The sequence below is a fragment of the Rossellomorea oryzaecorticis genome, assembly GCF_045897515.1.
In the GTDB taxonomy this organism is placed as follows: Bacteria; Bacillota; Bacilli; order Bacillales; family Bacillaceae_B; genus Rossellomorea; species Rossellomorea enclensis.
Genome location: NZ_JBJOSA010000002.1, coordinates 57672 through 288357, shown reverse-complemented (window position 1 = coordinate 288357; position 230686 = coordinate 57672). Strand labels below are relative to the sequence as shown.

Annotated in this window: 232 protein-coding genes and 1 other annotated feature (1 of these 233 running past the window's edge); of the genes, 28 read left to right on the top strand and 204 right to left on the bottom strand. The window is 43.0% G+C overall.

Annotated features, from left to right (window positions below; genetic code table 11):
- Positions 1 to 166: 166 nt before the first annotated feature.
- From rseP to ACKA06_RS03150, 92 genes are all read right to left on the bottom strand, one after another.
- Entirely contained in the window at positions 167 to 1426 is a 1260-nt protein-coding gene (gene rseP, locus ACKA06_RS03605) for an RIP metalloprotease RseP (protein ID WP_032088801.1), read from the bottom strand.
- Between the two features lie 120 nt (positions 1427 to 1546).
- Positions 1547 to 2692 (bottom strand): 1-deoxy-D-xylulose-5-phosphate reductoisomerase, encoded by a 1146-nt coding sequence (dxr, locus tag ACKA06_RS03600; RefSeq protein WP_032088802.1) that lies wholly within the window; start codon positions 2690 to 2692, stop codon positions 1547 to 1549.
- Positions 2693 to 2729: 37 nt separating this feature from the next.
- Positions 2730 to 3515 (bottom strand): phosphatidate cytidylyltransferase, encoded by a 786-nt coding sequence (locus tag ACKA06_RS03595; protein ID WP_032088803.1) that lies wholly within the window; start codon positions 3513 to 3515, stop codon positions 2730 to 2732.
- Positions 3515 to 4306, bottom strand: a complete 792-nt coding sequence (locus ACKA06_RS03590) for an isoprenyl transferase (protein WP_032088804.1) — start codon at positions 4304 to 4306, stop codon at positions 3515 to 3517. Before ACKA06_RS03590 ends, ACKA06_RS03595 begins: the two co-directional genes overlap by 1 nt.
- Positions 4307 to 4803: 497 nt before the next feature.
- The gene (frr, locus tag ACKA06_RS03585; RefSeq protein WP_032088805.1) at positions 4804 to 5361 is read right to left on the bottom strand and encodes a ribosome recycling factor; all 558 of its coding nucleotides are present in this window, start codon (positions 5359 to 5361) and stop codon (positions 4804 to 4806) included.
- Positions 5361 to 6086, bottom strand: coding sequence for a UMP kinase (pyrH, locus tag ACKA06_RS03580; RefSeq protein WP_032088806.1), 726 nt, complete (start codon positions 6084 to 6086; stop codon positions 5361 to 5363). The genes frr and pyrH overlap by 1 nt, the downstream gene beginning before the upstream one ends.
- 91 nt (positions 6087 to 6177) lie before the next feature.
- Entirely contained in the window at positions 6178 to 7059 is an 882-nt protein-coding gene (gene tsf, locus ACKA06_RS03575) for a translation elongation factor Ts (RefSeq protein ID WP_032088807.1), read from the bottom strand.
- 204 nt (positions 7060 to 7263) lie between these two features.
- Entirely contained in the window at positions 7264 to 7971 is a 708-nt protein-coding gene (gene rpsB / locus ACKA06_RS03570) for a 30S ribosomal protein S2 (protein ID WP_411159006.1), read from the bottom strand.
- Between the two features lie 157 nt (positions 7972 to 8128).
- Positions 8129 to 8686, bottom strand: coding sequence for a hypothetical protein (locus ACKA06_RS03565; RefSeq protein ID WP_058298428.1), 558 nt, complete (start codon positions 8684 to 8686; stop codon positions 8129 to 8131).
- Between the two features lie 84 nt (positions 8687 to 8770).
- Positions 8771 to 9529: a FliA/WhiG family RNA polymerase sigma factor gene (locus tag ACKA06_RS03560; RefSeq protein WP_032088809.1), complete on the bottom strand. Its 759-nt coding sequence runs from the start codon at positions 9527 to 9529 to the stop codon at positions 8771 to 8773.
- A gap of 27 nt (positions 9530 to 9556) precedes the next feature.
- Positions 9557 to 10054: a chemotaxis protein CheD gene (locus ACKA06_RS03555; protein WP_032088810.1), complete on the bottom strand. Its 498-nt coding sequence runs from the start codon at positions 10052 to 10054 to the stop codon at positions 9557 to 9559.
- Complete coding sequence (locus tag ACKA06_RS03550; RefSeq protein WP_032088811.1) at positions 10051 to 10683, bottom strand: chemotaxis protein CheC; 633 nt, start codon at positions 10681 to 10683, stop codon at positions 10051 to 10053. Before ACKA06_RS03550 ends, ACKA06_RS03555 begins: the two co-directional genes overlap by 4 nt.
- 9 nt (positions 10684 to 10692) lie before the next feature.
- Positions 10693 to 11139 (bottom strand): chemotaxis protein CheW, encoded by a 447-nt coding sequence (locus ACKA06_RS03545; protein ID WP_032088812.1) that lies wholly within the window; start codon positions 11137 to 11139, stop codon positions 10693 to 10695.
- A gap of 20 nt (positions 11140 to 11159) precedes the next feature.
- Positions 11160 to 13208, bottom strand: coding sequence for a chemotaxis protein CheA (locus ACKA06_RS03540; RefSeq protein WP_032088813.1), 2049 nt, complete (start codon positions 13206 to 13208; stop codon positions 11160 to 11162).
- A 15-nt stretch (positions 13209 to 13223) separates the two neighbouring features.
- The gene (locus ACKA06_RS03535) at positions 13224 to 14321 is read right to left on the bottom strand and encodes a protein-glutamate methylesterase/protein-glutamine glutaminase (protein ID WP_198257757.1); all 1098 of its coding nucleotides are present in this window, start codon (positions 14319 to 14321) and stop codon (positions 13224 to 13226) included.
- Between the two features lie 4 nt (positions 14322 to 14325).
- Positions 14326 to 15192, bottom strand: a complete 867-nt coding sequence (locus ACKA06_RS03530) for a MinD/ParA family protein (RefSeq protein WP_198257758.1) — start codon at positions 15190 to 15192, stop codon at positions 14326 to 14328.
- Positions 15167 to 16327 carry a flagellar biosynthesis protein FlhF gene (flhF, locus tag ACKA06_RS03525; protein WP_318293706.1) on the bottom strand — a complete coding sequence of 387 codons (1161 nt, stop codon included), beginning with the start codon at positions 16325 to 16327 and terminating at the stop codon, positions 15167 to 15169. Before flhF ends, ACKA06_RS03530 begins: the two co-directional genes overlap by 26 nt.
- Before the next feature lie 5 nt (positions 16328 to 16332).
- Complete coding sequence (flhA, locus tag ACKA06_RS03520) at positions 16333 to 18369, bottom strand: flagellar biosynthesis protein FlhA (RefSeq protein WP_058298423.1); 2037 nt, start codon at positions 18367 to 18369, stop codon at positions 16333 to 16335.
- Between the two features lie 21 nt (positions 18370 to 18390).
- Positions 18391 to 19473 carry a flagellar biosynthesis protein FlhB gene (gene flhB, locus ACKA06_RS03515; RefSeq protein ID WP_058298422.1) on the bottom strand — a complete coding sequence of 361 codons (1083 nt, stop codon included), beginning with the start codon at positions 19471 to 19473 and terminating at the stop codon, positions 18391 to 18393.
- A gap of 1 nt (position 19474) precedes the next feature.
- Positions 19475 to 20251 (bottom strand): flagellar biosynthetic protein FliR, encoded by a 777-nt coding sequence (fliR, locus tag ACKA06_RS03510; RefSeq protein ID WP_032088819.1) that lies wholly within the window; start codon positions 20249 to 20251, stop codon positions 19475 to 19477.
- A 4-nt stretch (positions 20252 to 20255) separates the two neighbouring features.
- Entirely contained in the window at positions 20256 to 20525 is a 270-nt protein-coding gene (gene fliQ, locus ACKA06_RS03505) for a flagellar biosynthesis protein FliQ (protein WP_032088820.1), read from the bottom strand.
- 12 nt (positions 20526 to 20537) lie between these two features.
- Positions 20538 to 21203 (bottom strand): flagellar type III secretion system pore protein FliP, encoded by a 666-nt coding sequence (gene fliP, locus ACKA06_RS03500; RefSeq protein WP_032088821.1) that lies wholly within the window; start codon positions 21201 to 21203, stop codon positions 20538 to 20540.
- The gene (locus ACKA06_RS03495; RefSeq protein ID WP_052011637.1) at positions 21196 to 21852 is read right to left on the bottom strand and encodes a flagellar biosynthetic protein FliO; all 657 of its coding nucleotides are present in this window, start codon (positions 21850 to 21852) and stop codon (positions 21196 to 21198) included. The genes fliP and ACKA06_RS03495 overlap by 8 nt, the downstream gene beginning before the upstream one ends.
- Before the next feature lie 23 nt (positions 21853 to 21875).
- Positions 21876 to 22238, bottom strand: a complete 363-nt coding sequence (locus ACKA06_RS03490) for a response regulator (protein WP_032088822.1) — start codon at positions 22236 to 22238, stop codon at positions 21876 to 21878.
- 74 nt (positions 22239 to 22312) lie between these two features.
- Positions 22313 to 23509 (bottom strand): flagellar motor switch phosphatase FliY, encoded by a 1197-nt coding sequence (fliY, locus tag ACKA06_RS03485; RefSeq protein WP_198257761.1) that lies wholly within the window; start codon positions 23507 to 23509, stop codon positions 22313 to 22315.
- The gene (gene fliM, locus ACKA06_RS03480; RefSeq protein ID WP_032088829.1) at positions 23499 to 24494 is read right to left on the bottom strand and encodes a flagellar motor switch protein FliM; all 996 of its coding nucleotides are present in this window, start codon (positions 24492 to 24494) and stop codon (positions 23499 to 23501) included. Before fliM ends, fliY begins: the two co-directional genes overlap by 11 nt.
- Positions 24495 to 24527: 33 nt before the next feature.
- Entirely contained in the window at positions 24528 to 24953 is a 426-nt protein-coding gene (gene fliL / locus ACKA06_RS03475; protein WP_032088830.1) for a flagellar basal body-associated protein FliL, read from the bottom strand.
- The gene (locus tag ACKA06_RS03470) at positions 24943 to 25164 is read right to left on the bottom strand and encodes a flagellar FlbD family protein (RefSeq protein ID WP_032088831.1); all 222 of its coding nucleotides are present in this window, start codon (positions 25162 to 25164) and stop codon (positions 24943 to 24945) included. The genes fliL and ACKA06_RS03470 overlap by 11 nt, the downstream gene beginning before the upstream one ends.
- Positions 25165 to 25242: 78 nt before the next feature.
- Complete coding sequence (locus ACKA06_RS03465) at positions 25243 to 26466, bottom strand: flagellar hook protein FlgE (RefSeq protein ID WP_032088832.1); 1224 nt, start codon at positions 26464 to 26466, stop codon at positions 25243 to 25245.
- Positions 26467 to 26538: 72 nt separating this feature from the next.
- On the bottom strand, positions 26539 to 26931 hold the full coding sequence (locus ACKA06_RS03460) for a TIGR02530 family flagellar biosynthesis protein (RefSeq protein WP_032088833.1): 393 nt from the start codon (positions 26929 to 26931) through the stop codon (positions 26539 to 26541).
- 14 nt (positions 26932 to 26945) lie between these two features.
- On the bottom strand, positions 26946 to 27578 hold the full coding sequence (gene flgD / locus ACKA06_RS03455) for a flagellar hook assembly protein FlgD (protein WP_032088834.1): 633 nt from the start codon (positions 27576 to 27578) through the stop codon (positions 26946 to 26948).
- Positions 27579 to 27587: 9 nt separating this feature from the next.
- Positions 27588 to 28808 carry a flagellar hook-length control protein FliK gene (locus ACKA06_RS03450; RefSeq protein ID WP_052011638.1) on the bottom strand — a complete coding sequence of 407 codons (1221 nt, stop codon included), beginning with the start codon at positions 28806 to 28808 and terminating at the stop codon, positions 27588 to 27590.
- Positions 28809 to 28839: 31 nt separating this feature from the next.
- Positions 28840 to 29424, bottom strand: a complete 585-nt coding sequence (locus tag ACKA06_RS03445; protein WP_032088835.1) for a MotE family protein — start codon at positions 29422 to 29424, stop codon at positions 28840 to 28842.
- A gap of 4 nt (positions 29425 to 29428) precedes the next feature.
- A complete protein-coding gene (gene fliJ / locus ACKA06_RS03440; protein ID WP_058298413.1) occupies positions 29429 to 29875 on the bottom strand; it encodes a flagellar export protein FliJ in 447 nt (148 codons plus the stop codon).
- Positions 29872 to 31200, bottom strand: a complete 1329-nt coding sequence (fliI, locus tag ACKA06_RS03435; protein ID WP_032088837.1) for a flagellar protein export ATPase FliI — start codon at positions 31198 to 31200, stop codon at positions 29872 to 29874. The genes fliJ and fliI overlap by 4 nt, the downstream gene beginning before the upstream one ends.
- Entirely contained in the window at positions 31197 to 31976 is a 780-nt protein-coding gene (fliH, locus tag ACKA06_RS03430) for a flagellar assembly protein FliH (protein WP_032088838.1), read from the bottom strand. The genes fliI and fliH overlap by 4 nt, the downstream gene beginning before the upstream one ends.
- Positions 31969 to 32982 carry a flagellar motor switch protein FliG gene (gene fliG / locus ACKA06_RS03425; protein WP_032088839.1) on the bottom strand — a complete coding sequence of 338 codons (1014 nt, stop codon included), beginning with the start codon at positions 32980 to 32982 and terminating at the stop codon, positions 31969 to 31971. Before fliG ends, fliH begins: the two co-directional genes overlap by 8 nt.
- A gap of 12 nt (positions 32983 to 32994) precedes the next feature.
- Positions 32995 to 34578, bottom strand: coding sequence for a flagellar basal-body MS-ring/collar protein FliF (gene fliF / locus ACKA06_RS03420; RefSeq protein WP_058298410.1), 1584 nt, complete (start codon positions 34576 to 34578; stop codon positions 32995 to 32997).
- A gap of 33 nt (positions 34579 to 34611) precedes the next feature.
- Positions 34612 to 34917, bottom strand: coding sequence for a flagellar hook-basal body complex protein FliE (fliE, locus tag ACKA06_RS03415; protein ID WP_052011639.1), 306 nt, complete (start codon positions 34915 to 34917; stop codon positions 34612 to 34614).
- A gap of 13 nt (positions 34918 to 34930) precedes the next feature.
- Positions 34931 to 35392: a flagellar basal body rod protein FlgC gene (gene flgC / locus ACKA06_RS03410; protein WP_032088841.1), complete on the bottom strand. Its 462-nt coding sequence runs from the start codon at positions 35390 to 35392 to the stop codon at positions 34931 to 34933.
- A gap of 2 nt (positions 35393 to 35394) precedes the next feature.
- Complete coding sequence (gene flgB, locus ACKA06_RS03405) at positions 35395 to 35781, bottom strand: flagellar basal body rod protein FlgB (RefSeq protein WP_032088842.1); 387 nt, start codon at positions 35779 to 35781, stop codon at positions 35395 to 35397.
- A gap of 744 nt (positions 35782 to 36525) precedes the next feature.
- A complete protein-coding gene (codY, locus tag ACKA06_RS03400) occupies positions 36526 to 37305 on the bottom strand; it encodes a GTP-sensing pleiotropic transcriptional regulator CodY (RefSeq protein ID WP_058298409.1) in 780 nt (259 codons plus the stop codon).
- Positions 37306 to 37411: 106 nt separating this feature from the next.
- The gene (hslU, locus tag ACKA06_RS03395) at positions 37412 to 38827 is read right to left on the bottom strand and encodes an HslU--HslV peptidase ATPase subunit (RefSeq protein ID WP_032088844.1); all 1416 of its coding nucleotides are present in this window, start codon (positions 38825 to 38827) and stop codon (positions 37412 to 37414) included.
- 46 nt (positions 38828 to 38873) lie between these two features.
- On the bottom strand, positions 38874 to 39419 hold the full coding sequence (hslV, locus tag ACKA06_RS03390) for an ATP-dependent protease subunit HslV (RefSeq protein WP_058298408.1): 546 nt from the start codon (positions 39417 to 39419) through the stop codon (positions 38874 to 38876).
- 16 nt (positions 39420 to 39435) lie between these two features.
- The gene (xerC, locus tag ACKA06_RS03385; protein WP_214874016.1) at positions 39436 to 40335 is read right to left on the bottom strand and encodes a tyrosine recombinase XerC; all 900 of its coding nucleotides are present in this window, start codon (positions 40333 to 40335) and stop codon (positions 39436 to 39438) included.
- Positions 40336 to 40754: 419 nt separating this feature from the next.
- Positions 40755 to 42830 carry a type I DNA topoisomerase gene (topA, locus tag ACKA06_RS03380; protein ID WP_032088847.1) on the bottom strand — a complete coding sequence of 692 codons (2076 nt, stop codon included), beginning with the start codon at positions 42828 to 42830 and terminating at the stop codon, positions 40755 to 40757.
- Between the two features lie 287 nt (positions 42831 to 43117).
- Positions 43118 to 43993 (bottom strand): DNA-processing protein DprA, encoded by an 876-nt coding sequence (dprA, locus tag ACKA06_RS03375; protein ID WP_214874015.1) that lies wholly within the window; start codon positions 43991 to 43993, stop codon positions 43118 to 43120.
- 79 nt (positions 43994 to 44072) lie between these two features.
- Complete coding sequence (sucD, locus tag ACKA06_RS03370) at positions 44073 to 44975, bottom strand: succinate--CoA ligase subunit alpha (protein ID WP_032088849.1); 903 nt, start codon at positions 44973 to 44975, stop codon at positions 44073 to 44075.
- A gap of 16 nt (positions 44976 to 44991) precedes the next feature.
- Entirely contained in the window at positions 44992 to 46152 is a 1161-nt protein-coding gene (gene sucC, locus ACKA06_RS03365) for an ADP-forming succinate--CoA ligase subunit beta (protein ID WP_032088850.1), read from the bottom strand.
- A 224-nt stretch (positions 46153 to 46376) separates the two neighbouring features.
- Complete coding sequence (locus ACKA06_RS03360) at positions 46377 to 46658, bottom strand: EscU/YscU/HrcU family type III secretion system export apparatus switch protein (RefSeq protein WP_032088851.1); 282 nt, start codon at positions 46656 to 46658, stop codon at positions 46377 to 46379.
- The gene (locus ACKA06_RS03355) at positions 46655 to 48466 is read right to left on the bottom strand and encodes a hypothetical protein (protein WP_214874013.1); all 1812 of its coding nucleotides are present in this window, start codon (positions 48464 to 48466) and stop codon (positions 46655 to 46657) included. The genes ACKA06_RS03360 and ACKA06_RS03355 overlap by 4 nt, the downstream gene beginning before the upstream one ends.
- A 13-nt stretch (positions 48467 to 48479) precedes the next feature.
- A complete protein-coding gene (locus tag ACKA06_RS03350; RefSeq protein ID WP_411159038.1) occupies positions 48480 to 49253 on the bottom strand; it encodes a ribonuclease HII in 774 nt (257 codons plus the stop codon).
- Between the two features lie 101 nt (positions 49254 to 49354).
- Positions 49355 to 50221 (bottom strand): ribosome biogenesis GTPase YlqF, encoded by an 867-nt coding sequence (gene ylqF, locus ACKA06_RS03345; RefSeq protein WP_214874012.1) that lies wholly within the window; start codon positions 50219 to 50221, stop codon positions 49355 to 49357.
- Positions 50222 to 50251: 30 nt separating this feature from the next.
- Positions 50252 to 50791 carry a signal peptidase I gene (lepB, locus tag ACKA06_RS03340; RefSeq protein WP_058298734.1) on the bottom strand — a complete coding sequence of 180 codons (540 nt, stop codon included), beginning with the start codon at positions 50789 to 50791 and terminating at the stop codon, positions 50252 to 50254.
- Between the two features lie 238 nt (positions 50792 to 51029).
- Complete coding sequence (rplS, locus tag ACKA06_RS03335) at positions 51030 to 51374, bottom strand: 50S ribosomal protein L19 (RefSeq protein ID WP_032088854.1); 345 nt, start codon at positions 51372 to 51374, stop codon at positions 51030 to 51032.
- Positions 51375 to 51508: 134 nt separating this feature from the next.
- Positions 51509 to 52243 carry a tRNA (guanosine(37)-N1)-methyltransferase TrmD gene (gene trmD, locus ACKA06_RS03330; protein WP_214874195.1) on the bottom strand — a complete coding sequence of 245 codons (735 nt, stop codon included), beginning with the start codon at positions 52241 to 52243 and terminating at the stop codon, positions 51509 to 51511.
- Positions 52243 to 52761 (bottom strand): ribosome maturation factor RimM, encoded by a 519-nt coding sequence (gene rimM / locus ACKA06_RS03325; protein WP_032088856.1) that lies wholly within the window; start codon positions 52759 to 52761, stop codon positions 52243 to 52245. Before rimM ends, trmD begins: the two co-directional genes overlap by 1 nt.
- Before the next feature lie 17 nt (positions 52762 to 52778).
- A complete protein-coding gene (locus ACKA06_RS03320) occupies positions 52779 to 53165 on the bottom strand; it encodes a YlqD family protein (RefSeq protein WP_214874011.1) in 387 nt (128 codons plus the stop codon).
- Positions 53166 to 53333: 168 nt separating this feature from the next.
- Positions 53334 to 53567 (bottom strand): KH domain-containing protein, encoded by a 234-nt coding sequence (locus ACKA06_RS03315; protein ID WP_032088858.1) that lies wholly within the window; start codon positions 53565 to 53567, stop codon positions 53334 to 53336.
- A gap of 12 nt (positions 53568 to 53579) precedes the next feature.
- Entirely contained in the window at positions 53580 to 53852 is a 273-nt protein-coding gene (gene rpsP, locus ACKA06_RS03310; RefSeq protein WP_032088859.1) for a 30S ribosomal protein S16, read from the bottom strand.
- Positions 53853 to 53970: 118 nt separating this feature from the next.
- A complete protein-coding gene (gene ffh, locus ACKA06_RS03305; RefSeq protein ID WP_032088860.1) occupies positions 53971 to 55314 on the bottom strand; it encodes a signal recognition particle protein in 1344 nt (447 codons plus the stop codon).
- Positions 55315 to 55326: 12 nt separating this feature from the next.
- Positions 55327 to 55659 carry a putative DNA-binding protein gene (locus tag ACKA06_RS03300; protein WP_032088861.1) on the bottom strand — a complete coding sequence of 111 codons (333 nt, stop codon included), beginning with the start codon at positions 55657 to 55659 and terminating at the stop codon, positions 55327 to 55329.
- 702 nt (positions 55660 to 56361) lie between these two features.
- The gene (gene ftsY / locus ACKA06_RS03295) at positions 56362 to 57351 is read right to left on the bottom strand and encodes a signal recognition particle-docking protein FtsY (protein WP_411159005.1); all 990 of its coding nucleotides are present in this window, start codon (positions 57349 to 57351) and stop codon (positions 56362 to 56364) included.
- 17 nt (positions 57352 to 57368) lie between these two features.
- Positions 57369 to 60935, bottom strand: a complete 3567-nt coding sequence (gene smc, locus ACKA06_RS03290) for a chromosome segregation protein SMC (RefSeq protein WP_214874009.1) — start codon at positions 60933 to 60935, stop codon at positions 57369 to 57371.
- Positions 60936 to 60946: 11 nt separating this feature from the next.
- Positions 60947 to 61693 (bottom strand): ribonuclease III, encoded by a 747-nt coding sequence (rnc, locus tag ACKA06_RS03285; RefSeq protein WP_032088864.1) that lies wholly within the window; start codon positions 61691 to 61693, stop codon positions 60947 to 60949.
- 468 nt (positions 61694 to 62161) lie between these two features.
- Entirely contained in the window at positions 62162 to 62395 is a 234-nt protein-coding gene (acpP, locus tag ACKA06_RS03280) for an acyl carrier protein (protein WP_032088865.1), read from the bottom strand.
- A gap of 105 nt (positions 62396 to 62500) precedes the next feature.
- Positions 62501 to 63244: a 3-oxoacyl-[acyl-carrier-protein] reductase gene (gene fabG / locus ACKA06_RS03275; RefSeq protein WP_032088866.1), complete on the bottom strand. Its 744-nt coding sequence runs from the start codon at positions 63242 to 63244 to the stop codon at positions 62501 to 62503.
- Positions 63245 to 64189, bottom strand: coding sequence for an ACP S-malonyltransferase (gene fabD, locus ACKA06_RS03270; protein WP_198257768.1), 945 nt, complete (start codon positions 64187 to 64189; stop codon positions 63245 to 63247). It abuts the gene before it with no gap.
- Positions 64182 to 65177, bottom strand: a complete 996-nt coding sequence (plsX, locus tag ACKA06_RS03265; protein WP_411159004.1) for a phosphate acyltransferase PlsX — start codon at positions 65175 to 65177, stop codon at positions 64182 to 64184. The genes fabD and plsX overlap by 8 nt, the downstream gene beginning before the upstream one ends.
- Positions 65178 to 65759, bottom strand: a complete 582-nt coding sequence (gene fapR / locus ACKA06_RS03260) for a transcription factor FapR (RefSeq protein WP_198257770.1) — start codon at positions 65757 to 65759, stop codon at positions 65178 to 65180.
- A 93-nt stretch (positions 65760 to 65852) separates the two neighbouring features.
- Complete coding sequence (gene recG, locus ACKA06_RS03255) at positions 65853 to 67904, bottom strand: ATP-dependent DNA helicase RecG (protein ID WP_411159003.1); 2052 nt, start codon at positions 67902 to 67904, stop codon at positions 65853 to 65855.
- Positions 67891 to 68784 carry an L-serine ammonia-lyase, iron-sulfur-dependent, subunit alpha gene (sdaAA, locus tag ACKA06_RS03250; protein WP_032088871.1) on the bottom strand — a complete coding sequence of 298 codons (894 nt, stop codon included), beginning with the start codon at positions 68782 to 68784 and terminating at the stop codon, positions 67891 to 67893. The genes recG and sdaAA overlap by 14 nt, the downstream gene beginning before the upstream one ends.
- Before the next feature lie 51 nt (positions 68785 to 68835).
- The gene (gene sdaAB, locus ACKA06_RS03245) at positions 68836 to 69498 is read right to left on the bottom strand and encodes an L-serine ammonia-lyase, iron-sulfur-dependent subunit beta (protein ID WP_032088872.1); all 663 of its coding nucleotides are present in this window, start codon (positions 69496 to 69498) and stop codon (positions 68836 to 68838) included.
- A 94-nt stretch (positions 69499 to 69592) separates the two neighbouring features.
- Positions 69593 to 71257 carry a DAK2 domain-containing protein gene (locus tag ACKA06_RS03240; RefSeq protein ID WP_411159002.1) on the bottom strand — a complete coding sequence of 555 codons (1665 nt, stop codon included), beginning with the start codon at positions 71255 to 71257 and terminating at the stop codon, positions 69593 to 69595.
- 15 nt (positions 71258 to 71272) lie between these two features.
- Positions 71273 to 71635, bottom strand: coding sequence for an Asp23/Gls24 family envelope stress response protein (locus ACKA06_RS03235; protein WP_032088874.1), 363 nt, complete (start codon positions 71633 to 71635; stop codon positions 71273 to 71275).
- A gap of 197 nt (positions 71636 to 71832) precedes the next feature.
- Positions 71833 to 72021, bottom strand: a complete 189-nt coding sequence (gene rpmB / locus ACKA06_RS03230) for a 50S ribosomal protein L28 (protein WP_032088875.1) — start codon at positions 72019 to 72021, stop codon at positions 71833 to 71835.
- 1330 nt (positions 72022 to 73351) lie between these two features.
- A complete protein-coding gene (gene spoVM / locus ACKA06_RS03225; RefSeq protein WP_032088878.1) occupies positions 73352 to 73432 on the bottom strand; it encodes a stage V sporulation protein SpoVM in 81 nt (26 codons plus the stop codon).
- Between the two features lie 101 nt (positions 73433 to 73533).
- Positions 73534 to 74190 (bottom strand): thiamine diphosphokinase, encoded by a 657-nt coding sequence (locus ACKA06_RS03220; RefSeq protein WP_032088879.1) that lies wholly within the window; start codon positions 74188 to 74190, stop codon positions 73534 to 73536.
- Positions 74191 to 74250: 60 nt separating this feature from the next.
- On the bottom strand, positions 74251 to 74904 hold the full coding sequence (rpe, locus tag ACKA06_RS03215; RefSeq protein ID WP_411159001.1) for a ribulose-phosphate 3-epimerase: 654 nt from the start codon (positions 74902 to 74904) through the stop codon (positions 74251 to 74253).
- Between the two features lie 3 nt (positions 74905 to 74907).
- Complete coding sequence (rsgA, locus tag ACKA06_RS03210) at positions 74908 to 75789, bottom strand: ribosome small subunit-dependent GTPase A (RefSeq protein WP_058298389.1); 882 nt, start codon at positions 75787 to 75789, stop codon at positions 74908 to 74910.
- Positions 75790 to 75923: 134 nt separating this feature from the next.
- Positions 75924 to 77927, bottom strand: coding sequence for a Stk1 family PASTA domain-containing Ser/Thr kinase (gene pknB, locus ACKA06_RS03205; RefSeq protein ID WP_411159000.1), 2004 nt, complete (start codon positions 77925 to 77927; stop codon positions 75924 to 75926).
- Positions 77928 to 77933: 6 nt separating this feature from the next.
- Positions 77934 to 78683 carry a Stp1/IreP family PP2C-type Ser/Thr phosphatase gene (locus ACKA06_RS03200; RefSeq protein WP_032088883.1) on the bottom strand — a complete coding sequence of 250 codons (750 nt, stop codon included), beginning with the start codon at positions 78681 to 78683 and terminating at the stop codon, positions 77934 to 77936.
- A gap of 239 nt (positions 78684 to 78922) precedes the next feature.
- Positions 78923 to 80263, bottom strand: a complete 1341-nt coding sequence (gene rsmB / locus ACKA06_RS03195; protein ID WP_411158999.1) for a 16S rRNA (cytosine(967)-C(5))-methyltransferase RsmB — start codon at positions 80261 to 80263, stop codon at positions 78923 to 78925.
- 1 nt (position 80264) lies between these two features.
- Positions 80265 to 81206 (bottom strand): methionyl-tRNA formyltransferase, encoded by a 942-nt coding sequence (fmt, locus tag ACKA06_RS03190; RefSeq protein ID WP_032088885.1) that lies wholly within the window; start codon positions 81204 to 81206, stop codon positions 80265 to 80267.
- A complete protein-coding gene (gene def, locus ACKA06_RS03185) occupies positions 81203 to 81688 on the bottom strand; it encodes a peptide deformylase (RefSeq protein ID WP_058298384.1) in 486 nt (161 codons plus the stop codon). Before def (ACKA06_RS03185) ends, fmt begins: the two co-directional genes overlap by 4 nt.
- A 26-nt stretch (positions 81689 to 81714) precedes the next feature.
- The gene (gene priA / locus ACKA06_RS03180) at positions 81715 to 84141 is read right to left on the bottom strand and encodes a primosomal protein N' (RefSeq protein ID WP_032088887.1); all 2427 of its coding nucleotides are present in this window, start codon (positions 84139 to 84141) and stop codon (positions 81715 to 81717) included.
- Positions 84125 to 85348 carry a bifunctional phosphopantothenoylcysteine decarboxylase/phosphopantothenate--cysteine ligase CoaBC gene (gene coaBC, locus ACKA06_RS03175; RefSeq protein ID WP_197670753.1) on the bottom strand — a complete coding sequence of 408 codons (1224 nt, stop codon included), beginning with the start codon at positions 85346 to 85348 and terminating at the stop codon, positions 84125 to 84127. The genes priA and coaBC overlap by 17 nt, the downstream gene beginning before the upstream one ends.
- Before the next feature lie 138 nt (positions 85349 to 85486).
- A complete protein-coding gene (gene rpoZ, locus ACKA06_RS03170) occupies positions 85487 to 85708 on the bottom strand; it encodes a DNA-directed RNA polymerase subunit omega (protein ID WP_032088888.1) in 222 nt (73 codons plus the stop codon).
- A complete protein-coding gene (gene gmk, locus ACKA06_RS03165) occupies positions 85709 to 86323 on the bottom strand; it encodes a guanylate kinase (protein WP_032088889.1) in 615 nt (204 codons plus the stop codon).
- The gene (gene remA / locus ACKA06_RS03160; RefSeq protein WP_032088890.1) at positions 86324 to 86596 is read right to left on the bottom strand and encodes an extracellular matrix/biofilm regulator RemA; all 273 of its coding nucleotides are present in this window, start codon (positions 86594 to 86596) and stop codon (positions 86324 to 86326) included.
- A 56-nt stretch (positions 86597 to 86652) separates the two neighbouring features.
- On the bottom strand, positions 86653 to 87528 hold the full coding sequence (locus ACKA06_RS03155) for a YicC/YloC family endoribonuclease (protein ID WP_032088891.1): 876 nt from the start codon (positions 87526 to 87528) through the stop codon (positions 86653 to 86655).
- A 168-nt stretch (positions 87529 to 87696) separates the two neighbouring features.
- Positions 87697 to 90375: a cation-translocating P-type ATPase gene (locus ACKA06_RS03150; RefSeq protein ID WP_032088892.1), complete on the bottom strand. Its 2679-nt coding sequence runs from the start codon at positions 90373 to 90375 to the stop codon at positions 87697 to 87699.
- A 764-nt stretch (positions 90376 to 91139) separates the two neighbouring features.
- Between ACKA06_RS03150 and ACKA06_RS03145 the strand changes: the two genes are divergently transcribed.
- Positions 91140 to 92843, top strand: a complete 1704-nt coding sequence (locus ACKA06_RS03145) for an Rqc2 family fibronectin-binding protein (protein ID WP_411158998.1) — start codon at positions 91140 to 91142, stop codon at positions 92841 to 92843.
- A 47-nt stretch (positions 92844 to 92890) separates the two neighbouring features.
- On the opposite strand, the gene pyrE is transcribed toward ACKA06_RS03145, so the two are convergent.
- From pyrE to ACKA06_RS02915, 46 genes are all read right to left on the bottom strand, one after another.
- Positions 92891 to 93514, bottom strand: coding sequence for an orotate phosphoribosyltransferase (pyrE, locus tag ACKA06_RS03140; RefSeq protein ID WP_032088894.1), 624 nt, complete (start codon positions 93512 to 93514; stop codon positions 92891 to 92893).
- Positions 93511 to 94221, bottom strand: a complete 711-nt coding sequence (gene pyrF / locus ACKA06_RS03135) for an orotidine-5'-phosphate decarboxylase (RefSeq protein WP_214873996.1) — start codon at positions 94219 to 94221, stop codon at positions 93511 to 93513. The genes pyrE and pyrF overlap by 4 nt, the downstream gene beginning before the upstream one ends.
- The gene (locus ACKA06_RS03130; protein ID WP_214873994.1) at positions 94193 to 95134 is read right to left on the bottom strand and encodes a dihydroorotate dehydrogenase; all 942 of its coding nucleotides are present in this window, start codon (positions 95132 to 95134) and stop codon (positions 94193 to 94195) included. Before ACKA06_RS03130 ends, pyrF begins: the two co-directional genes overlap by 29 nt.
- A complete protein-coding gene (locus ACKA06_RS03125) occupies positions 95131 to 95907 on the bottom strand; it encodes a dihydroorotate dehydrogenase electron transfer subunit (RefSeq protein WP_032088906.1) in 777 nt (258 codons plus the stop codon). Before ACKA06_RS03125 ends, ACKA06_RS03130 begins: the two co-directional genes overlap by 4 nt.
- Positions 95904 to 99116, bottom strand: coding sequence for a carbamoyl-phosphate synthase large subunit (gene carB / locus ACKA06_RS03120; protein ID WP_214873992.1), 3213 nt, complete (start codon positions 99114 to 99116; stop codon positions 95904 to 95906). The genes ACKA06_RS03125 and carB overlap by 4 nt, the downstream gene beginning before the upstream one ends.
- Positions 99109 to 100200: a carbamoyl phosphate synthase small subunit gene (locus tag ACKA06_RS03115; RefSeq protein WP_098151216.1), complete on the bottom strand. Its 1092-nt coding sequence runs from the start codon at positions 100198 to 100200 to the stop codon at positions 99109 to 99111. The genes carB and ACKA06_RS03115 overlap by 8 nt, the downstream gene beginning before the upstream one ends.
- The gene (locus ACKA06_RS03110; RefSeq protein ID WP_214873990.1) at positions 100197 to 101483 is read right to left on the bottom strand and encodes a dihydroorotase; all 1287 of its coding nucleotides are present in this window, start codon (positions 101481 to 101483) and stop codon (positions 100197 to 100199) included. Before ACKA06_RS03110 ends, ACKA06_RS03115 begins: the two co-directional genes overlap by 4 nt.
- A 15-nt stretch (positions 101484 to 101498) precedes the next feature.
- Positions 101499 to 102374, bottom strand: coding sequence for an aspartate carbamoyltransferase catalytic subunit (locus tag ACKA06_RS03105; RefSeq protein WP_058298373.1), 876 nt, complete (start codon positions 102372 to 102374; stop codon positions 101499 to 101501).
- 144 nt (positions 102375 to 102518) lie between these two features.
- The gene (locus ACKA06_RS03100; RefSeq protein WP_032088910.1) at positions 102519 to 103850 is read right to left on the bottom strand and encodes a uracil-xanthine permease family protein; all 1332 of its coding nucleotides are present in this window, start codon (positions 103848 to 103850) and stop codon (positions 102519 to 102521) included.
- A 151-nt stretch (positions 103851 to 104001) separates the two neighbouring features.
- The gene (gene pyrR / locus ACKA06_RS03095; RefSeq protein ID WP_032088911.1) at positions 104002 to 104547 is read right to left on the bottom strand and encodes a bifunctional pyr operon transcriptional regulator/uracil phosphoribosyltransferase PyrR; all 546 of its coding nucleotides are present in this window, start codon (positions 104545 to 104547) and stop codon (positions 104002 to 104004) included.
- 187 nt (positions 104548 to 104734) lie between these two features.
- Complete coding sequence (locus ACKA06_RS03090; protein WP_411158997.1) at positions 104735 to 105646, bottom strand: RluA family pseudouridine synthase; 912 nt, start codon at positions 105644 to 105646, stop codon at positions 104735 to 104737.
- Positions 105612 to 106112 carry a signal peptidase II gene (gene lspA, locus ACKA06_RS03085; protein WP_058298372.1) on the bottom strand — a complete coding sequence of 167 codons (501 nt, stop codon included), beginning with the start codon at positions 106110 to 106112 and terminating at the stop codon, positions 105612 to 105614. The genes ACKA06_RS03090 and lspA overlap by 35 nt, the downstream gene beginning before the upstream one ends.
- 92 nt (positions 106113 to 106204) lie before the next feature.
- Positions 106205 to 106492 carry a hypothetical protein gene (locus tag ACKA06_RS03080; protein WP_032088914.1) on the bottom strand — a complete coding sequence of 96 codons (288 nt, stop codon included), beginning with the start codon at positions 106490 to 106492 and terminating at the stop codon, positions 106205 to 106207.
- 550 nt (positions 106493 to 107042) lie between these two features.
- Entirely contained in the window at positions 107043 to 109814 is a 2772-nt protein-coding gene (gene ileS / locus ACKA06_RS03075) for an isoleucine--tRNA ligase (protein WP_032088915.1), read from the bottom strand.
- Between the two features lie 97 nt (positions 109815 to 109911).
- Positions 109912 to 110155: a binding site (T-box leader), on the bottom strand.
- A gap of 50 nt (positions 110156 to 110205) precedes the next feature.
- Positions 110206 to 110721, bottom strand: coding sequence for a DivIVA domain-containing protein (locus tag ACKA06_RS03070; protein ID WP_032088916.1), 516 nt, complete (start codon positions 110719 to 110721; stop codon positions 110206 to 110208).
- 90 nt (positions 110722 to 110811) lie between these two features.
- The gene (locus ACKA06_RS03065) at positions 110812 to 111579 is read right to left on the bottom strand and encodes a YlmH family RNA-binding protein (protein ID WP_032088978.1); all 768 of its coding nucleotides are present in this window, start codon (positions 111577 to 111579) and stop codon (positions 110812 to 110814) included.
- Positions 111580 to 111676: 97 nt separating this feature from the next.
- On the bottom strand, positions 111677 to 111940 hold the full coding sequence (locus tag ACKA06_RS03060; protein WP_032088917.1) for a YggT family protein: 264 nt from the start codon (positions 111938 to 111940) through the stop codon (positions 111677 to 111679).
- An 8-nt stretch (positions 111941 to 111948) separates the two neighbouring features.
- Positions 111949 to 112398, bottom strand: a complete 450-nt coding sequence (locus tag ACKA06_RS03055; protein WP_032088918.1) for a cell division protein SepF — start codon at positions 112396 to 112398, stop codon at positions 111949 to 111951.
- A gap of 16 nt (positions 112399 to 112414) precedes the next feature.
- The gene (locus ACKA06_RS03050; RefSeq protein WP_032088919.1) at positions 112415 to 113089 is read right to left on the bottom strand and encodes a YggS family pyridoxal phosphate-dependent enzyme; all 675 of its coding nucleotides are present in this window, start codon (positions 113087 to 113089) and stop codon (positions 112415 to 112417) included.
- Position 113090: 1 nt separating this feature from the next.
- Complete coding sequence (pgeF, locus tag ACKA06_RS03045; RefSeq protein WP_231938032.1) at positions 113091 to 113912, bottom strand: peptidoglycan editing factor PgeF; 822 nt, start codon at positions 113910 to 113912, stop codon at positions 113091 to 113093.
- Positions 113913 to 113971: 59 nt separating this feature from the next.
- Positions 113972 to 114253 (bottom strand): YlmC/YmxH family sporulation protein, encoded by a 282-nt coding sequence (locus tag ACKA06_RS03040; RefSeq protein WP_032088920.1) that lies wholly within the window; start codon positions 114251 to 114253, stop codon positions 113972 to 113974.
- Positions 114254 to 114492: 239 nt separating this feature from the next.
- Entirely contained in the window at positions 114493 to 115269 is a 777-nt protein-coding gene (gene sigG / locus ACKA06_RS03035; protein WP_032088921.1) for an RNA polymerase sporulation sigma factor SigG, read from the bottom strand.
- Between the two features lie 191 nt (positions 115270 to 115460).
- Positions 115461 to 116180, bottom strand: coding sequence for an RNA polymerase sporulation sigma factor SigE (gene sigE, locus ACKA06_RS03030; protein ID WP_032088922.1), 720 nt, complete (start codon positions 116178 to 116180; stop codon positions 115461 to 115463).
- Positions 116181 to 116233: 53 nt separating this feature from the next.
- On the bottom strand, positions 116234 to 117157 hold the full coding sequence (gene spoIIGA, locus ACKA06_RS03025; RefSeq protein ID WP_032088923.1) for a sigma-E processing peptidase SpoIIGA: 924 nt from the start codon (positions 117155 to 117157) through the stop codon (positions 116234 to 116236).
- A 267-nt stretch (positions 117158 to 117424) separates the two neighbouring features.
- Entirely contained in the window at positions 117425 to 118585 is a 1161-nt protein-coding gene (ftsZ, locus tag ACKA06_RS03020; protein ID WP_032088924.1) for a cell division protein FtsZ, read from the bottom strand.
- A 39-nt stretch (positions 118586 to 118624) separates the two neighbouring features.
- On the bottom strand, positions 118625 to 119926 hold the full coding sequence (gene ftsA / locus ACKA06_RS03015) for a cell division protein FtsA (protein WP_032088925.1): 1302 nt from the start codon (positions 119924 to 119926) through the stop codon (positions 118625 to 118627).
- 108 nt (positions 119927 to 120034) lie between these two features.
- On the bottom strand, positions 120035 to 120406 hold the full coding sequence (locus ACKA06_RS03010; RefSeq protein ID WP_032088926.1) for a small basic family protein: 372 nt from the start codon (positions 120404 to 120406) through the stop codon (positions 120035 to 120037).
- 1 nt (position 120407) lies between these two features.
- Positions 120408 to 121136 carry a DUF881 domain-containing protein gene (locus ACKA06_RS03005; protein WP_032088927.1) on the bottom strand — a complete coding sequence of 243 codons (729 nt, stop codon included), beginning with the start codon at positions 121134 to 121136 and terminating at the stop codon, positions 120408 to 120410.
- Between the two features lie 49 nt (positions 121137 to 121185).
- On the bottom strand, positions 121186 to 121899 hold the full coding sequence (locus ACKA06_RS03000; protein WP_411158996.1) for a DUF881 domain-containing protein: 714 nt from the start codon (positions 121897 to 121899) through the stop codon (positions 121186 to 121188).
- Positions 121874 to 122707, bottom strand: coding sequence for a cell division protein FtsQ/DivIB (locus ACKA06_RS02995; protein WP_411158995.1), 834 nt, complete (start codon positions 122705 to 122707; stop codon positions 121874 to 121876). The genes ACKA06_RS03000 and ACKA06_RS02995 overlap by 26 nt, the downstream gene beginning before the upstream one ends.
- A gap of 730 nt (positions 122708 to 123437) precedes the next feature.
- Positions 123438 to 124538 (bottom strand): stage V sporulation protein E, encoded by a 1101-nt coding sequence (gene spoVE, locus ACKA06_RS02990; RefSeq protein ID WP_411158994.1) that lies wholly within the window; start codon positions 124536 to 124538, stop codon positions 123438 to 123440.
- Positions 124539 to 124652: 114 nt separating this feature from the next.
- Positions 124653 to 126002, bottom strand: coding sequence for a UDP-N-acetylmuramoyl-L-alanine--D-glutamate ligase (gene murD, locus ACKA06_RS02985; RefSeq protein WP_411158993.1), 1350 nt, complete (start codon positions 126000 to 126002; stop codon positions 124653 to 124655).
- Entirely contained in the window at positions 126003 to 126977 is a 975-nt protein-coding gene (gene mraY, locus ACKA06_RS02980; protein ID WP_032088931.1) for a phospho-N-acetylmuramoyl-pentapeptide-transferase, read from the bottom strand. It abuts the gene before it with no gap.
- A 1-nt stretch (position 126978) separates the two neighbouring features.
- On the bottom strand, positions 126979 to 127395 hold the full coding sequence (locus ACKA06_RS02975; protein ID WP_052011641.1) for a hypothetical protein: 417 nt from the start codon (positions 127393 to 127395) through the stop codon (positions 126979 to 126981).
- Between the two features lie 2 nt (positions 127396 to 127397).
- Positions 127398 to 128858: a UDP-N-acetylmuramoyl-L-alanyl-D-glutamate--2,6-diaminopimelate ligase gene (locus ACKA06_RS02970; RefSeq protein ID WP_032088932.1), complete on the bottom strand. Its 1461-nt coding sequence runs from the start codon at positions 128856 to 128858 to the stop codon at positions 127398 to 127400.
- 108 nt (positions 128859 to 128966) lie between these two features.
- The gene (locus tag ACKA06_RS02965; protein WP_032088933.1) at positions 128967 to 130883 is read right to left on the bottom strand and encodes a stage V sporulation protein D; all 1917 of its coding nucleotides are present in this window, start codon (positions 130881 to 130883) and stop codon (positions 128967 to 128969) included.
- A gap of 236 nt (positions 130884 to 131119) precedes the next feature.
- Positions 131120 to 133321, bottom strand: coding sequence for a penicillin-binding protein (locus ACKA06_RS02960; RefSeq protein ID WP_411158992.1), 2202 nt, complete (start codon positions 133319 to 133321; stop codon positions 131120 to 131122).
- A complete protein-coding gene (gene ftsL / locus ACKA06_RS02955; RefSeq protein WP_032088935.1) occupies positions 133321 to 133683 on the bottom strand; it encodes a cell division protein FtsL in 363 nt (120 codons plus the stop codon). Before ftsL ends, ACKA06_RS02960 begins: the two co-directional genes overlap by 1 nt.
- A 26-nt stretch (positions 133684 to 133709) precedes the next feature.
- Complete coding sequence (gene rsmH / locus ACKA06_RS02950) at positions 133710 to 134645, bottom strand: 16S rRNA (cytosine(1402)-N(4))-methyltransferase RsmH (protein ID WP_032088936.1); 936 nt, start codon at positions 134643 to 134645, stop codon at positions 133710 to 133712.
- Between the two features lie 37 nt (positions 134646 to 134682).
- Positions 134683 to 135114: a division/cell wall cluster transcriptional repressor MraZ gene (mraZ, locus tag ACKA06_RS02945; protein WP_032088937.1), complete on the bottom strand. Its 432-nt coding sequence runs from the start codon at positions 135112 to 135114 to the stop codon at positions 134683 to 134685.
- Positions 135115 to 135338: 224 nt separating this feature from the next.
- Positions 135339 to 136958: a bacillithiol biosynthesis cysteine-adding enzyme BshC gene (gene bshC / locus ACKA06_RS02940; RefSeq protein ID WP_411158991.1), complete on the bottom strand. Its 1620-nt coding sequence runs from the start codon at positions 136956 to 136958 to the stop codon at positions 135339 to 135341.
- 93 nt (positions 136959 to 137051) lie between these two features.
- The gene (locus ACKA06_RS02935; protein ID WP_032088939.1) at positions 137052 to 137438 is read right to left on the bottom strand and encodes a DUF3397 domain-containing protein; all 387 of its coding nucleotides are present in this window, start codon (positions 137436 to 137438) and stop codon (positions 137052 to 137054) included.
- 1 nt (position 137439) lies between these two features.
- Positions 137440 to 138336 carry a ketopantoate reductase family protein gene (locus tag ACKA06_RS02930; RefSeq protein WP_032088940.1) on the bottom strand — a complete coding sequence of 299 codons (897 nt, stop codon included), beginning with the start codon at positions 138334 to 138336 and terminating at the stop codon, positions 137440 to 137442.
- 132 nt (positions 138337 to 138468) lie between these two features.
- Positions 138469 to 140010 (bottom strand): acyl-CoA carboxylase subunit beta, encoded by a 1542-nt coding sequence (locus ACKA06_RS02925; protein WP_058298358.1) that lies wholly within the window; start codon positions 140008 to 140010, stop codon positions 138469 to 138471.
- Positions 140011 to 140387: 377 nt separating this feature from the next.
- Positions 140388 to 140603 carry a biotin/lipoyl-binding carrier protein gene (locus ACKA06_RS02920; protein ID WP_032088942.1) on the bottom strand — a complete coding sequence of 72 codons (216 nt, stop codon included), beginning with the start codon at positions 140601 to 140603 and terminating at the stop codon, positions 140388 to 140390.
- Between the two features lie 32 nt (positions 140604 to 140635).
- Complete coding sequence (locus ACKA06_RS02915) at positions 140636 to 141985, bottom strand: acetyl-CoA carboxylase biotin carboxylase subunit (RefSeq protein WP_214873977.1); 1350 nt, start codon at positions 141983 to 141985, stop codon at positions 140636 to 140638.
- Positions 141986 to 142214: 229 nt separating this feature from the next.
- Between ACKA06_RS02915 and ACKA06_RS02910 the strand changes: the two genes are divergently transcribed.
- On the top strand, positions 142215 to 142691 hold the full coding sequence (locus ACKA06_RS02910) for an N-acetyltransferase (protein ID WP_032088944.1): 477 nt from the start codon (positions 142215 to 142217) through the stop codon (positions 142689 to 142691).
- A gap of 47 nt (positions 142692 to 142738) precedes the next feature.
- On the opposite strand, the gene ACKA06_RS02905 is transcribed toward ACKA06_RS02910, so the two are convergent.
- From ACKA06_RS02905 to ACKA06_RS02890, 4 genes are all read right to left on the bottom strand, one after another.
- On the bottom strand, positions 142739 to 143347 hold the full coding sequence (locus ACKA06_RS02905) for an RsfA family transcriptional regulator (protein ID WP_032088945.1): 609 nt from the start codon (positions 143345 to 143347) through the stop codon (positions 142739 to 142741).
- Positions 143348 to 143448: 101 nt separating this feature from the next.
- Positions 143449 to 144207, bottom strand: a complete 759-nt coding sequence (locus ACKA06_RS02900) for an enoyl-CoA hydratase/isomerase family protein (protein WP_032088946.1) — start codon at positions 144205 to 144207, stop codon at positions 143449 to 143451.
- A 144-nt stretch (positions 144208 to 144351) separates the two neighbouring features.
- On the bottom strand, positions 144352 to 144525 hold the full coding sequence (rpmF, locus tag ACKA06_RS02895; protein ID WP_032088947.1) for a 50S ribosomal protein L32: 174 nt from the start codon (positions 144523 to 144525) through the stop codon (positions 144352 to 144354).
- 62 nt (positions 144526 to 144587) lie between these two features.
- A complete protein-coding gene (locus ACKA06_RS02890; protein WP_032088948.1) occupies positions 144588 to 145130 on the bottom strand; it encodes a YceD family protein in 543 nt (180 codons plus the stop codon).
- Between the two features lie 205 nt (positions 145131 to 145335).
- On the opposite strand from ACKA06_RS02890, the gene ACKA06_RS02885 reads away from it, so the two are divergent.
- A complete protein-coding gene (locus ACKA06_RS02885; RefSeq protein ID WP_214873975.1) occupies positions 145336 to 146553 on the top strand; it encodes a nucleotidyltransferase in 1218 nt (405 codons plus the stop codon).
- A gap of 44 nt (positions 146554 to 146597) precedes the next feature.
- Here ACKA06_RS02885 and ACKA06_RS02880 read toward each other — a convergent pair whose 3' ends face one another.
- Together ACKA06_RS02880 and ACKA06_RS02875 are read right to left on the bottom strand one after the other, a co-directional pair.
- Positions 146598 to 147644, bottom strand: coding sequence for a SepM family pheromone-processing serine protease (locus tag ACKA06_RS02880; protein ID WP_411158990.1), 1047 nt, complete (start codon positions 147642 to 147644; stop codon positions 146598 to 146600).
- A gap of 5 nt (positions 147645 to 147649) precedes the next feature.
- Complete coding sequence (locus ACKA06_RS02875; protein ID WP_032088951.1) at positions 147650 to 148429, bottom strand: patatin-like phospholipase family protein; 780 nt, start codon at positions 148427 to 148429, stop codon at positions 147650 to 147652.
- 169 nt (positions 148430 to 148598) lie between these two features.
- On the opposite strand from ACKA06_RS02875, the gene ylbJ reads away from it, so the two are divergent.
- Complete coding sequence (gene ylbJ, locus ACKA06_RS02870; protein WP_064565213.1) at positions 148599 to 149825, top strand: sporulation integral membrane protein YlbJ; 1227 nt, start codon at positions 148599 to 148601, stop codon at positions 149823 to 149825.
- A gap of 44 nt (positions 149826 to 149869) precedes the next feature.
- Here ylbJ and coaD read toward each other — a convergent pair whose 3' ends face one another.
- Entirely contained in the window at positions 149870 to 150358 is a 489-nt protein-coding gene (coaD, locus tag ACKA06_RS02865; RefSeq protein WP_032088953.1) for a pantetheine-phosphate adenylyltransferase, read from the bottom strand.
- Positions 150359 to 150394: 36 nt separating this feature from the next.
- Positions 150395 to 150943, bottom strand: a complete 549-nt coding sequence (rsmD, locus tag ACKA06_RS02860) for a 16S rRNA (guanine(966)-N(2))-methyltransferase RsmD (protein ID WP_411158989.1) — start codon at positions 150941 to 150943, stop codon at positions 150395 to 150397.
- Positions 150944 to 151349: 406 nt separating this feature from the next.
- Here rsmD and ACKA06_RS02855 point away from each other — a divergent pair, with 406 nt between their 5' ends.
- Positions 151350 to 151739, top strand: a complete 390-nt coding sequence (locus ACKA06_RS02855) for a DUF7147 family protein (RefSeq protein WP_032088955.1) — start codon at positions 151350 to 151352, stop codon at positions 151737 to 151739.
- Positions 151740 to 151779: 40 nt separating this feature from the next.
- Here ACKA06_RS02855 and ACKA06_RS02850 read toward each other — a convergent pair whose 3' ends face one another.
- On the bottom strand, positions 151780 to 152055 hold the full coding sequence (locus tag ACKA06_RS02850) for a YlbG family protein (protein WP_032088956.1): 276 nt from the start codon (positions 152053 to 152055) through the stop codon (positions 151780 to 151782).
- A 164-nt stretch (positions 152056 to 152219) separates the two neighbouring features.
- Between ACKA06_RS02850 and ACKA06_RS02845 the strand changes: the two genes are divergently transcribed.
- Entirely contained in the window at positions 152220 to 152534 is a 315-nt protein-coding gene (locus ACKA06_RS02845) for a hypothetical protein (protein ID WP_032088957.1), read from the top strand.
- Between the two features lie 37 nt (positions 152535 to 152571).
- On the opposite strand, the gene ACKA06_RS02840 is transcribed toward ACKA06_RS02845, so the two are convergent.
- The 4 genes from ACKA06_RS02840 to ACKA06_RS02825 all read right to left on the bottom strand — a co-directional run bounded on the left by ACKA06_RS02840 (position 152572) and on the right by ACKA06_RS02825 (position 154289).
- Positions 152572 to 153015: a YlbF family regulator gene (locus tag ACKA06_RS02840; protein ID WP_032088958.1), complete on the bottom strand. Its 444-nt coding sequence runs from the start codon at positions 153013 to 153015 to the stop codon at positions 152572 to 152574.
- A gap of 88 nt (positions 153016 to 153103) precedes the next feature.
- Entirely contained in the window at positions 153104 to 153490 is a 387-nt protein-coding gene (locus tag ACKA06_RS02835; RefSeq protein ID WP_032088959.1) for a hypothetical protein, read from the bottom strand.
- A gap of 132 nt (positions 153491 to 153622) precedes the next feature.
- The gene (locus ACKA06_RS02830) at positions 153623 to 153865 is read right to left on the bottom strand and encodes a YlbE-like family protein (protein WP_032088960.1); all 243 of its coding nucleotides are present in this window, start codon (positions 153863 to 153865) and stop codon (positions 153623 to 153625) included.
- A 10-nt stretch (positions 153866 to 153875) separates the two neighbouring features.
- Complete coding sequence (locus ACKA06_RS02825) at positions 153876 to 154289, bottom strand: YlbD family protein (RefSeq protein ID WP_411158988.1); 414 nt, start codon at positions 154287 to 154289, stop codon at positions 153876 to 153878.
- A gap of 179 nt (positions 154290 to 154468) precedes the next feature.
- Here ACKA06_RS02825 and ACKA06_RS02820 point away from each other — a divergent pair, with 179 nt between their 5' ends.
- Positions 154469 to 154954, top strand: a complete 486-nt coding sequence (locus ACKA06_RS02820; protein WP_032088962.1) for a PaaI family thioesterase — start codon at positions 154469 to 154471, stop codon at positions 154952 to 154954.
- Between the two features lie 57 nt (positions 154955 to 155011).
- On the opposite strand, the gene ACKA06_RS02815 is transcribed toward ACKA06_RS02820, so the two are convergent.
- Complete coding sequence (locus ACKA06_RS02815) at positions 155012 to 155941, bottom strand: CAP domain-containing protein (RefSeq protein WP_052011642.1); 930 nt, start codon at positions 155939 to 155941, stop codon at positions 155012 to 155014.
- A gap of 333 nt (positions 155942 to 156274) precedes the next feature.
- Positions 156275 to 156709, bottom strand: a complete 435-nt coding sequence (locus ACKA06_RS02810; protein ID WP_198259281.1) for a CBS domain-containing protein — start codon at positions 156707 to 156709, stop codon at positions 156275 to 156277.
- 262 nt (positions 156710 to 156971) lie between these two features.
- Here ACKA06_RS02810 and ACKA06_RS02805 point away from each other — a divergent pair, with 262 nt between their 5' ends.
- Together ACKA06_RS02805 and ytvI are read left to right on the top strand one after the other, a co-directional pair.
- Positions 156972 to 157331 (top strand): YugN family protein, encoded by a 360-nt coding sequence (locus tag ACKA06_RS02805; protein WP_032088965.1) that lies wholly within the window; start codon positions 156972 to 156974, stop codon positions 157329 to 157331.
- A gap of 518 nt (positions 157332 to 157849) precedes the next feature.
- A complete protein-coding gene (gene ytvI, locus ACKA06_RS02800; protein WP_032088966.1) occupies positions 157850 to 158908 on the top strand; it encodes a sporulation integral membrane protein YtvI in 1059 nt (352 codons plus the stop codon).
- Positions 158909 to 159130: 222 nt separating this feature from the next.
- Here the strand turns inward: ytvI and ACKA06_RS02795 are convergent, their stop codons facing one another.
- The 8 genes from ACKA06_RS02795 to cyoE all read right to left on the bottom strand — a co-directional run bounded on the left by ACKA06_RS02795 (position 159131) and on the right by cyoE (position 167704).
- Entirely contained in the window at positions 159131 to 160285 is a 1155-nt protein-coding gene (locus tag ACKA06_RS02795) for a GNAT family N-acetyltransferase (protein WP_411158987.1), read from the bottom strand.
- A 106-nt stretch (positions 160286 to 160391) separates the two neighbouring features.
- On the bottom strand, positions 160392 to 160853 hold the full coding sequence (locus tag ACKA06_RS02790; protein ID WP_032088968.1) for a DUF420 domain-containing protein: 462 nt from the start codon (positions 160851 to 160853) through the stop codon (positions 160392 to 160394).
- A 78-nt stretch (positions 160854 to 160931) separates the two neighbouring features.
- On the bottom strand, positions 160932 to 161837 hold the full coding sequence (ctaG, locus tag ACKA06_RS02785; protein WP_032088969.1) for a cytochrome c oxidase assembly factor CtaG: 906 nt from the start codon (positions 161835 to 161837) through the stop codon (positions 160932 to 160934).
- A 907-nt stretch (positions 161838 to 162744) separates the two neighbouring features.
- Positions 162745 to 163077 carry a cytochrome c oxidase subunit IVB gene (ctaF, locus tag ACKA06_RS02780; RefSeq protein ID WP_032088970.1) on the bottom strand — a complete coding sequence of 111 codons (333 nt, stop codon included), beginning with the start codon at positions 163075 to 163077 and terminating at the stop codon, positions 162745 to 162747.
- Between the two features lie 4 nt (positions 163078 to 163081).
- Positions 163082 to 163711: a cytochrome (ubi)quinol oxidase subunit III gene (locus ACKA06_RS02775; RefSeq protein WP_032088971.1), complete on the bottom strand. Its 630-nt coding sequence runs from the start codon at positions 163709 to 163711 to the stop codon at positions 163082 to 163084.
- Positions 163711 to 165579 (bottom strand): cytochrome c oxidase subunit I, encoded by a 1869-nt coding sequence (ctaD, locus tag ACKA06_RS02770; RefSeq protein WP_032088972.1) that lies wholly within the window; start codon positions 165577 to 165579, stop codon positions 163711 to 163713. Before ctaD ends, ACKA06_RS02775 begins: the two co-directional genes overlap by 1 nt.
- Positions 165580 to 165609: 30 nt before the next feature.
- Positions 165610 to 166686: a cytochrome c oxidase subunit II gene (gene coxB / locus ACKA06_RS02765; RefSeq protein WP_032088973.1), complete on the bottom strand. Its 1077-nt coding sequence runs from the start codon at positions 166684 to 166686 to the stop codon at positions 165610 to 165612.
- Positions 166687 to 166789: 103 nt separating this feature from the next.
- The gene (cyoE, locus tag ACKA06_RS02760; RefSeq protein ID WP_032088974.1) at positions 166790 to 167704 is read right to left on the bottom strand and encodes a heme o synthase; all 915 of its coding nucleotides are present in this window, start codon (positions 167702 to 167704) and stop codon (positions 166790 to 166792) included.
- Positions 167705 to 168188: 484 nt separating this feature from the next.
- On the opposite strand from cyoE, the gene ACKA06_RS02755 reads away from it, so the two are divergent.
- Positions 168189 to 169097, top strand: a complete 909-nt coding sequence (locus ACKA06_RS02755; RefSeq protein WP_032088975.1) for a COX15/CtaA family protein — start codon at positions 168189 to 168191, stop codon at positions 169095 to 169097.
- A 41-nt stretch (positions 169098 to 169138) separates the two neighbouring features.
- Here ACKA06_RS02755 and pyc read toward each other — a convergent pair whose 3' ends face one another.
- The 4 genes from pyc to glsA all read right to left on the bottom strand — a co-directional run bounded on the left by pyc (position 169139) and on the right by glsA (position 175383).
- Entirely contained in the window at positions 169139 to 172576 is a 3438-nt protein-coding gene (gene pyc, locus ACKA06_RS02750) for a pyruvate carboxylase (RefSeq protein ID WP_058298348.1), read from the bottom strand.
- Between the two features lie 143 nt (positions 172577 to 172719).
- Positions 172720 to 173937 (bottom strand): putative lipid II flippase FtsW, encoded by a 1218-nt coding sequence (gene ftsW / locus ACKA06_RS02745; RefSeq protein WP_198259279.1) that lies wholly within the window; start codon positions 173935 to 173937, stop codon positions 172720 to 172722.
- A 108-nt stretch (positions 173938 to 174045) separates the two neighbouring features.
- The gene (locus ACKA06_RS02740; protein ID WP_032088983.1) at positions 174046 to 174327 is read right to left on the bottom strand and encodes a YlaN family protein; all 282 of its coding nucleotides are present in this window, start codon (positions 174325 to 174327) and stop codon (positions 174046 to 174048) included.
- A gap of 135 nt (positions 174328 to 174462) precedes the next feature.
- Positions 174463 to 175383 (bottom strand): glutaminase A, encoded by a 921-nt coding sequence (glsA, locus tag ACKA06_RS02735; RefSeq protein WP_032088984.1) that lies wholly within the window; start codon positions 175381 to 175383, stop codon positions 174463 to 174465.
- 138 nt (positions 175384 to 175521) lie between these two features.
- On the opposite strand from glsA, the gene ACKA06_RS02730 reads away from it, so the two are divergent.
- Positions 175522 to 176019 (top strand): hypothetical protein, encoded by a 498-nt coding sequence (locus tag ACKA06_RS02730; RefSeq protein WP_032088985.1) that lies wholly within the window; start codon positions 175522 to 175524, stop codon positions 176017 to 176019.
- A 102-nt stretch (positions 176020 to 176121) separates the two neighbouring features.
- On the opposite strand, the gene ACKA06_RS02725 is transcribed toward ACKA06_RS02730, so the two are convergent.
- Positions 176122 to 177450 (bottom strand): PhoH family protein, encoded by a 1329-nt coding sequence (locus ACKA06_RS02725; protein WP_198259278.1) that lies wholly within the window; start codon positions 177448 to 177450, stop codon positions 176122 to 176124.
- A 178-nt stretch (positions 177451 to 177628) separates the two neighbouring features.
- On the opposite strand from ACKA06_RS02725, the gene ACKA06_RS02720 reads away from it, so the two are divergent.
- Entirely contained in the window at positions 177629 to 178231 is a 603-nt protein-coding gene (locus ACKA06_RS02720; RefSeq protein ID WP_032088987.1) for a YhcN/YlaJ family sporulation lipoprotein, read from the top strand.
- A 34-nt stretch (positions 178232 to 178265) separates the two neighbouring features.
- Here the strand turns inward: ACKA06_RS02720 and ACKA06_RS02715 are convergent, their stop codons facing one another.
- Entirely contained in the window at positions 178266 to 178721 is a 456-nt protein-coding gene (locus ACKA06_RS02715; protein WP_032088988.1) for a pyridoxamine 5'-phosphate oxidase family protein, read from the bottom strand.
- Positions 178722 to 178918: 197 nt separating this feature from the next.
- On the opposite strand from ACKA06_RS02715, the gene ACKA06_RS02710 reads away from it, so the two are divergent.
- Together ACKA06_RS02710 and ACKA06_RS02705 are read left to right on the top strand one after the other, a co-directional pair.
- Complete coding sequence (locus ACKA06_RS02710) at positions 178919 to 179119, top strand: YlaI family protein (RefSeq protein WP_032088989.1); 201 nt, start codon at positions 178919 to 178921, stop codon at positions 179117 to 179119.
- A complete protein-coding gene (locus ACKA06_RS02705; RefSeq protein ID WP_032088990.1) occupies positions 179109 to 179564 on the top strand; it encodes a hypothetical protein in 456 nt (151 codons plus the stop codon). Before ACKA06_RS02710 ends, ACKA06_RS02705 begins: the two co-directional genes overlap by 11 nt.
- Before the next feature lie 38 nt (positions 179565 to 179602).
- On the opposite strand, the gene ACKA06_RS02700 is transcribed toward ACKA06_RS02705, so the two are convergent.
- A complete protein-coding gene (locus tag ACKA06_RS02700; RefSeq protein ID WP_032088993.1) occupies positions 179603 to 179911 on the bottom strand; it encodes a YlaH-like family protein in 309 nt (102 codons plus the stop codon).
- A 23-nt stretch (positions 179912 to 179934) separates the two neighbouring features.
- Positions 179935 to 181773: a translational GTPase TypA gene (gene typA / locus ACKA06_RS02695; RefSeq protein WP_032088994.1), complete on the bottom strand. Its 1839-nt coding sequence runs from the start codon at positions 181771 to 181773 to the stop codon at positions 179935 to 179937.
- Positions 181774 to 182050: 277 nt separating this feature from the next.
- On the opposite strand from typA, the gene ACKA06_RS02690 reads away from it, so the two are divergent.
- Positions 182051 to 182236: a YlaF family protein gene (locus ACKA06_RS02690; RefSeq protein ID WP_032088995.1), complete on the top strand. Its 186-nt coding sequence runs from the start codon at positions 182051 to 182053 to the stop codon at positions 182234 to 182236.
- Positions 182237 to 182683: 447 nt separating this feature from the next.
- Here the strand turns inward: ACKA06_RS02690 and ACKA06_RS02685 are convergent, their stop codons facing one another.
- Both ACKA06_RS02685 and ACKA06_RS02680 read right to left on the bottom strand, forming a co-directional pair.
- On the bottom strand, positions 182684 to 183475 hold the full coding sequence (locus tag ACKA06_RS02685; protein ID WP_032088997.1) for an inositol monophosphatase family protein: 792 nt from the start codon (positions 183473 to 183475) through the stop codon (positions 182684 to 182686).
- 212 nt (positions 183476 to 183687) lie between these two features.
- Positions 183688 to 183873 (bottom strand): hypothetical protein, encoded by a 186-nt coding sequence (locus tag ACKA06_RS02680; RefSeq protein ID WP_318293704.1) that lies wholly within the window; start codon positions 183871 to 183873, stop codon positions 183688 to 183690.
- A gap of 191 nt (positions 183874 to 184064) precedes the next feature.
- On the opposite strand from ACKA06_RS02680, the gene ACKA06_RS02675 reads away from it, so the two are divergent.
- Positions 184065 to 184685: a YktB family protein gene (locus tag ACKA06_RS02675; protein WP_032088999.1), complete on the top strand. Its 621-nt coding sequence runs from the start codon at positions 184065 to 184067 to the stop codon at positions 184683 to 184685.
- 43 nt (positions 184686 to 184728) lie between these two features.
- Here the strand turns inward: ACKA06_RS02675 and ACKA06_RS02670 are convergent, their stop codons facing one another.
- Together ACKA06_RS02670 and ACKA06_RS02665 are read right to left on the bottom strand one after the other, a co-directional pair.
- The gene (locus ACKA06_RS02670; protein WP_032089000.1) at positions 184729 to 185001 is read right to left on the bottom strand and encodes a UPF0223 family protein; all 273 of its coding nucleotides are present in this window, start codon (positions 184999 to 185001) and stop codon (positions 184729 to 184731) included.
- Positions 185002 to 185020: 19 nt separating this feature from the next.
- Entirely contained in the window at positions 185021 to 185977 is a 957-nt protein-coding gene (locus tag ACKA06_RS02665; RefSeq protein ID WP_032089001.1) for an NAD(P)H-dependent flavin oxidoreductase, read from the bottom strand.
- A 199-nt stretch (positions 185978 to 186176) separates the two neighbouring features.
- Here ACKA06_RS02665 and ACKA06_RS02660 point away from each other — a divergent pair, with 199 nt between their 5' ends.
- Entirely contained in the window at positions 186177 to 187646 is a 1470-nt protein-coding gene (locus tag ACKA06_RS02660; protein ID WP_032089004.1) for an aminotransferase class I/II-fold pyridoxal phosphate-dependent enzyme, read from the top strand.
- A 137-nt stretch (positions 187647 to 187783) separates the two neighbouring features.
- Here the strand turns inward: ACKA06_RS02660 and ACKA06_RS02655 are convergent, their stop codons facing one another.
- Both ACKA06_RS02655 and ACKA06_RS02650 read right to left on the bottom strand, forming a co-directional pair.
- On the bottom strand, positions 187784 to 187903 hold the full coding sequence (locus ACKA06_RS02655) for a GapA-binding peptide SR1P (protein ID WP_074439988.1): 120 nt from the start codon (positions 187901 to 187903) through the stop codon (positions 187784 to 187786).
- A 1018-nt stretch (positions 187904 to 188921) separates the two neighbouring features.
- Positions 188922 to 189752, bottom strand: a complete 831-nt coding sequence (locus tag ACKA06_RS02650; RefSeq protein ID WP_411158986.1) for a polysaccharide deacetylase family protein — start codon at positions 189750 to 189752, stop codon at positions 188922 to 188924.
- Between the two features lie 535 nt (positions 189753 to 190287).
- Between ACKA06_RS02650 and ACKA06_RS02645 the strand changes: the two genes are divergently transcribed.
- Positions 190288 to 190671: a hypothetical protein gene (locus ACKA06_RS02645; protein ID WP_052011645.1), complete on the top strand. Its 384-nt coding sequence runs from the start codon at positions 190288 to 190290 to the stop codon at positions 190669 to 190671.
- A gap of 90 nt (positions 190672 to 190761) precedes the next feature.
- Here ACKA06_RS02645 and lpdA read toward each other — a convergent pair whose 3' ends face one another.
- The 5 genes from lpdA to ACKA06_RS02620 all read right to left on the bottom strand — a co-directional run bounded on the left by lpdA (position 190762) and on the right by ACKA06_RS02620 (position 196860).
- Entirely contained in the window at positions 190762 to 192171 is a 1410-nt protein-coding gene (gene lpdA / locus ACKA06_RS02640) for a dihydrolipoyl dehydrogenase (RefSeq protein ID WP_032089009.1), read from the bottom strand.
- A gap of 4 nt (positions 192172 to 192175) precedes the next feature.
- Positions 192176 to 193528: a dihydrolipoamide acetyltransferase family protein gene (locus tag ACKA06_RS02635; RefSeq protein ID WP_058298340.1), complete on the bottom strand. Its 1353-nt coding sequence runs from the start codon at positions 193526 to 193528 to the stop codon at positions 192176 to 192178.
- A 119-nt stretch (positions 193529 to 193647) separates the two neighbouring features.
- A complete protein-coding gene (locus ACKA06_RS02630) occupies positions 193648 to 194625 on the bottom strand; it encodes an alpha-ketoacid dehydrogenase subunit beta (RefSeq protein ID WP_032089011.1) in 978 nt (325 codons plus the stop codon).
- Positions 194626 to 194628: 3 nt separating this feature from the next.
- A complete protein-coding gene (pdhA, locus tag ACKA06_RS02625) occupies positions 194629 to 195744 on the bottom strand; it encodes a pyruvate dehydrogenase (acetyl-transferring) E1 component subunit alpha (protein ID WP_032089012.1) in 1116 nt (371 codons plus the stop codon).
- A gap of 465 nt (positions 195745 to 196209) precedes the next feature.
- Complete coding sequence (locus ACKA06_RS02620) at positions 196210 to 196860, bottom strand: YkyA family protein (protein ID WP_032089013.1); 651 nt, start codon at positions 196858 to 196860, stop codon at positions 196210 to 196212.
- A gap of 308 nt (positions 196861 to 197168) precedes the next feature.
- On the opposite strand from ACKA06_RS02620, the gene def (ACKA06_RS02615) reads away from it, so the two are divergent.
- Complete coding sequence (gene def / locus ACKA06_RS02615; protein ID WP_032089014.1) at positions 197169 to 197723, top strand: peptide deformylase; 555 nt, start codon at positions 197169 to 197171, stop codon at positions 197721 to 197723.
- 57 nt (positions 197724 to 197780) lie between these two features.
- Here def (ACKA06_RS02615) and ACKA06_RS02610 read toward each other — a convergent pair whose 3' ends face one another.
- Positions 197781 to 198551 (bottom strand): Cof-type HAD-IIB family hydrolase, encoded by a 771-nt coding sequence (locus tag ACKA06_RS02610; protein WP_032089015.1) that lies wholly within the window; start codon positions 198549 to 198551, stop codon positions 197781 to 197783.
- A 662-nt stretch (positions 198552 to 199213) separates the two neighbouring features.
- On the opposite strand from ACKA06_RS02610, the gene ACKA06_RS02605 reads away from it, so the two are divergent.
- A complete protein-coding gene (locus ACKA06_RS02605) occupies positions 199214 to 199420 on the top strand; it encodes a DNA-dependent RNA polymerase subunit epsilon (protein WP_032089016.1) in 207 nt (68 codons plus the stop codon).
- A gap of 4 nt (positions 199421 to 199424) precedes the next feature.
- Entirely contained in the window at positions 199425 to 201092 is a 1668-nt protein-coding gene (gene rnjA, locus ACKA06_RS02600; protein ID WP_032089017.1) for a ribonuclease J1, read from the top strand.
- Between the two features lie 63 nt (positions 201093 to 201155).
- Here rnjA and ACKA06_RS02595 read toward each other — a convergent pair whose 3' ends face one another.
- The 7 genes from ACKA06_RS02595 to ltrA form a co-directional block, all read right to left on the bottom strand.
- Positions 201156 to 201818, bottom strand: coding sequence for a potassium channel family protein (locus ACKA06_RS02595; protein ID WP_032089018.1), 663 nt, complete (start codon positions 201816 to 201818; stop codon positions 201156 to 201158).
- A gap of 146 nt (positions 201819 to 201964) precedes the next feature.
- Positions 201965 to 202978: a cytochrome d ubiquinol oxidase subunit II gene (locus tag ACKA06_RS02590; protein ID WP_411158985.1), complete on the bottom strand. Its 1014-nt coding sequence runs from the start codon at positions 202976 to 202978 to the stop codon at positions 201965 to 201967.
- A 69-nt stretch (positions 202979 to 203047) separates the two neighbouring features.
- On the bottom strand, positions 203048 to 204385 hold the full coding sequence (locus tag ACKA06_RS02585) for a cytochrome ubiquinol oxidase subunit I (RefSeq protein ID WP_411158984.1): 1338 nt from the start codon (positions 204383 to 204385) through the stop codon (positions 203048 to 203050).
- 220 nt (positions 204386 to 204605) lie between these two features.
- Positions 204606 to 205550 carry a nuclease-related domain-containing protein gene (locus ACKA06_RS02580; RefSeq protein ID WP_411158983.1) on the bottom strand — a complete coding sequence of 315 codons (945 nt, stop codon included), beginning with the start codon at positions 205548 to 205550 and terminating at the stop codon, positions 204606 to 204608.
- A gap of 403 nt (positions 205551 to 205953) precedes the next feature.
- Complete coding sequence (locus ACKA06_RS02575) at positions 205954 to 207777, bottom strand: ABC transporter ATP-binding protein (protein WP_064565194.1); 1824 nt, start codon at positions 207775 to 207777, stop codon at positions 205954 to 205956.
- Positions 207778 to 207786: 9 nt separating this feature from the next.
- Positions 207787 to 209541: an ABC transporter ATP-binding protein gene (locus tag ACKA06_RS02570; protein ID WP_058298335.1), complete on the bottom strand. Its 1755-nt coding sequence runs from the start codon at positions 209539 to 209541 to the stop codon at positions 207787 to 207789.
- A 249-nt stretch (positions 209542 to 209790) separates the two neighbouring features.
- On the bottom strand, positions 209791 to 211224 hold the full coding sequence (ltrA, locus tag ACKA06_RS02565; RefSeq protein WP_411158982.1) for a group II intron reverse transcriptase/maturase: 1434 nt from the start codon (positions 211222 to 211224) through the stop codon (positions 209791 to 209793).
- An 835-nt stretch (positions 211225 to 212059) separates the two neighbouring features.
- On the opposite strand from ltrA, the gene ACKA06_RS02560 reads away from it, so the two are divergent.
- The gene (locus ACKA06_RS02560) at positions 212060 to 212926 is read left to right on the top strand and encodes a mechanosensitive ion channel family protein (RefSeq protein ID WP_318293675.1); all 867 of its coding nucleotides are present in this window, start codon (positions 212060 to 212062) and stop codon (positions 212924 to 212926) included.
- A gap of 44 nt (positions 212927 to 212970) precedes the next feature.
- Here the strand turns inward: ACKA06_RS02560 and ACKA06_RS02555 are convergent, their stop codons facing one another.
- The 3 genes from ACKA06_RS02555 to ACKA06_RS02545 form a co-directional block, all read right to left on the bottom strand.
- Complete coding sequence (locus tag ACKA06_RS02555) at positions 212971 to 214101, bottom strand: N-acetyldiaminopimelate deacetylase (protein WP_214873964.1); 1131 nt, start codon at positions 214099 to 214101, stop codon at positions 212971 to 212973.
- 124 nt (positions 214102 to 214225) lie between these two features.
- Entirely contained in the window at positions 214226 to 214936 is a 711-nt protein-coding gene (gene dapD, locus ACKA06_RS02550) for a 2,3,4,5-tetrahydropyridine-2,6-dicarboxylate N-acetyltransferase (RefSeq protein ID WP_032089025.1), read from the bottom strand.
- A 91-nt stretch (positions 214937 to 215027) separates the two neighbouring features.
- Positions 215028 to 215912: a LysR family transcriptional regulator gene (locus ACKA06_RS02545; protein ID WP_032089026.1), complete on the bottom strand. Its 885-nt coding sequence runs from the start codon at positions 215910 to 215912 to the stop codon at positions 215028 to 215030.
- Positions 215913 to 216021: 109 nt separating this feature from the next.
- Here ACKA06_RS02545 and ACKA06_RS02540 point away from each other — a divergent pair, with 109 nt between their 5' ends.
- A complete protein-coding gene (locus tag ACKA06_RS02540) occupies positions 216022 to 216747 on the top strand; it encodes a sulfite exporter TauE/SafE family protein (protein ID WP_032089027.1) in 726 nt (241 codons plus the stop codon).
- Here ACKA06_RS02540 and ACKA06_RS02535 read toward each other — a convergent pair.
- The 3 genes from ACKA06_RS02535 to ACKA06_RS02525 form a co-directional block, all read right to left on the bottom strand.
- Positions 216736 to 218235, bottom strand: coding sequence for an MDR family MFS transporter (locus tag ACKA06_RS02535; RefSeq protein ID WP_411158981.1), 1500 nt, complete (start codon positions 218233 to 218235; stop codon positions 216736 to 216738). The two genes, ACKA06_RS02540 and ACKA06_RS02535, sit on opposite strands and share 12 nt — an antisense overlap.
- 110 nt (positions 218236 to 218345) lie before the next feature.
- The gene (gene cbpB, locus ACKA06_RS02530; protein WP_032089029.1) at positions 218346 to 218783 is read right to left on the bottom strand and encodes a cyclic-di-AMP-binding protein CbpB; all 438 of its coding nucleotides are present in this window, start codon (positions 218781 to 218783) and stop codon (positions 218346 to 218348) included.
- Positions 218784 to 218992: 209 nt separating this feature from the next.
- Complete coding sequence (locus ACKA06_RS02525; RefSeq protein WP_032089035.1) at positions 218993 to 219238, bottom strand: YkuJ family protein; 246 nt, start codon at positions 219236 to 219238, stop codon at positions 218993 to 218995.
- Positions 219239 to 219389: 151 nt separating this feature from the next.
- On the opposite strand from ACKA06_RS02525, the gene ACKA06_RS02520 reads away from it, so the two are divergent.
- Together ACKA06_RS02520 and ACKA06_RS02515 are read left to right on the top strand one after the other, a co-directional pair.
- Positions 219390 to 220340, top strand: a complete 951-nt coding sequence (locus tag ACKA06_RS02520) for an MBL fold metallo-hydrolase (protein WP_064565189.1) — start codon at positions 219390 to 219392, stop codon at positions 220338 to 220340.
- Positions 220337 to 220570: a glutaredoxin family protein gene (locus ACKA06_RS02515; protein WP_032089037.1), complete on the top strand. Its 234-nt coding sequence runs from the start codon at positions 220337 to 220339 to the stop codon at positions 220568 to 220570. Before ACKA06_RS02520 ends, ACKA06_RS02515 begins: the two co-directional genes overlap by 4 nt.
- A gap of 50 nt (positions 220571 to 220620) precedes the next feature.
- Here ACKA06_RS02515 and ACKA06_RS02510 read toward each other — a convergent pair whose 3' ends face one another.
- The 6 genes from ACKA06_RS02510 to ACKA06_RS02485 all read right to left on the bottom strand — a co-directional run bounded on the left by ACKA06_RS02510 (position 220621) and on the right by ACKA06_RS02485 (position 226865).
- Entirely contained in the window at positions 220621 to 221115 is a 495-nt protein-coding gene (locus ACKA06_RS02510; RefSeq protein ID WP_064565188.1) for a DUF3993 domain-containing protein, read from the bottom strand.
- Positions 221116 to 221873: 758 nt separating this feature from the next.
- A complete protein-coding gene (locus ACKA06_RS02505; RefSeq protein WP_032089039.1) occupies positions 221874 to 222113 on the bottom strand; it encodes a flagellar basal body-associated FliL family protein in 240 nt (79 codons plus the stop codon).
- Between the two features lie 109 nt (positions 222114 to 222222).
- Positions 222223 to 223446, bottom strand: coding sequence for an EAL domain-containing protein (locus ACKA06_RS02500; protein WP_197670720.1), 1224 nt, complete (start codon positions 223444 to 223446; stop codon positions 222223 to 222225).
- Positions 223447 to 223578: 132 nt separating this feature from the next.
- Entirely contained in the window at positions 223579 to 224346 is a 768-nt protein-coding gene (gene fadH, locus ACKA06_RS02495) for a 2,4-dienoyl-CoA reductase (RefSeq protein ID WP_032089043.1), read from the bottom strand.
- A 121-nt stretch (positions 224347 to 224467) separates the two neighbouring features.
- Positions 224468 to 224683, bottom strand: coding sequence for a hypothetical protein (locus ACKA06_RS02490; protein WP_032089044.1), 216 nt, complete (start codon positions 224681 to 224683; stop codon positions 224468 to 224470).
- A 106-nt stretch (positions 224684 to 224789) separates the two neighbouring features.
- Positions 224790 to 226865 (bottom strand): sensor domain-containing protein, encoded by a 2076-nt coding sequence (locus ACKA06_RS02485; RefSeq protein ID WP_197495131.1) that lies wholly within the window; start codon positions 226863 to 226865, stop codon positions 224790 to 224792.
- A 219-nt stretch (positions 226866 to 227084) separates the two neighbouring features.
- On the opposite strand from ACKA06_RS02485, the gene ACKA06_RS02480 reads away from it, so the two are divergent.
- Together ACKA06_RS02480 and ACKA06_RS02475 are read left to right on the top strand one after the other, a co-directional pair.
- Positions 227085 to 227402 carry a hypothetical protein gene (locus ACKA06_RS02480; protein WP_411158980.1) on the top strand — a complete coding sequence of 106 codons (318 nt, stop codon included), beginning with the start codon at positions 227085 to 227087 and terminating at the stop codon, positions 227400 to 227402.
- Between the two features lie 188 nt (positions 227403 to 227590).
- A complete protein-coding gene (locus ACKA06_RS02475; protein ID WP_058298323.1) occupies positions 227591 to 228058 on the top strand; it encodes a YkyB family protein in 468 nt (155 codons plus the stop codon).
- An 86-nt stretch (positions 228059 to 228144) separates the two neighbouring features.
- Here the strand turns inward: ACKA06_RS02475 and ACKA06_RS02470 are convergent, their stop codons facing one another.
- A complete protein-coding gene (locus tag ACKA06_RS02470; RefSeq protein ID WP_411158979.1) occupies positions 228145 to 229047 on the bottom strand; it encodes a chemotaxis protein in 903 nt (300 codons plus the stop codon).
- A 162-nt stretch (positions 229048 to 229209) separates the two neighbouring features.
- On the opposite strand from ACKA06_RS02470, the gene ACKA06_RS02465 reads away from it, so the two are divergent.
- Complete coding sequence (locus ACKA06_RS02465) at positions 229210 to 229410, top strand: hypothetical protein (protein ID WP_032089048.1); 201 nt, start codon at positions 229210 to 229212, stop codon at positions 229408 to 229410.
- A 56-nt stretch (positions 229411 to 229466) separates the two neighbouring features.
- Here ACKA06_RS02465 and queE read toward each other — a convergent pair whose 3' ends face one another.
- The 3 genes in view from queE to queC are tightly spaced (each overlapping or abutting the next) and all read right to left on the bottom strand, a layout consistent with a single transcriptional unit that may run on beyond the window.
- The gene (gene queE / locus ACKA06_RS02460; protein WP_321203335.1) at positions 229467 to 230192 is read right to left on the bottom strand and encodes a 7-carboxy-7-deazaguanine synthase QueE; all 726 of its coding nucleotides are present in this window, start codon (positions 230190 to 230192) and stop codon (positions 229467 to 229469) included.
- Positions 230186 to 230623, bottom strand: a complete 438-nt coding sequence (locus ACKA06_RS02455) for a 6-carboxytetrahydropterin synthase (RefSeq protein WP_197671431.1) — start codon at positions 230621 to 230623, stop codon at positions 230186 to 230188. Before ACKA06_RS02455 ends, queE begins: the two co-directional genes overlap by 7 nt.
- Positions 230623 to 230686: the final stretch of a 7-cyano-7-deazaguanine synthase QueC gene (queC, locus tag ACKA06_RS02450; RefSeq protein WP_411158978.1), read on the bottom strand. 599 nt of this gene lie beyond the right edge of the window; 64 of the gene's 663 nt are visible here — the last part of the coding sequence; its start codon lies beyond the right edge, outside the window; it ends in the stop codon at positions 230623 to 230625. The genes ACKA06_RS02455 and queC overlap by 1 nt, the downstream gene beginning before the upstream one ends.

The window sequence follows — 230686 nt, the reverse complement described above, 5'->3', positions numbered from 1 at the left end:
ATATTTGAAAATGAAAATATGTAATTCATAAGAAAAGAACGGAGAAACACTCTCCATTCCCTTCTCCATTTTATCTTAAATGAACAGGCAGTACTACCCTCATTTTTAGTAGAAAGAGGTAGAAACTGCCTGTGAGTCTTCCGATATCCTTAAAGAATGGTATTTCTTACAAAAAGAATCGTTGTATATCATTCCACGTGACAACCAGCATGAGCACCATCAAGAGAGCGAACCCTACAAAATGGACCATCCCTTCCATTTGACGGTCGACCGGTTTTCCACGTACCGCTTCAATTGCAAAGAAAAGAAGTCGTCCGCCGTCAAGAGCAGGTATCGGGAGTAAGTTCATGATACCTAAATTGATGCTCAAAATAGCTGCCCATCTCATCAAATAGAAAATTCCGGATTTGGCTACAACATCTGTAGACTGATAAATTCCAACCGGTCCTGACAGCGCATCGATCGAGAATTCACCCGACACAAGCTTTCCAAGCAGGACGAATATCATCTTTGTCCATTCATACGTCTGCTCTGCACTATTGGTTACCACTTTCAAAGGAGATTTCTCAACTGGACTGTGCACCCCTATAATACCAATTTCTTTACCTTCTACTTCCTGGGGTTTAGGTGTGACGGAAAGCTCTTCTGTAGTTCCGCCTCGCTCAACGATGAAGTTTAGTTCATCGCCGGGGTGCTTTTGGATCACAGTCACGATGTCTTCCCAGGTAGAAATTTCTTTACCATCGATGCTTTGGACAACATCATTCTTCTGAAGTCCCGCTTCCCTGGCTGCTCCGTCGTCAGTCAGATTCCCCAGTACCGGATCATTTGTAGGCACGCCCTGCAGGAGTCCGACAAGCAGAAAGATAAAGAATGCCAGAATAAAGTTGAATAGTGGACCTGCAAAAATGGCCATTGCCCGTTTCGGCAGGGATTTAGAAGCAAACTGCCGGTCCCATGGTGCAATTTGTGTTTCAACACCGTCTTCAACGAAGACAGCCTCCCGGGAAATGTCAAATTTCTTCAGGATTTCATCTTCATCTTCCTCATATCCCCGGATAAACAATCCATGCTCCAAATCAGCGTCTTCCACTTCGATTACCCGTATATTCGGGTATCGGTCTTTATTATTCAGGACGATTTTTTTTATCTTTTCATCTCCGTCCATCACAAGACCGATTCGATGTCCAGCCTTCAATTCAACCATTTCCGGGTCTTCACCGGCCATACGGACGAAACCTCCGAGTGGCAGGAGTCTGATTGTGTATGTCGTTTCATCTTTTTTGAAAGAAAACACTTTAGGGCCAAAACCTATCGCAAATTCACGGCATAATATGCCTGCACGCTTAGCGAAAATCAAGTGGCCAAGTTCATGAAAGAAAACTAAAGCGCCAAAAATAACGATAAAGGCAATTACTGTTTGCAAATAAAAAACCACCTTTTAATAACCTGGTCTCTTCAGGCCTGATAAGTACAAATGTTCAACGAAAAAATGTCTCTTATAATACTACGTCAATGTACAAGCAATCATGCACAAGCCTGTTATTTAAATCCACCGTGAAACGGCTGATCTTGTTTGTCCATCAATTTCGCGAATGGTCTCGAGATCTGGATTCTGAATCACTTCATGCTCATCTAAAGCTCTTTCAATCAAATCTTCAATACCGAGGAACGATATTTTCTCTTCCAGGAATAAGGAAACCGCCGCTTCGTTGGCTGCATTCAAAACCGTTGTCATGCTCCCGCCGGTACGTCCTGCTTCATAAGCAAATTTAAGGCATCGAAAACGTTCGAAATCCATTTTCTCAAAATGCAGTTTCCCGATCTCAGCCAAATCCAGCCTCTTTGCTTCGTTGCGTTCCAAGCGGTCAGGGTATGTCAAAGCGTATTGGATCGGGACGCGCATATCCGGTGTGCCCAGCTGGGCCATGACGGAAGTATCGTGGAATTGTATCATTGAGTGAATGATACTTTCCCTATGCTGCAATACGTCTATTTTATCGTAAGGCATGTCGAACAGCCAATGTGCCTCTATCACTTCAAGCCCCTTATTCATCATCGATGCCGAATCAATGGTGATTTTAGCACCCATCGACCAGTTCGGATGATTGAGTGCCTCTTTAACCGTGACCCCCACAAGGTCTTCCCGTGAACGGTCCCTGAAGCTTCCCCCTGAAGCGGTGATGATCAATTTATCGATATTCTTTTCTTTTTCCCCTTGAAGTGCTTGGAAGATCGCAGAGTGTTCGCTGTCGACAGGTAATAATGCCACACCCTTTTCTTTTGCTGCTTCCATCACAATATGGCCGGCTGTTACCAGCGTCTCTTTATTGGCGATTGCAATTGTTTTGCCTGCTTCAATTGCCTGAAGCGTCGGATAGAGCCCGACACTGCCAAGCACCGCGTTAACAAGGATATCTGAATCCTGATGGCATGCCACCTGAACCAGTCCTTCTTCCCCCGATAAAATTTTAACGCCTGCAGAAACCTCATTCCTAAGTTTGTCAGCATCTTCTTTAAGCTGAACAGATACCAGAAGGGGGTTGAATTCTGCAATCATCTTTCTTGCTTCATCGATATTCTTCCCTGCTGAAAAAGCAGTCAGCTTGAATTCTTCAGGGTGTTCTCTTATTACCTCAAGGGTCTGAGTCCCGATTGAACCCGTTGCGCCCATCAAACTAATTTTTTTCAATACTTACTCTCCTCCCGCTCGTGCCCTTCATATCTTTTTATAAAAGGAAATAAAGAAGGGGTAAAACAAATAATAGACTGTCAAACCGGTCCAGCATTCCTCCGTGTCCCGGTAATAAGTGACCCGAATCCTTCACTTTATAATGACGTTTCAACGCTGACTCTACCAAATCCCCCATCTGACCAAAAATTGATAGTATGGCCGTGACCACGATCAATTTTGGTATCGACATATCCAAGTCACTGAAGAAAGTCATGATGACCCCGACGATGATGGCACATACCACTCCGCCGAGGAATCCCTCGATCGTTTTATTGGGACTGATATGGGGCCAAAGCTTTTTCTTTCCGATCGCCTTACCGATGAAGTAAGCCCCTGAGTCAGTAGCCCAGATAATGAACAGGGCATAAAACACAAACTGAACGCCCTCTTCAAGTCGGATCTCCATGAAATAATAGTATCCGATCCCGACATACAAAACACTCAGTAACGCAAAAGCCACATCATCAAAAGTAAATCGATTCTTTGTAATGACTGTAAAAGTCAGAAATATCAAGACTGCGAAAAAAGAAAGCTCAATCTTCGAATAGCCGATATTGCTGATGACCCCTATGTATAGATCGGGTATTAAGAATACCCATAATATTCCCAGAGATATCAATCCCGGTATGGAATAGATTTTAAACCCTCTCATCTTCAGTGCTTCATAGAGACTTATTGACGCAATCAGGTACATCAATATGATAAATGGAGATTTACCATAAAGGATGATGGGTAAAAATACCGCTGCTGCAATGATTGCAGTGATGATTCTTTGTTTCATTATGATTCCTCACTTTTTATACCGCCGAACCTTCTTGAACGACCTTGATACGCTTCAATTGCTTCAGTAAACTGTTCTTTACCAAAATCCGGCCATAAACACTCAGTAAACCAAAATTCCGTGTATGCCAGCTGCCAAAGCATAAAATTACTCAATCGAATCTCACCGCTTGTACGGATCAGCAGATCAGGATCTTTCAACTCTTTGGTCATCAAATAAGTTGAAAAAATTTCCTCATTCAATTGTTTTTCATCTAGTATGCCATTTTGAATGTCATTTAAGACATGTCTAATCGAATCAAGTATTTCTGCACGGCTTCCATAATTCAAGGCGAAGTTCAAAATAAGGCCATCATTGTCCTTCGTCGCTTCAATTGCCTTGCTTACTGCTTTTAATGTATGCGGAGGGATATCTTCTTTATTTCCCATCATCTTCACCTGCACATTTTCTTCAACCAGTTCAGGCAGGAACGTGCCCAGGAATTCTTCCGGAAGTTTCATAAGAAACTCTACTTCCATCTTGGGACGTTTCCAGTTTTCGGTCGAAAATGCATATAAAGTCAAAGCTTCTATCCCTAACTCATTTGCCAGTTTCGTAATTCTGCGTACGCATTTCATCCCTTCGTGGTGACCCGCAACTCTTGGTAGAGCTCTTTTCTGAGCCCAGCGGCCGTTGCCGTCCATGATGATGGCAACATGTCCCGGGATGGGATGCTTCACCAGTTCCTGGAAGCGTTCATCAACATCTTCACTATTTTGTTGTCGTTTCCATTGTTTAAGCTTGTTTAGCATAAGATTTCCTCCACCAACAATCCAAAAAATATTTACCTATACTATCATATCAAAAAACAAAGAAGATATCTTCAAGAAAATCCTTTATGCATCATTATCTACTTGTTGAGTATATTTAGAATTTCCCTTGAACACCGCTGTTGATTTCCGTGCAGGACATCGCTTTCCTCCGGTGACCCGTGAGCCTCCCGGCATTCTCGCAACAGTTTCCTGTCCAGCTCCGGCGGCTAGCCCCTCGAGGTCATAAGTCAAACCGCCAAGAAGGTAAAGAACGCCTTCTAAGCCAATTCGTCTTATGCCAAACCCCTCTCTTCAAAGCCCTTCCTCTTTTCTTATAGGAGTCTTCGTCTTGCACTCCAATCAAAAGCCGGAATGTACAGGAATCAGAGATAATTAGTTTGGAAATTTATTCATTTAAATATTATGTATTAAAAAGGGCTGTCCGATAAGGAATTTGAGTTCACTTATTGGACAGCCCCTTCATTTTATAAATTGGATCAGACTTCTAAGATTTCTTTTTCTTTCTCTTTTGCAATGTTATCGATTTTTGCAATGCTTTCGTCTGTAGCTTTTTGCACATCGTCAGAGTATCCGCGAAGATCGTCTTCCGTGATATCCCCATTTTTCTCTTTCTTTTTCAAATCGTCATTTGCATCGCGACGGATGTTACGGATTGCTACTTTTGCATCTTCTGCTTCTTTTTTAACCAGTTTGACAAGTTCTTTACGGCGCTCTTCCGTCAATGCAGGAACCACGATGCGAAGGATATTACCATCACTAGTCGGTGTGATTCCCAAGTCTGACTTCAGTATTGCCTTCTCGATATCGCCCAACGCTGATTTATCATACGGTTGAATAACAAGCATTCTTGCTTCTGGAATAGAGATACCAGCCAATTGATTTACGGGCGTCGGAGCACCGTAATAATCAACTGTGATTTTATCAAGCAACGAAGCATTGGCTCTTCCCGCACGGATGCTCGCCAATTCCCGGGAAAATGTTTGAATGGCTTTTGTCATTCTTTCCTTTGCATTTGCAATGATTGTATTCGGCATTATGCTTTCCCCCTAACGATTGTTCCAATATTTTCACCTGTAATGGCTCTTTTGATATTTCCGTCTTCCATAATAGAAAATACAATAAGTGGTATGTCATTGTCCATACATAAGGATGATGCAGTGGAATCCATAACAGCAAGTCCTTCTTTCAGTACATCCAAGTAAGAAAGTTCCTCATACTTGACTGCTGATTCATCCTTTTTAGGATCTGCGGAATAGACACCGTCAACATTATTTTTCGCCATAAGGATTACTTCGGCTTCGATTTCAGCTGCACGCAGAGCTGCTGTTGTATCAGTTGAGAAGTAAGGGTTCCCCGTACCTGCAGCAAAGATGACAACCCGTTTTTTCTCTAAATGACGTATGGCTCTCCTTCTGATATAAGGTTCTGCAACTTGACGCATATCAATTGAAGTCTGGACTCTGGTTTCGATTCCGATCTGCTCCAGGCTGTCCTGAAGGGCAAGGGAATTCATGACGGTCGCAAGCATCCCCATATAGTCTGCCGATGCACGATCCATTCCCATTTCACTACCTATTTTACCACGCCAGATGTTTCCCCCGCCAACCACAACGGCAACTTCCACACCCAGCTCGGCAATTTCTTTCACTTCTTCTGCTACGTTTTTAATCACTGATGGATTGATGCCAAAGCCGTCATTACCGGCAAGAGCCTCTCCACTCAGTTTAAGAACGACACGTTTGTATTTAGGAACGCTCATGGGAACCTCCATATGTAATAGAATTTTTCTTGAAAAATAGGGAACACGCCAGGTGTTCCCTACTTAGAGATGTATAACTTCCTTAATCCGATTACTTCTTAACTTGGCTCATTACTTCTTCAGCAAAGTTGTCTTGACGCTTTTCAAGACCTTCACCAACTTCGTAACGGATGAAGTCTGTTAAAGTAGCTTTGTTGGACTCAAGATATTGGCGTACTTTTTGGTCAGGATTCTTAACGAAAGCCTGGTCAAGGATACAAATATCTTCAAAATACTTCCCAAGGCGGCCTTCCACCATTTTCTCAACGATATTTTCAGGCTTGCCTTCGTTAAGTGCCTGCTGCTTAAGAACTTCACGCTCACGCTCTACTTCTTCAGCAGATACTTGATCACGAGAAACATATTTAGGATTTAAAGCAGCTGCGTGCATAGCTACGTCTTTCGCTACATCTGCATCAGTTGTACCTTCAACTACAGAAAGAACGCCGATGCGGCCTCCCATGTGCAGGTACTCACCAAAAGCTGCATTATCGCCTTTTGTGCGGATTTCAAAACGGCGCAAAGTGATTTTTTCACCGATTTTTGCAATTGCTGTGTTGATGAATTCAGTAACTGTAGAACCATTTTTCATCTTTTGATCCATAGCTTCTTCTACAGATGCAGGTTTTTCAGATAGTAAATGCTCCGCAAGTTCACTTACTAATTTTTGGAAGTTTTCGTTCTTTGCAACGAAGTCGGTTTCAGCATTCACTTCAAGGATGATTGCAGTGTTGCCTTCACTTGTAATGAAAGTAGTACCTTCTGCAGCGATGCGGTCAGCTTTTTTAGCTGCTTTCGCGATTCCTTTTTCACGAAGGAAATCAATTGCTTTGTCCATATCTCCGTCAGTTTCAGTTAACGCTTTTTTACAATCCATCATACCAGCGCCGGTTTTTTCACGAAGTTCTTTAACCATTTGTGCAGTAATTGCCATAGTGGGTTTCCTCCTTAGTTTAACTATGTAGACAGTAAAAATCTTGTTCGTCAGTAGTCAGTATTAGCGATAGGACGCATGTTCATTCCACTGCCTTCAAGACTTCTGTCGTGAACCGATATCCCGTTGATTAACGAATATCGAAGGGGCATACTCTTTAAAAAAAGGTGATAAGGGTAAGTCCCTCTTATCACCTTCTAATGATTACTCAGCTGCTACAGCTGCTTCTTCACCTTGCTTAGCTTCTAAAATAGCATCTGCCATTTTACCCGTAAGAAGCTTAACTGCACGGATCGCATCGTCATTCGCAGGGATGACAACATCGATTTCATCCGGGTCACAGTTTGTATCAACAATACCCACGATTGGGATGTTCAATTTACGAGCTTCTGCTACAGCAATACGCTCTTTACGAGGGTCGATGATGAATAGTGCATCAGGCAGTGTATTCATATCTTTGATTCCGCCTAGGAATTTAACCAAGCGTTCGTGTTCTTTCTTAAGTTGAACTACTTCTTTCTTTGGAAGCACATCAAATGTTCCGTCTTCTTCCATCTTTTCGATTTCTTTAAGACGTGCAATACGCTTTTGAATTGTTTCAAAGTTAGTAAGTGTTCCACCCAACCAGCGTTGGTTGATGTAGTACATGCCTGCACGTTCTGCTTCGTCTTTAACAGATTCCTGTGCTTGCTTCTTAGTTCCAACGAAAAGAACTTTACCGCCGTTACCAGCTAATTCTTTTACGAAGTTATAAGCTTCTTCTACCTTCTTAACTGTCTTTTGAAGGTCGATGATGTAGATGCCGTTACGCTCTGTGAAGATGTATCTCTTCATTTTCGGGTTCCAACGGCGAGTCTGATGTCCGAAATGTACACCAGCTTCTAGTAATTGTTTCATAGAAATTACTGACATGTGTGTTTCCTCCTAATGGTTTTAATTTTTCTCCTCCGTTTCCGTCATCTTGGAGCAGAAACTATCCTGCTGAATAGCACCATCCACTCAATCGAGAAACGTGTGTAGTCACACCATGAATACTATAGCATACCTCTTTTGCCCAATCAAGGATTTATTACGACTTTTGATTAAATTTAATAAGAAGTTCAATCTCGGTTTTTCCTTTTCCGAGTTTTTTTGCTATATCTTCAACCGACTGTCCCTTTTCGTAAAACTTTAATACCTGCGCTGTAAGGGTTCCTTCTTCGTCTGTTCCAAATGAGTCAGGAAGCGGCGGGGACCAGCCTTCCCCGGGATCCGACACTTCGCCTGAAGAATTATTCTTATACGCTTTTGCAGCATTAAGGCGTTTATTGGCGGGTGAAAAGGGTTTTTCATCAGCAGAATGAGCTCCGGTATGTCCCTCAGGGTCTGTACCTCTTGCAGCACTGCTGCCTTCCCGTTTATGGAAACTTTCAATAAAAGCATCATTCTCTTCTTTCATTTCTATGAGGTATGCTGATATCGTTTCTTCCATCTCTTCAATCATTTTCCCCTGGCGCCTTTCCAAATCAACATACCTGTTCTGCCTTGTATAGAGAATGACGATGGCAAGGAGACAAATGATATTGAGGAGAAACGATACAAACAACAAAAAAGTGGACATGATATCACCTTTTCTTAATTTTGGCATAAAAAAGACTGTCCTTTTTCATAAGAAGACAGGAACAGCCTTTCAGTCTCACAAATCTACTCTGTTATTACTCCTTTCAGACAGTCAGGAGTCAAGAAGGTTTCGCAATTTAAAAATGGCTTTTGAATGTATTTGTGAAATCCTGGACGTCGAAAGTTTCATGATTTCACCGATCTCTGTCAGCGTCAATTCCTCTTTATAAAATAAACTTAACACAAGTTGTTCTTTTTCTGATAGTTTTCCAATGGTCAGTTCCAGCTCTGTCAAACTCTCCCCTTTTAAGATTTCCTCTTCGGGGGAGAGTGTTTTATGATCCTTCAATGAATAACTCTGGGTCTCATGCTCTTCATCTTTCAGCTGGTCATCCATGGATAATACATTGGCAAAAAAATGTTCATTGGTTGTCTGATAGACATCCTCTGCTGACATTTCCAATTCCCTTGCTACTTCTTCTGCACTTACATGTCTGAGATGCCTTTGTTCAAGTTCAAGGATTTTCGATTCGATTCTTTTGGCTTTATCCCGTGTCGATCGGGGGAGCCAATCTTCTTTCCGTAAACCATCGAGGATTGCTCCCCTTACCCGGAATGAAGCATATGTATCAAATTTCAAATCCCTGGAAGGGTCGAATTTTTGAAGGGCGTCGAGTAATCCCATCAACCCGAGACTTTTAATATCTTCTCTCGAGACGTTTTTAGGCAGACCGACTGAAATCCGCGCGACATGGTAGGACACAAGTGGCATATATTTCTTCACCAACAAATCACCCGCCTCTGTATCGCGGTTTGATATCCATTTATCCCAATAGTGTTGTTCCTCGGTTCGAGCGGGCTGCTGAGACATAAGACTCCTCCTCCATAAATTTTTGACCTACAATAGTTTAATTCCCTCATTCACGGTCCTTACCTGCAGGGTGAAATCCGAAACAAAGAATTCAATTGTCCTCCCTTTGCTTCCTCCTACATCCTCCCCGATGACGGGTATGTTGTTTTTCTCAAGTATTTCTCTCACAGCTTCTACATTCCGGGGACCAATTCTCATCAAGTCGCTCTTTGATGAGAGCTGAAACATCTGGGCTCCTCCGGCCATTTTACACTTCAGCCGGTGGATGGCAGCCCCCATCCCCTTCAGTCTGCGAATCAATTCCTCCACGCCTGAATCTGCATATTTAGCTGAGTTCAGCGGCTTCTCTTTGGCAATCGTGGAACTTGGGAGCATGACATGCACCATGCCGGCAATCCGTACGGTATCGTCATATAAAACGACCCCTACACAAGAACCCAATCCCGTAGTTCGTATCGAACCGATGCGCCTTACAGTATTCAAATCAGCGATGCCTACTTTTACGACAGTTTCTATCAGTGTCATCCTTTTACTCCAAGCGATTGAAATATGACATGAAGTGAATCGGGATCGGGGAGCAGGAAGAAATGACCGTTCACACTTTCAGATCCCGCTCCCACCTCTTTTATGGCAGTATCGATTACAATTGCATAATCACTCACCTGAGAGATTTCGATCAAGCCGAAACTAATGACTGCCCCAGCCATATCCATTGTCAAAGATGGTACAGAAGGCTGCAGGTTCAGCTGTGTAAAGTCCGCCAGTGAAGAAAGATAAGATCCGGAAAGTATATTTCCCAATTCCTGCATGGCCGACAGGCCCAGTTCGGAAGGGTTTCTGTCTTCAAAAGAAAATTGATCATCGCGGAGCATGGATTGTATAAAAGCTTCTGCCTGATCGAGGGAGAGAATAAAAAACATGCTGCCCGGAGCGTCGCCTTCTATCCTCAGAAAGATGCTTACCACCACATTGTCAGCACCGCCGGCCATTTCCATCATTTCATCAAAAGAAACGATTTTAACACTGGGGACTTTCATATCAATCTGTTTATCCAGTAATACCGATAATGCTGTGGCTGCATGGCCGGCTCCGATATTGCCTATCTCTTTTAGTAAATCGAGATGAAATGAGTTTACAGTACGTTCATATCCCATGGACTCCTCCTACAATGCTTCAAGGATTTTATCGAGGTGAAGTAAAATAAGCAGCCTTCTGTCTTTTTTTACTACTCCGCCGATGTATTCTGCTTCCACCACCCCTACTACTTCAGGGGGCGGTTCTACCGCTTCCTTTGAAACATCCAGTACATCATTGGCTGCATCTACAATCAAACCTACTTCTTTGTCCTCAGACCCAGCGATGATGACCCTGGTGCTCTCGGTCGTTATCGATGCGCTCAGCCCGAACTTGGATCGCAAGTCGATGATAGGGGTGACGACTCCGCGTAAATTTATGACTCCCTTTACATATGCGGGAGTCTTGGGAACCCTCGTTATATGTTCAAGCTTTTCGATTGACCGCACTTGATTGACAGGAATGGCATATTCCTTATCGACCAATTGAAATACGATAAGTTTAAGATCTTCTGTTATTGTAGTCGTCTCATTCATTTTTGACTGCCCCCTGTTCCCTATTTAATTAATGCATTGCAATCAACAATCAATGCCACTTGTCCGTCTCCGAGAATGGTCGCGCCGGAAATGGCAAATACATCGGTTAAATAATTGCCCAGTGATTTCAGCACAATCTCCTGCTGTCCGACAAAGGAATCTACTACAAGTCCCGCCATCTTTTCCCCTTTGCGAACGATCACAGTCGAATAATAGTCTTCCTCTTCCATTTTTTCTTTTGGCACTTCAAAAATATCCTCAAGGAAGATAAGCGGTACTACTTTACCGCGGAAGTCGATCACTTTTTGATTATGGGCATTCATGATTTCCTCTTTTTTCACGATGGCTGTTTCAATAATGGATGATAAAGGAATCGCGTATTTCTCCTTCTCGATTTCAACCAGCATAACCGAAATGATAGAGAGGGTAAGCGGCAGTTGTATGGAAAACAATGACCCATATCCTTCAGTTGAATCTATGGTGATTGATCCGCCCAGGGATTCTATCGTCGCTTTGACTACATCCAGGCCGACTCCCCTTCCGGATATATCGGAAATTTGTTCTGCAGTGGAAAACCCGGAAGCTAAAATCAATTCATAAATTTGACGATCAGTGAGTGTATCTGCGGTTTCTTCACTGACGATTCCCTTTTGAACCGCTTTCTCAAGGACCCGATGTTTATTGATGCCGGCACCGTCATCTTCCAATTCAATGAATACATGATTTCCGCTGTGATAAGCTTTGAGCTTTACTGTACCTTCTTCCGGTTTTCCATTCTTCAAGCGGATATCCGGCTTCTCGATTCCATGATCAATTGCATTACGGATCAGGTGGACCAGCGGATCTCCTATTTCATCAATAACAGTACGGTCAAGTTCGGTTTCAGCTCCGATAATTTCAATATTGATTTTTTTATTTAAATCCCTTGCCAGCTGGCGTACCATTCTAGGGAACCGATTGAATACTGTTTCAACAGGAACCATCCTCATATTCAAGATGATATTTTGTAAATCCCCGGAAATACGAGTCATTCTTTCAACCGTTTCATTCAATTCAGGATTTCCGAGGTCTTGGGAAATCTGTTCCAGTCTTCCCCGGTCAATGACGAGTTCTTCAAATAAATTCATCAAGATATCCAAACGCTCGATATTCACTCTTATTGTTTTATTTGCCGGACCGGATTTTGGGGAAGCAGCGGAAGGCTGCAATTCTTTTGGGGACTTCTCTTTCTCGAGTGCATCCCCTTCTTCTTTTCTCGTAGTCTTTGCTTCATCTGTATGTACTGAATTACTTCCCTTAAGAGCAGCAGGCGTTACTTCCGAAAGGGCAACTTTTTCCACTTCTGAAACTTTCATTACCTTTTTCTCCAGGCTTACCGCATCTTCATTCGTAATAAGCGTAACGGTAAAAGATTGATCAAATTGCTCTTCTTCAAGCTTATCCACTGACGGTTCTGATTTAATGATTTCCCCGCTTTTCTCCAACACTTCAAAGACCATATAAACTCTTGCTGCTTTAAGGAGGCAGTCTTCCCTCAATGATACGGAAAGTTCAAAACATTGCATTCCCTGTTCATATGACTGTTCGATTACGGTCTGTTCGTAGGCTTCATATTCAATAGGAGCTTTTTCTTGCGCAACGGCTGAAGCTGTCTCTGATTGAGCAGCCGCTTGGATGGCAGGAATTCCTTCGCCTTTTTCAATGGCATTCAGTAAAGCAACCACTTCCGTTACATCTCGTTTCCCATCTCCTCCGTTTGAGATGGAAAGGACCATCGCTTCAAGATCATCCACCGATTTAAAGACCACATCCAGCACCTCAGGAGAAACATATATTTTCTCGTTTCTGATCCCGTCGAGGACATTCTCCATTTTATGAGTGAGGTTTGCGAGATCTTCATATCCCATCGTTGCAGACATACCTTTCAAGGTGTGGGCTGCACGAAAAATTTCATTCACGATTGATAGATTTTCAGGATTCTTTTCCAATTCAAGCAATTGTTCATTGCATGACTGCAGATTTTCTTTACTTTCTTCAATAAAGACTTCTAAATATTGGCTCATTTCCATATGTTCTACACCTCTCTACCTCATGTACTTCATTATCGAGTGACCAATTCCTTCTACATTGACGACTTCGTCTGCAAGCTTTGCAGCTATTACAGATTTAGGCATTCCGTAAACGATGCAAGTTTCATGTGATTCTGCAATCGCTGTAACGTTTCCGTTCTCTTTCAACTTCCTCAGGCCTTCTGTACCGTCAGTTCCCATTCCCGTCATCACTACCGCAACTGTATTACAGCCGCCGAGATTTCCTGCTGATTCAAATAAGACATCAACCGATGGACGGTGCCCGTTTCTCAAAGGTTCTTCCTTGGTTAAATGGACCATCAGGTTTGATTCATCGTTCATTATCCTCATATGAAATCCACCCGGGGCAATATAGGCCGTACCCTTCTCGAGATACTCCCCATGTTCTGCTTCTTTTACCGTTATACGGGCCAGCGAGTTCAAGCGGTCAGCCAGGGATTTCGTAAATCCGGGAGGCATGTGCTGTACGATCGCGACAGGTGCATCCAGGGTGGATGGCAGGTTTGTCAGCACATGCTGCAGAGCCCTTGGTCCGCCCGTTGAGGTGCCGATCAGGATAAGCGCAGGGTTTTGTTTGTCATTCATTTTTGGAGCAGCTTCACATTTTAAAGCGGGATTTGCCATTTCTTTATGACGATTCCTTTTTTCCGGATAATTGCTGCTTGAAAAAGGATTCCCAAGCAGCTTGGAAATCGGCACAAGACTTGCTGAATACACCTTGCGTACGATTTCCTCCTGAATCTTATGCAGGTCCAGTGAGATCGTACCTGAAGGTTTTGCAATAAAATCCACCGCACCATACTGGACCGCTTTAATGGTTTCCTCTGCCCCTTCTTTGGTAGTGGAAGAAAGCATGACAACCGGAACGGGACATTCGGACATTATTTTCTTTAATGCCTCTATGCCGTTCAGTTTCGGCATTTCAACGTCCAGGGTGATGACATCGGGTGAAAGTTTTTTTATCTTCACCAGCGCGTCCTCTCCGTTGCGGGCAATCCCCACTACTTCCATTTCTTCTGAAGCAGATATGAAATCACTGATCAACTTTCTCATAAATGCAGAATCATCGACCACCAGCACTTTTTTCTTCATCTCTTTACCTCCTGAAAAATAAACTCTTTATATTTTTCAAGAACGAAGGTTTTTCGTTTTGAAATTCAAATTTGTCAGATTCATTGAGAAAACGATTTGCAAGAGAATCCAAGCCCATTGAAATTTGCGAACGCGGAAAGCTTTGAATCAAGGGAACCTGAACGCTGACCGCTTTTCTTACTGCGGGATCTTCAGGCAAAACCCCCAATGGGATTATTTCCTTTTTCAAAAACTTCCTGGCTGTTTCCTGGAGCCTTGAAAGGGTGAGTAATCCTTCCTGCTTACTCTCTGCCCTGTTACACACAAGGTAGAATTCTTTTCTTTCATCCCTCATGTGGATATATTTCATCATGGAATATGCATCGGTTATCGAAGTCGGCTCAGGGGTGGTGACGACCATAATCTGCTCCATCGTCATTAGGAAATCCAGTGTTCCTTTGGTTGCTCCCGCTCCCATATCAAAAACGATATAATCATACTTTAGCACCAATTGATCCATCGCCTCAAAAAAGCGTTCTTGCTGCTCTTCCTTCCACTCTACTACACTATCAAGGCCATTCCCTCCGCTAATATAGGAAATTCCATGAACATTTTCACATATGACATCATTGATATCCAGGTCTTTATTCCTGATAAAATCCATGATTGATGAAGGGTTATGACTGCCCAGGAGGATATGGATGTTCCCCATCCCGATATCCATATCGAACAATAAGGTCTTCTTATGTGCCTTCCCTAGTAATATCGACAGGTTGGTTGATATGTTTGATTTCCCTACTCCCCCTTTACCGCTGACAATGCCAATCGTCTTCGCATGGGGATGTGAATTCAGAAGCATCTTTTGCCTAAGATGATATGCTTGATCTTTCATAACTGAATCCTTTCAGAAGCAGTCTTCCGATTTCCTCGGCATTTACTTCACTGATATCTTCAGGCACATCCTGGCCTGTTGTTATATAAGCAATTCCCCTCTGGGTCTCCTTTATGACATTCATCATCGAACCATAACTTGATGTTTCGTCCAATTTCGTAAAAATATAACGGCATATATCTATGGAAGAAAATTGGGCGATGATTTCTTTCATGTCCGTTTCCTTGCTTGTGAGGGATAACACCAGGAATGTTTCCATGTCCCGCTCGAAGTCTATGATTTTTCGCATATCTTCTACATATTTCTTTTCCCTGAAATTTCTTCCTGCTGTATCTATGAATACATGGTCGAAATCAGTGAATTTATCGATGGCTTTTTTATAGTCTTCAATTTTATAAACTACTTCCACCGGCACATTCAGGAGTCCCGCATATGTCTTTAATTGCTCAATGGCCGCGATCCTGTATGTATCCGTCGTAATGAATCCTATCTTCATTCTTTTGTCAATCACTGCCTCTGCAGCCATTTTCGCGAGAGTGGTCGTCTTCCCCACACCGGTAGGCCCGATAACATTGATATATTTTTTCTTATAGCTTATTCCCGACATTTGAATATCAATGATTTCGTTTTTTATAAACTGTTTTGCCCATACAAGCAAATCATTTTCGACATTGTTTGTTGTGTCTTTAGCAAGCTTTAATTTGTCATCAAGATAGCTTCCTGCTTTAACGAGCAGTGCCTCTTTAAGGCCCTGCTCTTGTAAATGAGTCAATATTCTCCGGATTCTTTCATCATACTGCTCGAATTGTTTTGCAGTCGTAAAAGCAGCAATCATATTTTTTAATTCCTTCAACTCTTGCTGAACATAGTCTTCGGGAATTGACGTTTTTTCTTTAACTGATTTGTCGGGAGCTGATTTCGATAATTTGTGCTGATGACGAAGTTTTTTCATTTCTGCTTTTTCAGCTTCGACCATAGGATCGACTGCAGCAACGACCTCGACCATCTTTTTCTTGAAAAGCCCCAGTATGCCTCCTGTATGTGTCACCTTTGAGTTTAAGATGACTGCATCTTCCCCCAGCTCGCTCCTGACCTTTTTCATAGCTTCACTCATACTGGGTGCTACATATTTCACTACTTTCAATCTACATTCACCACCCCAACACTTTGTACTTCTACGTTCGCTTCCAATTCGTTATATGAGAGAATCGGCACTTGCGGGAAATAACGTTCTGTCAATTGCCGTACGTACATTCTGACAGCAGGTGAACACAGGATGATCGGTGATTCTTCCATTAAAGATAATTGTTCGATCTGGCTTGCGATGGTTTCGAGCAGACGCTGTGAATCAGTTGGATCCATCGATAAATAATTCCCGTGTTCTGTCTGCTGAATGGAATCTGCAATCAGCTTTTCTGCCTTGCCGGACATTGTGACCACTTTAAGATTCCCATTCTCCTGGACAAAATGATTCGTGATTTGACGGGCAAGTGCCTGTCTTACGTATTCAGCAAGCAGGTCCGTGTCCGAGCTCATTTTAGAAAAATCAGCAAGGGTTTCAAAAATGACTGGAAGATTTCGGACTGACACATTTTCTTTTAACAGTTTGGCCAGCACTTTTTGCACTTCGCCCACTGATAACGGGTTCGGGGTGACCTCTTCAACCAGAATCGGATAAGATTCCTGAAGATGATCGATTAATTGTTTCGTCTCTTGTCTGCCAAGGAGTTCATGGGCATTCGTCTTAATCACTTCTGTAATATGAGTTGAAACCACGGATGGTGGATCCACCACTGTGTAACCGAATATTTCCGCCTGCTCCTTCATATCCTCTGAAATCCATTTGGCTGGAAGGCCAAATGAAGGTTCAACGGTGTCGATCCCTTCAATTGAATCATCCTCGACACCGGGACTCATGGCTAAGTAATGATCAAGCAGTAGTTCTCCCCGTGCCATTTCATTGCCTTTGATTTTCAACCGGTATTCATTGGGCTGAAGCTGGATATTATCCCTGATCCTTACGACCGGAATCACTAACCCAAGCTCAATTGCAAGCTGTCTCCTGATCATGACGATCCGATCAAGCAGATCGCCACCCTGGTTGGTATCGGCAAGCGGGATCAACCCGTAGCCGAACTCAAACTCTATCGGATCTACATTAAGGAGATTGACTACGCTTTCTGGGCTCTTCATCTCTTCCGTCTCTATTTCTTCGTCCATTGCAGCCGTTTCGGCTTCACTTTCGACAGGGGTACGTGAAAGCATAAATCCTCCAATTGCCATCGCTGCCGCAATGGGGATGGTCAATAGATCGTTTATCGGAGTTGCCACACCAAGCATGAAAATGGTGAACGCTGCTACATAGAGCATAAACGGATAGGCCAAAAGCTGGTTCATGATATCCTGGCCGAGATTCCCTTCTGATGCGGCCCTTGTCACCACAATCCCTGTAGCAGTTGAAATCAATAATGCCGGAATCTGGCTGACGATCCCATCCCCGACCGTAAGGAGTGAATAGCGGGTGGCCGCCTCCCCGATCGGCAGTCCCTGCTGTGTCATACCGATGATGATCCCGAAAATTAAGTTGATCATGACAATCACGATTCCTGCAATAGCATCACCCTTTACGAACTTTGAAGCACCATCCATCGCCCCATAAAAATCTGCTTCCCTGCTGATCTTATCCCTCCGGTGCCTGGCATCTTGTTCGGAAATCATTCCAGCATTCAGGTCGGCATCGATGCTCATTTGTTTACCTGGCATGGCATCAAGCGTAAACCTTGCAGCTACTTCGGATACACGCTCCGATCCTTTGGTAATGACAATGAATTGAATGACAATCAAGATCACGAAAACGACGAGACCGACTAATACATTTCCTCCAACTACAAATGTTCCAAATGTTTCCACAACGCCCCCTGCTTCTCCCTTACTGAGAATCGACCTCGTTGTGGAAACATTTAGACCTAAGCGAAATAGCGTAAGCAATAACAGTAACGATGGAAAAATGGAAAATTGGAGCGGTTCATTCATATTCATCGAGGTTAGGAGTACTAAAAGAGCAAGTGAAATATTTACAATAATAAGCACACTCAACATCCAGGAAGGGAATGGGATGATAAGCATGGCTACGATCAATATGACACTGGCTAATACGGATAAATCTCTTGCTGACATACTATAACTCTCCTAACTTTCTTACAATTTGTTTTGAATTCGATACACATACGCGAGAATTTCAGCCACAGCTTTAAAGAACTCTTCCGGTACGGTATCCCCGACCTCTGCTGCATCATACAATGATCTCGCCAGCGGACGGTTCTCCACCATCACTACATCATTTTCTTTGGCGATATATTTTATTTTCTGTGCCAGGTAATCCACTCCCTTAGCAACAACATAGGGAGCATCTCTTTTCGTTTCATCATACTTCAGGGCAATGGCAAAGTGGGTCGGATTCGTTATCACCACATCTGCCTCCGGGACTTCCTGCATCATCCGGCGCATGGCCATTTCCCGCTGCCTTTGCTTTATTTTGGATTTAATCAAAGGGTCACCCTCGATGTTTTTATGTTCATCCTTCAGATCTTGTTTTGACATCCGGATATTTTTTTCAAAATCGAATTTTTGATAAAGATAATCAAATACAGACAGAAACAGTAGAGCAAGTGAAGCAGCTATTCCCATCTGCACGGCCAATTTTGACATGACAATCAAGGAATCCCCGACAGATTTGAATGATAAACTCAGCACTTCTTCTATATTCGTCCAGAGAACTACAAAGGTAATGGCTCCAATGAATGATATTTTCAGAATCGACTTCAGCAGTTCCACGATGGCCCTGAGTGAAAAAATGCGCTTGAAACCTTTTATCGGGTCTATCTTTTCCAATTTCGGTTCCAGTGGCTTGGTGGTGAACATGACACCCACCTGTATATAGTTGGCCGCAATGCCTGCCACCATCGCAACGAGCATAATCGGTCCCAGTAGAAGCGCAAGTTCCTTCATAAGGTCCATCGTGATGACCTGGACAGTATTTTCTGTCACCTCCATCAGCATATATTCCTGAAAGGATTGACGGAATAAATCAAACACAATGTTGCCGATATATGAGGATCCGAAGGTGAAGAATAAAAATACCGCCAACAGGATGATCGCTGTGTTGACATCCTGACTTTTAGCAGTCTGGCCTTTTTTTTTGGCGTCCTCCCTTTTTTTAGGAGTGGCTTTTTCTGTTTTTTCGCCACTGAAGAACTGTAAATCTAATGATAACCGCCGCACCTTACGCGCCCCCAATTAACTTCATTAAATCCCGCATTGTTATGAACATCATTTCAAATAGCTGCTGCATGACGGCAAACATGACGCCCATTACGATAAATAGAACAATAAATGAGACTGCTATTTTAATGGGGAATCCTACAACGAATACATTCAGCTGAGGAACGGTCCTTGCAACAATCCCCAAAGCTACATCCACAAGGAAGAGAGTCGCTACAACCGGAATCGACATTTGAAAAGCGATGATGAACATGGAATTAAAGGTCTTTATAATATAGTCAATCAAATTTTCATCTCCAAAAGGGATCCAGGGGCTGTCGACCGGTATTAGCTGATAGCTGTAAAAGATGCCGTCAAGAATTAAATGATGGCCATTCAGTGCTAAGAGTAAAAGTAATGAAAAAGTGTACAGATACTGCCCCATTAACGGACTTTGTGCACCAGTCTGGGGATCGATGACATTCGCAATGGCAAACCCCATCTGAAAATCAATGAACCCCCCGGCTATCTGGATGGCGGAAACAATCATATAAGCAACAAACCCTATTAACAGACCCACCATTGCTTCTTTCATCACCAGAAGGATGTATTGCCCGTTGATCTCAAATGCTTTTGATTCGACCGTATAATACATCACCCACGAAAGCACAAGCGAAAAGGCAAGGCGATGCTGGGCAGGGATATTGCGGTATGAAAATAAAGGCATTGTGACAAAAAAAGCTGAAACCCTAACAAAAACGAGTAAGAATACCGATAATACAGGTACAAGCTCTGACATTCTATTACCCTACAAACCTTGTTAAGTCAGAAAAGATCTGGGATGAATAGGTGACTATTTTCGTCAGCATCCACGGCCCGAAAAACACGATCCCGATCAGCACCGCAACGATTTTCGGAATAAACGCAAGCGTCTGCTCCTGAATTTGAGTGGTTGCCTGAAAGATACTTACAATCAATCCCACTACAAGTGCAAGCAGCAGCAATGGACCGGATACGATCAGAGTTATATAAACCCCGCGTTCGGCTAACGCAATAACAGATTCGGCATTCATAAAATCACCTACTTAAAAACTTTCTAAAAGAGATTTAACGACCAAGTACCAGCCATCTACCAGTACAAATAGTAAAATTTTGAACGGAAGCGAGATCATTACCGGTGGAAGCATCATCATCCCCATTGACATTAAGACGCTGGCCACCACCATATCTATGACAAGAAACGGAATGAAAATCATAAAGCCGATTTGAAAGGCTGTCTTGATTTCGCTCAACGCAAATGCCGGTACTAGAGAGGTCATCGGTATATCTGCGATTGATTCGGGTCTTTCAGCACCGGAGTAGCTTAAGAAGAGCTCCAGATCCTTCTGTCTTGTATGTTTACTCATGAATTCTTTAAAAGGGACAGCAGCATTCTCATACGCTTCCTCCAGATTGATTTCTTCATTAAAAAGAGGTGTCAAAGCATTTTCATTAACCTCTTGGAACGTCGGTGCCATGATAAAGAAGGTCAGGAATAAGGAGAGCCCTACCAACACCTGATTCGGCGGCATTTGCTGGGTTGCCAGTGAAGTCCTTACAAAGGAAAGAACGATCATGATACGGGTAAAAGACGTCATTAGAATAAGGATGCTAGGAGCCAGTGACAGGACTGTAAATAACAGCAGGAGCTTTACACTGGTGGAAACGGAGTCCGCTGGGCTTCCATTGAAAAATTCCATAAATTCATTCATCTGAGCGGTTCTCCTTGTCCTTCAAATCTTTAAGCATCCTTTTTCTCCCTTTACTCATTTCGTCCAGCTGCTTTTTGAAATGTGACTGAAAGGAGCCTTGTTCAGAATTTCCCGTACCGCCTTTAACCTTCGTCAGCAGATTCGAAACGACTGTCTTTGCATCTCGCATCTGCTCGGTCCCATTGTGATAATAAGCCAGAATCTCTTCTTTTTCCTTTTCATCATGTACCTCTTTTAACAGCTGGATATCTTCTCCAACCCCTAATACCAGCACTTGGTTCCCTACTTTGACAATCTGTACGGAGCGGTTTCCCCCAAGGGGGGCCCCCCCTAAATGGTTGATCATCTTTGTCTGTTGAAACGATCTTCCTTTTTGATTAATGAATTTTAACAGGAAATAGATAAGTGCTACTACAAATATCAATGCAAAGATCATTTTCACATAATCAAAGAAAGTGACGCCCGCTGTTTGAGTTTCCGAAATCTCTCCCTTATCGGAAGGTTTCACATCTTTGTTTCCGTTTTCGCCGCTTTCAGGGCTTTCATACCAATCATCCACTGACTTCATGTTGGCATGTGCCGGTGACACACCGGTACATGCCAGGAAGAGAATACATAAAACACTCATTACTAGTTGAAGCTTCTTCAATACATACACCTTCTTAAAAACAGTTAACTTAAAGCTTTCTGTATCGCCTCGATTACACGGTCGGCCTGAAACGGTTTGACAATGAAATCCTTTGCGCCTGCCTGGATTGCATCGATGACCATCGCCTGCTGGCCCATTGCTGAACACATAATGATCTTGGCCCCGGGATCCATCGCTTTGATATCCTTCAATGCTGCGATGCCATCTTTTTCAGGCATGGTGATATCCATTGTGACCAAATCAGGCTGTACTTCTTTGTACTTCTCTACTGCCTGGGCTCCATCGGCAGCTTCACCCACTACCTCGAATCCATTTTTCGTTAGAATATCTTTAATCATCATCCGCATAAAAGCTGCATCATCTACTATCAAAATCTTATTTGCCATCGACGTCATCCTCCAATTATTAAATATTTATTTTAACTGCTTATATGATCTATGGTACTTGCTCTAATTTATAATTACCTGAGTTTGTTCAAACGGTCACTAGGGCTTACGATATCCGAGATGCGGACACCAAAATTCTCATCGATTACAACCACTTCACCTTTTGCTATCAGTCTGCTGTTCACCAGGATATCAACTGGTTCGCCTGCTAATTTATCGAGTTCAATGATCGAACCCGAAGACATTTCCAATATGTCCTTTACGGAACGATTCGTCCTGCCTAGTTCCACTGTCACTTGTAACGGGATGTCAAGGAGCATATCAAGATTTTTCGATTCCTGCTGGCCCAACCCGCCAGGCTGAAACTCAGAGAAAGTGGCAGGCTGTACATTCACCTGCTGCTGTCCGGAATATCCATAGCCGCCGTAATGCTGTGGCGGTGATTGCTGCTCCCCGGTCTGGGCATGTATGTCAGCAGTTGCACTAGGTGCCTCTTTTGCAGGTGCTTGCTTACCCATATGCTTTTCAGGCAGAGCTTGCTGAATATCTTTTGCAGGGATATCTGTTTCCACAACCGGTTCTTCCCCGCTTCCATTCATCAGCTCATCGACAAGGCTTCTCGCAAAGCTTAACGGAAGAAGCTGCATGATGCTTGAATCGATGAGATTTCCGATCTTCAGTGAAAAAGAAACCTTTACCAGCAGATCCTGGTCCGGGATATTTTCCTGTCCTTCTCCCTGCGGTATATACATTAAATCAATGGAAGGAGGTGAGATATCGACCTTCTTACTGAAAACCGTCGACATGGACGTAGCTGCGGAACCCATCATTTGATTCATCGCTTCCTGAACCGCACTGAGCTGAATTTCGCCAAGTTCCCCTGAAGGATTCAGCCCGTCACCGCCAAGCATCAAATCAGCGATGATTGAAGCATCGGACTGTTTAATCACCAGCAGATTTGCCCCGGAAAACCCTTCTGTATACTGAACTTCTATTGCAACGTATGGATGAGGGAATTCTTCCTCCAGTGAATTTTTATTCACAATGGACACTTGGGGAGTTGTGATTTCAACCTTTTGATTAAGCAATGTGGATAATGCTGTTGCAGAACTTCCAAAAGAAATATTCCCAACTTCCCCTAGAGCATCTTGTTCCATGGTACTGATATAATCATTTATGTTGATTTCGACCGGATCCTGTTCTTCAGGTTCTGCAGAACCCCTAAGGAGCGCATCGATTTCATCTTGTGACAACATATCATCACTCATCATCGTCGTCTCCCCCTTTCAATGTTTCTAAAATTTGGATTGCAAGTTTATTATTCGATTTACCAGGCTGACCTGTGAATTTCGGGATCTCCCCGATCTTAATGGTGAGCGGATCATCGATTCTGGCATTCAGTTGAATGACATCCCCGCTGTCAAGCATCAGAAAATCCTCTATGGAAATTTCTGAAATTCCCAGCTCTGCTACAACCGGGACGTTTGCGGTTTTAATTCTTTTTTCAAGGTTTGCCGTTTCTTCCGGCTTGATGTCCTTCTTCTTGGTTTCCATCCAGTAACTCCCCGACAGTTTCGGAAGGATGGGTTCAAGTACTACATGAGGGATACAAATATTTATCATCCCGCTTGTTTCTCCAATCGTAGTATTCAAAGAAATGACCACGACGGTTTCATTCGGGGAAACCATCTGGAGAAATTGGGGATTGACCTCAAACTCCGCAAATACCGGATCAATGTCTGCCACTGTACTCCATGCTTCACTTAAATTTTCGAAAGCCCGCTCAAAAAGCTGTGACATGATCGTTGTCTCTATTTCCGTCAAGTTCTCCACTTTATTGACACTGACCCCTTTACCGCCCATCACCCGGTCCATCATCGAATAAGCGATATTCGGATTGATTTCCATCAGGATCCTTCCGTCCAAGGGGGGGAGTTCATATACATTCAAGATGGTCATTTTCGGTACCGAACGAATGAATTCTTCATATGGAATCTGATCTGCAGATGCAACGTTGATTTGTACGTATGTACGAAGCTGTGCGGAAAAATAAGTGGTCAAAATCCGCGCAAAGTTCTCATGAATACGGGTCAAACTTCTTATCTGATCTTTTGAGAAGCGTAAAGCCCTTTTAAAATCATAAACTTTTACTTTTCTTTCTTCTTCTTCTTTCTTAAAATCGTCTGCACTCATTTCACCAGTGTTCAATGCAGATAACAAGGCATCTATTTCACTTTGTGACAAAACATCTGCCATTTCTTCACCCCCAGCCCATGCATTTTTCCATTATCATTGAATCATCATAGAGGTGATGTACACTTTTTCGACCATTCCTTCTTGCATCAGGGCATTCACCTTTTCCTTGACCTTGGCCTCAATTATTTCTTTGCCCTTCTTCCCTTGAAGTTCATCTGCTTTCATTTCAGAAAGTTCTTCTATAATGATGTTATTCACTTGAAAATCTCTTTTCTCCAACTCTTCCTTTGCTTTTTTGCTGTCGGTTTGAACTTTGAAAGAAATACGTATAAAATCATTGCTTAATAGATTGGTTGTTATTTCAGGGATATCGACTGATGCTTCGATAACCTCTTCAATCGATGGTTCCTTTGTTTCTTCATCACCTGAAAATTTCAAAATGACAACCAGGGCAATCACCCCCGCCAACGTGATTGTCACCAGAAGGATCAACATGATGGTCAAGAATTTATTTTTCATCTGTGCCGCCTCCTTTGAACGCCGGATCAAGAAGGTTTACAGTGCGGAAAAAAGCAAGAGTATATCCGGCAACCTCATCTACCGACTCTTTCACCACATATTTCCGGCCGTTGGTCAATTGGATCGTTGTATCCGGGAATGCCTCAACAGTCTCAATATAAAAGGCGTTGAGAGTAAAGGGTTTACCATTCAATCTAGTTAACGTAATCATATTATGTGGAACTGACTCCCGCTGGATATAAAGGTATCTTATAGCAAGAGCCAGCCTCCTTCCTCCCTTACTGACGAATTATCGCTTCAAGTTAACCAGTTCCTGCAAGATTTCATCCGAGGTGGTGATGATTCTGGTATTCGCCTGGAACCCTCTTTGGGCCGTGATCATTTCAGTGAATTCTTCCGATAGGTCGACATTTGACATTTCGAGGGAACCGGATTGAAGAGATCCCCTTCCATCTCCTGCCGTTCCCATATTTGGAAGTCCGGAGTTGTTTGATTCCTGGAATAAATTATTCCCTGCCTTTGTCAAACCGCCTGGATTTGAAAATGTCGCCAATGCCAGCTGACTGAGCACTCTTACTTCGCCATTTGAAAAGACGCCGTTCACTTCCCCTGAAGATCCGATATTAAAACTCTCGAGGTACCCTTCCGAGTTACCGTTCACGGTATCCGTATTTGCGGATGAGGAACTGTCGAATTGAGTGATGTTGGAGAAATCCATCTCGATATCCAAGTCATTCGCCCCGTTAGAATTAGTGAGAGAAAGATTATGCGGCATGGCAGTCGTCAGTTTCCCATCTGCATCGAAACTGAATGATAGATTCCCCCCTCCAGCAACAGTCACTCCATTGGTCAGGCTCGAAATATCTGCGGTCCATGAGTTATTACCAGCCTCTTTTGTCAAAGTAATGTTCAAACTGATGTCGTTCCCCTGGGAATCCTTCACCTTAGTTTCGATTCCCACTTCGGTCCCGGCTGCAGCAGTCGCTTTTAAATTCCCATTGTATGCAGCTTTAGTTGTAGCCTGCGGTGCCATCGTTGTGTCAGTATCAATTTTAATATCCGCTACACCTGAACGGTTGACCACTCCATCGGCATCAACCGGATATCCCTGTACCAGGGCTCCCCCGCCTGTCACAAGACTTCCGTTCGAATCCAAGTAGAAGTTTCCGGCTCTTGTATAAAGTGCGTTATTCCCTTGTCTGACCATGAAGAAGCCGTCACCGGAAACTGCTACATCAAGTGACCTTCCTGTTGTTTGCAGGCTTCCTTGAGTCTGGATACTGTCAATCGAACCCAACGTGGAACCTAAACCGACTTGCATCGCATTTTGGCCGCCGCGGTTGTCAGTTGCCCTGCTGGCTCCGGATACCGTCTGGTTCATAAGGTCTTGAAACGTTACGCGTCCCTTCTTGTAACCATAAGTGTTCACATTCGCGATATTGTTCCCAATGACATCTAGTTTTGTTTGAAAGTTCTTCATCCCGCTTATACCTGAATACATTGAACGTAGCATTCTTTTTACCCCTTTCTTAGTGAGCTGCTTCAATCATTCCACAGCTGTCAGGCTTCCTTTTAAAGGTCCAGCCTATGAATCCATTAATATAGTTCCATTAATATTAGTGAAAATCTGCGAGTTTGCTTCCTGCCTGTCCAATGCTGTTATGACTGTTTCATTTTTCGCACTGACGATCAAGGCAGCATCTTTTAAAAGCACCAGTGACTCCTGGACTCCCTTGGATTTGGCTTCATTCACTTTTTCCGCGATTTTTTCCCATTGTGGCGGTGTGATGAAAATACCTCTTTGTTCCATTCTGCTCTTGGCATGTTTACTGATCTGAAGACCCGGGGAACGGGTGAGCACTTTATCCAGTTCGGCTGAAAAAGCAGTATTCCCTCTGAGATCGGATTGGGCAGTTCTCGGCTTTATGGTTGTTGGTAATGGCTTAGGTGGAATGCGGTGCAAGAAAGCTTTATCCATACGCCCCCTCCTTGTTAAGATTCGATTTTAGTCAGGCTTCCGCTCTTGATTCTTTCGCCGCCATCCGTATGGACCCAAATATGAGAGTCTTTGGAGGATACAGATTGAACGGTGCCGGTCTTCTCTCCTTCTTCATCTTCCCAAGTCACTTTTTTCCCAATCAACATTGACGCATTTACCAAAGATACATCGGAGGCAGTCACATCATTCACTTGTGAGATGTTACCCGGCGTGAGGATCGTACCGTCTCCCATGACGAATTCAACATTATTCTCTTTAAAACGTATGCCTTTCACGATTCCCTGACCTTCTGTGATTTCAGGTGCTTCATCTGTATCCGCATTGCTGATCTTATGCCAGGTAACCTGTTTTCCAACAAATTGATTATAAGAAATCAATTGGGATTGATTTTGGTTCTCTACGAATTTTTCCATCGTATTAGTGAGATTCGTCATTTGCTCCAAGGACGAAAAAGTTGCCATTTGAGCAATGAAATCCTTATCCTGCATCGGGTTCATTGGATCCTGATTTTGAAGCTGTGTCATCAGGATTTTCAGGAAATCATCTTTCCCTAAAATATCATTCCCGCCTTCACGTTTCTTCGTCTGCAAGGTTGAATAAAGTAAATTCGGATCTATTTTTGTCATTTTCATCACCTATACTTCGCTGCTCACGAGATATTCTTTAAAGCCTGCTGCTTCCTGTTCCTCATTATCCTTATGAGTATCTTCGGGTGCTTGCTTTGACTGACCGTTCTGCTGATGTGACTGGCCTTTTGACTGACGTTCGGGATCGGCGAGTGCCTGTGAAACTTCAATCTTATCAACCTGCAGATTCTGGGATGTAAATGCATGCTTCAAACCTTGAAGCTGCGAATCAAGCATTTCCTTTGCGGCCGATGTTGTAGCAAGAATCCTGGCTGTCATGATTCCATTGGTTTGTAGAATTTCGATTCTCAGGGAGCCAAGCTGTTCAGGATATAATTTAATTAACAGCTTATTCATATTAGGCTGTGTCTGCAAATTGGATCTGCTCAATATTGTTTGAAATTCCTTGACGAATTGTTCATATTGCAGTGCACCCTTTGTCTGGCCCATGTTCATAGTAAATGATTCAGACTTGTGAACAAGGGTATGAAGGTTATTCCCCTGCACGGAAAGCATAAGTTTGTTCTGCTCGGGTTTAACAGCTTCCGTCATTTCCATAGATGAATGCCGACTGTATGCAGCCCTTATGATTTCTTCCTTGTTCCCCTGCTTCAAGGCAGCGCTGACCTGAAGTACCGTTTCTGTTTTTTGCTGAAGCTGTTTCAATAATTCGTTCATCTCAGACACTCTTTGAGCTTCCCCCATCGGAAGGTCTTTTTGAGCTGCAATGAACACAAGTGCTTTAGCCATCTTCACGAGCTGATTTGCTGCTTGAGGATTTACCAAATCCCCTTTGTTTTTATTGATGGAGAGTTGTACAAAATGTAATAAGTCCACGATTGATTCCAGGGACATTTCTATTTCGCTCTCTTCTTTCTTTAAGCTGGCGGGTAAGCCTGCCTGCAGACTGTCTTGCAGCTTTATGATTTCTTCTAAGTCAATATTCATTACACCGGCGATGTCTTCAATGTCCAGTTCGACCAAATTCCCGAAGGCTTCAATTTGTTCATCAGTGAGTCCCAAATCCACCAAACCTTTCGCACTGAGCAAACGATTTAACAGTTCAAGCGCCGGGGATATGTCATTAACATTTATGGTCTTTTGCTGAATTGAACTATTTAAACTTCCAAGCAGATGCTGGGAAAATGAAGCGCTGCCCCGCTTGGATGAACTCATTCCGTTGACAGATACCCCTTTTACCTGAATGGCTTGTGTTGGTGCGATTTCCATTCCTTCACCCCCTTTCCAATGCATTTATCTTCTAACTCTCATCTGCTGCCAATAAACCTGTGTATCTTGCGGCATCCTCAGGAGGCATTTTCTCAAGTATGTCTGCTAAATCATCCGGTTTTATGCTGGAAAGTATTTTAAGTGCTTCTTGCTCCTCCATCTTCATCAAGACCGGGGCGGCACTTTTGGCGGACATGGACTCGAATGTGCTTACTACTTCTTTAAAAGCCCGTTTATTTTCTTCCCCTATCTGTCTCAGCTCTTCAAGCTCAAGCTTCTGCTGCTCGATTGTTGCCTGGAGTTTTTCATTGTCCTTTTCCCTGCCGTCAATTTCACTTCGCAGCTGGGAGATTTGCGCTTCTTTATCCTCAATGGAAGTCTGTAACGAAACAATCCGGCTCTCCAGCTGCTCCTTCCCCTCCTCACTCGCTGATGGAAGCACTTTTGAAATGAAAGGAACGGACTGTGCTTTTTCAAACACATTGATCCCTGCAACTGTCATGACGATCAAGGCGATGGTAATCGCAAATAATAGAGGAATGAAGATTACAAATACAATCCATTGAAAACGGCTGGTTTCTTTGGTCTCTTTCTCTTCTGCAATCGTTTTTGGCATTCTATCACCTGATTCCTCGATTCATGTATTGAACAACGGACACTTCATCCAATTGTTTGTTTTCATCTTCTTTCAATTTTTGAAGGAAAACGCTTGAGTCCTTTTCTTTTATTTTTTCGTATTTCTTCACTTCCATGTTCATATCGACAAGTTTTTCTTCATACCAGTTCATACGATTACGTGCTTGGATCACAAGTTCCTGATAATAGGAAATCGTTTTTTCCAGGTTAGTAATGAATTGTTGATGGTGGCGTATATCCTGAACCGAGAGGCCGTTTTGAAGTCGGCCGGCTTGGTGGAATTCCAAATCTTCCTTTTTCTTTAAAAATCCATAAAGCATTTCGGCCACCTTTTCAAACTTTGAGATAGCTCCTTTATATTGCTCATTCAATTCATCTTTCTCTTTTTCCTTGAGGGTCAAGATCCGTTCAAATCGATATTGATAACTCATGACCGCACGTCACCTTTTTCTGCCAGCTGTATAAGTCGGTCGATACTTTCAGCCTGCGATATTTTTTCATAAACGCCTTGTTTAAGAAAAGAAATAATCTTGGGATAGTAGTTAATGGCTTCGTCTATTTCTTTAGAAGAACCCTTCTTATAGGCACCGATTTGAATGAGATCTTCAGATTCGATATAGGTGCTGTAGAGCTCCCTTAACCTTACTGAAGCCTCCAGGTGCTGATCCGATGCCAGATGATTCATGAGGCGGCTGACGCTTTTCAAGATATTGATAGCCGGAAATTGCCCCCTGTTGGCTATTTTTCGATCCAATACAATATGTCCATCCAAAATTCCCCGGACTGTATCGGAAATTGGTTCATTTAGGTCATCGCCATCCACGAGCACAGTATAGAACGCCGTAATGCTTCCCTTTAGGTTGGTTCCCGTCCTTTCAAGCAGCTTCGGGAGTATCGCAAATACTGAAGGAGTATACCCCTTTGTTGTAGGAGGTTCACCGACAGCCAGGCCGATTTCCCGCTGCGCCATTGCCACGCGTGTAGCAGAATCCATCATCAACATTACATTCAAGCCTTTGTCGCGAAAATATTCAGCGATTGCCGTGGCTGTAAAGGCACCCTTGATCCGCATCAGAGCAGGCTGATCCGAAGTAGCAGCAACCACAATCGTTCTTTTCAAACCTTCTTCGCCCAGGTCCCTCTCTATGAATTCCCTGACTTCCCTGCCGCGTTCCCCAATTAATGCAATGACATTCAAATCAGCTTTCGTATTCCTTGCAATCATTCCGAGCAAGGTGCTCTTTCCTACGCCGCTCCCCGCAAAGATCCCGACACGCTGACCTTTACCTACCGTCAGCATACTATCGATTGCTTTCACTCCTACTTCCATCGGCTCATCGATCGGTGGCCGTGAAAGGGGATTCGGCGGTTCCTGGTCGGTGTGGGCAGCCGCCAGGCCGCCAGGCAGCATACTTCCGTCCAGCGGCTTGCCCAGCGAGTCCACGACCTTACCGATCAATGCCGGCCCTATTTTTACCTCTAAAGGCTTTGAGGTAGCTTCCACCAGACTTCCCGGTGCTATATCCTGCATGTTGGAATAGGGCATGAGGATGACAAGCTGTCCATTGAACCCCACCACTTCTGCCAGAATGATTTTCGGAACTCCGCGGCTGGTGATATGGATATAACAGACCTCCCCGACAGAACTCTCGGGACCCTGCGACTCAATCATAAGTCCGACAGCCCGCTTTACTTTCCCGTATTTCTTGAACGTATTTACCTGCGGGATAAGCGGAAGTAAATCTATTGCTTTCATGTCCCATCCCCCTGCAGCATCTCAAACAGTTTCAATTTTAATTCAGACAGTTGTGAGTCAATACTTACGATGATCCTTCCTTGATTCGTCTCTATGTAACATTGCTCGTCTTCCAAGTCATCATTAGCATAAATAAAACATTGTACATTTGCGGGAAATACGGTTTCGATTTCCTTTTTATTTTCCGCCAGATTCTTATATTTAGAAGGATGGCAATGAATTTGAACCTCAGGTAATTCCCTGACTTCCTTCAAACTCCTTTTGACAATTGAAGTAAATGTATCCGGATTATCTTCAATCTTTTTTCCGATGATTTTTTCAGCACTTGCAATGGCAAGTGATACAATCACTTCCTGTGCATTTTCCAGATATGAATAATATTCTTGTTTGTTTAACTCTGTAATTCGATCTGCTTCATCCAACCGTCTGGTATACTCCTGATATCCTTTTTTCATACCCTCTTCTTCGCCTTTTAGGAATCCTGCATCATAGGCTTCTTGAAATTGCAGCTCACGTTCAGTCAGCCAGTTATCTTTTTCCTGTTGAATCTGGTTTTTAATACGGTCCCTTTCTTCAAAAGCCCCGGATAAAATCTTCTCAGCTTCACGCTTGGCTTCTGTGATTAAATCTTCTATCTCTGTATACCTCAGCTGCTGTTGGTTGGAAAGATCCTCTTCTGAAAGTTCCGTCATTGAAGAACGAATGTTCTTAAGGGCTATGATCTTATTATTATCACCGCGAGTTTGAGCTGCGGAAGACTTAATGATCCTAGACAATGATATCGTCTCCTCCACCCCGGGCGATGATGATTTCCCCGGCTTCTTCCAATCGTCTGATGATTGCTACGATTCTTGATTGAGCTTCTTCTACATCACGCAGTCTGACCGGCCCCATGAATTCCATTTCTTCTTTGAGGGTCTCCACCATACGATTTGACATGTTCTTAAATACAATTTCCTTGACCTCGTCGCTCGATACCTTGAGTGACAGAAGGAGGTCTTCATTATCACAATCTCTGATTACTCGTTGGATGGAACGGCCATCCAGTGTAACGATATCTTCAAATACAAACATCCTCTTCTTGATTTCTTCCGCAAGTTCCGGATCCTGTATTTCAAGTGCATCCAGAATCGTTTTTTCCGTGGAACGGTCTACACCATTCAGAACTTCAACGACAGCTTCCACTCCGCCGGTTTGTGTGTAATCCTGCGTAACTGTAGCGGACAGCTTTCTTTCAAGAATGGCTTCGACCTCACTGATCACTTCCGGTGAGGTACCGTCCATTATCGCAATTCTTCTCGCTATATCAGCCTGGACGTCTTGAGGAAGCTCAGATAGAATTTGTCCAGATTGCTGAGGATCCAAGTATGATAGAATCAGGGCAATCGTCTGCGGATGTTCATTTTGTATAAAGTTCAATATCTGAGCCGGATCAGCTTTCCGGGCAAAGTCAAAGGGCTTCACCTGTAATGATGAAGTCAGGCGGTTGATGATCGCTGCAGCCTGATCCGCACCAAGCGCCTTCTCAAGGACTGTTTTCGCGTAACCGATCCCGCCCTGGGAAATATAGTCCTGTGCAATTGCAATACTGTGAAATTCTTCTAAGATATCTTCTTTTGCTTCAGTCTCGACCTTCCTCACCCCGGATATCTCCAACGTAAGCTTCTCTATCTCTTCTTCAGATAAATGTTTATAGACTGATGCCGACACATCGGGACCAAGTGAAATCAAGAGGATAGCCGCTTTTTGTTTACCTGTTAAATCTTTTTCTCTTCTAGCCATTTCCTCACCCTTCTACTCATCAGCTAACCAAGTTCGAAGTAATTTGGCGAACTCTTCCGGTTTTTCTTTTGCCATTCTCTCAAGCTGCTTACGCCTGATCGAACCATCCGTTTCTTCTTTTGGTTCGATTTCAGGGATTTCAGCAGGGATGCGTTCCTCTTCAAAGTACAATTCCTCTTCCTTCTTCTTGCGTGATTTCAGCAGGAAGAATATCAGCAATAGAATGACGACCAGCAGGATGCCGCCAATGGCATATACCCACCAAGGAATTCCTTGCTTCGTATCATCTTCAAATTCCATCTTTCCATTAAACTCCTGTACTGAAACGACAACCTTATCTTCTATATCTTCGTCTGTCAGTTCCGGGGAAGCTTCCTTATCGATGGAAGTCCTCACGATGGTTGATAGAACCTTTTGTATATCATCAATCCGGTCCTGGGGAAGTGAATTCTCGTCCTCGGGGTTCGGGGGCTCCACCATCACCTGTATCCCCAGGTCACGTATTTTGTATGGACTCTCTACGATTTCGGACCTGATCCGATTGACCTCATTATTGATCGTTTCTTCCATTCTTTCATAATCACCGTTTGATCCAGTTCCTTCTTGATAGGAATCAAGGGTATCATCTGTGTCTTCTCCTGAAGGCACACCTCCCGGACCTGCACCTTCTCCCGAAAAGGTTTCCGTGATTCTCTGTGCGCTTACGGCGATTCCTTCCATATTTTCTTCATCAACAGGCGTTACCATGTTTTTTTCATGGTTCGCCTGGGTAAAGTCAATATCAGTCGATACTGAAACCACTACTTTATTAAAACCAATAAGTGTGCCGAGCATATTCTGAACCTGACGCTGGATATCCCGTTCGATTTCCTTTTTCACATCCATTTGCTGGGCGATGTTTCCGCTCATGGAATTATTTTGAGATTCTAAATCGAAATACTCAAAAAACTGGTTCATGATGACGATATTCTCAGTAGGCAGGTTTGGAACACTCTTCGATACTAGATGATACAGAGATTTTATTTGACGCTGGTCCATATTAAATCCAGGATTCGTATTCAGAACAATAGATGCAGAAGCATTCTGGTCATCATCATTGAGGAACACCTGCTCTTCCGGCAGATTAATCATGACCTTTGCATCTTTTACGCCTTCTATCCCTTTAATCAGATCTACAAGCTCTGTCTGCATTGCATCAAGCTTCATTACGTTAAATTCATTATCTGTCATTCCAAAACCGGCATTCTTACTAAAAAAAGAGTAGTCTATGCTGCCGGAATTTGGAATTCCTTCAGCTGCAAGCTCCACTTTTAAAGTGTCTACCTGTTCAGAAGGAACGAGAATGGCAGTCCCTCCCTCTGTAATCTGGGATGGAACTCCCCTGCCATCAAGATTTTCCTTAATGGAGCCTGTCTCTGATGGGGACAGATTCTTATACAAGGGCGCCATCGGTGTTTTTGTCATAAAAAAAACGGCAGCGCTTATGATAATGATGCTGCAAAGCAAAACAGCTCCCATGCCGGCTTTTTGCTTTCTCGTTCTGCTTGTCCAATATGTCTTTATTTGATTTGTATAGTTCTTAAACGATTCATTCATTACAATCCTCCGGTACTCGACTACACGTTTCTATTACATTGGCATTCTCATTATTTCCTGATACGCCTCAACCACTTTATTACGTACTTCCATTGTTGTCTGAAGAGTGATACTTGCTTTCTGCGAAGCGATCATTACTTGATGAAGATCGACATTTTCACCACGCACCAGTTTTTCTGTCATTCTATCTGATTGAATCTGTGTTTGATTGACCTCTTCAATTGATTTTTTCAGCAATTGCCCGAAATTAGTTGTGGCATCTGAAGGTGAAATTTGTTTTTTGCTTAACGACGGACTTAAAAAATTCGGATTGACCGAACTTATACTATGTATGGCCATGAGTGCTTCCTCCCTACTTACCTATTTCAAGTGATTTCATCAGAATCGATTTATTTGCATTGAACACAGTGACATTTGCTTCATAAGAGCGTGTAGCTGAGATCAGGTCGACCATTTCCCTGAGAGGGTCGACATTGGGAAGCTCTACATACCCTTCTTCATCAGCATCCGGGTGTTCCGGGTCATAGACCATTTTAAAGGGAGTCGTATCATCCTCTTGTATCCTGGATACTTTGACACCCTGTCCAACGGAATGAGCCCCTTTATTAACGGCTGCATTAAGAAAGGATGAAAAACCCGCTTCCTTGGGTTCCATTACAACCGATTTCCTTCTATACGGCTCCCACTCACCATCTGCATTTACCTTTGCCCTCGTGGAATCTGCATTTGCCATATTGGATGATATGACATCCATTCTTAATCTCTGAGCAGTCAGTGCGGAAGATGTAGTGTTTAAACTAGTGAAAATGGACAATGCTACTTACCTCCCCTGATAACTGTTTTCAAAGAGTTGAACTTTCCATTGATCCGATCTGAAAGCGCATTGAAATAAATTTGGTTTTCTGCCATGTTTGACATTTCCTTGTCCAGGTCAACCCCGTTTCCATTATGGTTGAATTGATAGGCATTTCTTGACTTCACAGCAGGATGTGTATCAGCAGACTTAAATGTGAAATGCCTTGAATCTGTTCTTTTTGCATCCAATTGCATAGTTTGATTCAGAACGGTCTTAAAATCTACTTCTTTTGCTTTGTAGTTTGGAGTATCGACATTTGCTATGTTTTGAGAGATTACTTTCTGATTTAAAGAGGCATAGTCCAGGCCCCTTTCTAGACTTGTAATCGTATTGGAAAATAATTTCACCTGAAGCACCTCTATCCATATAATTAGTAAGATCCGGATATTTTTACAAATATAACTTCTTTCCGTCCTTATTGTAATGTTTAGGTCGAATAGTGTCTATGAATATTCAGTATTTTTTAACGAAAATCGTCGAAAAATGAAGAATTAATGACTTTAAACCTATAAAATGACCTATTTTTGGAAATTATTTTTATTCATCATTACTCCAGTGTTTCATTTCAATTACACAACATTACAAAGTTTTACATGGTTAATTTTATCAGCGACTCCATATTTCCTCTAGCTGAATATTTTTCCAATTAATCGACATTTCAATACACAATTTCTATGATTTTTATTACTTTTGAATGTTTTCATTATACTTATTCGATGCCATTGTAATGGTGTCGAAAAAAGTCGTAATAGAAATGTAACATCTTAATTTTACTACCCATATTATAGAAGACAAGACCCATCACTTGTCCTTTCATAGTCCTTTCGGCTTATTTACTACCTAATAATTGTCTATGTATACAACCTTTTCATCAGACAGCTTAATACCTGCACAATCAGCTGATTATCTCCTGAATTGATACTCCAATCACGAGCAAGACGGACTGCTGTTCAAATAAAAGAAAATTTTAGCACCATTGAGGAATTTTTTTATATTATGCTAAACATCTGAACACCCAGGCTTATTCTTTTCCATAAATAAAAAAATCCGTCATTCCATGAAAGGAATAACGGATTTTTTATCACTAATCATTAATTTGTACGAAGTTTTTCTAGTTCGAGCAGGAATTTATTGTTAAGGACTTTGATGTATGTCCCTTTCATGCCCAATGAACGGGATTCGATTACTCCGGCACTTTCAAGTTTACGAAGGGCATTTACGATGACCGAACGGGTGATACCCACTCTGTCAGCAATTTTAGAAGCTACCAATAAGCCTTCGTTTCCATTCAGTTCTTCAAAGATATGTTCAATCGCTTCCAGCTCACTATACGACAGGGAACTGATAGCCATTTGAACGACCGCTTTGCTTCTAGCTTCCACTTCAATTTCTTCTGCTTTCTCACGGAGAATTTCCATACCTACAACTGTTGCTCCGTATTCGCCAAGAATCAAATCATCATCTTCAAAGCTTGCCTGCAGCCTTGCAAGGATCAGGGTCCCGAGACGCTCTCCTCCGCCGATAATCGGTACGATTGTAGTTAAACCGTTTTTGAATAGCTCTCTGTTTTCAACCGGGAAGGCAGTATATTCACTTTCAACATCAAGGTTTGGAGATGTTTCCTGTATATTGAAAAGATTTTGAGTATATTCTTCAGGGAATTGACGGTCTTCAAGCATCTGCTTCATTCTTTCGTTTTCTATCTGCTGGTTGATTGCAAATCCAAGTAGTTTTCCGCGGCGGCTTACCACAAATACATTTGCTTCGATTACACCGCTGAGGGTCTCTGACATTTCTTTAAAGTTAACCGGTTTGCCGGCAGCCTTTTGAAGCATGGCATTGATTGTTCTTGTTTTTCCTAATAAGTTCATTTTCATTTCCTCCTAGTACAACTGAATTGTATCTATTGTTTTATTTATAAGTTTTACTTCATTCGCTAATCTTTTTTTCTATACCCATATCATCGATAATAAAAACTTAAAGGATGAACTGGCTTAAATCCTTATCTTTTGAAATGGCGCCCAATTTATCATCCACATACTGAGGAGTGATTTTAATTGTCTCCAACGTAATTTCAGGTGCTTCAAAGGATAAATCTTCAAGCAGTTTTTCCATAATGGTATGAAGTCGGCGAGCACCGATATTATCTGTATTTTGGTTCACTTCGAAGGCTATTTCTGCCAGCCTACGAATAGCATCGTCAGAAAATTCAATTTGTATACCTTCTGTTTCCATTAAAGCAATATATTGCTTGATGATGGCATTATCAGGTTCAATTAGAATCCGTACAAAATCTTCTGTCGACAGTTTCTTAAGTTCCACCCGGATCGGAAAACGCCCTTGCAATTCCGGAATCAGGTCTGAAGGTTTAGACATGTGGAAGGCCCCCGCACCGATGAAAAGCATGTAATCGGTTTTGACCGAACCGTATTTAGTCACGACCGTCGACCCCTCTACGATCGGCAGGATATCACGCTGAACACCTTCCCTCGATACATCAGCCGATGACTGGCCAGACCCTTTGCTTGCAATTTTATCAATCTCATCAATGAAGATGATACCGGACTGCTCAGCCCTGATGAGGGCATCCTGAGTAACTTCATCCATATCGATCAGCTTCTGAGCTTCTTCATTAATAAGGACTGTCCTCGCTTCCTTAACCTTAAGCTTCTTCTTTTTCTTTTTCTTGGGCATGAAGCTGCTCAAGGCATCCTGCATGTTCATGCCCATTTGTTCCATGCCCGAACCTTGAAGCATGTCAAACATGGAAGCTTGCTGTTCTTCCACTTCAACGGAGATGAACTCCTCCTCCAGCTCGCCGTTTTTCAGCTTTTGTTCTGCCCTTCTTCTTTGCTCCCTCAAAGACAACTCTTCCTGCTTTTCCTGATCTTCATCGGAAGGCTGGCCGTTTCCGTTGCCTCCAAAAATCATTTCAAAAGGGTTTTTGTAGGAAGACGACTTCCTCTTTGAAGGGACAAGCAGTTCAACAAGGCGGATTTCAGCGTTTTCAGCAGCACGCTCGCGCACTCCTGCCATCTTCTCCTCTTTAACAAGCCTTACAGCCGTTTCTACAAGGTCCCTTACCATCGATTCCACGTCACGGCCTACATAGCCGACTTCAGTGAATTTTGTTGCTTCAACCTTCACAAAAGGGGCACGTACCAATTTAGCAATCCTTCTTGCTATCTCCGTTTTACCTACCCCTGTGGGGCCAAGCATGAGGATGTTTTTCGGAATTACTTCATCTTTAATGTTTTCTGTCAGAAGACTTCTTCTGTAACGGTTCCTTAGCGCGACCGCCACAGCTCTCTTCGCATCTTTTTGCCCTACAATATATTGATCTAATTTTTCAACGATCTGTCTTGGGGTCAATTGCTCAGCATTATTTTTCAAATGACACACTCCTAACTTTTCTATCGTGTGAAAAAATTTTTTTGAGCTATTCCAACACTTCTACAATGATTTGTTCATTGGTATAAACACATATATCAGCTGCGATCTGCAGTGATGCTTTCGCAATTTCCCTTGCAGACAGGTGCTCTCCAGAATACTGCTTCAATGCACGTCCGGCTGATAATGCATAATTCCCGCCTGAACCAATCGCTAAGATCCCATCATCCGGCTCAATGACTTCTCCTGTTCCGGATACAAGAAGCAAATGTTTTTCATCCATGACAATCAGCATTGCTTCAAGCTTTCTCAATACTTTGTCACTGCGCCACTCCTTTGCAAGCTCTACAGCAGCACGCTGCAGGTTGCCGTTGAATTCATGGAGTTTCCCTTCAAACTTCTCAGACAATGTAAAAGCATCCGCAACCGAGCCGGCAAAGCCGGCCAGCACTTTCCCATTGAACAGTTTGCGCACTTTTTTTGCAGTATGTTTCATCACGACTGCATTTCCGAATGTCACCTGGCCGTCTCCGGACATGGCACACTCGCCTTTATGCTGTACAGCAAAGATAGTGGTTGCGTGGAATTGTTCCATTGTATGACCTCCAATTTTAAGCACGCGGATGATGTGCCAGATATGTTTTTCTTAACTGATCTTTCGTCACATGCGTGTAGACCTGGGTTGCAGATAGATCAGCATGCCCCAAAAGTTCCTGCACAGACCTGAGGTCCGCGCCATTATTCAATAAATGAGTAGCAAAGGTGTGTCTTAATTTATGCGGAGTGATTTTGCCTTTTAAGGATGCATTTTCAATGATCTTATTCAGGATAAGCCGGATTCCCCTTGAAGTAAGGGCCCCGCCCCGCTGATTGACAAATACGGCTGAATGAATTTGATCTTTCATAAGCGATGGCCGTGATTGGTTTATGTATGCAGTCAATGCATCTTGAGCAAAGCTACCGAAAGGGACATACCTTTCTTTATTCCCTTTCCCTTTTACAAGGATCGTGGATAATGCCAGATCTATATCCTTCATCTGAAGATTCGCACATTCACTCACACGGATCCCGGTTCCGTATAAAAGTTCAAAGAGTGCTTTGTTGCGGAGATCCAATAACGATTCTCCGTTACAAGCCTCCAGCAGGACCTGTATTTCTTCCTCGTAAAAGAATCTTGGGAGCCGCTTTTCCTTTTTGGGAAGATTGACAAAAGAAAAAGGGTTTGTTTCAAGCATTTCTTCACGATTAAGAAATCGGTAAAAACTTCTGAGGCTCGATATTTTTTTTGAAATGGAGGCTCTCATCAGCTTTCGTTCATGAAGGACGGTTAAGAAGAGCCTCGCATCTGAATATTCCACATCTTTCAGGGAATGAAGACCCTGTTCTTTCATAAATACGTAGAACTCCTCTATATCATGACGATATTGTTCAAAAGTATAGGTGGAATATTGCTTTTCTATTTGTAAATATTCAATAAAAGACTGTAATTGTTCAGATAAAGTATTTGACATATAGTGAACACCTCACAAGGGCTACTAAATAGTAACACAACCTTGCTGCCCATGCAATTAATTTTACATTTTTTTCACAAAGTTCTGAATTGTTTCCGACACCCTCGGGTAAACCGCTCTCCTGCGCATTCCCATAATTTCATCATATCCAATTTGAATTGTATAACAACATAAATGGTTTAAAAACTTAAAAGCATTCTGTCATTTTACTTGCTGTAACTCCCTCACTGAAATAGGGAATAAAGATCAAGGAATGCCTTTTGTATAATTTCTACAAAAATGATAATTCATTTACAACATAATCAAAACAGAAAAGAACTGACCCGGCAGGCAATTGAATGATTGCCTTTTGGGACAGTCCCTCGTTACATTGTATAAGTACCGCAGGAAAGAAGCAATCTTTTTTGCTGACTTCCTTCTTATTTTTGCGGTTCTTCCTTGTAATCGCAGTTTGTACACTGTATCTGATTACCTTTTTTAAGCTTCTTCTCAACAAGCAGTTCAGAGCATTTCGGACATTTTCTTTCGATCGGTTTATCCCATGAAAGGAAATCACATTCCGGATATTGATCACATCCGTAAAAAATCCGTTTCTTTTTGCTTTTTCTTTCTATTATATTTCCTTTCTCACACTTAGGGCATTTAACGCCTATTTCTTTCACGATCGGCTTTGTGTTCCGACAGTCTGGGAAATTGCTGCATGCCATGAACTTTCCATACCGGCCCATCTTGAAGACCATGGGATGTCCGCACTGCTCGCAGTCTTCGCCTGCAGGCTCATCACGGATCTCGATTTTTTCCATTTCATTTTCAGCAATGACCAAGTGTTTCTCGAAATCCCTATAGAATTCATCAATGATTCTTTCCCATTTCACTTTTCCATCTTCAATATCATCCAAGCTTCTTTCCATGTTGGCAGTGAATTCCACATCAATGATTTCCGGGAAGAACTCTCTTACAAGTTCTAAAACAATTTCTCCAAGTTCGGTTGGAACAAACCTTTTATTATCAAGGGAGACATATCCCCTTCTTTGGATTGTATCAAGTGTAGGCGCGTAAGTGGACGGGCGGCCTATTCCCAGTTCTTCAAGCGTCTTGACAAGCCTTGCCTCCGTATACCTTGGAGGTGGTTGAGTGAAGTGCTGTTTAGGATCGATTAATTCACTCTTCACTTTATCGTTTTCTTTCAGCTCTGGCAGTAGATTATCTTTTTCTTCCTTTTGGTCGTCAGAGCCTTCTACATATACCTTCATGAATCCCGGGAATTTCACTTTTGAGCCGTTTGCCCTGAAATAGACTGGTCCATTCACCAGGTCTACACTCATGGTGTCCATGATGGCGGGTGCCATCTGGCTGGCAACAAAACGTTCCCATATCAGTTTATACAAGCGGTATTGGTCTCTTGAAAGGAACTCTTTTACCGAACCGGGGTCCCTCAATGTGCTTGTAGGACGGATTGCTTCATGTGCGTCCTGCGCTTTTTGCTGTTTCTTTTCTTTTCTTTCCGATTGTCTTACAAAATCCGCACCATATTTCGAGGTGATGAATTCGTTTGCTTCTTTTTGAGCCACTTCTGAAGTTCGCGTAGAATCGGTTCGCATATAAGTGATCAAACCGGCTGTACCTTCTTTGCCCAGCGCAATACCTTCATATAACTGCTGCGCAAGCATCATCGTTTTCTTGGCACGGAAGTTCAATTTCCTTGCCGCTTCCTGCTGGAGTGAGGAAGTTGTAAAAGGAGGCGCTGGATTACGCTTTCTTTCTTTTTTCGTCACCTTGTTCACTTCAAAGGATTTCCCTTTTACTTGTGCAAGCACTGACTTCACTTCTTCTTCCGTCTTCAAGTCCACTTTTTTTCCATCAATCCCATAGAAGGATGCCTGGAATGTTTCTTTGTCTTTTTTAAATTCTGCTTCGATGGACCAATATTCTTCCGGCTCGAAATTTTTGATTTCGTTTTCGCGGTCTATGATCAGCCTCACTGCAACAGATTGAACCCTGCCGGCACTCAGTCCCTTCTTTACCTTCTTCCAAAGCAAGGGACTGATGTTATATCCGACCAGCCTGTCTAGTATTCTTCGAGCCTGCTGAGCATCGACAAGATCCATATTGATCGGGCGGGGATGCTTAAATGACTCTTTTATCGCATCTTTTGTGATTTCATTGAAAACTACCCGGCACTGTGAGTCCGTGTCCATATCCAGACTGTGGGCGAGATGCCAGGCAATCGCTTCCCCTTCTCTATCGGGGTCGGCCGCCAGAAAAATCTTTTTTGCTTTTTTAGCGGCTGTTTTCAGTTCTTTCAACACAGGGCCTTTCCCGCGTATCGTTATATACTTAGGTTCGAATTCTTTTTCGACATCTACACCCATTTGACTCTTGGGTAAATCTCTTACGTGTCCCATGGAGGCACGTACTTTATATTTTTTTCCTAAATAACGTTCAATCGTTTTCGCCTTTGCCGGCGATTCCACTATTACTAAATAATCTGCCATCCAATATGCCTCCTTGAAGAGGAAAATAATTCACTGTCTATTTTTAAACCTGTATAAAAACACCGGCGTAAACGGTTTCACATTCTTCTATACAGTACCCATTCAGTGCGGAGCCGCTGCTCCAGTAAACTTCTTAAGTTCTCTTCTATTGTTTTCGATACCTGTTGCAAAATGTATAACAGTTTACAAAGAATTGCAACCTTTTTGTATAAATTAATGCGTTAATTTCTCTATTTGATGGAAAAACAGCAACTTTATTACATGATTGTATATAAATTTCTGTAACTTTATACATCGAGCTCGAAAAAAATGTCTTCTATTGATAATACCATCTTTGCTCCTTCTTTTATCAAGGCATTTGTCCCTTCTGAGAGCTTTTGGTTAACTGAACCCGGAATGCACAGGATTTCCCTGCCCTCATTCAAAGCATAATCAGCTGTAATAAACGTACCGCTCTTTTTTTGTGCTTCAGTCACCAAAATTGCACGGGAAAGGCCGCTTATGATTCTGTTTCTAAATGGGAAATGCCATTTTTGCGGTTTCGTTTCAGGAGGGTATTCAGAAATGAGGAGTTGCTGCTTCATCATGTACTCGGCAAGCTTGTTGTTTTCACTGGGGTATATGTGGTGGAATCCACCTGCAATGACCCCTATGGTATGACCGCCTGAGCGGATTGCTGTTTTATGTGCAATCGTGTCAGCACCCCTGGCAAGGCCGCTGACAATCACGATATTTTTTCTTGCCAGCCCCGGCATCATAGTCCTGAGATTATCTTCAGTATAGGAGGTGGCCTGCCTTGACCCTACCACAGCAAGCTTATTGGGGAATTTCAGGAGTTCCCTTCTGCCTTTAATAAAAAGAACAAAAGGAGGGTCATAAACATTTTTTAATAATTCGGGGTAATCTTCGTCATAAATTGATAACCAATGGATATCGTTATTCTGGTAGTATTCTTCATAATGATCAATCTGGAAATTGTGAAAATCGCTATGGAATAATTCAGTATTAGGGGCTGTGGAGCCTGATAAGCGCTTGATGGTGGAAGAGGATAAACTGTAGATCATCAACGGGTCGGATATTTGCGAAAGCAGTCGTTTTGTTCCTTTGATTCCAAGACCCCTGCAGTGCTGCATATGAAATAGTAAACGTGTGATTTCCTTCATTAAAAACCTCCTGCTGATTAGTTGATTCAAAATAGGAATAAGAGGCTGAAAGCTAAGGGCCCAGCCTCTTATATGAAAATTAATGTGTTTTACACTTTTCGAAAATTCCTTCTTCTTTAAGGACCTTGATTAATGTTTCTCCCATGTCTGAAGGGGTAGGAGCAACTTGAATACCGCATTCATTCATTACGCGGATCTTTTCATCAGCTGTTCCTTTTCCGCCTGAAATGATGGCACCTGCATGTCCCATACGCTTTCCAGGAGGCGCAGTGCGTCCACCGATGAATCCTACAACAGGCTTAGTCATATTGGCTTTGATCCATTCAGCTGCTTCTTCCTCGGCTGTTCCTCCGATTTCACCGATCATGATGACAGCATAGGTATCTTCGTCCTCATTGAATGCTTTTAAAACATCAATGAAGTCAGTGCCGTTAACCGGGTCTCCCCCGATACCGACAGCAGTTGACTGACCGATGCCAGCCTGTGAAAGCTGATGAACTGCTTCATACGTCAAAGTGCCGGAACGTGAAACAACTCCCACATGTCCTTTTGTATGAATGTATCCTGGCATAATACCAATCTTACATTCTTCAGGAGTAATGACTCCAGGACAGTTCGGTCCTACAAGACGAGTTTTCTTTCCTTCCATATAACGCTTTACCTTGACCATATCCAGTACCGGGATATGTTCTGTTATACAAATTGCCAAATCAAGTTCAGCATCAACAGCTTCCATGATTGCATCTGCTGCAAATGGAGCTGGAACATAGATGACCGAAGCATTGACGCCGGTAGCTTTCTTAGCTTCTTCCACAGTATTGAAGACAGGTACGCCCTCAACCTCGGTTCCGCCTTTACCAGGTGTAACACCCGCTACGATTTGTGTACCGTATTCAAGCATTTGCTTTGTATGGAATAGAGCTGTTGAACCAGTGATTCCCTGTACAACAACCTTTGTATCCTTGTTAATAAATACGCTCATTTTTCCCCCGCCTTTCTTAGCCTACTTGCTCAACGATTTTTTGTGCGCCGTCTGCCATTGATTCAGCTGCAATAATATTCAATCCGGACTTATTAAGGATTTCTTTACCAAGGTCCACATTTGTACCTTCAAGTCTTACAACCAATGGTACTTCAAGTCCGATTTGCTTAGCTGCTTCAACAACACCAGTGGCAATGACGTCACATTTCATGATTCCGCCAAAGATATTGACAAAGATCCCTTTCACATTTTCATCTGAAAGGATGATTTTGAATGCTTCCGTTACTTTCTCAGCAGTTGCACCGCCCCCAACATCAAGGAAGTTAGCCGGATCTCCGCCATAATGCTTGACGATATCCATCGTTGCCATTGCAAGACCTGCTCCATTTACCATGCAGCCGATGTTTCCATCGAGAGAAATATAACTTAAGTCGTATTTAGAAGCTTCGATTTCTTTTGCATCCTCTTCTTCAAGGTCACGTAATTCCATGACATCCTTTTGACGGTATAATGCGTTTGAATCGAAGTTGAATTTCGCATCAAGAGCCATTACATTTCCATCGCCTGTAACGACCAATGGGTTGATTTCAACAATTGAAGCATCCTTTTGGATATAAACGTTGTAAAGTCCAAGCATGAACTTAGCCGCTTTGTTGACAAGTTCTTTTGGGATATTGATGTTGAATGCGATACGGCGTGCCTGGAAACCAGTCAGCCCGACCACCGGGTCAATATACTCCTTGAAGATTTTTTCTGGAGTAGCTGCCGCCACCTCTTCGATTTCCGTTCCGCCTTCCTCGGATGCCATCAGGACAACCTGTGAAGTCGCTCGGTCCAAAACCAGGCCGACATAGTATTCTTTCTTGATGTCACAGCCCTCTTCGATAAGTAAGCGCTTTACTTCCTTACCTTCCGGGCCTGTCTGATGAGTGACCAAAGTCTTTCCAATTAACTCTTCTGCATATGTACGCACTTCGTCAAGGCTCTTAGCGATTTTGACACCGCCAGCTTTTCCGCGACCTCCTGCGTGGATTTGTGCTTTTACTACATAAACGCTGGAATTAAGCGTTTTAGCCGCTTCTACTGCTTCTTCAGCAGTGAAAGCCACTTTACCATTTGGTACGGACACCCCGTAATTTCTGAGGATTTCTTTACCTTGATATTCATGGATATTCATTTTCCATCCTCCTATCAAACTCTTCAAAAAATAGACTGCGCTTTCATTGTATAAAATGACAGATTATCTGTCTACCATTATGCTAAAAATATTATATTAATTTAAAAATTCTGAACAGAGATTGCACTTTTTCACAATATTTACCGGGTTAATTAGTTAATTTTTGCAGCATTTTATTATACTTGTAAAGTTATTTTTCGCCCTTTTTTCACTATTTCCAATTATCAGGTTTTTCTTTTCCCGATTTCTTTATCCAATTTATATACAAAAGCAAATACCTCGGCTACAGCCCCATAAAGCTCTTCAGGTATCGATTCGCCGACATCGATCTTGCCCAACAATGCTAACAGGCTTTCATCTTCCTGAATAGCAACACCGTTTTCAGCAGCCTTCAAAATGATATTCTCGGCAATGATCCCTTTCCCTTTGGCCAACACTCTCGGCGCTGACTCCGAGGATTGATCATAGCCGAGTGCGACTGCTTCTTTTCTTGGAAATGATGTCATATTTTCATATCAACTCCCGAATAAGTGATTGCCTGCATCTCGTGTATTCTTTTTTGGGATATGGAGTCCTGGTCATTCACTTTCTTGAATTTCACTGAAGTAAGTTGATAATCCATCGGTTGAAGGGATTCCTTAAGGACTGGAATATATGATTGGGCTAAATCGTTCATTCCTTCATTTTCATTCCAGATTGTCAGGGAAATGATTCTATTTTGAACGTTCATATCAACAAGCGTTTCATTTAAATTTCCTAAATGAAGATAGAACAGAATTCGGCAGTGGTCACTGTCTATCCTGCCTTTTTCCTTCTCCCTGCCCGTCCACTGTACAGTAATATCTGTCTGCCGACCGAATAAATAGAGCGGGAACTGCTGGATGATATTCAATACGGATGACTGCTCCCATGACACCAATGCAGGATGATTCAATTTATGGACAAGCTTTTCTGCAAGCTCCCGTACTTCCGGGACAGGGTTCTGAATGATCAGCCTGATCAGTTTCTCTTTAAGAGGTTGAAAATCAGCATCCGGCTGACTATGGAGCTGTGATTCAAAATTCAAACCGAGAGTCTGAATCATCCTTTTTAAGACCTGCCCCAGCTCTTTACCTTTCAGGGTGGACATCATTCCTTCTTCAATACCTGCATTCAGCATGTTGAATATCTTTCCTTCATTCGAAAGAGAGGGACTCATCTCCCATTTTAAAAGCATAGCAGAATAATTCTTTTCCAGAAGCTGCTTATCTGAACCTTTCATCAAATCCACTAAATTTCCGATAATCCTTTCCATTGCACCTTCTTTTGAGAGTGCGGGTGAATGCCTGTGGATGGTGTTCAACGCTAGATCTACCATGGCCTTATTTGCCTTGCCTCCCCTGCCGGATTCCTTGGTTAATGCAGAAATCACCCCATCAATATCATGCTGCAGGGCACCATTCAGCGGGTGAGAAAGCAGATCCCTCATGCTGCCGATTAAATCTAGAATCTGTTTGGGAGTTGCTCCGTTTTTCTGAATGGAGGATGAAAGAGCAAGGCTCAACTCTGATTCCATATTCTGGAATCTTGTACCCTTGGGCAGGATACCTAGGGATTGTAATAATTCATAACTCGCATGCCTTACGGAAAAGGGTTCAGACTGATTCAAAGCATTCACCATTGCTTTAACCGTCATTTGCTTGGAAAAGTATGATCCCAGTGGGTTCTGGATCCTTTTAATCAGCTCCAGAGTATCATGAGCGCCTCCCAAGGCTGACAGACGTTCTTTCAGTCTGTTCAGGAGCCCGCTGATTGTTTCCTGACCCTTTCCTGCCTCAAGGGATAACAACACCTTATCTGACAATGGCAGACGGGCTTTCAGCATATGCATCAATACTGGAAGCCTTATATTCGCGTTTTCCCCATTTACTTTTTCAGATATAAACTTCATCAATTCACCTGTGATCGGAATGTCGTTGTCAATCAATTTGCTGACTGAATCCAGAAGTGTTTTGTCAGATGTCTGATAATGAAATTGACGGATCAACGCTTGCGCCGCTTCCATACTATCTTTCATTCCTGAAATTCGTTGAATCACATTCAGGCTCAACACATCCTCGGTCTGTTGTACTCTCATCCAGTACTCCCTGCCTGCCTCTAGAGGTGCATCGAGCTTCGCGATGAATTTCCGTCCTGCTGCCGACACCTCCGCCATCCCTTCACCAAGGAGCTTCCCTACAGTAACATGAAGGATTCTTCCGTTTTGAAGAGCAAACGGTCCGCTGGTCATTTTGGATGAAGCTTGAGAATTGTATGCGCCTTGAATATCATTCATTTTCATTACTCCCTCACCCTTTTAGTTCATAATCTTTAACAGGAGCAAAACTCCTTCTGTGTATCGGTGTGATTCCTTTTAAACGAAGTCCTTCTAAATGCTCTCTCGTCCCATAACCTGCATTTTGTTCAAACCCATAGCCTGGGTATTGCGCGGCGTATTCTTTCATCAGATTGTCACGTGTGACTTTGGCAATGACCGAAGCTGCGGCGATTGAAATGCTTTTAGAATCACCTTTGATGATCGATTCCTGCGGGTATGGCGTCTGAAGTTTCATCGCATCGATTAAAAGATAATCAGGATTGCAATCAAGATTTGAAATGGCAAGAAGCATTGCTTTCTTAGTCGCCTCATAAATATTAATTGTATCGATTTCCCCTGGCTCAATCATTCCGATTCCAATGGAATGAGCTTTTTCCTGTATGATTTGGAAATACTCGTCCCGTTTTGATACAGACAGCTTTTTACTGTCATTCAGACCTGGCAGATAAAACTCGCCGGGCAATATAACCGCAGCGGCAACCACAGGCCCTGCCAACGGGCCCCTGCCGACTTCATCTATACCGGCAATCAACGAAAAACCTTCATTAAAAAGCTTTTTTTCAAATAAAGTCAGCTTTACAAACTCTTCTTTTTCTTTTTTCAGCTTTTGGAGTTTGCGTTTGCGGCTTTCTAAAATTTTTTGTACACCTTTTCTATTATCACTATGTAATTGCTCAAATAGTGGGTCATTTGAAGATATATTTTCCACTAGCGACTTGATTTCATTTATTGTCATACTGTTGATATCCAATTAGGTCGTTCTCCTTTTCTTATTATCGGAAATGATTCAATAAAATAAAGAGGCTTCCAAAAAGAGCGTTCATCTCTTTAAAGAGCCTCTGTTTATTATATATCGCCACTTTCCAATTCTTTAATCATGTCAAACGTCATCGGACCAAGCTGAACATTCCTTATATCCCGGATGATGACTTCGGAAGTCTTGTCATAATCAACTTCTCCTCCAGCCATCAGGCATCCGCGCTTCTTACCGACTGCATCGAATTTCGCCAGGATCTCTTCGGGTATCTCATCAAGGCTGTAGCGATCTTTCAAGCGCTCAGGATAGTTGGCCTCAAGGAAATTCAATCCGAATAAAGCGATATCCTGTAAATTCAAAATCGTATCTTTTATTGCCCCTGTAAGAGCAAGTTTATAGCCTACACTTTCATCTTCAAATTTCGGCCACAATATTCCAGGGGTATCAAGAAGTTCGAGTTCCTTGCCCACTTTAATCCACTGCTGGGCTTTCGTCACCCCCGGGGTATTCCCTGTCTTGGCAATATTCTTTTTCGCCAGACGATTGATTAAAGTTGATTTACCGACATTGGGTATACCGACAATCATCGCTCTTATGGCACGCGGTCTCATACCGCGGGATTTCATGCGGTCAAACTTTTCTTTGAGTATATCTTTCGCTGACTGGACGATGGAATGAAGCCCTTTACCGCCCTGCGCGTTGACAGCAAGTGCTTTGATGCCCTGTTCCTCAAAATATGTAATCCACTGATCTGTTTTCACGGGATCGGCCATATCTGCTTTATTAAGCAGGACCAGACGCGGTTTCTGGCCTATGATTTCTTCAATCATGGGGTTCCTCGATGATAAAGGGATGCGTGCATCCACCAGTTCGATGACGATATCGACCAGCTTTAATTTCTCTGTTACCTGCCTGCGGGCTTTAGCCATATGTCCAGGAAACCATTGAATCGTCATATGACCACCTCCAAACTTACATTTTTACTATTATTCCACTATTCCTATATCTTTAACAGGCCAATAGATGAACTTGGTGTCGCCGATTACCTCTTCAAAAGGAACAGTCCCGATATGACGGCTGTCCTTGCTGAATCTCCGGTTATCACCCATTACGAAAATTTCGCCTTCCGGTACGGTTTCCCTGTCAATAATGTCCTTCAGGGAGAAATCTTCCGTTAAAGGCCCTTCGCTGACCTGATCTTTATATTCTTGCAAATAAGGTTCTTTAATAGCCTTGCCATTCACATATAATGTATCGTTTTTATACTCTATTTTATCTCCAGGAAGCCCTATCACACGTTTGATATAATCCTTGTGCTCCGGGGCATGAAAAACGACGATATCGAAACGGTCCGGATCACCAAGCTTGTTGACAATCATACGGTCCCCATTTTCCAAAGTAGGTGTCATAGATAAGCCGTCTACCACGATCGGTGCAAATAAAAAATATCTGATAATAGCTGCCAGACCCACCGCAATCAAGAGGGCTTTCATCCACTCCCACCATTCGTTTTTCTCTTTAACCAACACATCCACCACCCAATGTAATTTCCTATCTTTTTCTATTCTACTAGAAAATCCTTTTTTTCTCATTATAAAAGGTGGAATTACTCCATTAGCCCCAATCTTACAGTTTATCGATTGCAGACCGGATCTGTCCAGCAGGGTGCGCACCTGGCCCCCGTCGGACTCATCCCTTTAGATATGAGCGGTTAAACAAGAAGAAAAGGAGCTTGTCTCCAAGCTCCTTTTCAAACAATCTTGATTATCGAATTTCTTTAATACGAGCCGCTTTACCGCGAAGGTTACGCAAGTAGTAAAGTTTCGCACGACGGACTTTACCGCGACGAATAACTTCCAACTTAGCAATCTTAGGTGTGTGTACCGGGAAAGTACGTTCAACACCTACACCGTAAGAAATTTTACGAACAGTGAATGTTTCGCTGATACCGCCTCCGCGGCGTTTGATTACTACACCTTCGTATACCTGAATACGTTCACGAGTACCCTCAACGATGTTAACGTGTACACGTACTGTATCACCAGGACGGAAAGATGGTAGATCAGAGCGAAGCTGTTCTTTAGTAATATCTTCGATTAATTTGTGCATCTTATTCAACTCCTTCCAACAGATGCTCTTACAAAAGCGATGGATTGCAGCGGAACATCGGGATCAGTGATTTGAGGAATAGCCCTCAAGCCACAAAGAATATATTAACATACTGAATATCAGGATGCAATAGATTATCTAGACTTTTCCCATTCCTCTATCCATCGTTTTTGTTTTTCGGATAAAGTTTGGTTTTCCAATAGGTCAGGTCTTCTTTCAAATGTCCTCCTTAAGCTTTCTTTCTCTCTCCACTCTTCTATCAGGCGATGGTTGCCGGAGATCAGCTCAGGAGGGACTTTCATTCCCCTGAAATCAGCAGGACGCGTATAATGGGGATGCTCCAGAAGTCCGGATGAGAAGGAATCCTTCACAGGCGAATCTTCGTTACCCAGGACCCCCGGGAGAAGCCTGACGACACTGTCGATGACAACCATCGCGCCCAGCTCCCCGCCTGTCAGCACATAGTCTCCAATCGAAATCTCATCGGTGACGACATGTTCCCTGATTCTTTCATCATATCCCTCATAATGCCCGCAGATAAAAATGAGATGCTCTTCCTTCGCCAATTCCTCTGCTTTTGACTGAGTGTAACGCTCCCCCTGGGGACACATAAGTATGACACGCGGTTTTGATTCATTTTCATTCTTCAAGCTTTCCACCGCATCAAAGATCGGCTGAGGCTTGAGGACCATGCCTGCTCCGCCTCCATATGGATAATCATCAACCTGGCCATGTTTATTGTCAGCAAACCCGCGAAAATTGACCACATTATACGTAACAGCCTGCTTTTCATTGGCTTTTTTCAGAATAGACTCTCCAAATATACCCTCAAACATTGCAGGAAATAGTGATAATACATCAATTTTCATCATGAAAGAAGCCCTTCCATCGGTTCAATCAGGATCAATCCTTTTTCGAGATCGACTTCCTTGACCACATCCTCAATAAAAGGAATCAAGTGCTCTTTCCCTCTTTCCCCCTTCACGACCCATACATCGTTCGCTCCAGGACTCAGAATCTCCTTGACCGTCCCCAATTCTGTACCATCGCCGGTCACAACTTTGCAGCCGATGATTTCATGATAATAATACTCGCCTTCTTCAAGTGACTGCAGTTGATTTTCCTGTACCTTAAGTATACCTTCTTTGAATGCTTCAACCTGATTGATATCGTTATATCCCTCAAATGTCAGAAGGTCAAAATTTTTATGCGTCCTGTGTGAGGCGATAATTACCTCAATGGGCTCTTTTTTTTCGGGAAGGAAAAGATGAAGTGTGTTGCCTTTTTGATACCGCTCTTCAGGAAAGTCTGTACTGGATACCACTTTCAATTCTCCTTTGACACCGTGTGTATTCACAATTTTACCTACATTAAACCATTTTTCCATATTTCCACCTCTAGTTGTTACCGAATTTCTTTTATAATTCCATCTTCTACGATGATTGTTTTAGACAATGCCGCTTCATCCCAATTGTCACCAACTTGAATATCAATCATACCTTGAACTTCTTTTTCTTTCAATTCACTGCCGATCGGCAGGATGGCCAGCTGCTCCAGCTGAAAATCCAAAAGCTTGATCTTTTCAAGTTTTTCTTCCATTTCCTTTTGAAAATGCTGGCTGAGTTTTTGAGAAGGATATTTCTTCGCGCGTTCAATTTTTTTCCATTCAAATTGAAGCTGTTCATGTTCCCGCTTCAATTGGAACTTTTGGTCTTCATAGCGTTTGTTCAGGTCTTCTTTCGTTCTTAAAGTCAGCACTTGCTTCACGGTGATCGTATGTAAAATATTCAACTATCGTCCCTCCTTATTTCACCCCCAGAGATGTCTTGGTGAAAAGGGCTTATTCTTAGGGAGTCTCGTTTTGGATATGAAAAAAGGGACTGACTTGATAAGGCTTTATGAACCTTTTGGGTCAGTCCCCTGTTCTCCAAGTTAAAGTTGAAACGCATTGATCAGCGGTTATTCAACTATTTCCAAGAAGATTTTCTTCTGTTGTGAAGATCCTGCTGCAGCATATACCACAGTTCGAATCGATTTAGCTACTCTCCCCTGCTTCCCGATTACCTTTCCCATGTCCTCAGGATGCACGGACAACTTATAGGTTATTCCGTTTGAACCTTCTTCCATTTCGATACGGACATCTTCAGGACGGTCGACCAAGGGCTGCACAATCGTTAGAATAAGATCTTTCATCGATTTGATCGATTACTTGCTGTTCTTAGCATTGTGGAATTTTTCCATAATGCCTTGTTTTGAGAATAAGTTACGAACTGTGTCAGATGGTTTAGCACCATTTGAAAGCCATTTAAGAGCAAGCTCTTCATCGATTTTCACTTCAGCTGGCTTAGCAACCGGGTTGTAAGTTCCAACTGTTTCGATTTGACGTCCATCACGTGGTGAACGTGAATCTGCTACTACGATACGATAGAAAGGAGATTTTTTTGCTCCCATACGTTTTAATCTGATTTTTACTGCCATTATTAAAGCACCTCCGAATAGTTTCACACAAGTTAGTATGATATCAAATGTGTATTTTGTTTGTAAAGTGTTTTTTCTTAACAGTTCAATTTTTTTTGCAAAAATTGAACGGAATAGCCTACATAAATGGGAACTTCATCCCTTTTTTCTTCCCTTTTCCCTGCATGCCGCTCATTTGTTTCATCATTTTTTTCATGTCTTCAAACTGCTTCAGAAGACGGTTCACTTCCTGAATGGATGTACCGCTTCCTTTTGCAATCCGTTTACGGCGGCTTGCATTGATGGTTTCAGGATGAATCTTTTCATTCTTAGTCATCGATTGAATGATCGCTTCAACATGACTGATCTGCTTTTCATCGACCTGCAGCTTGTCCAGGCCTTTCATCTTGTTCGCTCCCGGCATCATTTTCAATAATTCATCGAGAGGACCCATCTGTCTTACCTGTCCCAGCTGGTCAAGGAAATCATCAAATGTGAAAGACATGGTACGCATCTTTTGTTCCAGTTCTTTGGCTTTTTCTTCATCGACATTAGCCTGTGCTTTTTCGATTAATGACAGGACATCACCCATGCCGAGGATCCTGGAAGCCATTCGTTCCGGATGGAAAGGTTCGAGTGCATCCATCTTCTCACCCATACCGACGAACTTGATCGGTTTTTGCGTGACTGAGCGGATCGATAAAGCCGCCCCGCCCCGGGTGTCACCATCAAGTTTGGTCAATACGACGCCGCTGATGCCAAGGGCATCGTCGAAACTTTGTGCCACATTGACAGCATCCTGACCTGTCATCGCATCGACAACGAGGAAAATTTCATCTGGAGTTGAAAGTTCCTTGATCTCCTTCAATTCTCCCATCAGGTTTTCGTCAATATGCAGACGGCCCGCGGTATCGATGAGTACATAATCATGATGCTCTTCTTTTGCTTTCTCGATCGCCTGCTTCGCAATTTCAACCGGACTAACTTGATCCCCCAAAGAGAAGACAGGCAGGCTTAACTGCTTTCCGACTGTCTCCAGCTGTTTGATGGCAGCCGGTCTGTAGATATCTGCCGCTACAAGAAGCGGTTTGCGATTATGTTTCTTCCGGAGCAGGTTTGCAAGTTTACCAGTGGTGGTCGTTTTACCGGCACCCTGCAGACCAACCATCATGATGACGGTAGGAGGCCTCTTAGCCACGGCAATCTGACTCTGTTCCCCGCCCATTAATTCAGTAAGCTCTTCCTGCACCACTTTGATGACCTGCTGGCCGGGCGTAAGACTTTTCATGACTTCCTGCCCTACAGCACGTTCGCTTACTTTCTTAACAAATTGCTTAACCACTTTAAAATTAACGTCCGCTTCGAGAAGCGCAAGACGAACTTCACGCATCATTTCTTTAACGTCCGCTTCAGAAATCTTTCCTTTTCCGCGGATTTTTTGAATTGTACCTTGCAGTCGGTCGGCTAAACCTTCAAATGCCATTCATGCCGCCTCCTAATCCAATATTTCAAGTTCATCAATGAGTTTCAGACAGACAGAAGAATCAATTGATGAGTCTTCTATACTTTTTCTTAATTGAGCAAGAATCTCGTTGCGTTCTTGAAACTTCTTAAATAATAAAAGCTTTTCTTCATATTCCTCCAGCATCGCTTCCGTACGTTTGATGTTATCATAGACAGCTTGTCTTGAAACCCCGTATTCTTCAGCGATTTCACCCAGTGAGAAGTCGTCCAGGTAATAGAGGGACATGTAGCTTCTTTGCTTTGGGGTTAACAAAGATTGATAAAAGTCGTAGAGATAGTTCATTCTCGTTGTTTTCTCTAACACGATATCCCTCCTTGTTAAGTGAAAAACCTTTACATATGAAGAATACAGATTCTGCGCGTTTTTGTCAAGGTTTCGGACTATATTTTTGAATTGTTTTATTTTAATTAGTCTTCTAAACACCGCTAATGATTCCCGTGCAAAACTTCGCTTTCAGCGGTTGGTGAGCCTCCTCGGCTTTGCCTGCGGGTTAGAAAAGTGGAAGGGCGTTGGTCAGAGGCGGGTGGCATAAGGCGAGCTAGCCGGAAAGGCGCTCTTTGCCTTTTTGGCTTGCTTGACTTATGACCTCGAGCCTCTAGCCGCCGTAGCTAGACAAGTCTCACCTAACACGCTTTTCCCGCAGGAGTCTACATTTTGCACTCCAATCAATCGCTGGAAGCGGTTTTGAATATGATAAATTTTCACAGTTTCATCCTGAATAATGGATTGCAACTTATATTAGTTTTAGCTTGTGACCTCGAGGGACCAGCCGCAGGGGACTGAGCAAATAAAAAATCCGACGGGCTTCCTAAAAGTCGTATGGCCGAGTTGACTTATGACATGCGCCTCTATGCATAGCAAGAAAGTTTTCTAAAAACTATACTTACGGAGTCTTCGTCTCGAAATTCAATCAACAGCTAAGAGAAATATAGATGCATGGAATCTACCAACAAAATACTGACACAAAGAAAAGCAGCTTTAGTATCAGCTGCTTTTCTCTGAATTTTATTCTTCTTCGTTATCAACAAGGTTTGAAAATAGGCCGTATACATACTTTTCTGCGTCGAATGGCTGGAGGTCGTCCATTTTTTCTCCGAGGCCGACGTATTTAACCGGCACGTTGAGTTCGTTGCGGATGGCCAGGACGATTCCGCCTTTTGCCGTTCCGTCTAGCTTTGTAAGGACTATCCCTGAAACATCTGTAGCTTCCTTGAATGTCTTGGCCTGGATCATGGCATTCTGGCCCGTGGTCGCATCAAGGACAAGCAGGACTTCATGGGGTGCACCCGGCACTTCCCTTTCAATGACCCGCTTCACTTTTTCCAGCTCTTTCATCAAGTTAACTTTGTTTTGCAGTCGTCCGGCCGTATCACAGATCAGAACATCCGCTTTTTTGGCCTTGGCCGATTGAACGGCATCGAACATGACCGCTGCAGGGTCACTTCCGGCAGCCTGTTTAATGACAGGCACCCCGACTCTTTCGCCCCAGACTTCCAATTGTTCGATCGCTCCGGCTCGGAAGGTATCGCCAGCTGCAAGGACCACATTCTTTCCTTCCCTCTTGAGCATATGAGCCATTTTTCCGATCGTTGTGGTTTTACCCACACCGTTCACTCCGACAAACAAAATGACAGTAAGCTCATTCTCCTGGATATTCAATGAACTATCATCATCATTATCTCCGTGATAGATTTCAACCAGCTTCTCCGAAATTACCGGTTGGATCTCTTCGGTATCCTGGATGTTCCGCCGCTTCACTTCCATTTTCAACTCATCTACCAGTTCCATTACAGTGTCGAAGCCGGCATCCGCCCCGATTAAAATTTCTTCCAGCTCTTCGAAGAAGTCTTCGTCCACTTTACGGTAACGGGCCACAAGATCGTTCACTTTGGAAGTAAAGTTATTACGGGTTTTGCTCAGACCGTCTTTAAATTTTTCTGTTACATTATCACTTGATTGAGAGAATTTATCTTTAAGTTTTTTAAAAAAGCTCATTTGTAACACCTCGCCTATTAAGTTTCAAGTAATTCATGTGTCTCCTGCAGCCTTACGGATACAAGCTTGGATACACCGGACTCCTGCATCGTCACCCCATATAGGACATGCGCTTCTTCCATGGTCCCTTTACGGTGGGTGATGACAATAAATTGAGTATCGTCACTGAACTTCTTCAGGTACTGGCTGAATCGCTGAACATTCGCTTCATCGAGCGCTGCTTCAACTTCATCCAAAATACAGAAAGGCACAGGACGGATTTTCAGAATCGAGAACAAGAGAGCAATCGCAGTCAATGCTCTTTCCCCTCCGGACATAAGGCCGAGGTTCTGAAGTTTCTTACCCGGAGGTTGTGCGACAATATCAACACCCGTATGAAGGAGATCTGACGGATCCGTCAGTTTCAGCTCCGCACGCCCCCCTCCAAAGAGTTCTCTGAAGACTCCCTCGAATTCTACCTGGATTGCAGAAAAAGTGTGGTCGAAACGCCTGATCATCTCTGTATCCATCTCATTGATGACCTGATACAGAGTGTCTTTCGCTTCGGTCAAATCTTCCTTCTGCTCCAAAAGGAAATCATACCTCTCCTTTACACGGTCATATTCATCGATCGCACCGATATTCACCGTACCAAGCTCTTCAAGAGCCAATTTGACAAGCTTTACTTTCTTGCGCGCTTCTTCCACCTCGATTGTAAGCGGATAATCATTCTTTGCAGCTTCAAATGAAAGCATATACTCATCTCTTAAATGATCCAGACGGTTTTCCAGCTCTACATCAAGACGGTTAATTTTAACTTCTTCATCTTTAAGCGCAGTCACAAGTCCTTTGTGCTGACGCTTCAATTCTTTCAAATCGAGCTCTTCACTTTCGACAGCTTGCTGGAGTTTTAACCGTTCATCACGGCGCATGGATATAAGTTCCGTCGTCTCGGCTTTATGCACGGCACATCTTTCTGCCTCTTCCACCAGCTGATTTTCGCCGGAAAAATTGTCCTTCATTTCTGTCTGGAGCCACTGAAGATCATCTTTTAATGCATTAATCCTTTTTTCAGTATCAGCTGAATTTCCTTTTACACGCTCCAGTTGATTCCTTGTATTGACGAGCTGTTCATTTCGGGCAGCCAACACTGCTTTTAAATCGCTTATTTCAGACGAGATCGCATCTTTGGACGTACGATCTGAATTCTTTTGAAGCGTCAAGTCTTCAATTCTTTCATCCAGTTCTTTTATATCAATTTGGATTTCATTTAGGAAATCCTTTAATTCCTTTGTTCTGGAGTCATGCTTTTCTTTGACAGATGTATAGTCTTTTTTCTCGAGATCGTAAAGAGACAATCGTTCATCCATATTTTGCCTGGACATTTCATTTTCCCTTAATTGAGAGAGAAGTTCCTGCTCTTTTAAACGCTGACGCTCACCTGATATTCTCATTTCCTCAAGCTTCTTTTCTCTGAAAGAACTCTCTTCCTTCAAGGATTTCACTTGTGTTTGAAGCTCTTCCGTCTGCGTTTCCATTACCGATAGCTTCTCTTTCATTTCTTCCAATTCGCCTTTTCTCGAAAGAAGGGAGTTCTTTTTTTGCTTTACGGTCCCCCCGCTCATCGATCCTCCAGGGTTGACAACATCCCCTTCCAGCGTGACAAGCCGGTAGCGGTACTGAACCAGTTTGGCAATCTCATTTGCTCCTTTTAGATCTTTTGTGACCAGGACATTACCAAGCAAATTAGACATAATTGTCCCAAACCTTGAATCATAACCAATGAGTTCCGAGCCGACCCCAACAAACGAGGGATGCCCTTTTAACATAGCGAGCTGACTTTCAGGAACTGATTTTCCTTTAATGACATTCATCGGAAGGAAAGTCGCGCGTCCGTATTGGTTTTTCTTCAAGTAACCGATGGCTTTGCGGCCGTCTTCTTCAGTTGCAGTTACGATATGCTGCATGGACGCCGCCAGCGCTGTTTCCATCGCGGTTTCATATTGCTTCGGCACCTGGATCAATTCTGCTACCGCACCTTCTATTCCAGTCAGGACGCCATCACGGGCTTTCAATACTTCTTTTACTCCCTGGAAGAAACCGGAGTAATCATCCTCCATCTCTTCAAGCATTTCTTTCCGTGATTTGGCCTGCTGTAGGTACTGATATGCCTGATAGAGTGTTTTTTCCTGTTTTTCATACTTCGCTTTAACGGATTCCAGCTTCTTTTTCTCTTCTCTGAATAAAAGGATATGTTCATCTAACTTTTCTTTTTGAATCTGCAATTCCTTCGCTAATTCTTTATGAATTTTCTCAAGTTCGTCTCTCTGTTGAACATACTTTTCATTTTCGGCTTCTAATCGCCCGCTTCTGCTTGACTGCTGCTCAAGCTGCTGCTGAAGATACTGAATTTCATTTTTGGCAGAGGCCTGCTGATTCAACTTTTCAATATAATCGCTTTTCAAGGACTCAATGATTTCTTCGATGTTTTCGCTGTAGTGTTTGAGCTGGCTCTGCTTCAAAGTCAGCTGCTGTTTAAGGCCGGAGACTTCACTTTCAACTTCTTTGAAACTCTCCACCAATTCTTTTTTCTCCAGGGTTAGTCGTTCCAATTGTTCTTGTGTCTCAACAATCGATTGTTTTAGTTGAGTTTCATTGGAAGAAGAATTTTTCTTGCGTTCGATCAGGACCTGTTTCCTTCCCTCCAGCTTTTCCAGTTCTTCACTTGTTGAAAGCAAAATCTCCTGAAGGCCAGTGATCGATTCATCCAGCGCCGCAATTTTATCGCGGGTTTGGGCAAGGCTTGCTTCCTTTTTCTGTACACGTGAAGAAAGCGCAAGCTCCTCATTTCCGTGTCTCTCGAAATCCACACTAAGACTTTCCCACTGTTTATGTAAATCCTCGATATCATGGACGGTAAGTGCCACTTCGAATTTCTCAAGTTCCTCTTTCTTTTCCAGATAATCCTTTGCCATCGAAGCCTGGATTTTCAACGGCTCCACTTGGCCCTCCAGTTCATGAAGGATATCATTTACACGATTCAGGTTTTCCTGTGTTTCAAACAGCTTCGATTCAGCTTTCTTCTTTCTTGATTTATATTTCAACACACCGGCAGCTTCTTCAAAGATGGTTCTTCTTTCTTCCGGCTTACTATTTAATATTTCTTCCACTTTCCCCTGACTGATGATGGAAAATGCTTCTTTTCCAAGCCCGGAGTCCATAAATAACTCGATGATATCCTTAAGCCTGCATGGCTGCTTGTTCAAGAGATATTCGCTGTCACCTGAACGGAAAACCCTTCTAGTCACGCTTACTTCGCTGTAATCGATCGGGAGTGCCCCGTCCTCATTATCAAGCACCAGTGTGACTTCAGCTATATTCAGTGCTTTTCTTGAGTCACTCCCTGCAAAGATCACGTCTTCCATCTTTGATCCGCGGAGGCTTTTGGCAGACTGTTCTCCCAAAACCCAGCGGATCGCGTCGATGATATTACTCTTTCCGCTTCCGTTCGGTCCGACCACTGCCGTGACACCCGGTACGAATTCTACCGATATTCTTTCTGCAAAAGACTTAAACCCCATTACTTCCAGTTGTTTGAGGAACATCTTCTTTCCCCCTATTTTACGTCTAGCTTTTGTTTTAGCATTTCAAGCGCTTTTTGAGCAGCCTGCTGCTCCGCTTCTTTTTTTGAGCGGCCTTTCCCTATCCCCAGTTCCTGGTCATTAAGACAGACACGGGATATGAATTGCCGATTATGTGCGGGGCCGCTTTCTTCGAGGATCCCGTATTCAATCATGCCTGCATTCCCTCTTTGTACGAATTCCTGCAGTTGGCTTTTATAATCCATCACATGAGAAAAAGCACCGATATTTATTTTAGGATAGACAACTTTTTCAAGAACGCCGATTACAGTATCAAGGCCCTGGTCAAGGTAAACCGCCCCGATGAATGCCTCAAAAACATCAGCAAGCAGTGCCGGTCTTTCCCTTCCGCCGGTCATCTCTTCTCCCTTGCCTAAGAGGATCAACTCACCGAAGTTCATTTCTGTTGAAAATTTCACCAATGAGGGTTCGCAAACAATGGCGGCCCTCAGCTTGGTTAATTCACCTTCTGACATCATCGGGTATTTTTTGAAGAGGAATTGGGATACGGTCAATTCCAGCACCGCATCGCCAAGAAACTCAAGGCGTTCGTTGTCTTCATAAGGTTTTCTGCGATGCTCATTCACATAGGATGAATGAGTAAATGCCTGTTTCAGAAGTTTTTCATCCTGAAATTTAATTCCGATTTCTTCTTGGAATTTCTTGAATTTCAGCTCGTTTTTTTGTTTTGACATTCCTTTGTTTCTACTATGCTTTCGCATAAAGCACTCCACCTTGCTCTATAGGTTCTCAAATATACACTTATCAAGTTTATGATAAATAAAACAAATAATCAAAAGTTAATTTAAATCAACAGTTCTCTTAATTGCCGATGTTGATTTCCGTGCAAGACTTCGCTTTCCGCGGGCAGCCCGTGAGCCTCCTCACTCGTTCCCATGGTATAACTGTCTAGCTGCAGGACTTAGAGGCACATGTCATAAGCCAAACCGACCAAGAAGGCAAAGAACGCCTTCTAGGCCGATTCGTCTTATGCCACACGCCTCTGAGCAAAGCCCTTCCGCTTCTCTGATAGGAGTCTTCGTCTTGCACTCCAATCAACAGCTGGATACACTTTATTACTAAAAAACTTTATTGCTCGCAAACAATGAGATCTGATTAAAGACAAAAAACTTGGCAGAGGAATTCTGCCAAGTTTGAAATGGTTGAATGGCCTGCATTCAACTGAACGATTATGCGTTTGCTTTTATGTAGTTCACAGCGTCACCCACTGTGCCAATTTTCTCAGCATCATCGTCAGAAATTTCCATGTCGAATTCATCTTCAAGTTCCATAACAAGCTCAACTACATCTAGGGAGTCAGCTCCTAAATCCTCTTTGAAAGAAGCTTCAAGAGTTACTTGAGATTCATCTACACCAAGACGATCAACAATGATTTTTGTTACACGATCTAATACTTCTGCCATTTTTGTCACCTCCCCTCAAGGTATTATAGAGTATTTCCACCCGGAATGAAAAGCATATCCGCGGAATTTAATCATTTTCCTGATTTTGCATTGGCACAAATCGGGTTACATCACCATTCCGCCGTCAACATGAAGGGTCTGTCCGGTCATGTAAGAAGATGCATCCGAGGCAATGAAGCTTACTACTCCGGCTATATCCTTGGGATCTCCCATGCGATTCAATGGTATCTGTTTCAACATTTCACTGCGTACATCTTCAGGCAGCTCATCGGTCATGTCTGTTGAAATAAAGCCGGGCGCAACTGCATTCACCGTGATTCCACGCGGCGCCAGTTCCTTGGCAGCGGTTTTCGTCAAACCGATGACACCTGACTTGGCAGCCACATAGTTCGCTTGCCCTGGATTACCGCTCACCCCTACAATAGATGAGATGTTAATGATGCGTCCGCTTCTTTGTTTCATCATCTGGCGGGTTGCCGCCTTGGTACAAAGGAACACACCTTTCAGGTTTATATTGATAACGTCATCCCATTCACTTTCTTTCATGCGCATCAATAAATTATCTTTCGTAATTCCTGCATTGTTCACCAGGATGTCCAGTGACCCGAACTGGCTGATGGTTTCTTTCACCATGGTTTGGACAGACTCACCGTCAGCTACATTGCACTGAACGGCAAAAGCTTCTCCGCCCATGCTTTTTATTTCATCGACCACTTCATTTGCCTTCGCTTCACTGCCTGAATAATTGACGGCAACCTTGGCACCTTCACGGGCAAGCTCCAGCGCGATTTCTCTTCCGATCCCCCTGGATGCACCTGTAACAAGTGCCGCTTTTCCTTCCAACTTCATTTACGCTTCCTCCTTTAACTTTGCAATCGTTTCAGTCAAGGAAGCCTCATCCTGGACCGCGTAAGTTTTAACCCTGCGATTCACTTTTTTGATGAGACCTGATAATACTTTACCCGAACCAATTTCAATAAAAGTATCCACACCAAGTTCCAATAACTTTTCAACCGTATCTTCCCATAGCACCGGGGAGTACAGCTGTTCAATCAGCAAACGCTTGATCTCTTCTGCTTCTGACACAGGCGATGCCGTAACGTTCGCGATAACAGGCTTATCTGCATGATGGATTTCAATCGAATCTAAGATTGAAATGAATTTTTCAGCGGCCGGCTTCATTAATTCTGAGTGAAAAGGTCCGCTCACTTGAAGAGGGATGACCCTTTTGGCACCTTCTTCTTTTGCACGTGCCGAAGCGGCTTCCACTCCTTTTACAGTCCCTGAAATCACAATCTGTCCCGGACAATTGAGATTGGCGAGTCCAACAGAATGACCTTCTTCAGTTACGGAGTTCGTGATTGATTTTAACACATCTCTGTCCATGCCAAGAACTGCAGCCATCGTACCTTGACCGCTCGGAACGGCTTCTTCCATGAATTCCCCTCTTTTTCTCACTGCGTAAACTGCGTCTTCGAAAGAAAGGGAACCGGCTGCAACCAGTGCAGAATATTCACCAAGACTGTGGCCTGCTGTATAATCGGCTGTGATTCCTTCTGATTTCAGCCTGTCCAGTATCGCCACGCTTGTTGTCAGTAATGCCGGCTGAGCATTCGTCGTTTGAGTCAATTCTTCCTGAGGTCCCTCAAAGATAATAGAGGAAAGGTCATCCCCAAGCTTTTCATCCGCTCTTTTGAAGTAACCTCCAACCTCTGGATACTTTTCGGCCAGTTCCTTCCCCATTCCGACTGTCTGAGAGCCCTGACCCGGGAAAACAAATGCGATTTTACTCATGTGCTTCTCCTCCTTTTACAGCTTCCTTGATTGTATTTGAAACGTCCTTCTTTACCATATCCCTTGCTTGTCTCATCGCATTGAACAGAGCAACTTCATTTGAAGAACCGTGGGCTTTGATGACAGGGGCTTTTAAACCGAATAAACCGGCTCCGCCATATTCTGTATAATCAAGCATGCCTTTCAGTTCCTTCAAATCATTTTTCACAAGACCGGCAGCGATTTTATTCTTAATGGAAGAAGTAAGCGTCTTTTTAAGCAGGGAAAAAATCGAAAGGGCGGTGCCTTCAATTGTTTTCAGTACCATATTCCCCGTGAAACCGTCGGTGACCACCACATCTGCGGCACCTTCCAATAGATCCCTTGATTCGACATTTCCAATAAAATTAACAGGAGCAGCCTTCATCAAACTGAACGCTTTCTTCGTCAGCTCGTTCCCCTTCTTATCTTCAGTCCCGATATTTAACAGGCCGACCCGCGGCTGTTCAATGCCTCTTACTTTTTCAGCGTAGATACTTCCCATTATGGCGTATTGAGCCAAGTGTTCAGGCTTTGCGTCCACATTCGCCCCCAAATCAAGCATCAGGAAGCCTTTCCCGTCAAGCGTCGGAAGGGTCGGGGCAAGGGCAGGACGGTCAATTCCATCTATCCTTCCCACAATGAATAATCCGGCTGTCATCAGCGCGCCTGTATTCCCTGCGGAAATGCACGCATCAGCCTCCCCGTTTTTTACAGCCTGTGCCATCAAGACCATCGATGAATTCTTCTTTCTTTTTACTGCTCGCACAGGTTCATCCGTGCCTTCGATCACTTCATCTGTATGTACGATCGTCAATCGCTTATGTGAAGGCAGCCACTCTTTGATTTTATTTTCATCACCGTAAAGGAGAACTTCAATATCCTGAAATTCTTCCAGGGCCTTCTTTACACCGAGGACGATTTCCTTAGGAGCATGATCTCCGCCCATTGCATCAACGGCTAACTTCATCTATGCTTCATCCTTTTCTGATTTTTTGGAACGGTACATCTCGAAGTCACCCCTGAAAACGAGCTCTCCTCCGACATAACTTTGTACCTCTACCATTGTACGATCTTTTTCATCTTTAATATGTAAGACCTTTGCTTTCGCCACCACTCTTTCGCCTTCTTTAACAGGGCGGGTAAACCGGATAGTGGACTTGGCCGTCAAAGCAAGTTCATCATTTATGACTGCAACTGCAAGGGAATTTGCCTGTGCGAACAGGTGATGTCCCCTTGCAATTCTATTCCGTACAAAGACATGTTCAGTCTTCACATCGAAAATAGATATTGCACTTTCATCCAATTCTATATCAATTATTTCCCCAATGACCTCTTCAATAGGAAGGGACTTCACTTCATCTTCAAAAGATTTCTCTGCAACGTTCTTAATGCGTTCACGAAGTTCGGGTATAGAGAGTTCCATCCTGTCAAGACGGATGGTCTGAACACTGACACCGAATCTATCCGCCAATTCTTCATCAGTTATAAACGGATTTTCTTTAATTGTTTCTAATAGGTTCGCTTGTCTTTCTTTTTTCGAAAGTCTCATTTTTCAACACCGTCCACTATTAGTACTAGGTACTAATAGTAGTATATAATCTAAAAAAACAGATTGCAAGAATTAATCTCACAATCTGCCTTACTAGTCCAGCTTTTCACCTTTCATTACACCTGATTCCGACAAGAACAAACGAAGCTGCTCCCACCGGGGATCTTCCCAGAAATCCTTAGAGTTGATCAATGCTTGGGCATCGTCCCTTGCAACCTCCAACGCACGATAATCATGCACCATATCCGCTACCTTGAATTCAGGCAGCCCGCTTTGCTTCTTACCGAAGAAATCACCCGGCCCCCTAAGTTCCAGGTCCTTTTCACTAAGGACAAAGCCGTCATTGGTCTCTGTCATGATCTTCATCCGCTCTTTACCGACCTCTGTCTTCGGTTCAGCCAATAGGATGCAATAGGATTGGCTTTCACCGCGGCCAACCCGGCCGCGCAGCTGATGAAGCTGTGATAAACCGAATCTTTCAGCATCATAAATAAGCATGAACGTGGCATTCGGAACATTCACCCCTACCTCTACAACTGTAGTGGATACCAAGACTTGAATGTCGTTTGAACTGTATTGTCTCATTACATCCTCTTTTTCCTCAGGGTGCAGCCTGCCGTGCATGAGTCCGACTTTATAGCGCCCCTCAAAATAAACAAGGAGCTGATTATAGACATCGATCGCGTTTTGGACATCGAGTTTGTCCGATTCCTCTATCAGCGGGCAGATCACATACGCCTGCCTGCCCTGATCAAGTTCTTTATCCATGAAGGCAAGGACACGGGGAAGAGTATCTGCCTTTGTCCAATAGGTCTCGATTTCTTTCCTTCCCGCCGGCATTTCATCTATGATGCTGACATCCATCTCACCGAAGACCGTGATGGCAAGGGTTCTCGGGATAGGGGTGGCCGTCATGAATAAGACATCCGGGCTTTCCCCTTTTTCTCTCAACACCCTCCTCTGATTGACACCAAAGCGGTGCTGTTCGTCGGTGACGACCAAACCCAATGACTTAAACTCAACGTCGTCCTGGATCAGCGCATGGGTACCGATGAGGATATCAATTTCTCCCTCTTTCAATTTTTCCAAAAGAAGTCTTCTTCTTTTCCCCTTGACGGAACTGGTCAGCAGCGCAACAGATAATCCTGCAGGTGTCAAAAGTTCACTCATCGAATCTGCATGCTGTTCGGCCAGTATCTCGGTGGGAACCATGAGAGCCCCTTGATAGCCCGCTGTCACGGAGGAAAACAAAGCGATAGCAGCCACAACAGTCTTACCTGATCCGACATCCCCTTGAAGAAGCCTGTTCATCCGGAAAGGTGACTTCATATCAGCGGAAATTTCATTCACCACTCTTTTTTGCGCCCCGGTTAAAGGAAACGGGAGTGAATCCGTGAATGCTTTGATCTTCTCTACATCGTAATGCTGGGCCATCCCGCTTGAATGTTCTCTCTCGAATTTTCTCAGTGCCTGCATTTTAAGCTGGAACAGTAAAAATTCCTCATAAACAAATCTTCTCCTCGCCTGTTTCATGTCAGCGGGAGAAGCCGGAAAATGCATTTGATAAAGGGCATCCGACCTGCTCATCAACTTATATTTTTCAAGGAGGGCGTCAGGCAGATTTTCAGAAATAATCTCATGATAATCATCGAAAGCTTTCTTTATGAATTTTCTAAGGGTTTGATTTTTAATATTTCCTTTCAATGAATAAACAGGCTCGAAGTCCCCGTCTTTGTTGTGGGGACCTCCCGTGAAATGCTGTACGGTTATGACCTGTCTGTTTTTATCCCATTTCCCCGTCACAGTGACGGTATCATGAAGATTTATTTTCTTTTTCAGATACGGCTGATTGAAGAATACCGCCTGAATCAAGTATCTCCCCACCAGCAGCCTTGCTGTCAGCCTGGATTTCTTCCTTCCAAAATACATGAGCGAAGGTTCGGAATGAACTTTCCCCTCGACCGTGACTCTCTCGTCATGTGCAACTTCCTCTAAATCTCTCAGTCTGTAATCCTCAAATCGATAAGGCAGGTATTCCAACAAATCCAGAACCGTGTATATCCCCATCTGGTTCATCTGCAAAGCAGTTTCCTCGCCAATCCCCTTGACGTTCTGGATTGTCAGTCCTTCTTTAGGAATCTTCACGTTTATTCAGAGAAACCCCGAAAATTTTCGCTTCAAGTTCCCTGCCGGTAGGTGTTGCGGCTAATCCCCCTTGTGCCGTTTCCCTCAAGGCGACAGGCATTGTTTGACCGATTTTATACATAGCATCAATCACTTCATCACAAGGGATGCGGCTGGTGATGCCTGCAAGTGCCATATCCGCTGCAACCATTGCGTTGGCGGCCCCCATGGCGTTTCGTTTTACACATGGGACTTCCACTAATCCTGCTACCGGGTCACACACCAGCCCAAGCATATTCTTCAACGTAATGGCCATCGCTTCAGCAGATTGACTCGGCGTACCGCCTGCCATTTCAACGATCGCCGCCGCAGCCATTCCGCTTGCCGAGCCCACTTCAGCCTGACACCCACCGGCAGCCCCTGATATTGATGCATTGTTTGCAACCACAAAACCAAAAGCACCGGAAGTGAATAAGAATCTCACCATTTCATCTTTAGACGGATTCAATTTGTTTTTCACAGCAAACAAAGTACCCGGAACAACCCCGGCTGAACCTGCTGTGGGAGTGGCACATATTGTTCCCATTGCTGCATTTACTTCGTTTGTAGCAACGGCTTTGCTTACAGCATCCAATATTGTGTCTCCTGTTAAAGATTTCCCTTTTTCAATATATTTCTGAAGGAGGACAGCATCTCCGCCTGTCAGTCCGGAATGTGATTTTACACCTTCCAGTCCGCGTGCCACAGCCTGCTCCATGACCTCCAGGTTCTTTTCCATTTGGGCATAAATCTCATCAAATGATTTCCCCGTGAATTCTTTCTCTTGTTCAATCATGATGTCCGATATTTTTTTATCTTGACTTTCCGCCAGTTCGATTAACTCGGCAACATTTCTAAACATATAGAAACCCCCTTACAATGATGATGTAAACGTTCTCATAAAAATAATGATTTAATCTGAGATCCTTGTTACCTGTGTGATATTGGAGAGTGATGTAATCTCTTCGATTACAGCTTCATCTATCGGTTGATCCACTTCGATGGTCATCAGTGCCATTTTGCCTTTCTCTTTTCTGGAAACATCCATGTGACCGATGTTCAACTTATGTTTGGCAAGAATATTGGACACGGATGCAATCGCACCGAAGCGGTCATCATGGACTACCAGTATGGCTGGGTGATGACCTGACAGTTTCAGTTCAAAACCATTTAATTCGATGATTTCCACCTTTCCGCCTCCTATCGAGATGCCGACAAGATCCAATTCACCCTGATCATCGCCCATTTGTATACGCGCAGTATTCGGATGATCCGTTACGGCATCCTCTTCCTGAAATTTGACTCTGATCCCTTTTTTCCGTGCCTGATCGATTGAATGGATGATGCGCTCGTCAAACGTATCATAATCCAGGATTCCCCCGATGATCGCTACGTCGGTTCCATGTCCTTTGTACGTTTTCGCAAAAGAACCGTAAAATGAAATCTTGACCCACTTTGGTTCCCGGCGGAAAAGGTTGCGTGCAATCCTTCCGATCCGAGCAGCCCCTGCAGTATGGGAGCTTGATGGTCCGATCATAACAGGACCGATAATATCAAATACACTTTTGTACTTCATCGTAGATTTCCCCCTGTCTAAACAAGCAAACTACTTCTATTTTAACATAATATAAGGGGACAGGCGCATGTTTGGCACTGTCCCCTTCATCCTTTTATTCAACTGAAAAAATATAGGAGTAAAGTGGCTGTTTTCCGTTATGAATTTCCACTTCCACATCTTCATAGTGTTCTTCTACATATTCCTGTAATGAAGTTACATCTTCTTCAGACACATCTTCACCGTAGAGGATGGTAAGAATTTCAGAATCTTCATCGAGCATCTCGTCCAATAGACTTTTTGCCGTCTGCTGACGATCCTTCTCGGCGATCACGATTTTGCCTTCAGAGATTCCCATGAAGTCATCCTTTGAGATTGCCATACCGTCAATATTCGTATCTCTTACCGCATAAGTGATCTGACCTGTCTTCACTTGCAGTGAAGCTTCACTCATTGCCTTTTTATTATCATCTACAGAAGCGGCTGGATTGAAAGCGAGCAAAGCAGCCATTCCTTGCGGGACAGTCTTCGTCGGTACGACAGCAACTTCTGCACCAAGCACTTCCGCCGCCTGTTCCGCTGCCATGATAATATTCTTATTATTAGGCATGATAATGACTTTCTTGGCATTCACTTCTTCCACGGCCTTTACGATATCTTCCGTGCTCGGATTCATCGTCTGTCCGCCTTCGATTACCGCAGTGGCACCGATACTCTTGAAGAGTTCAGAAATCCCTTCACCCATCGCAACTGTCACAATGGCAAAGTCCACTTCCTTTTTAACAGGCGGGGCCTCAGGTTTTGCCGTGTGGGATTCTCCAACGATACTGCTGTGCTGTTGTCTCATATTTTCAATCTTTATATTGATGAGACTGCCGTATTTATGTCCATAGCTCAATACATTCCCGGGCTGTTCTGAGTGGATATGTACTTTTGCCAGCTCATCATCGCTGATTACAAGCAGTGAATCTCCGTATTCGCTCAGGTCATTACGGAAGTCTTCTTCATTGAATGCCTTCTTATCTTCCTCGAACTTGACCATGAACTCTGTACAATAACCGAATTCAATATCCTCGGTGCTCATGAAATCCTGGGCAGCCTTATGGTGTTCTGCACTCACAAGATCGTTCATGGATGGCAATGATACCTGATCGGATACTTTTTCACCCTTCAATTCAGCCAGGAACCCTTCATAGACGAACAATAATCCTTGGCCGCCGCTGTCGACAACCCCTACTTCCTTCAACACTGGCAGAAGGTCGGGAGTACGATCGAGGGAAGCCTTTGCCTCATCTACGATATCCTGCATCAACTTTATAAAGTCGCTTTCTTTTTGTGCTGAACTCACACCTTTTTTGGCTGCATCTTTTGCCACAGTCAAAATCGTTCCTTCAACCGGTTTCATGACAGCCTTGTAAGCTGTTTCCACCCCAGACTGCAGTGCATCCGCAAATTCCTTGCTTGTTAAAGAGCTTTTGCCTTCAATGGCCTTTCCAAATCCTCTAAATAACTGGGAAAGGATAACACCGGAGTTACCCCTGGCCCCCATCAATAACCCTTTAGAGAGTGCAGAAGCAACGTTACCTATATGTTCTTGGGTGTTTTGTTTAACTTCTTTTGCACCTGAAGTCATTGATAAATTCATGTTTGTTCCAGTATCACCATCAGGAACAGGAAATACGTTCAGCGCATCAACCAGCTGCGCATTGGCAGAAAGCTTTGCAGCCCCCTGGATGACCATTTCGGCAAAACGCTTTCCTTCCAAAGATGTAATCGACACAAATCTTCCTCCTCACTACGGGTTCGTAACTCGAACCCCCTGCACAAAAATATTTACTGAATCTACCGCCAAGCCGACGGTCTTATCAAGGGTATATTTAACCTTGGATTGTACGTTATGAGCAATCTCAGAAATTTTTGTACCATAGCTCACAATAATATACATGTCAATATGTACTTCCTCTTGATCTTGACGAACAATCACTCCGCGAGTGAAATTTTCTTTACGTAGGATATCTGTAAAACCGTCTTTTATCTGATTCTTTGAAGCCATTCCAACAATTCCGTAGCAATCCACCGCTGCACCTCCAGCAATCATTGCAATGACATCATTCGTAATATCAATTTGTCCGTACTGCGTTTTCAATTCGATGGACATGGAATGTTCTCCCCCTTTAAATACATGCTTGGCTAAAAACATTTTACTATAACTATGCACTTTTTGAAAGCTAAAGTATACTCCAGGCACTATTTATGAACTCAGTATCTATCATTTTTTCCATTTTCCGGCGCATTACTCTTATAAATAGAAAAAAGACGCCCTTCAAGAAAGACGTCTCCTCATTTGTTTAAGTATTATACACGCTCAACTTTACCTGATTTCAACGCTCTTGCAGAAACCCAAACCTTTTTAGGCTTACCGTCTACAAGAATACGAACTTTTTGCAGGTTAGCACCCCAAGTACGCTTGTTCGCATTCATCGCGTGAGAGCGAGCGTTACCAGCGCTAGCTTTACGGCCTGTTACTACGCATTTCTTTGCCATAATCTATTCCCTCCTCACTAACAAGAAGCTGAAGTTACATTTCAGTTCTACATTTCGCTTTTATCATAAAGATACTTTAATAATTTATCACACACGCTCCCATAATGCAACAGTTCAATTAAAAGCTTTCAAGAAAAAATACTTTACAGCCAGAAAAGCGGAAGGGCTTTGCTCAGAGGCGGGTGGCATAAGACGAACCGGACGGGAAGGCGTTCTTTGCCTTCTTGGCCGGTTTGACTTATGCCACCCGCCTCTAAGCCTTGGAGCTGGACAGCCAGAAAAGCGGAAGTGGGCGTTTTGCTCCCTTTGAAAAATGTTCTTTGGCTTTAGAGGCGTTTTTTGCCTCAAAAGCCAAAGGTTAATTTTCAAACGGGAGCAGACCATTGGAGCTGGACAGGCAGAAAAGCGGATGCGGCTTGCTCAGAGACGACAAGCATAAGACGAGCTTGCACTAAAGGCGCTTTTTGCCTTTTGGGCAAGATAGACTTATGTCTCGAGTCTCTAGCCGCCGGAGCTGGACAGGTAGAAAAGCGGAGGCGGCTTGCTCAGAGACGACAAGCATAAGACGAGCTTGCACTAAAGGCGCTTTTTGCCTTTTGGGCAAGATTGACTTATGTCTCGAGTCTCTAGCCGCCGGAGCTGGACAATTCGAAAAGCGGAAGGGCTTTGAGAAATAGGGATTGACAAATGGATCTGTGATGATTTTGCCTGCCGGGTGGTTCTCTGCAGGTTTTTTTAATGTTGGTAAGAGGTAATCATATTCCATATTTTTCCTAGTGACGGAATAATCAGTGAAATTGAAAGATTATCGGGGAAATTTCGAAGATTAATGTTATAAATTAAAAGATTAACGGCACTAATTCAAAGATTACAGGGCAAAATTAAAAGATTCCGCTCCTGCCCCCACGGAAAAGGCGTATCAGTCAATGAAATAGCCATCGAAATCACTTAACCATTTAACCGAGTCATGAAGGCCGCTGAATCCTTGAAGCTTAAAGATTTTTCGACAAGTTGCTCGTATTTCGGTGAAAGTGGATCGTATTTTCGAGATCTGGCCTGTAAATCTGAAAAGTGGCTTGTATTTTTCAAAAGTGGACCGTAAATCTTGAAAACCGGATCATAAACACCTGCACGGGTATAACACCAACTGCCAATTCATACTGAAAACCCGTGTTTACGTTTGGAATCCGTTTACTTTTTTCATTTATTATAAAAAAACCATTGATCTCATCCAAAAAAACTCTTTTCAAAACAAATCAATCACTCAAATACAGAATTGCAATCTAAATCAAAAAAAGAAGACAGCCCCCTGCTGCCTTCAAACCCACCATTATTCCTTTTTGAATGTTCCTAACATCGCTCGAACAAGCCCGCCCAAGAACTTTGGTAATTTGATTGTATAAAATCGCATTTTAGTCCCTCCCCGCAATCTAAAGAACATAATGTTTCGCTTGACATCATTTCAGTCTATTCAAGCAGTTGCATGTAAGTACGTCTTCTTTTTGAATTGGGTCAAGAAGTGCTGTCGCTGCTTCTTACCACCATTAATATGCCATTTGTAAAAGAAAAAGTACCAGATGATTGTATAAGTTCATTACTAATACATAGTGTTGATCCGCGGAAAATATTCCGGTTTTTTAGCGGGTATTTGAAGCCGGTAAGTGTAAGATCCTCGACGGATCCGGTCATTGGGACAAATGAAATATACTGATGGGAAGGGAGTTCAATCACTTCATGCTCTCCTGCCTTTACGACCCATAAACGGTTTTGAACATCGATCAATTCGCTCTTTATTCCTGACTCCATAAGGGTCGGCTGCATCAATAATTGGACATTCCCCATGAAATGATCGAGACGCCCTCCTGTTGCTCCAAATATTTTGATGGAATCTGGGTTTTGGCCGAGGACCCAGTTTAAGGCAAGCTCTAAGTCCGTTTCATCTTTTTCGGGTTTGTATGTGTTTACTTTTTCAACTCGATCAGTGATCAATGACCATTCAGCTGAACTCACTGAATCAAAATCACCGAACGCACCCTCTGCTTCCAAGCCGTTTTCCAGAAGGGTGAATACTCCCCGGTCCACACCAACCCATTTTACATTTGCATTATTGAACTTTTTCAAATCCGGCAAATACCTCTCCGGTCCCCCGGCTACGATACAAAATTCCATTTTCTGCACCTCACATATTAAATAGACTGATCCATATAACTACTGGATCAGTCATTAAAATTATTTGGACAGCGATTTTCTTAAATCTTGGATCGCAGCCTCTCTGTCACTTTTATTATAAATGGCGGAACCGGCAACAAATACATCCGCTCCCGCTTCCGCACAGACCGGTGCTGTTTCCGTGTTGATGCCGCCGTCCACTTCAATTTCAAGTTTCGGGTTGATTTCATCTGCCCAGCTGCGGATTTGCTTTATTTTCGGTACGACCGACGGGATGAATGACTGGCCTCCAAAGCCTGGGTTAACCGTCATTAACAGGACCATATCGATATCCTGAAGAATCGGTTTCACCCATTCAGCAGGAGTGGCCGGGTTTAGAACGACTCCGGCTTTTACACCTTTGCTTTTGATCAGCTGGATGGTTCTGTGCAAGTGGGCTGCTGCCTCGACATGTACAGTGATATAGTCCGCTCCGGCATCGGCAAATGCCTCTATATACTGGTCCGGATCCTCGATCATAAGGTGAACATCCAGCGGCAGGTCTGTGAGCGGCCGTACCGCTTTGACAACCATCGGGCCCATTGTGATGTTCGGGACGAAGTGACCGTCCATCACATCGATATGGATGTAATCGGCTCCCCCATTTTCGACGTCCTTGATTTCTTTCCCCAGTTCTGCAAAATTTGCAGAAAGTATTGATGGTGCTATCTTCATTTCTTAATACCTCGGCTTTCTGTCTTTTATTTCCTGATGGAATGTCAGGTAGTGATCATACCGGTAGCCTGGTATGTCCCCTGTTTCAACTGCTTTTTTTACCGCGCATTTCGGCTCGTTGATGTGAAGGCATCCCCTGAATTTACACTGCTCGGAAGCTTCCACCATTTCAGGAAAATAGTGCGGCAGGTCTTCTACTTCAATGTCTGTGAATTCAAGGGAACTGAAACCAGGGGTGTCAGCCACCAAGCCATCCCCGATATGAATCAGTTCAACGTGGCGGGTCGTATGCTTACCCCTCCCCAAATGAGATGAGATCATGGCTGTTTTCAATTCGAGTTCAGGTTTGATCACGTTCAATAAGCTTGATTTACCCACCCCCGACTGCCCTGCAAATACAGAAGTCTTATCTCTCATGTAAGGAGCCAATTCTTCAATTCCCTCTTCAGTCTTCGATGACGTGGCAACCACTTCATACCCAAAAGAACGGTATTGTTCTGCATACTTTTCCACTTCTTGTATTTCATCTTGTTTAAGCAAGTCCATTTTGGTGATACAGATAAGCGGGTCGATTTCCTTGCTCTCGACTAAAACAAGGAAACGGTCCAGTAATCCTGTGCTGAAATCCGGTTCCCGGGCGGAAAAAACCAAAATGGCCTGATCCACGTTCGCAATCGGAGGGCGCACCAGTTCATTCTTGCGTTCAAATACTTTCAAGATATACCCTTCGGTTTCGTTCTCTGCCTGGAATTCCACATAATCCCCTACAAGCGGGGTCACCTTATTCTTTCGAAACACCCCTCTGCCGCGGCATTGAGTAATTTGCCCTTCAGAGAGAACATAGTAAAACCCGCTTAATGCTTTGATAATCTTCCCTTCTGCCATTCGGGACCTCCTTTTAATCTTTAAACATTCACGTATGTATACCTTCATTTTATATCATAATTCCATTATAAAGGAAAATAAGAGGACTGTCCCCTAAGGTCAACATTAACCCGGGGTACAGTCCCGCTCGCTTATTATTCGTCTTTAGGATACTCAACGGTTCCTGATTTATACTCTTTATCGTCTACAAGTATCTTATATTTCCCTTGCTTGCCATCTTCGAGTAAGAAGTTCAGTCTGAACGTGGTATCTTCCGTAATTCCTGTTTTTTCTTCACTGTCTTCATACGTACTGTCCTTGTCTTCGATGAAGATTTCAACAAACTGCGGCTTTGTTCCATCTCCCTCATACTTGACTTCGATTTCACGAGATTCTTCTTTCTCTTTAGGCGGCTCTGGTCCCATGGACATCACAACGTACACTGTATCCCCTGGATAGGTAGGAGTACCAGCTTTTGTTTGTTGGCTGATCACATGTCCTTCAGGGATTTCATCGGAATATTCTTCACCGTTTTTCTCTATTGATATGCCCCTCAAGTCAGCATATTCATCAAGTAATTTTTGATCGTAGCCTGATAAATCCCTTAATTCGAAGGAATCAGGACCCGTACTGACTGTCAGTTTAATCGTAGTCTCACCGGCAACCACACTTTCGCCAGGTGAAGGGTCCTGGGTGAGGATTGTTCCATCCCCGACTTCATTGGAGGATTCTTCAAGTTTTTCAACTTTGAATCCTTGATCTTCAAGATCGGAAACAACATCATCATAGTTCTTGCCTACAAAATCTTCCACTTCGGTTTTTTCTTTCCCCGTACTTACATACAGGTCAATAGAGGACCCCTCATTGGCCATGCGGCCTGCTTTAGGATTTGTATTGATGACTTGTCCCTCTGGCACTTTATCATCCGGACGCTCTTTTGTTTCCCCGACCACAAATCCGGCAGAAATGAGAATCGATACAGCTTCTGAATCTTTTTTCCCTGTGACATCCGGAACTTTAATTTCTTTTGGCCCCAGTAAGTCAGGAACTAGAGTCACAGCAGCGACCCCCAGCAAAATAAGCAAAAAGAACAAGCTGATGATCAGCACCGGCCACTTCCTCTTCTTTTTCTCTTTGGGCTTTTTCTTCTTTTTCCCTTTAGCTGATTTGGCGTCCTTGTCAGCATTGAGAGGTACTGCAGGCTTGGTGTCGGTGCTTGACTGGGTATGGATGATGGTATCGTCCAGATTTGAAGATCCTTGGTCATCCGTAATGACCGGGATTGCCTTAGTGGCTTCATCATCCATCGGGACAGAGAACTTAGGTTCATTCACACGGCTCGGATCAAGGGCCGTTGTAAGATCTTCATCCATTTCCTCCAGGCTGTCATATCTTCTGAAAGGATCTTTTGCCGTGGCTTTAAGAACAATATTTTCTACACTTTGCGGGATGTCGGGATTCCATCTTCTCAACGATGGGGTTTCCGACTGCAAATGCTTCAATGCGATTGAGACGGCTGATTCCCCGGAAAATGGGAGACGGCCGGTGAGTAATTCGAACATGACAATCCCCAGTGAATAAATGTCCGATTTTTTCGTTGCCATTCCGCCTCTCGCCTGCTCAGGAGACAGATAATGCACGGAGCCGAGAACTGAATTGGTCTGTGTGATGGACGTGGCGCTAAGGGCCATCGCAATACCGAAATCAGTGATCTTGACCGTGCCCTCCTCATCGATCAATATGTTATGTGGCTTAATATCCCTGTGTACGATATGGTTCTGATGGGCATGTGAAATAGCCAGGGTCAGCTGTTTCATAATATCCAAAGCCGTATCGATATCGACAGGTGAATGCTGCTGTATGTACTGTTTCAAGGTCATTCCTTGAACATATTCCATTACGATATAATAAAGATCATCTTCTTCACCGATATCATAGATGCTTACGATATTCGGATGGACAAGGCTTGTTGCAGATTGCGCCTCGCGCTGGAACCGTTTGATAAATTCTTCTTCATTGGCAAAATCCATTCGAAGCATCTTAATGGCCACTTCACGATCAAGGATCATGTCATGCGCAAGATATACGTTGGCCATTCCCCCGCCGCCGATCAGTTTAATGATCCTGTATCGGCCGCTGATGCGCTTTCCATTCATCATTTACTATCACCCGCTTTCCGTTTCAGCGGCATACTTAACAATCAGGACGGTGATATTATCTTCCCCGCCGTAATCGTTAGCCAAATGAACGAGCTTCTCGCCTTTGTTCCCGAGAGAGTCATCATTTGATAAGATCTCTTTCATTTCTTGTTCTGAAACTTTATTCGATAAACCATCGGAGCATAAGAGCAATACATCATCGTCTTCAAACATGATCGTCTTGATATCCATCGTGATTGTTGTCTCTGTCCCGATTGCTCTCAAGATCACGTTTTTCCGTGGATGATGCTCTGCATCTTCCTTGGAGATTTCACCGCTTCTGACCAGTTCATTCACTAAAGTGTGGTCCTCGGTCAGCTGATGAAATCCGTTTTCATTTAAGATATAGCCCCTGCTGTCACCAATATTCACAATCGTAGCAAACAGGGAAGTACAGATTGCGCCTACAAGCGTCGTTCCCATCCCTTCACATTCACTATGGGATTGAGAATAACTATAAACTTCTTTATTTACTTCGTTAATAGTCGTTTTTAACCAATTTTCAGCCTGGTCTGCAGTCTCGAATTTCTCCGTATTTTTCCACATGTCCTTCAAGCTGGATATAACCAATTGACTTGCCACATCGCCTGCACGATGTCCGCCCATACCATCGGCTACGACTGCGAGATAGTCTCCATGTGAATTTTTGAATACATCGACACTGTCTTCATTATGTTGACGCACTTTCCCTTTATCCGTATAAAAAACAGTTTTCACTAGGTCACCTCTTCTCTTCTTTCCGCTCCCCTATGCAGAAGCTCCATCAACCTTCCCCCGTCATCTTGTCTATTTTAAGGACCAAAGAACCCTTCGTCGGGGGGTAAAAGATGAATGGAACATAACATTATTACATTTTGCCCATAAAGTTATGCCGTACTTCTAGTAAATGTACGACTTATATCTGGCGTTTTCCTGCTTGCAAAATACAAATTCTTTCAAAATACGATGGTTTTCGTTTAAGAACCCGTTTTAATGAAGCTGGAAATGTAAAAACCGTCGCCTCCAAAATCCTGTGGAAATATTTGAAGTTGATTGCCTTTTGTAAAAGCCTGTACTGTCTCAGGAAGATTTTTAAGATGAAATTCTTTGAATTCAGTATGGTCACTTAAGAATGAGCGGACTGTTCCCTCATTTTCATTCTTGTCAACTGTACATGTACTGTATACCAATATTCCGCCTTCTTTAAGCAGAGGAGCAACCGCTGATAATATGTCGAGCTGAATTTTTTGAAGGGAATGCAAATCTTGTTCTTTCTTTGCATATTTGATATCAGGTTTTCTTCGAAGCACCCCGAGACCGGAACAAGGGGCATCAACCAAGATCCTGTCAAAGCTTCCCTCTTTGAATTTCTCACCGGCTTTTCTGCTGTCGAGTGTATCTGTATAAACATTTGCAAGTCCCAGCCGTGAAGCGTTCTCATCAATCAGCTTGACTTTATGCTTGTGTAAATCAAGTGCCTGCACTTCTCCGGTCCCTCCAAGTAGTTCAGCGATGTGAGTGGTTTTACCTCCAGGGGCAGCGCATGCATCCAAGACCTTCATGTCCTTCTTTAAATCCAGGGCATGTGCAACCAGCATGGAGCTCTCATCCTGGATGGTCAGCTCTCCGTTCCGGTAAGCTTCCGTCTTCACCAGATTTCCGCGCAGTGTTTGAACAGCTTCTCCAGCGACTGGACTCGGCTTTACTTCTACGCCTTCTCCGCTTAAGTTATGTATTAGTTCATCTCTGGACAACTTTGTCACATTGACACGCGCTGTCTGTTTTGGAGCAACCAAATTCATTTCGCACATTTCCTTTGTCTTTTCCAATCCGAACTGATCCGCCCAGCGTTTCACTAGCCAGAAAGGATGACTTGTTTCTATGGAAACTCTTTCGATTGGATCTTTAATCTCTTCCAGGGAAGGAACCCCTTTTCTTTGAATCGAACGCAGGACACCGTTCACCAAACCTGAAATTCCTTTATGTCCCCTCTTCTTTGCGATTTCGACTGCTTCATGCAGCACCGCCCTGTCAGGGATGCGGTCAAGATAGACAATCTGGTAAAGGGATAACCTTAATAATTGCCGAACCCAGTGATCCAGCTTTCCCTTTAGGAAGGGGGCAAGAAAATAATCCAATGTCATTTTTCTCTGTATCGTTCCATATGTCAGTTCCGTCAAGAGGCCGATATCTTTTTGGGGAAGCTCATTTTTTTCAATCACGGAGTTCAATAACAGATTGCTGTATGATTGATTCTTCTCTACTGCTTCAATGACATCCAGTGCAGCTTCCCTGACACTTTTCTTTTTTTTACTCATCTTATTCTCCCAACCTCATTCCTTCTTCTAAATGAGCACCTGCTCCACGGAGGTAGTCAACAGCACTCATCCTTTTCTTTCCCGAAGGCTGCAGGTCTGTTATTTTTATCGCTGTTTCGTTCCCGGTCGACACGATGAAGCCATCCTTTTCAATTCCGGAGATTTCTCCAGGACTTGAAGAATGACTGCTGACTTTTTCACCCCACCATATCTTCATGACCGTGCCGTCCAGTGTGGTATAGGCAACCGGCCAGGGATGCATCCCCCGGATATGGTTATAGATTTCTTCTCCTGATTTAGACCAGTCGATCTTTTCTTGTTCTCTTTTGATATTGCGCGCAAAGGTCGCTTTTGAATCATCCTGTTTCTCCGGGGTCAGCTTTCCGTCCAATAGATCAGGAAGGGTCTCGATCAGAAGGTTGGAACCGGCAGCACTCAGTTTATCATGAAGAGTGCCGACATGATCCTTTTCTTCGATTTCTACTTCAACCTGACTGATCATATCACCTGCATCCAGCTTTTCAACCATATACATAATCGTGACACCTGTCTTTTCCTTGCCCTGAATAATGGAGTAATGGATAGGTGCTCCGCCTCTCAGTTCTGGGAGCAGGGAAGCATGGACATTGATACATCCGTATTTCGGGGCTTCCAGCAGTTCCTTTGGAAGGATCTGGCCGAATGCAGCGGTTACGATCAGGTCTGGATTCAATGCAAGAATTTCATCCAAATCCTCCTGATTCCTGATTTTCTCAGGTTGATAAACCGGGATCCCGTGCTTCATTGCCTCTGCTTTAACAGGCGGGGGTGTCAACACTCTCTTCCTTCCGACCGGCCTGTCAGGCTGTGTTACCACCGCTGCCACTTCATAATTTTCCTCCAGCAATGCCTGTAAGACAGGCACTGAAAAATCCGGTGTTCCCATAAAAACAATTTTTGTCATTCCGCTTCATATCCTTCCAGTTCTTCTTCAGTAATATATTTTTCTATTTTCGTTGTAAAAAGGACCCCATGCAGGTGATCGATTTCGTGCTGTATGGCGCGTGCAAGGAAATCTTTTGCTTTGAATTCCACCAGCTTGCCTTTTCTGTTATACGTACGCACTTTGATCGATGAGGGGCGCGTAACCTCTCCATACAGACCAGGAAAACTGAGGCAGCCTTCGAGATCTGTCTGTGTCCCATCACTCTCTACAATCTCTGGATTGATCAACTCGATCGTGCCGCTGTCATCACCTATATCGACTATTGCAACCTGCAGATCAACACCTACCTGAGGGGCTGCGAGTCCGACACCGTCTGCTTCGATCATTGTATCGTACATATTATTGAGTAATTTTTTAAGTTTCTTATCAAATGCAGTTGCCTTCTCACATTCTTTTTCCAAGATCGGATCAGGATGCATTACAATCGGTAGTATGGCCATGTGAATCCTCGACTTTCTATAGTACTTTACATCATCATATAGGGGTTTACATCAATTGAAATCGTCAAACCTCCGGATGCATATTGCTGCTGAAATTGATCCAGCACTGTTTTTAATGTGGGAGTGAGATTCGGTTCCCGCTTGTATTTTATCAAACATTGGTAACGATATCTATTTTTTATCCGGGGAATCGGAGACGCTGCAGGACCAAGGATGATCGTGGACTCGGACAGCCTCGACCGGACAAAAGCGGATAATTTCTCCGCGATTGCAACGACTTTCATCAAATCCTCATGACTCATTGTAATCATGGTAATGTAATAGAAAGGCGGGTATGCTCCCATTTTCCTCATCGCCATCTCCTGCAAATAAAACCGGTCATAATCATGCTCTGCCGCCAACTCGATCGAGTAATGCTCGGGAGTATAGGTTTGGACCACCACTTCCCCCGGCAGTGTGTGCCTGCCGGCTCGTCCGCTAACCTGGGTCAGGAGTTGAAAGGTCTTTTCTGCTGCACGGAAATCAGGTAAATGAAGCATCGTATCGGCACTGAGGACACCGACCAAAGTGATATTCGGAAAATCAAGACCTTTGGCGATCATTTGAGTGCCAAGAAGGATATCTGCCTTCCCTTCCCCGAATGCGGTAAGAAGTTTCTCGTGCGATCCCTTCCTGCTGGTCGTGTCGACATCCATCCGGATGATCCTTGCCCCCGGAAGAAGTTTAGTAAGCTCCTCTTCCACTTTTTGTGTCCCGGTTCCAAAATAGCGGATATGTTCACTGGTGCATTCCGGACAAGTATTTGGCACAGCTTCTTCGTATCCGCAATAGTGGCACTTCATCCCATTTGAAAAGCGATGGTACGTCAGTGAAATATCACAATTCGGGCATTGGACGACAAAACCGCAGTCCCTGCACATAATAAATGATGAATGGCCTCTCCTGTTTAAGAAAAGTACAGTCTGTTCCCCTTTCTCGAGGCGCGTCTGAAGCTTATCAAACAATTCCTGCGAGAACATGGAACGATTTCCATTTCTCAATTCTTCCCTCATGTCAACGACCGATACATGGGGCAGATCCCCATCATTCATCCGCTTACTTAATGTCAACAACTGATAAACCCCTTTTGAAGCACGTGCAAACGTCTCCAGAGAAGGAGTGGCGCTGCCCAGGATTACCGGGCATTTATGGGTCTCAGCCCTCTGCACCGCCACATCCCTGGCATGATAGCGAGGGTTTTCTTCCTGCTTGTAGCTTGTCTCGTGTTCTTCATCAATGATGATGATCCCGATATTTTCAAAAGGGGCAAAGATAGCCGATCGTGCCCCCACCACGACTTTCACTTCTTTTCTCTGGATCTTTCTCCATTCATCATATTTCTCCCCTACCGATAAGCCGCTGTGAAGGACGGCAACATCGTCACCGAATCTTCCTTTGAAACGATGGACCATTTGAGGGGTAAGGGAAATCTCGGGCACAAGAACAATCGCTTCTTTTCCTTCTTCCAATACCCTCTGGATGGATTGAAGATAAATTTCTGTCTTTCCGCTTCCTGTCACTCCATAAAGAAGAAACGTCCGATGAAGGTTTTGATCGATCACGTCCACAATCGGTTTAATTGCTTGGGACTGCTGCTCCGTCAGAGGCAATGGCGAGGTCTGTTCAAATAACCTGTCTTCAAATGGATCACGATATACTTCTTCCTCTTTTTCCACCAGCAAACCTTTATTTACAAGCGTTTTAATAGTGGAGGCTGTCGTCCCGGCATCTTCAATGACTTGTTTAACAAGCAAAGGCGCACCTTCATTTGACGCATCGGAAACGTAACGCAGGACTTCTTTTTGTTTGCTGGCTTGGGGAGGCAGGCTTTCAAGAATCCCTTCAAGCTGACCCCTGTTGAAAGCCGGCAGTATTTTTCTTACCGTTTTTTTCTTTCCCCGGGCTTTGACTTTATAAATGACATCAACTTTTCCTTGTTTCACCTGTTTTTGGATGAGGGGAAGAATCCCCGCCTCCTGGGCCGCCTTCCATGAGATTTCACTGTTTTTCCTAAATAAATCCGGCAAGGGGTCAGGCAGTTCTTCCAATCTGGTCATCTCTTCCAACCTGAAAAACTTTTCATATTTTGCTTTCATGGCTGCAGGCAGCATTGCTTGAAACGCAGATATTTTAAAGCATAAGGTTTTATCAGTGAGCCAGTTTCCCAACGATAAAAGCTCTTCGTTCAGTACCGGGACGAGATCCATTGGTTCAGAGATTGCTTTAAGCTTGGAAACCTCACTTTTTTCTTTCAGTTCCATCACAAAGCCCTGAATCTTCCTCGGTCCGAATGGGACGACGACTCTCATACCAGGTAAAATGCTTCCCAGCCATTCTTCAGGTACAAGATAGTCGTAAGCACGGTCCGTCTGCATGGCCGGAACATCGACTATGACACTAGCTACGTTCTTCATGCTGACCCCTCATTTGGTGAACGGCTGCCTTAAAGATTTCCTTTGCAGCCTCCTGTTTTGAAAGCAGCGGCAAATGACGGACAGAATCCGCCGTGATGATGGATACTTTATTCGTATCCGTTCCAAAGCCTGACCCTGCTTCTTTCACGTTATTAGCGACAATCATATCCGCATTCTTTTTATGCAGTTTCGCTTTGGCATATTCTTCTACATTTGTTGTTTCCGCTGCGAACCCGATCAAGAATTGACCGTCTTTACGTTCGCCAAGACTTTTAAGAATATCCTTGGTCCGTTCAAATTCAAGAACCAGACTGCCTTCTTGCTTCTTTAATTTTTCATCGAGGATCTCTTTTGGCCGATAATCAGCAACTGCGGCACTCTTGACCACGATATCCGCTTGATTGAATCCGGAATGGACCGCCTCATACATTTCCTCTGCAGAATTCACTTGAATAAAATGGGCTCCTCTTGGCGGGGATAAATCAGTGGGACCGGAAATCAGTGTCACATCCCCTCCGAGCTGCAAAGCGGCTTCAGCCAATGCATAGCCCATCTTTCCCGTTGAGCGGTTGGTGAAGAAGCGGACGGGGTCCACCATTTCCCTTGTCGGGCCGGCAGTAATCACAATGCGTTTCCCTTCAAGCAGCCTTTGCTCCGTCATCTTTTCCATAAAGTGGTCTTGGATGAGTTCAACGATCCTTTCGGGTTCCTCCAGTCTTCCTTTCCCGACATACCCGCAGGCTAAATAACCTTCGCCGGGTTCTATGAAACGGCACCCGTCATCATACAGCCTCTGGATATTCCTCTGGACCGCGGGATGGTCATACATATGTACGTTCATTGCCGGTGCCACCCAGACAGGTGAAGTCGTGGCGAGCAGGGTTGTCGAAATCATATCATCGGCAATGCCATTAGCCAGCTTTCCTATGATATTCGCAGTCGCCGGGGCAACAAGAATCAAATCAGGCCAATCTGCCAAATCGATATGTGCTATTTTAGAAGAATCCTTTTCGTCAAATGTGTCCCAGTAGACATCCTGTCTGGAAAGTGCCTGAAACGTAAGAGGAGTGACAAATTTCTGTGCGGATTCTGTCATGAGGACTCTAACTTCCGCACCGCTTTGCACAAGCTTACTTGTCAGAGCAGCGGCTTTATATACGGCGATTCCACCGGTTACACATAATAATATTTTTTTCCCCTGATTCATCGAACTTCCCCCAGTTCCTTTATACTTCCTTTTATTATGAAGGATTTTGAGTAAAAAAGAAAATAGGGCTGTCCCGAAAAGATTCATAAAATCTTCCGGGTCAACCCTCTGATTTTTCATAAAGTCGAATTGTCTTTTTTACTCATCAGAGTAAACAGCTTTTTCGTCTCTTTCTTTCATGGATAATTGACCAGCATGTATCTCTTCAAGTGCTTTTCCAACAAATTTTTGAGAAGAATACTTTTCAAGGCGGAAATCACCGGTATCCTGAAGATTTCTTGCCCGCTTAGCAGCGACACTTACTAAAGAATATTTGGAATCGATTTTTTTCATCAATGAATCAATGGATGGATATAACATCTATTCAACCTCCAGCATTTTAATATATCTTTGTTGAACTCTTTCCCGTTTGCAGTGCTCAGCCTGCACGATCGAGTTAATTTTTTCAACAGCGTTTTCGATTTTGTCATTTTCGACGATATAATCATATAAATTCATCATTTCAATTTCTTTCCTGGCGGTATTCAATCTGCCCTGGATGACTTCATTTGTTTCAGTGCCTCTTGTCACAAGGCGGTTCTGAAGTTCGGAAAGGCTTGGAGGGGCAAGGAAAATGAACAAACCTTCCGGAAATTTATCCCGTACCTGCTGTGCTCCCTGCACTTCGATTTCAAGGAATACATCCCTGCCATTGTTGATCGTTTCACGTACATAGTCGACAGGCGTGCCATAATAATTCCCTACAAATTCTGCGTATTCAAGAAGCTTTCCCTGTTCGATCAGCGCCTCAAACTCTTCCCTGGATTTAAAGAAATAATCAATCCCGTCCACTTCCCCTTCCCGCGGCTTACGGGTCGTCATTGAAATGGAATATTCAAATTTCGTATCTTCCTGGGAAAAAATCGCTTTACGCACTGTCCCTTTGCCGACTCCGGATGGACCGGAAAGTACGATCAGCAATCCTTTTTCATTCATTTATTTACCCTGCCCTTCTTCTTGCAAATCATCTTTATCCGTTAAGCGGTGAGCAACGGTCTCCGGTTGAACAGCCGATAAAATCACATGGTCGCTGTCTGTGATGATGACTGCCCTCGTTCTCCTTCCGTATGTAGCATCCACTAAAGTACCCCGGTCCCTTGCATCTTGAATCAGACGCTTGATCGGCGCAGATTCTGGACTGACAATCGAGATGATCCGGTTAGCTGATACAATATTTCCAAATCCTATATTGATGAGCTTAATAGACATGACGCTCCTCCTAATCAATAGCTTAGTTTCTCCGTATGGACGGTAAACTAAACTTCTTATTCAACATTTTGTACTTGTTCCCGAAGCTTTTCAAGCGTGGACTTCAACTCTACCACCAATGCTGTGATACTGGAATCATTCGACTTGGAACCAATGGTGTTCACTTCCCTGTTCATTTCCTGAATTAAGAAATCCAATTTTCGGCCAATGGGTTCATTCAGACCCATAGTAGAACGGAAATAAAGGATATGGCTTTTCAAGCGGGTCAATTCTTCCGTGATATCGGATTTGTCCGCCATGATGGCCACCTCATTCATCAAACGGCTTTCATCGATGGCACCTTCACTGTATTCCATCATTTTCTTTTCAAGTCTGTCCCTGTATTCCGTGATGACACGCGGTGATATAATGCTGAGTTCGGAAACTTTTTGTTCAAATTGATTCAAGTGAAGGTGGAAATCCACTTCAAGGGCCTCTCCTTCCTTCAATCTCATTTCCCTTAATTCCTTTGCAGCCAATTGCACTGCATTCAATACCATTTGTTCAAGTTCTTCGTTTTCTTCTTCCATTTCTTCAATCGTAATGAACTCTTCCCGTGATAATATCTGATCCAGTTCCACTTCACCCTTCAAGGAGAAGCGGTCTTTGACTTCATGTACTAACTGATAATAATCTTGAATGAGTTTCCAGTCAATACGCAGATTCCTATGTACAAGACCTTCACCGGAAATGGTGATGAAAATATCCACCTTCCCTCTCTTGATGAATCCTGAAATCTGTTTCTTGATTTTTTCTTCAAGCTTAATCAGCTGCCTCGGCAGCCTGATCGTACATTCATGAAACCGGTGGTTCACCGATTTCATTTCGACTGTTACAGTATGTAGTCCAGAATTCAGATTGCTTCTTCCAAAGCCTGTCATGCTGACAACCATTACGCTCACTTCCAATCTTTATGTGTATTAGTGTATGTAATGTTGTTCGATATGTATAAAAACTCCCGGCTTTCTTTCTTGGCGGGAATCAAAATGAACAGTCGGAATATATGAAAAAAGGTAATAGAGGACAAAACTCTATTACCTTTTGGATTATACCACATTCCACTATTTTTTTCTTGCAAAAAATGACCCTGCCAGCAAAAACGTCGGTACTGAGCTCAAACCGATGATTAGCATCCAGTCCTTCAGCTGGATCGGGACTGTATGGAAAATCGGCTGCAGGGACGGGATATATATGACCAGCAGCATCAAAACAAGTGATGAAAGGACCGCCCAGACCAGATACATATTGCCGAATGGATTCCTTGAGAATACAGAAACTTCACTGCGGCAGTCGAATACATGAATCAATTGAGCCATTACCAGTGTCGCAAAAGCGACCGTTTGGGCATATGCAAGATGATCAGGATGCGCCTTATAAGCAAGCATGAACGCGAAGAGCGTGACCAGGCCGATGAGGAACCCCCTTGAAACGACTTTCCATCCCAGGCCTCTGGCAAAAACGCCTTCATTCATATTCCTTGGCTTTCTCTTCATGACATCATCTTCCGGCTTATCAAGTCCGAGTGCCATTGCCGGGAGTCCGTCAGTGACAAGATTGACCCATAAAATTTGAATCGGTACGAGCGGAAGCGGCAAAGCAAGCAGCATGGCAAACAGCATGACGAGGATTTCGCCTACATTGGATGCCAGTAGGTACCTGATGAATTTCCGGATATTTTCATAGATATTCCGCCCTTCCTGAATGGCGGATTTTATCGTGGCAAAATTATCGTCGAGAAGGACGAGTGAAGAGGATTCCTTTGCCACATCGGTCCCTGTAATCCCCATGGCCACTCCTATATCAGCAGATTTAATGGCAGGGGCATCATTTACACCATCCCCGGTCATCGCCACCACATGCCCCCTGTTTTGCAAGGCTTTCACAATCTTCAATTTATGTTCCGGTGATACTCGCGCAAATACAGAGACATCTTCAACCACTTCCTGAAGTTCTTCCACATCCATTTCATTCAGGGCTTTACCATCGAGGACTTTATCATTCTTTTTTAAAATCCCTAACTGTGCGGCTATGGCTTTTGCCGTCAAGACATGATCTCCAGTAATCATCACGGTCTTGATCCCGGCAGCCTTACATTCCCTGACTGCTTGTTTCACTTCAGGCCTTGGCGGATCGATCATGCCTTGAAGCCCGATGAAAGTAAATCCTTCTTCCACGTCTTTTTCATCTAACGTTTCAGCCTTTATACCATTTAATGGTTTATAGGCAATCGCGATGTTTCTAAGAGCGTTCGATGACATTTCGCCGATAGCCGACTCTACCTCTTTAAACAATTCAACTGTTTTCATTTGAAGCCTGTTATCCCAGAGAATGGACTCGCTCTTGGCAGCAAGCACATCGGGGGCTCCTTTTGTTACCGAAAATTGTTTTCCGTTTTGATCGATTACAATGACACTCATCATCTTCCTCGTAGAATCGAACGGAAACTCTTTTATAATTTTAAATTTTTGCAGCAGGAGGTCCCTGTTTAATCCCGCCTTTAATCCGGCGACCAGAAGGGCTCCCTCAGTGGGATCACCATCCACCATGAAACTGTCATCCCTGGTGACCAGTTCGGCGTGATTACAGAGCATCCCGAATGTCAGCAATTGATTGAGAGCTTTCTGGTTGTTAGGCGAGACCCTTTCCTCGCCGCTGTAAAACTGCCCGTCCGGTTCGTACCCTGTCCCGGTTACAGACCAGGTCTTTCCTCCGCTCCACAGATGGGTGACGGTCATCTTATTCTGAGTAAGGGTCCCTGTCTTGTCTGAACAGATGACAGAAGCACATCCGAGAGTTTCTACAGCCGGAAGTTTTCTGACGATTGCCTTCTTTTTGATCATTCTCTGTACACCTAGAGACAGCGCGACTGTCACGATTGCAGGAAGGCCTTCAGGTATGGCCGCAACAGCAAGAGACACACCTGCAAGGAACATCGTATAAATATCATGCCCCTGGATCACCCCTGCCCCTACAACCAGAGCGGTAAGAATCAAAGCGACTGTAATGAGGATTTTCCCTAATTCCTCTAGTCTCCGCTGCAAAGGCGTGACCATAGATTCCGCTTTTTGAAGCATATCCGCAATCTGTCCCATTGCCGTTTTCATTCCGATTGCCGTGACAACACCTGTACCGTTCCCCCTTGTAACCATCGTCCCCATGAAAGCCATATTTTCCAAATCCCCGAGGCTGACATGATCCCCTGTAACAGGATTTATCGATTTCGCAACAGGCACAGATTCACCCGTCAATGCAGATTCCTCAATTTCAAGGTTATTGGCATTGATCAGGCGTACATCCGCTCCTATTCTATCTCCGCTCGCGAAGCGGATGATATCTCCCACGGTCACTTCTCTGGAAAGGATTTTCATCCAGCTTCCATCACGGAGTACGTTCACTTGAGGAGCCGACAGCTCTCTGAGTGCCTGAAGCGACTTTTCAGCTTTTCGTTCCTGGAAGAAACCGAGGAAACCGTTGATAAGCACAATGGCAATGATAGCGACCGCATCAATATATTCTCCCAATAATCCAGAAATGAGAGTGGCTGCGAGTAATACAAGCACCATGAAATCTTTAAATTGGCTGAAGAACAATAATAAATTTGATTGTTTTTCTGCTTCTTCAAGCTGATTGTAGCCGAATTGTTTCCTTCTTAGAGATACGTCTTCTTCTGACAAGCCATTGGTATAGTTGGTGTTTAGTGACTTTTCTATATCTTCCTGTCTCATCTCATGATATTTCATTCAACCAATTCACTCTCCTCCTACGATAACGAAAAGTTGTTCTTCTCTTAGCATTCTTATTCAGACTCGTCCTAAAAAATGATATGATTTAATTATGAATTTTAAGCTAGTCCTGGTTAATCACTTATTATTAAGCAAGTTCCTGAATACCGCTGTTGGTTTCCGTGAAAGACTTCGCTTTCCGCGGGCGGGCGGTGAGCCTCCTCGTCGCTGCGCTCCTGCGGGGTCTCACCTGTCCCGCTTTTCCCGCAGGAGTCTGCGTCTTTCACTCCAACCAACAGCTGGTGACGTCCCTAAATCATCAATTAGGTTTAATAAGCAATCAAAGTAGACCCATAAGCAGTACATGTTTTATCGAATCAGATAAAACTGAAATCTTAATAGAGGATTTTGTGTTATTAAACTCATTGAAAATAAAGAGTGGTTGGAGAGCAGAAGGCACTTGACTCCGACGGGAATTAGAGGAAAGGTCGGGACTTGTCCAGTTCCGGTGGCTAGAGGCTTGAGAGCATAAGTCAAACAGGCTAAAAAGGAAAAGATCGCCTTTCCGGATTGTTCGTCTTATGCTTGTCACCTTTGAACTAGCCGCTTGCGCATTTCTTCCCGGAGGCGGAACGCCGAGGAAGCTCGACTTCCTCCCGTGGAATTTTGTGCCTTTAGCGGAAATAAATAGGCAATGATAATTTTCCATTAAAGAAGATAAATCTATAAGTAAATTATTAAGAGAATATATAAAATACGTTATTTTAAAGAGGATGTTGGTTATGTCATTTGATGGATTGTTTACTAGAGCTATGACGAAGGAATTGAAGCATGAGGTGATGAATGGGAGGATCAATAAGGTTCATCAGCCTTATAAGAATGAGATCATCATGATCGTGCGGGCGAACGGCAAGAATCATAAGCTTCTCTTATCCGCCCACCCGAGTTATTCAAGGGTTCAGATTACGAAAGAAGAATACGAGAACCCGTCGGTCCCTCCTATGTTCTGTATGCTTCTTCGCAAGCATTTGGAAGGGTACATCATTGAAGATATCAAACAATCGGGGCTGGATCGGATGATCGTTTTTGAGGTAAAAGGAAGAAATGAAATAGGAGATGTCTCTTATAAACAGCTGATCATTGAAATAATGGGCAGGCACAGTAATATCATATTAGTCAATAAAGGAAGAAATATGATCCTGGACAGCATCAAGCATATTTCTCCCAGCATGAATACACACCGGACCGTTTTACCGGGCCATGAGTATGTCATGCCGCCGCAGCAGGACAAAAGAAACCCGCTGGAAGCGACAAGTGAAGATGTACTGAGGGCCCTCGACTTCAATGCCGGGAAGCTGGATAAACAAATCGTTCAATCATTCGCCGGTATCTCTCCGTTGTTTGCCAAAGAAGTGACCCACCATGCCGGCCTTGGTAAACAGTCTGAAATCGCCCGGTCCTTCCTTGATTTAGTAAAGAAGTCCAAAGAAAATCAAGTGTCCCCCACTCTCATCATGGGGGAGAAAGAAATATTCTACTGGACAAGCCTTGAACATGTGGAAGGAGAAAAGCTTGCTTTTCCTTCATTAAGTGAATTACTGGATCGATTCTTCTATCAAAAAGCGGCAAGGGACCGCGTGAAACAGCAAGGAAACGACCTGGAGCGGTTTATCAGGAATGAACGGGATAAAAACGTAAATAAAATCGAAAAGCTGAAGCAAACGTTGAAAGATGCCGAACAGGCTGACCGCTTTCAATTATTAGGCGAACTTCTTACTTCAAATCTGTATGCAGTGGAAAGAGGTATGACTGAAGTCAGTGTCGTCAATTACTATGACGAGGACGGGGGAAGCATCACCATCCCTCTTAATCCCCAGAAATCTCCTTCTGAAAATGCTCAGCTTTATTTTTCCCGTTATCAAAAGGCCAAAAATGCGGTTGAAATTGTGAATGAGCAGATTGAAAAAGCAAAAGAAGAAATCATTTATTTGGAGAGGCTGCTTCAGCAGCTTGAATCAGCATCCACAAAGGACGTGGAGGAAATACGGGAAGAGTTAGAGGAAGAAGGCTACCTGAGAGCCCGTAAACAGACGAAAAAGAAGAAAACAAATGGGAAGCCTGTACTTGAAAGCTATACTTCAAGTGACGGAACTCAAATCTTGGTAGGAAAAAACAACAAGCAAAATGATTATTTAACAAATAAAGCGGCAGGCAGGGATGACATCTGGCTGCACACCAAAGATATACCGGGGTCTCATGTGGTGATTAAAAGTAACGACCCATCCGAACAAACCATTAAAGAAGCAGCAAATATCGCTGCATATTTCAGCAAAGCACGTGAATCGAGTTCAGTTCCAGTCGATTTCACCGCTGTCAGACAAGTTAAGAAGCCAAAAGGAGCAAAGCCCGGGTTTGTCATTTATGAAGGGCAGCAGACGGTTTATGTTACTCCTGACTTGGACCTTGTACGTTCTTTAAAGGATTGATAAAAAAAGCACTTTTACCGTTTTCCTGGTAAAAGTGCTTTTTCGGGTTAATTCCCCCATGCTTCGGGATTATCTTTCCAAGCATTCAATTTTTCCAGCTCTTCTTCCCTGATGATTGAACGCTCTAGTGCCACTTGGAGTAAACTGGAGTAATCCGATAATGCATGAACATTGATGTTATGTTCTTCGAGCATTGCTTTGCCTTTTTCAAGTTCATAAGTGAAGATGGCAGCAACCCCCAATACTTCACACCCAGCTTCCCTTAATGCTTCAACTGCTGTGATGCAGCTTCCGCCTGTTGATATCAGATCCTCTACCACCACTACTTTTTGGCCGGCAGCGACTTTACCCTCAATTTGATTTCCTTTTCCATGTGCCTTTGCTTTGGATCGGACATAACACATCGGAAGGTTCAGTTTTTCACTTACCCAGGCTGCATGCGGAATCCCTGCTGTAGCTGTACCGGCTATCACTTCTGCTTCGGGAAAGCGTTCTTTTATCATCTCTGAAAGTCCGCTCGAAATTTCATTTCTCACCGATGGATAGGACATGGTTAAACGGTTATCACAATAAATCGGCGACTTAATCCCCGATGACCATGTAAAAGGCTCTGCAGGATTTAAAAAGACAGCTTCGATGTCTAATAGTTTATTGGCAATTTCTATTTTCATTTCAAGCCCTCCCATTCTTTTACAACTTGTTCATAAGCGAGTTGTGGATTTTCTGCTTTGGTGATGCTTCTTCCTACTACGATTAATGAAGACCCCATTTCCCTCGCTTTTTCAGGGGTTGTAATTCTTTGCTGATCCCCCTTATCATCGTCAGATAGTCTGATCCCCGGGGTGACCCTCAAAAAATCCTCCCCGTAATGTTCCCTGATCAGCATTGCTTCATGAGGTGAACATACCACTCCATCGAGCCCTGACTGTTTTGCGAGACTCGCATAATGCAAGACTGAATCATTGATTGATCGAGCAATCAGTTGTTCATCCCTCATCTGCTTTTCAGAGGTGGATGTTAATTGGGTCACTGCAATCAGTTTTGTAGGATTTTGATTGGCCGGTCTCCCAGTATGAAGGCCTTCCAAAGCCTTTTCCATCATAGCTGTGCCCCCCGCGGCATGCACATTGAGCAGTTCCAGGTCATATTGGGCTAGACCCTTCATTGCCCCATAAACAGTGTTGGGGATATCGTGGAGTTTCAAATCAAGGAATATACGGTGATTATCCTTCAATAGCTTTTCGATGATGCTTGGCCCGTTTTGAAGATATAATTCCATACCAACTTTCACATTCAAACTCTCATCGAATAATTCCAGAAATGAAGACGTATCTTCCCACGTCGGAAAATCAAGAGCTATAAATGGTTTTTGATTCATGCTTACCCCAGCTCCTCCCAATTAGTTCGGAAATTTGATCCACCCCAAGTTCATCAAGTAAGGCAGGCAGTTCGTTAATGATCCGCTGACATACAAAAGGATCGACGAAGTTAGCTGTCCCGACTGCCACTGCACTCGCACCTGCATAAAAATATTCAATGACGTCTTCGGCTGTCTGAATGCCGCCCATCCCTATAATCGGAAGGTCGACTGCCTGGCTTACTTCATAGATCATCCTGATGGCAACAGGCTTGATCGCAGGTCCGGATAAACCGCCTGTTTTATTAGCCAGTACAGGCTTGGCCGTTTTGATATCCAGTCTCATTCCAAGGAGAGTATTGATCATCGTCAAACCGTCCGCACCGCCTGCCTCAACCGCCTTGGCCATTTCAACAATATTGGAGACATTCGGTGAAAGCTTTACATATAGCGGGACCTCCGACACCTCTTTGACTCTTTTCGTCAGTTCCTTTGCCACTTCCGGAATGGTCCCGAATGCGATTCCGCCCGTTTTAACATTCGGGCATGATATGTTCAGTTCCAGTGCTTTTACATTTGATGCTGTTGAGATTTCCTTTGCGACTTCAACATAATCTTCCATTTTTGAACCGGCCACATTGGCAATGATGGGGACATCAAACTGGGAGAGCCATGGAAGTTCATTGTCCATAACCCCCTTAAGCCCCGGGTTTTGAAGCCCGATGGCATTTAACATCCCCCCGTTTGTTTCCGCTACACGAGGAGTGGGGTTCCCGAAGCGCGGTTCTTCGGTGGTCGCCTTTATCATGATTGCGCCAAGTTCACTTAAATCATAGAATTGACTGTATTCGCGTCCAAACCCAAAACAGCCTGAAGCCGGCATGACCGGATTTTTCAGCGATAATCCTGGTAATTCAATTTCCAACCTTCTCATAATTGCACCACCCCTGCCGGAAATACTGGGCCGTCACTGCATACTTTCACATAACTATAACCATCCGGATCGTCCTGTTTATGACATACGCATGCAAAACATGCTCCGATTCCGCAGCCCATTCTCTCCTCTAAAGAAATGAAACCGCTTTTCATCTCTAATCTGGATTGTAAGGCTTTTAGCATCGGTGTCGGACCGCAAGAAAAATACTCATCAAAACCGGGTGCTTCCTTCTGAATGACATCGGTGACAAACCCTTTTGTCCCGAGTGATCCATCCACTGTGGCAATAAACGTTTCTCCCAGTTCCTCAAATCGTTCTTTATAAAAGCTGACAGACCGGTCTTGAAAGCCCAGGATATGTTTTACTTCCCAGCCTTTAGCGATTAAACTTTTGGAAAGACCGTATAGGGGAGGAACACCGATTCCCCCGCCTACCAATAATGCGGTCTTGCTTTCCCCCTCTTCCACAGTGAATCCATTTCCAAGAGGCCCCAGGATATCAACTGTTTCCCCTATATCGACGAGGGAAAGAAGCTTCGTCCCCTTGCCTTCAGCACGGTAAATCAACGTCATGCTTTGCTCTTCTTGATTATGAGCTGCAATGGAGATCGGCCTCCTTAACAATGGGTCGATCCCGGTCCCGACTTTCACATGGACAAACTGTCCAGGGGCCTTTATTTGATTCACCAATTCCCCATGGAGGACTAATTCAAAGATATTTTTTGCAATCTTTTCATGGGAAACCACCTTCATCTGGTCGTTTACGATCATTGATGAACCGCCTTTCTTTTTTCCGGCGAGGCTTCCAGTGCCTCTGCCGAGAAGGTCATGGATTCGATCACCCGCAAGATCGCTTCTGCGGTATCTAAAGAAGTAAGACATGGCACTCCATTTTCCACTGATTCTCTTCTGATCCTGAAACCGTCCCTGGCCGGCTGCTTTCCTTTAGTAAGGGTGTTGATGACAAGCTGCGTCTCTCCGCTTTGAATGATGTCAAGCAATGTCGGCCCCTCAGAACCGATCTTATCGACTTCTTTGACACCGATACCTGCTTTCATCAAATACTGAGCCGTTCCCTTCGTGGCAAGGATTTGATAGCCTATATTCACGAAGCGTTTAGCCAATAACACCGCTTCTTCCTTGTCTTTATCCGCCACTGTCATCAGGACGGATCCGTGCTCCTTCATTTCCATCCCGGCAGCGACCATTCCTTTGTACAGTGCTTTCTCTAAAGTAGAATCTTTCCCCATGACTTCCCCGGTGGATTTCATTTCAGGGCCCAGCGTGATATCCACTCTTCTCAGCTTTGCAAAAGAGAATACCGGGACTTTTACATATACTCCCTGTTTTTCAGGTATAAGCCCTGATTCATACCCCTGCTCTTTCAAAGATATTCCGAGGATTGATTTCGTCGCCATATTGGCCATCGGCACATTTGTGATCTTACTGATGAATGGCACCGTTCTGCTTGAGCGAGGATTCACTTCCAGAACAAAGATCTCACCTTTTGATATGACATATTGAATGTTAAGCAGGCCGACAATATTCAACCCCTTTGCGAGGCGGGTAGTGTAGTCCACTAATGTTTCTTTTTGTTCCTGCGTCAACTGCTGCGGAGGGTACACTGCGATGGAATCCCCTGAATGGACGCCTGCCCGTTCGATGTGCTCCATGATTCCAGGGACAACGACATCAACGCCGTCTGAAATTGCATCGACTTCAATCTCTTTTCCGATCAGGTATCTGTCGATCAGTACAGGGTGCTGCGGATTTACCTTTACTGCGTTTTTCATATAGTGAAGGAGTTCTTCTCTCCTATATACAATCTCCATGGCCCTTCCGCCGAGTACATATGATGGTCTGACCAGTACCGGGTATCCGATGGATTCTGCAATTTCAAGTGCTCCTTCTACAGAAACCGCGGTTTTCCCTTCTGGCTGGGGAATCCCTAATTGGTTAAGTGTATGTTCGAATTTGTCGCGATTTTCGGCACGGTCGAGATCCTCAAGTGAAGTCCCCAGAATAGTGACTCCCCTTCTCACCAACTCCTCTGCCAGGTTAATCGCCGTCTGTCCTCCAAATTGGACCACAACTCCTTTAGGTTTCTCTAGATCAATGATGTGCATCACATCCTCAACCGTAAGCGGCTCAAAGTATAACTTATCTGAAATACTGAAATCTGTTGAGACCGTTTCAGGGTTGTTGTTTACGATGATCGCTTCATATCCTGCTTCTTTGATCGCCCAGACAGAATGGACTGTTGCGTAATCAAATTCCACACCCTGACCGATTCGGATCGGTCCGGAGCCCAGAACAATGACACTTTCTCTTTCAGTGACTTTCGATTCGTTTTCATCCTCGTACGTCCCATAGAAGTATGGTGTTTCAGATTCAAACTCGGCTGCACAGGTATCGACCATCTTGTATACCGGGAGAAGGCTGTTTTCTTTTCTCCACTGATAGACTTCATTTTCCTTACAGTCCCAAAGTTTTGCGACAGTAATGTCAGAGAAGCCCATACGTTTTGCTTTTTCAGCAAGTTCCACGTTAAACGGATGGTCCCTTAATTCTCTTTCAAACTCTACAATTCTATTCATCTTATATAAGAAGAAAAGGTCAATCTTACTCCACTCGTGAATGGTTTCTATATTCACTCCTCTTCTGAGTGCTTCCCCTACATAGAAGAGACGTTCATCACCAGCTTTGCGGATCCTTTTCTCAATCCATTGATCGGTCATTTGCTCCGCATCGCTTAACTCCATGTGATACGTATTGCTTTCTAATGAGCGGATGGCCTTTAACAGTGATTCCTCAAATGTTCTGCCGATTGCCATCACCTCACCGGTTGCTTTCATCTGGGTGCCGAGATTCCGTTTGGCTGCTTCAAACTTGTCAAATGGCCAGCGCGGAATCTTTGTCACCACATAATCAAGTGCCGGTTCAAAGGCGGCGTATGTTTTTCCAGTGACCGGATTCATCATTTCATCCAACGTAAGACCTACTGCGATCTTCGCTGCCAGCTTGGCAATCGGATAGCCGGTTGCTTTTGAAGCAAGTGCCGAAGAACGGCTCACCCTCGGATTCACTTCGATGATGTAATACTGGAAACTGTCGGGATCCAGTGCGAGCTGAACGTTGCAGCCTCCTTCTATCCCCAGTTCTCGGATAATCTTCAGGCTTGTGTTCCTGAGCATTTGATATTCCCTGTCACTTAAGGTCTGACTCGGCGCCACCACGATTGAATCCCCTGTGTGGATTCCAACAGGATCGATGTTTTCCATATTACACACAACAATCGCATTATCGGCTCCGTCCCTCATAACCTCGTACTCTATTTCTTTAAATCCTGCAATACTTTTCTCAAGCAGACATTGTGTCACAGGGCTGTATTTCAACCCGGAGCTTACGATTTCAATCAGTTCTTCTTCATTATGGCAGATCCCGCCTCCTGTCCCTCCAAGTGTGTATGCAGGCCTTACGATGACCGGGAATCCCACCCCATCGACAAAGTGAAACGCTTCTTCCACACTGCGGATGATTTCGCTCTCCGGTACCGGCTCATTGAGCTCATTCATCAGATTCCTGAATAGATCACGATCTTCCGCTTTTTCAATGGCAGATAATTTCGTTCCGAGAATTTCGACTCCGCATTCGTCTAATACTCCTGATTTTGAAAGCTCAACAGCCAGATTCAAGCCGGTCTGCCCACCGAGCGTCGGAAGGACCGCATCCGGACGTTCTTTGCGTATGATCCTGCTCACGAAATCGAGTGTCAGAGGCTCAATATAGACTTTGTCAGCCATTTCAGCGTCTGTCATGATTGTTGCCGGGTTGGAGTTGACCAATATGACCCGGTAACCTTCTTCCCTAAGGGCGATACAGGCCTGTGTCCCCGCATAGTCGAATTCTGCCGCCTGTCCTATGATGATTGGTCCGCTTCCGATTACTAAAATACTTTTAATGTCTGTACGTTTAGGCATGTTGAAGCTCCTTTCTTTTTTCATCTTCCATTAATTTCATGAAATCATCGAATAGATAGTTGGAATCCTCCGGCCCCGGTGAGGCTTCTGGATGATATTGCACCGTGAACGCAGGGTAATCCAAATGTTTCAAGCCTTCCACCGTACCATCATTGATGGCAATATGAGTGACTTCGATCCTCGTACCAGCGAGTGATTTCTCATCCACAGAATAACCGTGGTTTTGCGAAGTCAATGCCACTTTCCCGGTTTTCAAGTCTTTGACAGGGTGGTTGCCCCCGCGGTGTCCGAACTTCATCTTGAAAGAATCCCCGCCGCAAGCCAGTGCGAATAACTGGTGTCCCAGGCAGATTCCAAAGAGCGGGATCTCCCCTAGCAGCGATTTGATTGTTTCAATTGCCTGGGGGACATCTTTCGGATCTCCCGGCCCGTTCGACAGCATGATGCCGTCCGGCTGCAGCCTGCGGATTTCTTCTGCTGAAGTATCGTAAGGGACCACAATGACGTCACAATCACGTTTATTGAGTTCCCTCAGTATTCCGTGCTTCATGCCGAAATCCATCAGGACGACCCTGAACCCTCTTCCCGGGCTTGCATAAGCCGTTTGAGTCGAAACCTGCTCTACTTGGTCTCTTCTTAATGGAGTCCGATGCAGTTTTTCAAGCATTTCCTCTGTATCCATTTCTGCTGAACATAGGATCCCCTTCATTGCCCCATGCTTTCTGATGATACGTGTCAGTTTCCTCGTATCTATTTCTGCAAGCCCCGGGATCCCTTTCACTTTCAACAGCTCATCAAGTGTTGATTCGTTTCTCCAGTTCGAAGCGAAGTCAGCCTCTTCCCTTACGATGAATGCTTTGATGGCAGGGGTGATCGATTCAAAGTCGTCCCTGTTGATGCCGTAGTTTCCAACCAGGGGATATGTTAACGTTACAAGCTGCCCGCAATAGGAGGGGTCTGAGAGAATTTCCTGATAGCCGGTCATACTTGTATTAAATACAACCTCTCCGATTGTTTCTTCATTCGCTCCAAAGCCTTCTCCAATGAATACTGTTCCATCGTCTAATATGAGTTTTCTTTTCATTCTTCATTTCCTCCTTTTTCCCATACAAGTGATCCTTGATAAAATGTAGCTGCAGGCCAACCTTTGCATTCCCAGCCTTTGAAAGGTGTATTTTTTCCCTTTGATAAAAATTGATCGGGATCCACTGTTTTCTTTTCTGATAAGTTAACGAGGGTGAAATCCGCTTCCCCTCCGACTTCCAGGCGTCCGAATGGAAGATCGAATGCCTTGCTTGGTTTGACAGTCATCCAATCGATTAACTGCTTCAGAGTGAAAATTCCCTTATCGACAAAGTTTGTATATAGAAGCGGAAAGGCAGTTTCAAGTCCTGTAATCCCAAATGGCGCCAGCTGCATTCCCTCTGATTTTTCAGCTTTCGTATGCGGTGCATGGTCAGTCGCGATGAAATCAATCGTTCCATCCAATAAACCTTCAATCAACGCTTCTTGATCTTCTTTGCTTCGAAGCGGTGGATTCATCTTAAAATTCGGATCCAGACCCGGTATATCATCTTCACAAAGAAGAAGATGGTGGGGTGTTACTTCAGCAGTGACATTGATGCCGGCCCTTTTGGCATCCCTCACTACCCTTACCGATTCTTTTGTTGAGATATGACATACATGATAATGAACACCTGCCGCTTCAGCCAGCAGCACATCCCGTGCAATATGTACGGCTTCGCATACAGAGGGGATTCCAGCGATTTCATGTTTCCGTGAAAATTTGCCTTGGTGCACCGCTCCCTTGTTGATGAGGGTGTTCTCTTCACAGTGTGCGACAATTGAGGCCCCGATGCCTGCTGCCTGTTTCATCGCTTCAAGCATCATTCCTGCAGACTGGACGCCAACACCGTCATCCGTGAAGGCAAATCCCCCTTTCTCTTTCAGTGTTTTAAAGTCATTCAGCTTCTTGCCCGCCTGCCTTTCAGTGATTGCAGCGTATGGGAGGACACGTATGCTGGCAGTTTCAGTAATCTTTTCATTCAGGGCTGCAAGTGTTTCTTCCGAGTCAGGTACAGGTCTCGTATTAGGCATGGCCGCAATCGTTGTGAATCCCCCTCTTGCAGCAGCTGCAGTCCCGGTTTTGATTGTTTCTTTATGTTCTCCTCCGGGCTCTCTCAAGTGAACATGAAGGTCGACAAAGCCAGGGGAAATCAATAATCCTTCAGCTTCGAATTCCTCGTGATCACCGCTTGCAAGCTCCGGACCCATTTCGGTAATTTTATTTCCTTGTACCTTTAAATCAATTTGTACCATTTCTCCATTTTCATTGATGATATTTGCATTCCGTATGATCCAGTTCATCTGCCATTCCCCCTATTAGTTGTTTAGCGCTCTTTTTAAAACAGCCATCCTTACGAATACTCCATTTTCCATTTGCTTGAATATCCTTGAATTCTCGCATTCCACCAAAGAATCATCTATTTCGACCCCCCTGTTGACTGGGGCGGGATGAAGAATGATTCCCCTATCTTTCATCCTTTGTTTTCTACTGACAGTCAGTCCGAAGCTTTCATGATATTCTTCCTTTGTCAGGGCAGATGTGCTGCCGTGGCGTTCATGCTGAATCCTTAGAAGCATCACTGCATCTGAAGTCGCAATACTTTCATCCACTGTCATATACCGGTTCTGATATTCGGGCGGAAACCATTCACGGGGACCCGAGAATACGACTTCCGCTCCCAATTTTGACAGTGCCTCTGCATTTGAGCGCGCCACCCTGCTGTGTGCTATATCACCAATGATCGCCACTTGCAGATTTTCAAATCCCCCGAATTCCTGGCGTATCGTCAGAAGATCCAATAAGCATTGTGTAGGATGATTTCCGCAGCCGTCGCCGCCGTTGATCACGCTGATCTTTAAGCCTGCGAGTTCATCAAAATAGCGATCCAGCGAATGCCGGATGACAACCGTTTCCACCCCGATCGATTCAAGGGTCCGGACGGTGTCGTATAGTGATTCTCCTTTTTGGACACTCGAGGTGTGTGCCTCGAAAGGGATGACCCCCAGCCCCAGTTTCCTTTCCGCCATTTCAAAACTGCATTTAGTCCGCGTACTTGCTTCAAAAAAAAGGTTGGCCACATATTTATCCGCTCCTTTGTTCCAAGCCTCTCCGTTTTTAAATCGTTCAGCCTGATCAAGGATTTCAATGATTTCGTCTTTTGTTAATTCGTTCATTGTCAATAAACTCTTCACGATGGACCCTCCTAAAAAAACCACCCTGTCAGGGTTCGACAGGGTGGTTTTGAACATACGTACATGGCGACAAGGGGTACACTGCTCCCCTGTCCCGTTCAATTTCACCCTTGTAGACTCTCTGGACTAACTTAAAAGGTGTTTCTATGCGACTTCACTTTTTGAAGATTGTTCTTCTTCGAATAAATTTTGGTTTCCTTCACTTTCTTCTCTTCCCGGTAAGACCAGGTTCAATACTACTCCGACAATCGCGGCCAGTGCCATTCCCGATAGTGAAACTTCATCGCTCACTTTTACGAACGCTCCGCCGACACCGATGACAAGAATGACTGAAGAAATCACCAAGTTGCGTTTGTTCCCAAGGTCCACTTTGTTGTCGATCAGCATCCGGAGCCCGCTGGAGGCGATGATTCCGAAAAGAAGGATGGAGACACCGCCCATTACTGCTGATGGAATAGAGCCGATCAGTGCCGTGATTTTTCCGATGAAGCCGAATGTGACTGCAAGCACCGCGGCGCCGGCGATGACGAATACGCTGTAAACCCGTGTTATTGCCAGGACTCCGATGTTTTCCCCATAAGTAGTATTAGGAGGTCCTCCGAGCATGGATGCAATCACAGTTGCAACCCCGTCTCCGAGAATCGAGCGGTGCAGTCCCGGCTTTTCGATAAAGTTCCTGCCTACCACTTTGCTCAATACCATCTGGTCACCCGTATGCTCCGCGAGCGTTACTAAGGCGACAGGTACCATGATGGAGACGATTTCCCAAGAAAAGCTTGGCGTGTAGTCAACAAACGGGATGAAGAAATCCGGCATCTGAAAGAATGGAGCGTCGATGACTTTTTGGAAGTCAACCAGCCCGGCGAATACCGCTATGATGTAGCCTCCTACAATCCCTGCAAGAATCGGGACCATTCCGAGGAAACCTTTGAAATATATCGAGCAGATGATGGTGATCGCGAGCGTGGCCAGCGCGACCATGAAGTGCGTATTGCTGTATACCAGATTCTCTGCACCCGGGTTCTTATACATCGCCATGTCTACTGCAGTACCTGCAAGACCAAGACCGATGACCATGATTACAGGGCCTACCACAATCGGCGGCAGAATCCTGGTCAGCCATTTTAATCCCAGTTTTGAAATAAGAAGTGCCACGATTCCGTAGACAATCCCTGCCAGGAAGCTTCCCATCATGGCAGCCTGGGGCCCGCCAAGACTTTTCGCTGCAAGGATCGGTGCGATGAAGGCGAAGGATGATCCAAGGTAAGCCGGGATTCTCCCTTTTGTGATGAGCAGGTATGCCAATGTTCCCAACCCGCTTGATATCAGGGCAACACCCGGGCTCAATCCTACGAGGAAAGGAACCAGGACCGTTGCTCCGAACATGGCAAAAAGATGCTGTATGCTTAGTGTCAGCCATTTCCCAGGATTCGGTCTTTCTTCTACATCAAGTACTATTTTTTGATTTTCGTTCATTACTTGTTCCTCCCTTGAATCTGTTTGCTTTTTTTCATAAAAAAACCCTATTTGTCCTGTAAGAGGGTACAAAGAGGGTATAAGAAGGCATTCAGCCCATCATTCCCATCCTTTGTCAGCCTCTCTGGACCAATCTTAAAAGGATTATGCTTTATTCTTTTTCATGAATGGTTACCTGTTCTTCCCCGTCTACTTCGGAGAGTGATACCATGATCTTTTCAGAACTTGAAGTTGGTATGTTTTTACCTACAAAATCTGCCCTGATCGGAAGTTCCCTGTGTCCTCTGTCCACTAGGACGGCCAATTGAATCTGGCTTGGGCGCCCTCTGTCCATCAGAGCATCGAGTCCTGCCCGAACCGTTCTTCCGGTAAATAATACATCATCTATCAGAATAACTTTTTTGTTGGTGATATCTACCGGCAGGTCTGATCCCTTCACTTCCGGTTCATTGTCTTCTGTCTTCTTGCTGAGATCGTCCCTGTACAGCGTGATGTCGATTTCTCCTACAGGAATTTCTTCTCCTTCTATGTCATGAATGCGTTCCGCAAGGCGTTTGGCAATATAGATCCCCCTGGTCTTGATTCCGACGAGGACACAATTCTCGATGCCTTTATTTCGTTCGATGATTTCATGGGCGATCCGCGTCAATGCCCTCCTGATCGCGGGTTGATCTAATACCGTTGCTTTTTTTGCCATTCCTGCACCTCTTTTCGCCTTTTTGTTTATAAAAAAACCCTCTCACCGTTTGGATGAGAGGGCACACTTATCGTTAATAATCACTGCACGCCTGTCGCAGGTCGTACATTGCTCCTTCTCAGCCTCACGGGACCGTATTAAAGGTGTTATTCAATTAACTAAATGGTACAGGTTGTCTCCACGTTTGTCAATGGTTATTTTTCAACTGTGCTAACAACTGCTCGAATTCCTTTGGAAGCTCAGCCTGGAATTCCATATATTCCTCAGTCCTTGGGTGGTTGAAGCCGAGAACTTCGGCATGGAGCGCCTGTCCATTTATATTTAACGTTTTGCGTGGACCATATTTAGGGTCTCCGGCGAGCGGATAACCTATATACTTCATATGGACACGAATTTGATGGGTGCGGCCGGTTTCGAGTTCACACTGAACCAATGTAAAGTCCTTGAAACGCTCCAATACTTTAAAGTGAGTGACGGCATTCTTTCCATTGTCCACCACCGTCATACTCTGGCGGTCTTTGGGGTCCCTGCCGATCGGAGCATCAATTGTCCCGTATTCATGAGGGATGGTCCCGTGGACGATTGCTGTATATTTTCTCGTTACCGTCTTTGCCACCAGCTGATTGACCAGATGTTCATGTGCCAGGTCATTTTTTGCAACCATCAATAAACCGGATGTATCCTTATCGATCCGATGCACGATTCCGGGTCTTAATACACCATTGATACCGGAAAGATCTTTACAATGATACATAAGTCCATTCACCATCGTACCGGAATAATGGCCCGGTGCGGGATGGACAACCATCCCCTTTGGCTTATTCACTACAATGACATCCGAATCCTCATAAGCGATATCCAGATGAAGATTCTCAGGTTCGACATCAAGTCCCTCGGGTTCTGGAATCGTGACTGTGATTGTTGATTCAGCAGGACATTTAAAGTTTGGCTTGACCTTTTCTTCATCAACTTTGATGTGTCCGTCCTTGATCCACTGCTGGACCTGTGACCGGGACCATTCTTTATTCAGTCCGCTTACTATCTTATCGATCCGTTCACCCTGCTCATTCTGTTGTATGATATGTTGAATTACTTCCATTTTGTTTCTCCTTCTTTGCTTTTCGTTCGTCCAGATACATGTATATGATTAATAGTGCCACTCCGATTGTCAATGCTGCATCGGCAATATTGAATATCGGAAAATCATAGGAAAAAATATATGTATTTAAAAAATCGACAACTTCTTTTCGGAAGATACGGTCAATAAAGTTTCCAATTGCCCCCCCAAGCATAAATGCGAGGCTTATACTGAATAAAGCCTTACCTTTCGCATGGACCTGCATATAATACACAATTCCCACAATTACTACTAACGTAATAATGTAAAAAAACCACATTTGCCCCTGGAGTATTCCCCATGCTGCACCTTGATTCCGATGAGAAGTCAAGTAGAAAACGTTTTGAATGATTTCTATACTTTCCCCTTCTTGCATCTTTTTCACAACCAACCACTTCGTCAGTTGATCCAATCCAATTACAACCAAAGCCACTAAATAATAAAACACAAAGGCAACCTCCACATCGTAAGAAATGATTACCTTTGCATTTTAGCATAAACAAAAGAATAAAGACACTTAATCCGCGAGAAAAGATGGTTTTATGATTGCCTTCCCACATGGATTTTCCCGTATTGTCTCCATTCATTAGCCTCTCGCAATGAAGTAACAGTCGGGTTCATCTTAATCAGGTCAAAGGGAATTTCTTCACCGCTCATCTCACATAGTCCGAAACGATCCTGAGAAGCAAGATGAAGCGCGTGTTTCACATCTGAAATTTCCTCTTTAATAAAATGTTGTATTAACGGGTGTTGAGATCGACTTGCCTCCAGCTCTTTTAAAGATGCTGTCAATTCCTGAATGATGGATGTGTATCGGTCATATGTCATCTTGATCCCTCCATTTATAGTATGGAGGAAAGAAAAATAAAGTTGTCTTGCAAGATATAGTAATTATGGAATTGGGCCGTTCAATGACATAACAGCGCTATTTAGAGAAATATGTCAATGATTTCATGCTTAATAAAGCCAAAACATAAATGGTTCTGTTGCAATTCCGCTAATGATTTCCGTGCAAGACTTCGCTTTCCGCGGGTAGCCCGTGAGCCTCCTCAGAGCTTGCACTCCTGCGGGGTCTCACCTGTCCAGCTGCAGGGCTTAGAGGCACAGGTCATAAGCCAAACCGGCCAAGAAGGCAAAGAGCGCCTTCCAGGCCGCCTCGTCTTATGCCCCCCGCCTCTGAACAAAGCCCTTTCGCTTTTCTTATAAGCTACTCTACCCGCAGGAGTCTTCGTCTTGCACTCCAATCAACCGCTGGAAAGAGCTAACATTTAACTGTACATTTAAACAAAAAACCCTAACTATTTTGCATACCTGAGGCAAATTAGTTAGGGTTTTGCTAAGACCAAGACACTTTATTTTCCAATCACTAACATATATTTTATGCTAGATGAGAATAATTTTCTTTTACTACGGAAGCACAACGCGTGCATAGTTCGGGGTGATCTTTGTCTTCCCCTACTGTCGGAGTGACTACCCAGCAGCGGGCACATGTTTCGCCTTCAGCTTTTTCGACGACAATCTTGTTTTGTCCGACTGTCAATGCATGTTCAGGTGCATCAGCTGCTTCACCGCCGACTTCTATGGCTGAAACGATGAATAATTGTTTCAGATCCTCTGAAATGGAGTTAAGTAAAGATTGAGTTTCATCATTTACGTAAAGAGTCACTTTTGCCGTTAATGATTTTCCGATCACCTTTTGATTACGCGCTTCTTCCAGAGCTTTTAATACATCATCACGAATTTCAAGGAATGCGTTCCATTTTGTTTTAAGCTCTTCGGCATTAGGGATTTCCTTCCATTCAGGCATATCCGTTAATTGTACACTTTCTCCTTCTACTCCAGGGACATGAGCCCACACTTCGTCTGTTGTATGAGAAAGAATCGGTGACATCAATTTCGCAAGAACAACCAACGCTTCATATAACACAGTCTGCATCGCTCTTCTCTCATAGTTATCTTCAGCTTCGATGTACAGGACATCTTTTGCAAAATCTAGATAGAATGAGCTTAAATCCAAAGTACAGAAGTTGTTGACCGCATGGTAGATGCTTGCAAATTCATAATTGTCATATGATTTCTTCACATTTTTGACCAGGTCATTCAGTTTGACCATCATGAACTGATCAACTTCACGAAGATCCTCATATGATACTTTATTGGCTTTTGGATCGAAGTCAGCCAGGTTACCGAGGAGGAATCGATACGTATTGCGGATCTTCCTGTATACTTCAGCCACTTGTTTTAAAATCGGATCAGATACGCGTACATCTGATTGATAATCAACTGAAGCCACCCATAGGCGGAGGATATCCGCACCGAGCTGTTTCATGACTTTTTCCGGTACTACTACGTTTCCAAGTGATTTACTCATCTTTCTTCCTTCTCCGTCAAGTGCGAATCCGTGGCTCAGTACCCCTTTATAAGGTGCTTTTCCTGTGACCGCCACACCTGTCGTAAGTGATGAGTTGAACCAGCCGCGATATTGATCGGACCCCTCAAGGTAAAGGTCTGCAGGACGCTGCAGGTCATCACGGGCTTCAAGTACTGCCTGGTGCGAAGAACCTGAGTCAAACCACACATCCATGATGTCCTGTTCTTTCGTGAACCGGCCATTCGGACTTCCTTCATGAGTGAAGCCTTCTGGCAGAAGATCCTTTGCTTCCTTCTCAAACCAGATATTAGAACCGTGCTTGCTGAATAATGCAGACACATGATCAATCGTTTCATCCGTGATGATTTCCTCGCCGTTTTCAGCGTAGAATACCGGGATTGGGACGCCCCATGCACGCTGTCTTGAAATACACCAGTCACCGCGGTCCCTTACCATATTGAAGAGGCGTGTTTCACCCCAGTTTGGCACCCACTTCGTATCCTTGACAGCCTGCAGCAGCTCATCACGGAACTTATCAATTGATGCGAACCATTGTGCTGTCGCTCTGAAGATAACCGGCTTTTTCGTACGCCAGTCATGAGGGTAAGAGTGTGTGATAAAGTTCAGCTTCAATAATGCCCCGGCTTCCTCAAGCTTTTCAGTAATAGGTTTATTCGCTTTGTCATAGAATAAACCTTCAAATCCTGGTGCTTCAGAAGTCATTACACCCTTATCGTCGACAGGGCACAAGACGTCCAATCCGTACTTTTTACCGACAAGGAAGTCGTCTTCCCCATGACCCGGAGCAGTGTGTACACAGCCTGTACCTGAGTCTGTTGTAACATGATCACCAAGGATTACAAGTGATTCACGGTCATAAAGCGGATGTTTCGCTTTCAAACGCTCAAGTTCGGCGCCTTTGACTTTTTTCGTTACATTGTAATCTGCCCATTCGAGGGTTTCTGCAACATCCTCAAGTAGATCTTCGGCTACTACATAGGAGTTGTCATTGATTGATACTACTACGTATGTGAGATCCTGATGAACCGCGATCCCAAGATTCGCCGGAATCGTCCACGGGGTTGTCGTCCAGATAATGAACTGAGTTCCTTCTTCCAGGATTCCATTTCCATCAGTCACATTGAATCCAACATAAATGGACGGGGACCGCTTATCCTGGTATTCAATTTCAGCTTCTGCCAGAGCGGATTCACTGGAAGGAGACCAGTATACAGGTTTTTTTCCCTTATAAATATATCCTTTTTTCGCCATATCACCGAACACCTTGATTTGCTGTGCCTCGTATTCAGGTTTTAACGTAATATAAGGATTTTCCCAGTCTCCGCGGACGCCAAGCTGTTTGAATTGAGTTCGTTGGATATCAACTTGCTCATATGCGTATTCTTCACATAACTTACGGAATTCCGCAACGGTCATTTCTTTTCTTTTTACCCCTTTATTCGTAAGTGCCTGCTCGATTGGAAGACCGTGCGTATCCCATCCCGGCACATATGGTGCGTGGAATCCGTTCATCGATTTGTATCGTACGATAAAGTCCTTCAAGATCTTATTCAGGGCATGCCCCATGTGGAGGTTCCCATTTGCATAGGGAGGACCGTCGTGAAGGACAAACAGAGGACGTCCCTGTGTGCGTTCTTGTACCTTCTTATAAATATCCATCTCTTCCCACTTCTGTTGTGTTTCGGGTTCTCTTTTAGGCAGGTTCCCTCTCATCGGGAACTCTGTTTTCGGCATTAATAATGTTTCTTTATATTCCATAGCTATATCCTCCTTCAGCATGATCGTTATTGCCATTTTTTCTACTTTCGTACGTGTTTAATCATATCAGAACAACAAAAAAGCTTTCTCATCCCTGAAAAGGGACGAGAAAGCTTTCCCGCGGTACCACCCTCATAAAAATATCCAACGGGATATTTTCACTCGTTTCATTCGTAACGTGAATAAACGCCAAACACTAGTTATCCCGGTTCGATGGATAATTTCATGCATGGAGCTCAAGGGTGATCTTCCGCATCTATCTCCTTACCGGGCTTCCACCATCCCCGGCTCGCTATATAGGATAAAAAGTAGAAACGTACTGTCCCTATCCCAGCTTTTATTATGGCAAATTAGATTATTTTTCAATTATATGAAAAGAACGCAGCTTTCGTCAAGACAGTGTCTCTTCTTCTTTCAAAGTTTTTAATTCAGTGGCATCCAAATCGAATTCCATCAGCTTATCCCAATCGTCCGTTCCCAGAAGATCGAGCTGAGCTTCGATCAGCATTTTGAAGCGTGTACGGAAAACTTTTGACTGTTTCTTAAGTTCTTCGATTTCAATCGCAATCTTTCTGGCTTTTGACAATGATTCATTGACAATCCTGTCAGCATTTTTTTCTGCTTCTTTGATGATCAATTTCGCTTCCTTAGTAGCGTTCCGTTTTACTTCTTCCCCTGCTTCTTGAGCGATGACAATGGATTTATTGAGGGTTTCCTCAATCGTTGTAAAATGACCTAAACGTTCATTTAACGCATTCAACCGTTCCTCGGTTTCTTTCTTTTCACGGATAAGGATCTCATAATCTTTAATGATCTGGTCTAAAAATTCATTGACCTCATCCTCATCGTAGCCGCGAAAACCGCGACTGAATTCCTTGTTATGTATATCTAACGGCGTTAAAGGCATGGGAGCCACCTCCAGTACTTGGTGAATTACATTTTCATTATAACTAAAATTTCGACAGTATGTGGGGAAATCCCTTTATTTTTCTTTAAATTATTTCAAAATCCCCAAAGAAATGCGCCATTTTTCGCGTTTTGTTCTTCCTTCGATCGAGATCAGCTTACTTCTGCCGAACCCCCTTACCGATATAACATCCCCCGCTTCTACTTCAATGGATGCATTTTCGGTGACTTTCCAATTCAGTTTCACAAGATTGCTTTTGATAAAAGTCTGGGCTTTCTGACGTGAAATATTATAAATTGCAGCCATAACCGCATCGAGCCTCAGTGAACTTACGGTCGTCACCTTCTCCTGCCATTCTTCCATCGTCTCAATCAGATCAGTCATCGGGACTTCCTGCAAGGTCACCGTTGCTTTCCCGATCTGTGTTAATTCCAGCCTGACATACTCTGATATTTCTTCAGCCAGTAACAGCTGGAGCTTCTGGCCGGCTGCAAGGATATCTCCGAATTTCTCACGTTTCAGCCCGAGTGACATGATGCTTCCCAAAACGTGCTTGTGTTCTATTGTAACAAACTTGCCCGGGTACTCAATCTCAAATAAACGTATACCATAATCTTCTTCCTGAGGTTGGAAATAGGAGGGATACAAAAGCGCCCTTTTTCTCTCCGTACCCTCTGGATAAAAGGAGAGTTTCACCTCTTCATTCTGCCCGACGATTGACTGAATGATATGCTGCTGCCTGGGGTCAAGAAAATCAGTCCGCTTTGGTGCGTATTGGTTTTCCACCTGTTCTCTCCATTCAAGTACCCCATCGACAAATTCTTTTTCTTCCTGCCTGAAATGTTGATAAATGGACATCATTTCACTTCCCTCTATTGTTTAAGATGCATCAGCGGCAAAATAAAAGAGCTGAAACCGGTCTGTATGTTTCAGCTCTTTACCATTTTACAAAAATCTAGATGAACCAAAAGAATAATTGGCGAAGGCCCATCTGAGCCAAATTCAAGACAATGAATGCGACGATTGGCGAAATATCGATCATTCCAAGCGGAGGCACGAAACGTCTGAACGGTTCTAGGTATGGTTCACAGATCCTCGCAAGAAATTGTCCAATGGATGATTCCCTGGCGTTAGGGAACCATGACATTAATATATAGATGATTAATGCCCATGAATAAAGCTGAATGAGTGTAGATAAAACGTCAAAAACGAATGCCATAATTTACATTACCACCTTGAATCAGATATGTCTTCTTCTTTTAAGAACTCCGAAATGTTCCCGCTCACTTCCACATTATCCGGTGTACAGAGGAAAATATCCATGCCTACACGCTGAATGTCCCCGCCTATCGCATAAACTGTACCACTCAGGAAATCAACGATACGCTTAGCCTGATCGTGCTGGATTCTTTGAAGATTCACAAGGACGGACCTTCTATTTTTCAGATGGTCGGCAATTTCCTGTGCTTCTGCATAAACCCTTGGTTCCACAAGTATCACCTTTGAGGATTTCTGCACGCTTTGAAGGCTGACTACATTTTGTTTTGTTTGCGCAGCGGGTTGAGTTTTCATTTTCTTCTTCTCCTCGAATTCCTCTTCGTATCTTTCATCTTCTTCATAATCATATTCTTCCTCATCCAATAAAAAGAACGTTTTCAATTTTGATTTTATGCCCATTTGCGTACATCCCCTCTCAGTCATTTCCAACTAACGCTGATCCAATACGGATAAAAGTGGCTCCTTCTTCAATAGCAATTGTATAATCATTACTCATCCCCATTGATAGCTCTGTACATGGTGCATATGGTAATTCCATGGAATGTATGTGCTCCTGAAGTTCCCTTAACGAGCGGAAGCATTTTCTCAGGAAATTCTCATCATCTGTATGAGGCGCCATTGTCATCAATCCGACCACCTTGATATTAGGGTAATCTTCCAGATTCCTGATGAACCCCGCTACTTCCTGCGGATCCATGCCATGTTTCGAATCCTCTCCGGATACATTCACCTGAACGAAACAAGACACGGGCCTATCCGCTCTTTTGTGGATTTCCTTGGCTAGGGAAAGCCTGTCCAAAGAATGTATGTATGAAACTTTATCAATAATATTTTTGACCTTCCTCGATTGCAGTGTACCGATGAAATGCCATTGTGGTTCACCTTTTAATACTTCCCATTTCTCCATGAGTCCCGAGTCCCTGTTTTCACCCAAGTGAATCAAACCTGCCTGAACGGCTTCTTCAGCTCTTTTGATCGAAACATATTTGGTTACAGCAACAATATTGATTTCATCGGGATCTCTTGCAACTTTAGAGCAAGCTTTGATTATTTGATTATTTATCATTTCCAGTTTTTCTGCTACTTTCATTTCATAACTCCTTCCAGCCGATAAAACTCATCATTCTTCCTGTTTTCCCCTCATCTCTCCGAAAGGAATAAAAATCATCGCTGCAGGAAGAACAATAACCAGAAGTATGGATCTGTTTTTCATCCAGACCGCTTTGAAGCAGCAAAAGTCTGTTGACTTCTTTCAAATCCAGATGATACTGTCCCTCTTCCTTTAAATTATAGGGTAAGTCGTTCCCATCTTCTAGTACTTTTTTTATTGCATCCAACACCCTGTCATCAACAACATAGCAATTCCGGCATACCGAGGGGCCAATGACGGCTTCAATATCGCTGACCCGTGAACCTCTTGCAATGAATCCGTGTATCATTGCCGGCCCGATTTCTCCTGCTGTCCCCTTCCAGCCTGCGTGGGCCACACCGATCAGACCGGTATGTTTGTCAAGGAAATAGAGAGGCACACAATCTGCATAACACATCGTCAGTAAAATATTTTTATGGCTTGTAATAAAACCATCCGTGTCCTTTATACACGTGGAATATGAGGTGCTTCCCATTCCGCGCTCCAAAGGAATGACTTCATGAACCCTGCTTCCATGGGTCTGTTCTGCAGCTGCCCAGGTGTCTAATGGGAATTGAAGGGATTGGGCTATCTTTTCCCTATTCTTCAGCACATCGGAGCTTTCATCACCAACATGCAGTCCCATATTCAAAGACGTATAGCTCCCTTTGCTTTCCCCGCCATGTCTGGAAGTGATTCCTGCTTTCAGCCCCGGGATAACATCAGTCCAGGTCTTGATGGTATAGATGGATTCCGTTTCTTTATAAAAAGGATCAATAGACACGAGTGAATCTCCTTCTTTTTTTTATAAGTGTACCACAGATACTGAATATTCGTCATTTTTCAAGGAGATTCTTTAGGTTCCTCAAGTTGTCCCTGTACATAGTGACTCTCTTTATGTCGAACAAGGATGACGTCTTCCCCGATTTTCACGATACTTTTCCAAGGAATGACAACATCTTCTTCCTTGCCAAAGAACCCTAATAACTTGCCGCCGGTTCCAATTACGATTGCTTCAATCCTGCCTGTATCCAGATTGATTTCAATATCTCCTATGTTCCCCAGTTTTTTCCCATCCGATATATTGACAACATCCTTGACTTGGAATTCAGAAATTCGTACCAAGCGATTCCCCTCCCGCATGCTTTTGAATGGCATAGAGTGCAAAATGTTTGCACCAAGGTGTAATCATTTTGCACCTAGGTGTAAACATTTTGCACCTAGGTGTAAACATTTTGCACCTAGGTGTAAACATTTTGCACCGTATTATATTGTATGCAGGAAAAAGAAAGGCAGACCCGGGAATTAAGGATCTGCCTTTCTCGATTGTCCATGAGAGGTTCCATTTTTCTCATGTTTTTCTCTTATTGGATATTCTTATTCATTTGTTTTATGGCTGCTTTTTCTAATCGGGATACTTGAGCTTGTGAAATCCCGATTTCGTCAGCCACTTCCATCTGTGTTTTTCCTTGGAAAAAGCGTTTACTGATAATCAGCTTTTCCCTGTCATTCAGTCTACGCATACCTTCCTGCAATGCGATTTCTTCGATCCAATGAAAGTCACGGTTCCGTTCATCACTAAGCTGGTCCATTACAAAGATAGGATCTCCCCCATCATTATATATTGGCTCAAATAGTGAAACCGGATCCTGGATGGCATCGAGCGCAAAGACAATCTCTTCATGCGGTACATCCAGAACCTTGGCAATTTCCTCAGCTGTCGGTTCTTTGGACGTTTCACCCATCAGCTTTTCCCTTACTTGCAGGGCCTTATAAGCTATATCGCGCAGAGATCTCGATACACGTATAGGGTTATTGTCGCGCAGGTAGCGGCGAATCTCTCCGATGATCATCGGTACTGCATAGGTGGAGAATCGTACATTTTGACCTAAATCAAAGTTATCGATTGACTTCATCAAACCGATACATCCGACTTGAAACAAGTCATCAACATACTCACCACGGTTGTTAAAGCGTTGAATTACACTTAAGACGAGACGTAAATTACCATTCACAAGCTTCTCTCTTGCTGATATATCACCAGCTTGCATTTGTTTGAACAGCACTCTCATTTCTTCATTCTTCAATACTGGTAATTTTGAAGTATCTACACCGCAAATCTCAACTTTATTTCGTGTCATTCTTTCCCCTCCTTGCAGGAGCTGTTGTACAAAATTCAGTATTTCCTTGAAGAGGAAAAATATGCATTTCATCCGGACGGTCTGCTCATGAATTTCTTAAAACCCCTTACAAATACTAGAAAAAAACACACGAAATTTTTTATTTTAACAATCAAAAAAGCTGACTTTTCATTAAAAGTCAGCCCTGTCTTTTACACCATTTTATTAAACTCTTTCTTCAATCTTTTGATGATCCTTTTCTCCAGCCTGGAAATATACGATTGGGAAATTCCCAGCATATCAGCTACATCTTTCTGGGTTTTTTCTTCTTCCCCCATAAGGCCGAACCTCAGTTCCATGATTTGTTTTTCCCGATCTGACAGCTGGTGGAGCGCATTAAACAACAACTTTTTATCCACAGTCGCTTCCAGGTCTTTTGTAATAATATCTTCATCTGTCCCGAGAACATCTGATAGCAGTAATTCATTGCCGTCCCAATCAATATTAAGGGGCTCATCAAAAGAAACTTCCGACCGGATTTTATTGTTTCTTCTTAAATACATAAGTATTTCATTTTCAATGCATCTTGAGGCATAAGTAGCTAGTTTGATCTTTTTTTCAGGATTGAAGGTATTGACTGCTTTGATCAGGCCAATCGTTCCTATACTGATCAAGTCCTCAATATTAATCCCGGTATTCTCGAATTTCCTTGCAATGTATACGACTAATCTCAGGTTCCGTTCTATAAGAAGTGATCGTGCTGCTTTATCACCATTAGGTAATTTATTCAGAAGTACTTGTTCTTCTTCTTTACTAAGTGGGGGAGGCAGGGCCTCACTGCCTCCTATGTAGTAAATTTCATCTGTTTTTATACCAAGCTTGATTAATAATTTGTACCAGACATATAAAAATTTGATTTTTAATTTTTTCATCGTTGTTCCCCCTTCTATTTCTTTAGAATGTGAGTATAGTAGTAGTATTCGAATTACGAAACATTCTGTACCGGCTTACCGGCAGCCATCCTCGGATGTACGATCGCTCCAAAACTTTCATCCGCAGAAAGCGGTTCTTTCCTGAAAACGATTAGTCCGTGTGCCGGCCACGAAGATTCATGATCTTTTAGAGTTATGGAGTCGGGTTTTATCGCTGCGAGCAGCTGACTTTTCCTTCCGACTGACTGAGCCGGGATGATTCTAAGCCGGTCTGACCACTCTTCGTTCAGATTACGTTGACCTGAGAAAATATCTTCAGCTTCTTCACATAACAAAATGACCTCTTCCGGAACAGTTTCCTTTAAGGAGGAAACCGACACGATCATGACAGGAGCCTTGGAAATGGGGTCCTGCAGCTGGTTGCCGCTGTCCACTAACCCTTTGACGGTCCATTCAAATGCACCGATATTCAAAGAGACATCCACCAGCTGATCATATTGGATCTTTACGTACTCCACACTGTCCATCCTGCTTTTAGAAAAATACCACGCGACAGGAAGGGAGAGCATGACGAATACCCAGCTGATCGGATCACCAAAACCCTTGATGCTTGCGAGCAGAACAGTCGTTTTAGAACCCGGGTCAAACGTCAGGAAGTAATGTGCACCGATAAGGATTCCACCTGTTAAGAACGTAACGAAATAAAACATGAGAAGATTTGTCAAGAAGTAACGAAGTCTCTTAAACCCGAATGAAGAATATACCATGACCAAAGAAAATAACAGTTTAACCAGAGGATTTCCTACCAGAAATGCATAGGGAGAAAACGAAAGAATGATGATGGCGGAACCTATTAAACTCCCTATCGCAATTCTCCACAGAGCATATTGTCTCTTGAGGATCAAGCCTGTTAGCCATAGCAATATAAAATCCACACATACATTCAGCAGCCAGATGACATCTAAATATAAGGTCAATTCCTGCCCTCCTTAAACTTCATCTAGTCCTATGCCTCAATTAAAACTGATTGACTTATAGGAAGTATATCGTACATCCCCTCTAAAAGTTTGTCATTTTATGTATGGGAGGACGGAAAACTTTTAAGAGAAAGAAACGAAATATGTCACTTCATCTTTGAACGATTTAAAAAGACAGAGTAAATGGAGGAAACAAAAAAAAGACCCCTGAACTGGGGTCTTTTTTTTGAAAGTTATTTAACTGAACTCAGTCGAGTCAAACAGTGATTATCGTCTTCTGTTTCGGTTGCGAAGGAATGTAGGAATATCAAGTGTTTCCTCGGCACCCTGATTATTGGATGAAGAGCGTACAGGTTCCTGTTGTTGAGTTTCCTCACGTTTTGGCTGTTCACGCTTAACCTGCTGTCCTGTTGGAGCAGGATTCGGCTTTACACCGCCAAATGTAGGACGTGTCTGTTTCGGTGCCTGTAATACTTCTTCATTAAATCCTGTTGCGATGACAGTTACTATGATATCATCTTTTAAGTCTTCGTTGATGACTGAACCGAAAATCATGTTAACATCCTGGTCGGATGCAGAAGCAACGATATCTGCAGCTTCCTGAACTTCATACAGGCTCAGGCTTGTACCGCCGGTGATATTCATCAAAACACCTTGGGCACCATCGATTGATGTTTCAAGCAATGGGCTGGAGACAGCTTTTTTAGCCGCTTCGGCAGCACGATTCTCCCCTGATGCCGCTCCGATCCCCATTAAAGCGGAACCTTTGTTGGACATGATTGTTTTAACGTCTGCAAAATCAAGGTTGATCAATCCAGGTGTTGCGATAAGATCGGAAATACCCTGTACACCTTGTCGGAGGACGTTATCCGCTTCCCTGAATGCTTCAAGCATCGGGGTGCTCTTGTCAACGATTTCAAGAAGTCTGTCATTAGGAATGACGATTAACGTATCCACGCCTTCCTTCATGGCAGCGATCCCGCCGCTTGCCTGATTTGAACGCTTGCGGCCCTCGAAGGTGAAAGGACGGGTCACAACACCGACCGTCAGCGCACCGATTTCACGTGCGATCTGAGCAATGACAGGTGCCGCACCTGTACCGGTACCGCCTCCCATACCTGCGGTTACGAAAACCATGTCCGCCCCTCTTAATGCTTCTTCGATTTGCTCTTTACTTTCTTCTGCAGCTTTCTTACCAACTTCAGGGTTGGCTCCTGCGCCAAGTCCCCTCGTCAGTTTCCCGCCGATTTGCATCTTAATCTCGGCTTTTGATAGATTAAGAGCCTGTGCGTCTGTATTTACGGCAATAAATTCAACACCCTGGACGCCATGCTCAATCATACGGTTGACTGCGTTGTTTCCGCCGCCACCGACACCGATAACTTTTATGGTTGCTAATGAATCTAAATTTGTATCAAACTCCAACATGTCAAATCCTCCTAACTCGTCGAATCAATGGATTCCTTATTATTCAAAGAAGTATCCAAAGAACTTTTTCACTTTTGACATCGCCTTATCATCTTCATGTGTTTCTTCTGTTACTTTAGCTGGCTTCGGCTTCTTATTTGTTTGTTTCGGCTGCTGCCTTTTCTCGGATGCTTCAACAGGCACAGGTTCTGCACTTACGGTCTTTCCTTGTAATCTGGCATTCTTCTGTGCATATTTTATCAATCCGACAGCTGTCGTATACTGCGGCTCCCTCACCCCGATATAATCCGGGATGGCTACGCGTACCCTGTTCTGGAATACAATTTGTGCTAATTCTAACACACCTGGGAGATTTACTACACCGCCAGTCAATACATATCCGCCAGGCAGGTCCCTGATACCCATTCTCTTCAGTTCATGGCTGATAAGGTCAAGGATCTCTTCAAGCCTTGCTTCTATGATATCAGAAATTTCTAATTGATTAAATTGTTGATGCTGGTCACTTCCGATAATCGGGACACTGAATACTTCATCTTCTGATGCATGATCATAAAAAGCATGTCCATATTTAGTCTTTATCTTCTCAGCATCTTCGGTTGATGTCCTTAGACCGATGGATAAATCCTTTGTAATATGTTCACCGCCAACAGGCAGTACCGTAGTGGCCTTCAAATGACCGTGCTCGAAAACGGCTATCGTTGTGGAACCACCGCCAATATCAATCAGCGCCGCCCCCAGATTCTTTTCATCTTTGGAAAGAGCGACTGATCCGGCTGCCAATGGCTGCAGCACAATATCCACAATTTCAAGTCCTGCTTTTTCAACACAACGCAGCGTATTATGTAATATTGTTTTGGATCCCGTAATGATTGTGCCTTCCATTTCAAGGCGCACACCAATCATGCCTCTCGGGTCTGTAATTTCATCCAATCCATCAACGATGAATTGTCTAGGAATGACATTGATGATTTCCCTTTCAGGCGGAATCGATACAACTTGCGCAGCATCCATCACCCTGAGGACATCCTCATCCCCTATTTCACGGTTCTCACTGGAAACGGCCACCACTCCGTGACAATTCTGGAGTGAAACATGATTTCCGGTAATGCCGACGATGACCTGGTTAATGGATAACCCGATCATTCTTTCTGCTTGTTCTACTGCCTTCTTTATTGTTTGAACAGTTTCGTCTATGTCTACGATGGAACCCTTTCTGATTCCTTCCGATTCTACATTTCCTACACCGATAATGTTCAAGGAATCATTTGACATTTCTCCAATGATCACTTTCACTGTGGATGTACCGATGTCTAGGCTAACGTAAATTTCATTGCTGTTCACTCTATGGCACCTCCTTAAAAAATGTTTATGGGAACAACAACCCCTAGATAGTCTCAATTCTAAGTATATCTTAAATAAGATATTCGTCGTAACAAAAACGATTCCCTTTTAAAATTCTGAATTTTTTTCTCTTTTTTCTTGATTATTCGTCCAATTGCTAATAAGTATCCTTCTTATGACTGCTATGTTCTGGAACAACCTGACTCCAAAAGCAAAAACAGCCGCCAGATATAAGTCTACACCAAGATGAACCCCTAGAAAAGCTAAACTTGCTGCCAGTAAAATATTAAAAAAGAACCCCGAAACAAAAACTTTATCATCGTAGATATTTTGGAGGTGTGCACGTATTCCGCCAAAGAGCGTATCCAGTGCAGCCAGGACTGCTATCGATAAATAATTCGAGTATTCATCTGGAATTCTAATATCCGTAAGAAGGCCGAGTATGACCCCTACCAGCAGTCCCAATACGGGAAGCCACATATCATCCGTTACCTCCTCTTTCACTGACCGGTTCCATATATCGGATCCGGATTGTATCCTCATATGATGGTAATACCACTTCTTCCAAAGGTTTGGATATGGATACCCGGAGATTATCGATAAAGAAATCCTCCGCAGATTGCGATACCTGCATCCGGTTATACAATTTCTGTGCAGTCTCAAGATCTTTTGTCAATACTCTGACTTCAAACGGGATTTTAGTAATGGAAAAACCGTCGATATTTGTTTCCCCGTTAATATCACGGATAACTGAGGTGTTGATCAGCCGGTGTCCGTCTATCGAAATATCCATCGCATCATACTGATTTAACTCATTGACCAGCCTCTCGAGGAGCTGAGGGGATACAGTCTGTACTTTTTCACCCAGTAATATTTCTTCCATGGCGGGCTCAATGGTAAGGATCAGACCGGTTCCTTTTTTCTCGGTCAAACCCGCTTCCGTTTTCAGTTCATCTAAAGTCTGTTTCAATGCCTGCTCAGGGCTTGCCTCTCTGTCTGTTTCATAAGTTTCTAGCTTCTCTTCGACAGTTCGCATTTCCTCAAGAAGGCTGGAATTCAGTTCTTTCTCTTTAAGGAGAGCATCCCTTAATTCCCATATGTCTCTCGTATCACGGACAACAGGTTCCTTGACTGTCTGAAATTGAATGGCAATCATGAAACCGATGATAATGGTGATAACCGTAAAACTTGCTTTAAGCTTGTTGTCCAATCCCCTTCACCTTGCTTCCAGATCACTTTCTTTAAAATTGGAGTGCAGACTACTGCAATTCGCCGATCAATGGTTCCAGAACAATTTCTGTTTTCTTTTCTAAAGAAAATTCAATATTTTCATTGACCAGTTGATCCTTGACTCCACCCGTAATATTCATTGCGGAAGAGAGAACCTCCGAATCCCCGATTGCTGTAATTTCGAACGGAGCGGGATATTCAATTCCGTCGATTTGTATGACCGGTCCATTACATAGCACATAGGAATCATGCTTCAGCCTCTGTCCGTTTATGGCGACCGCCGAAGCACCGGCTATATACAATTCGTTTATCACCTTGAATATATGGTGTTCATGGACAATATAATTGTTTGCGTTATCTTCTTTTGGTTTATAGTCAGCGTCAGAAAGAGTCACTTTCACTCCCGGACCTTTGACCTTGGTCTTCCCTAAGAACATGCGGTATTTTTCTGCCTCTTCTGCAAGGTTGAAATAGATTTGCTTTTCTTTAGAGAATTCCTTTTCCATATTGACTACTTTTTCCTGTTTTTCGTAAAGCTGTTCCTGAAGATTATTATTCTTCTGCTGCTGGGAAAGAATTTGATCCCGCAGCTCTTCTTCCTGCTTCCATTGGCCGTTGCTCCGTTTACCTTGACCGTTTTCTTCCGAGTTGGCAATACTGTAAGAAAAAGCCAGGATGAAACCCAGTACCAAGCTTACGAGGGAGAGGATAACATGTTTACCCTTCACTTTCATCCCCGGCATCCCCCTCACCTTCATCTTCTTCTACAGCATCACCCGCTGGTTCCACTTCACTTTCTGATTCCTCAGATTCGTATGATCGGAAATAAGAACCCACCTCTAAATCAATGACCCCTTTTTGCGAAGGGTCCAATTGACTGACAATCGAAGGGTAATGTTCCATCTTTTCTGAAAATGTCCTGATCGTAGCACTTACTTCATACCCATCATTCATAAATAGAGTCAAGTGGTATTGGTCCGTCTTCTTCGGCGTCAGGTTGATTTCTGAAATGAGGTGCTGGACCTCTTTCGGGAGCTCCCCCAATTCAGAAATCATTTTTTTCAATGCTTTATCCTCTTTGAATCCCCTCAGCAGAGGAGCATCAACCGGAATGGATTCTGTTCCCTTATTCAGAACCTTGCCGTTTTCCAAAATGATTTGAAACTTATTGTCCTTAAGAAGATAGGCTTTCTTCCCTAGCTCATCCACTTCAATTACAAAAGAATTGGGAAATGACATCTTCACCTTGGCATTCTTGATTTCAGGAAGCTTATTCAGCCGTTCGGAGGTTTCTTTCTTATTGACGCTCCATACATTCATTCCCTGCTTTATCTTGCTTTCGGAAATAATGGTTTCGCTTGGGACAAGCTCATTCCCTTTCACTTCAATGTTCTTGACATGACTGAGAGGAGATTGAAAGTATATTACAGACAGAATCATGATCAGGAAAAGCGAGAGCAGGAATATCAGCCTTCTGTTTGCTTTCTTCTTTCTGTGCTGTTTCAGTTTTGGAATTCTTTCTTCAATGGAAACAACATTTTCTTTTCTCATTACGTTTTTCCTCAATTTCATTTCGTATTTATGGGGCATGTTTCACCACACCTAAAAAATGAAAGTACTCTTTCCAATACGGGCTGCCTTCCCAATGAATGTGAAGGACATGTGTAAGAGATTAGGACGGTTATCATTTTAAAGTCAATTTACTTTCCTTACCTGCATCAAACATAATGAAAATTTCAAATGATCGTTATGTATATTCCATGGAATCATAAAGAGGATAACCTTTAGTTAATTACACTCTTCCCCTCTATTCTAAACACCAATTCCATGTTATGAAAGGATGTCATTGAATTGTAAAAGTTTTGGTTAAAAAAAGTAATATAATCTCCTATAATATTGAAAACCTTAGGTACTTTCACACGTTTCGTTTATGTAATTAATTGTAACATCTAACCTCCGAATATCCTATTACTATTTCAATAAAATTTACTGAATAGTTCTTTTTTCACTAAAATAGAATTCTACTTATTGACTTCTTTCATTTCCCGTGAAGAAATTCCTTTTCACATACTCATCCCGCTCTGATTTTTGTTTGTTTTTTTGCAACCCTGATTATTGAATCAATTTTGACTTCTTAACTTACCTGATTCCATTATCACCGCTATTGATTTCCGTGCAAAACTTCGCATTCAACCTAGGAATTGAAAAAGAACAAAAAAGATTGGCTTCCGAATCATTCTGTCAGTTGTTTCTGACGGTGAATGACTGGAAGCCAATCTCTTTAGTTTCTTGAATAGCGGCTGATGTTGAGGAGGACGCCGACTGCCATGAGCATGAGGGTCAGGGAGGATCCCCCGTAGCTGAGGAATGGCAGTGTGATTCCTGTTACCGGCATTAAGCCTGTTACGACCCCGACATTGATCATGACTTGGATGGCGATCATGGATACAATCCCTACAGCAAGGAAACTCCCGAAGAGGTCGGGTGCCCCCAGCGCGATACGTATTCCGCGCCAGAGAATCAGGGCGAAAAGGAGAAGGACAAATGTACCTCCTATGAACCCCAGTTCCTCTGCCAATATCGCAAATATGAAATCATTCTGCGGTTCAGGCAGATAGAAGAACTTCTGTCTGCTTTCACCCAGCCCTAAACCAAAAAGTCCTCCGGGACCGATTGCATAAAGCGATTGAATGATCTGAAATCCGCTGTTAAGAGGGTCTTCCCAGGGATCCAGAAAGGAAGTGATCCGTTTGATCCTGTATGGAGCAGATACGACCAGGGCAGCGAATCCGGCCGAGCCGGCCAGCCCCATCCAGGCAAAATGCATCACTCTTGCTCCTGAGATGAAAATCATCACCACACAGGTGCCGACCATGACGGTACCTGTCCCTAAATCAGGCTGGAGCATGATCATGCCGAACGCTGTAAATACCAATAACAGCGAAGGCAGGACCCCTTTTCTGAAGGAAGTGATATATTTTTGGTTTTCAGATAAATATTTTGCCAGGAAAGCGATCATTGCCAGCTTCATGAATTCTGAAGGCTGAATGGAAAAGGCTCCTACTCCTATCCAGCTCCGGGATCCATTCCTCAATACTCCTACTCCCGGTATCAATACAAGTACAAGCAGTACAAAGCAGATGATGACAAGGACTTTCGCCCAGTTTCTCCATGTCCAATACTCCACATTCATGATAAAAAACATGGCAAATACCCCGACGGCCGCAAACAGCAGCTGTCTTTTGGCAAAAAAGAATGAATCATCGAATTTATAATCCGCCCATACCGCGCTGGCACTGTACACCATGATCAATCCTACAGCTAAAAGTGTAAGCGTCACGATGATAAGGATGAAATCCGGAGTAGATTTTTTTAAAGGCATCTTAACACCTCGAATAAACGTATTTGAGCCGCTTCAAGCAATACATACCGTTCAGTTTCTAAGAATGCCTTTCTGGTTGTTTAAGTAATCTTGCTTTATAATGACAAGCCCTTATTAAAGGGTATGCACCGCTTTAATAAAAATGTCACCTCGTTCTTCAAAAGTTCGATATTGATCCCAGCTTGCGCATGCGGGGGACAACAGGATCACATCCCCTTCTTCCGAGTTTTCAAAAGCGGCCGGCACTGCCTTTTCCACATTATCGACACGGAGGATCGTTTGTATCCCTGCCTTTTCTCCCGTTTGCTGCAATTTATCAGCCGTCTCGCCGAACGTAATGAGTGTCTTAACATTTTTAAGATGTGGAATAAGGTCATCGAATCCGTTCCCTCTGTCCAACCCGCCTGCCAGTAATATAGTCGGTGTGTTAAAGGCATTGAGTGCACTTTTCGTTGCCAGCGTGTTTGTTGCTTTGGAATCATTGTAGAACTTCCGTCCATTCACTTCTTTTACAAATTGAGTACGATGCTTTACTCCCGCAAATTTTCCAAGCACACTCATAATGCTTTCGTTCGATACTCCATATAATTTAGCAGCAGCCACGGCACAAAGTATATTTTCAAGATTATGTGCACCCGGCAGTACCACAGAAGACAAATCCCCGATGCGTTCTTTTTTGAAATAGATTCCGCCTGCCTTTATATAGGCGCCCCCTTCCACTTCCTGAGTAGTGGAGAAAGGGATAATGGACGCTTTAGTAAAACCGACAGTCTTCACGAGATGGTCCTGGTCATGATTGATGATCAAGTAATCATCTTCAGTCTGATTCTTTGTAATATTTGCTTTCGCGTGCCAATATTCCCCGAGATCTCCGTGATAATCAAGGTGTGCTTCATAGAGATTGGTTATAATGGCTATATGAGGGGAAAACTCCTGGATGCCCATTAGTTGGAACGAAGAAAGCTCAACAACCATTTTTTCATCCTTAGCCGCTGTCTGCGCCACTTCTGATGCAACCGTCCCGATATTCCCTGCAATCAGCGGGCGCTGTCCGCCTTCATTAAGGATTTCATAGAGCAGTGTCGTTGTGGTCGTTTTTCCATTTGTACCGGTAATGCCGATCATTTCAGCCTCAGATACTAAATAGGCGAGCTCCACTTCGGTAAGAACCGGAATCCCCTTTTCAACCGCCCTTTTTATAAGCGGATTATGATAAGGGATGCCGGGATTCTTCACGACATATTCAAAGCCTTCATCCAATAATTCGATGGGATGGCTCCCGCATATCACTTTAATCCCTTCTTGAAGGAGACCCTGAGCCTCGGGATTTTCTGCCAAAGGCTTCTGATCATTGACTGTTACAAAAGCTTCCAGCTTATGTAGTAATGAAGCGGCGCTCACTCCGCTCTTTGCCAAACCCAATACTAGAACTTTTTTATGTTTGAACTTCGTAATTTTCTTCAATTATAACCACACCTCAATATAGATTCCTAATACAGCAAAAAGCAAACCAACCGTCCAAAATGTCACGACCACTCTCCATTCAGACCAGCCGACGAGCTCGTAATGATGGTGCAGGGGACTCATTTTGAAGATTCGTTTTCCCGTTGTTTTAAAAGAGGCAACCTGTAGAATGACTGACAGTGTTTCTATTACAAAGACTCCACCGATCAAGATCAGGATGATCTCCAGTTTCGTAAGGATGGCAATCGTAGCAATTGCCCCTCCGAGTGCGAGTGAGCCGGTATCGCCCATGAATACCTTGGCCGGATGTGCATTGAACACTAGGAAACCAAGGACGGCTCCTACCACTGCTACCCCGAATATCGCTATATCATATTGACCTTGATTCCAGGCAAGAACTGCCAAAGCACCAAAAGCAATAGCCGATGTACCTGATACCAATCCATCCAGTCCGTCTGTAATATTCACAGCATTTGAAAAACCGACCAGCCAGAATATAATGAACACTACATAAAACCAGCCAAGATCAAATGATATATCTGTCAATGGAATGGATACAGTGGTCGGAAAGTCATTCTGCTTAAAGATGAAATAAAATATTGCAGAGATTACAATCTGGCCCAGGAGCTTCTGCTTGGAAGTCAAGCCCAGGTTACGCTTCATGACTACTTTGATAAAATCATCCAGAAAACCAAGGAGGCCAAATCCAACTGTCACGAGAAGCAAAAGATAGGTTTCAGCGCCCGGCTCTGAGTATTTCCCTGTCATGACAAAGGTCGTGATGACAATCGATAGAAGAAATACAATCCCCCCCATTGTAGGGGTGCCCGTTTTCTTTTGATGCGACTGAGGACCTTCATCCCTGATGCTCTGACCAAATTTCAACCTCCGCAAGAAGGGAATAAAAACGGGAGAGAGCAGCACGGTGATGAGAAATGCCATAATAATTGTGAAAAATATAACTTGCTCAAGCACACTATTCCCCTCCTTTCTTACCTTGGTCCATATCTTCCAAGTTTTCTTCGTTCACTGCTGTTTTTAAATCAGATTCACTATTACAAATAAACTTCGTCATAATTTCCCACTTTTCTTCTTTGTTTTTTTGATTATAAAAATGTATAAGCTCTTGATAAGCTGTATGAACATCATCAACCAGAAATAAAGGAAAGTGATTCGGAACAAATAGAGGAACCGTTTCACTTCTTTTCCATAGAGAAGCGACTGCACCATTCGAGATGCTGTCAAAAAGCTTCATCTGAGAATCCAATGGAATAAATAACCCCTTCTCCAGTTTGACGTGCGGGAGCGGGGAAACAGCTTTAAATACCATTCCCGCCAGCTCTACTCCTCGTGTATATGGAAACAGTTGCCTGACATCTTCATAAAAGAGCATGGTTACAGCTCCCTTATAATTTGTCTTGCAACTTCCCGATCATCGAAATCATATACATCATTCCCGATAATCTGGTAAGTTTCATGGCCCTTGCCGGCAATGAGGACAACGTCCCCTTCTTTTGCCTGAAGGATGGCTTCTTTTATCGCATTTTTCCGATCAGTAATCAACTTATATTCTTTTCCGACGGCTCCGGCTTCCATATCTTTTAAAATATCGATAGGATTTTCCGTCCTTGGATTATCTGATGTGAAAACAGCGAAATCCCCGTACTCACAAGCGATTTCTGCCATGATCGGCCGCTTGATTTTGTCCCTGTCGCCTCCGCACCCCACAACGACGATGATCTCGCCGGCCGCTATCGACTGAATGGTTTCCAGTACATTTTTCAACCCATCAGGTGTGTGGGCATAATCAATGATCACAGAGAAAGGCTGACCCTCAGAAATCGATTCAAATCTCCCTCTTACACCTTGGGCGTTTTCGAGCAGCCTAACACTTTGTTCGACGGATATGCCGGCAGCCGAAGCTGCAGCAATCGCGGCAAGTGCATTATACACATTGAATTTCCCGGCAAGCGGGAGGACTATGTCCTTCTCCCCGAACGGACTGACCAGGGTAAAGGAAGATTCAGAAGGTTTCAATTGCAGGTCCCGTGCGCAGAAGTCTGCTTCCGCTGATAAACCATATGTGAATACATGAGCTGCTGTGGACCTGATGAAATATTCCGCGGCATGATCATCTTTGTTTATGATGGCATATTTAGGAGTTTTTTTATAATAAGTATTTCCTAATTGTGAAAACAATAAGCCTTTCGCATTCCGATACTCATCCATTGATCGGTGGTAGTCCAGATGATCCTGAGATAAATTGGTGAAAACGGCAATATCATAGTCACATCCATGCACCCTCCCTTGATCGAGGGCATGTGAGGAAACTTCCATGATGGCAGACTTGACGCCTTTCTTGCAGAACCGATGAAACGTCTGCTGCAGAGTCAAGCTGTCCGGCGTCGTATTATGACTCACCTCAAGCTCGTCGCCTGCTTTTATATGCATCGTCCCTATAAGTCCCGTCTTCATTCCATTACCCGTAAATATCTGATCAATCAGATTAGTGGTAGTGGTTTTGCCATTTGTGCCCGTCACACCAACAAGCAACAAACGATGTGAGGGCTGTTCATAAAAATGATCCGACAGGACAGCCATAGCTTTTTTCGTGTCCGGCACAATGATTACGGGTATGTCAACGTCCACTTCCCTTTCTGCAAGAATAGCAGCTGCACCGTTTTTCTCAGCAACATGGGCGAGGGAATGGCTGTCAACCTCCAGACCTTTGATACAGATAAATAAATCCCCATTCCTTACTTTCTTATGGTGGTTTGCGATGTTTGAAATAGCCGGATTTCCTTCACCCTGTACTTTGTAAAACGGCAGTACTTCCAGCAAAGCGTGCAATCTCATCATTTCAACTCCTCACAGGTAGAAAGCAACCTTTTTATATTTTACATAAAAATAGTCTTGAAAGCTATCAACCTTTTAACTTAGTTCGTAATTTTCCACTGACGTCTTTTATTCAGACAGGTAAATCCTGATTGTGGATCCCTGTTTGATTTTCACACCAGGGTCAGGCGACTGATTTACGACTTTATCACCGCTTCCGCTGATATCAAGATTTAAGTTGACCAGTTGTTCCTGAAGCTCTTTTTTGTTTAAACCGATTAAGTCAGGAGTTTCGATCAACGGGATATCATCCCATTTCATTTTCTTCTCAATCTGATCTTTCCTTTTCGGTACACCCATAGCAACAAGACTATCCCCGATGATGCTTCCCGCAATTGGAGCAGCTACGACTCCCCCAAACTGAATGGTGCCTTTTGGATTATCGACGGCAACATACACGACGATCTCAGGGTCATCGGCTGGTGCCACACCCATGAATGAAACAATATGATTATTCTCCAAGTATTTTCCATCCTTGGCTTTTTGGGCAGTCCCGGTTTTTCCTCCTACCCTGTATCCATCAACGAAAGCATTGCCGCCAGTACCCTGTGCCACTACGCTTTCGAGCGCTTCACGGATTTGTTTGGATGTTTCTTCCGAGATTACTTTCCTCTTTACCTGCGGCGTCTTTCTCATCACGACTTCATTTGTTTCGGGATCAATCAGTTCTTTTGCAATGTATGGCTGATACAGGGTCCCCCCGTTCACTGCTGCGGAAACGGCAGCCACCTGCTGGATCGGTGTTACGGCGACCCCCTGACCAAAAGCAGTGGTTGCCTGTTCAACAGGTCCGACACGGTCTAAATTAAACAGAATCCCCTTTCCTTCACCTTGAAGATCGATTCCTGTCTTCTGTCCGAATCCAAAGTCTTTAATATATTTAAATAATGTTTCTTTCCCAAGGCGTTCCCCCAATTCTACAAACCCCGGGTTGCAAGAATTCTGGACTACTTCGAGGAAGGTTTGACTGCCGTGCCCTCCTCTTTTCCAACAGTGAAGCGTAGAACCTGCCACCTCGACATGACCTGAATCATAAAACGTCTCTTTATTTAAATCTACCTTCTTTTCTTCCAGGGCAGCAGCCAGAGTGATAATTTTAAAGGTTGATCCAGGCTCATACGTACTCCATATCGGAAGATTCCGGTTGTAAATTTCCTGAGGCACATTCCGGAAATTCGCAGGGTCAAATGTGGGGCGGCTGGCCATCGCTAAAATTTCACCATTTTTTGGATTCATTGCGATGGCGATCATTCCGTCCGGGTTGTAGGTTGCCTGTGCAATATCAAGCTCCCTCTCTACAATCGTTTGAACCTTCGTATCAATTGTCAGCTTCAGATCAAGTCCATTCTCGGGATCTTCGAAATCATCCGCCATATCCCCCATCCTTTTCCCTTTCGCATCAGAGAAAAACTTCACATATCCTTTATCTCCCGTCAGTTCTTCATCGTAGGATAATTCAAGCCCCATCAGCCCCTGATTGTCGATGCCCGCAAAACCAAGCACATGGGACAAATAACTTCCATAAGGATAATATCTCTTGGAGTCCTCCCCAAGGTAAACCCCTTTCAAATTTAGTTCAGTGACCTCTTTTGCTTTATCATAAGATATCTTCCTCGCTTCTTTAATCAAAACCATACTGGCCTTCTGTGTTACATATTTATATGCAGTTTCTACTGAAATATTAAGAACAGGCGCCAGCTTCTCAGCGGTTTCCTGCGGATCGGTTATTTGTCTTGGAACGACAAATATCGTCGGGGCACTTTGATTGCCCGCTAACTCAACCCCGTTCCGGTCCACTATTTTCCCCCTTTCAGGCTGAAAAGGGATATTCCGGCTCCAAGAATCTTTGGCACGGCTTGTCAGCATATCCCCCATAAAAAACTGCACATAACCAAGCCTCAAGTCAATGATGGAAAATATCAACACTCCCACAATCAGAGCAATCGCCAATCTCTTCCTTACTGTCACGTTCGATACTCTTTTCACAAATGGACCTCCCCTTCTATGGCTCGTTCCATTATATGCTTGGACATAGAGGGGTATGTATTTCTTTATCGGATATACCATTCACTGCCTGCCGATATAAAGGGGGAACATTCACCCTGCCGCCCGGGGCAAAAAGAAAAGGACGATTCGTTCACAGTGCCCCCTGCCCCTCGGAAAATCGTCCGGTTGAGCAAAGAGTGAACACATCGAATCGTCCATCTTTCTTCTAACGAATACTATGGCCTTCCTTCTTCCATGTCATCCGCTTCATCCTTCTTTTGCAGCTGTTCTTCAGGAGTTTCAAAGTTCACTACGAGCGGTTCATCCTCTTTCACAGGAGAATCAGGCTGTATATTTTGGCTTACGGCAAATCCTTTGCCAACCATATTGATTTTAAGACCGGATATATTCGCTACCTTGAAGACATCCCTTATCGACCATCCTCTCATATCCGGTATGGTCACTTTTCCGTCCGTCCTAAGAATGACCTTTCCTCCTTCGAGGATCTCATTCCCTGCTTGAGGAAGCTGCCTGATTATTTCTGATCCGTCACCCACAATGAAAGGTTCCGCACCTGCTTTTTCGATTTCAGCTTTTGCTTTTTCTACACTCATGCCTGACAGATCTGGAAGTTGTTCCTGTTTCAAATTCACCTTTTCCTGCGGCTTGATATTTAAGTACTTCAGGCTGTTTTGCATAACAGGTTTGAAAACTTGTGAGACTGGGTCGGACCCGATTTCAGTAGGTTTTAATTCCGGCTGCTGAATCCCTACGTAAACAATCAACTGAGGGTCATCCGCCGGGGCCATCCCCATAAAAGAAAACAGATAGTTTTCCTTTCCATATTGATAACCGCCTGTTTCAGGGTCTGGGATCTGGGCAGTCCCTGATTTGCCGGCGACGCTGTACCCTTCTATCGCAAATCTTGTACCTGTTCCGTGTTCTGATGTGACAGTCGTTTCTAAGTATTTTCTCGTTTTCTCGGCAGTTTCCTTAGTAATGGGATTACCCGCCACTTGAGGTTTTGTTTCTTTCACTGTTTCTTTTGTATTCGGATCGACCACTTTTGATATGATATATGGTTTCATCATCTTTCCATCATTCGCAATCGCTGATTCCGCCTGGATCATCTGCAGAGGGGTAACGGTCGTACCCTGACCGAAGATGGTGGTATATTTTTCGATTGGATAATGGTAAAGGATCGAGCCTGAAGCCTCATGGGGCAGTCCTACATTCGTAGGTTCCCCAAATCCGAAATCGTGAAGGTATCCTTCAAATTCTTTAAATCCGATTTTATCCAACAGATAGGCAAATGCAACATTGGACGATCTCTGGACGCCTTCAAGGAAAGAAATCGACCCCCACCCTTCGCCTCCATTGTGATCACGGATGGGATTCGGGACATTATCCACCTTATAAGTCCCGGATTGATAGGCTTCATTTGGATTGAATTTCCCTTCATTCACTGCCGCTGCAAGTGAAAAGGACTTCATCGTGGAACCTGGTTCAATGGTTTCTTCCACAATGGTATTCGTCCAGTTATCCGTCAGTCCCGCCCTCGTATCGGGGTGGAAGGTCGGACGCTGTGACATCGCAAGGATTTTTCCCGTTTTAGGGTCCGATACAATCGCAAACATATTTTTGGGCTTGTACTGTTTCTGCACTTGATTCATGGCTTCTTCCAGGAACGTCTGGATTTTCTTGTCGATCGTCAAATAAATATCATTTCCATCCTTCGGGGGGGAAACATGCTCTTCAGAATTGGGAAGGAGATAGCCCCATACGTCGCTTTTATATTCGACTGAACCATTTTCACCGCCGAGGACGTCATTAAAGCTTTTTTCAATTCCCATCTTGCCTGTTGTAACGGTCTTGCCGTCCTCATCAGTTGACTTTTGCGCAAACCCGATCAGGTGGGAGGCGAAGGTCCCATTGGGATAAAACCTCTTCGCTTCTTTCCTGAATGTAACTCCAGGAAGCTCTTCATCTCTTATATCAAGCATCATCTGATGGGTAAGTGCCCTTCCTGCTGCACCGAATTCAACCTGGTAAGCACCTTCGGTTGTCAGTTTTTTATAGATTTCACTTTCATCCATCTCGATATAGTCAGAAAGTACACTTGCCGTCTTTTTTGGATCAGTTACATGTTTTGGGTTTTCCGGGTCACTTGTCACTGTCGGACTAAGTATGGCAACCAGAGTGTAGGCTGATGTGTCCTCTGCAATGACTTCCCCTTTTTGATCATAAATGGTTCCTCTGTGGGCTTCCAGGATCCGGCTTTTAATATATTTTTCAGCGGCCTGAGAAGCGAGCACTTTCCCCTCTGCCTCCCCCGTTACCTGAATCGTAATAAATCGAACCATTAATACAAAAAAGAGCAAGCCGAAAATCCCAAAAAGGATGGCTGCCCCTATGTTCATGCTTGGTCTCTTTTTCATTATTGTTCAACAACCTTCACGTTCTTTTCTTTTAAGTTAAGTCCAAGTTCCTTTGCTTTTTCCAAAATACGTTCATATGTACTTAACTCGCTGATTTGAAGCTTAAGGTCATTGTTTGCCTTTTCCTGCTTTTCAACAGCCGTCTCCATTACCTGCACTTCTTTATTAACATCATATATGGCCGCTTGAGTCTGGACGATTTGAACAGCCAAGAAGCAAAACACCACCGCAAAAATCGCAACAAGAATCTTTTCCCCTGGTGTTATGACAGATCGCTGTTCTCTTCTAAGCGGCTGGGGATTCACACCCGCAGTCTGGGCAGACATTTGCTCCCTTTCAACCTTTCTGGCTAAGTTACTCATTGTTACTCCCTCCCATTTCCTTTTTTTTATCTATTTTTTTCTGCAATTCTTAACTTTGCTGATCTTGCCCTATTATTTTCTGTGAGTTCCTCTTCACTTGGTAATATCGGTTTTCTCGTGACTAGTTTTAACACCGGCTCGTATTCCTTTGGGATGATGGGAAGCCCTGGCGGCAGATCAGGCCCCGATGCTTTCTCTTTAAACATCGTTTTACACATTCGGTCCTCTAACGAGTGAAACGTGATGACACTCACCCTTCCGCCTTTTCCAAGCACATCAATCGCCTGTTCAAGGGAATCTTCAAAAGCCCCGAGTTCATCATTGACTGCAATCCTGATCGCCTGGAACACCCTTTTGGCAGGATGGCCTCCTTTTCTCCTAGCGGGTGCTGGAATTCCTTCCTTAATCAATTCAACAAGCTCTCCAGTGGTTTCGATCGGTTTTAATTCACGAGCGGCCTCGATCTTCCTGGCAATCTGCTTTGAGAACTTTTCTTCCCCATACCGGTAAAAGATACGGACAAGATCTTCGAAAGCCCAGTGATTCACAACATCGAATGCACTCACATCCCCTTCAAGGTCCATCCTCATATCCAGCGGGGCGTCATGATGATAGCTGAAACCCCTTTCCGGTGTATCAAGCTGCGGTGATGACACACCCAAATCATACAGGATGCCATCTACACTATGTACTCCGAGCTGTCCAAGCTCATGTTTCAAGTTGCGGAAATTCGATTGAACAAAGGTCACCTGTCCCTTATAGGGTGAAAGTTTTTCCCTTGCATGGCGGATTGCCGTTTCATCCTGATCGAAGCAGTATAGATGCCCCTTATCTGATAATTGGCTCAGCAGGTATTCACTATGTCCCGCACCGCCCAGTGTACAATCGACATAAACTCCATCTTCTTTGATATTCAATCCATCTACTGTTTCTTTTAATAATACCGTTGTATGTTTAAACATGTTGACGTCACCTTTCCAATCGAACGTTTTTGAGCTGTCAAATATCAAATCCTATCATATTCTCTGCTAACTCTGCAAAAGAATCTTCGGACTCTGTGAAGTAGTCTTCCCATAAAGCCTTACTCCAAATCTCAATCCGATTGGAAACTCCAAGGATGATGCATTCTTTATCCAGCTTTGCGTAATTGACAAGAGTTGAAGGGATGTTGATCCTGCCAGTCTTGTCCAATTCACTTTCTGTTGCTCCAGAAAAGAAGAAGCGTGTAAAAGCACGTGCGTCTTTCTTTGTCAGAGGCAATGCTTTCAACTTTTCTTCAAGTGCGCGCCATTCATCCATGGGGTAGCCGAATAAGCATTGGTCCAAACCACGGGTGATGACGAAAGAATCGCCGAGTAGATCGCGGAACTTGGCAGGCACTATTAAACGGCCTTTATTATCAATGTTATGTTGATATTCGCCCATGAACATATGCACTGCCCCCACTTTCTATCACAAATGTACCACATCCCCCCACTTTTCTCCACTGTTTTCTAAATTCTCTTTTTATAAAATTTTTCCTTTAATTTTCTGTTTCCTTTTTCCTCCTTTTCCTGACAGGGAAAGGAAGAAAAACTTGTCTTATAAACACACAAAAAGGACTTCTTTCGCCTTTTATTACGAAAGAAGTCCTTTTTTATTTTTCGTACTTGAATTCAAACATAAACGACTTTATGATTTCCGTCGAAGTCCATCGGGAGGGATGTGAGGTTCCGGATAAAGTCCTCTCCATACTTATTGAGGAAATAAAGGACATTCCAGGTCCTTTCCTGGGGACCGCCGCCTGGGCGCAGACAGTTATCTACTTTTGCAAAATCTGAAAACGTTTTATCATGCTTATCCCTCAGCGCCTTATCTGTCCTTTTCCTTAAGAAATCTAATTGCTGCAGATGGATTGAAAGATTCTTATCCGCAATTTGATCCAACCCGTGTCCGATCCGTGCGGTCTTATCCCGGATATCCTCATATTTTTTCTGCATCATTTGTTCAAGCTCGGATATTTCCATTTCCAGACTCGGCAGCTTTATGGATTCCCAATATCTTTCGCGCTCTTCAGTGACACCATTCATTAACACTTGGGATAATGAAAGACCGAGGAGATCCATTTTCTTCTCCACTTCCCTTTCAAGCAGGGTGATACTTAATCTGGGGATGACAGGCGGGATTTTTAATCCTACATACTCGAAAGCTTTCTTCAATTCTCCCCAATAAGCAATTTCTCCCGGCCCTCCGATGAAGGCAAGCGTAGGAAACAGCCATTCCTGCATCATTGGCCTTGTCACCACGTTATTGCTGAAGTTTTCCGGTGTTTTTTCAAGCATCGACAGCAATTCAGCGGCCGAGATCACACTCCCGGTATTCTTTTCAGTAAAGCTGTAATCTTCTCTTTCCAGTAATGCGCGTTCATTGTTTAAGTTAATAAAAATATTTGCTGCATCGGGAGAGATATCCAGCTGGGTGTTGAACCCATTTCTTTTTATTTCACCCTGCTGCTCGAGAACTGCATTCGTAATCTGCTGACTTCCCTCAATCAGATGATGAAAGTGGTGTTTTTCAAGGGACCGTAATTGCGGGTAGGCGGAATCGATTACAAGCAGTCCAAAGTCTTTGAACAGGTGCATGACGAAATGGGCGAAGAATCTTACAATATCGTTCTGATCTTCTATCATTTCTGTCAATTCGCCTGCCAGTTTTTTTGTATGCGGGGTTTCACCAAGGGTCTTGAGAATTTCTGTCACCCAGTTCTTCATCACGTTTCTATCATATGAAATGTCCGAAGTCATTTTCTTTCCAGACACTCTTTCGGGATAGCCTTTTTTCTCGATTATGTTCCCTTTCTCGAGATAAATGTGATTCACTTCCTGATAATCATGATCTTCCCCGGCAATCCAAAATACAGGCACTACATGATGATTCAACTCTTTTTCCTGCTGCTTTGCCAGTTTGATGATAGAGATGATTTTATGTATCGTATATAACGGCCCTGTTAATAAACCAGCCTGCTGGCCTGCCACGACGGCTACTGCATCCTTCTTCAGTTTCGCCAGGGACTCATTTACTTCCCGGGAGCCAGGCAGACCTTTCATATACCCGGCGATACAATCCGTTAGTTCGGCACGAGGGAACTCACGGGCCGCCAAGTCTTCCATCCGCTGCGAATAGACATCGGACTGATTTATATTATAGTGAAAAAAAGAAGTCACTGGTTCTTTCTGCTCTATATATAATGAAGCAAACTGGTTGATCGCCGGAATGTTCAGATTCTCCAAATCCATATGAACTACTACTCCTTTTCTGGCTCTTTATTTCCTAACGATGAGTATACCATTTCACTGACCGAAAAGAAAAAAAACTGCCTGTAAAAAGGACTAATTCAGTTCGATAATTCTTATGATCAAGCCCGTGATCATTAAAGCGATATAAGCCGCAAAAAACAAAAGGAAATTTATCCTCCATACACCCCTGATGACCTGAGGATAATGGATTTCTCCTTTTGCCCTCCAATATAATACGGCAAATATCAAGCCTATGCAGCAAACACTAAGAAATATAAGCCACAAGTAAGAAGTGTTCCATATGGCAAGCACAATAAAATGGACAGAGACCATCAACAAAAATGTAGTCACGTCAATCGCAAGATGTACCGCTTTGCGGTGATTCTTCATTACTTCCTTGGCAATAATAAAGCTGATGAAATACCCCAAAAATGGAATAATGACAAAAATGGCAATGATCGTTGAAAAAATGGAAGCCATTTTACCCCCCCTGACCTTCTCTTTCAATTCCTTTTACTAATTCGTAAAGTGTTTTCATGATGGGTAAAAAATGGTTTTCTTTTTCGGCCTTTAACAATAAAGCTCCCAGAATGGTCTCAACCTCTGTATTTCTTCTCTCTTCAATATCCTTGAGCATGGATGAACGATTAGATGAAGTGCTCTTGACTACGTCCATGACTTCTTCGAAGCGGATGTGGTCCTTCATATGAGGAAAAAGGATGTGCAATTCATTGAATAACGCATGCTGTATATGAAGGAAATGTGGATTTTCCGCCAGCCTGCCATTCTTTATTCGGGCAATCGAGGTCAGAGGATTAATCAATACATTAATAAATAATTTTTTTAAAATCATTTTTTCATAGTCGTCTTTGAGTGAAAAAGGAAAATATTTTATTTCCTGTATTAATAGTTCTTCTATCTGGGTCGATTCTCCTCTTATAAAAGCAAGATTTGTCCTGCCTTTACCTGTATGGACGACTGAGTGATCATTTTCTTTTAATGCCCCATGTTCGACAGAGCCTGCAAGAAGGGTTTCGTGGGGCAGGCTTTTCACCTGATCTATGTGGCCTATTCCATTCTGCAGGAACAATAATGGAACACTGACATCGGTATTTACCAAGGCATTCAATACCGGTCCAAGGTCATATTCCTTAACAGCGATTATGATGAGATTGAATCCCATGCCACTTCCCCTGAGCCTCTCTGCTTGGAAGAAAGAATGATAGTCATGACCATCCCTCTTAAGAGTGAGAGCATGACGGTTTATCTCTTGAACTTGTTCAGATCTCCTTACTAACAGGGTGACATCAAACTTTTCACTTAAATAATGAGAGAAAAGAAGTCCGAGTGCCCCTCCGCCTATAATCCCTATCTTCATGCTATCTCCTTTTTAAACAGATTATGTATGATTCATATTTTAGCAAATATTTCCCTTTCAGAAAACTACAGGTAAAAAGAAGCACAAAAAAACTTGTTCCTGATATACCAGGAACAAGTCTGCTTCAAAACCTTAAACCGGATACACCGGATGCTTTCTTTCACTGAACTGCACATCTTTTGTTTCGTACAGTTTATAACGCTCAATCAATACAGAACGCAGCTCATTCGGAGCTGTGATTTCATCGATGATCAATTCTGAAGCCAATTTATAGATATCGATATGTTCTTTATATTCCTGTTGTTTCTCTTGAACATATTTTATTCTTTCTTTCGGATCTTCAATCGCCTGGATCTTATTTGAATACACTGCATTCACTGCTGCTTCTGGCCCCATCACGGCTATTTGTGCAGTAGGAAGTGCAATGCAGACATCCGGATCAAATGCCGGTCCAGCCATAGCGTACAATCCTGCACCGTATGCCTTTCTTACAATAACAGAAATCTTCGGTACAGTCGCACTGCTCATGGCTGCAATAAGCTTGGCACCGTGCCTGATTATCCCAGCCCTTTCAACTTTTGTCCCGATCATAAAGCCTGGAACATCAGCAAGGAAAAGCAAAGGAATATGGAATGCATCACACAACTGGATGAATTTAGCACCTTTATCCGCAGAGTCATGAAACAAGACACCGCCCTTAACTTTTGGCTGGTTGGCAATGATTCCGACCACTTTTCCATCCATACGGGCAAATCCTGTGATCAGCTCAGGCGCAAATAATTTCTTCATTTCGAAGAAGCTGCCTTCATCAATCAGAGTATTTATGCCTTCGTACATATCAAACGGTGCATTTTGATGCTGAGGGATGATGTCTTCGAGAAGTCTATCCGTTTTTGGTGCCACCCCTTCTTTCACGGAAGGTTTCTCTTTATAGTTTGCCGGGAAATAACCCAAATATCTTTTCGCCTCTTCGATCGCTTCTTCTTCAGATGCAGCAAGTAAGTCACCGCAGCCGCTGACAGAACAGTGCATTCTTGCCCCGCCCATTTCTTCCAGCGTTACCTTTTCTCCTATTACCTTTTCTGCCATACGGGGTGACCCGAGGTACATCGATGCATTCCCATCAACCATGATGACAATATCACAGAAAGCCGGGATATATGCTCCGCCTGCCGCGGATGGGCCAAAAAGGATACAAACCTGAGGAACCATCCCGGACATTTTCACTTGATTATGAAAGATCTTACCAGCCCCTCTGCGATTCGGGAACATTTCTAGCTGGTCGGTGATACGGGCTCCGGCTGAATCGACTAAATAAAAGATAGGGACTTGAAGGTTCAGTGCCGTTTCCTGGATGCGGATGATTTTTTCTACAGTCCTTGCACCCCACGAACCAGCTTTGACCGTAGAATCATTGGCCATTACACAGACTGTCTGTCCGCCTACTTTACCGATGGCTGTTACAACACCGTCTGCAGGAAGATCTTCCGCTTTGTTGTTTGCGAACATGCCGTCTTCCTGATAATCCCCATTGTCGAATAATAGCTGAAGACGATCACGGACGAACATTTTGTTTTGTTCTTTTAATTTTTCGTGGTATTTCGGCTGGCCGCCGGCGTTTATTCTTTCTTTTGTTTCATTGAGTGTATCTATGAATGTTTTAGATGCAGTCATATGAATCCCCCTTTGTTCGTTATGTAGTGTTTGTACCCCTCTGAAAACGCTATCTTCATCTACTTTAAGTCATTTAATACGGTGATGGCTATTCAACTCCGATGTTGGTTTCCATGCAAGACTACGCTTTTCGCTGGTGACCCGTGAACTCGGCTTATTCACGGGTGAAGGAACTGTCCAGCTCCAGGGCTTAGAGGCATATGTCATAAGCCTCTGAGCAAAACCCTTCCGCTTTTCTAGTAGGAGTCTTCGTCTTCCACTCCAGCAAACAGCTGGAACAGTCTCTTACCATGAAATCAATTTTTATCATTTTCATTGGAATGTATCTTCATCAATATTCGTCCGAAAATTAATACATACCAATATCCAAAGCTGTCTTATCCTTCAAGGACTATTAGTACGTCGCCTTCGTTGACGAAGTCGCCGACGTTTACTTTTATTTCTGAGACTTTCCCTTCGGCTTCGGCTTCGACCGGGATTTCCATTTTCATTGATTCAAGCATGAGGACTGTGTCACCGGCAGAGACGCTGCCTCCTTGTTCTACCAAAACATTTAAAACTGTTCCTGCCATAGCTGCTGTAATTTCTTTCATTTTCATTTCCTCCAATTATGTGTTTTATCATCTTATGTTCTGTTTGCAGTCAAATAATCCTGTAGCCATTTCGTTGTGTACGTACCATCAAGGAACTCTTTTTCCCCTATTATTTCTTTGAAGAGACCCACATTTGTCTTGAGACCTTCAATTTGCACTTCAGAGAAAAATGCCTTTGCTTTTTCTATTGCTTCTGTTCGATCTTGACCGGTGATGATGCATTTAGAAATCATCGGATCATAGAAAGGGGTGACTTTATTCCCTTCGTCATATCCCGAGTCTATCCGGACATTTTCACTTCCTCCCCAATTAAGCACCTTGATCTGGCCAGGGGAAGGATAGAATGTTTTAGGATCTTCGGCGTATATTCTAAATTCCAATGCATGGCCTTCAGAAGTGATTTCTTCCTGCTTCAATAAAGGAAGAGGCTCTCCATCAGCTACTAAAAGCTGCCATTTAACAAGGTCAAGACCGGTGACGGATTCGGTTACCGGATGCTCGACTTGAAGCCTTGTATTCATTTCGAGGAAATAGAAATTTTCTTCACCATCCACAATGAATTCCACTGTCCCGGCATTGATATAATCAACTGCCTTCCCCGCTTGGACTGCAGCATCATACATCGCTTGTCTCGTCTTTTCAGACAGGACCGGTGAAGGGGATTCCTCTATTACTTTCTGGTTTCGTCTCTGAACTGAACAGTTTCGTTCAAACAAGTGGACGATGTTCCCATGACTGTCACCGAATATCTGCACTTCAATGTGACGCGCGTTCTCAACACATTTTTCAAGGAAGACTTCATCTTTTCCGAAATATGCTTTTGCACGATTTTTTGTAGAGTCAAAGCTTTGAACGAGCGCTTGCTCATTTTCACAGCGGATCATACCGATTCCGCCCCCGCCCCCGCTCGCCTTAAGCATGACCGGATACCCGATTCCTTCGGCAAGTTCCTTGGCAGTTTCGATATTGTCTACCCCGCCATCGCTTCCCGGGACAACCGGGACCCCGGCCTGCTGCATGACCTTCCTGGCTTCCACTTTATCTCCCATTTTCTGGATTGTACTGTGCAATGGTCCGATGAAGGTAAAACCTTCTTCCGTAACCCTTTTCGCAAATTCCCCATTCTCCGATAACAGGCCGTATCCAGGGTGGATTCCGTCAACCTTTTCTTTCCTTGCCACTTCAAGAATATGATCTATAACTAAATAAGATTTGTTTACGGGCGGTTCACCGATTCGATGAGCAATATCGGCCTCCTTGACAAAAGGCAGTTCCTCATCTGCATCAGAGTAGACAGCAACCGTCTGAATGTTCAATTGTTTACACGTTTTAATGATTCTTGAAGCAATTTCTCCCCTGTTTGCAATTAAAACTTTTTGCACACTATCTCCCCTTTCTATAAAAAAAACAGCAATACATATAAAGATTTCTACAAAAACCGTCGAAATCCTCCTCTTTATTGTAAACGTTTTCTTATTTGAGTGCAGAATTTTTTGTTTATTTGTTATATAATAATAGTAAATAATCAATTTATTATTTAAATAGCTGCAGACGGATTCAAAAATATGCGTTTATGCAAGCTATCTGGAAGTAATAGTAGGAGGTAATATGATGGCAGTAAAAGTTGAGAAATTAAAAGTGAATTATAAAACTCTCGAAGAGTTCAAGAAGTTTAAAGAGTATGGAGTGCAAGAATTATCCATGCTTGAGGATCTCCAGGCCAATATTATCGAAAACGACAGCGAGTCTCCTTTTTACGGCATTTATTTCGGAGATACATTGATTGCACGAATGAGTCTGTATCAAAGGGAGGCCCGGTTCGATCAATATTTCGATCCACCGCAAAGATATTTGGAATTGTGGAAACTTGAGGTTTTGCCTAAATATCAAGGCAAAGGATACGGAAAGCTCCTTGTTGAATTCGCAAAAGGTTACGGCCTGCCGATCAAAACGAATTCCAGAATCAAATCCCAAGGATTCTGGGAAAAGATGGGCTTTGAGGCAGTCACCTACGATGTGGAAAGAGATCTTGGTGAAAATCCGATGGTCTGGTATCCTGAAGGTGTAAAAGAACAAAAAATCGGCTAATCAACAAAAAGGCTGGCTAATCATTAGCCAGCCTTTTTAGATGTCTCTTATTTGTTAACTCTTTGAAGATTCCCGTTTTTGTCCATTTGGAATTTCACTTTTTCTTCATTCCCCTGTAAAAGGGCCATTTTTCGAGCTTTTTCAAAAATCGTCAACAGGGATTTATGATCTTCTTCAAGTAAAGAGAATTTACTTTTGTATTCTTTTAATTCTGATTCAACCTGTTCACACTTATGTGTCAATTGAGAGATTTCATCCTTCAGCTTTTTATTTTCAAGCATTGCCTTCGCTTCATTACTGACCGCTTCTTCTGCTTTTTGCAGATACTGGATCATACTGCTCATCGAGAAATGCTCATTTGCGTTTTCACCGATCTCAGGTTGGAAAGATGTTTCCTGGTGAGGCTTATTCACCAGAGGAGTATGTTTTTTTGCTTGTTTCCTTTGTTTCTTCGCTAACTCTATACCTGATTTATATTGTTTGCGTACAAACGAATTCCACCGGAAACCACATGCGGCGGATGTCCTCGATAGCTTTCTTCCAACTTCTTCAAATGCCTTTAGCTGAGTGCCGCCTTCCCGTATATGGCGCAATACAACTTCAGCAAGTATTACATCTTCATCCTGACTCCAAGCATCCTGTCTATTTGAAGACATTTCCATCCCTCCTGTAAGATCCATTTATTCATGCATATGCACTTACTAGAGTAGATAGAATCAACAGATTACTTGAATTCAAAATAATTAATCCGGCTCCTTTATCTGGCTAAGAAACGGTCAACCGCCTTGTGATGTTCTTCCAACGCCCACAGCCTTGAACATTCACGGATTTCACTTTCAATGTTCTTCTCCATAACTGTTCTGTCCCAATCGTTCAACTGCTGTTTTTTGTATGCTTTGAGCACACCAGCGGTCTTAGTTGAAACAGCTTTTAATAAGGGCAAGTCCCTCATATCTCCCTTCTCCCCTACAAGTTCATTTATGAAGCCGATTTCGTATAAAAATTCAGCTTCGTTCAAGCTCGCTTCCATCAGAAGGGATATAGCTCTGGACGAATTAATCCTTTTATGGAGCAAAGTTCCTCCTCCCCAGCCGGTGGTTATGGCAAGATTCCCTTGGACAAATCCCATCTTGATCCCTTTTCTGGCAACTCTAATATCGCATGAAGCCGCAATCTCGCATCCCCCGCCAATTGCCGTCCCATTGATAAAAGCGAACGTCGGCTTGGGCAGAAACGCAATTCTTGTTAAGATGTCCCCCATATGCCTGAGCATTTCATAACTTTCCTCTTCGGTTTTCAAGCGGTGGAACTCGGATAAATCCCCTCCTGAGCAAAAGGCTTCTTCTCCACTGCCAGTGATGACAAATGCTTTTACGGATGAATTCACATGACATTCTTTTAAAGCTTTGTCGAGTCCGTCCATGATTTCATAGTTGATAGCATTTCTTTTTTCAGGACGGTTGATTATGAAATGAAGTATCCCCTTCTCATCTTTATGTATGATATATTCTCCCATCTTGCTGCCCCTCCTTTTTTCTATAGTGTAAATGGATTCAACTGACTTGAACAGTGCCGCAATAAAAAAAGCGTGAAGAGCCATGGCCTCTTCACGCTTTTTTATTTGTCGCAAATGATTATTTGCAACTTGTTGTAAATAAAATTATTTGTTTACAACTTCTTTTCCTTTATACGTTCCGCACTCTTTGCAAACACGGTGTGCTAGTTTCATTTCACCACAGTTTGGGCATTCTACCATACCAGGTACACGTAGTTTGAAGTGTGTACGACGTTGTCTTTTTGCTGTTTTAGATGTTCTTCTAAAAGGTACTGCCATTCTTCCCACCTCCTTAAAGAGATAAAAATATTATGAAGCCAGAACGAACTGGTACTTCGCTTTTAAGAGTTCTTGTTTTGATCAAGAAGCTTTGCTAAGTCAGCGAGTCGAGGATCAACTTTCTTCTCTTTTTCCTCTTCGACTTCATAAGCTTGTTCTTCCGTCATCACTTCCCAGTTCTTACCGGAAGGAAGCTTATCCTGTTCTCTCGCTTCATCGCTGATTACCTGTAAAGGTATCTCAAGTAACAGCAACTCTCTGATTACTGGTTTTAAATCAATTACATCCCCTTCTATGCGGTGGATTTCTTCTTCTTCATAATGATCATATTCAGTCTCTGAAAGAAGAAAGGTTTCAATCGTTTTAAGATTGATTGGCAAATCCACATCCACAAGGGTTCTGGAACAGGGTAAAACCATATGCCCCGTTATGTTAAGATGGAAAGTGACGCGATTCGTTCCAATGTCAGCCTTACCTGTAACATGGATCGGAGAAACGTTCCTGACTTGCGGATCAATTTCTTCGGGATTGTCGAAAGTCACTGTTTCATCAAGGGTAAGTCCTTTATCCCTGTACTTTTGTAATTGTATTATCGACCATTTCAATGTCATCACCTCAAGGCAACAAAGGTAATTATAGACTTGATATTACCGTTTGTCAATATTTTTTCTTTACACTTATTACGGTGTCAGTGTTGCAATTATAACGCTTTATGATAATCCGTTTCAAATATTTTTGAATATCCGATATGATACTTATAGATATTTATCATTTATTCATCTATTTTTTGCAGAAGGAGTGACATTTACTATGAAAGCAACAGGGGTAGTAGTTGAGTATAATCCGTTTCATAATGGACACCTGCATCATCTGACTGAGACAAAAAAAACGTCGGGGGCTGATCTTGTAATCGCCTGTATGAGCGGGCATTTCCTTCAGCGCGGTGAACCCGCTATCGTGTCAAAGTGGGCACGCACAAAGATGGCTTTGGCAGCAGGGGTTGATATCGTCATTGAACTTCCTTATGCATTCGCGACACAGCATGCAGAAACGTTCGCGAAAGGATCCATCTCCCTGCTCCATGAAATAGGTTGCGAAAGCTTTTGCTTTGGGAGTGAAGACGGAGGAATCTCCGCATTTGAAGAAACCGTCAATTTAATTCAAAGCAACCGGGACACATATGATGCATCGATAAAAAACTATATGAATGAAGGCCTAAGCTATCCTTCTGCCTTGTCGAAAGCGTTCAAGGACCTAAAAAGCAGCGGAAACCTGATTGATTTAAGCAAACCGAATAATATCCTGGGCTACCATTATATTGAAGCAAGAAATACAGCTGCTCCGTCTTTACAGGCATTTACGATAACACGTGAATCAGCAGGCTATCATGATGAGCACTTTGCGTCCCCTTCCATCGCAAGTGCCACCAGTATCCGAAAAAATCTCTTCGACCCCGATAAAGAAGAAAATGTGATCAACCGCTACATACCGTCCGCCACATACGAAATATTGGAACATTACAGAAAGGAATTTGGAGGGTATCATAGATGGGAAAATTATTGGCCATTGCTTCAATACAAGATTATGTCCTCTTCTCCTTCCCAGCTGCGGGAGATCTATGAAATAGAAGAAGGTATTGAAAACAGAATGATCGAAAGCTCAAAGTCAGCGCTTTCGTTTGAAGATTTCATGAACAGGGTGAAATCCAAAAGGTATACGTGGACACGTCTGCAGAGGATGGCGCTGCATATATTGACCAATACAACAAAAAGTGAAATGAATGAAAGGCACGCTGCCCCTTCCTACATCAGATTGCTGGGGATGAATAAGACCGGGCAGGAATATTTGAATAAAATGAAAAAATCATTGGAACTTCCTCTGATCAGTAAACTTTCCAGCGCAGATAAAAAAGATATATTTTTAGACATGAAAGCTGCCGACATCTATTCACTTGGTCTTTCCTCTAATGAAGCTAAGAAAAAGTTACTTCATCAGGAGTGGTCTCAGCCTCCAGTCATGATGAGATAAGATCAAAGCAAAAAAGAGACTGCCTGCGCAGTCTCTTTCATTGTTTATTTCTCAGGAAGTGATTGAAGGAATTTTATCGCTTCATCAAATGTCTTGATCGGAATGACTTTCATGTCTGTCCCGATGTCTTCTGCCGTCTTTTTGGCTGTTGAATAATTGGATTCAAGTTCCGGATTGTTTTTCTTTATTTCCTCTGCAATCGTATCGTCAGGGGCAAGGAAATACTCTGCACCTGCTTTGTCAGCTGCGATGATTTTCTGTTCAATCCCACCGATTCTGCCTACTTCCCCGTCTTCTGAAATTGTTCCGGTCCCTGCGATCGGATACCCTTTGGTCAAATCCGGTTTCGTCAATTGATTATAAATTTCGAGGCTGAACATCAACCCGGCCGACGGGCCGCCAATTTCCTCTGTATCCAGGGATACTTCAGGGTCGGTGACGATATCCTTGTCGTCACTTAATGAAATGCCAAGTCCCACTTTATCCGGCATTTCCGGAAATTCCTTCAATGGGACTGTTTCAATTTTCTCTTTGTCATTTCTTATAAACTTTATCTCTACTTTATCGTCTTTTTCTTTCTTCCCCACATATTGGATGAATTCTTCAGATGATTCGAATTCCTGCCCGTCAATGGCTGTGATCCTGTCGCCTGGTTTCAGGACGTCAGCAGCCGGCATTTCAGGATAAACATTTAAGACATATATCCCTTTGTAATTATAATGATAGGGTTTATTCGCTGCTTTGAAGGCGACTTCAATCGCGTGATTTTGGGAATTTTCCATGAGCTGAAGTTGTCTCAGATTATATTCTTCATCACTTTCATGAGGATTCCGGATTTCTTCAACAGGATAAATATACTCATATTTTTTTAAGCTGGCGATAAGATAGGCATATATATTTGCTTTCCCCATCCTTACAGTAGTCAGCATAAATTCACCCTTATCATCAAAGCCGTCTTCCACCTTTACGATGGGATCCAGCTCATGGGCGCTCCCCGGCTTCGTTACATAATAGGGAAGATAATAAAAGGACGTTGCTACGATAAATACCGTCATCACAACCATAATTCTGATCAGCGTTCTGTTCTTCATAGATTTTACCCCTTCCATTCCTCCAGCGCTTTTTTAATAGAAGGAATAACCTTCCTTGCCTCCTCTTCCCCCATATCAATTATTTCTTCGATATTCTTGAAAGCCCGTGTACTGTACATTTCCACATGCGGCCGGATCATGAAATCGGAAGCGATTTCCCGATGAGCCACGATTTCAAGCTGAAGGATATCAATGCTCTGCATTATGACATCATATATAGTAGTAATTTCAGCATTCCGTTTGACGTGGGATACATCAACGCCGATAACAAGATCTGCCCCCATTTCTTTCACGACCGAAACAGGGACCCTGTCGATGACGCCCCCGTCTACAAGAAGGCGTCCGTCTATCTTCTCCGGTACGAATATGCCAGGAATCGCTATGCTTGCCCTGACTGCACTTGCGACCGGACCTGATGTAAAGACCACTTTTTCTCCATTTGTTATATCAGTGGCCACAACGCTTACAGGGATGTTCAGATCTTCAATGTTCTTATTATGTGAAAACAATTGAATGAATTCTTTTATACGCTTCCCGGCGATGAATCCCATCTTCGGAACTGTAAAATCCAAATAATATTTCCTTCTGAAGGTCGTGGATAATTTATAGAGGTCCTCCATCCTGTGACCGACCCCATACAAGCAGCCCACCAGTGCACCCATACTGCTCCCGGCAATCATGTCGACGGGGATGCCTTCATCTTTAAGAGCCTTCAAGACCCCTAAATGTGCAAATCCTCGAGCTCCACCTGAACCAAGGGCCAAGCCAATCTTTGGTCTTTTCATATGAGTACCCCCTTCACCCTTAGTTAGCGGTTCAATTCATCATATGGTCTATTTCTAATATGTATGAGTATATTGATAAATATGAGGACAAGTTGAGGTTACTCTCATTTTATCATTCTTTCTGTGTTTCACAAGAATTTGACATAGCTCTCGGAGGAGGGACGTCCGGTTGTTGAAGTCGAAATTGAAAACGTTGGTCTTATCGGCAAGTGTGACAGTTTTTGCTGCAGCATTGATTCTTATGCCAGATGAATCATTGGAGGCTTCGATAAGGGGACTGGATATGTGGTGGGAAATTGTATTTCCTTCACTGCTGCCTTTTTTTATCGTTTCCGAAATGCTGATTGGTTTTGGGGTAGTAAGATTTATAGGGGTGGTCCTCGAACCAATGATGCGCCCCTTATTCCGGGTACCGGGAACAGGCGGATTTGTTTGGGCTATGGGGATGGCATCCGGTTTTCCGGCAGGTGCCAAATTAACAGCACGCCTTCGTCAGGAAAAACAGCTTACAAAAATCGAAGCAGAGAGATTGGTTTCATTCACAAACTCTTCTAACCCGTTATTTATTTTCGGAGCTGTATCAGTGGGGTTTTTTCAAAACGCTACACTCGGTGTGGTGCTTGCGGCCGCTCACTATATAGGCAATTTCTGTGTAGGTCTCGCGATGAGATTTTATGGGGGAAAAGACCATGAAGTCCTCGACAACAGAACCGCGGAGAAGAGAGGATTCATTCTTAGGGAAGCGTTCTCTGCCCTTCATGAAACCAGATTGAAAGATAATCGTCCGATTGGTAAACTGCTGGGGGACGCCGTCACATCCTCAATCCAGACTTTATTGATGATAGGCGGGTTTATCATTCTTTTTTCGGTCATAAACAAAATGCTGTACCACCTTCATATCACCACGTTTGTGGCTGCAGGTTTTTCTGCTTTGTTCCAGCTGGCCCATTTGGCCGAGCAATTGAGCATCCCCTTCATTTCCGGCTTGTTTGAAATAACCCTGGGATCAAAATTGACAAGCAGTACGTCTGAAGCAACACTGTTGCACCAGGCGATCATCACAAGTTTTATCCTTGGCTTTTCAGGATTCAGTGTTCAAGCCCAGGTGGCCAGCATCCTTGCCCAGACTGATATCCGGTTTAAGCCTTTCTTCTACGCACGATTTCTTCACGGTGCCGCAGCTTCCATCGTGACGCTCATCATCTGGAAACCGGTCTATGAAAGGTTATCCGATGAACAGCTTTCGAATGCCGTACCTGTATTTTCCTATGGGAATGAGTATATGTGGAATGAAATTCTTTACTGGCTGAAATCCGCAGGACCTCCAATTACAATCTTCTGCTTACTGCTATATATCCTGATCTACAGCAGTAGAATATTTAATAAAGGACATTGATCAAAAAAGCGGTTCATGTGATAAAACTCCCATGAACCGCTTTTTTATTCGATTGTATTATATTTTTCTTTCAATGCATTCTTGACAGGCGCAGGGACCAATTCGGATATATTCCCTCCGTACTTCGCCACTTCCTTCACAATGCTCGAGCTCAAGAAAGAATACTGATTGTTTGTCATAATGAAGAATGTTTCTATATCCTCTTCCAGCACCCTGTTCATGGACGTGATCTGCATTTCATATTCAAAATCGGATACCGCTCTCAATCCCCTGATGATCGCACTGGCCTTTACGCTTTTTGCATAGTCTACAAGAAGACCCTGAAAGGAATCGACCACGACATTCGGAATGTCTTTAGTAGATTCACGGATCAACTCGATTCTTTCTTCCACTGAAAATAAAGGTTTTTTCGAGGAATTATTCAGGACTACAACGTAAATTTGATCAAAAACCTTTGCCCCTCTTGTAATGATATCAAGGTGTCCATATGTAATCGGATCAAAACTCCCCGGACATACTGCAATACTCGTCATATTCATTTACCCCCAAATGTCTGCTAGTTGCCATTCTTAATATGTATAAATTGATATACCGATGATCCCGTAGGTTTCTTCTTTCACTTTTTGCAACTTCCCGATCTGATCTGACGGCCTGCTGTCTGAACTGTATTCACACATAACGTAACCGTTTTCATTTAAAAGATTATGTGCATCAATGTATGCGACCAGTTCTTCCAATCTTTTCTGTTTATACGGAGGGTCCAGGAAGATATAATCAAATGTTACCTCTCTTTTAACTAACGCTTTAAGTGCTCTTGCGGCATCATTCCGATATACTTCAGTCTGGTCCATCAATTTGCAATCATTAAGATTATTCTTTATCGTTTGCAGTGCCTTCGAATCCTTATCCACGAAAATCACTTTATCCATCCCCCGGCTGAGAGCTTCTATTCCGAGCCCCCCGCTTCCTGCAAATAAATCCAGGCCGGTACCGCCTTCAAAGAAAGGACCAAGCATATTAAAAATCGACTCTTTCACTTTATCTGTAGTCGGGCGTGTGCCGCTTCCCGGGACCGCTTTTAATTGCCGTCCTTTTAGTGTTCCTGAAATCACTCTCATAATCATCCACCATATATGTATTTTTTCCTCACTATCCTAACACAAATCAACATGATTCGCCACATACGAAAATTACCTCCTTAATGTATAAAATCAATTGGTTAGGTGATAATGGAAGTAACAACATCCTAATTGATGTTGTTGCCAACCGCGGAGAAGACTTACGTTTCCCCATAAGTTCTTCCTCCGGTTTCTCCTCTCCCTTTGCCTTCTTTCCAGAAATGGATATAGAAGGACCCTGCAGAAATATCTGCAGGGCTTTTTATGTTCAAAATCTTTTAACAGCCTTCTCCGTCAATTACAATGGATTTCTCCTTCCCTCCCTCGACTTATATATTCTTTACTTCTCGTTGTTTGTTTGAAATAATAAGAAACTGATTAACTATGAATAAAAAGGAGTCAAAACATGATTCAGAGGTTTATCGAATTAGGTGAAGGATTGGCCGATATTTATGAACTGTTGGAAATGACAAGATATAACAAGGAAAGGGTACAGCATTTAATGGCCTTTCACACCATCGTGAAAGACAGACCGGTAACATCGCTTGGCGTCGTAATGAAGCCGGCAGCTGAAGGGAAGTTTCAGGCAATCTATATTTGCCGGGAAGGAATACCCAATCCGAATATGATGGAAAATAAAAGGTTTTCGCTTTTCGAACAGACCGCAAAAGAACTTGAAAAAATGATTATTCAACTCGACGTCAAGCCATCATCTTTCTTCCCGGAAAAAGATCTTTATTATCAGCATCTTATTGCCATATTAAGATTGAATCACTATATCTCCCCCCTGCAGTAATAAAAAAAGCTGCCAAACTCTGATGTTGGCAGCTGATTTTTTAGAACCCCATTTTATAATCATATTCCTTCGCCTTATCAGGCCTTGAGTTTTCAAATACCGATTTAATGAAAGGCTTGAAGGAAGGGTCCACTCTTTTCACATAAGAATAGGAATTGATTTTTTCCATGACAGAATCAATGTCCTCTTGATTACAGTACAATACAACATATTTCATTTTTTTTGAAACATAGTGAACATTCCCGAATCGTCTCAAAGACTTTGCATGCTTCAAACTATGTAACCAAACAACTAAACCTTGTCTTTGCGTCAACATAACGTTTCCCCTCTAGGAATCACTTTTTTTTCAGTCTAGCACAAATACAGAAAAAGAGGAAGGGCTTTGGGCTTGAGGAAATTCTCTTATACGCGGGAACATATTTATAGTATTTAGGGTATAGTACATTAATAAAGCAGAAATTAATACTTGGGAGGGATATGATGGACCTAAAGTACATATGGGATGATTTTATCGATTCTCTTCGCAATGAACCCGGCATTGCCGCTTGTTACGCCAAATGGACCGCAGGCATCCCCTTTCTGTATGTAGAAACCGAATTGGACAGGGATGAGGTTGAATATCTAATCCGCAAACGATCAGCGCGTGCAATGAGAGGGAAGAGACTGCACTCCGATACAATATTCTTCAGATCCCAGCCTTCGTTATACGTCTACCGCCATCGCTTTTATGTCCCTCAGGAAAAGATGTTCTGCTGTGGTAACTTATGCGTCGATTGTGTACGGCTAAAGCAATAAAAAAGAGCTGACGAAGCGCCAGCTCTTTTTTTTTCTGTCAGGCTGAACAGCCGCAGCTGCCTCCAGATCCGCAGCCCCCTCCACAAGAACTCCCACTGAAGAAAGGATTTCCGGAAGGAACCTTCACATTTTTTGAAACGGAATGTCCTATGATCAAACTCACTTTATCCAAGAGGTCCTGAAGTTCATTTTCAGCCCTTCTGAACTCGGCTACGTTGTCGTCCATATCCATTTCCCTTTTACGTTCACGTATCTCCTTCATGACCGTTTTGTAATCCGGATGATAACGTCCAAATCTTTGTACCTCTTCGTAACGTTCCTTCATACGCGTAAACAATTGTATTTTTTTTTGCGTAACGTCATTATTACGAAGTTTATATAGAGACTTCCGATAATTTTCTGCCACATCGGAATTTAATATCCATTGGGATAGTTCATCTGCACTATCCAGAATTTCCATTCTTTCTATAGTAGCAAGCATAGTGCCCACCTCCATAACGTTATTTTAACACGTTTAGGAACTGGAAGCGAATATGCTTTGTAAAAAAATCCCGCTTATTTTTGAACCTCTACGGAATCGTTACATATAGTTGTTTTTTTATTCCCAATGATTTATTCTTGGGGCTTACCACTTCAATCGTCAATATATGGTTGCCCTTGGGCAGGTTTTTCACGACGAATGCCGCTGTGTGATATTCCTTGTAAAGACCATTTGTATTTGAAGTCACAACGATTTTCCCCTTTTTTGCTCCTTTTCTTGAGGAGGAAAACGTTACATCAGGAACGATGCATTCTATAAATACCTGATTTCCCTGAACAATGTGCTTAACAGAAAGTGTTTCTTGGGCCTGCGCCTTTTTCACAAAGCTGAAACTTTCAGGTTCAGGGGGGGCATTGTCTCTACATCCGCTTAAAACCACGAGCAGTGCAGCAGCTAGAACGATATACTTTTTCATAGTTGAAACCACTCCTTTATCTTAGCCATCCCCAACTTTACCGTTGTTTACTCACGTTTATTCAACTAGAAACGCGTTATTTGATAAACAGAAAATAAAAAAGGAAAAGCGGCCGCTTTTCCTTTTTACACCCTATTGAGATGATTCATTCATGCTTTGGAACATACTGATCATCATAGATGCCATCTGGACTCCATTGGAGAATTTTTGTACCCGGTGTGGAATCGTTTTTTGGAAGTGATTGATCGATGCGATTTCAAACTTTTCAAGTTCATTTGGATTTCTTGAAAGTCGCCTGTACCATTCAGGTTTTTCCCTCAAAAACAACTTTAATTCTTCATTGGAATGAATGTATTCGATGATATCCGTTCTCATGCTTTCCCCCCTAGTCTTTCCTGAAGGAAAAGGGATGAGAAGGCTTGGTACGTGTCTCATTTGTCACTGAGGTCCCTTTTGGATTAGATTGAAACTGACTGATGACACCATGAACGGTTCCCAACACTTCATTGATATTATTGATATGGCTTTGCAATTGATTGGCATCCATTTTCTTCACTAAATCACCTACTTGGTCAAACCAGCCATTTTTACTTTTATCTTCTTTGTCTGTACCATTGTCACTATTGTTTTCAGCATCCTTGTATACGCTCCACCGGGTATCCTCTTCCCCAAGCAAATACCAGTCTTCAAACAAATCCTGCCAATTTGCATTTCCGTTTCGCACATCTTTTACAATTTTGGGATGCTTTCTGACAAATTCCTTGAATTCCTTTACTTTAGGGTGTAATGATTTTCCCATTCCCAGCACCTCCTGCTCAGGACATTAACCTATATTATTTTATGATGGGAATGAAAAAATGGTGATACATTCCTTTTTGTAGTAAAATTCTTTTGTAGAAACCAACCAGAAAAACTAAACTAAGCAGTCGTGTTCATAATTATTATTTTACGCTGTGTAAAAGAAAAGGATGTTTGATTATGCAAGAAGAATTACACAAATTGCTGGATGAAGTGCTAAAAACAGCAGATGAAGAAGAAGTAATAAGTATCCGTCAACTGCTGAATGGAGTTAAACGGAAGCAGAATGATCTGAATGAATCCATAATCGGCGGGATATTTGCCATGGATAAATCCACAGTGAACGGAAACTTCACAATAAGTATCCCAATTACTGAAGTCACACATAATTCATTGAAAATAGTGCATGGCGGTGTAACTGCCACCCTGGTGGATACAGCAATGGGGACACTCGCCAATATGATGCTCCCAGAAGGATACGGAGCGGTGACAACAAATTTAACTGTTCATTATGTCTCACCGGGAGTCGGTGAAGAATTGTTTGCGAGTGCCTCAATTGTTCATAAAGGAACAAAGACAATGGTGGTTGAAGGCAAGGTTACGAATTCCTCAGGCAAATTGGTAGCTCATTCTACCGGATCATTCTTTATTTTTGAAAAGAAATAAAAAAAGGCTGGCCGTTTCAAGGACTGTTTGTCTGTGTCCTGGAATAGCCAACCTTTTTTATTCCTCTATCATAAATTTCTCGATGAAGTTCTGAGTATAATATCTTTTATAGACTCCCACTCCCAGATCGGTAAAATCTTTTTCAAGAAGGATTTTTCTGTGGCCTTCAGAATTCAGCCAGCCGTGTACTGCTTCGGGAGCATCAGTATATTGCGAGGCAATGTTTTCCCCTGCAGACTTGAACGTGATCTCTTGGGATTCCAATCGATCAGTAAGACTTCCAAATACAGGTGAATCATGGGAAAAATAATCTTTCTCATACATTTCCTTACTATGTCCCCTTGCTACTTCTGCCGTTTCTTCATTCCACTCTACCTCATCTGCCTCAAATTGAGCACGCATTACATTGGTTATATCAAATATCTGCTGTTCACTTGCGGTATCTATTTTACTCCATTCATTATCAGTGGGTTGTGGTTCTTCGGCAAGCTCGCCCCTGTACATCATTTCATATGGATGCATTTTAATAAGGGTGGCGCTGTCCAAAAATCGGATACTCATTAATTCTCCCGTGAATTTATCAAGGTAAAGCTGTGCATAGATATCCCCTAATGAAACCAGCAGGCGGGTATTAAGATCTTCTTCATTCAGTTCAAATTGATAGGATCCCGATTCATCATTGACAACGATTTCAGATTCGATAATGGTAAAACGATAGATATCTTCAAGCTTCTGTCCAAGCTTATAAGGACTGACATCGACTTCATTGCCGATTGCATAAAGAGTGACTACTTTATTATCTTCCACCCCCATCTGGAGGTATTGCTTCCGAGAAATCGGATAAATCCACCAATCATATCCGTACAGGCCGGGCTCGATTCGTTCCGGTTCGCCAAAGGCATCGATTACTTTATCCGAACCTTTCCCTATCCAGGTAGAGAGACCTGACACAGGCCGTTCCCCGGCATTTTCCAATGGCTTTTTCATCTGATTATCGTGATCTTTCTTAAGAGTCTGTGTATCAGGTCCTTTTAAAGGTTCGTTCTCGTCCTCAAGACTTTGATAAATACTTATTAATAGAATAAATACAAGAATAATAGCGATGCGAAAAACCGTCTTCAGAGATTTCCCTCCTCTCTGCCTTCTCTAGCAGGATATGCATAAAATACTAGCATTATTATACCATTTAAAATGTTTCTGATTATTATGTATTGTATAAAGCATAGCATATTTTATTTTTCACTAAAACTGATGGGTATGTAAAGATCTTATAAATTTAGTTCCAACTAAAAAAGGCGATGGGGGGATCGCCTTTTTTGGTTAACATGGCTTGTTACTGAAGTGGGATTCTGAAATCTCTTCGAGCGCTATAGACGCTTGTGCCTCCAAAGATTCCCTTATGGCGAAATCCCCAAGGGAAACGACGCCGACGAGCCGGCCGCCTTCTACTACCGGAAGCCTTCTGATCTGTTTATCTGCCATCAACTGTGCTGCCTGGGCAGCATCGGAGTCCGGCGCGATCGTGATAAGCTCCTTACTCATGATATCCTCGACTTTTGATGAAGCAGGGTGTTTTTCTGCTATACATCTAGTGACAATATCCCTGTCTGTTATGACCCCAACAATTTTTTCGCCGTCTACGATTGGGATCGAGCCCACATTATATTCCTTCATTTTCACTGCCACTTCATACACATTATCGAGAAGCGTGCATGTTTCAACATCTTTTGTCATGATTTCTTTCAACGTCGGCATCCTAGCCCTCCTCCAATCTAGAGATTCTCCTTATTCTTCTCTTACATCCATAACTTATGCACCTTAAAGAATCATAAATCGCTTTCATCCAAACATTGCAAGAAAAAGAATTTTACACTATTATAAAGAATGAGAAATACCGCATTTAGTATCATTTTACATACTGCCGATATAAATGCTGTTAACAAGAACATCAAAAAGGCAATGGGAACATGACTTTATACCCTGATCCTTTCGCCAGACATTATAGGAGGGAAATATTATGCGTTTTGAAGAAACAGGAATTGAGAGTGTTAAAGTAGATTTGAACCGTCTTGACGACATCATGGAGTCACACGGCCTTGTCCGTGCAGGTCAGTGGGATTACGAAAGGGTAACATACGACCGTAAGTTTGAAATCAGAGAAGGCATTTTCTATCTTCGTATTCAGGGACTGGCAGTGGAAGGCGATATCGGCAAGCACGACGCCGTCATCCAACTGATGACACCACTATTGGGCAAACACTACTACCCACACGGCGTAGAGTACGGTGAAGGCGAAGATTTCCCTAAACACCTGCTGACCTCTTGTGAAAAACTAATCGCAGACGTAAAAAAAGAAGTAACAGAATTCGCTTGGTAATACCTAAAGCGAAGGCGGCTCGCCCAGAGGCGACAAGCATAAGATGAGCCGGCCAAAAAGGCGTTTTTTGCCTTATTGGCCGGCTTAACTTATGTCTCGAGCCTCTAGCCGCCGGAGCTGGATGATAGAAAAGCGGAAGGGCTTTGGTCAGAGGCGGGTGGCATAAGACGAACCGGACTGGAAGGCGCTCTTTGCCTTCTTGTGCGGTTTGGCTTATGACATGTGCCTCTAAGCCCTGCAGCTGGACAATACCAAAAGCGGAGGCGGCTTGTTCAGCCCCGACAAGCATAACTGGGAAATCCCTGAAGGCGCTCTTTGCCTTTAGGGATTTTTCAGTTATGACCTCGAGGGGCTAGTCGCCGGAGCTGGATGAACCAAAAGTGGAGACGGCTTACTACCCGGAAAATGCAGTCTATCTGCCTCAAAAATATCAAAATTAAATTCCTTCCCTACTGTTCATTCTTTCTTTACTCTAATATAATAAATAGTAAGAGGAAACGTTAGAAAGGGGTTCTCAATTGTCAAAGTTTTTCACCAGAAAAGTTTTTATCATCCTAATAAGCATCATCATCCTGGCAATCCTTTCGTTTTTTATATTGCCTATATCCGTCCCCTTGATTACTGCTCTTATCACTGCCTTATTCCTTGAGCCAGCAGTTAAATTCACTCAAAAACGTTTTTCCACCAACAGAAAAATAGCGGTTTTATCCGTGTTTATCCTTTTCTTGTTGTTAATAGGTTTATCAGCTGTGTTCGTCACAACAAAAGTTGTCGGTGAAGGAATTCAGCTGATAGAAGATACACCTAAATACATTAATCAATTAAGTGAAATATGGCTGGATTACGAGGAAAAGCTCCTGGATGCTGCAGAAGACTTCCCCGATGAGGTGGTAACGGGCTTTAGTGAAGAAGTGCAGAACTTCCTGACCTCGGTTAAGACAAAAATACTTAACTCGTTAAATATAGAAAAAATCAGCGCATTTTTATCCTATATCCCAAGCTACCTGGTTAGTTTTCTAGTATATTTAATCGCACTGTTTCTATTTATGCTGGATCTGCCAGGAATAAAATTGAGTATTTTCAGACACTTGACTGAACGGACGGCCGAAAAAGTGAATTTCATGACGTCCCGGCTGTCTTACGTGATTTTCGGCTTTTTCAAAGCACAGTTTCTGGTTAGTATCATCATTTTTCTCGTCTCACTCATTGGGCTGCTTTTCATCTCCCCTGAAGTGGCGATTGTGATGTCTCTTGTCATTTGGATCATTGATTTCATCCCTCTGATAGGTTCAATTGTCATTCTGGGACCATGGGCAATGTTCCATTTGATTACAGGTAACATTGCGCTTGGGACTCAGCTTGCCGTACTGGCCGCCATATTATTAATCATCAGGAGAACCGTGGAACCTAAAGTCATGGGGACTCATATTGGATTGTCACCTTTAGCTACGTTGATTGCCATGTACCTTGGCTTGAAGCTATTCGGAGTACTCGGTTTCATCATCGGCCCGATGATATTGATTGTATTCAATTCAGCAAAAGAAGCCGGCATAATCAAGACCAATTTCAAAGTTTGAGCAAAAAGGACCTGCCATCCCGGCCGGTCCTTTTTTTAATATAGCTCTTTTCTCATCCTTTGTTGCTTTATACACAAGAAAATACCGGAACTTGGGTGTTTACAGATGTCCGTCCACCTGTGGTTTAAACTTGAATTCGAAAAGAGCACGTCCACAAGCAACATTCAGGCTACTAGCCAATTTACGGAAAGCAACAATCTTTTAGAAAACAGCCTTTAATATTTAAAAGAAATCATAGAAAAACGGACTTACATCCTTCGTCAATTTTTCCAATTTAGCAACTTCCGGCAAGTCTCCTTCGATCTGTCCCATATCCATCAGTGCTTTTGGTGAATAAACTCCAAAAATGACAGCTGTTAGAGTGTTGATATCCATGACTACAGTATTGTCTGCCGGTTCACTTTTCTTCACACCGTGTGCCGACACTGTAAAGGTACCATTATTCCATTCAGCTTGATCATCTTTAATTGTTAGCGTTAAGTGGTCATCAAACTCAATATGCTTCAAATAGGCATTCAAGAAGCTTTCCACATTCACAATTCTATTCATAAAATAAGGAAAACGCTCCATTTTCACGCGGGGATTCCTGAGCAGAAATGACAATGGCTCATTTGGATTCAGCACCAGTTCTGAATCGTTGATCATCGAATCATGCTGACAGATAAAGTTCCATAATCCGTGTCTCGCCTCAGCGTTCAATGGAACGAATTCCTCTACCTTCATTTTTTCATTCTTGACTTCATAACTAAGATAGCCTTGCGGCACATGATTTTCATCATAGTATATCGCAATCCATAAATCCCCGATACTTCTTTCCTTCCACCATTCCTTTGTGCGTTCAAGCATTCCACTATGATTAGAGGCATAACGGTCATACAATTGATGAAGTTCTACAGGGTAAGTTTCCTTTGTAAATCTTTTGATGCTACCATTTGTTTTTTTTATTGGGATTAAATCTTTTTTTGTTAAATATAACTTGTTAAAATAAGCGAAAACCTCCCACCCGAATTTCCTGTAGAAATCGATATCAAATGGGTGCAGCATCGAGATCGTCTGCCCCTTATTATTCATTTCCTCTAGCGCATGAGACAGTAAACTCCTTACTAATCCTTTTCGCCTGTACTCCGGGTAAGTTGCAACACCTGCTATTCCCCCCATCGAATACTTCTCATTTCCAATCCATACTTCCAGGGAAAGCAAATGAAGCTTGGCCGCCAGGGAACCCTCAGAAAAGATACCATAGACATCCTGCACCTTTAACTTTTGAAGTCTTTTATCTCTCTTCTCAGAAGGTACTTTGTATTGAAATGCATATTCGGATAACTGTAAAGATTCTTCATAAAGTTTTTGTTCAAGTTTTTTTATACTGTGTGTCATAGTATGATTACCCCCTTTCTCACTTGTTTAATTCGACAGAAGAACCGCTTATCCTTTTCTGCAATAAAAAAGCCCGTATAAGAACGTTCTTATACGGACCGGGAACTCAGCTCCCTATTATTGCCTTTATGACAGATGTCGTCTCCCCGCCTTCATAAAAGACATAGAGCAGCATGTATACAGCAACCCCGGTGATCGCGGTGAAGAACCAAATGATGCTGGTGACAGGTCCCAGCTTTCTATGTCTTGCCAATTTTTCTTTATATCCTGTCCATAAACTCATTAAACCGAACACAGCCCCTACAGTCGCGAGGGTGATATGGAAAATCAAGAAGATTGTATAATAAATCTTGATATTATCCGGTCCCCCAAATGAAGTATTCCCGATGAAGATGGTTCTGCTTGCGTAAATAATAAAGAAAATCAGTGCAAAAATCCCTGCAAGGGTCATCGTCCCTTGATGCTTCTCGATTTTCCTTTGTTTGATTTGCCACCAGCCAATGGCTACAGTGATAGCACTTAGAACGATGAAACTGGTGCTGATTGTAGGTAAAATTGGTACACCCATTTTTACAAGTCCTCACTTTTCTGTATTTATTCTATGTACGGCAGGAATGGCGGCAAGCTATCCCTGCAAGTATGATCATTATTCAGTCCTTGTTTGGTCTACAACCGGATCATACGAAAGTCTTTCCTGTTTTTCCATATCTTTTCGATACCATTGAAAGAAAAGATTAAAAAGCATTACTCCGAAAACAATCTCCTGAATGATTTTCATAATGACTCCACCCAACTGCTGGTCATTCAAGGTCGACATAGAGGTGAATAACTCGGGACCGGTCAGCGTCATGCCCTGTAACGTGTCAACCGGCACACAGAGGGCCAAAGATTGCATAAACGCTTCAGGATCATAATAAGGTGCATACAAGGGATTCTCTGCGAAGATAATCAATCCGCAAGCCGGTGTCAATAAAACCGCACTTCCCAATATATATCCAATTCTCTTTAAACCTTCTAAGTCGATATCCTCATCCGCAGGGTTCAAGAGCGGCCACCACATTACAATGGATAATAAGAACAAGATGACTGTAGCCAATCCGTGCGCTGTAACATCTGTTCTGACATGATCAAATACCAGCGGAATATGATAAACCGAAAACACAACATTAAATGAAAGCAGAGCAATCAAAGGCTTTGTCATGAACTTAAATATTGGTTTGACAACTGGGAGGTTTATTATTTCCTTCCAGACCCAATTAGGAATTCCCATGATAATCAGAGGTGTTACTACTAAGTACAGAAGGGCCATCTGAGTCATGTGAGCAGAAAATAATATCGTGCTCATTACTTCAACAGGCGAACCTTTGATGGCATATAAAAGGAGGATCGCCACTATAAAATAAGCTGCTTCCTTTCCAGTCAGCGGAGTACTTTCCCTAAAGCTTGTTCTCCACTTCACGGTGACCAAAAAATAAACAACTGTGATAAACACCAATGCCAAAATAAAAAATGGGCTCCATAAAGCCATAAAACCAAATATACCCAACGGCATATCCTCACCTCATTTCACTAATAACCGCTACCCCCATTATACTGTCAACTCCCCCCCACTTCAATCCAAGCTAATGACAAGTTCATGAACAATTAAGAAAAGCGGAGGCGGCTCGCTCAGAGGCGACAAGCATAAGATGAATGGGCCGGGAAGGCGTTCTTTGCCTTCTTGGTCCATTTAGCTTATGACCTCGAGCCTCTAGCCGCCGGAGCTGGACAATAGAAATGCGGAAGGGCTTTGCTCAGAGGCGGGTGGCATAAGACGGGCCGGACTTGAAGGCGCTCTTTGCCTTCTTGGCCGGGTTGGCTTATGATATGTGCCTCTAAGCCCTGCAGCTGGACAATAGAAAAGCGGAGGCGGCTCGCTCAGAGGCGACAAGCATAAGATGAATGGGCCGGGAAGGCGTTCTTTGCCTTCTTGGACCATTTAGCTTATGACCTCGAGCCTCTAGCCGCCGGAGCTGGACAATAGAAAAGCGGAGGCGGCTCGCCCAGCCAATATGAATGGGACTTGCAGGAAAGTTGTTCTTTGCCTTCTTATATCATGCAGTGGACAGTTTGGATGTTTTTGGTAAGTGGTGGAATAAATCCTAAAATTAAAAGATTATCTCCCAGAATTCGAAGATTATGGCCAGGAATTGAAAGAAAAAGTCCAGTTTTCGAAAGATTACCGACCAAAATTAAAAGATTACCCCGATTCCACCCGTTCCGCAGGCTACAATTAAGCGCTTATAGAGCCAAAACGCTGATTTCCCCTATTAGGACGGGGGCAGCCATATAGAAAACAGCGTCAAAAAAGCCTAAAACTAAGTATACATCCTTAAATAAACCATGTATGACATGAGCCTCCGGCAGCTGAAGCAGAACAATAAAAAAGCCAGCCAATTAAATTGGCTGGCTTTTCTTAATTAGATCCATACGATCGTCAAGAATGTTAACACTGTGATAAACGCTACAAGTGCCCCGGAATACAAGAACAATGAAGGAGCTTCATGTCCTTTGTGACTCATGTGCATGAAATAGTATAATTGGAAAATCAATTGTACTACTGCAAGCAGCAGGATGAATGGTACTACGAAGTACTTATCAAAATCACCTGCAACAGCGATGAAAGCAACAAGTGTTAAGAAAATCATAAACATGAATGAAGTTACCTGCATCCTCATGTCTTCCGCGTTTTTCTTACGTTTATATTCGTAATCTACACTTGGGTTACCTGAATTTGATTGTTGATTCGCCATCAGTTTATCCCACCATTCCCATTAAGTATACTACTGTAAAGATAAATACCCATACAACGTCGATGAAGTGCCAGTATAGTGAAGCTAAATAAAACTTCGGAGCGTTGTAAAGGTTAAGTCCGCGTTTCGCATTACGAAGCATCAGACTAATGATCCAAAGGAGCCCGAATGCTACGTGCCCTCCGTGGAAGCCAACAAGCGCATAAAATGCCGAGCCAAACGCGCTGCTAGTAAAAGTATGCCCGTATTCATGAACATAATGATTGAACTCATAAATTTCCAACCCTAGGAACCCTGCACCCAATAATACAGTGATCAGTAACCAGGCCTGCATTCTCTGGAAATTGTAATTTTTCATATGGTACATTGCATAAACACTTGTTAACGAGCTTGTTAAAAGAAGCATAGTAGCCACGAATGAAAGAGGCAGATCAAATAAATCAGTCGTCAATGCATGGCTTTCACTAGGCACTTTGTTCTTAAGAGCAAGATAAGTAGCGAACAACGAGCCGAACAGAACTGTTTCTCCGCCAAGGAAGAACCAGAATCCCATGAACTTATTTTTCCCCTCAAGGGTTGCCTTTTCAGGGGAGGCCGGCCAGGTCTTCGGCGTGAATTTTTCTTCAGCGTGCATTATGCCTTACCCCCTTTATCATCATCCATTAAATCTTCTTTGTGAACATGATAACCATGATCGTCGATTACAGATCTCAGGAACATTGAACTTAATGTGATCAGCATACCGATAATCAAAACAGGCAGTGCCCATGCTTCTCCATCCGGACGGTACATGGCACCGAATGCTGCCACAAACAAACCGAATGAGATGAATACCGGAAGAATTGAATTATTCGGCATATGGATATCACCGATCGGTTCTGCTGGTGTAAGCTCTTTCTTGCCTTCCATTTTCTCAAGCCAGAAAGCATCCAATCCACGGATAAGAGGTGTCTGCTTGAAGTTATAGAATGGCGGCGGTGATGGAATTGACCATTCGATGGTACGTCCATCTCCCCAAGGGTCATTACCGACTTTAACACCTTTAACTTGCGTCATGATGATGTTAAATAACAGGATGATTACAGCAACTCCCATAAATCCTGCTCCGATGGAACTAACCAGGTTTCCTGTTTCAAACCCTTGACCAGGCAAGAACTTCCAAATACGACGCGGCATCCCCATAAGACCGAGGAAATGCTGGATAAAGAACGTTAAGTGGAATCCAATAAAGAATAACCAGAAAGAGATTTTCCCAAGGAAATCATTTAACATCGTACCGAACATCTTCGGCCAGTAATAATGCGTTCCAGCCAATAGTGCGAATACAACACCACCAACGATTACATAGTGGAAGTGTGCCACTACGAAATACGTATCATGGAATTGGTAGTCAGCTGCTGCTGATGCAAGCATGATACCTGTGACTCCCCCAGCAACGAATGAAGGAATGAAAGCAACCGCATACAACATAGGTGTAGTGAATCGCAAGCTTCCTCCCCACATTGTGAGAAGCCAGTTAAAGATCTTAATACCTGTCGGTACGGCAATCGCCATGGTAGCAACTGCGAAGATTGCATTTGCAATCGGTCCAAGACCAACTGTGAACATATGGTGAGCCCATACCATGAATCCAAGGAAACCGATCAATACGGTCGCAAATACCATGGATGAGTAACCGAATAAACGTTTTCTTGAGAAGTGCGGAATGATCTCTGAGAAAATTCCGAATGCCGGTAATACAAGGATGTATACTTCCGGGTGTCCGAAGATCCAGAAGAAATGCTCCCAGATAATCGTGTTACCGCCATTGGCAACATCAAAGAAATTAGAGCCGAACATACGATCGAACATCATTAAGAAAAGACCGACTGTCAGGGCTGGAAATGCAAATAAGATTAGTGCTGATGTAACAAACGCTGTCCAGGTGAACAGTGGCATACGCATATATGTCATCCCAGGGGCACGCATATTAATGATGGTAACAAGGAAGTTGATACCGCCAATCAATGTACCTGCACCGGCAATCTGTAAACCTAAGACGTAAAAATCAATTCCATGACCTTCAGAGGCCATTGACAGTGATGCATAAGATGTCCATCCTGCATCAGGTGCTCCACCCATGAACCATGAAAGATTCAGGAATACTCCACCGAAGAAGAATAACCAGAATCCTAGTGAATTCACAAATGGAAATGCAACATCACGAGCACCGATCTGTAAAGGTACAACTGCATTCATAAATGCAAATATCAGCGGCATGGCTGCCAAGAATATCATCGTTGTACCGTGCATCGTTAATACTTCGTTGTATAAGCCTGCACTAATGAAATCACTATTAGGCACTGCAAGCTGTATACGGATAATAAGAGCTTCTAATCCACCGAGTAGGAAGAAGAATCCTCCTGCCATAAGGTAAAGGATGGCGATCTTTTTATGGTCTACTGTAGTCAAGTAATCCCAAACAGTCGCACCGAAGCCTTTTTTCTGTGCTAAGCTACTCACGATTTAACCTCCCTTTTAACTTATCCCCTATTAATCTTGAACTTTCAGACCCATCAGGTATTCTGCAAGAGCATCCTTTTCTTCTTCAGTTAACTCTCCATATGTACCTGTCATTTTGTTTCCTGGCTTATACTGTTCCGGATCTGTCAACCAGTTTTTGAGTTCTTCTTCATTATGTTCGAGAATCCCAGCAATACGGTTACGCTCGCCGAAAGTTGCTAAGTTCGGAGCAAGGCGTGCAGATTCGGGACGGCCATCTTCCGGGGAAACCGCATGACAGCTCAAGCATTTTTGATTGAAGATATCTTGTCCTTGTTGCGCTAAGTCAGAAGCAGGTTTTGGATCTCCTGCGTTTTGCATATCGTCCACCCATGCAGTGAATTCATCTTTTGGTAACGCTTTAACTTTGAAGTCCATTAATGCGTGGGAAGGACCGCAAAGTTCGGCACATTTACCATAGAATACCCCGCCGGCTTCTTCAGCCTTTTTACCATCAAACTCAAGGAAGAATGTGTTCACACCATCAACGTTAGTATCAATCTTTCCTCCTGCTGCTGGAATCCAGAATGAATGTTTTACATCAGAAGCTGTTACATTGAAGTAGACCTTCTGATCGGTTGGAACAACCAAATCTTGAGAAGTGATGATTTTTTGGTCTGGATATTCGAATTCCCACCAATAAAGGTTGGCACGAACATTTACAACCAGCGCTTCACGATTACCGTCAGCGTCTTTTTTGTCCATTGCTTTTGTATCAGCAAGCTGGAATGTTGCAGTGACTGTAGGAACTGCAAGGATAAGCAGAAGGATGATTGGAATGACTGTCCATAGGATTTCCAACGTATGGCTTCCTTCAACTTGTTTTGGGATCGCAGTGTCTCCTTTTTTTCTGCGGAAACGGATGATCGCCACTGCATAGATGATTACTACTACAATAATAACCAATACCATTATTGATGTAGCAAGAATCATTAGATCATATTGTGTCTGTGCTACTTCCCCTGCCGGCTGCAGTGTAGATAGAAACGGCTCACCGCAACCGGAAAGAATAAGTGCCATCATGGCTACAATGGAGAATAAGCGCCACTTAGTTAGCCTTGCTTTCATAGCTTAATCAAACCCCTCTTTCGTGTAATGTACTTCCTGAAATAAAACAAGGACTCAAAAAATATCTATTTGGATTTCTTATCAGAAAGAATTCCCACTAATCTTATATAACGGTAACAATAACCATTGCTACAAACAAGATAGTCAAATAATTAAGTGAATATACAAACATCAATTTAGACCACTTAATATCATCCTTCATTTTATAGCCTGCAAGGCCAAGTGCTAACCAGCCGATATTGAAGGCTGTGGCAAGAATGAAGAAAAACAATCCAAGATCCATTAAGAAGAAAGGAATCGGCAGTAAGGCAGCGACCCAGGCAACGATATGATGCTTAGTCACGGCAAAGCCTTTTACAACAGGGAGCATAGGGATATCCGCTGCACGATATTCTTCCACGCGTTTCATCGCAAGCGCATAGAAATGCGGCGGCTGCCAGATGAACATCATCAAAAACAGCATCCATGCTACGATATCAAGGTTAGCATCTACGGCGGCCCACCCAATCAGTGGAGGGACTGCACCAGATATGCTTCCAACAATCGTGTTGCTTACATATTTCCTTTTGGACCACATTGTATATAATACAACATAACTGAATACACCTATAAGTCCTATTACACCTGCAGTCACAGTTGTCATGAACAGCATGATGATTCCGAATGCAATCATCAGCAGCCCCAATAATGAAGCTTTCGTTCCATTGATCTTCCCGGTAACTGTCGGGCGTTCCTTTGTACGTTCCATCAGATGATCGATGTCGCGGTCATAGACATTATTGATCACACATGATCCGGCAATGATCAGAGATGAACCCACTAGAGTTAGGAACATGATATCCAGAGAATTCAGAAAGTGTGTATTAGTAAAATAAAATGCTAACCACATCCCGGTAAAAGTAGTGATTAGATTTGAATTAACAATTCCGACCTTAATAAGTGCCAAGAAATCTTTCCATACAGTGGATGTAGAGATCTCAGCTTTTTCAACATTTGTCATTATTCGACTGTTTGACATTTTACCCCTCCTCACGTTAAAACCAAACAGAGGCAGATGACACCTCTTACTACTATAAAGTAAATGATCTGCCATTTCTATATCAAATTCAAATTTTTAGCAAAGATAAGAAATAGTAATCATGCTATCAATATTATATTAAACCATATATTTTTTCCTTTTTGGGGTGGAAAAAAATAATATTGTGAAGAAATTGTGAAGAAGGCAGTCGGCAATGCTTTCGACATTGTATAAGGCATCGTCTTTATCATATCATACTTTCTGGATAAGCGCTTACACAATTACAGTAAAGTAAAATTCAGGAATTTCGGCTGTCTGCAAGTAGTCTTCCCGACTTGATGGTGAGTAATGCTCAATATTCTGTAACATTTTATACATTGAGTTTTAGCTTTCATTTCGTTATTATCGAAAGGCGACAAACTATTTTTCTACTATATTTTTATTTTCTACAACTCTAAAGACTTAAACTAAGAAGGTGAATTGATTGCATAAAGGATTAAAGTGGCTTGCCGTCATCACGACACTCGGTATGCTATTTGTACTATTAGGCGGTGCCCTGGTGACCAAAACAGAGTCAGGCATGGGCTGCGGCCGGTCCTGGCCATTGTGCAACGGCCAGCTGATCCCTACGGACATTACTGTGGAACTTGTCATTGAGCTTGCTCACAGAGTGGTTTCCGGAGGAGTGGGTCTGCTGGTCCTTGCCCTTTCGGTATGGTCCTGGAAAGCCATCGGATATAAGCGCGAAACCAAGTTTCTATCCGTTCTATCATTCTTTTTCCTCCTGCTGCAAGGATTGATAGGGGCCGCTGCAGTTATCTGGGGTCAATCAGACTTCGTACTTGCACTGCATTTCGGAATTTCACTCATTTCATTTGCAGCCATATTGCTGCTGACTTTACTCATTTTCGAAGTTGATCAAAAATTCGAGGCAAGCTCACTGGTTATCGATAAACGTATGAGATTTCATATGATCGGTGTGACCATTTACAGTTACATGGTCGTTTATACCGGGGCTCTAGTCCGCCATACAAATTCAAGTCTGGTCTGTAAAGACTGGCCGCTTTGTGTGAATTCAAGTCCGGGACTGCCTTCAAATATGTATGAATGGATCCAAATGGGACATCGGTTTGCAGCCGGGATGATATTTATCTGGATAGGTTACATCACATATATCGCGATTAAAGAGCACAAGCATCAGAAAGTCATTTATTGGGGATGGATCATAGCGTTCACCCTTGTATCCTTACAGGTTATATCAGGAGCTTTGGTTGTCTTCACAAGGTTGAACCTAGGAATTGCATTGCTTCATGCTTTGATCATCTCCTGCTTATTTGGGTTGTTATGTTACTTCATACTCCTTGCTTCCAGGAGTAAAGTGACAAATGAATAAAAGGGATGCCGGTAATGTACCGGCATCCCTTTTTTATGATGTTATTTTTGCATTTCTATCAATAAATCCCCCGGACTGATTGCATCTCCGCTTCCTACATAAATGTCTTTTACGGTTCCAGAGAATGGTGCCTGGACGGTGGTTTCCATTTTCATGGCCTCTGTGATCATCAGGTGATCACCTTTTTCCACCTTTTCGCCCTTTTCTACAATCACCCTGATGACTGTTCCCGGCATAGAAGCCCCGATATGAGTTTCATCCTTAGGATCAACTTTTCTTTTTGCGGCTACCGTGGATTTGATATTTTCATCTTTGATTACAACCTCACGCGGCTGTCCATTTAACTCAAAATAAACGACTCTTGTACCATCAGCCTGAGCCTGACCAATTGATACCAGTTTTACGATCAAGGTTTTTCCAGTCTCGATTTCAACTTCGATTTCCTCGCCCAGTCTCATTCCGAACAGGAATGTAGGTGTATCAAGAACGGAAATGTCACCGAATTGTTCAAGTGTTTGTGCATAGTCGGAAAATACTTTTGGATATAGTGCATATCCAAGTGCATCAAAGCTGGTGACCGGACGGTTGAGTTGTTCATAGAGCTTTTCTTTCAATTTCGTAAAGTCTACGTCATCCAGCAGTTCCCCAGGACGTACGGTTAATGGGTTTCTCCCTTTAAGAATGACTTTCTGCAGTTCCTCAGGGAATCCTCCATGCGGCTGCCCGAGATATCCTTCAAACAGTTCAACAACTGAATCCGGGAAGTCTATCTTTTCACCCTTTTCAATGACATCCTGTTCTGAGAGATCATTTTGCACCATGAATAGAGCCATGTCCCCTACCACTTTGGAGGAAGGTGTAACCTTGACGATATCACCAAATAGATGATTGACCCTTGCATACATCTCTTTCACTTCTTCCCAGCGTTCGCCAAGCCCGACGGCTTTTGCCTGCTGCTGAAGATTACTGTATTGGCCGCCTGGCATCTCATGCTTATAAACTTCAGGATGCGGTGACATCATACCGCTTTCGAAGTCGGTATAGTATTTACGCACATCTTCCCAGTAGTGGGAAAGTGATTCAAGGGATTCAACATTGACTTCCGGCTCTCTTTCAGTACCTTTTAAAGCATAATAGAGTGAGTTCGCACTAGGCTGTGAAGTCAGTCCAGACATCGTGCTGAGAGCGGTATCTACGATATCTACACCTGCATCAATCGCTCTTGCATAAGTATAAATACCATTTCCGCTTGTATCATGTGTATGCAGGTGAATAGGGAGGCTTACAGATTCTTTCAGTTCGGAAATAAGCCTGTATGCAGCCTGTGGTTTCAATAACCCTGCCATATCCTTGATTGCAAGGATATGCGCTCCGCTCGCTTCAAGTTCCTTTGCAAGATTCTTGTAATAGTCAATATCATATTTGGTACGTGTCGGGTCATCGATATCCCCGGTGTAACAAATGGCTGCTTCAGCAATTTTCCCGCTCTGTCTTACGGAATCAATTGCGACTTCCATTCCTTTCACCCAGTTCAGACTGTCAAAGATCCTGAATACATCGATACCTGCAAATGCAGATTTCTCCACGAACTCCCTGATGACATTATCCGGATAATTCTTGTAACCAACTGCGTTGGAAGCCCTTAACAACATTTGGAATAACACATTTGGAATGCGTTCCCTCAACGTCAACAAGCGGTTCCATGGGTCTTCTTTCAAGAAGCGGTAGGCAACATCAAATGTAGCCCCTCCCCACATTTCAAAGGAGAACATATCAGGAAGAAGATGGGATGTCGGCTCTGCAATCTGCTTCAGATCATTCGTTCTGACACGGGTAGCCAGGAGTGACTGGTGCGCATCACGGAATGTAGTATCTGTCAAAAGTACCTGCTTCTGGTCCTTAACCCAGTTTACCAGCCCTTCAGCGCCATGCTGATCCAGTATTTGTTTGGTTCCGGGTTTTGCTGTCCCTGTAGGATCGAATTCAGGCATCCTTGGTCTGGAGAATACCGGCTTTTTCTTCTTTTCCACTCCCGGGAAGCCATTGACGGTCACATTTCCTATATAAGAGAGCATTTTCGTTCCGCGGTCTTTTCGTTTAGGAAAAATGAATAGTTCAGGAGTCGTATCGATGAATGATGTATCATATTCTCCAGTGATGAACTTTTCATGTTTCACGACGTTCTCCAGGAAAGGGATATTGGTCTTGATTCCGCGAATTCTAAATTCTTGAAGATTTCTGACCATTTTCGATGCAGCTTGTTCAAATGTCAAGGCCCATGTCGAAAGCTTTACAAGCAGGGAATCATAATATGGTGTGACGATTGCACCCTGATATCCATTCCCGGCGTCAAGCCGGACACCGAATCCTCCACCTGATCTGTATGCCATGATCTTTCCTGTGTCCGGCATGAAGTTATTTAGCGGATCCTCAGTTGTTACCCTTGACTGAATGGCATATCCATGCAGCTTGACATCTTCCTGCAGGGGTATGCCCACTTCACGGCTGTGCAGGGCATGTCCTTCGGCAATGAGCAGCTGGGATTGAACGATATCCACCCCTGTCACCATTTCTGTGATGGTGTGCTCGACCTGTACCCTCGGGTTCACTTCTATGAAATAAAATTGGTTGTTTGCAACTAGAAATTCAACCGTACCGGCATTCACATATTTCACGTTATCCATCAAGCGTACTGCCGCTTCACAAATATCCTCTCTTAATTTGTCATCAAGGGATACGGAAGGGGCGATTTCCACAACCTTCTGGTGCCGCCTTTGAATCGAGCAGTCCCGTTCAAAAAGATGAACAATGTTTCCATCGGCATCCCCAAGGATCTGAACCTCGATATGCTTTGGATTTTCCACAAATTTTTCTACATAGATTTCATCATTTCCAAATGCCGCTTTTGCTTCAGACTTGGCACGTTCATATGCCTCTTTCAGGGTCTCAAGGTTTCGGACGATCCTCATGCCGCGGCCTCCCCCGCCAAGGGATGCTTTGATGATGATTGGGAATCCTGCTTCCTTTCCAAAGCTGATCACTTCTTCAAGGCTTGTAACCGGTCCGTCACTTCCGGGAATGACAGGGATATCTGCCAGCTGGGCTTGTTTTCTTGCCTTGACCTTATCCCCGAACATGTCCAAGTGAGTTGAATGAGGCCCAACGAAAATGATGCCCTCTTCTTCACATCTTCTGGCAAAATGAATATTTTCAGAAAGGAATCCGTAACCTGGATGGATGGCATCCACATCTGATTTTTTTGCTATTTTAATAATGCCTTCTATATCGAGATAGGCATCGATCGGTTTCTTATCTTCACCGACTAAGTAAGCTTCATCTGCTTTATACCGGTGATAGGAGCCTGAATCTTCTTTACTGTAGACTGCAACAGTCCTGATGTTCAATTCCGTACAGGCACGGAATACGCGGATGGCAATTTCCCCGCGGTTTGCGACTAATACCTTTTGAATTTTCTTCAATACAATCTCTCCTTTAAGTTAGTTCATGATTGAAAATCTTTCATTACTAGTCTATTAAAAAAGGACTGACCCGAAAGATGGATACTAGCGTATCTTAGGGGGCAGACCCTAGACATAGAGATTTTAAATTCCCTATTAGAGACCTACATTTTTACACCATATATTCTCTTGTTACTAGACATATTCTCCAAAGGTTCGTCATTTTCCTTCTTTGTTTTATATTTTTCTTCATATTTCACAAACATCGAAACATTCACAAGGACACCGAGCGATAATGAAAGGACCAGCAGTGAAGATCCCCCGTAACTGATGAAAGGCAGGGGCACACCGGTGATCGGGATGAGTCCGGAAACCCCTCCTAAATTGATGAAAGCCTGTATACCAATCATACTTGAGATCCCGATCGCAAGCATCGTCCCAAATGGATCCTGGCATTTCACACCGATATAGATGCCTCTTAACACGATATAAGTAAGACCCAGAATAACAAAACTGACTCCGAAGACACCCAGTTCTTCCGCAATGATCGCCATGATGAAATCAGTCTGAGGTTCCGGTATGTAGCCGAGCTTCTGGATACTCTGTCCAAGGCCAAGCCCCTGAACCCCGCCGGAACCAATCGCAAGATAGGAGTTTACAAGCTGATAACCTTCCCCTTGAGCGTCCTTAAATGGCGAAAGATAAGCCTCGATCCTGCTCATCCTTTCAGTGGTAAAGATGAATCCCCTTGCCAGATAGATGAAGGGAGAAACGATGACCAGCAGACCGGCTCCTATACCTGCAAGCTTTGAGATCGTCCGGAAATTGATTCCCGAACACAGGATGACGATTGCCCCGATCATAAAAATAATCGCTGCCGTCCCAAAATCCGGTTCAAGAAAAACAATGAAGCATATGAACCCGAGAAAAATCAATGGCGGAGCAAGCCCCCGATTCAAATCATTTATATAAGCCTGTTTCTTTGAATACACGGAACCTAAGTATATGACAACCGCCAGCTTGGCAAATTCAGAAGGCTGAATCCTCATGAAACCCAGATTGATCCAGCTTCTGGCATTATTGACTTCACTTCCGAATATATGTACTGAAACGAGCATGATGATGATGACGGTCATAAGCCCTTTTATGATTTTCCCTACTTGAAAGGCTTTATAAGGGAACCAGGCAGCAACTGTAAATGCAGCAAATCCTATGAGTACGTTGATCAGCTGCTTCTTATAGAAATAATCGCTTGTAAGATCAAATCGTTCCACAGCCATCACCATGCTGGCACTGTAAACCATCACCAATCCAAAAAAGCACAGGAATATGTACACAGCTATCAAAGAATAGTCATAGGACTTCAATATTTTTTTAATCATGACAATTCAACCCTTTATCTATTTCATTTTCTTTTTCGGCAATTTATGCACCTCTATAAAAAAACTCAAACAACAGTGTTCATTATTGTTTGAGTTGTCATGACTATTTTACTTTTTTGTGGACGCTTCATGAAGGGCAGAAAGTTCCCTTTCCAAAGAATCAATCAGTTCCTTCCCATCTCCGTCATCCACCAGTCCCAACCGGACAGCAAATTCTATTTCACGGGATAATCCGAACATTTGGGTATCCAATACTTCCTCGTAAAGAGGACATTGGGGCATCGTTAAATTATCCATTTGCACTTTAATTAGCTGTAAAATCTTTTCCGCATCAGCCTTTAATAACTCATAGGCTTTTTCTCGATGATTAACTGTCATTTCTGACGCCACAGTGATCCCCCCATTCCGTACAAATAGCATTCCTGTCTTAAAATTTTATCGTTAAACTGCACAAATTGCAAGAATAATTAACGTTTTTGTAAGGAACGAATTTGGATTGAAGGGCCGGTTCACAATTAGCCGATGCTAGAAAATACTCCAGGAATATTTAGCACTGAGCCCTTCCAGAAGCTTGGTGCCGGCAATACTATTCCCTACTTCATCCAGAGCAGGGCCGAAGATGCCGATCCCGCATTTTCCCGGTACACTCCCCATGATTCCGCCGGATACCCCGCTCTTTGCAGGGATCCCTACCTTAATGGCAAACTCACCCGAACTGTTGTACATTCCACATGTCACCATAAAGGTTTTACATATCCTTGCGACATCTTTGGATATAAGCTGCCTTCCGCTTTCGGGATCCAGTCCGTCATTGGCAAAGACAGCCCCCATTTTGGCCAAATCCACACAATTCATTTCCACTGCACATTGCTTCGTGTATAACACCAATAAATCCTCTATATTCCCCGTTATCACTCCATGCTGCTTCATAAAATAGCAAAGCGAACGATTCAGGTTGGCGGTCTGGAGTTCTGAATAAGCAACATCTTCATTGTATGTAACTTGCTGCCCTGTCAAATGAGAGATGAATTCAATCAACCTGTCCCATTTTTCTATGACTGTATCTCCTTTGATCATATGCGTCACTGCCAAGGCGCCTGCATTGATCATTGGGTTGAGGGGCTTCGAAGGTATGTTCGTTTCTAATTTGGCAATTGAATTGAATGGATCGCCCGTGGGCTCCATTCCTACTTTGGAAAACACCTCATCTTCTCCATTATCCATTAATACAAGTGCCAGGGTGATGACTTTTGAAATACTCTGCAGGGTGAATTTTTTAAGATGATCTCCTGCATAATAAGATTCATTTTCAATGGAGTATATACAAATAGCTAAATCATCCGGATTTTGATTGCTTAACGCAGGGATATAATCTGCGACCTTTCCATATGGGGCAAAAGCCCTCGCGATATCGACCAGTTCTCCCAGTAGTTTTTGATCTGACATTTTTCCTCACTCTCCTTCATTCTCTAGTAAGTTTCCCTAAATCGGTAAATTGAAAACAGTGAAAATGCTTACACAAAATCATGTGACAAAAAGATTTATAACCGATATACTAGAACTATTGAAAGGGAGGAATCTGTTGTGGAAAGCATCGTACCGATCAAAGGTAAAGTTAAGTTTGTCATCACGTTAGATTCCGGAGTATGGATTTTTGATGACAGAAAAATTGATTTAAACACTTTCTTTGAAGAAGGAAGTATAATGAAAGATGAACTGGAAGAATATACAAAAGCGGTGTCGAAGCATTGGTCCCGCGAAATCCAGGAGGGTGCCACATATCCTCCTACATTGAAGACGGAAAAGAAGTATGAAAAGGAAAAGGTTCTTACCGGTACTTTCGCCATACCATTTGCACCATTTTTAAAAAACGCGGAACCGCATGAAGATGCCTCAACTATTATTATCGAGACAGAGTCCGGTGAATTCAACTTCCCTGTTGAAAAAGCCGAAGAACTGCTGATGGCCTTTTCAAAGGACGGGAAACCTTTGAAAGAAGACGGACCTGTTCATATCCTTCTTAAAGATGGGTCCAATAAAGAAAATCCAATTAAAAATGTAAAAGCCTTTCGACTGGAATAAAGATCAAATGGTTTCTACATAACTAAACCCGGCGCAGGAACCTCTGCACCGGGTTTTTCATAAGGTATAAATGTAATTAATTTCCACCAAAACAGATTCGCTTTATAAGAGATCTGCCGCAAGCTGGGCAAGCCCGGAACGTTCACCTTTCATCAATTTCACATGGCCCGCTATCCGTTGCTCTTTAAATTTTTCTACTACGTAGGTCAGACCGTTGTTATATTCATCAAGATAAGGATGGTCGATTTGTGCGGGGTCACCCATCAGGACGATTTTACTTCTTTCCCCTACCCTTGTTAATATCGTTTTCACTTCATGCTTTGTGAGGTTTTGCGCTTCATCAATGATAATGAATTGATCAGGTATGCTTCTGCCTCTTATATAAGTCAGTGCTTCAACTTCAATCGAGGCCATACCGGCTAATATATCATCAAGTTCCCCAGGTTTTTTTACATTGAACAGATACTCGAGGTTATCATAGATCGGCTGCATCCATGGTCTGAGTTTTTCTTGTTTTTCCCCCGGCAGATACCCTATATCTTTACCCACTGGTACAATCGGACGGGCTACCAATAGCTTATTGAATTTATGAAAGTCCTCTGTTTGAAGCAGTCCCGCTGCCAGAGCAAGGAGGGTCTTTCCCGTACCCGCTTTACCAATCATCGTGACCAGTGAAATATCATCCCTAAGTAAAAGTTCGGTTGCCATCGTCTGCTGGACGTTCCTCGCTTTAATCCCCCACATATGGTCATGATCATACACTAATTTCTTCAGCTTCGTCCCAGAGCCATCCACCATCCCGACAGCAGAAGCAGAACTGCCCAGTGCATCTTTCAATATGATAAATTCATGTGAATAAAATCGCTGCTTCGTTATATCTTTAAGGGTCAATTCCCCATTTTCATAAAATTTGTCCACTGCACCTTTTTCAACAAATAACTCATTGAATCCGGTATATATATCGTTGACCTCCACTACCCGGTCGCTCAGAAAGTCCTCAGCCTGCAACCCCAGTGCATCAGCCTTGACTCTCACCAGCGTGTCTTTACTTACCAATATAACCGATTTTCCGTTTTCTTTGGCTTCTTCCTCCAAAGAGAGGTTTTTTGCGACGGCCAATATCCGGTTATCATTTGTTTTTTCCACAAATATCTCTTGCAGTTCCTGGAAGGAACGATGGTTTAACTCTATTCTCAGTGACCCGCCTGTGTACAACGGAATCTTTTCATGGAGCTTTCCTTCTTGCCTTAAATTATCGATCAGTTTCGATACATGTCTTGCGTTTCGTCCGATTTCATCCATATAACGCTTCTTCGAATCCACTTCTTCTAATACGACCGCTGGTATAACCACCTCATTGTCCTGAAACGAAAAGATGGCTTGTGGATCTTGTAATAAGACATTGGTATCTAATACATAAATTTTTTTCAAATCGATGCCTCCTGCTCCTCATTTCTTATTACTATTGTATGTAGCCAAAGTTGATCCGGTTATTCCCAGCTACTCAAATAGGACGGCCCGTTTCTTAAAATATATGAATAAACGTATAAAGATAGAAGAAAATTACACAATAAGAAAAGATAATGAAATTAACCCGGGAGGTACTGACATGAATAAATTCATCTCTCTGCTTGGAATTGTCCTCTTTCTGACGGCTTGCGCCAACAATAAAGAGGTCGGTTACAATAAAAATCCACAATCTGACCCAAACAAACCGATCACGGTCCAAGACAGCAACATCCAGCATGTTGAAAGAAAATCCGGACAGCAAATTTCAAAACATCTGGTTAACCTGACTACAAGAGTTCCGGATGTAAGAGATGCAACCGCCGTCGTCATAGGAAAATACGCTTTTGTAGGAATCGATATCGATTCCAATGTCGAACGTTCTGAAGTCGGTTCGATTAAATACTCTGTTGCAGAAGCCTTGAAAGATGATCCTTATGGGGCACAGGCAATCGTAGTCGCAGACCCTGACGTAAATGCACGCTTGAAAGAAATAAGCAAGGATATCCAGCGCGGAGAACCTGTACAGGGAATCATGAACGAACTCTCAGACATTTCCGGCAGGCTCATGCCTGAAATTCCACGCTCCCTTAAGCAGACAGACCCTGAAAATGCTCCAAAACAACCAAAGAAAAAAATGAACCAGACAAAAGAAAATCAGCTAAACAAAGAACAGGAAGACCAGAGCGAGAATCATATCGAATAGGCTCTGAAATATAAAAAGCCATGAAAAAGCTGATTCAGGCTTTTTTCATGGCTTCTATTACTTGGCGGTCCAGGCGTTCCGCAGCGGCTTTATCATACGTCTTCTCATAAGCAGGCTCTGCTGAGATCCTGGAGCCGTAAAACATGACATCCCTCACCTCTTCGATCTTCATCTTAATCAAAGTGAGTTTCAACGGTACACCTTCAAGCTGTACCTGACTGATTTCCGTCTTCCCGGCAATCGAATAAGTTGATTCATTTGCAATTAAGTTAATAACAGCAAGCGGATTCTTCTTGATATTCTCAACGATTTTGGATTTCTGATTCACAGTGAAAAGTACTGTTTCTTCATCCTTCGCCAAAATCCATGAAACTGCATTGACATTCGGTCCTCCCGTTTCATGATCTACGGTGGACAAGGTAACAAAGCGTTCAGATTGAAGTTCCTCGAATAGTACCGGGATCAAGCCCGGTTCCACTTGGTTAGCCAAAACAATCACTCCTCCCTGGTCCTTCATTAAGAAAAATTCGTCATGAAATTTAATTGTCCTTCTTTTTATTTTGATATCATTATACATCATATAATGAAGATTAAAAATGTGCTGTAAGTAAATTGAAGCGTTCTCTCATACTACATGATATACTAAAATGAGAAATCTTATGAGAGAAAAAGCAATGAGGTGTTAATATGCGTGTTAAATGTGCTCTATGCGAAGTAATAGAAAATATTGAAGATTATTCGCTGCAGGCGAAAAGATTAAGGAACAGACCCATTCACACTTATATGTGTGACCCATGCCACAAGCGTATCACTAAAAAAACAGAAGAACGTGCCGCAACAGGTAACTTCAAACTTTACCGCTCTCCAAAAGTAGAAGATGAATTCTAAAGAGTCCCTCAAGGGAATCTTTATCGGCATCGTATCGGGAATCCTGCTGGGCCTCACCCTGAAACTGCTGCAGGGACTGACTGGAATAAAAGTATACATACTCCTGCTCAATGTGGATTTCATACCTTATTTAGGGGCTGTCCAATGGCCGGAGTTGATGGAATTCATTTTCCATTTGATTGTTTCCTGTCTGATCGGAATGGTTTTTGTGATGATAGTCCACCGATTTAAACTAGCCGGCATATCCGTATGGATAACATCATTTGCGTTGACCCTGCCCGCATTCTTGTTATACTTTCCGCTTTCTTCACTTGCCATAAAGGATGTCCCCGCTCCTCATGATCCCACAGCCATCCTGCTTTGGCTGACCGGCCATTTGGTATATGGTGCATCCATCCCCCTTTTATTTCTGGCTATAGAGAACCATAAGGGGAAAACCAATTAATAGAAAAAAGCTGCAGTTATAAGCCTGCAGCTTTTTTTCTATACATTTCCTTTTTTCTTTTCATTGTTCAAGCGGACCTTATAAATAATCAGGATAAGAGCCGCTACGACAAGACCCTCTGCAACCGGTAAAAAGATACCCAAAAACGTCAGAACCGTACATCCGACAATCAAGAATAAATAAATCACGATCGATTTACCAAGCGGCAGCTTTTGGGCAAAACCAAGCTTGTACACTAATATAGAGAGTCCCACAATGGTTAAGTAAAGAAGCCACATCCCCAATTCCGCATTTTGATCAACACGGTAAAGGGATGCGAAAAAGGACAAACGCTCAGTTACATCCATTTCCTGCTCCCCCTTCACTCAGTTTATTGAGATACCTTGCTCTTTTTCTCCGCTCTTTCACGTTCATTCTTATCAAGAATTTTTTTACGGAGGCGGATTGATTCCGGCGTTACTTCACAGTACTCGTCATCATTCAGATATTCAAGGGATTCCTCAAGCGTCATGATGCGAGCTTTCTTAATCGTAACCGTTTGGTCCTTATTTGCTGAACGGACGTTTGTCGCCTGTTTAACCTTCGTGATATTAACGGTAATATCATTTTCTCTTGTATGCTCTCCAACGATCATACCGCCATATATTTCTGTACCTGCTTCAACGAAGATAATTCCGCGATCTTCTACTTGCATGATCCCGTATTGTGATGCCTTACCTGTTTCCATTGAAACCAATACACCTTGACGACGTCCGCCGACACGGCCTTTTTGCAGCGGCTGGTAGCTGTCGAACGTGTGGTTGATGATACCATATCCACGTGTAAGGGTCATAAACTCTGTAGAATAACCGATTAAACCACGAGCAGGAACCATAAACATTAAACGTACTTGACCATTACCGTTGTTAACCATATCAAGCATTTCACCTTTACGCTGTCCAAGGGATTCAATGACTCCGCCCATATATTCTTCCGGTATATCAATTTGAACACGCTCTACAGGCTCGCTCTTCACACCGTCAACTTCTTTGATGATGACTTGTGGTTTAGATACTTGCAATTCGTACCCTTCACGACGCATGTTTTCAATCAAGATGGAAAGGTGAAGCTCACCACGTCCGGAAACCGTCCATGCATCAGGTGAATCTGTTGGTTCAACACGTAAACTTACATCTGTTTGGAGCTGAGCCAGCAATCTCTCTTCAATCTTTCTTGAAGTAACATATTTACCTTCTCTGCCGGCAAACGGACTGTTGTTCACAAGGAATGTCATTTGCAGGGTAGGTTCGTCAATACGAAGGACCGGCAGCTGGTCCTGATGTTCAACCGGGCAAACCGTTTCGCCCACGTTGATATCTTCCATTCCTGAAACAGCGATTAAATCGCCTGCTTTTGCTTCCTGAATTTCTTCACGCTTCAGACCAAAGAAACCGAAAATCTTTGTAACACGGAACTGTTTAACAGAGCCGTCAAGCTTCATAAGTGCAACCTGCTGACCAACTTTCATCGTTCCTCTGAACACACGTCCGATTCCGATACGGCCGACATAATCATTGTAATCAAGCAATGCCACCTGGAATTGAAGAGGTTCCTCAGAATTATCGACTGGTGCAGGGATATGCTCAATGATTGAGTCATATAAACACTGCATGTTCTCATCTTGTTTGGCAGGATCTGGATCGGTGCTTGCAGTACCGTTGATGGCAGACGCATAAACAACAGGGAATTCAAGCTGTTCATCATTCGCATCCAGTTCAATGAATAATTCCAATACCTCGTCAATAACTTCTTCAGGACGCGCTGAAGGCTTGTCAATCTTATTAACGACAACGATCGGTGTAAGATTTTGTTCAAGTGCTTTCTTTAGGACGAAACGAGTCTGAGGCATACAGCCTTCGTACGCATCGACAACAAGCAGAACACCATCTACCATTTTCATGATACGTTCCACTTCGCCGCCAAAGTCAGCATGTCCCGGTGTATCAAGAATATTGATTCGTGAATCTTTATATTGAATCGCCGTATTTTTCGCCAAAATTGTAATACCGCGTTCTCTTTCCAAGTCATTCGAATCCATCGCGCGCTCTGAAACTTGTTCATTTTCGCGGAAGATTCCAGATTGCTTTAACAGCTCATCAACCAATGTCGTTTTACCATGGTCAACGTGAGCGATGATAGCAATATTTCTAAGATCATTTCTTAAGTTCATATTTCCACTCCTGAATATATTGGATTTCTTTCCTGGAAGGCTAAAGATAATGGGTAATTCTGTTCAACTAGACCATTATAGCACAGCACAGCTGAAATCCCTAATAAATATTGAATGAATCGGTCCCGGGGTTATTGAAAGCTCTGATAACACTCTTTTATATTTGCCGTTGCACATTCCTGTGGCTCTATGTAGAATTTAAGTAAGCAGTTTCATTTGCTATTTGTTTTTTATTCGCATAACTATCATTGAAATACATATTAGCGGAGGTGTTTATATGGGTAATATCAAATGGATCTTCGTACTTTATTCTGTTTTGGCCGCCGTATCCCTGATGGGCGTCGCCATATCAATAAGTCTGGCAAGCCCTCTTTTAGCAGCGGGAAGCATCATTGCTCTTACGATTATCATGGGGTTCGGTTTCACTACAAAAAAGAGATACCGGGAAGAAGGCAGGCTGTAATAAATATTTTTAAAATGCTGCTATGAAGATAAAACACTATCTAATGACGATAGGCTCTAATCATCGCTATTGATTTCCGTGCAAGACTTCGCTTTCCGCGGGTAGCCCGTGAGCCTCCTCGGCAAGCCTGCGGTTAGAAAAGCGGAAGGGCTTTGGTTAGAGGCGGGTGGCATAAGGCGAATCGTCCACTAAGGCGTTCTTTGCCTTCTTGGGCTAGTTGACTTATGACATGTGCCTCTAAGCCCTGGAGCTGGACAGGTCTCACCTAACCCGCTGTTCCCGCAGGAGTCTTCGTCTTACACTCCAATCAACCGCTTATAGAGAGCTTACAACTAAAAATGTACTTTCAAACTAAAAATCCGATAATAATTGACTGATCAGTCAATTATTATCGGATTTTAATTAGACTAAAACACTTTTGCCCCATCCTCTTTTTAATCTATAGAATCAGTTCTTAAGATAGTTGTTCAAAATCTTCCCGTGCAGCCCTGGTTTTCCTACAAATAAAGAACTTTTATTCAGAGGGTTCAGTTCATTTCCTTCTAAATCAGTAACAACCCCTCCGACTTCTTCAATCAGGATCTTTCCGGCAGCGAAATCCCATGGCGCCAGGCGCATGCTGATATATGCATCGAGCCTTCCAGAGGCAATGTACGCCATTTCAATCGCAGCAGAACCATATGAACGCGTCCCCCTCACTTTTTGAACCAATGGTGCCAATATTTCAGGGTCAATGCGCTTGTTAGTGGTCATCCATTGAGCATTTAAAGCAATGACGGAATCTTCCACGGCAACCTCATTGAGAACAGGCAGCTTTTGATCATTCATATAAGCTCCCCTCCCCTTTTCAGCATGATACAGCTCATCGTGAACGACATCATAAATATATCCAAGGACACCTTGCTTACCATCATACACCCCTATGGATATAGCAAAATTCCTTTGTTGATGGACAAAATTCATAGTGCCGTCTATCGGGTCGATAATCCAGGTCACCCCGGACAATTCGCTCAATTCGTCACCGAATCCTTCTTCTCCCATGATATGATGATGTTTATATGTACTTCTGATTTTCTCAATAAAATAACGCTCTGTTGCTTCATCCATATTCGTGACCAAATCATTGCGGTTGGACTTTGTTTTTATATTCAGTTCATCTTGAAAGGAGTCGCGGATCTTCTTCCCCGCCTCCATGATCCAATCTCTGGCATTTCGGTCCAATTCTTTCCAATTTGTCAATTTAATGACCTCCAATACTAGTCTTCATACCAACTTGAAGTGTTCCTTTAGCTCTTTAGCTTAATGGAAAAAAAGGGGAGATTCAAGTTTTTAACCTTTTCGCGCCATATTAAGCGGACAAAAAAAAGAACTCTACGTATGTAAACGGAAGAGTTCGCCATAATCGTTCATTTCGAATCCTTTCATCGTATACCCTTTCTGTGTTCAAATCATTATAAAGCCTTCATTTTAATTAATTCTTCACGGATATTCATAAGCTTTTCTTTTGACTTTGATTGATTTTCTTTGTTTTTAGTCTGGATCGCCTCGAACAATACAGCTAATTCATAATCCATTTCAAGTCTCAATACGTTTAGACGCTGCTGCTGGACATCCCGTTTTTTTGACGTGTTCATCACTTGTTTCAATGTCGTGCACCCCTTCCGTGTTTTTCAATTTATCTGATTGTTCTGATAATATTTAATACATAATATGAAATTTCATCTCATCATGTAACTAAAATGTGCAGACACCCATTGGTGAAACGGATCATTACATTTTATCCCTTTCCTTGTGTTAAAATATGAACATCAGGTAAGGAGGCTGCACGATGAAATTCAACGGATTTACTGATAATGACTTTGATGTGTTTAAAATTGATGGATTAGAAAATAGAATGGAAGCCATTCAACAGCATATACGCCCTAAACTTGAATATCTTGGACAATATTTCACACCTGCGCTCAGCACGTTGACCGGCGACGAAATGTTCTACCATGTAGCCAAGCACGCACGCCGTTCTGTAAACCCTCCAGATGATACATGGGTGGCATTCGCCAATAATAAGCGTGGGTACAAAAAACATCCTCATTTTCAAATCGGTCTTTGGAATACCCATTTATTCATCTGGTTCGCAATGATTTATGAAGCTCCCCATAAGGCGGAATTCGGTAAAAAAGCTGAAGAAAATGTGGATGAAATAAGGGATATGATTCCCTCGGACTACGTATGGTCAGGTGATCATACTAAGCCTGATGCCATAACATTTTCTTCTATGTCCCGGGACGAATTCCTGTCTCTTTGTCAAAGAGTACAAAATGTAAAGAAAGCGGAACTTCTTTGCGGTCTGCACTTGGATCGGGAAACCGTGACTGAACTTAACGGTGATGAGCTGATCCAAAAAATTGATAATGCCTTTGAAACACTTTTACCCCTTTATAAAATGAACTAAACCCTTTGTAAAGAAAAACGACAGCCTCGAGGGGCTGTCGTTTTCACTTCATGGCGACCAGTTCTGAATCACCTGTCTCTTTCATCTTTTTTACAACATGATAGGAGGAGTAACCGCTTGACTCTTCAAATTCACTGCAGATCTTTTTCTCTTCCGATTTACTCGGTACGATCTCTTTGAATTTTCGGTAACGGCCCATTAAGTCCTCTTTTTTAATACCTTTTTCATACGCTTTTTCAACTGCTTCAAAGAAAGAAATAACATCGATTACTTCTTCAGTTGTCCAGTCTATCGAGAATGGATATTGATATTCCATGTTAAGTAACACTCCTTGATTAGTTCCATTTTAAACGGATACGTTCTGCCTCACTGACCATTCTCTTTATAAGCTGATCAACGGTCGGGATATCGTTTATGAGCCCGATGACCTGCCCTGCCCATCCGAACCCCTCTTCTTTTGTACCATTATAGATATACCTTTTGTTAGCTTCTCCGCTGATGTATCCTTTTAATCCTTCATATCCCGCACCAGCTTGTTCCGCCTTAAGGATTTTATCGGTCCAGGTATTGGAAATGGCTCTGGCAGGCGCACCCAGAGAACGTTTAATCACAACTGTATCATTCTCGCTCCCTTCCAACAAGTCTCTTTTATATTCTTCTGAAGCGTGGATGCATTCTTCAGTGGCTATAAATCTGGTACCCATTTCAATGCCTTCTGCCCCGAAACTTAAAGCTGCCATAAGTCCTCTTCCGTCACCGATGCCGCCTGATGCTATCACTGGTATCGAGACGGCATCCACGACTCCCGGTATTAACACGAAGGTACCGATATCGTCTTTCCCTAAATGACCGCCTCCTTCATGGCCAACCGCCATGACGGCATCCGCTCCCAATTGCTCGGCTTTTACCGCCTGTCTTTTGGATGCAACCAGCACCATTTTAATGATATTCGTCCCTTCCAATTGCCTGAATAATGGGGCAGGATTCCCCCCTGTGATTGTCACAACAGATACTTCTTCATCAATGGCAGCCTCTACAAACTCTTCATATGGCCGCCCGTGCTGACCGATTGCAAAATTGACACCAAATGGCTTATCGGTGAGTCTCTTTACTTTTCTGATCTCTTCCTTCAGATCATCAGGGTGATCCAGGGACATTGCAGTGATTTGCCCAAGTCCGCCGGCATTCGACACTGCAGCGGCAAGTTCGGCATAAGCAAGATGAGCAAGTCCTCCTTGAATGATGGGATATTTAATGTTTAATAATTCTGTCACTCTGGTCGTCCAGTTCAATTTAACCCCTCCTGTCATACACGTATTCTTTATTGGATAAATAATTTCCTTCAAGATGATTAAAATGATTAAAGTATGGGCAAATACCACTATGCAAAGGAATACCTAGATGCTATAATTCTTTTGTTTGAAAAAAGACCATGACTCTAAAATGTACGTTATAAATATGTACTAACATATCAAAGAGGTGTTGAATGCATTGTCTCAATATGAAACCCCGTTATTTACCGGCTTAGTTGAACATAGTAAAAAGAATCCTGTCCAGTTTCACATACCCGGACATAAAAAAGGCGCCGGCATGGATCCCGATTTCAAAGAATTCATCGGTGAAAATGCCCTAAGTATCGATTTAATCAACATCGGCCCCCTAGATGACCTTCATCAGCCGAAAGGAATGATCAAGGAAGCCCAGGACCTTGCTGCAGAAGCCTTTGGAGCAGATCATACCTTCTTTTCAGTACAGGGAACGAGCGGTGCGATCATGACCATGGTAATGAGCGTATGCGGACCAGGGGATAAAATCATCGTTCCGAGAAACGTTCACAAGTCAGTCATGTCCGCGATCGTTTTCTCAGGCGCAACGCCTATCTTCATACACCCGGATATAGATGAAGATTTGGGTATATCCCATGGAATCACTACAGATGCAGTTGCAAAGGCATTGGAGCAGCATCCAGATGCCAAAGGGGTGCTAGTCATCAATCCAACATATTTTGGAATCTCTGCTGATCTAAAGAAAATCGTTGAAATTGCTCATTCTCATAATGTACCAGTCCTCGTGGATGAAGCACATGGGGTTCATATTCATTTTCACGATGACCTTCCCCTCTCAGCCATGCAGGCAGGTGCCGATCTTGCAGCGACCAGTGTACACAAACTAGGCGGTTCCATGACCCAAAGTTCGGTTTTGAACATGAAGGAAGGATTGGTTTCCGCCAAACGAGTGCAGACGATCCTGAGCATGCTGACGACCACATCCACCTCTTACCTTCTTCTTGCATCTTTGGATGTAGCAAGAAAACGCCTGGCTACAGAAGGGCACGATTTAATTAGTGACACCATACTCTTGGCGGAGAACATCAGAAATGATATCAATAAAATCGATGGTCTGTATTGCGTGGGCAAGGAGATCCTTGGCACAAAGGCTACTCACGATTATGATCCGACAAAATTAATCATATCGGTAAAGGAACTGGGAATCAGCGGTTTCGATGCTGAAAAATGGCTGAGGGAAGCTTATAATATCGAGGTCGAAATGTCCGACCTTTACAATATTCTTTGCATCATAACCCCCGGCGATACTGAGACGGAAGGCAGCCAGCTGGTCACCGGATTAAGAGAACTTGCAGCCCAGCTGAAAAAACATGGAGACATCACTCCTGTAACCGTGATGCTTCCTGATATCCCTGTCCTCTCGATGACACCCCGTGATGCATTCTATGCGGATACCGAAGTCATTCCGATCGATCAAACCGTCGGACGCACCATTGCTGAATTCATCATGGTATATCCGCCGGGCATCCCCATTTTCATACCGGGAGAGATCATTACACAGGAAAATATTGATTATATCAAAACCAATATCGATGCCGGACTCCCTGTACAAGGGCCGGAAGATTATGATTTAAGACACCTTCGTGTCATAAAAGAACACCATGCTATCAGATAAATCAAATGAGGCCCCTATTACGAAAGGGGTCTTTTTTGTTCATAACAAAAAGGTGAAGAAGGTCATCCCGATCCCTCTTCACCCCTACTTTATATTTACCCCTTTTTGTCTGACCGTTTCGAAGTTTCCCCTGTAACTTAATCGTCTATTTCTACATCATCATTACATTCGCAGCAGTTAGAGAATAAAACAGAAACCTTCTCATCTTCGTAATGTTCAATAGTGTTAAGGCATGATTGACAAACAATTGTTCCCATCTTTTTTCATCTCCCTTAATGATGTTTTGTAAGCGTTTTATCTTAACTGATTCTATAATAATATAACACATTTAAAAAATCAACCTTAAATTGTATAACATATTTAAGTTTTTATTCTTTTAATAAATCATATTAATTATCTTTATACGGTATAAGAGTATATAAGACCTTATAGACTTCTGAACACCGCAGGTGACCCGTGACAAAAATACTTAGCCCCACTGGTTTTAGTTTTTAGATAACCTTAAATAGAGAAGCCCCTTTGACTTCTCAACTTATTTGATTCCATTTATCAACGCTATTGATTTCCGTGCAAAACTTCGCTTTCCGCGGGCGGTTGGTGAGCCTCCTCGGCTTCGCCTGCGGGTTAGAAAAGTGGAAGGGCTTTGGTCAGAGGCGGGTGGCATAAGGCGAATCGACCACGAAGACGTTCTTTGCCTTCTTGGGCGAGTTGACTTATGACATGTGCCTCTAAGCCCTGGAGCTGGACAAACAGAAAAGCGCAGGCGGCTCGCCCAGAGGCGACAAGCATAAGGCGAGCAAGCCGGAAAGGCGCTTTTTGCCTTTCTGGATTGATTGTCTTATGACCTCGAGCCTCTAGCCGCCGGAGCTGGACAAGTCTCACCTAACACGCTTCTCCCGCAGGAGTCTGCGTTTTGCACTCCAATCAATCGCTGGAACCGGTTATGAATCGGAGAAATTTTCACATCATGAATATTTTAATTTTATGGAACAGAACAGTAAGAACACTGAACGAAGTCAAAAACCTCGATTAACTCTTATCCACTAACTCAAAGCTTGAGTAATTTATTTCATACAGGAGGCTCATTGGTTTTACTCTTTGCTTTCGATCCCTATTCTCAGACTTCTATATAATTTTTATATACTTATCAAGACATTCCTACCAAAAGAAACCTATTAAACGTCTGGTGAATTTTCGACTTTCATAAGCAATAAAATCTTTAATTAATGAAAGGTAAAAAAACCCTGAATGGCCGCATTCAGGGTTTTGATGTGATTATGGGGTTTTGATTTTTGTTGGGTCGAGGGTTTCGTATCCTTTTTCTCTTAGTCCTTTTACGATGTCTGTTAGTGCTTCGCTGGTCCAGGTCCTGTCGTGCATGAGGAGGTTTGCTCCGTTATTAAGGTATGGACTGTTAACCATGATATCTGTGATGGCTTCTTTTGTTTGATATTCCTTGTTCCAGTCATATCCGAAGGTCCAATTCATAAGGGCCATTTTCTCTTCGGCTGCGACCTGTCTACTGTAATCCGTATTTTGCCCAAAAGGCGCCCTGAAGAATTTTGGGCGTTCACCGGTAATTGATTCAACGAGCTCATTTACCGAAACAATTTCTTCTTTTTGTTCCTCCGGTGAAAGGTCAGGAAGTGAACTGTGGCTGTATGTGTGATTGCCGATCATGAAGCCCATGTCATAGATCTTCTTTAATACCTCTTTTTCCTCCGGGGTATCAAGAAAATGTCCATTCACAAAGAAGATGGCGGGAGCGTTCACGGCCTTCAAATCTTCAGCCATGTTCAATGCATGCTTATCAGGGGCATCATCAATCGTCAAAAGGACGACCTTAGCATTTTGACCTGCTATTGGTTCAATACTCCAATTGTTTTCATTAATCTTGTATTCAGGCTCCTGAACCACATCTTCTGTTTCTTCAGGTTCAGATTTATCTTCGTGATTTTCCATTTCTGTCTTACCGGATGATTCTTTACTATCAGTATTTTCTTTAGGATGATCAACCGTGCCGGCTTCTTTCGTGACAATGGCAGGTTCATCGTTACATGCAGTCAATAACATCAATGTTAATCCTGTTGCAATAATCTTTTTCATTTAACTCACCTTTCATGATTCGCTTTGAATATTTTAACATATTCTGCGCAAAACTGGATAAGTTTTAAAAGAATTCCATCAGATATTCAAATAAAAATTTGAATGCAAAGAAACAAGATAAACTGAAGGACGTTATAAACAATGTAAGCCTCCTTGACTGAATAATCTTCCTTGCAGCAATAAATGCTAAATAAAAGAACAGAACAAACATGATCCATTTATATTCAATATGATCTTTAACAGACAACCATTCAGCAACATAAAAAACACTCCACAGTATCATCTGAATGGTGAAAGCCACATAAAATTTCATAAAAACACCCTCTATTTAGGAGTATTTTCAAGTAGTACATCTAATAACTAAGTATATTCCTTGAATGTTACTTTCATTATTGATGTCTTTTCATTTCTGTAACATTTCAGTGACTTGCCTCATTTCGGCGAATCCATATGATAAAATGTGACCAACGAATAGGTCTTTATGCGTATTAATTACTTTCGTTCATGGTGCATCACTAAGAAAAGAGGATGATGTATGAAACATTTACTTACCTTGCTTATGCTGGCATCGACAGCCTTGCTTCTCACTTCATGCAATGATCTGGCTGCAGATAAAGTAGTGTTGGCGGAGGATCGATTTATTGAAAAACAAATCATATTTTTCACTGATGAACGCAATATTTCAAAGGAAGTCGCATATTATGATGCCATCATTGAACTTAAGAATGAATACCCCGAAGACTTAAAACATCTGGAAGTCGTAAACTTCAGCACAGACAAATCGAACCCAAAAATCCAATCCACTTCTTATCCTGCCATTGTCGTTGTAGATAATAACCAGGTTGTTACTAAGATTACCGGAAAGGCACATAAGAATCAGATCATTAAATCTGTTACCCATGCAATCAGTAATTGGTGAGTGTCTTTGTACCATTTGTATGCAGCCAGTGAACTTATTTTCGATATAAAAAAATGACCCTCCATTTGGAAGGGTCATTTTTATTGGTCATTATTTTACAATGTGGATTGGGCTTCCCATCGCAACTTCTGCTGCTTCCATTGAAATCTCACCAAGGGTAGGGTGAGCATGGATCGTCATCGCAACGTCTTCAGCCGTCATACCGGATTCAATCGCAAGACCAAGTTCAGCGATCATGTCAGATGCGCCGGCACCTACGATTTGAGCTCCAATGATTAGACCGTCTTCTTTGCGAGTCACAAGCTTCATGAAGCCTTCAGAAGAATTAAGAGCCAAAGCACGACCATTTGCAGCAAATGGGAATTTAGCGGCAACCACTTCAATTCCTTCTTCTTTTGCTTCAGATTCGGAATAGCCTACTGTTGCAAGTTCCGGGTCTGTGAAGCAAACTGCAGGAATTCCAAGGTAATCAATTTCAGCCGGCTCACCAGCAATTACCTCAGCAGCGATTTTACCTTCATAAGAAGCTTTATGAGCAAGTGGTGGTCCATCAACGATATCACCAATTGCAAAGATGTTAGGAATGTTTGTACGGCATTGTTTATCAATTTTGATAACACCGCGGTCTGACATTTCAATTCCTACTTCTTCAAGACCGATTTCATCAGTATTTGGACGGCGTCCAACTGTGACAAGCACATAATCTGCTTCCACTGATTTCTCTTCACCATTCACTTCGTATTTAACGACTACGCCGCTGTCGCTTTCGTCAACGCCTTTAGCCATTGCTTTTGTAACAACTTCCACGCCTTTTTTCTTAAGTCCTTTTTTGACAACTGATGTCAGTTGCTTTTCGAATCCGCCAAGGATATCGTCAGCACCCTCAAGGATTGTCACTTCAGAACCGAGGTTGGCATATGCAGTTCCAAGCTCTGTTCCGATGTAACCTCCACCGATGACAACGAGCTTGCCTGGTACTTCCTCAAGTGCCAAAGCACCAGTTGAATCAAGAACGCGTTTAGAGAACTTGAAGCTCGGAATTTCAATCGGGCGTGATCCGGTCGCAAGGATCAAGTTGTTGAATTTATATGTTTGCGCAGAGTTATCATCCATCACACGAAGAGTGTTTTGGTCTACAAGATAAGCTTCTCCGCGAACGATTTCCGCTTTGTTCCCTTTTAGAAGTCCTTCAACACCGCCGGTAAGCTTCTTAACTACGCCAGCTTTCCATTCTTGGACCTTGTCAAAGTTAACTTTTACATTCTCTGCAACGATCCCCATATCATCTGAATGCTGGGCTTGATGAAAACGGTGTCCTGCAGTGATAAGTGCTTTTGATGGGATACAGCCCACGTTCAAGCAAACCCCGCCCATGTTTTCTTTTTCAATGATCGTTACCTTTTGTCCAAGCTGTGCTGCACGGATCGCCGCAACGTATCCTCCAGGACCTGAACCGACTACAATAGTATCTGTTTCAATTGGGAAATCTCCTACTACCATCTCATTACGCCTCCATTAATAATAATTCTGGATCGTTCAACAAACGCTTAATGTGGTTAAGTGCATGTTGAGCAGTAGCTCCATCAATCATACGGTGATCGAAGCTCAATGATAATGCTAACACAGGTGCTGCTACAATTTCACCATTTTTAACTACAGGTTTCTCAGCGATACGGCCTACTCCAAGGATTGCAACCTCTGGGTGGTTAATAACCGGAGTGAACCATTGACCGCCGGCAGAACCGATATTGGTGATCGTGCATGAGGCACCTTTCATTTCGTCACCTGAAAGTTTACCGTCACGTGCTTTACCGGCAAGCTCATTGATTTCATTTGAAATCGAGAACATTGATTTACGGTCCGCATTTTTAACGACAGGTACTAAAAGACCTTTGTCGGTGTCAGCCGCGATACCGATATTGTAATAATGTTTTTGTACGATTTCACTAGTAGAATCATCAATGGATGTATTCAATGCCGGGAACTCACGCAATGAACTTGTCAAGGCTTTTACGATATATGGCAAGAAAGTCAGTTTCACACCTTTTTCCGCTGCAACTTCCTTGAATTTCTTACGGTGAGCCCACAGCTTCGTTACATCAACCTCGTCCATAAGGGTAACGTGAGGAGCAGTGTGTTTGGAATTAACCATCGCTTTAGCGATTGCTTTACGCATTCCGCTCATTTTCTCGCGAGTTTCAGGGAACTCTCCTTCAGGTGCTTTAGGTGCAGCTGCTTTTCCTTCTTCTTTGGCAGGTGCTTGTTCTGTTTTCTCTTCTGTCGCAGGGGCTTCAGCTTTAGCTCCGCCGCTTAAGAATGAATCGATATCTTCTTTAAGGACACGGCCGTTTTTACCTGAACCGGAAACCTGGCGGATTTCAACACCATTCTCTCTTGCGTATTTACGGACAGATGGCATTGCGATGACACGCTTGTTAGGATCAACGTCAGCTTCTGCCGCTTTTTCCTGTTCAGCTTCAGGTGAAGCATCTTTGTCAACATTTTGACCTTGTTCCGCCGTACCTTGGACTTGGCCTTCTGTTTTTTCTTCCGCTTTGGCTTCTTCTTTCTTGCCTCCGCTTTCGCTGTCGCTTCCTTTGAATTGAAGATCCTCATAGCCAGGAGCATCGAATTTGATCAATGTGTCACCGACTACTGCTACAGTACCTTCATCAACCAGCAGCTCTTCTACCGTTCCGGCAACTGGAGATGGAATTTCAACTACTGCTTTATCATTCTGGACTTCACATAGTACATCGTCTTCTTCTACTTTATCGCCGGGTTTAACAAACCACTTTACGATTTCACCTTCATGGATACCTTCACCAATGTCCGGTAATTTGAATTCGAAAGACATGGATTCTACCTCCTGTATTGAATAATGATATAGATGAATGTTTTTGTTTTCTGTCTAGTATCTCTATTTAAAAGGGAAAAGAGAAGGGAAGAACCCTTCTAATTCCTTTGATCAATCAATTAAAATTCAAGTACTTTCTTTGCAGTCTCGAGAACATCCTTATGGTTTGGTAGCCATACAGGTTCTGCTTGAGAGAAAGAATATACAGTATCCGGTGCCGTTACGCGAAGTACAGGTGCTTCAAGGCTAAGGATCGCACGGTCGTTGATTTCAGCGACTACATTCGCAGCAATACCTGCCTGTTTTTGAGCTTCTTGTACGACAATAGCACGGTTTGTCTTTTCTACAGACGCCATGATTGTGTCAATGTCCAGCGGGCTGACAGTACGAAGATCGACAACTTCTACTGAATATCCTTCTTTTTCAAGTTCTTCTGCAGCTTTGATGGACTCATGCACCATTGCTCCGTAAGTAATGATTGATAGATCTTTACCTTCACGCTTTACTTCCGCTTTACCAAGTTCAATAGTATATTCCTCTTCTGGAACTTCCTGACGGAAAGAACGGTATAACTTCATGTGCTCAAGGAAAATAACCGGATCATTATCACGGATAGATGAGATCAGTAATCCTTTTGCATCATAAGGTGTGGATGGAATAACCACTTTAAGACCCGGCTGTTGAGCCATTAAACCTTCCAAGCTGTCTGCATGCAGTTCAGGTGTATGTACCCCTCCGCCGAATGGTGAACGAACAGTGATCGGGGCAGTGTAAGTACCGCCTGAACGGTAGCGCATACGTGCCATTTGGCCAGAGATGGAATCCATCACTTCGTAAACGAAACCAAAGAATTGAATTTCTGGAACTGGACGGAAACCTTCCAAGGCAAGTCCGATTGACAAACCGCCGATTCCGGATTCTGCCAGTGGCGTATCGAATACCCGGTCTTCACCGAATTCTTTTTGAAGTCCTTCCGTTGCACGGAAAACACCGCCGTTTAGACCTACGTCTTCACCAAAAACTAATACGTCTTCGTTATTACGCAGTTCTGTGCGCAGTGCATCAGTGATTGCTTGAATCATTGTCATTTGCGCCATGGCTTATTTCGACTCCTTCTCTGTGTAAATTTCTAATTGCTCTTTTAAGTTATATGGAAGCTCTTCAAACATGTTATTGATGAAATCAGTAACTTTTTGTTTTGGCTCTCCATCAGCTTTCTTGATTGCCTGCTTGATATCTTCTTTCGCTTCTTCGATTACTTCATTTTCTTTCTCTTCGCTCCATAAGCCTTTTGCTTCAAGGAACTTGCGGAAACGAACCAATGGATCTTTCTTTTCCCAGTCAGTATCCATTTCTGAAGTACGATAACGTGTAGGGTCGTCCCCTGCCATTGTATGCGGACCATAACGGTAACACATTGTTTCAATAAGTGAAGGCCCTTCACCATTCACCGCACGTTCTCTTGCTTCACGGGTAGCAGTGTAAACAGCCAATGGATCCATTCCATCAACTAGGATACCAGGGATTCCTGCAGCCACTGCTTTTTGAGCGATTGTTTTACCTGCAGTCTGCTTGTCACGCGGTGTGGAAATCGCGAACTGGTTATTTTGGACAACGAAAATTGCCGGAGCGGCATAAGAACCTGCAAAGTTGATTCCTTCATAGAAATCACCTTGTGAAGATCCACCGTCACCTGTGTAAGTGATGGCAACTGCTTTCTTGCCGCGTTTCTTAAGGCCAAGTGCCACACCTGCAGTCTGGATATATTGCGCACCGATGATGATTTGTGGAGACAATACATTTACACCTTCAGGAGGCTGGTTGCCTTTGAAGTGCCCGCGTGAGAATAAGAAGGCCTGGTATAACGGAAGTCCATGCCATACGATTTGAGGTACATCACGGTAACCCGGAAGGATCCAATCCTCTTTTTCAAGTGCAAAATGAGAAGCAATCTGTGATGCTTCCTGTCCTGCTGTTGGTGCATAGAAACCTAAACGTCCTTGACGATTCAGGGAAATTGATCTTTGATCGAGAATACGAGTGTAAACCATGCGGCGCATTAATTCCTGAAGATCCTCATCGGAAATTTCAGGCATTGCGTCTTCGTTCACTACTTCGCCTTCTTCGTTTAAAATTTGAAACATTTCAAACTTGTCTTCAATCTGCTCGAGCGTTTTAACCGCATCGAATTGTGCCTTCTTTGATTTAGAAGCCATCGAAGTCACCTATCCTTTCTGTTTACATTTATTTTGGTTTTTTACATACAAAGTTTAGATTACCCAAATTCAGTATGACCTACCACAATACTTGCGAATCACATTATAGATAGTTTTCCACAAATAATAAGAAAGAAAACCCAAATTTATATATTAGGTTATCTGTATTAGTCTGTTTTACACTTTCACTAATACAACTTTGACTACCTTTCATATTTTACAATATAAAAATTCATCTCGTCAACGAGAAAGTGTTATAAATTCAATATCCTCACTATAACATAAATAGTTGAGAATTCTATTTTGAAAAAACTGTATTAGTTAGCCTTTCTAAACTGTTATATATAAACTCCCTCACCTGGTCTTCTGTTATAGAGTAAGCATTAAGGCTTCCTGTAAATAAAAAAAGAAAGGCTGGCGGATCGCAGTCCGCTGCCTTTCTTCCCTGTTCATTCTATCGATTTGTTATTCCACTTCTATACCGGCGGTTGAATAAAAACCTTGTTTCAATTCATTGTATTGTTCAGTGGCAGTATTATATTCTTCATTTAAATCAATTGTTTGTTCATATGCTTTGTTGATGGAACTGATTTGTTTTTCTAGTTCTTCCATCGTTAAATCTTTTTTCTTGAACAATTCGTATAGTTTTTTATCTTCTGACAATGCATCCAAGTATGAATCCGTAAACTTTTCATGAAGCTTATATCGGTCTTTCATTGTGTCTTCCAATTTCCCCGCTTCATCTTTTAGTTTTTTATCATCCAATTCTGCAATAAATCCATCAAGGCCTGAAAAGGTTTCTTTTGATTCCTTCATGGCTTTACGTTCTTTCTCAATATAATCTGTCCGTTCAGAAATATTTTTAAGAGCGTCATCAGATAGTTTAACTATTTTATCAAACTCTTTCATTCCAAGGTTCATGATTTCGCTATAAATTTCTTTTTCTTTCTTTTCCAGTCCCTGAAGCGGTTTTTGGACTTCAACGTATTGTTTTTCCTTGGATACGGTTTCTTCCAGAACATCATAGATTTCCTCTTCGGGAGAAGCTCCCCCAATACATCCCATAAGAATAAAAATGGCTGCCCCCAAAACGAAAGCAAAACGAAATTTCGACACAACAAGATCCCCCTTAACTATATAACATCTTCTACTATATATCCGTCTACAACATTTGACAATAGGGATTTACAACTGTGGAAAATTTTGTCGATTAGACTATTCTACTATTCACATAATTATGTACTGGCCCTAAAAAGTATTCCGCCATTTATCCATACTGCTCTGTTAACTTTTTGAAGGAAAAATGCTAGACTTATTTTATGCTTATTGGTATATCTTATTAGATGTAAATACATATATTCTTACTGAGTACAAAATAATCACTTTTATTACAGCGCCGCTGTTTGTCGTAAGGAGGAAGATTTATGATAACGATGAAGGACATCATCCGCGAAGGGCATCCCACTCTCCGCAAAGTGGCTGAAGAAGTAACACTGCCCCCTACGGAAGAGGACAAGGAGGTATTGAGGAGTCTTCTTGAATATGTAGTCAACAGTCAGGATCCGGAAGTCGCAAGTAAATACGGTTTAAGACCAGGAATCGGCCTTGCCGCCCCTCAGATAAATGTATCCAAGAAAATGCTTGCTGTAAATGTTATCGATGAAAAAGGGACGCTTTACAGCCATGCTTTATTCAACCCTAAAATTATCAGCCATTCCGTTGAAAAAGCATATCTGACTTCCGGGGAAGGCTGTTTGTCAGTCGATCGTCAGGTTCCTGGACTGGTTCCGCGTTACGCCCGCGTAACCGTAAAGGGATGGAACATCAACGGGGAAGAAGTGAAACTGAGACTGAGAGGACTTCCTGCCATCGTATTTCAACATGAAATCGACCACTTGAACGGAATCATGTTCTACGATCATATCAATGAAGAGAATCCATTCGAACCGATCCCGGGTGCTTTGCCTATAGAAAGGTAACTCACAAAGCCGCGGGAAAGCAAAGGACGCACCCACCCCGGATGCGTCCTTTCCATTTTATATAAGTTCAAGTTCTTTAAGGCCGAAAAAGATGCCATCTTCATCTACAGGCTTTGTTATCAAATCAGCATGCTTCTGTACTTCGGTGACAGCATTGCCCATCGCAACCCCGGTTCCTACTGATTGCAGCATTTCAATATCATTTAGGCCGTCTCCAAATGCATATACATCTTCCATCTCGAAGCCGAGACGATCGATCATTTTCTTAATTCCCTCCGCTTTCGAACCTCCTGCCGGAAGAATATCCATTGAATATTGATGCCAGCGGATGAAAGTGAATTCCTTATACTTTTTCCTGTAGAAACTCTCCTCTTCCTCCGTACAGAATAGCAGTGACTGGTATATATCACGGCCTTTGTAGAAGTCGGGTGAATAGCCGGGGTGAGGAAATTTCAGGCTCCCCATGCTTTCTTCAATAAACCTGTGGTGTTCATGATTCGCTTTCATCGTTTCATGGTTCAAATGAACGACAGGATGTTCACTTCTTTTGCTGTCTTCAAGCAGTTCCTCCAGTTTTCCGACATCAAGAGGATTTGTATAGATTACCTGGTTTTCAAAAACGACATATTGCCCGTTGAACGAAACAAAGGACTCAATTCCGAGCTCTTCCCTTAAGCCCTCATACATGAAAGGAGCTCTGCCTGTCGCGATGGCTACATATATTCCATTATCCTGAAGGGTCTTGATTGCCTCTTTTGTCGCATCGGGAAGTTTTTTATCATGGTCAAGCAAAGTCCCATCTATATCAAAGAAAACGATTTTTTTCATGACTGATCTCCTTTTACCTCTTTTAAAATATTCGTTAAATAACGTAAACCTTTCAAAATCAATTGTCAAACTACTAGATCACACCGCCATTGCCATACTTATCCATGTAAGAGAATCTAAAAATTCCGTACACTATAAGTAAGACAATAGAGACGTTAGCTTGATTGCACCTTTACTTCATTGCACATTCTCGGTAAACTAATAATAAGGAGTGAGCCATATGTTAAAGAAGCTGAGGAAAAAGCTCTTAAAACAATGGAAAGATATTCTCAAAAGAAAAACAATCGCTTAGACTGACTCCCTTTTACACTAGTTTCTTGCAGATATAAAAGAATGTGATACGTTTAGGGACTGAGGCCAATTACGAGCACTTTTGTCGTCTCCTTTGGTTTCGGTCCCTCTCTTATTTACATGGATATATCACCAGTGGTTCTTCGAAAAACTTTATTTACTTGCAAGAATCCTTTATAATCAAAACATACATAATCAATACTATCATTGTAGATTACATTTTATTATTGTTTATTTATAGAAGACTTAAGGGAAGAATTACCCCTTGAATGAGAGGCAGGCTTGTGTCTGCCCTGCGGATATAGTTGATAACTTTTTTATCATAGATGAAAGTTAGATTTTTTGAAAACGGATAAGGAGAGAGAAAAAACATGATTTTCAAAGTATTTTATCAAGACAGTAAAGCTGAAGTGCCTGTTCGCGAATGCACAAATTCACTTTACATGGAAGCAGAATCAGAAAGAGAAGTACGCCTAAAACTTAAAGACAAACCTTACAACATCGAATTCGTACAGAAGCTAGAGGGCGCTTTTTTAGAGTACGAACAAGAACATCAATCTTTCGAGCTGGAGAAATAATCGGATGAAATTTGTGAAGAATGACCAAACCGCAGTATTTGCCCTTGGCGGTTTAGGTGAAATCGGTAAAAACACATATGGCGTACAGTTTCAAGATGAAATCATTTTAATCGACGCAGGGATCAAGTTCCCTGAAGATGAGCTGCTCGGTATTGATTATGTAATTCCTGATTACACATACCTTGTAAAGAACGCGGATAAGATCAAAGGACTCTTCGTCACTCATGGCCACGAAGACCATATCGGAGGGATCCCATATCTTCTGAGGGAATTGAATATCCCGATCTACGGCGGCAAACTTGCTCTTGGCCTTATTAAGAATAAACTTGAAGAACACGGTTTATTAAGAAATGCCAAGCTTAATGTCATCCAGGAAGATGATGTGATCAAGTTCCGTAAAACATCCGTCACTTTCTTCAGAACAACTCACAGTATCCCGGATTCTTATGGAATCGTCGTAAAGACACCACCTGGGAATGTCGTTCACACTGGAGACTTTAAATTCGACTTCACACCTGTCGGCGAGCCCGCGAACCTCGCTAAAATGGCTGAAATCGGAAAAGAAGGCGTGCTTTGCCTGTTGTCCGACAGTACGAATGCTGAAGTTCCAAACTTCACAATGTCGGAACGCAAAGTCGGAGAAAGCATCAATGATATCTTCCGTAAGGTTGACGGACGTGTCATCTTTGCTACATTCGCTTCAAACATTCACCGCCTTCAACAGGTGGTTGAAGCAGCTGTTTACCATAACCGTAAAGTAGCCGTATTTGGCCGCAGTATGGAAGCAGCCATCACCATCGGACAGGAATTAGGATATATCAGAGCACCTAAAGATACATTCATAGAACACAATCAGATCAATCGTCTGCCTGCCAATGAAGTAGCGATACTTTGCACAGGTTCTCAAGGTGAGCCGATGGCTGCCTTATCAAGGATTGCGAATGGTACTCACCGCCAGATACAAATTCAGCCTGGCGATACCGTCGTATTCTCATCTTCCCCGATCCCAGGGAACACGATCAGTGTAAACCGCACGATCAATATGCTGTTCCGTGCCGGAGCCGAGGTCATTCATGGACCTCTAAGTGACATTCATACATCAGGTCACGGCGGACAGGAAGAAATGAAATTGATGCTGCGCCTCATGAATCCAACTTTCTTCATGCCGATCCACGGTGAGTTCAGAATGCAGAAAATGCATGCCCAGCTCGGTGTCGATTGCGGAGTGCGTGAAGAAAACTGCTTCATCATGGATAATGGAGAAGTGCTTGCATTAAGCAATGACTCTGCACAAGTGGCAGGTAAGATCCCTTCTGGGAATGTCTACATTGATGGAAGCGGAATCGGGGACATCGGTAACATCGTATTGCGCGACCGCCGCATCCTTTCTGAGGAAGGCCTAGTCATCGTAGTCGTAAGCATCGATATGAAAGAATTCAAAATTGCGTCAGGCCCGGACCTGATTTCCAGAGGATTCGTTTATATGCGTGAATCCGGCGATCTCATCAACGAAGCACAGAATCTGATTGCCAAGCATTTAAACAAAGTACTGGAAAGAAGAACATCACAATGGTCTGAAATCAAGAATGAAATCACTGATACCCTGGCTCCATTCTTATATGAAAAAACAAAACGCCGTCCAATGATCCTGCCGATCATCATGGAAGTATAATATTAAAAAGGCACAGAGTGACTTCACTCTGTGCCTTTTTCTTTCATAGATAACCTCAAAATATTAAACTGAAAATACCTTCTTTTCAAATCGATTGATATCAGAATCCGCACCAATTACAATCAAGATATCCCCCACTCTGATTTCCTCGTCCGCCTGTGGAGAAACAATGATGTCACGGTCACGTTTAACTGCAACAATATTAATACCGTATCTGGCCCGTATGTCAAGGCTGCTCAGCGTATTCCCCGCCAGATGATCATTTGCGACAATTTCGACAATCGAGTGTTCATCTGAGAGTTCAAGATAATCCAATACGTTATTGGAGACAATATTGTGAGCAATCCTCCTGCCCATATCCCTTTCAGGATGGACAACCTGATTCGCCCCGATTTTCCTGAGGACTTTTTCATGATAGTCATTTTGTGCCTTTACGGTTATCTTTTCCACACCTATTTCTTTCAGCATAAGCGTTGTCAGGATACTGGACTGAATGTCATCCCCGATCGCAACGATCACATGGTCGAAATTTTTGATCCCCAGACTTTTCAATACCGATTCATCCGTTGAATCAGCCATAACGGCGTGAGAAGCAATGGACGAAAATTCATTGACCTTGTCTTCGTCCTGATCGATGGCCATCACTTCCATCCCCTGTTCGGTCAGCGACCGCACGATGCTTCCGCCGAAGCGGCCCAACCCGATTACCACAAATTCTTTTTTCATCTTCATTCCCCCAGATTTTCCAGTACCATACTACCTATATATTACCATGAAGTATATCGGAAATTCGATTATTGTCTTGAAAAAAGCGGAGAATCTCACAGACGTAAGGAATTCCCCGCTTTTTCTTTCAAACTATATAGAACACGTCATTTTTTACCTTTTACGTAGTCTGCATCAAATAAAAACAATCTCATCAATAAAATCAGTGAAGGAATCAGCAGCAAAAGCCCTGCCACGAATGCAATCACGAGCGCCATCCCCATCGTTGGATTTGTCACACTGGATTCAATCGTAATATAAGGCTTCAAGATATAAGGCAAGTGGGATGCTCCGTAGCCGAAGAATGCAAAGAAGAATTGAAACATCACAAGCACAAAAGCAGTTCCGAATTTCTTTCGTTTGTAAATCAAGAACGATGCCGCCAGGAAACTGAGAAGTGACAGCCCGAACATCCACCAGATATCAAGCGCATTTGTGAAGTGTTCCTGATTATGTTCCCTCAGTCCGACAAATACTAAGAAACTTGCAAGGATAGTAGGAGGACTCCAGAATAACGAAAACTTCCTCAATACCTCCCTTGAATCCATATCCCCCGCCCGATCTGCGTAGTAAGTCAAAAAAGCCGCACTAATAAACAACACTGAAACAATAGACAATACGACTACTCCCCAGGAATAAGGACTTGTAAACAGTTCTCCAGCCAGGAACTCCACCTTCCCGTCCGTGACCTTGAGGAAACCTCCTTCTGAAATCGTCAAAGCTGTAGAAAGCGACGCGGGAATCAATAATCCTGTTGCACCATAAAGAAAAAGATAAATGATATTTTCCTTGGAACCGTAATTATTGAACGCATAAAAGCTCCCCCGTATGGCAAGCAAAATAATTGCGATGCTCCCCGGGATCAAAAGTGCTGTCCCGTAATAATAGGCTGTATCCGGAAAGAAACCGACAAGTCCCACAAAAAAGAATACAAAGAAAACATTCGTCACTTCCCATACAGGTGACAAATACCGGCTGATCAACTCATTCAATGTATGCTCCTTATTCTTCAACCTTCCATAAAAAGCAAAGAATCCGGCGCCAAAATCGATGGATGCCACTATTAGATAACCATAAAGGAAAATCCACAAAACTGTGATCCCCACTATTTCCAAACTCATAGCCATTCCTCCCTCTCAACACCCTTACCAGCCCCTTTCATTTCGTTTCGTTGAAAAGGCTTGTCAGGGTTATTTTGTACGTTCAGGAAATCGTTGTTCTAACTCCGCTTCCGCCGGTTTATTCTTGAACATCTTAATTAACACTACAACACATAGAATACCGAGCAGAATGTATAATCCTACAAATAGTGCGAACGTCAAGCCAACACCGTCTGCCTTTGTCGCTGCGTCCGCAACCTTCATGTATCCTCGTAAAATCCAAGGCTGGCGGCCGACCTCCGCATAAATCCACCCGAACTCAATGGCCAGCATGGCGAGCGGACCGCTAGCAACAATCCCCCATAAAAGCGGCTTATTCCATTCATTCCGCTTTTTCCATTTCCAAAAGAGAATGAACAAACCTGAAATGAAAATACTGAAAAATCCTATAGAGACCATGCCATCAAATAAATAATGAATCCACAACGGCGGTCTTTCATCTTCAGGAGTTTCATTCAATCCGATTACCTCATGTTCAAACGAACTCCCTGCCAGAAAGCTGAGGAATCCAGGCAGCCTGATCTCTTTATGAACCTCATTGTTTTCATCCAGCGTACCGAATACAATCAAGTCGGCATTTTTTTCAGTTTCGAAATGCCATTCTGCTGCAGCAAGTTTTTCAGGCTGATACTCTGCAAGGAACTTTGCAGATAAATCCCCTGCCAAAGCGGTCGCAAAGGCAAAGATAAGGGCAGATACCATCGTTAAACGCAAAGCCTTTTTGTGATACTCGCTACCCTTCTTTTTTAAAATCGTAAAGGCCGTGATACCTGCCAAAATCAACGCTGAAGTCAAGTATGCTGTAGTCAGAACATGAAAGACTTTTGTAGGAGTCGCCGGGTTCAGCATGGCAGCTATCGGGTCGATATTGATCGCTTTCCCATTACTGAGTTCAAATCCCTGCGGTGTATTCATGAACGCATTGACTGTCGTAATGAACAAAGCAGAAGCAGAAGATCCGATCATGACCGGAATCGTCAACAGCCAGTGAATCCACTTATTCTTAAAACGGTCCCACGTATATAAATAGATTCCTAGAAAAATTGCCTCAAAGAAAAACGCAAATGTTTCCATAAACAAAGGCAGCGCAATAACCTGTCCGGCAACCTGCATGAAAGCCGGCCAAAGCATCGACAGCTGAAGACCTATCGCCGTGCCCGTGACTACCCCAACAGCAACCGTGATCGTAAACCCGCGCGCCCATCTTCTTGCCAATAAAGTATAATGAGGATCATTCCGCTTGATTCCCATGAACTCGGCAATCGAAATCATTATCGGTACACCTACCCCGATCGTTGCAAAAATTATATGAAACGCAAGGGTGGTGGATGTCAGCATCCTGCTCAAAATCACACTATCTAATTCCATAATTATATCCCCCTGACAGTTAATAGCGAATACTTACTATTTATCACTTAATGGTTATTATAAAACCTATCAGTAAGTTTGTGAAGTGTTGAACATGTATATTTTGTGACATATTTCACAAACTTTTGTTTGGCTTTAGTATAGATTGGTTTTTGGGGTTGGGCAAGGGATTGGTTTGGGGAATGCTCCCTTGCCGTTTTAATTATTTATTAAAGGAAAGTCAATTTGGTTGAGAATACTTAGTCCCTATCCCTGATCCGCTTGAAATAAAAGCCATGGACTTTAATAGATATTGAGCGAGGCGGGGCGATGAGATTTGGAGGAAGTCCCTGGCGTCATGATTTGTAATTTCAGGACCCATGAGAAGAAAATAATCATTAAATGCCTGCATATGGGCTCTTTTATCATACGATCCGCATGGAGCACAAAGCCAGGAAGCCTTATTTCTAACCATCGAAAATTCTTTACATCTCGTGCACTGAATACCTTTAATGTAATCGACTTGGAATTTATTAATTGGATATGGCCGGTGCTCTTTTAAGAGCATTTTTGAAGTGCGTCTCAATTCCTTTTCTTCGATAAAGTGAGAATTGGAGGTATTCATTAGTTCCTGAATTTTAGGAAGGAGGTTTTCTATCCTCAACACTTTATGAACTACTTCTGTATCGTGGGGAGATGCTGAAAGTATTGACGAGGGGTTTGTAAAAACAACCAAAAACTCTATGGGAAGGCTGGGCAGCTTCATTTTCTTTAACCAGTTCTTCAAGTGAATCTTGTATTTTTTACACTGAGCGATTGGACTGGGGAAAGCCGTTATCTCTCCATTAATTGTTCTTTCTATTTGACCGAATTCAGGGGAGATTTTAATCCGGCCTGAAATATTTTTAATCTCAAGGATGAGAGCCAAATATTTCGTCAGTATCAATGTATCAATCTGAATATAGGTACTGCCTGTTTGCAGGCATAAATCATGAATAATATAAGTATCCTTTGAATCTATAATACTTAACAATCGGTCTACTCTACATTCACCAGAGTAGCCTGCACGTGCTTTCAATAGGGATTTTTCTATTTGGGGGCGAAGATCTGATAGCGGCGGGAGTCTTTTTAATGCAGCTTCGTTATATAGGATCGTTTCGGGGACGGGTCTTTCTCTGAGTATCACTTTTCCACTCCTTTGTTTATAATTTTTCACTTACTTGTTTTCTTTTCTCCATACAGGTACCAATACCCTTTATTATTGGTGAATTTAGTTTGTTTTTAATTGAAATCCGCCTGAATAAGGCGGCCAAATTAACGTACTTCAACGATATTGTAGGAATCAGTGAGTTTGTCGGATGCAATAAACAGGGAACTTTGCGTTATCAACAAAATTTGGGATTTACCAACGTTTTTTCCGAATTGCCAACAAAAATGAAGCTGGTATCAACGTTTTTCAGGGTTTACCAACAAAAAACAGGCACTTACCGACAATTCGACACAATCCATCAAATTCCGCGACACCACTGCTCCATTCAAAAACCCCACACCAAAAGTGCAGGGTCCCCCAATTAATATATCGAATGAAACTACATAGCATCCAACATCCTAAACTGTGATTTCACCAATTCGTAATAATCGCCTTCTTGTTCCATGAGTTCATCATGATTGCCGGATTCTTTGATCTTGCCGTGTTCCAGTACAAAGATGTTGTCGGATTCACGGATGGTCGATAGACGGTGGGCAATGATGATTGCCGTTCGTCCTGCCAGCAGTTTTTTCAATGCGTTTTGAATCTTGACTTCAGTTTCTGTGTCGATGGAAGCTGTGGCTTCATCCAGGATGATGATTCGCGGATTTGCCAGCAGGGCGCGGGCGAACGACAGCAGCTGTCTTTCTCCGACGGATAAGACGTTTCCTCGTTCTTCAACTTCCGTTTCGTAGCCGTCTGAGAGTTTCTCGATGAATTCATTCGCTCCTATGGCTTCTGCAGCTGCGCGGACTTCTTCATCCGTGGCGTCCGGTCTCCCGAAGCGGATGTTATCCTTGATCGTTCCCGAAAAGATAAATGTATCCTGAAGTACAATGCTGATTTGGCTGCGCAGGCTTGCGACGGTCACTTCACGAAGATTGACACCGTCAACCTTTACTTCTCCTTTAGTAGGATCGTAGAAGCGGCTGATCAAATTCGCAATGGTTGTTTTACCCGAACCGGTGTGCCCTACCAGTGCGACGGTCTGTCCAGCCTTCATTTCAAGATTGATGCTCTTCAGGGCTTTTCTCTTATCATCATAAGAGAATTCCACATCTTCAAATTGTATTCTTCCCTTGATATCATTCAACTCGATAGCATTTTGTTTTTCATTGACAATAGGCTGCTCATCGAGAAATTCAAAGATACGTTCGGAGGATGCCATACCGATAAGAAGCTGATTGTAAACCTGCCCCAGCCTTGAAATCGGTTCCCAGAACATCCCCAGGTAGAATGCAAATGAAACAAACTCCCCAAGTTGCAGTGAGCCTCCCTGGATAAGATGTACCCCATACCAGATCAGCACTGCTGTACCTACGGCATTTGTCAATTCCACCATAGGTCTGAACATCGCATTTTTCTTTGTGGCTGTTTTCCAGCTGTCGTACGTTTCTGTATTCACTCCATCGAAGAAAGCCATGTTTTCTTTTTCCTGGGTGAATGATTGAGTGACACGTATCCCCTGTATGCTCTCATTCAAATGAGAATTCAGTTTAGCCTGCTTGATCCGCACGTCTTGCCAGGACCTGCGGATTTTTTTCCGCAGGCTGGTTGAAATGAAGAACATGATCGGAAGAATGACCATAACGGCCAATGTAAGTTCCGGACTGAGCGTAAACAGGATCACAATGATCCCGGCAAGCAGGATGATGTCCATCAGCAGGTTGATGACCCCGTTCGTGAACAGTTCCTGAAGGGAGTTGATGTCATTCATGATCCGGACAAGGATCGAACCTGCCGATCGCTGGTCGAAGAAGCGGTGTGAGAGCCACTGTACGTGACTGAACAAATGCTTCCTCAAGTCATATATCACACCCTGCCCGAGCTGGTTCATCCAGCGTATCCGAAGGACATTGGCGATATAATTGATGACATAGAGTCCGGCAATGATGCCGACCAGTGTAAAGAGAAGTGTTCCATCCTTCTGCCTGATCGCTTTGTCAAGCGTGTATACACCAATCAGGATCGGGATGATCAGCCGGATCGCGGTTGTAATCAATACGGTGACGATCGACAGGGGAAGCAGTCTCTTTGAGTATGGCTTTAAATAGGTCAGCAAACGCCAGAGTTGTTCCCAGTTGAAGGGTTTGTCGATTGCCTGGTCGGTCGAATAATGAAACCGGCTTAAGACATTCTTATTCACTTTCGTTTTCTTACTCATTCCCCTCACCTACCTTCCTTGTGCCTGGAGTATTTTTTTTTGGTCTTTGTATTGAATATCGTAAATGCGCTGATATGGTCCATTGTTTTTGAGCAGGAAGTCATGCACGCCACGCTCGACGATTTTTCCATTTTCCAGCACGAGTATCTCATCGGCATGCTTCAATGAAGAAATACGGTGTGCAATGATGAAGGTCGTTCGGTCGGACATGACATTTTTGAGTGCCTTTTGGATTCTGAATTCTGTTTCCATATCCACTGCACTGGTTGCATCGTCAAGGATCAGGATCGATGGGTCGGTACAGAGCGCGCGTGCGATGGCAATTCGCTGTTTCTGCCCGCCGGACAGGCCGAGTCCCCTCTCCCCGAGTCTTGTATCATAACCATCAGGAAGCTCGGTGATGAAGTCATGCGCCTGTGCCATCTTGGCTGCTTCAATGATGTCTTCCATCGACGCTTCGGGACGGCCATATGAAATGTTCGCCTTGATCGTTGATGAAAACAGGAATGACTCTTGAAGTACAACCCCGATATTGTTGCGAAGGGATTTTAAAGAGTAATCATCCAGCGCCTTTCCATCAATTAGTATTTCGCCATTAGTAGGTTCATAGAATCGGGTCATTAACTGGGTGATACTCGTTTTACCTGATCCGGTTCCCCCGATCAGCCCGATGACTTTCCCGCTTGCGGCTTTAAAGGAGATATCCTCCAGGGCTGCTTCATCATGTTCTGTATAGTTTAAGGTTACGTGATTGAATTCCACTTCACCTTTCATCCTGTCTACATTGATCACATCGTCATGATCTTTGATTTTTTCATCGACTTCAAGGATCTCCAGCAAGCGTTCTCCCGAAGCTTTTGATTGTGAGAATAGATTGATGGTGAATCCGAGGTTCATGATCGGCCAGATGATATACCAGACAAGGCTGTAGAACGCCACAAGTTCACCGGGCTGGAGGCCGCCGTTCATGACGAGGTATCCGCCATAAGCAAGGAGCGTGACAACACTGACATTCCCCAGGAACTCCATTAACGGGAAATATTTTGCCCAAATATCTGACGTAAACAGATATCTATCTTTGTAGTCTCCATTCGACGTGTTGAACTTACTGATTTGGTACTCTTCACGTGAAAGAGACTTGACTGTATTGATACCGCTGATATTCTCCTGTACATTCGTATTCAGCTTCCCGAATGATTTACGGATTCCCCTGAAAGCAGGGTGGACAGCTTTATCAAATTTATAGACGGCAATTGCCAGGAATGGCAGTGAAACCAGTGTCACAAATGTTAGTGACGGAGAATAATAGAACATGACTCCAAAGCTGACACTGATTAATAGGAAGAAACGTAAAAGTTCCGTGAAACCGAATGACAGGAAAAAGCGGAATGATTCAACGTCTGCCGTCAAGCGTGACATCAGATCCCCTGTCTTTGCATTATCATAATAACTGAATGGCAGGAATTGCAGTTTTTCATATAATTCATTCCTCAGTCTGTAAACGGAAGTGATTCCGAACAGGTCACCGCAATACTGCTGAACGAATGTGGTGATTCCCTTCAATATCATGATGCCGACGAATCCAAATGCAAGATATGGGATCCATTTATAGTTCCCTTTTAAAATGACATCATCAATGGTTTTTTGAAGAATGATTGGATATACAACGGTAATCCCCGTTACAAATAATAAGAAGAACATTGAAATGAAAAAGTACTTCTTATACGGCCAATAATAGGCTTTTAATTTTTTGAATGTTTCCATAATTCCTCTCCCTTCCCCTGGGTGCGTAAAAACGACGTATTATTAAATATATCGGCTTTCGAAATATTTATCTACCCTTTTTTTAGAATTTTTTACTTTTTTGTGAATTGTTTTTAAAGTCTTTCTATCTCGTTCATTTTAGTTTGAAACAAATATAATAAAGTAGGGAAACCTCTTCCGAGGCTTCCCCCTTATCAAACCGTACGTGCCCTATTAAGGCATACGGCTTACCAAATGTTACAATGTTTATCAAGAGGATGCGTTCCAGGCATTTTGCATCTTTTGGATTCTGTGAGGAGTGAAGTATTCCTCACCATTTTCTTTTGCACGTTTAATTGCGTTTTGTTGTTTCCTTTTTCCTAGAATCTTCAATTCAACTAAATATTCGTCAAGACTGTAACCGTAAGCTTTGTTAAGGTAAAGCCAGTAACTCGGTATTAACTTAATACTTACAAAGAAGCGATTATTCCATTTATACCTCATCTTTTGTTCTTTCTTTTGATTCGGATGTTTATGAATAAATGCTACGCGTAGTCTTTTCCTTATGTAACCATCGATTGCTTTCAACTTACTTCGCATCCATCGAGTGATGCATCGGCTCTTTTGTCCTAGTTCTTCATTAGCTTTGATAGCCTTAATGATGGTCACATAGTAGTTGACCTTCCCTCTTATGATTGGATTTACTCGACTTATCCATTCTTCCTTGCTCAAGGTTAACGTCTTTCTAGTCTTCTCCTTAATTTTCAATCGAAAATCTTTTATGGAGTCTTCTTTAGGAGTAACGTGGAAAACAGATTTATTGTCCTTTTTTCTCGGTCTCCAATGATGAAAGGTGAATCCTAAGAAGTCAAAATCATCCTTACTAAAGTTGACTACTTTTGTTTTCTCTTTAGAGATTTCTAGACCCAACTCACCTAACTTTTCCTTAGTTAGGGATGCAGCCTTTTCTATAGTCTCCCTCGATTTGGCGAACAACAGAAAATCATCGGCATAACGGACAAATCGAATTCCGTTTAAGTCCCATTCCCAATCTAGTTCATTCAAGTATACGTTTGCGAGAAGTGGAGATATAACCCCACCTTGCGGTGTCCCATAATCGGAATGAATGAGCTTTCCCTCTTCCATAAATCCAGCTTTAAGCCATTGCTCAATTAAACCTAAGACCGTTCGGTCTGAAATATATTTCTTCAATATTCCAATGAGTTTCTTGTGTGGAATATTATCAAAGAATCCTTTAATGTCGCAATCATAAATGTAATTATATCCTTGTTCGATATTCCAAAGGATTAATTGTAATGCTCTTTCCACTCCACGATTCGGTCTATAACCAACTGACCAATTGTGAAATAAGCTGTCCTCGAATTTTGGCTGAAGTACATTTACCACACTTTGTTGGACAATACGGTCTTCAATAGTAGGAATACCCAGCGGTCGTTTCTTCCCATTCTTTTTTGGAATATATACTCTTCTAACCGGTTGAGCTTGATAGGACTTTGCTTTCAGTTTGTTTAATAATGCCATGATATTATCTTCTAATTTAGCATCAAAACTTTCTATGGTTTCTCCGTCAATTCCCCCTGCTCCCTTGTTTGCTTTTACTTGCTCGAAGCTTTGGGTTAGTTTTCGGTCGAATAATATTTGTCCATAGACACTGTGTAATTTAAACTTCCACTCTTGATTCATTGCGTATTCCACGCCTTTCCTTGATGTACATTCAAACGGTTTTACCGCGGTATCATGATTGTTATCATTACATCTTGTTCATGGCTTGGAGCCATAGGTCATTCCCCTTCCGTTCGCTTGATGTTATGGTCATCAAGTTACTCCCGTACTATGAGAATGTCTGACTACTCCACCAGTTCTGCGTCACTTCGGATTACCCTTATAGACTAGAACCCTGCCTGTTCGGTAAGGTGGAGTCCTCACGGGGTCGTCACATTTCCCTTATAAGCATACCCTGCACCATCACGCTATAAGTCACATTTTCTTGTTCTGACTTCTGAAGAAAATGCCTCTTAAGTGGGCTTCCTCACTTTTCGAAAAGTCGCCAACTTACCTCGCCGCTGTGCTTCACACTTATTGCATTAGGGTCTACCTATTCGCTTACGGGTCTCTCGATTTTCCGCATCTCCTTCAGACAACACCTCACGGTGTTGCCCTAGATTAAGCTTCCCGAGCTAGGTCAGTCTCCTCGGGTATGGATTTTCACCATCTGGGATTGCAAATTCATTATCCTCCCCAAGTCGTTTCATCGAAATGACGTCTCTTTCCGATAATGAAAAGAAGAGTGTTGACTCTAAGTCAACACTCAATGCGACTGCCCGTCGCACAAAAAATCGGTCGTTTGACCGATACATTCTAATCATTCTGTTGGATATTCTGTTCTGCGAAAGTTGTTTATCTCCATACAGGAGGGGAATAAATCTATAGGCTGTTGACAGGTTTCTTCTTTGACATAACCCATCTGTCAATGTGTATACTATAAAGGTTCATAATTTTATTGGAAAGGATGTTTGGATTGGATTACATACTTGGATTAAATGGTTTAGGCGACAGGATTGCCAATTTCAATTGGGGCGGGCTTCTTGTCACTATAGGAATAGGCGCCTTGCAGATACTGGCGATTTGGATTGCCTTCATAATGGTAAAGGCAGCTGCAAACAAAGTGATTGAAAGAATATTTGATAAGTATAGTAAAAGAAATGACGTTTCCGCAGGCAGAGCACAGACGCTCCAAAGCCTCAGTAAAAACATTGTAGGATATGTCCTGATTTTCATCTTTTTTGTTACAATTTTACAGATATTCGGCATTCAGGTAACGGCGATCCTTGCAGGTGCCGGAATCGTCGGTCTTGCAGTTGGATTCGGCGCCCAGGGACTAGTCAGTGATGTGGTGACAGGCTTCTTCATTCTTTTAGAAAAACAAGTCGACGTCGGCGACTATGTCAGCACCGGGAATTTCTCAGGTATCGTAGAAGAGGTTGGTCTCCGCACTACTCATATCCGGGGATTCGATGGAACGCTTCATTACGTTCCTAACAGGGAAATCACCAGTGTCAGCAATCATTCCAGAGGGAATATGCGTGCACTTGTGGATATAGGGATTTCGTATGATGATGACATCGATAAGGCAATGGTAGTCATGCAGGAAGTGTGCGACAGGATTGCCCGGGAAGACGACAACATTGTGGAAGGTCCGAATGTCGTCGGGGTTCAGACTCTGGGAGCCTCCGATGTGGTGCTCCGCATTATCGGGAAGACGAGGAATATGGAACAGTGGGGTGTAGAAAGAAAGCTTCGTAAAGCATTAAAAGAAGCTCTCGATCAAAACGGTATTGAAATTCCATTCCCTCATCAAGTCTATATTGAAAAGAAAGAGCAATAACAAAAAGGTCCGGCGCCGATACTAACGGCTCCGGACCTTTTCCTTTAATTCTTTCCATTCAGTGATTCGAAATAGTCCGTCAATAACGAGATGGCAAAATCAATCGCGCCTTCATCCGGAACGAGTTTAGAATGATGCAGGCCGTATGGAGAATTCACACCCAGCCAAAACATAAACCCAGGTATTTTCTCCAGCATATAGCCAAAATCTTCTCCGGTCATGGCTTCTTTGCAGATAACAAGATTCCTGTTTTCTGTTTTCTCAATAAACGTAACGAAGTCCTTCGTCCATTTGGGATCGTTGTACACTTGCTGATACATGCTGCCGTAATCAACTTCAATATCACAGTCATAACTGATTTTCATGCCTTCGACCAAAGCTTCCAGCCTCGTTTTCACACTTTTCATCGATTTGGGGGAAAGTGTACGGATAGTACCTTCGAGGGTGGCTGTTTCGGCAATGATATTTTGGACGGTGCCGCTTTCCATCTTTCCAATCGTAATGACCGCACTGTCAAGCGGATCCACATTCCTTGATACGATTGACTGAAGCTGTGTTACAAAATAAGAAGCAGCTACAATCATATCTTTGGTTTGATGGGGATAAGCAGCATGCCCTCCTTTCCCCTTGAATGTGATGAACAATTCAGATGTGTTGGCAAACAGCAGCCCTTCTTTTATCGCCACCGTGCCGACTTCATATTCGGGTGCAATGTGCAACGCGAAAATGGCATCGGGCATCCATTCGTTCAACTCGGAACTATCCAGCATTGGCTGTGCTCCTCCGGGTCCTTCTTCTGCCGGTTGAAAAATGAACAGCAAATCATCTTCTATAGGGGACTGAACAAAATGTGTCAGTACGCCAAGTGCAATGGACATATGAAGGTCGTGGCCGCATGCGTGCATCCTTCCTTCATGAGTGGAATGGAACTCCAGACCTGTTTCTTCCTTGATCGGCAGTCCGTCTATATCGGAACGGTAACCGATGACTCTTGAAGGGTTTGTACCCGGCACTTTTACAAGCAGGCCTGTCTTCCATTTCTTCAACTGATATCGATGTGCAGGCAAATCTGTAATATAATCAATCAAATACTTCTGTGTCTTGAATTCTTGAAATCCCAGTTCCGGGATTTTGTGAAGGTCTCTTCTGATGGTCTTGAAATCTTTAGCAATCATCCTGCCGCACCCTGCCTTTCTGTCACCACTCTAGACAAAAAGAACAGACGAAAGATTTTTCTTTCCGCCCGTTCTTTCATGAGAGTGTTTCTAAAATATGAATTCCAGCTTTTTCGACAGTCGTTTACAGCTGACGAAGCTCCTGCTTGATTTCAGTTTTTGATTTGGTCTTGTCATCGATGTCTTTAAGCTTTTTGGCAGGCGTACCTGCTACAACCGTATATGGTGCCACATCATCAACGACTACTGCACCCGCTGCGACCACTGATCCTTTGCCGACTGTTACGCCTTCCAATACCACGGCATTCGCCCCGATCACTACATCATCTTCAATGATGACCGGTTTTGCTGAAGGCGGCTCGATGACACCTGCAAGCACGGCTCCTGCACCAATATGGCAGTTCTTACCTACTGTTGCCCTTCCGCCTAGGACCACATTCATATCGATCATCGTCCCTGCACCTACGACTGACCCGATATTAATGACTGAGCCCATCATGATGACGCAGTTTTCTCCGATTTCGACCTGATCACGGATGATGGCACCAGGTTCGATACGCGCTTTGACACCTTTTAAATCCAACAGTGGGATCGCTGAGTTCCTGCGGTCATTTTCAAGTACATAATCCTCAATTTTATCACTGTTATCTTCAAGTACCTTGGAAAGTTCATTCCACTCTCCGAATACAACCCCTGTCTTTCCATCAATGAATGTTTGAGAGGAAGCGCCAAAATCGATTCCGTCCAATTCCCCTTTCACATAAACCTTTACAGGTGTTGATTTTGTACTATTTTGAATAAACGAAATAATTTCGTTTGCATCCATCATTTTCATGTATTTCCCCTCCAAAGTTATGTATAAATTCAGATTCTTTCTTGAATTACTTTAACAAATTAAAGGGTAGAAGACAACCCAAAAATCCTGTTTATTGTGAATTTCCATCAAGGAATTCCTTTACGACCTCAACAAATGCACTGACCTGCCTGAGTTCAAAAGCATACTCGTAGCCGAGCAGCCAGGTATCCCTGTGAATGAGGGCATCATGATCATCGACCAGTGGAATTTTATATATATTTTCTTCCATCCCATCATCAAGAGTGATTGCAGGCAGTATGGCATATCCGATTCCATTCAGGGTCATCTGTTTGCAAGTCTCGATCTGATCCACTACGATAGTGCGTTTCGGGGTCGTCTGGAACTGTCGGTGCCACCATTCCTGTATTTCCTGATAGTAATTCGAATCACTCTTGAATTGTATGAACGGTCTGTCTGTTTTCATCACTTCTTCAATTGACTGGATTTCACGATCCACCAAGTACAAAGTGTCCTGGAATAAATGATGTTTCGGGCCTTTCCAATCTGGCGTTCCCCTAATGATACCGATATGTACCTCATCCTCATAGATCGCCTTCAGGATTTCGCTGCTCCACCCTGTCATAAGAGATATTTTTGCGTGGGGATAGGTCTCGACAAAGCGCTTCAGGACTTTCGGCAGCCAGTTCTGACCGACAATCGACGCACAGGCAATCTTTAATGTACCGTGAACCTCATTTTCAAGTGCCTGGATCTGTTCTTTCACAAGTTCCTGCTTCCCCAGCATTTCTTCTGCCAACCTGACGACAAGCTCACCGGCCGGGGTCAGCGTCAATCCTTTTTGTGAGCGGAGGAAAAGTTTGGTTCCCCATTCTTTTTCGATATTTTGCAGCCGCTGAGATAGTGCAGGCTGAGAGACAAACAGTCTTTCGGCTGCTTTTCTCATATTCATTTCCTGGGCTAATACTTGCAGTAATTGATATTCCGTAAATGCCATGCTCATTACCTCATAAGTTTTTCTTATATTATATCTTAAAATAATTAAAATTTCATTATCATTAATATTGGAATACACTTTAAGTACAAAGAACAGCGAGGTGGGAAAAATGGAACTGCTATTGTTTGCAACAGGTATGACTGTCGCTTTTATCGGGACACTTGCAGGAAGCGGGGGGTTGATCGGCATGCCGATGATGCTGCTTCTCGGCATCCCTGTCCACACCAGTATAGCGACTGCAAAATTTTCAAATATCATCAGTTCATCATCAAGCTTTGTTTACTTGCTTAAAGATCGTAAAATAACCCTGAAAGAATGCATCCCCATCGTTCCGATTGCCATTACAGGCGGACTTGCAGGAGCTCTCCTTTCAGACAAGATAGACCCGGAAGTGCTCGAATGGATGGCTTTTTTCTTCTTATTGGGTGCATTGCTCTTAAGCATATTAAAAAGAAACAAGACTGAAAAAGCAGCAGAAGAACATAAGCTTCCTTTTGGTAAACTTTTTTTGATCAGCAGCTATGACGGATTATTCGGCCCCGGCCAGGCCACTATCCTCATGTACACATATTTAAGGCACGGTTTCTCTTATTTAAAGACCGTTGCATTGACGAGGTTCCAGACCTTTGTCAGCTGCCTTGGGGCATTCATCATGTATTTGGTCAATGGCCATGTCGACTGGATGACTGCTGTCCCTTTTGCTTTGGGTGCTTTGATCGGCGCTCAGCTCTCTGTCAGATTGGCATCTAAAATCTCCATTAAACAAGCTGGGATCTTATTGAATATCATTACGTTGATCCTTATCTTACAAGTTGGACTCCGCCTATTTCTTTAAACTCTTGTCTTTTGGGATGAACATGATTCCGATAAGACTGAATACTGCAAAGAGAAGGACGACAAGGTAGACGGTGTGTAGTGATGATGTCAAACCGTCCTGAAGAGTTTGTATCAGCTCGGGGCTCATTGCTGCCCTCTCTGATTCGCTTAATAAAGCATTCACCCCATCTATTGATAGATCACTGTCTGCATTCGTCTTTTGGAGATAGTCCTGCAATCTGCTGTTCAGGATCCCTCCAAGGAGTGCTGCACCTATCGTGGTCCCAAGGTTTCTCATAAACATATTCGTTGCTGTCGCGATGCCCCTTACCTTCCATTCGACAGTGGACTGGATGGAAACGATAAAAGCCGTGGATGAAAGCCCCATCCCGACCCCGATTAAAAAGGAGCCTGATGCTGCCCATAACGGCCCGTATGAAGGCTGCATAAACACAAAGACAGCTGCACCCGCCACGAGTGCAATCCCCCCAATCAAAGAGGTGATGAAATAACCGGCCTTTATCAGCAGCCGCCCTGCAATCGTTGCTGAAATCGGCCAGCCTATCGACATGGCTGTGAGGGTGAATCCAGCAACAGTAGCGCTTCTTTCCATGACTCCCTGTACAAAGGCGGGAAGAAAACTCGAAATCCCAATAAGCATGATACCAGTAGTAAGTGACACCACATTCGCTACGAGAATGGACCTTACTTTCCACAAATCAAATGGCATCATAGGCTGGGGTGTCCTCATTTCATGATAAACAAACACAGCCAGACCCGTGACAGACAAACCGATCAGAAGGATCGTCTGCCAGGAATCCCACGGCAGGCGCACACCCCCTTCTACCAGTACAAACATTAATGTGGATACGGTCAGCACAAGCAATGCGGCACCGCCGTAATCAATTACAGGTTTCTTCTTCTCTATATCCTCATGCAGGAATAACCATAGGCCTGCAATGGCGAGGATTCCCAACGGGATATTGATCCAAAAGACAAACCGCCAGCTCACATATTCTACAAGAATTCCTCCGATGAGCGGTCCGCTGATTGCCGAAATCCCCCAGACACTCGACAGATAGCCTTGTATTTTTGCGCGTTCCTCTTTTGAATAAATGTCACCGACGATCGTCGTTGCCATAGGGAGCACCGCGCCGGCACCGAAACCTTGAATAAACCTGAACACGATGAGCTGTGTCATTGATTGGGAAAACCCGCAAAGGATCGAACCAATCAGGAAAATGATGATGCCCACTGTAATGATCGGTTTCCTCCCAAATAGATCCGATAGCTTCCCATAGATCAATACCGTAACAGCATTCATTAATAAATATGCAGAAAATACCCAACTGTAAAGTGAGAACCCACCCAGATCCCCTACGATCGCTGGCATGGCGGTAGAAACGATCGTAGCTTCAATCGCTCCCATAAACATTGCAAGCATTACTGCTCCCAGTACATATGGTTTTTTTGTCTGTTTAATAGTTTTCTTCCCCAAACTGCTCATATCGTTCTCCTTACATCATTCTTCATTGAAAGAGGATGACACGTAATGCCATCCTCCCCGCTCTGCAAGCAGGTTCACCCTGCCCTCCATATAATCTCCCCCAAAAAATATCAGGAGGTATAGATATTGCGTTTTAACTGCTTCAACATCACTCTTCTTGTCAAAATCCCTTCAAAAGAATCATCTTCTGATATCACACACAGAAAAGGATGATTGATCAGCAGCTCTAGTGCTTTCTTAAAATCAGAATCCAGCGAAATGGAAGGGAATTCCCCCGTCATCACTTCTTCAACTTTCATTGATTCAAGCCTTTCAAATTCAAAGCGCTCGAGCCCCAGCACTGCATCTGTTATTAACGAGGAACTGATAAGTCCTTGCAAACGAAATGCGGGATCCAATATGGGTATAGAAGAATATCCGCTCTTAGTGAGAAGCAGCAAGGCATGTTCCAGGGAGTTCCCGATCTGGACATGAGCGACTTTCTCTGATGGAATGATAAAATCTTTAATGTTCGTTTCTAAAAATTCCTTACTATTCAATGAAATCATGCAAAACCCCTCATTTTTAATGTTTCATTTACCTTGTTACTTTTTTAAAAATCATGTTGTTTTAAATATCAATTTTTCAGCAAGTGCCAAATTAATTTTAACACATGAACAGAAAAATGTTGTAATAATCAATCCTAAATTACAATAAATGGGTAGAATCCAAAAAAAATAACCAAATAAGATTAAGATCTCATCTGGTTATCTTTGTATTATTCTTGATTTGCTTCCTGCAGCAATTCATAAATTTCGATTGCCGTGATGTCGATGTTGTCAAAAGGAAAACTGCTCCCTTTTTCATTCATGACTTCAATTTCAAAGGTATCCTGTTTCGGCAGATACTTTACCTCACAGATCTTCTTTCCGTTGTATTCAAAAAAACGCTGTTGAGTTTCCCCTTGTTCACCTTGTTCTTGCAATGTCTTTAATCTTTGTATGATTCCAAGAAGCTGAGACATAAGCAGTCTCTCCTTTCCTGTTCTATTTCTTTTTTCATAGCTTTTGCATTGTACCAAATTCTATCCTGTTAAATCTAATGTTTTGCCCTAATCACCTGAAAAATCCTATATAATGAAAAGAAAGATAACTGTTAAGAAAGGATTTGTTACGATGTGTATCGAGCATTTGGATTCTAGGATATCATTAGTCGACCTGATGGATTTGTCATTAAAAGGACGTACCGGAAGCTATATCATTCACGAAGAATCGCTTACGATCATTGAAACATCTGCCAGTCCCTCAATTCCTTATCTAAAAAAAGGTCTCTCTAAGTTAAACATTAAATTAGAAGATATTCAATACATAATTCTGACCCACATCCATTTAGATCATGCCGGAGGAGCAGGTCTGTTCCTGGAAGAGTGCCCTTCAGCGACAATAGTCGTCCACCCAAAAGGGTACAGGCACCTGAATGATCCATCCAGGCTGGCTGCAGGTGCAAAAGCGGTTTACGGAGATGATTTCGAACGATTATTTTCTCCAATCAAACCCATACCAAAAGAACGGATGGTGGTTAAGGGGCACGGGGACACTTTAAGACTCAGTGAGACATGTACGCTTACCTTTTATGACACACCTGGTCATGCCAAACATCATTTCAGCATTTACGATCCAGTGTCAGAAGGTATGTTCACAGGTGATACCTGTGGAATACAGTACCGGACTGAAGGAAAATCCTTTTATCTCCCTTCCACTTCCCCAAACCAATTCAGCCCTGGTGACATGAAGGATTCCATTCAGTTTTTCAAGGGCAAAGACTTGAAACGAATCTACTTTGGGCATTACGGCATGTCAGAAGAACCGGCCCATGCTTTAAGCGAAGTTGAAGTGTGGCTGGATCAGTTCATGGCCATGGCCGAAACAGTGTTTTCTTCCAATGCCTCTTTCAATGAGAATGTTGAGAAGCTTTCCATTGAGCTTTTTAACATGGTGAAAACTTCATTCTTCCGCAGCGGTGCTGATCCGGATCACCCCATGTTTAACTTATTGAAACTCGACATGAAGGTTTCAGCGATGGGGATCGTCGATTTTTTAACCAAGAAAGGAGAAATGAAACGTTGAAACATGTTACGTTGTACACACAGCCTGATTGTCCTCCATGTGAGGTGGTCAAGCTTTTCATGAAAGAATATAAAATCGAATACATTGAAAAAAATATTAAGGAAGACAACGAAGCAAGAGATTACTTAATAAAACAGTTAAAGGCCTATTCGACTCCTACAATCACCGTAGACGATACAGTCATAACCGGGTTCGATTTGGATGGACTCAAAGCAGCATTGGAAATATGAATGATTTCCAGAAAAAAAAAAGATACCTCGCGTGGGTATCTTTTTTCTGTCTATTTAAGATGATCCGGTATTTCATTTGTTATGGAAGCTACCTTCCAGTTTCCTTTTTCCTTTGTTAAAACCACTGCTTCCACTCCTGAAGCTGTGCTTACAGGACCTTCATCTTCCCCTGTACGCTCTTCCCATATGTACCACTTTCCGTTTTTGTAATCAACATTGGTGGACTTGTCGTAAGAAAAGAAAGGAATATAATGCGGTGCAAAGTCTGAACCGAACGTCATATAGCCTCCTTCTGCCATTACAACATTATCTTCTATGAATGAGTTTGTCAGTTCCTCCGTAAATGATTCGTTAAGCTGCTTTTCGATGTCCTCCATCGGTTGAGGCTTTTCACTTAAAGAAACCTGGGTTTGGAATGCTTCCTTCACCATAGCCATTGCCTGCTTGTCTGTGAACGTGGACGCCTGTGTCTGTTTGACTTGTCCGCAAGCTGCTGAAACGAGGCCGATGATCAAAACAAGGATAAATAATTTGCTTTTAGCCATTTTATTCCCCTCCTTAAAAAAATAGGTGAATCTATTGTAGCAATTGAACTTTGTCGATTGGCTAAGTTTTGTTCGAAAAATAACAACACTGATTGACATCTTTTTCACTTATTTGCCATTTTCCCGGATATCTATATGTTAAACACGAAGAATACTGGAATATTAAACCAACTTAAAAAAAGGGATATAGGAGAATAGGCTTTTTTTCCGCTATTGATTTCCATGCAAGATTTCGATTCGGCGGACGGGCGCTGCGTCTCCTGGCGTTCTTGAAGCAGTTGATGTCAAGCTTGGACGAGAGCGCCTCGAGGTGATGATCTGTTTTATATGGAGGTTTACGGAGGTTAAAGGCGTTCTTAGTGCAGTATATGGAATAGTTGTATTCGCCCCATCAGGTTTAATGAGCATCTTGGGGCTCTACAAGCGGTAATGCGGGCTTTGGAACGGGGTGAATAGGGAGGGATTTTTGGGGAATCTTTTAATTTTGGCCCTTAATCTTTCGAAAACTGGACTTTTTCTTTCAATTCGGAGCAATAATCTTCGAATTCAACGGGGAAATCTTTGAATTTTAAGATTTATTCCGTCACTTACCAAAAAAATCCAAATAACTGGATTCCTCCCCCCCCTTCTGGTCTAGGCTTGTCGCCTCTAAGCAAGCCGCCTCCGATTCCCGATTTAAAGGTACACTGAACAAATTAAAAACCAGAACTAATTTGCCTGACCGCATGCAAATTAGTTCTGGTTAACTTAGACTAATATCAATAGGCAAATTTAAATGATAGATAAAGGATCATGACTACCACGAAAACAGTAAAAACTAATATCGCCAGGAAGACCGGATTCCGCATAAAAGGATGCGCCTTAACAGATTCCGGTATGTCTGTGTCATATTCACCCTTTAACCTTTTTTCCTGCCCAGCGACTCTAAATGTATAATAAACTGAATAACCTGCCACTCCCACAGCAATCAAAGTGAGCAGTATAATATAAATACTCATCCATGCCCCTCCTTCAATTTTCCTTTAATGATAATTTCCCCTAATGGAAACACACTATTCAAAGAAATATGAAAAGGCAGGCAGCTGAATAAAGATGTCAAAATGCCGCTTAATAAAGAAGGCTTTCCTCTTCAAATAAAAATTCGTAAGACAGATCGATGAACAGGTACATGCCGTCACCGTACGGATATGAATAAGTTCGGATCGGCTCACCCGAATCGATATCACTGTAGATATCAGACAATAACCCCTTTTTGTTTATTCTCATCCTGATGATATTTTCCAAGAAATAAGGGCGCCAGCTCCAGTTTTTTCCTTTGAAGCGTTCGTGAATTTCCCATTTGCCATGTACTTTCAAAATATTGCTGGTGACCTGGAACCCATTTTCATCGCACATATACAAGCGGAAGCACTTATCCGTAAATGCGTCAGCAAGTCCGGTGAGCAGTTGATCATAGTCTTGTGTCTGTTTCTTCAGAAGTGTCAGTATACGGTTGATTTCCTTATGTAAATCTTCAGCAAATTGATATCCTGCCTCTAAATGCTTTTTTTCGTAGCGGATGAAATTCTGGCATCTCTCTTTTAATTTGTCTTTAAGGATGTTGGATTGCACGAATTCATTTGAAGGATGCCTGAGGTAATAACCCTGGTAGTACCTGCCGCCATTCAACCATGCGAACTGCAACTGATAATTAATTTCGATATGCTCGAACAGGAGGGATGCACCGATTTTTCTTGCAAGCACCGATAAACTGAATAAGATATCTTTATACATTTTATTCCCTGCATCGTTACGGAGCTGTGAAAGATCGACCTTAATGATATCTGGAGAAAAAAGGGACAGTCTGTCAAGTTCACCGATATTCCCCTTCACATTGTCAATGGCTACTTTTATTCCATACGTTTTATAATAGAGCAATACATGTACAAGCTGTTCAAAATCACCCTGAAATGTCTTCTCGGACAATTCCAGCACAATGCGGTTCAATTGAAGTCCTTGCGTTTTAAAGGAAAGCATCTGCTCAAGGAAGGATTCACCATGGTCAAGCATGAGGAGCCTTGCATCCTTGTTTATAAAAATCAGTCCCTGCTGATCGGATTTAATGAATTGGCGGATGGCCTCTGCCGTCACTTTCTGGTCCACTTCGATTTTATATTCGTCAGGAATATCATTCCCCTTAAAAAAAGGACCAAGGCTCACTGCCTCGCCATTGTCCTTGAGAATTCTTCCCAGCACTTCATATCCGATTATCTTATGTTCATCAGCACTGAAAATCGGTTGATAATAAGGAATGACCTTGTCAATATTGCTAATTACATCCAATGGATCCATGTGCACTCCTCCAACCTGATACATTTTTTGCATAATTATAACACATGATGGAGTCGAATTGTCATTCGTTTATGATTGAAAAAAGAGATAAAAAAAAGAATGCCCCGCATCGTGAGCATTCCGTGAAAGATATCAAAACGGAAATGGGTTCAACCATTGCCCGCCATCCAATGTGATGCATTCCCCATTCATGTAAGCAGCTTGTTCTGAAGAAATGAAGTAAGCAAGTCCTGCAATTTCTTCGGGTGTCCCCAGTCGTTTTAAAGGGACGCTTTCAATCGTACGTTTGGCAGCTTCTTCTGAGGTCCATAATTTTTCTGCCCCTCCAGTACGTTCAATCGGTCCAGGCGCGATGGCATTGGTACGAATTCCATACTTGTGACCCCATTCGACTGCAAGGGTCCTTGTCAAGGACAAGACGCCCGCTTTTGCTGCAGCAGAGTGAGCTACCCCGGCTCCGGCATTCCAAGCATATGTAGCCACCATATTGATGATCGAGCCTTTATGATTTTCTTTAATCCAATAATTGCCCACTGCATTAGAACAATAAAAGGTCCCATTCAAGACGATATCAATGACTGACTTCCAACCATTTGGAGACAATTTCTCCACAGGACAGATAAAATTCCCTGCTGCATTGTTGATCAGAACATCAATTTTCCCAAACTTTTCTGTTGTAAACTTGACCATAGCCTCTGCATGCTCCGGCTCTCTAACATCCATCTGGAACACGTCAATTTCTCCCTGAAGCGAAGCAAACTCTTCTTTTACAGATTGAAGTCTCTCCTCATTACGACCAGTAATGACGACGTTAGAACCTTTTTCCAGAAAATACTTTGCCATGTATTTCCCCATTCCGTTGGATCCCCCGGTGATAATGACCGTTTGTTTTTCTCCCATTTTTTCTCCCCCTTAAAATGAATGAATATTCACTCATTATCTTACCACATCTTTTTCCTAATCAGCCAGCTTTCTTACAAAAAAAGTCCGGTACATGATTTTAAATGTACCGGATCTTTATTTAACTATCCTGATTATTGACAATCGCTTCATGAAGCTGAGCCAATGCTTTAATAATCGTCTTATTCCTTCTGTATCCTTTTGCTTCAACAGAAACATTATGAAATGTAACGCAGACCTGACCAAGAGTTCGGGGCGTATGAAAGCCATAAACATATACTTTTACCGTCCCTCTATCGGTGGGGAGAAAAAGGATTTCCATTTGCTTCTTCTTCATCTAATCCCTCTCCTTTATTAACTTGACTCTTTTACCTAACTGTGGTGACCTCACTTAAACATACGTGATATCACCCGAAACTGTCAAATTAATGGATCGAATCATACTAAGCATAAACATAATGCTCCAATTCTTCGGGTACTTTTGGTTTACTGAAATAAAACCCCTGTGCTTTTTGGCAGTTTGCTTCTTTTAAGAAATGGACCTGGCCCTCTTCTTCAACACCTTCAGCAATCACTTCCATACCAAGACTGTGAGCAAGATGGATGATCGTAGTCGTGATGGCGGAATCTTTTTGACTGGATCCGATTTCCCTTACGAATGATTGGTCTATTTTCAGAATATCAATCGGAAACCTTTTCAGGTAGTTCAGCGAGGAATAGCCCGTGCCGAAGTCATCCACAGAAATGAACACACCCAATTCTTTAAGTTTCTTAAGTACTGACAAGGTTTGCTGGGTATCCTGCATGGCTCCTTCCGTAATTTCGATCTCCAGGCATTCAGCCGGAATTCCATACTTATCAAGGTACTCCCGGATCGTATCCACCAGCTGTTCCTGCTGAAACTGTTTTGGGGAGATATTGATCGCGATCCGAACATCCTTATTCCCTCTTTCCCTCCAGTTTCTGAGCTGAAGGCATACATGCTCGAGCACCCACTCACCAATACCGTGGATAAGGCCCGTTTCTTCCGCCAGCGGGATGAACTGACCCGGCGACACAAACCCGAACTTCCGGTTATTCCAGCGTATCAACGCTTCGAAACTGTCTACAGTGCCGGATGAAAGGTTGATCTGAGGTTGATAATGAATGGACAGTTCCTCTTTCTCAATCGCTTTTCTTAAATGTGATTCCATGATCATATAATTCGGAAAACTTGATTCCATGTATGTTTGATAAAATCTGTAATGGGCCCTGCCTTTTTCTTTCACCTGGAATAGTGCCTGCGCCGCTTTTTGGATGAGAGTGTTCCCGTCAAAGCCATCTGCAGGATACCTGCTTATCCCTATGGAAGGACTGATGTAAAACTCCTGCCCCTCCATCAAGAATGACTGTTGAAATAAAGTCAGTACTTCCGTCGCTTTTTCTTTTGTTTCCTCAAGGCTGCTGTTTTTCAAAAGGTAAATAAATTCATCACCGCCCTGCCTGTAAAGAAGGCAATTATCATTCGTCAACGTCGTTAACCGCTTTGTGATCTTATTAAGCACCCGGTCACCACCTGTCAATCCCAGCGTGTCGTTCACAAATTTAAATCGATCAAGGTCCAGATACAATACCGAGAGCTCACGGCCCGAATCTTCCATGGATTGAACGAACAAGGGTAGATGCTCATCTAAAGCTTTACGGTTCCAAAGACCGGTTAATTGATCATGCAGTGCCATGTAATGGATCATTTCATTTTGTTCAAAAGAAACAGTATTATCTTTGATAATGATATAACACCCGTCGAATTTCTCCTCCACTACAATCGGTACAGCTTTGATGCTTGTGATCTTGTCTTTTCCTGTCACCGTATTCAGCATACAATGTTCCAGTGTAGACGGTATACCGTTTGAAGCCTTTTTTAAGGCCTCTTCTAATTCCTTCTTGACCGATGAATGAAAGAGATCATAAATTGCGGAATTCACCATTTGGCTCTTTTGATACCCTGTCAATTGACAGCCTGCAATATTGGATTCCTTTATTACCCCGTTTGAATCCAATATGAAAATGGCGTCCAAATTATGTTCGATGATTGACTTATACCTATTCCTTGCATTTGAAAGCCTTTTCTTTTCTCTCATGATTGGAGTAACGTCTCTCGTAATACAAACAACATATTCAATTTTTCCCAATTCATTCTTTATAGGGGTCAAGATCGACTCGTTTATCATCTGTTCCCCGCCCGGCAGCTCGACAGTGTCCCTGAAAATGATTGTCTCCTCATTCTCCACCAGTTGAACATACTTCTCTTTTATATGCGAACCAAGCCCTCCTGTAAGCACTTCATCCAGCAACCGTCCCATATCCTCATTTTTTATATCTGTGCTTTTCCTGGCTGATTCATTTATATATACATAACGAAAAGAAGGTCCCTCTTCGACTTTCATTATAAAAATCATGTCATTTATATATTCCAATACAACGTCTTTTAAAACAACGTCTAATCTATCATTATCTTGTTTCCTATTTAGTGCCTGCATGAATTTCATCCTCATCCGCTTATACTTGTTGATTCTTTTATCCTACATACATTGTACTAGTAAATGGATTCGTTTCCTATAAATATGTAAGAAAATTCAATATTTATTGCGTTTTATTTATCGGAACCGGCAAATTCCCCTATTTTGCTTTTTCATTTAATACAGGCTCACAGTGATTAGCAAGACCATATAATAATAAGAATAGAGAGGAGGTTATTCATGTATCGTCAGTCGTTTATTCCTTATAATACCTATAACTACCCTGCCATGAGAGGATACGATCAACGTTTCTTTCCTTTTTTCGGCCTTCCGTTTTTAGCAGGTGGTTTAGCAGGTTTAGCCATCGGCCCGCTGTTATTTAACAGACCATGCTGCCCGCCATATTATCCGCCTTATGGTGGTGTCCCATATGGGGGAGTACCTTATGGAGGAGTCCCTTATGGAGGAGTCCCTTATGGAGGAGCGCCTTACGGGAACACTTTTGCTCCTTCCCCGAGTTATATGACGGAAAATATCAACATCTACCCGCAAAGGTAAGCTGTTAAAAACTTGAATTAACTTATAAGAACTGGTCAGTTAATGATCCAGTTCTTTTTTTAAATAAATCGCGGCAAAGAATATAAAGAAAAATACCAGTTTTCTAACAATAGATCCCTACTCCTACTTTCCATTGATAGAAAAAGAAGGTATAATAGTAAGGAATATAGTAGAAAGGAGCCAAAAACTTGAGAAATACCAGTAATGATACCCCTTCCTCCACATCAGTAAATACCCTCTCTCAAGCTATTTTCACTGTTAATCGTCATGCAAAGACTGCCGGTAACCCAAAATACTTGTATGCACTGAAGAAGCGTGCATTGATGAAGATGATCCGTGAAGGTAAAGCAAAAAAAGTAGGACTCCATTTTTCTAACAATCCTAAATTCAGCCAGCAGCAGTCGGATGTCTTAGTTGATTGCGGTGAATACACCTTTCACATACCGCCTTCCAAAGAAGATTTCAAGCAGCTCCCGCACTTGGGGACACTCAATCAGGCAATAAGGAACCCGAGAAGTAAAATGGGGCTGCACCAGGCAAAGGGCATCTTGGAAGACTATACAGGAATGTCCGATTCCGAAGATAAACACAAAAGACCAAGGAAAAACAATTATCAAAAACCTGTATTCAAAAAGCTGGGTGACAGCTTCTTTTAATACGTTCGAATTTTAGCGCTTTAAAGCGAATTCCTTTTTTGGCAGATGGCTGCATGTTTCAAAAGCATGCAGCCATTTCTTATATTTCACAGTACGTACTGATCAATTTTTGATATCAGTTCTGCTATTTCAGGTTTACTGACTTGATCTTCTGCCCCCACCAACTCACCCTTATGCCTCAAATCATTTGTAATCAGCGAGGAAAATATAATGACCGGCAGTTTCTTTAATACAGGATGACTTTTGATTCGCTTTGTCAGATGGTGACCGTCCATTTGGGGCATTTCAACATCTGTTAGAACCAAACCGACAGAATCTTCAATAGATCCAGAACCTTCTGACAGTGATTCTAGATAAGCAAATGCATCAGCTCCGTTCTCAAAAAATTCAATTGAATCGTAGCCCGCTTCCGTCAGGGTTTCATTGAGCAGTTTTCGGAGGAGCGGTGAATCTTCAGCTGCCACGATTTTCTTATTCCTTCTTTCCCTTTTACCCAGTTTTTTCACCTGATCAATATGTATCCCTGATTCCGGGTTGATTTCCACCATAATACTTTCGAAGTCAAGCATTAAAACCATTGAATCCTCACGTTTTACTACTCCAATGATCCCCGACTTGATTCCGGAATACATTTCAGAAGGTTTTTCAATCTGATTCCAGGAAATACGGTGAATCTGAGTCACATTATGAACATGGAAAACCACTTTTTGTTTATTGAACTCGCATACGATGAATTTTGACTGGGGAGAGTCTTTTTCTTGAAGTCCAAGTACTCTGGCCATATCCACCACTGGAAGTACTTCCCCCCTTAGTTGAATCAATCCCTTTACATGGGTATGAGAGTGAGGGACGGGTATGACCGCGGCCGGTTGAATGATTTCCTTCACTTTAATTACATTTATTCCGAATTTATTTCCTTGAACTTCAAATTCAACCATTTCAAGTTCATTTGTGCCGCTTTCGAGCAAGATACCTTTAGAATCATTCATTTTGATACGTCCTTCCATTCTTGTTAACAACGATAAATACCTTACCTATTTTATATCGAACAATATCTGCATTTTTTTACACATCAACGCATTTTAAAGGTGATAAAAATTTTTACATACTTGTTTTTCTTAATCAGCAAACTAAAGCCAGGAGGTGTATATATGCCTGAGAGAAGAGATGTGGAGAATAGAAGGATCCTTGATTTTGATGAGATAACAGGTCACATTTTGCCTGCACAGTATTCAAATCCTCTGGTTGCGATAAGCAAGAACAAAGAAGGTCATGACGACTTTGACGAAGTTTTTTATGTTGAAGGAAAAAGCAGCATTGACCAGAGTCAAGATGAAAATGCAAGAAAGTGAAAGACGTTCCAACACAAAAAGCGATTGAAGAACTCAATCGCTTTTTGTGTTTCTCTCTATACCCCCCGCTTATTTCCCCATACAAGCGTATGCAGCTGCGGGAGAACCCTTACATTATTCAATTCGTCATCCATAGATACTTTATCGATCAATATTTCAAAGTCATTCAGCAAGTCTGAAACCAATTTTTCAGTGTTTTCTTCAGCAGTTTCCGGATTTCCCGTTTGAAGGTAAAAAGGCACTGATGGATAACGTTTATGCACTTTCTTTGCATATTGCATATCCCCATCGTTGAAAATCACCACTTTTAAGCTGAATGCAGAATCATTGTCATTTAATTTTTGAATGATTTCATCCAATTTATTGAAATCTGTTATCATGTTTGAACTTGGCGGTTTTGGTGATATCGTTAAATCATCAATGTCATAAAACCAGTCCTGCCATCTGCTTCCTTGTGTTTCCAAGGCGGACTCAATTCCGTTTTCCTTAAAAATGTCGAGCAATTCACCTAAGTTGGATAAAAGTGCAGGATTCCCCCCGGAAATCGTCACATGGGAGAACCTTTTCCCTCCAATCTCACTCAGCTCATTCCATATCTCCTCTGCATTCAAAAGCCTTATATCATCTTTTGCTGATCCGTCCCAGGTAAAAGCCGAATCACACCATGAACAACTGTAATCACATCCTGCAGTCCTTACAAACATCGTCTTCCGGCCGATTACCATCCCTTCACCTTGAATAGTCGGACCGAAGATTTCTAATACGGGGAATTTTTTCATGATACTTTCCCCCTTTTTGGCCTGTATATGACATAGGATGTGGGCGTTTCCCTTAAGAACACTTGAAGGCACACAGGACGGTGTTCCAATGTATCTAAATGCCCCTGGATGATTTCACATACAGTTTTCGCCACGACTTCAGTAGTGGGGAATTTCAAAGGATCTTCATCTGAAAAAAGGCTGTCCTCGTTTAACAAGGTGTGGTCAAAACGTTTATGGATCAGTTTCTTGATATGTTTGAAATTTATGAGGAAACCTGAGTCATCCAGTTGATTTCCACCGATTGTGATATTTGCGTAATAGGTATGACCATGCACCTTTTGACAGGCACCTGCATCTTTATGCGGGATATAGTGAGATGCAGCAAAATGCATATCCTTATTCAGTTCAAATTCATACTCATGAGTAGGAGACGGATAAATTTGCTGAAGCATCATTCCTCTCCCCCTTGTTTCTTTAGTAAATATTGATTCAGACCTCTTTGCCTCAATTCACAT

What these genes read in the sequence shown, in the direction of transcription:
- ACKA06_RS02935 (WP_032088939.1), bottom strand. Translation starts at nt 137,438, where the DNA reads ATGGCTTCCATTTTTTCAACGATCATTGCCATTTTTGTCATTATTCCA.
- ACKA06_RS03535 (WP_198257757.1), bottom strand. Translation starts at nt 14,321, where the DNA reads ATGAAGAAAAAAGTGCTGGTGGTCGATGATTCTGCATTTATGAGAAAG.
- ACKA06_RS02885 (WP_214873975.1), top strand. Translation starts at nt 145,336, where the DNA reads ATGAAAGCAACAGGGGTAGTAGTTGAGTATAATCCGTTTCATAATGGA.
- flhA (WP_058298423.1), bottom strand. Translation starts at nt 18,369, where the DNA reads ATGTCAGCAAGAGATTTATCCGTATTAGCCAGTGTCATATTGATCGTA.
- ACKA06_RS03530 (WP_198257758.1), bottom strand. Translation starts at nt 15,192, where the DNA reads ATGAAAGATCAAGCATATCATCTTAGGCAAAAGATGCTTCTGAATTCA.
- fliJ (WP_058298413.1), bottom strand. Translation starts at nt 29,875, where the DNA reads ATGAGTTATCAATATCGATTTGAACGGATCTTGACCCTCAAGGAAAAA.
- ylqF (WP_214874012.1), bottom strand. Translation starts at nt 50,221, where the DNA reads ATGACGATTCAATGGTTTCCTGGACATATGGCTAAAGCCCGCAGGCAG.
- ACKA06_RS02590 (WP_411158985.1), bottom strand. Translation starts at nt 202,978, where the DNA reads ATGAGTTTGGAAATAGTGGGGATCACAGTTTTGTGGATTTTCCTTTAT.
- ACKA06_RS03595 (WP_032088803.1), bottom strand. Translation starts at nt 3,515, where the DNA reads ATGAAACAAAGAATCATCACTGCAATCATTGCAGCAGCGGTATTTTTA.
- ACKA06_RS02500 (WP_197670720.1), bottom strand. Translation starts at nt 223,446, where the DNA reads ATGGATCCATTGGATGTAATTAGCAATATTGACAAGGTCATTCCTTAT.
- ACKA06_RS03090 (WP_411158997.1), bottom strand. Translation starts at nt 105,646, where the DNA reads ATGGAAGTAATTCAACATATCATACAACAGAATGAGCAGGGTGAACGG.
- ffh (WP_032088860.1), bottom strand. Translation starts at nt 55,314, where the DNA reads ATGGCATTTGAAGGTTTAGCCGACCGACTGCAAGGTACAATTCAAAAA.
- fmt (WP_032088885.1), bottom strand. Translation starts at nt 81,206, where the DNA reads ATGACAAAAATTGTTTTTATGGGAACACCGGATTTTTCAGTGCCTGTC.
- sdaAB (WP_032088872.1), bottom strand. Translation starts at nt 69,498, where the DNA reads ATGAAGTACAAAAGTGTATTTGATATTATCGGTCCTGTTATGATCGGA.
- def (WP_032089014.1), top strand. Translation starts at nt 197,169, where the DNA reads ATGATAACGATGAAGGACATCATCCGCGAAGGGCATCCCACTCTCCGC.
- ACKA06_RS02850 (WP_032088956.1), bottom strand. Translation starts at nt 152,055, where the DNA reads ATGTTGACGCAAAGACAAGGTTTAGTTGTTTGGTTACATAGTTTGAAG.
- fliE (WP_052011639.1), bottom strand. Translation starts at nt 34,917, where the DNA reads ATGGCCATACATAGTATAAGTTCGGTCAATCCGAATTTTTTAAGTCCG.
- ftsL (WP_032088935.1), bottom strand. Translation starts at nt 133,683, where the DNA reads ATGAGTAACTTAGCCAGAAAGGTTGAAAGGGAGCAAATGTCTGCCCAG.
- typA (WP_032088994.1), bottom strand. Translation starts at nt 181,773, where the DNA reads ATGAACTTAAGAAATGATCTTAGAAATATTGCTATCATCGCTCACGTT.
- fliF (WP_058298410.1), bottom strand. Translation starts at nt 34,578, where the DNA reads ATGAATGAATCGTTTAAGAACTATACAAATCAAATAAAGACATATTGG.
- ACKA06_RS02525 (WP_032089035.1), bottom strand. Translation starts at nt 219,238, where the DNA reads ATGTCTCAGCTTCTTGGAATCATACAAAGATTAAAGACATTGCAAGAA.
- pdhA (WP_032089012.1), bottom strand. Translation starts at nt 195,744, where the DNA reads ATGGCTTCTAAATCAAAGAAGGCACAATTCGATGCGGTTAAAACGCTC.
- rnc (WP_032088864.1), bottom strand. Translation starts at nt 61,693, where the DNA reads ATGCGAAAGCATAGTAGAAACAAAGGAATGTCAAAACAAAAAAACGAG.
- ACKA06_RS02575 (WP_064565194.1), bottom strand. Translation starts at nt 207,777, where the DNA reads ATGAGTAAGAAAACGAAAGTGAATAAGAATGTCTTAAGCCGGTTTCAT.
- def (WP_058298384.1), bottom strand. Translation starts at nt 81,688, where the DNA reads ATGGCCATACTACCGATTGTAATGCATCCTGATCCGATCTTGGAAAAA.
- ACKA06_RS03150 (WP_032088892.1), bottom strand. Translation starts at nt 90,375, where the DNA reads ATGAAATATCATGAGATGAGACAGGAAGATATAGAAAAGTCACTAAAC.
- tsf (WP_032088807.1), bottom strand. Translation starts at nt 7,059, where the DNA reads ATGGCAATTACTGCACAAATGGTTAAAGAACTTCGTGAAAAAACCGGC.
- ACKA06_RS03470 (WP_032088831.1), bottom strand. Translation starts at nt 25,164, where the DNA reads ATGATTACGTTAACTAGATTGAATGGTAAACCCTTTACTCTCAACGCC.
- spoVM (WP_032088878.1), bottom strand. Translation starts at nt 73,432, where the DNA reads ATGCGATTTTATACAATCAAATTACCAAAGTTCTTGGGCGGGCTTGTT.
- ACKA06_RS03060 (WP_032088917.1), bottom strand. Translation starts at nt 111,940, where the DNA reads ATGGCATTCGTTTTTGACGTTTTATCTACACTCATTCAGCTTTATTCA.
- ACKA06_RS02975 (WP_052011641.1), bottom strand. Translation starts at nt 127,395, where the DNA reads ATGCTCTTTTATGAAGATGTCAGGCAACTGTTTCCATATACACGAGGA.
- priA (WP_032088887.1), bottom strand. Translation starts at nt 84,141, where the DNA reads ATGAAGAACGTAGCTAGTGTCATAGTCGATGTTCCGGCCATGCAGACG.
- ACKA06_RS02510 (WP_064565188.1), bottom strand. Translation starts at nt 221,115, where the DNA reads ATGGCTAAAAGCAAATTATTTATCCTTGTTTTGATCATCGGCCTCGTT.
- ACKA06_RS03545 (WP_032088812.1), bottom strand. Translation starts at nt 11,139, where the DNA reads ATGAATGAGACGACTACAATAACAGAAGATCTTAAACTTATCGTATTT.
- ACKA06_RS03115 (WP_098151216.1), bottom strand. Translation starts at nt 100,200, where the DNA reads ATGAAAAGAAAACTCATATTAGACGATGGAACAGTATTCATTGGAGAA.
- rsmD (WP_411158989.1), bottom strand. Translation starts at nt 150,943, where the DNA reads ATGAGAGTGATTTCAGGAACACTAAAAGGACGGCAATTAAAAGCGGTC.
- ACKA06_RS02805 (WP_032088965.1), top strand. Translation starts at nt 156,972, where the DNA reads ATGCGTTTTGAAGAAACAGGAATTGAGAGTGTTAAAGTAGATTTGAAC.
- sdaAA (WP_032088871.1), bottom strand. Translation starts at nt 68,784, where the DNA reads ATGTTTAGAAATGTTGCCGAGTTAATCGAACTGGCGGAAAGTCAAGAT.
- rpoZ (WP_032088888.1), bottom strand. Translation starts at nt 85,708, where the DNA reads ATGTTATATCCATCCATTGATTCATTGATGAAAAAAATCGATTCCAAA.
- ACKA06_RS03460 (WP_032088833.1), bottom strand. Translation starts at nt 26,931, where the DNA reads ATGGATAAAGCTTTCTTGCACCGCATTCCACCTAAGCCATTACCAACA.
- ftsW (WP_198259279.1), bottom strand. Translation starts at nt 173,937, where the DNA reads ATGATTAAAAAAATATTGAAGTCCTATGACTATTCTTTGATAGCTGTG.
- ACKA06_RS02650 (WP_411158986.1), bottom strand. Translation starts at nt 189,752, where the DNA reads ATGAAAAAGATTATTGCAACAGGATTAACATTGATGTTATTGACTGCA.
- ctaF (WP_032088970.1), bottom strand. Translation starts at nt 163,077, where the DNA reads ATGGCGAATCAACAATCAAATTCAGGTAACCCAAGTGTAGATTACGAA.
- xerC (WP_214874016.1), bottom strand. Translation starts at nt 40,335, where the DNA reads ATGTCAAATACTTTATCTGAACAATTACAGTCTTTTATTGAATATTTA.
- ltrA (WP_411158982.1), bottom strand. Translation starts at nt 211,224, where the DNA reads ATGAATCAAGAGTGGAAGTTTAAATTACACAGTGTCTATGGACAAATA.
- ACKA06_RS02810 (WP_198259281.1), bottom strand. Translation starts at nt 156,709, where the DNA reads ATGCCGACGTTGAAAGAAATCATGACAAAAGATGTTGAAACATGCACG.
- remA (WP_032088890.1), bottom strand. Translation starts at nt 86,596, where the DNA reads ATGTCTATTAAGCTCATCAATATAGGATTTGGAAATATTGTATCAGCT.
- ACKA06_RS02480 (WP_411158980.1), top strand. Translation starts at nt 227,085, where the DNA reads ATGTATCGTCAGTCGTTTATTCCTTATAATACCTATAACTACCCTGCC.
- smc (WP_214874009.1), bottom strand. Translation starts at nt 60,935, where the DNA reads ATGTTCCTCAAACAACTGGAAGTAATGGGGTTTAAGTCTTTTGCAGAA.
- ACKA06_RS03565 (WP_058298428.1), bottom strand. Translation starts at nt 8,686, where the DNA reads ATGCCAAAATTAAGAAAAGGTGATATCATGTCCACTTTTTTGTTGTTT.
- ACKA06_RS03235 (WP_032088874.1), bottom strand. Translation starts at nt 71,635, where the DNA reads ATGTCCATCGAATTGAAAACGCAGTACGGACAAATTGATATTACGAAT.
- ACKA06_RS03560 (WP_032088809.1), bottom strand. Translation starts at nt 9,529, where the DNA reads ATGTCTCAGCAGCCCGCTCGAACCGAGGAACAACACTATTGGGATAAA.
- dapD (WP_032089025.1), bottom strand. Translation starts at nt 214,936, where the DNA reads ATGAAAATGATGGATGCAAACGAAATTATTTCGTTTATTCAAAATAGT.
- ACKA06_RS03555 (WP_032088810.1), bottom strand. Translation starts at nt 10,054, where the DNA reads ATGACACTGATAGAAACTGTCGTAAAAGTAGGCATCGCTGATTTGAAT.
- fliL (WP_032088830.1), bottom strand. Translation starts at nt 24,953, where the DNA reads ATGAAAAATAAATTCTTGACCATCATGTTGATCCTTCTGGTGACAATC.
- ftsY (WP_411159005.1), bottom strand. Translation starts at nt 57,351, where the DNA reads ATGAGCTTTTTTAAAAAACTTAAAGATAAATTCTCTCAATCAAGTGAT.
- ACKA06_RS02900 (WP_032088946.1), bottom strand. Translation starts at nt 144,207, where the DNA reads ATGGGAGAATATATCATACATAAAGATGAGAAGGGGATACTTCATTTC.
- ACKA06_RS03550 (WP_032088811.1), bottom strand. Translation starts at nt 10,683, where the DNA reads ATGGGATATGAACGTACTGTAAACTCATTTCATCTCGATTTACTAAAA.
- ACKA06_RS02910 (WP_032088944.1), top strand. Translation starts at nt 142,215, where the DNA reads ATGGCAGTAAAAGTTGAGAAATTAAAAGTGAATTATAAAACTCTCGAA.
- ACKA06_RS02545 (WP_032089026.1), bottom strand. Translation starts at nt 215,912, where the DNA reads ATGGCATTTACGGAATATCAATTACTGCAAGTATTAGCCCAGGAAATG.
- cbpB (WP_032089029.1), bottom strand. Translation starts at nt 218,783, where the DNA reads ATGATTTCATTGAATAGTAAGGAATTTTTAGAAACGAACATTAAAGAT.
- plsX (WP_411159004.1), bottom strand. Translation starts at nt 65,177, where the DNA reads ATGAAGTTAGCCGTTGATGCAATGGGCGGAGATCATGCTCCTAAGGAA.
- ACKA06_RS02930 (WP_032088940.1), bottom strand. Translation starts at nt 138,336, where the DNA reads ATGAAGATAGGGATTATAGGCGGAGGGGCACTCGGACTTCTTTTCTCT.
- ACKA06_RS03540 (WP_032088813.1), bottom strand. Translation starts at nt 13,208, where the DNA reads ATGGAAATGAGCCAATATTTAGAAGTCTTTATTGAAGAAAGTAAAGAA.
- ACKA06_RS03100 (WP_032088910.1), bottom strand. Translation starts at nt 103,850, where the DNA reads ATGAACGAAAATCAAAAAATAGTACTTGATGTAGAAGAAAGACCGAAT.
- ACKA06_RS02490 (WP_032089044.1), bottom strand. Translation starts at nt 224,683, where the DNA reads ATGAAGAAGAAGCAAATGGAAATCCTTTTTCTCCCCACCGATAGAGGG.
- carB (WP_214873992.1), bottom strand. Translation starts at nt 99,116, where the DNA reads ATGCCTAAACGTACAGACATTAAAAGTATTTTAGTAATCGGAAGCGGA.
- ACKA06_RS02825 (WP_411158988.1), bottom strand. Translation starts at nt 154,289, where the DNA reads ATGGGAAAATCATTACACCCTAAAGTAAAGGAATTCAAGGAATTTGTC.
- fabD (WP_198257768.1), bottom strand. Translation starts at nt 64,189, where the DNA reads ATGAGTAAAATCGCATTTGTTTTCCCGGGTCAGGGCTCTCAGACAGTC.
- fliR (WP_032088819.1), bottom strand. Translation starts at nt 20,251, where the DNA reads ATGTCAGAGCTTGTACCTGTATTATCGGTATTCTTACTCGTTTTTGTT.
- sucC (WP_032088850.1), bottom strand. Translation starts at nt 46,152, where the DNA reads ATGAATATCCATGAATATCAAGGTAAAGAAATCCTCAGAAATTACGGG.
- ACKA06_RS02855 (WP_032088955.1), top strand. Translation starts at nt 151,350, where the DNA reads ATGATTCAGAGGTTTATCGAATTAGGTGAAGGATTGGCCGATATTTAT.
- ACKA06_RS02875 (WP_032088951.1), bottom strand. Translation starts at nt 148,429, where the DNA reads ATGAAAAGACCAAAGATTGGCTTGGCCCTTGGTTCAGGTGGAGCTCGA.
- ACKA06_RS02995 (WP_411158995.1), bottom strand. Translation starts at nt 122,707, where the DNA reads ATGAGAAAAGAAAATGTTGTTTCCATTGAAGAAAGAATTCCAAAACTG.
- ACKA06_RS03155 (WP_032088891.1), bottom strand. Translation starts at nt 87,528, where the DNA reads ATGGTTGTCAGCATGACAGGCTTTGGAAGAAGCAATCTGAATTCTGGA.
- trmD (WP_214874195.1), bottom strand. Translation starts at nt 52,243, where the DNA reads ATGAAAATTGATGTATTATCACTATTTCCTGCAATGTTTGAGGGTATA.
- ACKA06_RS02455 (WP_197671431.1), bottom strand. Translation starts at nt 230,623, where the DNA reads ATGCTTCAGCAAATTTATCCGTCTCCTACTCATGAGTATGAATTTGAA.
- ACKA06_RS02535 (WP_411158981.1), bottom strand. Translation starts at nt 218,235, where the DNA reads ATGAGCAGTTTGGGGAAGAAAACTATTAAACAGACAAAAAAACCATAT.
- ACKA06_RS03000 (WP_411158996.1), bottom strand. Translation starts at nt 121,899, where the DNA reads ATGCCGGGGATGAAAGTGAAGGGTAAACATGTTATCCTCTCCCTCGTA.
- ACKA06_RS02970 (WP_032088932.1), bottom strand. Translation starts at nt 128,858, where the DNA reads ATGAGATTGCACGCTTTGCTGGAAGTACTGCCGTTTTACAAAGTACAG.
- ACKA06_RS02505 (WP_032089039.1), bottom strand. Translation starts at nt 222,113, where the DNA reads ATGAGTATTTATATTATACTGCTCACTTTGATTGCTGTGGGAGTGGCA.
- rnjA (WP_032089017.1), top strand. Translation starts at nt 199,425, where the DNA reads ATGAAATTTGTGAAGAATGACCAAACCGCAGTATTTGCCCTTGGCGGT.
- frr (WP_032088805.1), bottom strand. Translation starts at nt 5,361, where the DNA reads ATGCCGAATACAATCATTGCAAATGCAAAGGAAAGAATGACAAAAGCC.
- ACKA06_RS03315 (WP_032088858.1), bottom strand. Translation starts at nt 53,567, where the DNA reads ATGAAAGATCTTATTCTAACGATTGTGCAGCCCTTGGTCGACCGTCCT.
- ACKA06_RS02845 (WP_032088957.1), top strand. Translation starts at nt 152,220, where the DNA reads ATGGACCTAAAGTACATATGGGATGATTTTATCGATTCTCTTCGCAAT.
- ACKA06_RS02645 (WP_052011645.1), top strand. Translation starts at nt 190,288, where the DNA reads ATGAAACATTTACTTACCTTGCTTATGCTGGCATCGACAGCCTTGCTT.
- rpmF (WP_032088947.1), bottom strand. Translation starts at nt 144,525, where the DNA reads ATGGCAGTACCTTTTAGAAGAACATCTAAAACAGCAAAAAGACAACGT.
- pknB (WP_411159000.1), bottom strand. Translation starts at nt 77,927, where the DNA reads ATGATGAATGGAAAGCGCATCAGCGGCCGATACAGGATCATTAAACTG.
- fliG (WP_032088839.1), bottom strand. Translation starts at nt 32,982, where the DNA reads ATGGCTAGAAGAGAAAAAGATTTAACAGGTAAACAAAAAGCGGCTATC.
- ACKA06_RS02610 (WP_032089015.1), bottom strand. Translation starts at nt 198,551, where the DNA reads ATGAAAAAAATCGTTTTCTTTGATATAGATGGGACTTTGCTTGACCAT.
- gmk (WP_032088889.1), bottom strand. Translation starts at nt 86,323, where the DNA reads ATGAATGAAAAAGGATTGCTGATCGTACTTTCCGGTCCATCCGGAGTC.
- ACKA06_RS02790 (WP_032088968.1), bottom strand. Translation starts at nt 160,853, where the DNA reads ATGGGTGTACCAATTTTACCTACAATCAGCACCAGTTTCATCGTTCTA.
- sigG (WP_032088921.1), bottom strand. Translation starts at nt 115,269, where the DNA reads ATGACACGAAATAAAGTTGAGATTTGCGGTGTAGATACTTCAAAATTA.
- ACKA06_RS02585 (WP_411158984.1), bottom strand. Translation starts at nt 204,385, where the DNA reads ATGGAATTAGATAGTGTGATTTTGAGCAGGATGCTGACATCCACCACC.
- rsgA (WP_058298389.1), bottom strand. Translation starts at nt 75,789, where the DNA reads ATGGCAGAAGGGAAGATTATCAAAGCATTAAGCGGGTTTTACTATGTT.
- rpmB (WP_032088875.1), bottom strand. Translation starts at nt 72,021, where the DNA reads ATGGCAAAGAAATGCGTAGTAACAGGCCGTAAAGCTAGCGCTGGTAAC.
- hslV (WP_058298408.1), bottom strand. Translation starts at nt 39,419, where the DNA reads ATGGAACAATTCCACGCAACCACTATCTTTGCTGTACAGCATAAAGGC.
- ACKA06_RS03130 (WP_214873994.1), bottom strand. Translation starts at nt 95,134, where the DNA reads ATGAGAAGGTTGGAAATTGAATTACCAGGATTATCGCTGAAAAATCCG.
- ACKA06_RS02880 (WP_411158990.1), bottom strand. Translation starts at nt 147,644, where the DNA reads ATGAAGAACAGAACGCTGATCAGAATTATGGTTGTGATGACGGTATTT.
- ACKA06_RS02795 (WP_411158987.1), bottom strand. Translation starts at nt 160,285, where the DNA reads ATGACACACAGTATAAAAAAACTTGAACAAAAACTTTATGAAGAATCT.
- ACKA06_RS03145 (WP_411158998.1), top strand. Translation starts at nt 91,140, where the DNA reads ATGTCATTTGATGGATTGTTTACTAGAGCTATGACGAAGGAATTGAAG.
- ACKA06_RS02635 (WP_058298340.1), bottom strand. Translation starts at nt 193,528, where the DNA reads ATGTCTTTCGAATTCAAATTACCGGACATTGGTGAAGGTATCCATGAA.
- ACKA06_RS02710 (WP_032088989.1), top strand. Translation starts at nt 178,919, where the DNA reads ATGCGTGTTAAATGTGCTCTATGCGAAGTAATAGAAAATATTGAAGAT.
- ACKA06_RS02670 (WP_032089000.1), bottom strand. Translation starts at nt 185,001, where the DNA reads ATGGAATATCAATATCCATTCTCGATAGACTGGACAACTGAAGAAGTA.
- rplS (WP_032088854.1), bottom strand. Translation starts at nt 51,374, where the DNA reads ATGCACAAATTAATCGAAGATATTACTAAAGAACAGCTTCGCTCTGAT.
- fliQ (WP_032088820.1), bottom strand. Translation starts at nt 20,525, where the DNA reads ATGAATGCCGAATCTGTTATTGCGTTAGCCGAACGCGGGGTTTATATA.
- ACKA06_RS03125 (WP_032088906.1), bottom strand. Translation starts at nt 95,907, where the DNA reads ATGATCGTAAACGACCAGATGAAGGTGGTTTCCCATGAAAAGATTGCA.
- ACKA06_RS03445 (WP_032088835.1), bottom strand. Translation starts at nt 29,424, where the DNA reads ATGCCAAAAACGATTGCAGAAGAGAAAGAGACCAAAGAAACCAGCCGT.
- fadH (WP_032089043.1), bottom strand. Translation starts at nt 224,346, where the DNA reads ATGGGAGAAAAACAAACGGTCATTATCACCGGGGGATCCAACGGAATG.
- ACKA06_RS02700 (WP_032088993.1), bottom strand. Translation starts at nt 179,911, where the DNA reads ATGGATGTAACTGAGCGTTTGTCCTTTTTCGCATCCCTTTACCGTGTT.
- ACKA06_RS03055 (WP_032088918.1), bottom strand. Translation starts at nt 112,398, where the DNA reads ATGGGCATAAAATCAAAATTGAAAACGTTCTTTTTATTGGATGAGGAA.
- ACKA06_RS03010 (WP_032088926.1), bottom strand. Translation starts at nt 120,406, where the DNA reads ATGTGGCTTCCCGTATTGGGACTGCTGGTAGGGGTCATACTCGGCCTT.
- ACKA06_RS02835 (WP_032088959.1), bottom strand. Translation starts at nt 153,490, where the DNA reads ATGAAAAAGTATATCGTTCTAGCTGCTGCACTGCTCGTGGTTTTAAGC.
- ACKA06_RS03220 (WP_032088879.1), bottom strand. Translation starts at nt 74,190, where the DNA reads ATGGAATTTTGTATCGTAGCCGGGGGACCGGAGAGGTATTTGCCGGAT.
- ACKA06_RS02690 (WP_032088995.1), top strand. Translation starts at nt 182,051, where the DNA reads ATGGGTAATATCAAATGGATCTTCGTACTTTATTCTGTTTTGGCCGCC.
- rpe (WP_411159001.1), bottom strand. Translation starts at nt 74,904, where the DNA reads ATGAAGATAGCACCATCAATACTTTCTGCAAATTTTGCAGAACTGGGG.
- ACKA06_RS02960 (WP_411158992.1), bottom strand. Translation starts at nt 133,321, where the DNA reads ATGAAAAAGAGACCAAGCATGAACATAGGGGCAGCCATCCTTTTTGGG.
- ACKA06_RS02595 (WP_032089018.1), bottom strand. Translation starts at nt 201,818, where the DNA reads ATGAAAAAAGAATTTGTGGTAATCGGGTTGGGCCGCTTCGGCGGAAGC.
- ACKA06_RS02605 (WP_032089016.1), top strand. Translation starts at nt 199,214, where the DNA reads ATGATTTTCAAAGTATTTTATCAAGACAGTAAAGCTGAAGTGCCTGTT.
- coaD (WP_032088953.1), bottom strand. Translation starts at nt 150,358, where the DNA reads ATGACGAGTATTGCAGTATGTCCGGGGAGTTTTGATCCGATTACATAT.
- topA (WP_032088847.1), bottom strand. Translation starts at nt 42,830, where the DNA reads ATGGCAGATTATTTAGTAATAGTGGAATCGCCGGCAAAGGCGAAAACG.
- cyoE (WP_032088974.1), bottom strand. Translation starts at nt 167,704, where the DNA reads ATGTCAAACAGTCGAATAATGACAAATGTTGAAAAAGCTGAGATCTCT.
- acpP (WP_032088865.1), bottom strand. Translation starts at nt 62,395, where the DNA reads ATGGCAGAAGTATTAGATCGTGTAACAAAAATCATTGTTGATCGTCTT.
- pyrR (WP_032088911.1), bottom strand. Translation starts at nt 104,547, where the DNA reads ATGGCAAAAAAAGCAACGGTATTAGATCAACCCGCGATCAGGAGGGCA.
- ACKA06_RS02520 (WP_064565189.1), top strand. Translation starts at nt 219,390, where the DNA reads ATGTGTATCGAGCATTTGGATTCTAGGATATCATTAGTCGACCTGATG.
- ACKA06_RS03465 (WP_032088832.1), bottom strand. Translation starts at nt 26,466, where the DNA reads ATGCTACGTTCAATGTATTCAGGTATAAGCGGGATGAAGAACTTTCAA.
- ACKA06_RS02675 (WP_032088999.1), top strand. Translation starts at nt 184,065, where the DNA reads ATGAAATTCAACGGATTTACTGATAATGACTTTGATGTGTTTAAAATT.
- spoVE (WP_411158994.1), bottom strand. Translation starts at nt 124,538, where the DNA reads ATGCCTTTAAAAAAATCTACTCCGGATTTCATCCTTATCATCGTGACG.
- ACKA06_RS03065 (WP_032088978.1), bottom strand. Translation starts at nt 111,579, where the DNA reads ATGTCCATTTATCAACATTTCAGGCAGGAAGAAAAAGAATTTGTCGAT.
- ACKA06_RS02465 (WP_032089048.1), top strand. Translation starts at nt 229,210, where the DNA reads ATGCCTGAGAGAAGAGATGTGGAGAATAGAAGGATCCTTGATTTTGAT.
- ACKA06_RS03450 (WP_052011638.1), bottom strand. Translation starts at nt 28,808, where the DNA reads ATGGAAATCGCACCAACACAAGCCATTCAGGTAAAAGGGGTATCTGTC.
- ftsZ (WP_032088924.1), bottom strand. Translation starts at nt 118,585, where the DNA reads ATGTTGGAGTTTGATACAAATTTAGATTCATTAGCAACCATAAAAGTT.
- ACKA06_RS02830 (WP_032088960.1), bottom strand. Translation starts at nt 153,865, where the DNA reads ATGAGAACGGATATCATCGAATACATTCATTCCAATGAAGAATTAAAG.
- sigE (WP_032088922.1), bottom strand. Translation starts at nt 116,180, where the DNA reads ATGAAAAAATTAAAAATCAAATTTTTATATGTCTGGTACAAATTATTA.
- ACKA06_RS02705 (WP_032088990.1), top strand. Translation starts at nt 179,109, where the DNA reads ATGAATTCTAAAGAGTCCCTCAAGGGAATCTTTATCGGCATCGTATCG.
- ACKA06_RS03080 (WP_032088914.1), bottom strand. Translation starts at nt 106,492, where the DNA reads ATGACATATGACCGATACACATCCATCATTCAGGAATTGACAGCATCT.
- ACKA06_RS02775 (WP_032088971.1), bottom strand. Translation starts at nt 163,711, where the DNA reads ATGCACGCTGAAGAAAAATTCACGCCGAAGACCTGGCCGGCCTCCCCT.
- flgD (WP_032088834.1), bottom strand. Translation starts at nt 27,578, where the DNA reads ATGACAAAAATAGATCCGAATTTACTTTATTCAACCTTGCAGACGAAG.
- ACKA06_RS03355 (WP_214874013.1), bottom strand. Translation starts at nt 48,466, where the DNA reads ATGAATGATATTCAAGGCGCATACAATTCTCAAGCTTCATCCAAAATG.
- rpsP (WP_032088859.1), bottom strand. Translation starts at nt 53,852, where the DNA reads ATGGCAGTAAAAATCAGATTAAAACGTATGGGAGCAAAAAAATCTCCT.
- pyrH (WP_032088806.1), bottom strand. Translation starts at nt 6,086, where the DNA reads ATGAGCGTTCCTAAATACAAACGTGTCGTTCTTAAACTGAGTGGAGAG.
- coaBC (WP_197670753.1), bottom strand. Translation starts at nt 85,348, where the DNA reads ATGAATCAGGGGAAAAAAATATTATTATGTGTAACCGGTGGAATCGCC.
- fliY (WP_198257761.1), bottom strand. Translation starts at nt 23,509, where the DNA reads ATGATGAGTGATGATATGTTGTCACAAGATGAAATCGATGCGCTCCTT.
- ACKA06_RS02540 (WP_032089027.1), top strand. Translation starts at nt 216,022, where the DNA reads ATGGAACTGCTATTGTTTGCAACAGGTATGACTGTCGCTTTTATCGGG.
- ACKA06_RS02630 (WP_032089011.1), bottom strand. Translation starts at nt 194,625, where the DNA reads ATGGCGCAAATGACAATGATTCAAGCAATCACTGATGCACTGCGCACA.
- ACKA06_RS03050 (WP_032088919.1), bottom strand. Translation starts at nt 113,089, where the DNA reads ATGAAAGTAGCAGAAAAACTGGAAATGATAAATAATCAAATAATCAAA.
- fliM (WP_032088829.1), bottom strand. Translation starts at nt 24,494, where the DNA reads ATGGCAGATGTTTTGTCACAAAGTGAAATAGATGCCTTGTTATCTGCA.
- rsmB (WP_411158999.1), bottom strand. Translation starts at nt 80,263, where the DNA reads ATGAGTAAAAAAAAGAAAAGTGTCAGGGAAGCTGCACTGGATGTCATT.
- fliP (WP_032088821.1), bottom strand. Translation starts at nt 21,203, where the DNA reads ATGAATGAATTTATGGAATTTTTCAATGGAAGCCCAGCGGACTCCGTT.
- ACKA06_RS02905 (WP_032088945.1), bottom strand. Translation starts at nt 143,347, where the DNA reads ATGTCTTCAAATAGACAGGATGCTTGGAGTCAGGATGAAGATGTAATA.
- fabG (WP_032088866.1), bottom strand. Translation starts at nt 63,244, where the DNA reads ATGAAGTTGGAAGGAAAAGCGGCACTTGTTACAGGTGCATCCAGGGGG.
- mraZ (WP_032088937.1), bottom strand. Translation starts at nt 135,114, where the DNA reads ATGTTCATGGGCGAATATCAACATAACATTGATAATAAAGGCCGTTTA.
- ACKA06_RS02840 (WP_032088958.1), bottom strand. Translation starts at nt 153,015, where the DNA reads ATGCTTGCTACTATAGAAAGAATGGAAATTCTGGATAGTGCAGATGAA.
- ACKA06_RS02470 (WP_411158979.1), bottom strand. Translation starts at nt 229,047, where the DNA reads ATGAATGATTCTAAAGGTATCTTGCTCGAAAGCGGCACAAATGAACTT.
- fliI (WP_032088837.1), bottom strand. Translation starts at nt 31,200, where the DNA reads ATGAAAGCAATAGATTTACTTCCGCTTATCCCGCAGGTAAATACGTTC.
- ACKA06_RS03070 (WP_032088916.1), bottom strand. Translation starts at nt 110,721, where the DNA reads ATGCCTTTAACGCCGTTAGATATACATAACAAGGAATTCAGTCGCGGT.
- ACKA06_RS03490 (WP_032088822.1), bottom strand. Translation starts at nt 22,238, where the DNA reads ATGGCAAATAAGATTTTGATAGTAGATGATGCAGCTTTTATGCGGATG.
- ACKA06_RS02570 (WP_058298335.1), bottom strand. Translation starts at nt 209,541, where the DNA reads ATGGAAACATTCAAAAAATTAAAAGCCTATTATTGGCCGTATAAGAAG.
- sucD (WP_032088849.1), bottom strand. Translation starts at nt 44,975, where the DNA reads ATGAGCGTATTTATTAACAAGGATACAAAGGTTGTTGTACAGGGAATC.
- codY (WP_058298409.1), bottom strand. Translation starts at nt 37,305, where the DNA reads ATGAACTTATTAGGAAAAACAAGAACAATCAATGCCATGCTTCAAAAG.
- ACKA06_RS02920 (WP_032088942.1), bottom strand. Translation starts at nt 140,603, where the DNA reads ATGAAAGAAATTACAGCAGCTATGGCAGGAACAGTTTTAAATGTTTTG.
- ACKA06_RS03590 (WP_032088804.1), bottom strand. Translation starts at nt 4,306, where the DNA reads ATGCTAAACAAGCTTAAACAATGGAAACGACAACAAAATAGTGAAGAT.
- ACKA06_RS02820 (WP_032088962.1), top strand. Translation starts at nt 154,469, where the DNA reads ATGCAAGAAGAATTACACAAATTGCTGGATGAAGTGCTAAAAACAGCA.
- pyrE (WP_032088894.1), bottom strand. Translation starts at nt 93,514, where the DNA reads ATGAAAATAGAAATTGCCAATAAACTATTAGACATCGAAGCTGTCTTT.
- ACKA06_RS03110 (WP_214873990.1), bottom strand. Translation starts at nt 101,483, where the DNA reads ATGAACTGGATCATACGGAATGCAAATATCATCAATGAAAATGGAGAA.
- rsmH (WP_032088936.1), bottom strand. Translation starts at nt 134,645, where the DNA reads ATGTTTAAACATACAACGGTATTATTAAAAGAAACAGTAGATGGATTG.
- pyrF (WP_214873996.1), bottom strand. Translation starts at nt 94,221, where the DNA reads ATGAATCAAAAACCATTTATAGCTCTTGATTTTCCGACGTGGGAAGAT.
- ACKA06_RS02815 (WP_052011642.1), bottom strand. Translation starts at nt 155,941, where the DNA reads ATGAAAAAGCCATTGGAAAATGCCGGGGAACGGCCTGTGTCAGGTCTC.
- bshC (WP_411158991.1), bottom strand. Translation starts at nt 136,958, where the DNA reads ATGGATTTGGAGAATCTGAACATTCCGGCGATCAACCAGTTTGCTTCA.
- ACKA06_RS02555 (WP_214873964.1), bottom strand. Translation starts at nt 214,101, where the DNA reads ATGATTGCTAAAGATTTCAAGACCATCAGAAGAGACCTTCACAAAATC.
- ACKA06_RS03360 (WP_032088851.1), bottom strand. Translation starts at nt 46,658, where the DNA reads ATGACATCATTTCCAAGAAAAGAAGCAGTCGCACTCGGCTATGATCAA.
- dprA (WP_214874015.1), bottom strand. Translation starts at nt 43,993, where the DNA reads ATGAAGGAAATCACACGTTTACTATTTCATATGCAGCACTGCAGGGGT.
- rpsB (WP_411159006.1), bottom strand. Translation starts at nt 7,971, where the DNA reads ATGTCAGTAATTTCTATGAAACAATTACTAGAAGCTGGTGTACATTTC.
- ileS (WP_032088915.1), bottom strand. Translation starts at nt 109,814, where the DNA reads ATGGAATATAAAGAAACATTATTAATGCCGAAAACAGAGTTCCCGATG.
- ACKA06_RS02925 (WP_058298358.1), bottom strand. Translation starts at nt 140,010, where the DNA reads ATGACTGCATCTAAAACATTCATAGATACACTCAATGAAACAAAAGAA.
- ACKA06_RS02720 (WP_032088987.1), top strand. Translation starts at nt 177,629, where the DNA reads ATGAATAAATTCATCTCTCTGCTTGGAATTGTCCTCTTTCTGACGGCT.
- coxB (WP_032088973.1), bottom strand. Translation starts at nt 166,686, where the DNA reads ATGAAAGCAAGGCTAACTAAGTGGCGCTTATTCTCCATTGTAGCCATG.
- ACKA06_RS02655 (WP_074439988.1), bottom strand. Translation starts at nt 187,903, where the DNA reads ATGGGAACAATTGTTTGTCAATCATGCCTTAACACTATTGAACATTAC.
- ACKA06_RS02485 (WP_197495131.1), bottom strand. Translation starts at nt 226,865, where the DNA reads ATGCAGGCACTAAATAGGAAACAAGATAATGATAGATTAGACGTTGTT.
- rimM (WP_032088856.1), bottom strand. Translation starts at nt 52,761, where the DNA reads ATGGAAAAATGGTTTAATGTAGGTAAAATTGTGAATACACACGGTGTC.
- glsA (WP_032088984.1), bottom strand. Translation starts at nt 175,383, where the DNA reads ATGTCAGATCAAAAACTACTGGGAGAACTGGTCGATATCGCGAGGGCT.
- lpdA (WP_032089009.1), bottom strand. Translation starts at nt 192,171, where the DNA reads ATGGTAGTAGGAGATTTCCCAATTGAAACAGATACTATTGTAGTCGGT.
- fapR (WP_198257770.1), bottom strand. Translation starts at nt 65,759, where the DNA reads ATGAGACTTTCGAAAAAAGAAAGACAAGCGAACCTATTAGAAACAATT.
- ctaG (WP_032088969.1), bottom strand. Translation starts at nt 161,837, where the DNA reads ATGCCGTTGGGTATATTTGGTTTTATGGCTTTATGGAGCCCATTTTTT.